Annotated in this window: 216 protein-coding genes, 1 tRNA gene and 2 pseudogenes (1 of these 219 cut by a window edge); 124 read left to right on the plus strand and 95 right to left on the minus strand. The window is 68.0% G+C overall.

Annotated elements, in window-relative coordinates; all coding sequences use genetic code 11:
* Positions 1-831: DNA translocase FtsK 4TM domain-containing protein (locus AO398_RS08360; protein WP_201025731.1), on the minus strand; the 831-nt coding region annotated here is incomplete at its 3' end.
* A 158-nt stretch (positions 832-989) separates the two neighbouring features.
* Between AO398_RS08360 and mtnA the strand changes: the two genes are divergently transcribed.
* From mtnA to AO398_RS08375, 3 genes are read left to right on the plus strand one after another with little or no spacing between them, the layout of a single operon-like run.
* A complete protein-coding gene (gene mtnA, locus AO398_RS08365) occupies positions 990-2,090 on the plus strand; it encodes an S-methyl-5-thioribose-1-phosphate isomerase (protein ID WP_058191605.1) in 1,101 nt (366 codons plus the stop codon).
* Between the two features lie 58 nt (positions 2,091-2,148).
* Positions 2,149-2,376, plus strand: a complete 228-nt coding sequence (locus tag AO398_RS08370) for a hypothetical protein (protein WP_058191606.1) — start codon at positions 2,149-2,151, stop codon at positions 2,374-2,376.
* A complete protein-coding gene (locus AO398_RS08375) occupies positions 2,373-2,663 on the plus strand; it encodes a type II toxin-antitoxin system RelE/ParE family toxin (RefSeq protein WP_058191607.1) in 291 nt (96 codons plus the stop codon). Before AO398_RS08370 ends, AO398_RS08375 begins: the two co-directional genes overlap by 4 nt.
* Positions 2,664-2,752: 89 nt before the next feature.
* Here the strand turns inward: AO398_RS08375 and AO398_RS08380 are convergent, their stop codons facing one another.
* The 5 genes from AO398_RS08380 to pth are packed head-to-tail and all read right to left on the minus strand — an operon-like array spanning position 2,753 to position 6,194.
* Positions 2,753-3,742, minus strand: a complete 990-nt coding sequence (locus AO398_RS08380) for a MaoC/PaaZ C-terminal domain-containing protein (protein WP_058191608.1) — start codon at positions 3,740-3,742, stop codon at positions 2,753-2,755.
* A 33-nt stretch (positions 3,743-3,775) separates the two neighbouring features.
* Positions 3,776-4,873 carry a redox-regulated ATPase YchF gene (gene ychF, locus AO398_RS08385; protein ID WP_058191609.1) on the minus strand — a complete coding sequence of 366 codons (1,098 nt, stop codon included), beginning with the start codon at positions 4,871-4,873 and terminating at the stop codon, positions 3,776-3,778.
* A gap of 4 nt (positions 4,874-4,877) precedes the next feature.
* Positions 4,878-5,333, minus strand: coding sequence for a PIN domain-containing protein (locus tag AO398_RS08390; RefSeq protein WP_058191610.1), 456 nt, complete (start codon positions 5,331-5,333; stop codon positions 4,878-4,880).
* Positions 5,317-5,544: a hypothetical protein gene (locus AO398_RS08395; protein WP_058191611.1), complete on the minus strand. Its 228-nt coding sequence runs from the start codon at positions 5,542-5,544 to the stop codon at positions 5,317-5,319. The genes AO398_RS08390 and AO398_RS08395 overlap by 17 nt, the downstream gene beginning before the upstream one ends.
* Before the next feature lie 41 nt (positions 5,545-5,585).
* A complete protein-coding gene (gene pth / locus AO398_RS08400; RefSeq protein WP_058191612.1) occupies positions 5,586-6,194 on the minus strand; it encodes an aminoacyl-tRNA hydrolase in 609 nt (202 codons plus the stop codon).
* 351 nt (positions 6,195-6,545) lie between these two features.
* On the opposite strand from pth, the gene AO398_RS08405 reads away from it, so the two are divergent.
* The gene (locus AO398_RS08405; RefSeq protein WP_058191613.1) at positions 6,546-6,773 is read left to right on the plus strand and encodes a hypothetical protein; all 228 of its coding nucleotides are present in this window, start codon (positions 6,546-6,548) and stop codon (positions 6,771-6,773) included.
* Between the two features lie 31 nt (positions 6,774-6,804).
* On the opposite strand, the gene AO398_RS08410 is transcribed toward AO398_RS08405, so the two are convergent.
* The gene (locus AO398_RS08410; protein WP_058191614.1) at positions 6,805-8,976 is read right to left on the minus strand and encodes an FUSC family protein; all 2,172 of its coding nucleotides are present in this window, start codon (positions 8,974-8,976) and stop codon (positions 6,805-6,807) included.
* Between the two features lie 873 nt (positions 8,977-9,849).
* On the opposite strand from AO398_RS08410, the gene AO398_RS08415 reads away from it, so the two are divergent.
* From AO398_RS08415 to AO398_RS08445, 9 genes are all read left to right on the plus strand, one after another.
* Positions 9,850-10,215 (plus strand): hypothetical protein, encoded by a 366-nt coding sequence (locus tag AO398_RS08415; RefSeq protein ID WP_058191615.1) that lies wholly within the window; start codon positions 9,850-9,852, stop codon positions 10,213-10,215.
* On the plus strand, positions 10,208-12,076 hold the full coding sequence (locus AO398_RS08420) for a hypothetical protein (protein ID WP_058191616.1): 1,869 nt from the start codon (positions 10,208-10,210) through the stop codon (positions 12,074-12,076). Before AO398_RS08415 ends, AO398_RS08420 begins: the two co-directional genes overlap by 8 nt.
* Positions 12,077-12,276: 200 nt before the next feature.
* The gene (locus AO398_RS08425) at positions 12,277-17,478 is read left to right on the plus strand and encodes a DEAD/DEAH box helicase (protein WP_058191617.1); all 5,202 of its coding nucleotides are present in this window, start codon (positions 12,277-12,279) and stop codon (positions 17,476-17,478) included.
* Positions 17,475-20,264, plus strand: a complete 2,790-nt coding sequence (locus AO398_RS08430) for a DEAD/DEAH box helicase (RefSeq protein WP_058191618.1) — start codon at positions 17,475-17,477, stop codon at positions 20,262-20,264. Before AO398_RS08425 ends, AO398_RS08430 begins: the two co-directional genes overlap by 4 nt.
* Positions 20,264-24,316 (plus strand): N-6 DNA methylase, encoded by a 4,053-nt coding sequence (locus tag AO398_RS27370; RefSeq protein WP_082643191.1) that lies wholly within the window; start codon positions 20,264-20,266, stop codon positions 24,314-24,316. Before AO398_RS08430 ends, AO398_RS27370 begins: the two co-directional genes overlap by 1 nt.
* Positions 24,313-25,092: an HNH endonuclease gene (locus AO398_RS08435; protein WP_058191619.1), complete on the plus strand. Its 780-nt coding sequence runs from the start codon at positions 24,313-24,315 to the stop codon at positions 25,090-25,092. Before AO398_RS27370 ends, AO398_RS08435 begins: the two co-directional genes overlap by 4 nt.
* A 1,019-nt stretch (positions 25,093-26,111) precedes the next feature.
* Complete coding sequence (locus AO398_RS28205; RefSeq protein WP_152997456.1) at positions 26,112-26,975, plus strand: hypothetical protein; 864 nt, start codon at positions 26,112-26,114, stop codon at positions 26,973-26,975.
* 305 nt (positions 26,976-27,280) lie between these two features.
* Positions 27,281-29,956, plus strand: coding sequence for a hypothetical protein (locus tag AO398_RS08440; protein ID WP_058191620.1), 2,676 nt, complete (start codon positions 27,281-27,283; stop codon positions 29,954-29,956).
* A gap of 442 nt (positions 29,957-30,398) precedes the next feature.
* The gene (locus AO398_RS08445; protein WP_058191621.1) at positions 30,399-31,640 is read left to right on the plus strand and encodes a site-specific integrase; all 1,242 of its coding nucleotides are present in this window, start codon (positions 30,399-30,401) and stop codon (positions 31,638-31,640) included.
* 345 nt (positions 31,641-31,985) lie between these two features.
* Here AO398_RS08445 and AO398_RS08450 read toward each other — a convergent pair whose 3' ends face one another.
* Complete coding sequence (locus AO398_RS08450; RefSeq protein ID WP_058191622.1) at positions 31,986-32,528, minus strand: hypothetical protein; 543 nt, start codon at positions 32,526-32,528, stop codon at positions 31,986-31,988.
* Between the two features lie 353 nt (positions 32,529-32,881).
* On the opposite strand from AO398_RS08450, the gene AO398_RS08455 reads away from it, so the two are divergent.
* Positions 32,882-33,388, plus strand: coding sequence for a hypothetical protein (locus AO398_RS08455; protein ID WP_152997457.1), 507 nt, complete (start codon positions 32,882-32,884; stop codon positions 33,386-33,388).
* A 96-nt stretch (positions 33,389-33,484) separates the two neighbouring features.
* On the opposite strand, the gene AO398_RS28210 is transcribed toward AO398_RS08455, so the two are convergent.
* Positions 33,485-34,234, minus strand: a complete 750-nt coding sequence (locus AO398_RS28210; RefSeq protein ID WP_152997458.1) for a hypothetical protein — start codon at positions 34,232-34,234, stop codon at positions 33,485-33,487.
* Entirely contained in the window at positions 34,234-36,717 is a 2,484-nt protein-coding gene (locus AO398_RS27375; RefSeq protein WP_082643193.1) for an N-6 DNA methylase, read from the minus strand. The genes AO398_RS28210 and AO398_RS27375 overlap by 1 nt, the downstream gene beginning before the upstream one ends.
* Positions 36,718-37,633: 916 nt before the next feature.
* Here AO398_RS27375 and AO398_RS29325 point away from each other — a divergent pair.
* Together AO398_RS29325 and AO398_RS08465 are read left to right on the plus strand one after the other, a co-directional pair.
* A complete protein-coding gene (locus AO398_RS29325; protein ID WP_243987280.1) occupies positions 37,634-38,083 on the plus strand; it encodes a hypothetical protein in 450 nt (149 codons plus the stop codon).
* 523 nt (positions 38,084-38,606) lie between these two features.
* Entirely contained in the window at positions 38,607-39,671 is a 1,065-nt protein-coding gene (locus AO398_RS08465; RefSeq protein ID WP_152997459.1) for a hypothetical protein, read from the plus strand.
* Between the two features lie 36 nt (positions 39,672-39,707).
* Here AO398_RS08465 and AO398_RS08470 read toward each other — a convergent pair whose 3' ends face one another.
* From AO398_RS08470 to AO398_RS08485, 3 genes are all read right to left on the minus strand, one after another.
* On the minus strand, positions 39,708-40,199 hold the full coding sequence (locus AO398_RS08470) for a hypothetical protein (RefSeq protein WP_152997460.1): 492 nt from the start codon (positions 40,197-40,199) through the stop codon (positions 39,708-39,710).
* Complete coding sequence (locus tag AO398_RS28215; RefSeq protein WP_152997461.1) at positions 40,196-40,870, minus strand: hypothetical protein; 675 nt, start codon at positions 40,868-40,870, stop codon at positions 40,196-40,198. Before AO398_RS28215 ends, AO398_RS08470 begins: the two co-directional genes overlap by 4 nt.
* An 82-nt stretch (positions 40,871-40,952) precedes the next feature.
* A complete protein-coding gene (locus tag AO398_RS08485; RefSeq protein ID WP_152997462.1) occupies positions 40,953-41,444 on the minus strand; it encodes a hypothetical protein in 492 nt (163 codons plus the stop codon).
* 356 nt (positions 41,445-41,800) lie between these two features.
* Between AO398_RS08485 and AO398_RS08490 the strand changes: the two genes are divergently transcribed.
* The gene (locus tag AO398_RS08490) at positions 41,801-42,355 is read left to right on the plus strand and encodes a hypothetical protein (protein ID WP_152997463.1); all 555 of its coding nucleotides are present in this window, start codon (positions 41,801-41,803) and stop codon (positions 42,353-42,355) included.
* Between the two features lie 50 nt (positions 42,356-42,405).
* Here the strand turns inward: AO398_RS08490 and AO398_RS08495 are convergent, their stop codons facing one another.
* Positions 42,406-44,997, minus strand: a complete 2,592-nt coding sequence (locus AO398_RS08495) for a recombinase family protein (RefSeq protein ID WP_058191630.1) — start codon at positions 44,995-44,997, stop codon at positions 42,406-42,408.
* Positions 44,998-45,935: 938 nt separating this feature from the next.
* On the minus strand, positions 45,936-46,265 hold the full coding sequence (locus AO398_RS28220; RefSeq protein ID WP_152997464.1) for a hypothetical protein: 330 nt from the start codon (positions 46,263-46,265) through the stop codon (positions 45,936-45,938).
* 390 nt (positions 46,266-46,655) lie between these two features.
* Here AO398_RS28220 and AO398_RS08500 point away from each other — a divergent pair, with 390 nt between their 5' ends.
* The 8 genes from AO398_RS08500 to AO398_RS28775 all read left to right on the plus strand — a co-directional run bounded on the left by AO398_RS08500 (position 46,656) and on the right by AO398_RS28775 (position 53,166).
* Positions 46,656-47,315, plus strand: coding sequence for a response regulator transcription factor (locus AO398_RS08500; RefSeq protein WP_058191631.1), 660 nt, complete (start codon positions 46,656-46,658; stop codon positions 47,313-47,315).
* Between the two features lie 35 nt (positions 47,316-47,350).
* The gene (locus AO398_RS08505) at positions 47,351-48,595 is read left to right on the plus strand and encodes an ATP-binding protein (protein WP_244498699.1); all 1,245 of its coding nucleotides are present in this window, start codon (positions 47,351-47,353) and stop codon (positions 48,593-48,595) included.
* A 92-nt stretch (positions 48,596-48,687) separates the two neighbouring features.
* On the plus strand, positions 48,688-49,461 hold the full coding sequence (locus AO398_RS08510) for a hypothetical protein (protein WP_058191633.1): 774 nt from the start codon (positions 48,688-48,690) through the stop codon (positions 49,459-49,461).
* Between the two features lie 73 nt (positions 49,462-49,534).
* Entirely contained in the window at positions 49,535-49,936 is a 402-nt protein-coding gene (locus tag AO398_RS08515) for a hypothetical protein (RefSeq protein ID WP_058191634.1), read from the plus strand.
* 57 nt (positions 49,937-49,993) lie between these two features.
* Positions 49,994-50,749: a hypothetical protein gene (locus tag AO398_RS08520; RefSeq protein ID WP_152997465.1), complete on the plus strand. Its 756-nt coding sequence runs from the start codon at positions 49,994-49,996 to the stop codon at positions 50,747-50,749.
* Between the two features lie 30 nt (positions 50,750-50,779).
* Positions 50,780-51,556 (plus strand): hypothetical protein, encoded by a 777-nt coding sequence (locus AO398_RS08525; RefSeq protein WP_058191636.1) that lies wholly within the window; start codon positions 50,780-50,782, stop codon positions 51,554-51,556.
* 281 nt (positions 51,557-51,837) lie between these two features.
* Complete coding sequence (locus AO398_RS08530) at positions 51,838-52,578, plus strand: phosphatase PAP2 family protein (protein WP_058191637.1); 741 nt, start codon at positions 51,838-51,840, stop codon at positions 52,576-52,578.
* A 423-nt stretch (positions 52,579-53,001) separates the two neighbouring features.
* On the plus strand, positions 53,002-53,166 hold the full coding sequence (locus tag AO398_RS28775; protein ID WP_160329317.1) for a hypothetical protein: 165 nt from the start codon (positions 53,002-53,004) through the stop codon (positions 53,164-53,166).
* Positions 53,167-53,526: 360 nt separating this feature from the next.
* Here the strand turns inward: AO398_RS28775 and AO398_RS08540 are convergent, their stop codons facing one another.
* Positions 53,527-54,114, minus strand: a complete 588-nt coding sequence (locus AO398_RS08540; RefSeq protein ID WP_058191639.1) for a hypothetical protein — start codon at positions 54,112-54,114, stop codon at positions 53,527-53,529.
* Between the two features lie 397 nt (positions 54,115-54,511).
* Here AO398_RS08540 and AO398_RS08545 point away from each other — a divergent pair, with 397 nt between their 5' ends.
* The 4 genes and pseudogenes from AO398_RS08545 to AO398_RS08560 all read left to right on the plus strand — a co-directional run.
* Positions 54,512-55,021 carry a hypothetical protein gene (locus tag AO398_RS08545; RefSeq protein ID WP_152997466.1) on the plus strand — a complete coding sequence of 170 codons (510 nt, stop codon included), beginning with the start codon at positions 54,512-54,514 and terminating at the stop codon, positions 55,019-55,021.
* A 101-nt stretch (positions 55,022-55,122) separates the two neighbouring features.
* Entirely contained in the window at positions 55,123-55,935 is an 813-nt protein-coding gene (locus AO398_RS08550) for a hypothetical protein (RefSeq protein WP_152997467.1), read from the plus strand.
* 183 nt (positions 55,936-56,118) lie between these two features.
* Entirely contained in the window at positions 56,119-57,033 is a 915-nt protein-coding gene (locus AO398_RS08555; protein ID WP_058191642.1) for a site-specific integrase, read from the plus strand.
* Positions 57,034-57,051: 18 nt separating this feature from the next.
* Positions 57,052-58,045: pseudogene (locus AO398_RS08560) on the plus strand (IS91 family transposase); the annotation flags it as partial.
* Between the two features lie 654 nt (positions 58,046-58,699).
* On the opposite strand, the gene AO398_RS08565 reads toward AO398_RS08560, so the two are convergent.
* Positions 58,700-60,136, minus strand: a complete 1,437-nt coding sequence (locus AO398_RS08565) for a YncE family protein (protein WP_058191643.1) — start codon at positions 60,134-60,136, stop codon at positions 58,700-58,702.
* Positions 60,133-60,588 (minus strand): DUF305 domain-containing protein, encoded by a 456-nt coding sequence (locus AO398_RS08570; RefSeq protein WP_056250477.1) that lies wholly within the window; start codon positions 60,586-60,588, stop codon positions 60,133-60,135. Before AO398_RS08570 ends, AO398_RS08565 begins: the two co-directional genes overlap by 4 nt.
* 181 nt (positions 60,589-60,769) lie before the next feature.
* Between AO398_RS08570 and AO398_RS08575 the strand changes: the two genes are divergently transcribed.
* From AO398_RS08575 to AO398_RS08595, 5 genes are read left to right on the plus strand one after another with little or no spacing between them, the layout of a single operon-like run.
* Positions 60,770-61,153, plus strand: a complete 384-nt coding sequence (locus AO398_RS08575) for a hypothetical protein (RefSeq protein WP_056250476.1) — start codon at positions 60,770-60,772, stop codon at positions 61,151-61,153.
* Between the two features lie 43 nt (positions 61,154-61,196).
* A complete protein-coding gene (locus tag AO398_RS08580) occupies positions 61,197-61,706 on the plus strand; it encodes a sigma-70 family RNA polymerase sigma factor (protein ID WP_056250474.1) in 510 nt (169 codons plus the stop codon).
* A complete protein-coding gene (locus AO398_RS08585) occupies positions 61,703-62,512 on the plus strand; it encodes an anti-sigma factor (protein WP_058191644.1) in 810 nt (269 codons plus the stop codon). Before AO398_RS08580 ends, AO398_RS08585 begins: the two co-directional genes overlap by 4 nt.
* A complete protein-coding gene (locus AO398_RS08590; RefSeq protein WP_058191645.1) occupies positions 62,509-63,399 on the plus strand; it encodes a LysR family transcriptional regulator in 891 nt (296 codons plus the stop codon). The genes AO398_RS08585 and AO398_RS08590 overlap by 4 nt, the downstream gene beginning before the upstream one ends.
* Positions 63,396-63,767, plus strand: a complete 372-nt coding sequence (locus AO398_RS08595; protein ID WP_056250466.1) for a DUF202 domain-containing protein — start codon at positions 63,396-63,398, stop codon at positions 63,765-63,767. The genes AO398_RS08590 and AO398_RS08595 overlap by 4 nt, the downstream gene beginning before the upstream one ends.
* A 3-nt stretch (positions 63,768-63,770) precedes the next feature.
* On the opposite strand, the gene AO398_RS08600 is transcribed toward AO398_RS08595, so the two are convergent.
* From AO398_RS08600 to AO398_RS08635, 8 genes are all read right to left on the minus strand, one after another.
* Positions 63,771-64,856: a molybdopterin-dependent oxidoreductase gene (locus AO398_RS08600; protein ID WP_058191646.1), complete on the minus strand. Its 1,086-nt coding sequence runs from the start codon at positions 64,854-64,856 to the stop codon at positions 63,771-63,773.
* A 78-nt stretch (positions 64,857-64,934) separates the two neighbouring features.
* Entirely contained in the window at positions 64,935-65,918 is a 984-nt protein-coding gene (locus tag AO398_RS08605; protein WP_058191647.1) for a beta-propeller fold lactonase family protein, read from the minus strand.
* Between the two features lie 185 nt (positions 65,919-66,103).
* Positions 66,104-66,442, minus strand: a complete 339-nt coding sequence (locus tag AO398_RS08610; RefSeq protein WP_058191648.1) for a cytochrome c — start codon at positions 66,440-66,442, stop codon at positions 66,104-66,106.
* Between the two features lie 11 nt (positions 66,443-66,453).
* Positions 66,454-67,677: a molybdopterin-dependent oxidoreductase gene (locus AO398_RS08615; RefSeq protein ID WP_058191649.1), complete on the minus strand. Its 1,224-nt coding sequence runs from the start codon at positions 67,675-67,677 to the stop codon at positions 66,454-66,456.
* A gap of 194 nt (positions 67,678-67,871) precedes the next feature.
* The gene (locus tag AO398_RS08620) at positions 67,872-69,011 is read right to left on the minus strand and encodes an adenylate/guanylate cyclase domain-containing protein (protein ID WP_058191650.1); all 1,140 of its coding nucleotides are present in this window, start codon (positions 69,009-69,011) and stop codon (positions 67,872-67,874) included.
* A 101-nt stretch (positions 69,012-69,112) separates the two neighbouring features.
* Positions 69,113-70,210, minus strand: a complete 1,098-nt coding sequence (locus AO398_RS08625; RefSeq protein WP_058191651.1) for a putative sulfate exporter family transporter — start codon at positions 70,208-70,210, stop codon at positions 69,113-69,115.
* Positions 70,211-70,357: 147 nt separating this feature from the next.
* Positions 70,358-70,996 carry a 2,3-bisphosphoglycerate-dependent phosphoglycerate mutase gene (locus tag AO398_RS08630; RefSeq protein ID WP_058191652.1) on the minus strand — a complete coding sequence of 213 codons (639 nt, stop codon included), beginning with the start codon at positions 70,994-70,996 and terminating at the stop codon, positions 70,358-70,360.
* Positions 70,997-71,269: 273 nt separating this feature from the next.
* Entirely contained in the window at positions 71,270-71,683 is a 414-nt protein-coding gene (locus AO398_RS08635) for a helix-turn-helix transcriptional regulator (protein ID WP_187275989.1), read from the minus strand.
* A gap of 23 nt (positions 71,684-71,706) precedes the next feature.
* Here AO398_RS08635 and AO398_RS08640 point away from each other — a divergent pair, with 23 nt between their 5' ends.
* From AO398_RS08640 to AO398_RS08675, 8 genes are all read left to right on the plus strand, one after another.
* Positions 71,707-72,735: a DUF6634 family protein gene (locus AO398_RS08640; protein WP_058191654.1), complete on the plus strand. Its 1,029-nt coding sequence runs from the start codon at positions 71,707-71,709 to the stop codon at positions 72,733-72,735.
* A 153-nt stretch (positions 72,736-72,888) separates the two neighbouring features.
* Positions 72,889-73,293: a hypothetical protein gene (locus AO398_RS08645; RefSeq protein ID WP_058191655.1), complete on the plus strand. Its 405-nt coding sequence runs from the start codon at positions 72,889-72,891 to the stop codon at positions 73,291-73,293.
* 62 nt (positions 73,294-73,355) lie between these two features.
* Positions 73,356-74,135, plus strand: a complete 780-nt coding sequence (locus tag AO398_RS08650) for a metallophosphoesterase (RefSeq protein WP_058191656.1) — start codon at positions 73,356-73,358, stop codon at positions 74,133-74,135.
* Between the two features lie 46 nt (positions 74,136-74,181).
* A complete protein-coding gene (locus tag AO398_RS08655; RefSeq protein ID WP_058191657.1) occupies positions 74,182-74,469 on the plus strand; it encodes a hypothetical protein in 288 nt (95 codons plus the stop codon).
* Between the two features lie 67 nt (positions 74,470-74,536).
* The gene (locus AO398_RS29330; RefSeq protein WP_244498700.1) at positions 74,537-76,318 is read left to right on the plus strand and encodes an AAA family ATPase; all 1,782 of its coding nucleotides are present in this window, start codon (positions 74,537-74,539) and stop codon (positions 76,316-76,318) included.
* Positions 76,319-76,525: 207 nt separating this feature from the next.
* Positions 76,526-77,389: a metallophosphoesterase gene (locus tag AO398_RS08665; protein WP_244498701.1), complete on the plus strand. Its 864-nt coding sequence runs from the start codon at positions 76,526-76,528 to the stop codon at positions 77,387-77,389.
* Between the two features lie 53 nt (positions 77,390-77,442).
* A complete protein-coding gene (locus AO398_RS08670; protein ID WP_058191659.1) occupies positions 77,443-78,249 on the plus strand; it encodes a 3'-5' exonuclease in 807 nt (268 codons plus the stop codon).
* 214 nt (positions 78,250-78,463) lie between these two features.
* The gene (locus tag AO398_RS08675) at positions 78,464-79,009 is read left to right on the plus strand and encodes a metallophosphoesterase (RefSeq protein WP_058191660.1); all 546 of its coding nucleotides are present in this window, start codon (positions 78,464-78,466) and stop codon (positions 79,007-79,009) included.
* Between the two features lie 56 nt (positions 79,010-79,065).
* Here the strand turns inward: AO398_RS08675 and AO398_RS08680 are convergent, their stop codons facing one another.
* The 3 genes from AO398_RS08680 to AO398_RS08685 all read right to left on the minus strand — a co-directional run bounded on the left by AO398_RS08680 (position 79,066) and on the right by AO398_RS08685 (position 82,659).
* Positions 79,066-79,767 carry a hypothetical protein gene (locus AO398_RS08680; RefSeq protein ID WP_058191661.1) on the minus strand — a complete coding sequence of 234 codons (702 nt, stop codon included), beginning with the start codon at positions 79,765-79,767 and terminating at the stop codon, positions 79,066-79,068.
* A gap of 213 nt (positions 79,768-79,980) precedes the next feature.
* Complete coding sequence (locus AO398_RS28780) at positions 79,981-80,133, minus strand: hypothetical protein (protein WP_160329318.1); 153 nt, start codon at positions 80,131-80,133, stop codon at positions 79,981-79,983.
* Positions 80,134-80,271: 138 nt separating this feature from the next.
* Positions 80,272-82,659, minus strand: a complete 2,388-nt coding sequence (locus AO398_RS08685) for a heavy metal translocating P-type ATPase (protein ID WP_058191662.1) — start codon at positions 82,657-82,659, stop codon at positions 80,272-80,274.
* A 76-nt stretch (positions 82,660-82,735) separates the two neighbouring features.
* Between AO398_RS08685 and cueR the strand changes: the two genes are divergently transcribed.
* Positions 82,736-83,209, plus strand: coding sequence for a Cu(I)-responsive transcriptional regulator (cueR, locus tag AO398_RS08690; RefSeq protein ID WP_082643195.1), 474 nt, complete (start codon positions 82,736-82,738; stop codon positions 83,207-83,209).
* Between the two features lie 72 nt (positions 83,210-83,281).
* Here cueR and AO398_RS08695 read toward each other — a convergent pair whose 3' ends face one another.
* The 4 genes from AO398_RS08695 to AO398_RS08710 all read right to left on the minus strand — a co-directional run bounded on the left by AO398_RS08695 (position 83,282) and on the right by AO398_RS08710 (position 86,761).
* The gene (locus tag AO398_RS08695; RefSeq protein ID WP_058191663.1) at positions 83,282-84,016 is read right to left on the minus strand and encodes a DUF4396 domain-containing protein; all 735 of its coding nucleotides are present in this window, start codon (positions 84,014-84,016) and stop codon (positions 83,282-83,284) included.
* A gap of 96 nt (positions 84,017-84,112) precedes the next feature.
* Complete coding sequence (locus AO398_RS08700) at positions 84,113-84,946, minus strand: hypothetical protein (RefSeq protein ID WP_058191664.1); 834 nt, start codon at positions 84,944-84,946, stop codon at positions 84,113-84,115.
* A gap of 11 nt (positions 84,947-84,957) precedes the next feature.
* Positions 84,958-86,304, minus strand: a complete 1,347-nt coding sequence (locus AO398_RS08705; RefSeq protein ID WP_058191665.1) for a hypothetical protein — start codon at positions 86,302-86,304, stop codon at positions 84,958-84,960.
* A gap of 154 nt (positions 86,305-86,458) precedes the next feature.
* Positions 86,459-86,761: a metal-sensitive transcriptional regulator gene (locus AO398_RS08710; protein ID WP_058191666.1), complete on the minus strand. Its 303-nt coding sequence runs from the start codon at positions 86,759-86,761 to the stop codon at positions 86,459-86,461.
* 166 nt (positions 86,762-86,927) lie between these two features.
* On the opposite strand from AO398_RS08710, the gene AO398_RS08715 reads away from it, so the two are divergent.
* Complete coding sequence (locus AO398_RS08715) at positions 86,928-87,260, plus strand: four-helix bundle copper-binding protein (RefSeq protein ID WP_058191814.1); 333 nt, start codon at positions 86,928-86,930, stop codon at positions 87,258-87,260.
* 240 nt (positions 87,261-87,500) lie between these two features.
* Here the strand turns inward: AO398_RS08715 and AO398_RS08720 are convergent, their stop codons facing one another.
* From AO398_RS08720 to AO398_RS08740, 5 genes are all read right to left on the minus strand, one after another.
* A complete protein-coding gene (locus AO398_RS08720) occupies positions 87,501-89,423 on the minus strand; it encodes a hypothetical protein (RefSeq protein WP_058191667.1) in 1,923 nt (640 codons plus the stop codon).
* Between the two features lie 8 nt (positions 89,424-89,431).
* A complete protein-coding gene (locus AO398_RS08725; protein WP_058191668.1) occupies positions 89,432-91,411 on the minus strand; it encodes a hypothetical protein in 1,980 nt (659 codons plus the stop codon).
* A complete protein-coding gene (locus AO398_RS08730; protein ID WP_058191669.1) occupies positions 91,408-92,046 on the minus strand; it encodes a hypothetical protein in 639 nt (212 codons plus the stop codon). The genes AO398_RS08725 and AO398_RS08730 overlap by 4 nt, the downstream gene beginning before the upstream one ends.
* 439 nt (positions 92,047-92,485) lie before the next feature.
* Complete coding sequence (locus AO398_RS08735) at positions 92,486-92,713, minus strand: GDCCVxC domain-containing (seleno)protein (RefSeq protein ID WP_058191670.1); 228 nt, start codon at positions 92,711-92,713, stop codon at positions 92,486-92,488.
* 5 nt (positions 92,714-92,718) lie between these two features.
* Complete coding sequence (locus AO398_RS08740) at positions 92,719-93,171, minus strand: mercuric transporter MerT family protein (protein ID WP_348272351.1); 453 nt, start codon at positions 93,169-93,171, stop codon at positions 92,719-92,721.
* A gap of 29 nt (positions 93,172-93,200) precedes the next feature.
* Here AO398_RS08740 and AO398_RS08745 point away from each other — a divergent pair, with 29 nt between their 5' ends.
* The gene (locus tag AO398_RS08745; RefSeq protein WP_082643196.1) at positions 93,201-93,614 is read left to right on the plus strand and encodes a helix-turn-helix domain-containing protein; all 414 of its coding nucleotides are present in this window, start codon (positions 93,201-93,203) and stop codon (positions 93,612-93,614) included.
* Between the two features lie 214 nt (positions 93,615-93,828).
* Positions 93,829-95,112, plus strand: coding sequence for a hypothetical protein (locus AO398_RS08750; protein WP_058191672.1), 1,284 nt, complete (start codon positions 93,829-93,831; stop codon positions 95,110-95,112).
* A 45-nt stretch (positions 95,113-95,157) separates the two neighbouring features.
* On the opposite strand, the gene AO398_RS08755 is transcribed toward AO398_RS08750, so the two are convergent.
* Positions 95,158-96,333, minus strand: a complete 1,176-nt coding sequence (locus tag AO398_RS08755; protein WP_058191673.1) for a permease — start codon at positions 96,331-96,333, stop codon at positions 95,158-95,160.
* Positions 96,334-96,548: 215 nt separating this feature from the next.
* On the opposite strand from AO398_RS08755, the gene AO398_RS08760 reads away from it, so the two are divergent.
* Genes AO398_RS08760 through AO398_RS08770 form a run of 3 tightly spaced genes read left to right on the plus strand, consistent with a single transcriptional unit; the run spans position 96,549 to position 99,564 of the window.
* Positions 96,549-96,959: a hypothetical protein gene (locus AO398_RS08760; protein ID WP_152997468.1), complete on the plus strand. Its 411-nt coding sequence runs from the start codon at positions 96,549-96,551 to the stop codon at positions 96,957-96,959.
* A gap of 28 nt (positions 96,960-96,987) precedes the next feature.
* Entirely contained in the window at positions 96,988-98,142 is a 1,155-nt protein-coding gene (locus AO398_RS08765) for a hypothetical protein (RefSeq protein WP_058191675.1), read from the plus strand.
* A gap of 54 nt (positions 98,143-98,196) precedes the next feature.
* Entirely contained in the window at positions 98,197-99,564 is a 1,368-nt protein-coding gene (locus tag AO398_RS08770) for a hypothetical protein (protein ID WP_058191676.1), read from the plus strand.
* 254 nt (positions 99,565-99,818) lie between these two features.
* Here the strand turns inward: AO398_RS08770 and AO398_RS08775 are convergent, their stop codons facing one another.
* On the minus strand, positions 99,819-100,592 hold the full coding sequence (locus tag AO398_RS08775) for a glutaredoxin (protein ID WP_058191677.1): 774 nt from the start codon (positions 100,590-100,592) through the stop codon (positions 99,819-99,821).
* A gap of 57 nt (positions 100,593-100,649) precedes the next feature.
* On the opposite strand from AO398_RS08775, the gene AO398_RS08780 reads away from it, so the two are divergent.
* Entirely contained in the window at positions 100,650-101,054 is a 405-nt protein-coding gene (locus AO398_RS08780; protein WP_201025732.1) for a MerR family transcriptional regulator, read from the plus strand.
* Between the two features lie 8 nt (positions 101,055-101,062).
* On the opposite strand, the gene AO398_RS08785 is transcribed toward AO398_RS08780, so the two are convergent.
* The 12 genes from AO398_RS08785 to AO398_RS28225 form a co-directional block, all read right to left on the minus strand.
* On the minus strand, positions 101,063-102,388 hold the full coding sequence (locus AO398_RS08785) for a hypothetical protein (protein ID WP_058191679.1): 1,326 nt from the start codon (positions 102,386-102,388) through the stop codon (positions 101,063-101,065).
* Between the two features lie 100 nt (positions 102,389-102,488).
* Positions 102,489-103,256, minus strand: coding sequence for a GNAT family N-acetyltransferase (locus AO398_RS08790; protein ID WP_058191680.1), 768 nt, complete (start codon positions 103,254-103,256; stop codon positions 102,489-102,491).
* Positions 103,246-104,118, minus strand: coding sequence for an aminoglycoside adenylyltransferase domain-containing protein (locus tag AO398_RS08795; protein ID WP_058191816.1), 873 nt, complete (start codon positions 104,116-104,118; stop codon positions 103,246-103,248). The genes AO398_RS08790 and AO398_RS08795 overlap by 11 nt, the downstream gene beginning before the upstream one ends.
* A 148-nt stretch (positions 104,119-104,266) precedes the next feature.
* On the minus strand, positions 104,267-105,007 hold the full coding sequence (locus tag AO398_RS08800; protein WP_058191681.1) for a transglycosylase SLT domain-containing protein: 741 nt from the start codon (positions 105,005-105,007) through the stop codon (positions 104,267-104,269).
* Entirely contained in the window at positions 105,004-105,705 is a 702-nt protein-coding gene (locus AO398_RS08805; protein ID WP_058191682.1) for a copper-binding protein, read from the minus strand. The genes AO398_RS08800 and AO398_RS08805 overlap by 4 nt, the downstream gene beginning before the upstream one ends.
* Before the next feature lie 70 nt (positions 105,706-105,775).
* Positions 105,776-106,066, minus strand: coding sequence for a copper-binding protein (locus tag AO398_RS08810; protein ID WP_058191683.1), 291 nt, complete (start codon positions 106,064-106,066; stop codon positions 105,776-105,778).
* Between the two features lie 132 nt (positions 106,067-106,198).
* Complete coding sequence (locus tag AO398_RS08815; protein ID WP_058191684.1) at positions 106,199-107,620, minus strand: copper oxidase; 1,422 nt, start codon at positions 107,618-107,620, stop codon at positions 106,199-106,201.
* A gap of 41 nt (positions 107,621-107,661) precedes the next feature.
* The gene (locus tag AO398_RS08820; RefSeq protein ID WP_058191685.1) at positions 107,662-109,176 is read right to left on the minus strand and encodes a TolC family protein; all 1,515 of its coding nucleotides are present in this window, start codon (positions 109,174-109,176) and stop codon (positions 107,662-107,664) included.
* Between the two features lie 61 nt (positions 109,177-109,237).
* Positions 109,238-109,579 (minus strand): hypothetical protein, encoded by a 342-nt coding sequence (locus AO398_RS08825; RefSeq protein ID WP_244498702.1) that lies wholly within the window; start codon positions 109,577-109,579, stop codon positions 109,238-109,240.
* 136 nt (positions 109,580-109,715) lie between these two features.
* On the minus strand, positions 109,716-110,195 hold the full coding sequence (locus tag AO398_RS08830) for a hypothetical protein (protein ID WP_058191687.1): 480 nt from the start codon (positions 110,193-110,195) through the stop codon (positions 109,716-109,718).
* A gap of 437 nt (positions 110,196-110,632) precedes the next feature.
* On the minus strand, positions 110,633-111,241 hold the full coding sequence (locus AO398_RS08835; RefSeq protein ID WP_152997469.1) for a DUF2231 domain-containing protein: 609 nt from the start codon (positions 111,239-111,241) through the stop codon (positions 110,633-110,635).
* A 353-nt stretch (positions 111,242-111,594) separates the two neighbouring features.
* Positions 111,595-111,840 (minus strand): hypothetical protein, encoded by a 246-nt coding sequence (locus AO398_RS28225; RefSeq protein WP_152997470.1) that lies wholly within the window; start codon positions 111,838-111,840, stop codon positions 111,595-111,597.
* A gap of 322 nt (positions 111,841-112,162) precedes the next feature.
* Here AO398_RS28225 and rpoH point away from each other — a divergent pair.
* From rpoH to AO398_RS08885, 9 genes and pseudogenes are all read left to right on the plus strand, one after another.
* A pseudogene (rpoH, locus tag AO398_RS08845) lies at positions 112,163-113,032 on the plus strand (RNA polymerase sigma factor RpoH); the annotation flags it as partial.
* A gap of 152 nt (positions 113,033-113,184) precedes the next feature.
* The gene (locus AO398_RS08850) at positions 113,185-113,739 is read left to right on the plus strand and encodes a sigma-70 family RNA polymerase sigma factor (protein ID WP_147724604.1); all 555 of its coding nucleotides are present in this window, start codon (positions 113,185-113,187) and stop codon (positions 113,737-113,739) included.
* Positions 113,736-114,386, plus strand: coding sequence for a DUF1109 domain-containing protein (locus AO398_RS08855; RefSeq protein WP_058191689.1), 651 nt, complete (start codon positions 113,736-113,738; stop codon positions 114,384-114,386). The genes AO398_RS08850 and AO398_RS08855 overlap by 4 nt, the downstream gene beginning before the upstream one ends.
* 370 nt (positions 114,387-114,756) lie before the next feature.
* A complete protein-coding gene (locus tag AO398_RS08860; RefSeq protein WP_058191690.1) occupies positions 114,757-114,999 on the plus strand; it encodes a hypothetical protein in 243 nt (80 codons plus the stop codon).
* 277 nt (positions 115,000-115,276) lie between these two features.
* Positions 115,277-115,696, plus strand: a complete 420-nt coding sequence (locus AO398_RS08865) for a hypothetical protein (protein WP_058191691.1) — start codon at positions 115,277-115,279, stop codon at positions 115,694-115,696.
* 81 nt (positions 115,697-115,777) lie between these two features.
* Positions 115,778-116,182 carry a FixH family protein gene (locus AO398_RS08870; RefSeq protein WP_058191818.1) on the plus strand — a complete coding sequence of 135 codons (405 nt, stop codon included), beginning with the start codon at positions 115,778-115,780 and terminating at the stop codon, positions 116,180-116,182.
* Positions 116,179-117,699: an efflux RND transporter periplasmic adaptor subunit gene (locus AO398_RS08875; RefSeq protein ID WP_058191692.1), complete on the plus strand. Its 1,521-nt coding sequence runs from the start codon at positions 116,179-116,181 to the stop codon at positions 117,697-117,699. The genes AO398_RS08870 and AO398_RS08875 overlap by 4 nt, the downstream gene beginning before the upstream one ends.
* On the plus strand, positions 117,696-120,863 hold the full coding sequence (locus tag AO398_RS08880; RefSeq protein WP_058191693.1) for a CusA/CzcA family heavy metal efflux RND transporter: 3,168 nt from the start codon (positions 117,696-117,698) through the stop codon (positions 120,861-120,863). The genes AO398_RS08875 and AO398_RS08880 overlap by 4 nt, the downstream gene beginning before the upstream one ends.
* Positions 120,864-120,879: 16 nt before the next feature.
* Positions 120,880-121,359 (plus strand): DUF411 domain-containing protein, encoded by a 480-nt coding sequence (locus AO398_RS08885; protein WP_058191694.1) that lies wholly within the window; start codon positions 120,880-120,882, stop codon positions 121,357-121,359.
* Between the two features lie 333 nt (positions 121,360-121,692).
* On the opposite strand, the gene AO398_RS08890 is transcribed toward AO398_RS08885, so the two are convergent.
* From AO398_RS08890 to AO398_RS08925, 8 genes are all read right to left on the minus strand, one after another.
* Positions 121,693-122,241, minus strand: a complete 549-nt coding sequence (locus tag AO398_RS08890) for a hypothetical protein (RefSeq protein WP_058191819.1) — start codon at positions 122,239-122,241, stop codon at positions 121,693-121,695.
* A gap of 4 nt (positions 122,242-122,245) precedes the next feature.
* The gene (locus tag AO398_RS08895; protein WP_058191695.1) at positions 122,246-125,503 is read right to left on the minus strand and encodes a CusA/CzcA family heavy metal efflux RND transporter; all 3,258 of its coding nucleotides are present in this window, start codon (positions 125,501-125,503) and stop codon (positions 122,246-122,248) included.
* Between the two features lie 13 nt (positions 125,504-125,516).
* On the minus strand, positions 125,517-126,884 hold the full coding sequence (locus AO398_RS08900) for an efflux RND transporter periplasmic adaptor subunit (RefSeq protein ID WP_058191696.1): 1,368 nt from the start codon (positions 126,882-126,884) through the stop codon (positions 125,517-125,519).
* Positions 126,885-127,026: 142 nt separating this feature from the next.
* Positions 127,027-127,389 (minus strand): hypothetical protein, encoded by a 363-nt coding sequence (locus tag AO398_RS08905; RefSeq protein WP_243987297.1) that lies wholly within the window; start codon positions 127,387-127,389, stop codon positions 127,027-127,029.
* Positions 127,390-127,454: 65 nt separating this feature from the next.
* Positions 127,455-127,706, minus strand: coding sequence for a hypothetical protein (locus AO398_RS28785; protein WP_058191697.1), 252 nt, complete (start codon positions 127,704-127,706; stop codon positions 127,455-127,457).
* Between the two features lie 280 nt (positions 127,707-127,986).
* Positions 127,987-128,673, minus strand: a complete 687-nt coding sequence (locus AO398_RS08915) for a hypothetical protein (protein ID WP_058191698.1) — start codon at positions 128,671-128,673, stop codon at positions 127,987-127,989.
* 7 nt (positions 128,674-128,680) lie between these two features.
* Positions 128,681-129,652, minus strand: coding sequence for a cation diffusion facilitator family transporter (locus tag AO398_RS08920; protein ID WP_058191699.1), 972 nt, complete (start codon positions 129,650-129,652; stop codon positions 128,681-128,683).
* A gap of 6 nt (positions 129,653-129,658) precedes the next feature.
* A complete protein-coding gene (locus AO398_RS08925; protein WP_058191700.1) occupies positions 129,659-131,845 on the minus strand; it encodes a heavy metal translocating P-type ATPase in 2,187 nt (728 codons plus the stop codon).
* 65 nt (positions 131,846-131,910) lie between these two features.
* On the opposite strand from AO398_RS08925, the gene AO398_RS08930 reads away from it, so the two are divergent.
* A complete protein-coding gene (locus AO398_RS08930) occupies positions 131,911-132,330 on the plus strand; it encodes a helix-turn-helix domain-containing protein (protein ID WP_058191701.1) in 420 nt (139 codons plus the stop codon).
* On the opposite strand, the gene AO398_RS28235 is transcribed toward AO398_RS08930, so the two are convergent.
* The gene (locus AO398_RS28235) at positions 132,313-132,522 is read right to left on the minus strand and encodes a hypothetical protein (RefSeq protein ID WP_152997471.1); all 210 of its coding nucleotides are present in this window, start codon (positions 132,520-132,522) and stop codon (positions 132,313-132,315) included. The two genes, AO398_RS08930 and AO398_RS28235, sit on opposite strands and share 18 nt — an antisense overlap.
* A gap of 78 nt (positions 132,523-132,600) precedes the next feature.
* On the opposite strand from AO398_RS28235, the gene AO398_RS08935 reads away from it, so the two are divergent.
* Together AO398_RS08935 and AO398_RS27380 are read left to right on the plus strand one after the other, a co-directional pair.
* Positions 132,601-132,816, plus strand: a complete 216-nt coding sequence (locus AO398_RS08935; protein WP_058191702.1) for a heavy-metal-associated domain-containing protein — start codon at positions 132,601-132,603, stop codon at positions 132,814-132,816.
* Between the two features lie 96 nt (positions 132,817-132,912).
* Positions 132,913-133,050, plus strand: coding sequence for a copper-binding protein (locus tag AO398_RS27380; protein ID WP_082643200.1), 138 nt, complete (start codon positions 132,913-132,915; stop codon positions 133,048-133,050).
* Positions 133,051-133,245: 195 nt separating this feature from the next.
* Here the strand turns inward: AO398_RS27380 and AO398_RS08940 are convergent, their stop codons facing one another.
* Entirely contained in the window at positions 133,246-136,491 is a 3,246-nt protein-coding gene (locus tag AO398_RS08940; RefSeq protein ID WP_058191703.1) for a CusA/CzcA family heavy metal efflux RND transporter, read from the minus strand.
* Positions 136,492-136,494: 3 nt separating this feature from the next.
* The gene (locus AO398_RS08945) at positions 136,495-137,583 is read right to left on the minus strand and encodes an efflux RND transporter periplasmic adaptor subunit (protein WP_243987305.1); all 1,089 of its coding nucleotides are present in this window, start codon (positions 137,581-137,583) and stop codon (positions 136,495-136,497) included.
* 408 nt (positions 137,584-137,991) lie between these two features.
* Between AO398_RS08945 and AO398_RS28790 the strand changes: the two genes are divergently transcribed.
* From AO398_RS28790 to AO398_RS08960, 3 genes are all read left to right on the plus strand, one after another.
* Positions 137,992-138,165 carry a hypothetical protein gene (locus tag AO398_RS28790; RefSeq protein ID WP_160329319.1) on the plus strand — a complete coding sequence of 58 codons (174 nt, stop codon included), beginning with the start codon at positions 137,992-137,994 and terminating at the stop codon, positions 138,163-138,165.
* Between the two features lie 108 nt (positions 138,166-138,273).
* Positions 138,274-138,540, plus strand: coding sequence for a metal-sensing transcriptional repressor (locus tag AO398_RS08955; RefSeq protein WP_058191706.1), 267 nt, complete (start codon positions 138,274-138,276; stop codon positions 138,538-138,540).
* A gap of 11 nt (positions 138,541-138,551) precedes the next feature.
* Positions 138,552-139,883 (plus strand): MFS transporter, encoded by a 1,332-nt coding sequence (locus AO398_RS08960; RefSeq protein ID WP_058191707.1) that lies wholly within the window; start codon positions 138,552-138,554, stop codon positions 139,881-139,883.
* 299 nt (positions 139,884-140,182) lie between these two features.
* Here the strand turns inward: AO398_RS08960 and dmeF are convergent, their stop codons facing one another.
* Positions 140,183-141,460, minus strand: a complete 1,278-nt coding sequence (gene dmeF, locus AO398_RS08965; protein WP_058191821.1) for a CDF family Co(II)/Ni(II) efflux transporter DmeF — start codon at positions 141,458-141,460, stop codon at positions 140,183-140,185.
* 17 nt (positions 141,461-141,477) lie between these two features.
* Positions 141,478-141,756: a metal/formaldehyde-sensitive transcriptional repressor gene (locus AO398_RS08970; RefSeq protein WP_058191708.1), complete on the minus strand. Its 279-nt coding sequence runs from the start codon at positions 141,754-141,756 to the stop codon at positions 141,478-141,480.
* A gap of 92 nt (positions 141,757-141,848) precedes the next feature.
* Here AO398_RS08970 and AO398_RS27385 point away from each other — a divergent pair, with 92 nt between their 5' ends.
* Positions 141,849-142,046, plus strand: a complete 198-nt coding sequence (locus AO398_RS27385; RefSeq protein ID WP_082643201.1) for a DUF1289 domain-containing protein — start codon at positions 141,849-141,851, stop codon at positions 142,044-142,046.
* Between the two features lie 167 nt (positions 142,047-142,213).
* On the opposite strand, the gene AO398_RS08975 is transcribed toward AO398_RS27385, so the two are convergent.
* From AO398_RS08975 to AO398_RS08995, 5 genes are read right to left on the minus strand one after another with little or no spacing between them, the layout of a single operon-like run.
* Positions 142,214-143,377, minus strand: a complete 1,164-nt coding sequence (locus AO398_RS08975) for an MFS transporter (RefSeq protein WP_058191709.1) — start codon at positions 143,375-143,377, stop codon at positions 142,214-142,216.
* 7 nt (positions 143,378-143,384) lie between these two features.
* Positions 143,385-144,680, minus strand: coding sequence for an arsenic transporter (locus tag AO398_RS08980; protein ID WP_058191710.1), 1,296 nt, complete (start codon positions 144,678-144,680; stop codon positions 143,385-143,387).
* Positions 144,681-144,716: 36 nt separating this feature from the next.
* Positions 144,717-145,142: an arsenate reductase (glutaredoxin) gene (gene arsC, locus AO398_RS08985; RefSeq protein WP_058191711.1), complete on the minus strand. Its 426-nt coding sequence runs from the start codon at positions 145,140-145,142 to the stop codon at positions 144,717-144,719.
* Positions 145,142-145,669 carry an arsenate reductase ArsC gene (locus AO398_RS08990; RefSeq protein WP_058191712.1) on the minus strand — a complete coding sequence of 176 codons (528 nt, stop codon included), beginning with the start codon at positions 145,667-145,669 and terminating at the stop codon, positions 145,142-145,144. Before AO398_RS08990 ends, arsC begins: the two co-directional genes overlap by 1 nt.
* The gene (locus AO398_RS08995; protein ID WP_058191822.1) at positions 145,662-146,021 is read right to left on the minus strand and encodes a metalloregulator ArsR/SmtB family transcription factor; all 360 of its coding nucleotides are present in this window, start codon (positions 146,019-146,021) and stop codon (positions 145,662-145,664) included. Before AO398_RS08995 ends, AO398_RS08990 begins: the two co-directional genes overlap by 8 nt.
* Positions 146,022-146,071: 50 nt before the next feature.
* Here AO398_RS08995 and arsH point away from each other — a divergent pair, with 50 nt between their 5' ends.
* Positions 146,072-146,818: an arsenical resistance protein ArsH gene (arsH, locus tag AO398_RS09000; RefSeq protein WP_058191713.1), complete on the plus strand. Its 747-nt coding sequence runs from the start codon at positions 146,072-146,074 to the stop codon at positions 146,816-146,818.
* Positions 146,819-147,306: 488 nt separating this feature from the next.
* Here the strand turns inward: arsH and AO398_RS09005 are convergent, their stop codons facing one another.
* The 3 genes from AO398_RS09005 to AO398_RS09015 form a co-directional block, all read right to left on the minus strand.
* Positions 147,307-147,735: a helix-turn-helix transcriptional regulator gene (locus AO398_RS09005; protein WP_058191714.1), complete on the minus strand. Its 429-nt coding sequence runs from the start codon at positions 147,733-147,735 to the stop codon at positions 147,307-147,309.
* 218 nt (positions 147,736-147,953) lie between these two features.
* Positions 147,954-148,286, minus strand: a complete 333-nt coding sequence (locus AO398_RS09010) for a hypothetical protein (protein ID WP_058191715.1) — start codon at positions 148,284-148,286, stop codon at positions 147,954-147,956.
* Positions 148,287-148,301: 15 nt separating this feature from the next.
* The gene (locus AO398_RS09015) at positions 148,302-149,117 is read right to left on the minus strand and encodes a hypothetical protein (RefSeq protein WP_058191716.1); all 816 of its coding nucleotides are present in this window, start codon (positions 149,115-149,117) and stop codon (positions 148,302-148,304) included.
* A gap of 671 nt (positions 149,118-149,788) precedes the next feature.
* Here AO398_RS09015 and AO398_RS09020 point away from each other — a divergent pair.
* The 7 genes from AO398_RS09020 to AO398_RS09050 all read left to right on the plus strand — a co-directional run bounded on the left by AO398_RS09020 (position 149,789) and on the right by AO398_RS09050 (position 157,881).
* Complete coding sequence (locus AO398_RS09020) at positions 149,789-150,451, plus strand: hypothetical protein (protein ID WP_058191717.1); 663 nt, start codon at positions 149,789-149,791, stop codon at positions 150,449-150,451.
* On the plus strand, positions 150,448-151,053 hold the full coding sequence (locus AO398_RS09025) for a hypothetical protein (RefSeq protein WP_058191718.1): 606 nt from the start codon (positions 150,448-150,450) through the stop codon (positions 151,051-151,053). Before AO398_RS09020 ends, AO398_RS09025 begins: the two co-directional genes overlap by 4 nt.
* Positions 151,054-151,056: 3 nt before the next feature.
* On the plus strand, positions 151,057-154,422 hold the full coding sequence (locus AO398_RS09030; RefSeq protein WP_058191719.1) for a UvrD-helicase domain-containing protein: 3,366 nt from the start codon (positions 151,057-151,059) through the stop codon (positions 154,420-154,422).
* A 94-nt stretch (positions 154,423-154,516) separates the two neighbouring features.
* The gene (locus AO398_RS29000; protein ID WP_201025733.1) at positions 154,517-155,245 is read left to right on the plus strand and encodes a multiubiquitin domain-containing protein; all 729 of its coding nucleotides are present in this window, start codon (positions 154,517-154,519) and stop codon (positions 155,243-155,245) included.
* Positions 155,238-155,858: a putative metal-binding protein gene (locus AO398_RS09040; protein WP_058191720.1), complete on the plus strand. Its 621-nt coding sequence runs from the start codon at positions 155,238-155,240 to the stop codon at positions 155,856-155,858. The genes AO398_RS29000 and AO398_RS09040 overlap by 8 nt, the downstream gene beginning before the upstream one ends.
* Positions 155,855-156,340: a Mov34/MPN/PAD-1 family protein gene (locus AO398_RS09045; RefSeq protein WP_058191721.1), complete on the plus strand. Its 486-nt coding sequence runs from the start codon at positions 155,855-155,857 to the stop codon at positions 156,338-156,340. Before AO398_RS09040 ends, AO398_RS09045 begins: the two co-directional genes overlap by 4 nt.
* A gap of 2 nt (positions 156,341-156,342) precedes the next feature.
* Positions 156,343-157,881 carry an E2 ligase fold family C protein gene (locus AO398_RS09050; protein ID WP_058191722.1) on the plus strand — a complete coding sequence of 513 codons (1,539 nt, stop codon included), beginning with the start codon at positions 156,343-156,345 and terminating at the stop codon, positions 157,879-157,881.
* Between the two features lie 153 nt (positions 157,882-158,034).
* Here AO398_RS09050 and AO398_RS09055 read toward each other — a convergent pair whose 3' ends face one another.
* On the minus strand, positions 158,035-159,702 hold the full coding sequence (locus AO398_RS09055) for an integrase family protein (RefSeq protein WP_058191723.1): 1,668 nt from the start codon (positions 159,700-159,702) through the stop codon (positions 158,035-158,037).
* 230 nt (positions 159,703-159,932) lie between these two features.
* Here AO398_RS09055 and AO398_RS09060 point away from each other — a divergent pair.
* Positions 159,933-160,009: transfer RNA gene (locus AO398_RS09060), tRNA-Arg, on the plus strand.
* Positions 160,010-160,034: 25 nt separating this feature from the next.
* On the opposite strand, the gene AO398_RS09065 is transcribed toward AO398_RS09060, so the two are convergent.
* Positions 160,035-161,528, minus strand: a complete 1,494-nt coding sequence (locus AO398_RS09065) for a hypothetical protein (protein WP_244498703.1) — start codon at positions 161,526-161,528, stop codon at positions 160,035-160,037.
* Positions 161,529-161,655: 127 nt separating this feature from the next.
* Here AO398_RS09065 and AO398_RS09070 point away from each other — a divergent pair, with 127 nt between their 5' ends.
* Both AO398_RS09070 and AO398_RS09075 read left to right on the plus strand, forming a co-directional pair.
* A complete protein-coding gene (locus tag AO398_RS09070) occupies positions 161,656-162,045 on the plus strand; it encodes a hypothetical protein (protein WP_244498704.1) in 390 nt (129 codons plus the stop codon).
* Between the two features lie 44 nt (positions 162,046-162,089).
* Positions 162,090-162,587 (plus strand): DUF892 family protein, encoded by a 498-nt coding sequence (locus tag AO398_RS09075; RefSeq protein WP_058191725.1) that lies wholly within the window; start codon positions 162,090-162,092, stop codon positions 162,585-162,587.
* Positions 162,588-162,658: 71 nt separating this feature from the next.
* Here AO398_RS09075 and AO398_RS09080 read toward each other — a convergent pair whose 3' ends face one another.
* Positions 162,659-162,904 (minus strand): hypothetical protein, encoded by a 246-nt coding sequence (locus AO398_RS09080; RefSeq protein WP_058191726.1) that lies wholly within the window; start codon positions 162,902-162,904, stop codon positions 162,659-162,661.
* Positions 162,905-162,984: 80 nt separating this feature from the next.
* On the opposite strand from AO398_RS09080, the gene AO398_RS09085 reads away from it, so the two are divergent.
* The 5 genes from AO398_RS09085 to AO398_RS09105 all read left to right on the plus strand — a co-directional run bounded on the left by AO398_RS09085 (position 162,985) and on the right by AO398_RS09105 (position 165,869).
* Positions 162,985-163,224 (plus strand): hypothetical protein, encoded by a 240-nt coding sequence (locus AO398_RS09085; protein ID WP_058191727.1) that lies wholly within the window; start codon positions 162,985-162,987, stop codon positions 163,222-163,224.
* 48 nt (positions 163,225-163,272) lie between these two features.
* Positions 163,273-163,656, plus strand: a complete 384-nt coding sequence (locus tag AO398_RS09090) for a VOC family protein (protein WP_058191728.1) — start codon at positions 163,273-163,275, stop codon at positions 163,654-163,656.
* A 581-nt stretch (positions 163,657-164,237) separates the two neighbouring features.
* Positions 164,238-164,570: a hypothetical protein gene (locus tag AO398_RS09095; RefSeq protein WP_058191729.1), complete on the plus strand. Its 333-nt coding sequence runs from the start codon at positions 164,238-164,240 to the stop codon at positions 164,568-164,570.
* A 442-nt stretch (positions 164,571-165,012) separates the two neighbouring features.
* Entirely contained in the window at positions 165,013-165,360 is a 348-nt protein-coding gene (locus tag AO398_RS09100) for a hypothetical protein (protein ID WP_058191730.1), read from the plus strand.
* Between the two features lie 197 nt (positions 165,361-165,557).
* Positions 165,558-165,869, plus strand: coding sequence for a hypothetical protein (locus tag AO398_RS09105; RefSeq protein WP_058191731.1), 312 nt, complete (start codon positions 165,558-165,560; stop codon positions 165,867-165,869).
* Positions 165,870-165,938: 69 nt separating this feature from the next.
* Here the strand turns inward: AO398_RS09105 and AO398_RS09110 are convergent, their stop codons facing one another.
* Positions 165,939-166,196, minus strand: coding sequence for a hypothetical protein (locus AO398_RS09110; protein WP_058191732.1), 258 nt, complete (start codon positions 166,194-166,196; stop codon positions 165,939-165,941).
* Between the two features lie 62 nt (positions 166,197-166,258).
* Positions 166,259-166,411 carry a hypothetical protein gene (locus tag AO398_RS28795; RefSeq protein WP_160329321.1) on the minus strand — a complete coding sequence of 51 codons (153 nt, stop codon included), beginning with the start codon at positions 166,409-166,411 and terminating at the stop codon, positions 166,259-166,261.
* Between the two features lie 270 nt (positions 166,412-166,681).
* Between AO398_RS28795 and AO398_RS09115 the strand changes: the two genes are divergently transcribed.
* Both AO398_RS09115 and AO398_RS09120 read left to right on the plus strand, forming a co-directional pair.
* Positions 166,682-166,939, plus strand: coding sequence for a hypothetical protein (locus AO398_RS09115; protein ID WP_058191824.1), 258 nt, complete (start codon positions 166,682-166,684; stop codon positions 166,937-166,939).
* Positions 166,940-166,953: 14 nt separating this feature from the next.
* Positions 166,954-167,199 (plus strand): hypothetical protein, encoded by a 246-nt coding sequence (locus AO398_RS09120; protein WP_058191733.1) that lies wholly within the window; start codon positions 166,954-166,956, stop codon positions 167,197-167,199.
* Positions 167,200-167,296: 97 nt separating this feature from the next.
* On the opposite strand, the gene AO398_RS09125 is transcribed toward AO398_RS09120, so the two are convergent.
* Both AO398_RS09125 and AO398_RS09130 read right to left on the minus strand, forming a co-directional pair.
* Complete coding sequence (locus AO398_RS09125; protein WP_058191734.1) at positions 167,297-168,235, minus strand: glutathione S-transferase family protein; 939 nt, start codon at positions 168,233-168,235, stop codon at positions 167,297-167,299.
* 225 nt (positions 168,236-168,460) lie between these two features.
* Positions 168,461-169,663 carry a flagellin gene (locus AO398_RS09130; RefSeq protein ID WP_058191735.1) on the minus strand — a complete coding sequence of 401 codons (1,203 nt, stop codon included), beginning with the start codon at positions 169,661-169,663 and terminating at the stop codon, positions 168,461-168,463.
* Positions 169,664-170,134: 471 nt separating this feature from the next.
* Between AO398_RS09130 and AO398_RS09135 the strand changes: the two genes are divergently transcribed.
* Entirely contained in the window at positions 170,135-170,782 is a 648-nt protein-coding gene (locus AO398_RS09135) for a BA14K family protein (protein ID WP_082643205.1), read from the plus strand.
* A gap of 333 nt (positions 170,783-171,115) precedes the next feature.
* Complete coding sequence (locus tag AO398_RS09140; RefSeq protein WP_058191825.1) at positions 171,116-171,436, plus strand: hypothetical protein; 321 nt, start codon at positions 171,116-171,118, stop codon at positions 171,434-171,436.
* A 1,374-nt stretch (positions 171,437-172,810) separates the two neighbouring features.
* Here AO398_RS09140 and AO398_RS09145 read toward each other — a convergent pair.
* Entirely contained in the window at positions 172,811-173,773 is a 963-nt protein-coding gene (locus AO398_RS09145) for a DJ-1/PfpI family protein (protein WP_082643206.1), read from the minus strand.
* 114 nt (positions 173,774-173,887) lie between these two features.
* On the opposite strand from AO398_RS09145, the gene AO398_RS09150 reads away from it, so the two are divergent.
* Positions 173,888-174,529 carry an HD domain-containing protein gene (locus AO398_RS09150; protein WP_058191736.1) on the plus strand — a complete coding sequence of 214 codons (642 nt, stop codon included), beginning with the start codon at positions 173,888-173,890 and terminating at the stop codon, positions 174,527-174,529.
* A 218-nt stretch (positions 174,530-174,747) separates the two neighbouring features.
* Here AO398_RS09150 and AO398_RS09155 read toward each other — a convergent pair whose 3' ends face one another.
* Positions 174,748-175,584 carry a porin family protein gene (locus tag AO398_RS09155; RefSeq protein WP_082643207.1) on the minus strand — a complete coding sequence of 279 codons (837 nt, stop codon included), beginning with the start codon at positions 175,582-175,584 and terminating at the stop codon, positions 174,748-174,750.
* Positions 175,585-175,962: 378 nt separating this feature from the next.
* On the opposite strand from AO398_RS09155, the gene AO398_RS09160 reads away from it, so the two are divergent.
* Both AO398_RS09160 and AO398_RS29005 read left to right on the plus strand, forming a co-directional pair.
* Complete coding sequence (locus AO398_RS09160; RefSeq protein ID WP_058191737.1) at positions 175,963-176,511, plus strand: GAF domain-containing protein; 549 nt, start codon at positions 175,963-175,965, stop codon at positions 176,509-176,511.
* A gap of 153 nt (positions 176,512-176,664) precedes the next feature.
* Positions 176,665-176,814, plus strand: coding sequence for a hypothetical protein (locus AO398_RS29005; protein WP_201025734.1), 150 nt, complete (start codon positions 176,665-176,667; stop codon positions 176,812-176,814).
* Between the two features lie 18 nt (positions 176,815-176,832).
* Here the strand turns inward: AO398_RS29005 and AO398_RS09165 are convergent, their stop codons facing one another.
* Entirely contained in the window at positions 176,833-177,672 is an 840-nt protein-coding gene (locus AO398_RS09165) for a serine protease (protein ID WP_058191828.1), read from the minus strand.
* 382 nt (positions 177,673-178,054) lie between these two features.
* Here AO398_RS09165 and AO398_RS09170 point away from each other — a divergent pair, with 382 nt between their 5' ends.
* From AO398_RS09170 to AO398_RS09235, 14 genes are all read left to right on the plus strand, one after another.
* Complete coding sequence (locus AO398_RS09170; RefSeq protein ID WP_058191738.1) at positions 178,055-179,938, plus strand: methanol/ethanol family PQQ-dependent dehydrogenase; 1,884 nt, start codon at positions 178,055-178,057, stop codon at positions 179,936-179,938.
* Positions 179,939-180,063: 125 nt separating this feature from the next.
* Positions 180,064-180,972, plus strand: coding sequence for a methanol oxidation system protein MoxJ (moxJ, locus tag AO398_RS09175; protein WP_058191739.1), 909 nt, complete (start codon positions 180,064-180,066; stop codon positions 180,970-180,972).
* A gap of 91 nt (positions 180,973-181,063) precedes the next feature.
* On the plus strand, positions 181,064-181,630 hold the full coding sequence (moxG, locus tag AO398_RS09180) for a cytochrome c(L), periplasmic (protein WP_152997473.1): 567 nt from the start codon (positions 181,064-181,066) through the stop codon (positions 181,628-181,630).
* An 86-nt stretch (positions 181,631-181,716) separates the two neighbouring features.
* Positions 181,717-182,013, plus strand: coding sequence for a methanol dehydrogenase [cytochrome c] subunit (locus AO398_RS09185; protein ID WP_058191741.1), 297 nt, complete (start codon positions 181,717-181,719; stop codon positions 182,011-182,013).
* Positions 182,014-182,283: 270 nt separating this feature from the next.
* Entirely contained in the window at positions 182,284-183,315 is a 1,032-nt protein-coding gene (locus AO398_RS09190) for a MoxR family ATPase (protein ID WP_058191742.1), read from the plus strand.
* A complete protein-coding gene (locus AO398_RS09195; RefSeq protein WP_058191743.1) occupies positions 183,312-184,169 on the plus strand; it encodes a DUF58 domain-containing protein in 858 nt (285 codons plus the stop codon). The genes AO398_RS09190 and AO398_RS09195 overlap by 4 nt, the downstream gene beginning before the upstream one ends.
* A gap of 148 nt (positions 184,170-184,317) precedes the next feature.
* Positions 184,318-185,205 (plus strand): hypothetical protein, encoded by an 888-nt coding sequence (locus AO398_RS09200; protein ID WP_058191744.1) that lies wholly within the window; start codon positions 184,318-184,320, stop codon positions 185,203-185,205.
* A gap of 3 nt (positions 185,206-185,208) precedes the next feature.
* A complete protein-coding gene (locus AO398_RS09205; RefSeq protein ID WP_058191745.1) occupies positions 185,209-186,258 on the plus strand; it encodes a vWA domain-containing protein in 1,050 nt (349 codons plus the stop codon).
* Between the two features lie 456 nt (positions 186,259-186,714).
* Positions 186,715-187,293 (plus strand): hypothetical protein, encoded by a 579-nt coding sequence (locus tag AO398_RS09210; protein ID WP_058191746.1) that lies wholly within the window; start codon positions 186,715-186,717, stop codon positions 187,291-187,293.
* Positions 187,290-188,321, plus strand: coding sequence for a vWA domain-containing protein (locus AO398_RS09215; RefSeq protein WP_058191747.1), 1,032 nt, complete (start codon positions 187,290-187,292; stop codon positions 188,319-188,321). The genes AO398_RS09210 and AO398_RS09215 overlap by 4 nt, the downstream gene beginning before the upstream one ends.
* 2 nt (positions 188,322-188,323) lie before the next feature.
* Positions 188,324-188,857 carry an SRPBCC family protein gene (locus AO398_RS09220; RefSeq protein ID WP_058191748.1) on the plus strand — a complete coding sequence of 178 codons (534 nt, stop codon included), beginning with the start codon at positions 188,324-188,326 and terminating at the stop codon, positions 188,855-188,857.
* Complete coding sequence (locus tag AO398_RS09225; protein ID WP_058191749.1) at positions 188,854-189,810, plus strand: YncE family protein; 957 nt, start codon at positions 188,854-188,856, stop codon at positions 189,808-189,810. Before AO398_RS09220 ends, AO398_RS09225 begins: the two co-directional genes overlap by 4 nt.
* Positions 189,807-190,343: a hypothetical protein gene (locus AO398_RS09230; RefSeq protein ID WP_058191750.1), complete on the plus strand. Its 537-nt coding sequence runs from the start codon at positions 189,807-189,809 to the stop codon at positions 190,341-190,343. The genes AO398_RS09225 and AO398_RS09230 overlap by 4 nt, the downstream gene beginning before the upstream one ends.
* 10 nt (positions 190,344-190,353) lie before the next feature.
* Positions 190,354-191,040, plus strand: coding sequence for a response regulator transcription factor (locus tag AO398_RS09235; RefSeq protein WP_058191751.1), 687 nt, complete (start codon positions 190,354-190,356; stop codon positions 191,038-191,040).
* A 64-nt stretch (positions 191,041-191,104) separates the two neighbouring features.
* Here AO398_RS09235 and AO398_RS09240 read toward each other — a convergent pair whose 3' ends face one another.
* A complete protein-coding gene (locus AO398_RS09240; protein ID WP_058191752.1) occupies positions 191,105-191,371 on the minus strand; it encodes a hypothetical protein in 267 nt (88 codons plus the stop codon).
* A 179-nt stretch (positions 191,372-191,550) separates the two neighbouring features.
* On the opposite strand from AO398_RS09240, the gene AO398_RS09245 reads away from it, so the two are divergent.
* The 7 genes from AO398_RS09245 to AO398_RS09275 all read left to right on the plus strand — a co-directional run bounded on the left by AO398_RS09245 (position 191,551) and on the right by AO398_RS09275 (position 195,666).
* Positions 191,551-192,162: a PAS domain-containing protein gene (locus tag AO398_RS09245; RefSeq protein ID WP_058191753.1), complete on the plus strand. Its 612-nt coding sequence runs from the start codon at positions 191,551-191,553 to the stop codon at positions 192,160-192,162.
* A 104-nt stretch (positions 192,163-192,266) separates the two neighbouring features.
* Positions 192,267-192,491 carry a hypothetical protein gene (locus AO398_RS09250; protein ID WP_058191754.1) on the plus strand — a complete coding sequence of 75 codons (225 nt, stop codon included), beginning with the start codon at positions 192,267-192,269 and terminating at the stop codon, positions 192,489-192,491.
* A 281-nt stretch (positions 192,492-192,772) separates the two neighbouring features.
* Positions 192,773-193,156 carry a hypothetical protein gene (locus AO398_RS09255; RefSeq protein WP_058191755.1) on the plus strand — a complete coding sequence of 128 codons (384 nt, stop codon included), beginning with the start codon at positions 192,773-192,775 and terminating at the stop codon, positions 193,154-193,156.
* A gap of 29 nt (positions 193,157-193,185) precedes the next feature.
* Positions 193,186-193,839, plus strand: coding sequence for a hypothetical protein (locus AO398_RS09260; protein ID WP_058191756.1), 654 nt, complete (start codon positions 193,186-193,188; stop codon positions 193,837-193,839).
* Positions 193,840-194,096: 257 nt separating this feature from the next.
* On the plus strand, positions 194,097-194,555 hold the full coding sequence (locus tag AO398_RS09265) for a MucR family transcriptional regulator (protein ID WP_058191757.1): 459 nt from the start codon (positions 194,097-194,099) through the stop codon (positions 194,553-194,555).
* Positions 194,556-195,008: 453 nt separating this feature from the next.
* Complete coding sequence (locus AO398_RS09270) at positions 195,009-195,254, plus strand: hypothetical protein (RefSeq protein WP_058191829.1); 246 nt, start codon at positions 195,009-195,011, stop codon at positions 195,252-195,254.
* A 133-nt stretch (positions 195,255-195,387) separates the two neighbouring features.
* On the plus strand, positions 195,388-195,666 hold the full coding sequence (locus tag AO398_RS09275) for a hypothetical protein (protein ID WP_058191758.1): 279 nt from the start codon (positions 195,388-195,390) through the stop codon (positions 195,664-195,666).
* Positions 195,667-195,680: 14 nt separating this feature from the next.
* Here the strand turns inward: AO398_RS09275 and AO398_RS29670 are convergent, their stop codons facing one another.
* Complete coding sequence (locus AO398_RS29670) at positions 195,681-195,809, minus strand: hypothetical protein (protein WP_279596917.1); 129 nt, start codon at positions 195,807-195,809, stop codon at positions 195,681-195,683.
* A 318-nt stretch (positions 195,810-196,127) separates the two neighbouring features.
* Here AO398_RS29670 and AO398_RS09280 point away from each other — a divergent pair, with 318 nt between their 5' ends.
* Complete coding sequence (locus AO398_RS09280) at positions 196,128-196,586, plus strand: DUF3016 domain-containing protein (protein ID WP_243960356.1); 459 nt, start codon at positions 196,128-196,130, stop codon at positions 196,584-196,586.
* Between the two features lie 50 nt (positions 196,587-196,636).
* On the opposite strand, the gene AO398_RS09285 is transcribed toward AO398_RS09280, so the two are convergent.
* Both AO398_RS09285 and AO398_RS09290 read right to left on the minus strand, forming a co-directional pair.
* Positions 196,637-198,235, minus strand: coding sequence for a PepSY-associated TM helix domain-containing protein (locus AO398_RS09285; protein WP_058191760.1), 1,599 nt, complete (start codon positions 198,233-198,235; stop codon positions 196,637-196,639).
* A 10-nt stretch (positions 198,236-198,245) separates the two neighbouring features.
* Positions 198,246-200,423, minus strand: coding sequence for a TonB-dependent siderophore receptor (locus tag AO398_RS09290; RefSeq protein ID WP_244498710.1), 2,178 nt, complete (start codon positions 200,421-200,423; stop codon positions 198,246-198,248).
* Between the two features lie 604 nt (positions 200,424-201,027).
* Between AO398_RS09290 and AO398_RS09295 the strand changes: the two genes are divergently transcribed.
* Positions 201,028-201,450 (plus strand): helix-turn-helix transcriptional regulator, encoded by a 423-nt coding sequence (locus tag AO398_RS09295; RefSeq protein WP_348272352.1) that lies wholly within the window; start codon positions 201,028-201,030, stop codon positions 201,448-201,450.
* A gap of 21 nt (positions 201,451-201,471) precedes the next feature.
* On the opposite strand, the gene AO398_RS09300 is transcribed toward AO398_RS09295, so the two are convergent.
* The 3 genes from AO398_RS09300 to AO398_RS09310 all read right to left on the minus strand — a co-directional run bounded on the left by AO398_RS09300 (position 201,472) and on the right by AO398_RS09310 (position 208,223).
* Positions 201,472-202,866, minus strand: a complete 1,395-nt coding sequence (locus AO398_RS09300; RefSeq protein WP_244498705.1) for an FAD/NAD(P)-binding protein — start codon at positions 202,864-202,866, stop codon at positions 201,472-201,474.
* Between the two features lie 219 nt (positions 202,867-203,085).
* A complete protein-coding gene (locus AO398_RS09305) occupies positions 203,086-203,433 on the minus strand; it encodes a hypothetical protein (protein WP_058191763.1) in 348 nt (115 codons plus the stop codon).
* 266 nt (positions 203,434-203,699) lie between these two features.
* Entirely contained in the window at positions 203,700-208,223 is a 4,524-nt protein-coding gene (locus tag AO398_RS09310; RefSeq protein ID WP_058191831.1) for a S8 family serine peptidase, read from the minus strand.
* A gap of 330 nt (positions 208,224-208,553) precedes the next feature.
* Between AO398_RS09310 and AO398_RS09315 the strand changes: the two genes are divergently transcribed.
* The 7 genes from AO398_RS09315 to AO398_RS09345 all read left to right on the plus strand — a co-directional run bounded on the left by AO398_RS09315 (position 208,554) and on the right by AO398_RS09345 (position 217,588).
* Positions 208,554-209,672 carry a helix-turn-helix domain-containing protein gene (locus AO398_RS09315; RefSeq protein WP_082643212.1) on the plus strand — a complete coding sequence of 373 codons (1,119 nt, stop codon included), beginning with the start codon at positions 208,554-208,556 and terminating at the stop codon, positions 209,670-209,672.
* Positions 209,673-209,992: 320 nt separating this feature from the next.
* Entirely contained in the window at positions 209,993-211,585 is a 1,593-nt protein-coding gene (locus tag AO398_RS09320; protein WP_058191764.1) for a gamma-glutamyltransferase family protein, read from the plus strand.
* 89 nt (positions 211,586-211,674) lie between these two features.
* Entirely contained in the window at positions 211,675-212,970 is a 1,296-nt protein-coding gene (locus AO398_RS09325; protein WP_058191765.1) for an MFS transporter, read from the plus strand.
* A gap of 538 nt (positions 212,971-213,508) precedes the next feature.
* The gene (locus tag AO398_RS09330) at positions 213,509-214,522 is read left to right on the plus strand and encodes a 2-keto-3-deoxygluconate permease (protein WP_058191766.1); all 1,014 of its coding nucleotides are present in this window, start codon (positions 213,509-213,511) and stop codon (positions 214,520-214,522) included.
* Position 214,523: 1 nt separating this feature from the next.
* Positions 214,524-215,765 carry a four-carbon acid sugar kinase family protein gene (locus AO398_RS09335; RefSeq protein ID WP_058191767.1) on the plus strand — a complete coding sequence of 414 codons (1,242 nt, stop codon included), beginning with the start codon at positions 214,524-214,526 and terminating at the stop codon, positions 215,763-215,765.
* Positions 215,762-216,763 (plus strand): 4-hydroxythreonine-4-phosphate dehydrogenase PdxA, encoded by a 1,002-nt coding sequence (pdxA, locus tag AO398_RS09340; protein WP_058191768.1) that lies wholly within the window; start codon positions 215,762-215,764, stop codon positions 216,761-216,763. The genes AO398_RS09335 and pdxA overlap by 4 nt, the downstream gene beginning before the upstream one ends.
* 90 nt (positions 216,764-216,853) lie before the next feature.
* Entirely contained in the window at positions 216,854-217,588 is a 735-nt protein-coding gene (locus tag AO398_RS09345) for a DeoR/GlpR family DNA-binding transcription regulator (protein ID WP_348272354.1), read from the plus strand.
* Positions 217,589-217,627: 39 nt separating this feature from the next.
* Here the strand turns inward: AO398_RS09345 and AO398_RS09350 are convergent, their stop codons facing one another.
* Together AO398_RS09350 and AO398_RS09355 are read right to left on the minus strand one after the other, a co-directional pair.
* Positions 217,628-219,004: an SAF domain-containing protein gene (locus AO398_RS09350; protein WP_058191770.1), complete on the minus strand. Its 1,377-nt coding sequence runs from the start codon at positions 219,002-219,004 to the stop codon at positions 217,628-217,630.
* Positions 219,005-219,151: 147 nt separating this feature from the next.
* Complete coding sequence (locus tag AO398_RS09355; RefSeq protein ID WP_058191771.1) at positions 219,152-220,057, minus strand: LysR substrate-binding domain-containing protein; 906 nt, start codon at positions 220,055-220,057, stop codon at positions 219,152-219,154.
* A gap of 132 nt (positions 220,058-220,189) precedes the next feature.
* Here AO398_RS09355 and AO398_RS09360 point away from each other — a divergent pair, with 132 nt between their 5' ends.
* The 5 genes from AO398_RS09360 (at position 220,190) to AO398_RS29015 (ending at position 223,228) form a co-directional block, all read left to right on the plus strand.
* Positions 220,190-221,494, plus strand: a complete 1,305-nt coding sequence (locus AO398_RS09360; protein WP_058191772.1) for an MFS transporter — start codon at positions 220,190-220,192, stop codon at positions 221,492-221,494.
* 40 nt (positions 221,495-221,534) lie between these two features.
* Positions 221,535-222,398, plus strand: a complete 864-nt coding sequence (locus AO398_RS09365; protein ID WP_058191773.1) for a class II aldolase/adducin family protein — start codon at positions 221,535-221,537, stop codon at positions 222,396-222,398.
* A gap of 176 nt (positions 222,399-222,574) precedes the next feature.
* Positions 222,575-222,733: a hypothetical protein gene (locus AO398_RS29010; RefSeq protein ID WP_201025735.1), complete on the plus strand. Its 159-nt coding sequence runs from the start codon at positions 222,575-222,577 to the stop codon at positions 222,731-222,733.
* A gap of 121 nt (positions 222,734-222,854) precedes the next feature.
* A complete protein-coding gene (locus tag AO398_RS09370; protein ID WP_058191774.1) occupies positions 222,855-223,088 on the plus strand; it encodes a hypothetical protein in 234 nt (77 codons plus the stop codon).
* Positions 223,088-223,228 (plus strand): hypothetical protein, encoded by a 141-nt coding sequence (locus AO398_RS29015; RefSeq protein WP_201025736.1) that lies wholly within the window; start codon positions 223,088-223,090, stop codon positions 223,226-223,228. Before AO398_RS09370 ends, AO398_RS29015 begins: the two co-directional genes overlap by 1 nt.
* A 141-nt stretch (positions 223,229-223,369) precedes the next feature.
* On the opposite strand, the gene AO398_RS09375 is transcribed toward AO398_RS29015, so the two are convergent.
* The 3 genes from AO398_RS09375 to tal form a co-directional block, all read right to left on the minus strand.
* The gene (locus tag AO398_RS09375) at positions 223,370-223,606 is read right to left on the minus strand and encodes a hypothetical protein (protein ID WP_058191775.1); all 237 of its coding nucleotides are present in this window, start codon (positions 223,604-223,606) and stop codon (positions 223,370-223,372) included.
* Positions 223,607-223,652: 46 nt separating this feature from the next.
* A complete protein-coding gene (locus AO398_RS09380) occupies positions 223,653-223,901 on the minus strand; it encodes a hypothetical protein (RefSeq protein WP_058191776.1) in 249 nt (82 codons plus the stop codon).
* Between the two features lie 131 nt (positions 223,902-224,032).
* Positions 224,033-224,377 carry the 3' portion of a transaldolase gene (tal, locus tag AO398_RS09385; protein WP_058191777.1) on the minus strand. The gene runs 618 nt beyond the window's last position, so the window shows 345 of its 963 coding nt (coding positions 619-963); its start codon lies off the right edge, out of view; it ends in the stop codon at positions 224,033-224,035.

Here is a 224,377-nt window from a genome sequence, read left to right on the forward strand (position 1 = left end):
CAGGTCGGCATCCGTGAAGGCGCGCCGGGCCGCCAGGGCCGCCGCCTCGGCGTCGAACGGCTCGACCCGGCCGGTCCGCCAGGCGTCGACCCGCCGCGCCAGGGCGAGGCGCATCCGCATCAGGCCCTGGGCGAGGGCGCCGATGCCGACGAGGCCGAGGCTCGGCTCGTCCGCATCCTCGCGCTCGTCGCGGCCGGAGGCGCGGCCGCGGGCGGGTTGATGCCGGGCGGGATAGGGCTCGTCGTGGAAGGAATCCTCCTCGACGGCCCCGAACCGGCAGGCGCCGGTCAGGCTGAGGATCGCCACCGCGGCGTAGACGAAGCCGACGAGATGGGCCGCCGCGGAGGAGACCGCCCCGACGATCACCCGGGCCATCGACAGCAGGCCGTCCCCGGCGACGCCGCCGAGCCCGGTCGGGAGCGGCCAGCGGGCGGTGGGGGGCAGGGCACTCGCCACCGCGCTCGCGGCGCAGAAGCCGATGATCCACAGCGCCAGGCGCATGCCGCCCTGCGGCAGGTCGCGCTCGCGCATCAGCCGCACGCCCCAGAGCACGGGCGGCAGCACGAAGGCGAGGGCGCCGAGCCCCAGGATCTGCATGGCGAGATCGGCCACGACGGCCCCCGGCTGGCCGAGCACGTTGTGGGCCGGGTGGTCGGTGGCGTGGTTCAGGCTCGGGTCGTCGATCGACCACGTGGCGAGCGCCACGGTCAATGCGACCGCACCGGTGAACAGGACGAGCCCTCCGAGCTCCGTCAGGCGCTTGCCCAAGAAGGGGCGAACGCTGTCGACGTAGGTGTCGTAGGGCGACGCGGGACGGCGAAGCGAGCGCATGCGGGACCGGACGCGAACGGGGACTCTCGCCCGAGGCTAGTCATGCCGGCCTTAACGACCTGCTAAGGTTGAGGAAGCCTGACCCGGCGCCCACCGGGATCGCGCGGGAGCAGGCGAGGGTGGTGCAAAAACCGCCCCGCTATGGCACAGAAACCGCCATGAATATCGACGGCACACCCTATCGCACCATCTTCCCGGACCCGGACGGCGTCAGCGTCCAGGTGATCGACCAGACACGCCTGCCCTTCGCATTCGAGCTGAAGCGGCTCGCCACCCTCGACGACGCCGCCCTGGCGATCCGCACCATGATCGTGCGCGGCGCGCCCCTGATCGGCGTCACCGCGGCCTACGGGCTGGCGCTGGCGATGCGGGCCGATCCCTCGATGGAGGGGATCGACCGGGCGGTGGCGGTGCTGGCCGCGACCCGCCCGACGGCGATCAACCTGCGCCGGGCGCTTGAGCGGGTCGCCGGCAACCTGCGGCAGATCCAGCCGGCCGAGCGCTTCGTGCGCGCCTTCGCGGAGGCCGGCCGCATCGCCGAGGAGGATGTGGCGAGCTGCCGCTCCATCGGTGCCCATGGCGGCCAGATCATCGCGGACCTGCACGCGGCCCATGGCGGCCGGCCGGTCACGGTGCTGACCCATTGCAACGCCGGCTGGCTTGCCACCGTGGATTGGGGCACCGCCCTGGCGCCGATCTACGCCGCCCACGAGCGCGGCGTGCCGGTGCACGTTCTGGTGGACGAGACCCGGCCGCGCAGCCAGGGCGCGGCGCTCACCGCCTTCGAGCTCCACGGCCACGGCGTGCCGCACACGGTGATCGCCGACAATGCCGGCGGCCACCTGATGCAGCATGGCGGGGTCGACCTGTGCATCGTCGGCTCGGACCGGACCACGGCGAGCGGAGACGTCTGCAACAAGATCGGCACCTACCTGAAGGCGCTCGCCGCCCACGACAACCGCGTGCCGTTCTACGCCGCCCTGCCGTTCTCGACGATCGACTGGACGCTCCACGACGGCGTCAAGGAGATCCCGATCGAGGAGCGGGACGGCCGCGAGGTCACCCACATGACCGGTCGGCTCCCTGACGGCGGCTTCGCCACGATCGAGGTGGTCTCCCCGGGCAGCCCGGTGGCCAACCCAGCCTTCGACGTGACCCCGGCCCGCCTGGTGACCGGGATCATCACCGAGCGCGGCATCTGCGCGGCCAGCGACGAGGGGCTGTACGGGCTGTATCCGGAGCGCCGGAAGGCGGCGTGAGGGGAGGGGCGGGCGGACGCGCAATGGCGTGTCCGGCGATCATGTGCAGGATGGGCCCATGACTGAACTTCTCGATCAAGCGATCGCGCGTGTCCGCGCTCTTGCTCCTGAGACGCAGGATGCGTTCGCGCGCATGCTGCTGGATCTCGCCGGCGATGAGGCCGAGCCCGTCATCCTGACACGGGCAGAACGGGACGCCATCGCGACGTCGAAGTCGGCAGCGGCACGGGGCGAGTTCGCGACGGACGAGGAGGTGAGGGCCGTCTGGGCGAAGCACGGCCTGTGAAGATCCGCTTCACCCGTCCGGCTTTGACCGACTTAGCCGTGCTGACCGAGTACATCGCGGCTCGCTCGCCGCAAGGGGCTCGACATGTCCGGCAACGGATCAAGGACGCGTTGGACCATCTCTCGGATTATCCGATGCTCGGAAAGCAAACCGACGATCCGACCATTCGCCGCCTGACCACGATCCCTTATCCTTACCTGATCTTCTACGAAGTCACGGACGCAGCCATCATCGTTCATGCCGTTCGCCACAGCGCCCGCGATCCCGGTTCGATGCCGGATGCGTGACGAACGCAGATAGCGCTGAGTGGCGTTGCAATCGGAGGCCGCCTCCGCCCCCCGTCCTGTGCGGACATCGAGAACCGCGAGGACGGGCCTCACGGCTCCCAGCGATGGAACACCGCGCTGTCGAACGCGAAGACCGGCTCGCCGCGCTGGTTCACGCCCGTGTTGCGGGCAAACGCCAGGCCCCAGCCGGGGCGGGAGGCGGAGGCGCGCTTGTCGGTGAGCTTCGTGCTGAACCGGACCGTGTCGCCCGCATAGACGGGTTTGAGCCAGCGCAGGTTCTTGAAGCCCGGGGAGGGGCCGGCTTCCGGGACGGGGCCGCGGGTGGCCGTGTAGGCGGCGTCGCGGGCGCGGGTGGTGAGCAGCCGGTTCATGTAGGCGGCGGCGGTGTGCCAGCCGGAGGCGCACAGGCCGCCGAAATGGCTGCGCCGGGCCGCGGCCTCGTCGAGGTGGAACGCCTGCGGGTCGTAGGCCTCGGCGAAGGCCACGATCGCCGCGGCGCTGAACGGGTAGGCGCCGAGGTCGCGGACCCAGCCGATCTCGGCATCCCGCAGGAACGGCAGGATCTCGGCATCCTCCGGCTCCTCGACCGGGCCCGGCTCGCCGATCTCCACGGGGCGGGGCGGCAGGGGATCGGTGCCGCTTCGGGCCAGCATGAAGGTGAAGCGCTGGGTCAGCACCGTCTCGCCGCGCGGGTTGCCGAGGGCGACCTCCGCTGTCACGAAGCCGAGCCCCGGCTTCGAGGCCGAATCCCGCATCCCCACGACCCGGAAGGTCAGCGTCAGGGCATCCCCGGGCAGGACCGGCGCCAGCCAGCGCAGCTCGTCGATCCCGGGCGCGCCCAGCGACGAGCCGCCCCGGAACGGCCCCTGCTGCAGCAGCCGCATCCCCAGCGCCGCCGTGTGCCAGCCCGACCCGATCAGCCGCCCCGCGAAGGTGCCTTGCGCGGCCGCTTCGTCGAGGTGGAACGGCTGGAAGTCGAAGGCCCGCGCGAAGCCGACGATGGCGTCGCGGGTGACCGTCAGGGACTCGCCGACGATGACGTCGCCGACGGAAAAGTCCTCGACCGCGGGGTCCGGCATGCCAGCCTCGTCCAGTGCGTCAGGGGGAGGGCCTCAATTGGCGAAGCGGAAATGCAGCACGTCGCCGTCCTGCACCACGTACTCCTTGCCCTCGAGCCGCAGCTTGCCGGCGTCCCGGGCGCCGGATTCGCCGCCGAGCGTCGTGTAGTCCGTGAACGCGATGGTCTCGGCGCGGATGAAGCCCTTCTCGAAATCCGAGTGGATCACCCCGGCGGCGCCGGGCGCGCGGGTGCCCTTGGTGATCGTCCAGGCCCGGGCCTCCTTGGGGCCGACCGTGAAGTAGGTCACGAGGCCCAAGAGATCGTAGCCGGCGCGGATCACCCGGTTGAGGCCGGGCTCGGTCAGACCCACGGCTTCCAGGAATTCGGCCTGGTCGGCCTCCGGCATCACCGCGATCTCGCTCTCGATCTTGGCCGAGACCACCACGGCGATGGCGCCCTCGGCCTTGGCCCGGGCGAACACCGCGTCCGAATAGGCGTTGCCCTTGTCGGCATCGCCCTCGTCGACGTTGCAGACGTAGAGGACCGGCTTGGCGGTCATCAGCCCCAGCGACTGGAACAGCTTCTCCTCGTCCGGCTTGCGCTCGACGAGGCGGGCCGGCTTGCCCTCGCGCAGCAGCGGCAGGGCGCGGTTGACGAGGTCGAGGGTCTCCTTGGCCTCCTTGTCGGCGCCCTTGGCCTTCTTCTCCAGGGCGACGGCCCGGCGCTCCAGGCTGTCGAGGTCGGCCAGCATCAGTTCGGTCTCGATGGTCTCGATATCGGCGGCCGGGTCGACCTTGCCCTCGACATGGGTGACGTCGCCATCGGTGAAGCAGCGGACCACGTGGGCGATGGCGTCGACCTCACGGATGTTGGCCAGGAACTGGTTGCCCAGGCCCTCGCCCTTGGAGGCGCCGCGCACCAGCCCGGCAATGTCCACGAAGGTCAGCCGCGTCGGGATTTTTTCCTTCGAGCTCGCGATCCGGACGAGGTCGTCCAGGCGCGGATCCGGCACCGCCACCTCGCCGACATTCGGCTCGATGGTGCAGAACGGGTAGTTCGCCGCCTGCGCGGCCGCCGTCTGCGTCAGCGCGTTGAACAGGGTCGACTTGCCGACGTTCGGCAGGCCGACGATGCCGCATTTGAAGCCCATGGACTCAGTTCCGTTGAAGCACGTCGCCGGGCGACGCGCGGAAAGGGTTGATGAGGGTCAGGCCCTCGAACACGGCGCCGTGTGCCATATCCTCGGTCAGGAAGTACCGGCATCCGGCGAGCTGGGCCGCGGCTACCAGGAGGCAATCGAACCACTGATAGCCGAGATTCTCGCGGACGAGCCATGCCAGTTCGGTGTCATCTTGATCGATTGGGCGCGCTCCCCAGGCCCCGATCGTCTCGACTTCGTCCTGAACGTCGCGCAGCGAGCGCCCCAGCTCGTTCTTGAGGATCCATCGCGTAAGTTCGTTGAGAACTTGCAGATTCGTGCGGGCGCAGCCCAGGTCGGTGATGGCAGCCAGCCACGTCCGTGCGCGCTCGCGCTTGTCGGCATTTCGTTTGTCGCGTGCGTAAACCAGCACGTTCGTGTCGATGAAGATCGGCTCAATCGTAAAGTTCATCGCGCGACGGTGCTTTGCCGTTCTCGTCCGTCAGATTCATGAGAGGCCCGGCCAGGAAGCGTTCGAGCGCCTCCCGCTGCGTCAGCGGCCGGCCGACGCGCTGCTCGACGGCCTCGGCGACGAAACGCGATAGGCTCTTGCCGTCGCGCGCGGCGGCGACACGCGCCCGCTGCAGCAGGGCCTCGCTCATCGTCACGGTGACGTTCTTCATCGCAGCCTCCGCCGTCTATATCGTGTCCTCGTGTTTTCGTGTCAATTTTTGGAACCCAGCGTCTTCACCGTGTCCCAGCCCCGGCCGGCCATGGCGAGATGAACCTTGTTCTGGAAGCTCGCATCCTCCCCCGCCGCCAGCAGCGTGGCGTGGTCGGCGACCGCGTGGGCCAGATCCTCGACCCAGGGCAGCTCGGCCTTGCCGAAATCGTTGAGCACGTAAGCGTGCACCAGCGCCTTGTCGCCGGGATGGCCGATGCCGAGCCGGACCCGGCGATACTCGTTGCCGCATTGGGCGGTGATCGAGCGCAGGCCGTTATGCCCGGCATTGCCGCCGCCGAGCTTTACCCGGAGCTTGGCCGGGGCGAGGTCGAGCTCGTCGTGCAGCACGATCACGTCGCTCAAGGGGATCTTGTAGAAGCGCTGCGCCTCCGAGACCGAGCGCCCGGATTCGTTCATGAAGGTCGAGGGCTTGAGCAGGATCGCCCGCTCGGTGCCCAGCACCACCTCGGCGGCTTCGCCCTGGAAGCGGTGCCGGAACGGGCTCGCCCGGTGCTGGCGGGCGATCGCGTCGATGGCCAGGAAGCCGATATTGTGCCGGTTGTTCGCGTAGCGCGAACCCGGGTTTCCGAGGCCGACGATCAACCGCATGGCAGAGTCCCTGGCGCGCTCCCGGTCATGGGCCTTCCCTCAGCGCATCCCTTTCGGGGCGGTCTCTGGCACGCTTCCGCGCGCGGCGCATCCCCGCTCCGAGCCCGGGACCAGCGTCGCCGGGCCCGGCCTTCCTGGACCGGTATCAGGCATTCGGAGCCGAGCGCGTACCACCCGTGCGCCAGCGCACGGCATCGCTCGAACGGGAGGCAGACCATCCCGGTTGAGAGGTCATCATCGGCCAAGCACAGCCCGAGCGATCAAGACCGCCGCACCGACGATCTTCCTCACCCGGCCCGGTTGACCGGATGACGTCCCGTCGAAGTCGGACGCAGACAACAGGAGATCATCATGACCCGTCGCATGCTCGCCGCCGTCCTGATCGCCGCCACCGCCTCGCCGGCCCTCGCGCAGGGGATGGATTCGAAGCATTCGCCCTATCCGGCCTCGGCCTATTCCGGCTGGATCGGAAATGCGGGCGTCTCGCAGCAGGATCGGGCTCAGCCGATGCGGGCCTCCGCCTACCGCTATGCCGGCCCGCATGCCGGCGGCCCGGCCAACGCCCTGCCGCGATACTGAGCTGACGTGCGGCCCGCGGGCCTGCCTCGGGTCAGGCCGCCGGGACGGCCCGACCCTCGCCTGCGACGGCATCGGCCTCCGGCCCCGCGCCCTCGAGCGCGCGCAGCTCTCCCGGGCGCAGCGTCCCGCTCAGCAGGTCGACCTGGCTCACGAGGCGGGCCAGCGACTGGCCCCGGTCGAGATCGGGCCGGGCCGGTAGCGGCCGATCTGCGCCCAGCGCCGCCAGGGTGGCGGCGATCCAGGTGCGCCAGGCTTCCGCCTCCGGGGCGGCCGCCTCGGGGGCGTGGCGCAGCACCGTGAGCCGGGCGCTGATCCGGCGCAGGGTCGCGTCCGCCACCATGGCGGCCTCCACCTCCGGATGGCCGCCGGCCCGGGGCTGCTGCAGGGCGCGCGACAGCGCCGCCTCCAGGTCGTTGAGGGCGAGGCCGGACGCCCGGGCGCGGGCGAGCACTGCGGCGTCGCGGGCCTCGCCGGAGGCGGCGAGCAGCACGGCTTCGGCGAAGTCGGCATGGGCCTTCAAGGCCCGCCGCAATTCCTGGCGGACCTGGTCCGGCTCCCAGATCGGCCAGAGCACCAGGCAACTCGCCACCGCGATCAGCCCGCCGAGCACCGTGAAGCCGGCGCGCATGCCGACGATCTCCCAGGAGCTGTGGCCGGGCTCCAGCAGCTCGACCAGCAGCACCACCAGCGGGGTCAGGCAGGTGACGAAGAAGCCGTAGGAGATCTGGCGCGCGGCGAAGCCGACCACACTGAGCACGAGGATCAGCCCGGCTTCCACCAGCGGGGTCGTGGCGTAATAGGCCAGCACCGCGCCCGCGGCCCCGCCCAGCACCGTGCCGCCGATCCGCTCCAGCGCCCGCTGCCAGGTCGCCGCGTAGAACGGCTGCATGGTCAGCACCACGGTCATCACCAGCCAATGGGTGAACGCGCCGGCATAGGTCAGGGTGGCGGCGAGCGCCGGCGCTGCGACCGCCGTGGCCCGCAGGGCGTGCCGGAGGTTCGGCGAGGCGAGGGTGAAGTTCTGCCGCAGCGGCTCGACATAGCGGGTCCAGCGGTCGAGGCTCCGGCCGTCCGTGAGGGTGCCGCCCGGCCGGTAGCCCTCCGGCGTCGAGAGCTTGGCGCCGATCCGCACGCGCCCGACGATCCGCTCGGCCAGCCGCGCCAGGGTCGGATCCTCCGACAGGCCCTCCGCGGCCCGGGCGATGGACAGTTCCAGCCGGGCGAGGTCGAGGCTGGCATCGTCGCGGATCGCCCGGGCGATGGTGACGAGCAGGGGGCGCAGGCGCCGCAGGAAGGTCTTGGTGAGGGCCCGCCGGCTCGGCGCGGGCCGGCTCTCGATCAGCTCCGCCACCGCGATCAGCGCGGAGAAGATCTGCTCGGCGCTCTCCAGGCGCAGCAGCGCCTGGGCGGTGCGCTCGGAGACGCGCTCGCGGGAGCGGGCGAGGTCGAGGATCATGGCCCGGGCCGTCTCGATGCTCGCGCGCACGCCGCGCCGGTGGCCCCGCGCATGGCCGTCGAACGCGTCCGCGTCGGGATCGGTCAGGGCGACGAGCCGCTCGAGATCGCCGCAGAGCCGCGCGAGGCCGTGCCAGACCTCGGCCACCGCGCGGTGCGCCGGCCGGTACGGATGCAGGCGCCAGATCACCAGGGCGAGCAGCGTCGCCCAGAGCCCGCCGGCCGCGAACATCAGCGCTACGATCCCGGCCTGCTCCCAGGTGAGCGGCCGGTCGAGGGCGATGCACAGCACGACCACCAGCACGTTCCCGGCCGATTGCGCCTGCACGCTCCAGACCCGGACGTAGGAGCACGCGAAGATCAGCGCGCAGGAGACCGGCACCACCACCGGCAGCCCCAGGGGCTGCAGCAGGCCGAGACCCGCCCAGAGCAGGCCGCCGAGCAGCGAGAAGGCGGTGAGCACCCGCAGGCGCACCCGCATCGGCCCGCCATTGTCGCAGAAGCAGGCGAGGTTCGCGGCCAGCGCCATGGTCAGCAGCGGCGGCCATTGCACCCAGATGTTGATCAGGATGACGACGCCGAACGCGAAGGCGGCGCGCACGCCCTCGACCAGCCGGACGTTGCGCAGGTCGAGGCCGGTGGGCAGGCGCCGCAGATCCGCCCCGGGCCGGGCGAGGCTGCCCCGGCCGGCAGCCCGGCGGCGCCGGGCGCGGTCGGGGGACGATGCGGACGGATTCGGGCCAGGCAACCTCGGACTCCTGTGCGGGGGCAGCACCCCGGCATGAACAGCGCCCCGGCCTGTCCGGATCCGCCCCGCGCCGCAACCCCGCCATGCCGCCCTCGGGCAACGCCAGGTGGCGCCTGCCACGCCGCGACCGGTCCGTCACGCAGACGCTTGACCCTCGGCCAAGCCCGTGGCTTCTGGGCACGCTGGCACCCAGACTCCGTAGCTCAGCTGGATAGAGCAGCCGCCTTCTAACAGTTAAATCGTATTGTCACTGCAGTTCACCTAATTCGATCTGGTCGTACGTGAGTGGGTAGAGTTCGCTTCTCACCTAGACTTAGCCTTTAGGATCACATTTTTCTTACTAGAACGAAACGTATTGAAGTCACATCGAATGGCGCGCCGCCAGGTAACGGTAACCGCGGCTGGAACCGCAGACCTGCTTTGTTCGTGCTGATTTGAGATTCCTAGCGCCGGGGCATTGGGACTAAAGTATTTCCCCGCGAATTGGCCTCATGCGAGCTCGATGCTGCCACCGGGCCGGCAGTATCAATTCGATAGATGCTGTCGAAGCGAAGATTCTGGGTTTCGAGCGCTCAAGTATCAAGTTTTAGTCCCAGCCCGTCAGCAGGCTGCTGGTTTTTATTCATCCACTGATTCGGTGTTGGCTCGCTGGCGCTCTGAACCAGACGACGTGATGGCCCCCATTCGCAGCACATCAGCTTCACAGCCGTATCTTCGCGCCTACGAGCCATAAAAGTCATCAAAACGGCCCCATTTTGTCCCCAGAAAGGTCCCCAATAAATGCTCTGATCGCCCCCAGAAAAATGTCCAAGTTTGCGGTCGCTTGGCGGCTCTCTGCCCGGCATTCTTACGGCGTCAACAAAGGACACGCCGATGACCGACCTGTTTGGTTTCTCCTCCGCCCACGAGTTTGAGCTTTCCCACCATGCGACCGTAAGGGTCGCGCAGCGCTGCATTCCGGACGAAGTCGTCGCTTTGGTGCTGGAATTCGCTGATATCGACTACCCCGCCGCACAGGGCCGCCGCCGGCTCAAGCTGTCCCATCGGCGTGTGGGGGAGCTGATGAGTGAAGGCTTAGATTATGCCCTAGTCGATAAAGCCCGCAGCGTGGAACTGATCGTCGGACGAGGAGACAGGGTCGTGACCGCTTTGCGATGTGATCCGATGCCCCTGCGGCGCATGCGCCCCCGCCGAGAACGTCGGTCGGCCCGGGCGCGTCGGGAGATGGCCCATGTCTGAGGGGACCGTTATCGACGCTCGCTCGCGCTTCTCTGATGCGCGTAGCGAGAGGCCGGAAGCGGACAGCGCCGTTACGGCGGCGCGGCACGCCGAAAGCCTGCAGCAAACCCGCGCACGCTTGGAAGAGGCGGATCAGATCGCACGTGAGGTGTCGCTCTCGCGGCGTGTTCCTGAGTGGGATAGGCCCCGCCTCGCTCGGAACCTGGGCCGGATGATCGAAGCCCAGGGAGCGGACAAGGCCCACTCTCGCATCGCCGAGCTCTTTAGGCGTACGTTCGTCGGCGATGGTGCGGCGAGCGCCCTTAAAAAGCGCAAGCGCTACATCCGCTTGGATGGAGAGGACACATCGGATCCCGACAGGCTCGGGGAGTACCAGGCTGATGGGCGTGTTTACGTCAGGCTAGCGGAAAGCTGGGCGGAGCTTGCGCATACCGGCAGCTCATCGACTGAGGATGTTCGGCGGCAGGCCGTGCTGAACCTGATTGAGGGCACCAGTTTCGACTCGCGTGCACGGTCGTCGCTTCGCCGTTCCGAGGTGGGACGGCAATGTTTTATTGACCAGATGAACAACGTGTTGGCTTGTGTTGAAGCCAAGGCGGGCGATCTGAATGCCTATTTCGATGCCACCGATGAGATCGATCTGGAGTCGGATATTGTAAGGGTGAACGCTGGAACTCCATTCTATTTACAAAACAATTTGGGGTGGACGAACCTGCGGCTCGCTACGGCCGATTTGCTCGATAACGATGATCCTGTCATCGGACCTAGCGGAGAGAATGGGGATCATATCTACGGCACGCTCTCGCTGGCTCCGAAGGTTCTAATCGGGTTTTTGTATTCGCCCGTGGTAGTCGACGATGCTGTGAGCTTTACGCTTCAGCCTACGAACGGCCAATCCTCTCACGATGACGAGCTGGTGCAGATCCTCATCGAACGCTACGGCCAAGACAATGAAGCACTCTATGTGCGGTTAGTTTCCGAGTACCGGACCGAAGCCGAGGGCGTGGCCGATTATGATTTTGACGACTTCGAATCCTACGAAGCTCATCTTTCGGCAACGCGTGCCTGCGAATGCCGCTTCCGCGAACGCCTCCAGTCTGCACTCGCATTACCGTCCCTGCCGCCGATCTTCCTGGATCTGGAGGAGGAGCGCATCAAAAGCGCGCTGATTCAGCAGTATGGGCTAAAGCCGCAGGGCTTAATCAATCCATCATCGGAAAGTCTCAGCGATCTTCGTTCGGATATTATGAGTTCGGGATACAGCGCCGATAAACCCCTGATTGTATGGGCTGCGCATTCCGTCATCCTGTCGCTGTACCGCGAGCGGTCGACTGGACGCCCGCGCATCACTTTTACCATCTCGACCGACGAGATGAGGTTAGAATACGACCGGATCATATGCCGACTGCCTTATGGGCCTGCCGATAAAGGATACTCCCCGGATAATTATGAGGAAGGGGATGTTTCGTGTTTCATGGAGCGGGCTGACAGAGGATATCTGTTCGGAAATGAATTTGATCTACGGCTCGCGAGCGACCTCGAAGGAGCAGGGTCACTTAATTTTCTTCCAGCAATACAGACGGTCGATCTTATGTTCATGCCGGTCGGGCGGGATCTGAGTCCGCAGCACAAAGCTGTGTTCAGGCCAATGTTCAAAGATTACCCTAAATCAATTTCACCGGCGCCTACGAACACAATCGCAGGTTCTATTTTGAGAAATCTTGCTTATGCCCCAACAGGTGAGCGGCTGGATGAGTTGTTGCTGGCGGACACGAAGCTCAAAGTGGACGCCCTGCGTGACCTTATGAACTCCGAGATGAATCGGTATCGCGAGGGCATAAATCGCCTGTCCCCAATGTAAGCAGCCTACTTCTGCTTCGAGCCGATCCTCGGGCTGAAGATACCCTCGCATGTGGATGCCGGCGGCAGCCGATAGGCCGTCTTTGGCGAGTCGAGGTCATTGTGCGCCGAAACCACACGGCCTGAGAATTCTCATCCTCAGGTTGAAAGGGTCGCTGACGCGAGCCACACCAAACCAAGCCGCGGGACGAGGAAACGTGCGTGGATATCTTCGATTGGGACCGAGCGCTTATCGCTCAGTACGAGGCTTTCGCCCGCTCTTTCTCGCGCATCAAGGCCCCGGAGATAGCTCAACAGGTCGACGAGGCGTATGCGCGCGGCCGCTTCTGGCCGGAACCGCTGATCACTATCAATCCTCGCTACGAGTCAGCCTTGACTATCGATCAGCTGGCTGCCCAGGGTGTCGTCGATCCGGCGCTACCCACGATCTTCGCAGCAGGCTCGGACCGGATACCGATCACGCTCTACAGCCATCAGAGCCGTGCGCTAGCTAAGGCGCAGGCCGGTGAGAGCTTCATCGTTACGACCGGCACTGGGTCGGGCAAGTCGCTCTGCTTTTTCCTGCCGATCATCGACGCCGTTGTGCGAGCGAAACGCGCGGGAGAGGCCGCTGCGACACGGGCGATCGTGATCTACCCGATGAATGCACTGGCGAACTCGCAACTCGAGGAGCTTGAGAAGTTCGTAGGCGAAGCCGGTCTCGATCCGGCTCTGCGCCCAACCTTCGCGCGCTACACGGGCCAGGAGAGCGATGCCCGCCGGAAGGAGATTGCGGCGGAGAAGCCAGACATCCTGCTTACGAACTTCATGATGCTCGAACTGCTGATGACCCGGCAGGATGGGCTCGACCAGCAGGTCATCGCCAACGCCGCGGGGCTCCGCTTCCTCGTCCTCGATGAGCTCCACACTTACCGCGGGCGTCAGGGTGCGGACGTCGCCATGCTGGTGCGCCGGGTCAAGCACCGCCTCGGCGTCGGCTCAGACCTCCTGTGCATCGGCACTTCGGCCACAATGTCGACGGCTGCCGACGAGACGGAGCGTAACGCCGCCGTCGCCCGGGTAGGCCGCAAGCTGTTTGGCGTAGCAATGAGCCACAATGCCGTTATCGGCGAGCGCCTGACCCGGGCAACAGATCCATCATTGCGTAGCGAGACCCTCGGCGCCGCACTACGCGAGGCCGTGCTCGTACCGACCCCGATACATGCGGACGACGCGGCTTTGCACCGCAATCCGCTCGCGGTGTGGATCGAGACCGAGATCGGGGTTGAGGACCGTGAGGGTCTCACCCGCCGGCGCCCAACGACGCTCGAAGCGGCCGCATGCCTATTGTCCGATCATGCCGCGGTCGAACTTGACCAGGCCCGTGCAGCGCTGTCCGGGATGCTCGCCCTGATGGGGCGTCCCGAAGACCGGCGGGGAGGGAGCGGCGACCGAGCCTTCTTGGCGTTCCGGCTCCATCGGTTCATCTCGGGTGCGGGCCGCGCCTACACGACGCTGGCGACGCCCGCCTCGCGCCGAGTGCTCCTCGACGGGCAGAAGTACGACCCAGAGGATGAGACTGCGCGGCTCTACCCCACCTTCTTCTGCCGGGAGTGTGGGCAGGAGGCCCATAGCGTCAGCCTCACAGCCGTCGGCGAGGTCATCCCACGCCCTATCGACGAGGTCCCCGCCGATACGGCGGACGCTGCGGGGCGGAGGCAGGGGTTCCTCATCCCAGCCGTCAACGCAGATTTCCCCTTCTCCGGAGATGTCGCCGACTACCCCGAGGATTGGCAGGAGGTAACGCCGGCAGGCGTCGAGCGCCTTAAGGCGACCCGAAAGCCACACCGGGGCGAGCTGCTCGAACTCGGGCGCGACGGTCACCCGGCGGAGGGCGGCGTGCCGGCATGGTTCTTCCCAGGCCGCTACCGCTTCTGCCCGTGCTGCCGCCACGTGCCGGCGCCGCAGGCACGCGACACCAACAAGCTCGCCTCTCTTTCGGCAGAAGGGCGAAGCTCGGCCACAACGCTACTTGTGGCGACGCTGCTCGCCGAGATGGACGCCGACGGCACGATCGATGCGGAGAAGCGCAAGATTCTGGGCTTCACCGACAACCGCCAGGACGCCGCTCTACAGGCGGGCCATTTCAACGACTTCATCTTCGTCACGCTGTTACGCGCCGGCATCGTACGTGCCGTCCGCGAGGCAGGTGCACAAGGCCTGAAGCCCTCGGCCTTCGGCGATGCCGTGAGGACGGCGCTCGGCTTCTCCCCCGACGAGCCCGCCCGCGCCGCGGAGTGGATGGCCAACCCAAACCCGCGCGGCTACCTCCCCCGGCAGGAGGCGGAGGAGACGCTCACGGCTGTGCTCGCCCACCGCGTCTGGGCTGACCTGCGGCGCGGATGGCGCTTCACCAATCCGAATTTGGAGGAGGTCGGCCTCGTTCGCGTCGGCTTCCCCGGTCTTGCCGAGCTTGCTCATGACGAGAGCCTTTTTCGAGGCAATGCCCAGCTTGCTACGGCCCACCCAACTTTGCGCCAGCACCTCTTCGAACTGCTGTTCGACCACATGCGCACGGGCCTCGCCGTTGCAGCGGACGCCCTCGATCACGCTCGTATGCGCCAGATTGCCGAGGAGTCCCGCGACCGGCTCGCCCATCCATGGTCGATCGACGCACTCGAACAGGATGATCTGCGGCAGGCAGGCTTCCTGATGATCGACGCGCCGCGCCGCGCCGACCGGCACTCGGCAGCGGAGGATCTTCTGATCGTGCGCGCCGGTCCACGCGGCGCCCTCGGCCGCCAGCTGTCGGCCAAGTCGCTCTGGGAGACGCCGCTCCCGCGCGCCGCGTACGACGCGCTCATCCGGTGCCTGCTCGCGGCGGCCGAGGCACATCAGATCGTCCGCCGCGTTTCCACTGGCTCCGATGCGCCTGGTTGGCGTCTCGCGCCGGCGGCGCTGCGCCTTTACCCAGCTACCGGCCGCTCAGACGGGCGCGCCGCGAACCAGTTCTACCGCGCCCTCTACGAACGCACGTCGCTGATGCTCGAGCAGTCGGGCGCGCTTCCGTTCTCATTCGAGTCGCGCGAGCACACGGCGCAAGTCGACCAAGAGGTGCGCGCCTGGCGCGAGGACCGCTTCAGGTACGGGCCGAAGGACCGAGAGCGGCTCGATGAAAGGGCTGAAGCGATGCGTGACCGCCAGGGCCCCAGCTTCGAGGGTAAGGCGTTCCTGCCGGCTCTGTTTTGTTCGCCGACAATGGAGCTCGGCGTCGACATCAGCCAGCTGAACGCGGTCTACCTGCGCAATGCCCCTCCGACACCCGCTAACTACGCCCAGCGCGCCGGGCGAGCAGGCCGGTCTGGCCAGGCGGCGCTCGTCGTGACTTACTGTGCAGCTCAATCTCCGCACGACCAGTATCACTTCGCCGACCGCGCCGGCCTCGTCGCCGGCATCGTGCGGCCGCCAGCCCTCGACATTGCCAACCAAGACCTCGTCCGGAGTCACCTCCACGCAGAGTGGCTGGCCGCGTCCGGCGTCGCGCTCGACCCCGATATCCCGACTAACCTCGCCATGGACGATACAGGCCTACCCCTGGATCCAGAGCGGGACACCGCATTGGCGGAGGCGGATGCGAACGGCGCGGCGCTGCCCGGGATGCGGGCCCTGCTCGCAGCTACGCGCGACGCGATTGAGGGAGCCGACGAGATCCCCTGGCTCGACGAAGCCGCGGGCTTCGCCGACGCGGTTGCGGCTGACGCGCGCGCGGAGCTTTCCTCAGCCTTTGATCGTTGGCGCGAACTGTACCGTGGCGCGCTCGACGAGCAGCGCGGGGCCGACGAGATTCAGCGACGGGCCGGCCCGCGCCCGGGCGAGCGCAAGGAGGCGCTTGCCCGTTACCGCCGAGCGACGCAGGAACTCGAGCTGCTGGAGCGCGGGCGCGCCGCGGCGGGCTCGGACTTCTACACTTATCGATACCTAGCAACCGAAGGTTTCCTGCCAGGATACAACTTTCCGCGCCTGCCGCTCTACGCCTCGATCCCCGCGACGCGGGCCGCCATGTTGCAGCGGCCCCGGTTCCTGGCCATCGCGGAGTTCGGTCCACGCAGCTTGATTTACCACGAGGGACGCGCCTTCCGCGTGACCCGCGCGAAGCTGCCTGCCCACGCCCGAACCGATGGCGGATCGCTGGACGTGAAGACGCTAATCCTGTGCGCGGATTGTGGGGCGGCGCACCGTGACCCACGGGCAGAGCGCTGTCACGCCTGCGATGCGTCTTTGACCGGGGCGGAGCAGATCGACAACGCGTTTCGCGTCGACAACGTCGAGGCCGAGCCGCAAGCGCGTATCAGCGCGAACGACGAAGACCGTCAGCGTCAGGGTTTCGAAATCCTAACCGTGTTCGAGTGGCCACTCAGCGGCGGCGTCCCCGACATCCGCCGCCTCGAAATCGCGGATAAGGGCGTCCCGTTACTGCAGATGGACTATGGCACCGGAACGCGGCTCGCCCGGCTCAACAAGGGCCTGCGGCGGCGTAAGCAGACCTCCATCGCCGGTTTTGCCATCGACCCTGTGAGCGGCCGTTGGACGACGGATGCCAACAACTCCGACGCGGGTGATGGCGACGTCGTGACGGCGCCGCGCTCTCAGCGGATAGTGCCGGTGGTGGAGGACCATAAGAACGCTCTACTGCTGCGCCCGCAGCGATCATTCTCATCCGCCCAGATGGCTACGCTGCAGCACGCCCTGGTGCGGGCCCTGGCGGTGGTCGCCGAACTCGAAGAGGGCGAGATCGTGGGCGAGCCTTTGCCATCCCGCGATGTGCGGCGCGCCATACTACTCTACGAGGCAACCGAAGGGGGAGCGGGCGTCCTTAAGCGCCTTGTCGGTGAGGCAGGCTTTGTGTCTTTGCTCGCGCGCGAAGCGCTGCGCCTCATGCACTACGTCGAACCGTACGATGGGACACCGCCCGCCTCGGAAGAAGAGGCCTGCGTCGCAGGCTGTTACCGTTGCCTGTTGTCTTACAGCAACCAGCTCGACCACGAGCTGATCGATCGACAAGACGGAGACGTCGTCGCATTCCTGCAGGCACTCGTAAACGCGACCGCCCCCATCGCACAGAATACCACTCCTCAATCTGGGGCGGTGACGATCATCACGAACGAGGTTGCTAAAGCCACTGCGGTCGACCGATGGCTTTCTGCTATCGCCGATTGGTCGTTGCCGAGACCAACGAGTCGGGTTGTAGCCGGCACGCATTGCCCGCTCTACTGGCCGGACCACCGATTACTGGGCTGCCCCGGCGGTGTGGCCGCGGAGGTCGAAGCAGCCTGCGTAGACCTCGGGATTGATGTCTTGCCGCTACCCCTCACGCCTCCCGCTGAGCTGCCCGCCGATCTTCTCGAGTATCTCGGACCGCGATGACCGAACACGCACGCTTTCAGCCCGGTGATCTCGTCGCCGCGCGCGGCCGTGAGTGGGTCGTGCTGCCCTCGCCCGACGACATGCTGCTGCGGCTGCGTCCGTTGTCAGGATCGGAAGATGACGCCCAAACTCTTGCGCTTGCACTGGAGCGCCCGCCGGTCCGCCCTGCTCGGTTCACGCCTCCCGCGCCGGATCGCAGTGATACTCAAGACGCCGCCCGACTTCTCGCGGACGCGGTACGCCTCTCGCTCCGCCGCGGTGCCGGTCCCTTCCGCTCCGCCGCGCAACTCGGTGTGGAACCACGCGCTTACCAGCTCGTGCCGTTGATGATGGCGCTCAAGCTCCCAGTCGTGCGCCTCCTGATCGCCGACGACGTTGGGATTGGCAAGACGGTGGAGGCGGCGCTCATCGCCCGAGAGATGATGGACCGCGGCATGGTTGACGGGTTCACGGTCTTGTGCCCGCCGCACCTCGTCGAGCAATGGGTCGAAGAACTCGCGTCAAAGTTCGACATTGACGCTATAGCTGTCACATCGTCGCGCGCGAGACAGCTCGAACGCGGCCTGCCTGCCTCGCAGAGCTTGTTCCAAGCCTATCCACACACCGTGGTCAGCCTCGACTACATCAAGGCCGACGCCCGGTGCGAGAACTTCGCCCTCCACTGCCCATCGCTGGTGATCGTGGACGAGGCGCACGCCTGCGTCGGCGGCGGCCGCGGCCGCCACCAGCGCTACGAGGTGCTCGAGCGGCTGGCGGCCGACCCACAGCGTCACATGCTCTTCCTTACCGCGACCCCGCACAGCGGCGATGAGGACGCCTTCGACCGACTCCTCGGCCTGCTGCACCCTGACTTCGCGTTCGGGCCGCAGGGTGGGGACGCAAACGCGCGCGAGCGCTACGCTCGCGGCCTCGCCCGCCACTTCGTCCAGCGTCGCCGCCCGGACATCCAGGGTGAGGGCTGGGCCGAGACCCGCGCGTTCCCGCAGCACCTAGACCTAGACGGCGGGGCGCCTTTCGTCCTCACCGGCGGCTGGGCGGCCATTCAGGAGGACGTGCTCGAATACTGTCTTGGCGTGACTGAGCGTGCGGGGGGTGACGCGCAGCGTCGGCGCCTTGCCTTCTGGGGCACGCTCGCGCTGATGCGCTGCGTCGGCTCCTCACGCGACGCCGCCCTGCACGCCCTACGCAACCGACGCGATGGCCTGAGTGATCCGGAGAGCGTCGAGGCGAGCCTGCTCGACGAGGAGCAGGGGCTGCTGTCCGACACCGATGTGGAGCCCAGCACAGGCGTCGAGGCAGCGGAGGAGCGGGCTGCGCTTGATCGGCTGATAGCCACGGTCGAACACCTCGATCCGGCCCAGGATCCGAAGCGCGTTGAGCTCGATCGCCAGCTGGCCGCGCTCCACGGGCAAGGGGCAAATCCGATCGTCTTCTGCCGCTTCATCGCCACCGCCGAGGCGTTGGGCGAAGCGCTGACGCGGCGCCACCCGGATCGACAGGTTCTGACGATCACGGGACGCATCCTGCCGAACGACCGGCGCGAGCGGATCGACGCGCTCGACCCCGAGCGACCACGCCTTCTCGTTGCCACCGATTGCCTGTCGGAAGGCCTCAACCTCCAGGGCCTGTTCGACGCGGTGGTCCACTATGACTTGAGCTGGAATCCTACCCGCCACCAGCAGCGCGAGGGACGTGTCGATCGCTTCGGCCAGCGCTCGACGGCGGTACGAACCGTCATGATGTACGGCGAAAACAGTATGATTGATGGTGCGGTGCTCGAGGTCATCACCCGCAAGGCTGAGGCGATCCGCAAGGCGACAGGTGTGAGCGTGCCGGTCCCGGACGACGCCGAGAGCGTCGCCGGCGCCCTCATGCAAGCTGTGCTCCTGCGCTCACGCCGCCCGCACGGGCAAGGCATGCTCGACCTGTTCGGCGGCGCCGATACCCGTATGGAACGGCGCTGGCGTGACGCGGAGGCGGGCGCGAAGGCGAGTCGTGCCCGCTACGCTCAGGGGGCTATGACCCCGGAGGAGGTGCTACCAGAGTGGTGCGCGATACGGGCGCTCAACGGCGGTCCCGCCGAAGTCGAGCGCTTCGTCACCCGTGCTCTCGCGCGAGTCGGCGCGCCCCTCGACCGCGGCCGCTACGTCCATGCCGACGCCTTGCCCGAGGCGCTGCGCGAGCGGCTCGCCCAGCGCGGTTTTAGCGGCTCCCGCGGGGTCGGATTCTCGGACGACACGCAGCCTGGCACCATGCATGTTGGCCGCACGCACCCTCTCGTGGCGATTCTCGCCGAGTCGATGAGCGAGGGCGCGCTCGACCCGGAGGCCTCGGGCTTGGCGCGGCCGCTCGGCCGGGCCGGTGCATGGCGCTCTCTGGCGGTGACACGCATGACGACTATCCTGCTACTACGCTTGCGCTTTACGCTGACCACGAGCGGGCGCACGAACCGGCTGCTGTTGGCCGAGGAGGCCACAGGTATCGCCTTCGGCGGCCTCGACCCGGCAGCGTCGATGGTTGGGCTCGACGCTCTGGCGCTGCTCGAGACGGAAGCCGCCGGCAATCTTGCTCCGCTCGTGATCGAGAAGCGCGTGTTGGACGCGCTCGCGCGTTTGGACGGTTACGAACCAGCCATCAAGGCGCACGCCGCGGCGCGCGCTCAGGCGCTCTCGGACAACCACGGGCGCCTCGTTGCAGCCGCCGGGGGCGGCGCCACAACGAAAGTCGAGCCGGTGCTGCCGGCTGACGTCCTCGGCGTCTACGTGCTCCTGCCAGAGGACAAGTAATGGCGCGCGCCCCCCGACGCACAGCCGAGATTGGCCTCACCGCAATCAGCGTCGAGGGAGGCCTGATCGCCCCGGCTCAGATCGCGGCCATCGCCGCCGCGGTGCCGTCCGCAGCCGACTACGGCGCGCCGAAGGGCGTGATGCTGCGCGACGAGATCACGCGCTATTTCCGCATCGCCCAGGCCCATTGGCGCGGCTACGCGCGCCTTGAGAGCCCAAACGCAACACAGGCTGCCGCGTTCGTCCAAGGATTGCTGTCGGAGGCTTTTGGCTTCGACGATCTCGCCGGACCGGCGAGCCACGAGCTCAGCGGCCATTATTACAGGATCACGTTTGAGGCCCGCAGTGGCCGCGTGCCGATCGTGGTCGCTGCGCCGCTCGCGGTTGCAGACGCCTTCCACAAGGCGCTGCCAGAGTTCGGCGATGGGGTGACCGGCGGCCAGTCACGCCGCTCGCCCACGATGCTGCTCCAAGACTGGCTGAACGCTAGCGAAGGCGCGCTTTGGGGGATCGTGTTCTCCGGCGACCGCCTGCGGCTGATGCGCGACAACGCGAGTTTCACGCGGCCCGCTTGGATCGAGGCCGACCTCGGTGCGATCCTGCGCGACGAGATGTTCGCGGACTTCACCGTCCTGTGGCTGCTGATCCACGCGAGCCGTTTCGGCGCTGCGGGCACCCCCGTGTCCGAGTGCGCCCTCGAGCGCTGGCGTGAGGCCGGCGCGCAAGCCGGCACCGCCGCTCGTGAGCGGCTGGGCGAGAACGTGGTCGACGTTTTAGAAAAACTCGGGCAGGGTTTGATCGACGCTAACCCTAACATGCGGGACCGAATGGCCGATGGGCGCTTGGCGCTGCCGGCCTTCTTCGAGCAGCTCCTGCGCCTCGTCTATCGCCTGATCTTCCTTGCGGTGGCCGAGGAGCGTGGCCTGCTCCATGTCGAGGCGGGTAGCTCCGCCGCGCGGCTATACGCCGAAAACTACGGCTTCACGTACCTACGCGAGCGCTCGAGCCGGCGCGCAGCCTACGACCACCACGGCGACGCTTGGGAAGGGATGAAGATCGTCTTCGCGGGGCTCGCTCGCGGCGAGCCGATCCTCGCGCTGCCCGCGCTTGGCGGGCTGTTCGCGCCGGACGCGACGCCGCACCTGGACGGGGCCGCGATCCCAAACCACGCTTTCCTCGCCGCAGTCTTCCGCCTATCATGGCTAATCGAGCGAGATGGCCGGCGCGTGCGCATCAATTGGCGCGACATGGCCACCGAGGAGCTGGGCTCAGTCTACGAGGGTCTGCTCGAACTCGTACCCGTGCTCGCTAACCACGGTCGCACATTCACTTTTGCTGGCGGCGCTGAGGCCCGAGGCAACGCCCGCAAGTTGTCGGGCAGCTACTACACTCCCGACAAATTGGTGCAGGCGCTCCTAGACGCTACGCTCGATCCAGTGCTTGAGCGCGCCGAGGCTGAAGGCGGAGAGGACGCAATTTTAAGGCTGACGGTAATCGATCCGGCGTGCGGTTCAGCTCACTTCCTGCTGGGCGCAGCGCGACGCATGGCCCTGCGTGTTGCTACCCTGCGCGACCCCGATGCGCCCGACATTCAGGCAGCTCTGCGCGATGTCGTGCGCCACTGCATCCACGGCGTTGATCGAAATCCCATGGCAGTCGAGCTCGCCAAAGTCGCGCTCTGGATCGAGACAGTACAGCCCGGCAAACCGCTAGGCTTCCTGGATGCCAACATCCGCTGCGGCGACGCGCTGCTCGGCGTCTTTGACCTCGACGCTCTATCCGAGGGAATACCCGACGAAGCCTACAAGCCACTCACTGGCGACGACAAAGAAACGGCGACCTGGTTCCGCAAGCGTAACAAAGCAGAGCGCGAGGGTCAGGCAAGCTTTGATTGGGAGCGGGGTGACTCCGGCCTGCCTCCGGCGCGCCTTGCTCGCGACGACCGTGGCCTGCGAGCATTACCGGAAGACTCGCCCGACGACATCCAGACGAAGCGCGCGCTCTTCGTAGAGCGAAACACCGGTTGGCGGGCTGACAAGGCAGCCTGCGATCTCTACGTAGCGGCCTTCCTAACGCCTAAGACAGGGGGCGTGCCGGAAAATTTCAACACCGCTACCATCCCGACCACAGGCGCCGTTCGTACTCGTCTCGCTGTTGGAGAGATATTCGGCCCACTTGAAGAGTGTGCGATTGCCCTCGCGGAGGGAGCCCGCGCGTTCCATTGGCCATTGATGTTCCCCGCTGCGATGGAAACGGGCGGGTTCGACGTGGTTTTAGGCAACCCGCCATGGGAGCGCATTAAGCTTCAGGAACAGGAATACTTTGCTACTCGTGCTCCGGAGATCGCTACCGCCAGTAACGCTGCTGAACGAGGTCGTCTGATTAGGGCGTTAGCCGTTGAGCAATCGAACACGTCCGGTCGTCGGCTTTGGGAAGATTTCCGTCTCGCTCTGCGAGTTGCTGAAGCTTCCTCCGTGTTTTTCACAGCACCCAAAGATGAAGACCCAACTAAGGGAAGTAAGCCAGGACCGCGACGGCGCTTCGCTTGGACAGGCCGGGGCGACGTTAATACTTATGCTCTATTTGCTGAGCTGTTCCTTAATCTGATGCGCTCCAGCGGCCGAGCTGGCATAATCGTTCCAACGGGCATCGCAACCGACGCGACTACCGCACCGTTCTTTGCGCATCTGATTGAAAAAAAGCGGTTGGCAGAAATCGCTTCATTCGAAAATGAAGAATTCATATTTCCCGGTGTTCACCATTCTTATAGATTTTCAATACTTATTCTATCAAGCTCCGAAGGATCTCCTTATTTTTCGTCTTATCTTCGAGATGTTGCCCAGCTTGCGGATAGTCGTAGACGATTTGCAATTACTCCTGCTGACATTAAGCGCCTCAACCCGAATACGAAGACTGCACCCGTTTTCCGCTCAAGGGCTGACGCTGAGCTAACGGCCCGCATATATGCGCGCGTCCCTGTGCTGTTCGAGGAGGGCCGGGGTGCGGCCGGCAATCCTTGGGGAACGTCGTTCATGGCTATGTTCCACATGTCGAACGACAGCCACCTATTCCGCACAGCTGCCCAACTAACTGCCGCCGGTATGCGACGCGAAGATCAGGATTGGGTGCGCGGAGCGGCTACAAAACCGTCGAAGGTCAGAGCGGAACCTACTGAATTAGAAGAACTGGCATACTTAGAAACTTCAGAGAACATAAATGTGGCATCAGAACGATGGGCTCCACTTTATGAGGCTAAGATGATTCATCAATTTGATCATCGCTGGGCCACATACGACGGCGGTGAAAGCCGAGATGCCACTATGCTCGAAAAATCCGATCCTGCATTTGAGGCAGCACCTCGGTACTGGGTTCCGGCTCACGAGGTCACTAAGCGCACATCTGACAAGGGCTGGCGGCATAAATGGCTTATGGGCTGGCGCGACATCGCTCGCAGCCATGATATACGCACAACGATAGCAGGAGTGGTTCCAGCCTGCGGGTTTGGAGATAAATTTCTACTGCTGCTTCCCTCTACGTCCGCAGAACTTTGCGGGGCTTTGATAGCCTGCTTGAATTCGTTAGTAACAGATTTTGTGGCTAGGCAAAAACTCGGTGGAACATCGTTCAAGTATTTCACGATGCGACAGATTGCAGTGATACCACCGACAGGATATAGGGACACAGATATTGAGTATATTATACCTAGAATATTGGAGCTGACGTATGTTAGTCATACGATGGCGCACTTCGCGCGCGATCTCGGATATTGTGGCTCGCCTTTCGCCTGGGATGAAGGTCGCCGAGCACAGCTGCGTGCCGAACTTGATGCGTGGTATGCACACGCCTACGGCCTGACACGTGACGAACTCCGCTACGTACTCGATCCCAAGGAGACGATGGGCGCAGATTACCCGTCCGAGACCTTCCGAGTGCTCCAAGCCAGCGAGCGCCGTCGCTTTGGTGAGTACCGCACCGCGCGACTCGTACTCGCGGCGTACGACGTGTTGCACGCGGACGGTACCGCGCCGCCAGCTTTCCGGGGGGGCGGATGATCGCAGCCGGCACCGACGGGCGCCTACGTAACCCGCCGTTCCCGCTGCGCAGCGAGCTCGGGGACGCGCTGGCCGAGCATGGCTATAGGATCGGCCCCGAATTCGCCGACGGATGGATGTTCGCCCGCTCCGCCTCCACGCCGGGGGAGATCGCTGTCGCCGCAGCGAGCCTTGTCGGTCCGTTTTTCCTATCTGTCGAGCACGCGGGTGTGGGTCATGAGCTCGGCGCACCACTCGCCTCGCCGCCCGCCCGGGGGCATAGCGTTGCTTTCGCTCTAACGAGCCGCGATACCCTAGCGGAGGCGGTCAAGGCGGCCTACCGTCTCTCGACGAGCCTACCGACGCTGCCGCTGGAATTCTTCGAGCGCGAAACTGCCGAGCTGCGGACGACCGAGTCCGACGAGATCGTCCGCCGCCGTATCGGCCAGGATATATTCCGCGCGGCGCTACTAGCCTATTGGAACACCCGCTGTCCGTTGACTGGCATCATGGAGCCGGAGCTGCTGCGTGCCTCACACATCGTGCCGTGGGCACGGTGCACGAGTGATGCCGAGCGGCTCAATGTGCATAACGGCCTGCTCCTGTCCGCCCTGTGGGACAGCGCCTTCGATTCGGGTCTCGTTACCTTCGGCGATGACGGTGTCCCGATCGTCTCTCCCCGTTTAGGTGCAGAAGCCGCTGCCGCTCTTAACATAGCACGCACTCCGCGCCTCCGACTGCGCGTGGAAAGCCAGGAGCGTATGAGATGGCACCGCCTCAACATTTATCTATCATGAAGAGTATGCACTATTGGCACTTAAGCGATTTGGCGCTGCGAGCTGCACATGCTGTTTGCGCCACCGGACCTACCAAGTTCAATCGGAGTATCATTGAGTGCGGGAGGGTGCTCACTACCTGCTGGTGATTTCTCATCAAAGCAGCGTTTAGGTTAGTTCACGCTTGTCTGTAGTTTATGATGAAAGATTTGCGTGGGTGATCAGGCAGTTTGACGTTCTCCACAAGGGTGTTGATAACCTAACAGAAGTCTCGCTGTTACGTCGCACTCCAATTGACTCATTTGCGCAATGGCGAGTTCCCGGTGCAGCATGCTGTCGTCTCATGGAAGGACCGACGACATGTACGAACCAAGTTTGATAAGGAATATTTATTTCGATCATGCCCATGAGGATTGGCGTGGTACTCGATTGAAATGTGTGGCAATATATATTTTGTCAAATGGAATATCAAGAAATATAATAGAAAATTATCAGCATGCCATTCTATCCATGTCAGATCACAAAGGTGATCTTATTATTACTTGGTCGTCCGACGAGATAGTGGATAAGGTCAAAAGTTTGGCATCAGAAGCCTGGGAAAAGGTGGGTCATGAACTTGGAACGAATGTCTATCATTTTGTATATAATCAGGCTCTCCGCACATAGTAATTCGGCCCACCGGTGTTCAACATCAGATCTTGTTGCGCCCTATTAGGTCTCTCCTCGAACGAATCTCGGCAGCGGCAGAGGTGGGGCTGGGGGGGCGATTGAGGCGGCCGGCGCATTAACGCTAGCCGCCCACCTACAGTGCGCCCTTGCGGGTACAAATATCTCCCGCCTCCGCACTCGATAAGTCGTTTGAGCGCCATTCCGACGGGCGAGTACCCATGTATGTTGGGGAGATGGCACAGGTATTAGTCGCGACCGGAATTCTCATGTCGGGCCTAGCCACGTGAATTAATCCTTGAATCACGACTAGCGAATACGGTCTGTTACGACATAAGTGGCGATAGCTGTCCTAACAAATTGTGAGCAGAGGCGTGGTTAACTCAGATGTCGCTAACGGCGTTGACTGGCGCGAAATATCTAGACAGTTCAATCTCATCGTCTCTGCGCTTGAGTTGTTCCGGGTGCCGTCCGAAGCGGAGGTACAGAATTATGAGCTCTCGCTGTTAGTGGGCCGAGTGAGTACTGTGCCGCTTACAATCAAAGAGCGACTGGGCTTCCATATGTTTCCCGGCTCGGAACCGTGGATGTCGAAGGCTCAAGAGCTATCAGACAATATCAAACAGATAAATTATGCGCGATATGCTGGTTCATTCGCAACCCAAAGAGACTGGCATCGAGAAATCGAGGGAGCTATTCAGTCACAAACGGTGACAATGGCATTTCTTGAAGCTTGGCTGCACCTTGGGGAGCTTTACGGACGGTTTATGGAGCTCGAAGAATTCAGCGAACACGCTCAAAAGGCCAAAAAAGCACAGATCGACTCTGGCAAATCGACCAATAATAGAGTGAGGGAATGCTGGTACGCTCGTTGGATAACTGAAAGGCGCGTGTTCAGCAGACAGTACGTTTCTAGGATAAACAATGGGCGGTCGGAAAAAGTGCCAGTGCGGCGGACTCAAATGGGGAGAGAACGCGCAGAAGCCGAGTTGGCTGAATTATGCCTCGAGATCATAAACGGAGAGCTTGAGAGTCCGATCAATCCTGAGTTTTATAACAAAGAATGGTTTCGCCTTATCCTAGGTAAAGAGGAAGCAGACGGTGGTTGGGGTGTGACCCAGAGTTTCTGTAGATTGGGGCGAGATAGAATTGCGGAGCTGTCGGGCGATAATCTTCTAACGCCCGATTTATTGCCCCCGGTAAACCGTGATCGCTTTCGCCGGCTCCGCAACCCCTGAGGGGTTGCGAAACCCGGGCGTAGAATCAGCGACAGTTCGCCTCGTCATCTCCGTCCCGGAGATTGAGCACGAGGCCCAATTATGCGGTTGGAAATATCCGAAGAAGCAGTGGCACCTTCCACGGAACCCCTCCTCACATTCCGACAGGCGGCCGATCTATTTGGACTACCGTACTGGAAGATCCAGCGCGCGGCTAAGTTCGGGCTGATCCCGACATTTACACTGCTGAACTCCCGCCGCTACGTCCGCCGCTCCGATATTGAACGCGTGCTCTTGGGTGCTCCAGTTCAAGACGGAGGTGCCCGATGATCATCATCTCCGCACTCCAAAATGTTGATCCCGTCGGATTCGTCAGGGCCGTTCATGGCGATGAGTTCGCGGGCTTCCAGGCGCTTTTCAGCCTGCCCGCCAAGAGAACATTGTTCTACGGCGCATCCCAGTGGGACACTCTCGCCGACGACATTGAGCGCCTGAAGGGCGAGAACGACCTCTACGGCGTGATCGGCACGCAGCGGAAGCGGCTCCCGGCGCGGTCTCGCGGCGGCATCGCGACGGTCCGGCAGGTATCGGGGCTCATCGTCGATGTCGATTTTGCCTCTATGAAGGACAGCACGAAGCAGTACGTCGCGGACGCTGCTGCGGCCGCCGAGATCCGTCAGAAACTCCCCCTGCCTCCGTCGGCGGTCGTCTCGACCGGCAACGGCGAGCACTGGCACTGGTTTCTCGATCGGCCCCTGGTCATCGAGCGCCCGGACGAGCTTGAGGCGGCCAAGCGAGTTACCGCCGCGTTCAGCCGTCGCATCCAAGCGATCTTCCGCGAGAGCGGCGCCGAGATCGACGCCGTCGGCGACGTCACTCGGGCGTTCCGCCTCCCGGGCACGCTCAACCACAAGGGCGGCGCGAAGAAGCCGGTCGTGCTCCTCGCGTTCGATCCGGCCAAGCGCTACCAGCTCGCCGACATCGAGCGGATCATTACGCCGCCGGCCGCACCGCCGACGCGGCCGGCCCGCAAGCGACGGCCGAGCGATGGGTTTGGGCAGGCCGATCACGAGGCGATTCGGCGCGGGTGCTCCTGGTACGAGTGCATGACCGGCGACGGGGCAGCAACAGCGTCCGAGCCCGAGTGGTTCGCGGCAGTGAGCATCACGGCGTGTTGCCACGACGGCGAGGAGATCTTCCACGCCTACAGCGCTACGCATTCTGGCTACGATCAGAGTGAGGCGCAGAAGAAGTTCCAGCGGGCGGTCGACGCTGATGCGCCGCGCACTTGTCACTCAATCGAGGCCAATTTCGGCCACGAGGGTTGTCGCGCGTGCCCGAGCCACAAGCGGATCAAGTCGCCCGTCCAGATCGGTTCCGGGTCTCGGCGATACGATCCCGGCGAAGAAGGGCCTATCCCACTCGGATATAACCGGGACGGCAATTTTGCGCTACGCGACCCGGTCCGCAACATCATCATCCCCGCGAGCGCTCAGCAGCTTTTGTCGAGCCAGTGGCTTCAGGGCGTCGCTCCTTCCGCGTTCTGGGGGCGTCAATTTCCGGCCGAGGGTGGTAGACCTTTCAACGCCATCAGGGCTGGCGAGGCCCTCATCGCGGCATGCAAGCAAGCTGGTCCCTTCAACCCTCTTATGGTTCGAGGTCGAGGGATCTGGATCGAGGGCGGCGAGGTCGTCATCAACCTCGGCGGGCCGATCCGAGAGGGTCTGAAGCATCAGTATCTCTGCTTTGAGCCGATCCTGCTGCCAGCCGAGGCAACCTTCGAGACGAATCGGCTGCTCGGTCTGCTGGAACAGTTTCGGTTCCGGGACGCAAACAACACCAAGCTTCTGCTCGGTTGGCTCGCAATCGCACCGATCTGCGGTGTTCTCGCTTGGAGACCCCATTGCTTCGTGTACGGGCCGCCAAAGGCGGGCAAGAGCACTCTGCATGGTCTCGCCACGGCGCTGCTCACGCCGCTGGTCATCTCGACGACGGGCGACAGCTCGGAGGCCGGGATCCGTCAGGCCGTTGGTCCAGACAGCCTGCCGGTGATCATCGACGAGTTCGAAAGCGATCAGCGTCGTGGCAAGCAGCAGGCGATCGTGATGCTCGCCCGAAGCGCCTCATCCGGCACTACTCCGATCGTACGGGGGACACCGGACGGAAAGGCGATGCAGTTCAGCCTCCGTACAGCGTTCTTCTTCAGTGGCATCAACCCGCTCATCCACTCGCCGGCGGATGCTAGTCGCATTCTCTTGCTCGAGCTCATCATGCACGAGAACGATCAGAAGTCTGCGCGTCACATAACATCGGAGCTCGCCCATTTCGCGGACGCTGGTCCTCGGTGGTGCGCATACATGGCGTCAAAGGCCCTACTAATCGCTCCTGCCCGAGAGACCTTCGAGGGCGAGATGCCAGGGATGGACGCGCGGCTGCGAACCAACATCGCCACGTTGCTCGGAGCAGGATTCGTTGCGTTGCACGGTCGCGTTCCGACCCAGGATGAGGCTGCGGTGCAAGTTGCTGACTTCGCGCCAACGACGGCTGAACACGCCGAGGAAGTCGACCGCGATGATGCGAGCGAAGCCTTGCACCACCTTCTCGCATACCCGATCGGCGGCACATCGCTCGGGCAGTGGATCGCGCGCGAGCACCGAGACCAACTCGAGAATGGAGACAAAGACAACAGGCCCAGCGCTCAGTTCCTAGCGAGTTTGGACATCGCGATGAACATCGGAAACGAGGAACCGGGCTTTTTCCTAACCAAAGGCGCCCCGGGAATTGAAAAGATCTTCAAAGACACGAAGTGGGCAGATGGAGCGTGGCTGCACGCAATTCGCAAGTTCGACGGCGCATTCGCTCCGCGTAATCCAGTTTACTTCAGGAGCATGAAAAAGAAGGCGAGAGCTGTCGGCATACCGTTCGACATTCTACCCGATCCGACAGAAGAACCCATCAAGGCTGAAGACAACACCATCTCAGGCTGGAGGCCGGGTTTCTGATTGGTATTCACCGGATGCCACACAAGACGCAGGACGGGACGGACGGTACATGAAGGATGGGGGGAGGGTCTGGTGTCGTGTCGTTGAGCGCTCGTCACCGCATACATCCCCCTCTCTCCCCCTCTTCAATGTAGTCCGTCCTGTCCTGCGTCCTGCCCGATGCGAACTACCGCTTCGCGGGCGCTAGGCTACCACCTACAAGCTCAACTAGCTGTATGCCTCCCGTGAGCAGAGTACGACCGGTCGTATTTCCTGCCGCTTGACAGACATGTCTCAGAGCCGTGGTTCCACCCGGGGTTACAGGCGGGCATTTCAGAAGATATCGGGGCGATATCTGACAAGCGGCAATCGCGCGCTGCTCGCTAACCACGTTGCGCCACGAATTATTGTTCGGCCAGCAACTGCATGTTTTTCTCTGCAAGTGTCTTTTGGAGCGCTTCTCATGTCGTCCAAGCCATTCAACATCTCCCTCACAAAGCGCGACCGGCGGCGTAAGCTTCGTTCCGGTGAAGTCGTAATCAACACTCGCTGGGTCCTGAACTACGCTGATCCGAAAACCGGTCAGCGTGTCCAACTGTTCTTTACCCGCCAAAAAGACGCTCTCGCCAAGCGTAACGAAATCCTAGCCGCGGTCGACGTCCGGGCTTATGTGCCTGATCGCGAGGTCATCACCGTGGCGGACGCGGTTGCGCGCTGGCTGGAAGGCCGCCGCGGTGATGTTAAAGGCCGGACGCTTTTCGAATACGAGAAGGGTGCCCGTTATATCACTGGGCCGCTCCTGGTCTCAGCGACTCCTGCCCAGCGCCGCACCTTCACCGAGACTGGTCTCGTACCAGTGGGCGCGTCACTCGCGCCAATGCTGGGCGAGAAGAAGGTCAATCGCCTCGGAACAGGTGAAATCCGCGCATGGCACAAGCTGCTCGTCCGCGAGGTTGGCCCTTCTACCGCCGCACGAGCCAAGAAGTACCTGGGCAGTGCGCTCGCGCTGGCCGCCGAGGATCTTGGCATCCGGCCGCCGACCATGCCGACCCGGTTGAAGGCTGCACCGCGTGTGCGCAAAGCCATTCTCACGCCCGCGCAGATCGCCGCCGTTCTGACGGTAGCCGAGGCGGCCCCGGAGCGCGGGGCCTACGTTGCCTTCCCATTCCTTGCAGGAACGCGACCGAGCGAGCAGCTGGCTCTTCTATGGGAAGATGTCGACTTTGAGAGAAGCGTCATCTGCATCAGGCGGATGCAGGAGATGGATGGGCGTCAGTGTGAAGTTACGAAGACCGATGCTGGGCGGCGTGACATCCCAATGTCAGCGCGTCTGCGGACGCTGCTGGCCTCGTGGCGCAAGATCTGCCCCAAGCGCGAAGGCGAACCGCATCGTGTATTCCCGGGTCTCGGGGTGCGCCAGGCGTGGCCCATGCCGCGGGTCGGGGGCGGAGGGATCCTCCTGTACGCTAACTTCCGTACCCGCATGTGGGCGCAACTGTTGAAGCGGGCAGGCGTCCCGTATGTCACGCCACACTCCGCGCGCCACGCGTTCATCTCGATCCTGCAGGCCCAGGGCATCGAGGTTGGTCTGGTGGCCCAGATCGCGGGTCATAAGAGCCCGGCTGTAACTCTGAGCCACTACACTCAGGCCGTTCGCGGCGGTGAAGCCGCTTCAATTGCGATCGACCGGGCCTTCGCCCCATAGGAGGGGCTTTCCACGCGTGTCGCACCTACAATCGAGCATCTTTGCTCGCCAGCGCGGTCGAGGTGCAAGCGAGCGCTGCGCGGGGCACTTACTGCTGGTCAACGTCCGATGTCCGCCGCATCGGATGCCCGAGAGGGTGGAGAGCGGCCGTTAGCCGGCCAGCCGCCGCTCCGAAGCGGACGTTCCCTGCTGGCGCGAGCGTCTTAGAAATGAGTCACTTAGACTAAGCAGATCTTTGCGAACCTCGTCCGGCCGCAGAATACAAATACAGACACCGACAACAGCTTGTACCTTTCGGCCGCGAACCCCAGTAGACACACTCGTTCCTAGAACAGACTCGATGGGCTACGGACCCTTCAAGATCCGGTCGATCTCCACCAGGGCTTCGGACGGACGCATTACCTTGATACCGATGCCGGCGAGATCAGCTGCCTTTTTATTCAGCTTGCCATCATCGGTAACGAACACGTCCCTTGCTGCTAGCTTGTGGCCGACCAGATGGTCCACGTCGCTGATCTTGTTGGGGAAGGTGTTCGCCTGAGGATCGATGCCGGCCGGCGACAGGATGTGCTCGACCTGTTTCGCCAAATCGACATGTTCGTCGCTCATCAGTCCGTCGGCGTCGTCGAGCTTAGAGAAGCCGAACCGGAATACCGAGCCTATGATTGGAAGGACCTCGGCCTTAGCCAACATCGCGTCCCGACGCGCCTTGTCCTTATCCTGCCAGAGGTCGGCCTCGATGCGGGTCGTAATTGCGACGTCGATCTCGTCGGTCTCCCACCTCCGCATGATTTCCTCCAGTTCGGGCACGGAGGTCGGGGAGGCGTGAGCGCGATCGTAGTGATTGATTATCGCGTTCGCGTCGAGGGTGATCTTTGGCTTGGTCATACCCGACCATAAGGCCGTCCTGGGCAAAACCGAAATTCCGAGGCCGGCGTGTTTGTCGGCGGCCGCGGGACAGCCGTTTCGCGGGTGCTTGTCGGATGAGGGGCGGGCGGCCGTTTCCGCCCAGGTGCGGATATCTCGCAGTTGTCGATTAAATTTCCAAGTTGGAGGTGGAGCGGACCTGCGCAACCGAGTGCAAAATATCGGGCTAGGGCTCGACCGACTAGGCAATCGCATTGTTCAACGATATCGCCAAGTGATCCATCATTAACTGCCCCAATATCTGGATCATTGTTCTGGATTTTGTTGCGTGTTTTTCTGTTCGTACACTAAATCAGAAACATAGATCCACGCTCATGACCATCTGCATCATCTCTGAGACAGTCGCCACAAACTCTGGAACGATACTGACTGGCCTTGACTTTGCTGCTGCTCATTCTGAAGCTTCCCGTCATCACGCGGCTGCTGCCGATGCCCACGCGCTTGCGGCCGAGATGCACTTTGAAGCTCGCGAACCGGGCGAGGACACCGACCCGTGTCAGCAACAGGACGCAGAGATCGCGAGTGTCGATGCGGCCACGCAATCCGACACTGCCACCGAGGCGACCACAGCGGCGGGCGTTGCGATGAATGAGGTGCGTGACGCGGGTCGCGAGGCGGGCGAGGCGGTCCGGCAGGCTGAGGATGGCGACGATCCTCGCGACTCCCACGCGGCAGCTGCCAAGCACCATGCAGCGGCTGCCAAGCGACACGCCGAGGAAGCTGAGGCCGCTGCACCAGGTAGTGAGGAGGCCAAGGAGGCCTGCGCCGAGGCGGAAAGTGCCGCCGCACGGGCGGAGGACGTTGCGGCCGCTCGTGGCTAACTGGACCGACCCTTAGCTAATTCCAGCTAGGTGTCGAAGTAAGGAATAATGTGCAGAGGTGCCACGCGGATAGATTTTGCACGTAGAAAACTATCTTTATATTCTTTGAAGTTCCTGAGCTAAATAACTAAGGGTTTTGCTCAGCCACACACGGATTTGATTTTCATCGGTCGGTACGTGTGCGTGATTGCCCCCCTGAGACCGATGCCACCAATGGGCGGCACTTGCGAAGTGAAGCGATGCTAATGAGCGTGCAGCAACGACATCGCTCACTTCACTCGCGGCTGCATTGGTCGCAACGAAATCCTTTGGTGCACCTTCCTCAAATTCCGCGCGAAGAATTTCTGCAAATACGTTCGCCTCCTCAATCTTGGCCGGCGCAAGTAGGCTATCCATTGCATCGAATTGCCAGTGAGGATGCCCGGCATCGCCGCCCTGCATTGTCCATTGCGATGCAATTTCGACTGGTCCTGCCCATTCTGCGCGAAACATCTGCGGTTTTGGGTCAGTTGCCTTGAAGCCGAAGTGTACTGTCAAACTTGATGCACGGAAGGCGAAGGTCGGATGGTTTCCGGACGTGCGAATGCTCCATTCCTCTCGATATCCGAACCAAGCCCAGAGCCCGCCCCGAAGATCAATCCACGGAGCGATCGGTGTAGTGAGACCCCTCGTCCTATTTGCGCGCTCGCATCCGCCTCCAACGATCCCCGCCACCACGGGGTCGCCGTTCTGATCAAGCTGAAGTTTTAATTGAGCTGATGGATCTGCAGCGCTCCTCAGGATTAGCTCAACTTGTGTTAGGTGCAATTTGAGCTTCTCCAAGCCAATGACAGGCGGTTCTCGCATTAGATGCGCTCGAAGAGTTCGATTCCATACAGTTCGATAACTATACGTTTGACTGTATGTCTCCAGTCATAGTCGTCAAGCTTTATGTTGCGTCCCAAGGAAGTCAGACGGGATAAACGTTGGCCGTTCGCATCATCCGCGGCCATTGCCATCAAGTCAGGCACTGGAACCTCGTTTACGAAGCGGGGGCTGAGGTCTGCTTGCCCGCCGCCCACATATGCGGAGAATTGTAACAGAAGCCGCTGGAACGGCTCGGAATTGAAAATAGCACTATAGGCGAATAGTAAATCGACGGTCGTTACCGGGGATCTGTAAGTATAATCCCTCTCGTCATCTTCAACGTCGGGCCCTTCAGCGATGTCGGAGGGATCCGGCCAGCGAGGAAACCAGGCAAATCCTTGTACGACGACGTACTCGGCTGTTTCATCGAGCGCGAAGCTTCCCTCCTTCCCAAAATATTTCGATACGATTCGTGGTTTTTTTGAAGTACCCCACTCGCGCCGCTGCGAGAGCCCCCACCAATCCTCTCGACCTGTCCGCCGGATGTCGGAGCGGAGCATGAGCTTGTCGCGCCGCTCAGCCAGTACCCTTTGAAAATACCTTGGAACTGATCGAGCAAGTTCCGCCTCGCTCGTGAGCAGTAGGCCATTCTCATTGTACGGGTAAAATATGTACTCGGATTTTCTCAGCTGTCCGCCGATAATGTTGTCGCCCATAGTGGCCGCTCGAAAGAACATGTGTTCTGACTTGGGCAGAGAGGCATAGAAGTCCTTGCTCACAATAAAACTGTCGTTATCCCCAGTGCGTACGCCCTGGTACACGTCAAAAATCTCTCTAAGTGGTCGGGTCGCTCCGATGGCCTCCAAGCGCTCCAGGGCACTCGTGGCTTCTGGCGCTATGAGGCGCCAGGTTGGTTTTCGGCTAAACGCTTCAGAAGGGAGCTCGAAAGTGCGCCAACCAGAGTTGCCACTCTTCGCGGTGACAGCACCACTTCCGGTCGAGCGTTCGCCGCGCCTTATTGCCCTCAGCGCGTCTCCCGTCGCGTCAGCAGCGTTGCTCGCAATAATTGCTAACGTTGCGTTCGGGCGGTCCTTGGCTCCTTCCTTGCGGCTGAGAACCATGGCAGCCACCTGGACCATAGCATGCCGGAAAAGCCCATAATCCCCCAAGGATGCAATCATCCGGATGTCATTGTCGAGAGTAATAGCCTCTCTCCACTTTTCGGCGGATAATAGATTAAGTAGACTCGAGGGGATCAGCACCCCCAGTGCACCTCCCGGATGCAGGCATTTCACAGCTCGGCTGACGAAGACCATGCTGAGGTCGGCCCGCCCCTTTAGCAAGGGTCCCATGAGTTCTCGCATCTGTTCGCGCTGTTTCGGCGACATAGCGCTCCAGGACAAGAATGGAGGATTCATAAGTATAATGTCGGCGTACATTAGTTCGGCTGTGAGGAAGTCGGCCACGCTCAGATCGATCGTGATCCCACCGGCTGGGTGCCAATCCGAAATCGCTAGTGCCAGTGTAAACTTTGCCATAGATATCGCAGCAGGCGAGACATCTCTGCCGACCACGGTGATGCGTCCAGCGAAATTCAATCGGCGAAGCGTGCGAAGTGCCTCGTATAAGAACGACCCGGACCCACAAGCGGGGTCGTAGATGACTAGCGTTTGGCGTGACGACAGATCATCAAGGCTCCCGAGCGTTTGCTCGACGATGCTGCGCGCCAGCGCGGGAGGCGTGAAGTGAGCAGTTCCTCTGGTCTCTCGCTTCGCTGTTGCAGGCCCCACCCAATCGAACAGATCTGCGGTCGACGCCGATGTAAGCGAGAAATGCGCCTCCTGAAAAATCTCACTGCCTGCATGGCGAATCGCAAGCTCGGGATGGAGACGCAGGTTGGGCGCGTGAATTGGCCCAGTCATCATTCTATTAATAATCTGTTCGACTGAGTTTTCGGGAAGGATAGCAGAGAAGCCGCTGCTGTTGGCTGTGTAGTGAAGACCATGCCCGCTGCGTTCCATGCCAACTTCCAGCGTATAAAGGAATGCTTCAACGCTGTGTTCGTCGCCTAGGCCGATCTGATCCACCAGCGACCGCACACGACGAAAGCCATCAACCAGATGATCGACGACTCTGCGGCTCGATTGGACGCGATCACTTCTCAAATAACCATAGAAGGCCTCAAGTCGAGCTTCGACACTTCGTCTTGAGAACTCCTCAGGTTCGGGGCTATCCCAACGTACGACAGCCACTTCTGTGTCAGTAACCGTTACGTGGTGGGGCAGGCCACTTGACCAAGCCCATTCGTACGACCTGCGTTCTCGCCAGAGGCGTTCAGCGGTTAATGACAGCGCGAAGCTTCCGAAACCGCCGTCGAGTAAGACGGTGTGGGTGTCGGCCCCAACTTCTTCTGCTGCAAATAGGGGCACGCTCGCCAAACCAAAAACTCCGGCCCAGGCGTCAGAAACTGGAGTGTCAGGCATCGTGCAGCCACTTCCCCCTAGCGCGAGATTGAAAACCGGCTTCCGTTTAGAGTGATCTATCAAGGTATCAATTCGACTACAATCGCTCTTTCCTGTCAGCGTAACGGCATCGTGGCCATCGGGCGACCCTGTGGACGGTGAAAGCCGCCAATCGGCATACTGCTCGACCTCTTGGCCGCTGGGCTGTTTACATATGTTGCCGCAGTTGCGACTTTTGGCTTGCTGCCGGGTTTTCCGTCTCCGGCCTCGGTTGTAACCACGCTGTAACCCCGCCTATCTGAGATGCTTCGACGACTTACAGCATGCTCTGTCAACATCCTTCTCATCACGCGCGGCTCGGGTCTCGCTCGCAGCATTTTCTTCGGCGAGGTGGGCACTTGACCCTCGGCCAAGCCCGTGGCTTCTGGGCACGCTGGCACCTCAGACTCCGTAGCTCAGCTGGATAGAGCAGCCGCCTTCTAAGTGGCAGGTCTCACCTGGGCCGATCGTTGATTTCCCCTACGTAACAGCGGCGTAGGTCGTTCTGAGAACGGCTCGTCGGACGGCACTCGGACGGCCTTCGCGCCGTCATAGGGCGGAAAGGCTGTTTTGAGTGGCGCTTTCGCGGCGCGAGCCGTTTTCCGAGACGAGGGCGACGATGGCGGCCAGCCTTGGCGACATCGCTCGGTGATGGTCGGATCGATCGTTCCTTGCGGGGCAGCTTCGGGGGGGCGGCGCGCAACATCGCGATGGTGCGGCCCGCGCCTTCCGGAGCTTCGGCGTAAGCGATAGCTTCCTAACCCGGCACAGCGCCGCGCCCCGGAGACCCCAAGGTGGATCGACGGTTCACCCTGCATCCCGCCTCGAACCGATTTGAGCCTGTCCATCTTCGGAAGCGAGGCGGACGCGACGGAGAGTCCGGTCGCATACGTATGCGATGCTTGACGCCGATCGGCGGTCTCCCAAGGGCCGCGGCAAGGCGGCGTTCGTAGACATCAAGGAACTCACCGAGGAACCGCTTCTCCGTATCCTGACGATGAACGGCGTGAAGGCGGTCGTGGACCTGCGTCCGCTCCCGATCTTCGAGCGACCCCGCTTCCGGCACAGGCAGGTGGTCTTCTACCTGCATGATCGTGACATCAGGTACGTCGAGTTCGCCTTGATGGTGCGGCACCCCATGCGGATGGGGACCGCGTTGGCGGCGATGCACGCATCGGATCTTTATGGGAAGATCGAGCCTGCACTCGAAAACGGTCTGTCCCTCTGCCTGTACGACAAGGCTTCCGGGGACCTGAGCTGGTTGGACGAGATGCGACGCCTCGTGCGACTTTCGAAGGCGCGCCTGTCCGAGCTTCACCCCCGTGCGCTGATCGGGATGCCCCTTTGACCCCCTGGGCGTGACCAGCCCCCGCCTCGGCCCGATGCGAAATCGCTCCGAAGCGATTCCCGGCCTCGCGTGTTCGCCCGAGAAGCCGGCAATGCGTCGCGGACGTTTCTCGCCGTGGGGAAGGGCGACCATTCCATTGGGTGCGACACTACCGAAGCACGCCAAGCCGAACGCGTGTTTTCAGGCACCCCGGAGCAAGGGCAGGGACATGTGCCGGCGGGACCGTGCCTTGGACGTTCGCGGTCTTCGCGCGGGACCCGACAGGTTCGTCCCACGACGCCCACGGTTCATCGCATCGGCTCACCGAGCTGGTAACGCCACGATATTGGCGCCTTGTCTGGATCCCGCATCGAAATTGATGACCGAGCATGCGAGTTCCCGGTCGCGGAATACCGCGCGTCGGTAGCGAAGTGTTGTGCTTCGGCTTGCCCTCGTACTCTGTTCTGCCGATGCATGGCCTCGGCCACGACCGAAGGCTCGCTTCACGGGTCCGCGCATGCCGTCCGTACTTCGCCTGACCGCCTTGGCCGCCGGCGCCGTCCTGTCGCTGGTCGTGACGTCCGTCCACGGCCAGCAATCGGTCCTTACCCTTGCCGATTGGACGGCAACCGTTCCGATCGAGGGACCACGCACCTCGCATGCTGCGTTCGTGTCCGGGAATCGCCTCTACGTGCTGGGCGGCTTATTCGTCACGGGGAACGTGCCGACCTTGCTCGACGATGTGCAGGTCGCTGAGTTGGGCAACGACGGTTCGGTGCTCGGATCGGGATGGCGCGACGCCGGTCGCATCCCGGTCGCACGCTCCGGCCACGGCCTGATTGCCTTCGACGGTCGCGTCTACCTCGTGGGCGGATACTCCGCGACCGGGACGCTGGGCGATACGAACGTCGCCGCGCTTCGAGAGGACGGGAAGCTCGGTCCCTGGGTCCCGAGCCCCAATCGTCTCAACATCCCCAGGTCCAATCTCAGCCTGCAGATGTGGAAAGCTCCCTCGGGCCAGGCGCACCTGCTCGCGATAGGAGGGGTCAACCAAGTCGGATCCGACACGGTCCATTTCGACGAGGTGGAGGTCGCGACGGTTTCCGGCGACGGGTCCGTCGGGCCCTGGCGCGTCTGCCCCTTCCATATGAAGGGCGGTCGATCCGCACCCGGCACCGCGGTGCAGGGCGATGTCCTGATCGTGCTCGGCGGCTGGGGCGACCTCCTCGACGACGTCTTCGGGGATATCCAGACGAGCCCTCTCGGCGAGGATGGTTGTCCAGGCCCGTGGGCGACCTCGCCGCGCGCCTTGCCGCTGCCTGTCTATGGCCATTCGGTGGTCGTCATGGGCGCCACGGGTCCGATCACCGCGTTTGTGCTCGGCGGTAACGCGGGCCAAGGCAATTACTTGAAAACGGTGCAGACCGTATCCCTCGGGAAAGACGGCCGACCGGGAGGCGTCGGTCTCGACAGCCATCTTTTCGCGACGGCCCGCTGGGGCCACGCCACGGTTCGCTACAACGATTACGTCTACGTGATCTTAGGTGCTCGACGCGGTGAGGGCGGGTTCCTGTCCGACGTGCAATATACCCGCGTCCCTCACCCCTGAGATGGCGATCCGACCGACCTCCGTCGAATCGGAGAACTAGCCGGTGACCCTGGAGAGACGGTGTCCGGGGGGCAGGTCGCGAGTGGTGTTCGCGATGGTCCACAGGGCCTCGTTGGCCGCCGGTTCACGCGTGATGGTCCCGAATGGATCGAAGGCGCAATACATCAGGCCCTCCTCCTCGTCCTCATGGCAGAAGAGCAGCCCGATTTCCCTGTCCTCGCTTACCAGAACCGAATAGGCGACGGTCAGTGGCCGCGATAGGGCCTCCGCGATCTCCGCGGGCAAGCTATCGGGCATCGCGTAGGAAGCCCGATCCGCGATCTCCCGCAGGTCGCAATAGAAGGACATGTCATCGTCGGCCGTCGGGGAAAAGCTCGGCGGCGAGGTCGATATGCGGATCGGCAGACGCATGGTGAAATCCCGTGGTTGGAGGGTATCGGCGACCTGAAGGTCGGTCGCGAGAACAGGAAAAATTCTGGGTGTGGGAGCCTGGCGTCCGATTTCGACCTGAAGGGTTTGCTTCTTCAACTCGCGCGCTCGCAGAAGGCCCGGAAAACGACCTCGTCCCGCTGATCCGTGGTGGTCCATGCCGAAAGCCGTCCCAGGATGTGCAACGCCGCGTGACAGTCCATCTCGACGACCTTGTGCGGCCAGGCGCGATCGAGCGAGACGGTCAGCGCCAACGTGCCGTCCTCGGTATGGAAGCTCATGAGCGCCACGGGACCGACGATGCAGACGGCGACGACGAAACCACCGAGCGTGCGTAAACGGATCGAGGGATCGGTCGGCATTCCCTCGCCGTGAGCAACGATGGTGGCCGCGAGGCGCAGAGCTGCAAAACGGCGAACCGAGCGTCCCGTTCGGTGGATCGGGACATGTCTGCCGTACACCGGCCGCCCGATGCGTCGGGCGTTCCCCACCCGTTGTCCGGGTGCGGCCAGACCGTGCTTCCAGGACAGTACCAGGCAGGTGACCTGCGTGACCCAGTCTCCCGGCACATAGGTCCGGACTCGGACATGGTCATCTCCAGCATCCCCGTCCAGGACAAGATTACCATTCCACCACAGCCGGTGGCGGTCGATGCCATGCCTGTAACGCCGGCTCTTCAGAACGATCTCTGGACCGATCCGGCGCACTTCCACACCACGGTGTTTCTGGATCACCCCGGTGACGTCCGAAAGTTCTTCGACGAGGGCCAAGATCCTGCGTCCGGCCGGAAGATTATCGACCGATGATCTGACCATGACCAAATCCACTTGAAGATTGTCGGGCGCCGGAAGATCAGTCGATAGCCCGCCGATAAAGCGAACCGTCGAAGCGGACCATCTTGTCTCGCCGTAGCCGTCTGAGTGCTTTCGAGACCGTGTTGTCCCTCTGTCCACCATGAGGGGCGTCCCCGCGGAGCTTCACCAGGATTTCCGCGGCGGCGATTCCGGCGTCACCGGCGCGATCGATGACCGCAAGAGCGTCGTCCGCCGTGCTGGGCCGCTTCGTGCCGGCACGGCGCAGCACCGTCCGGGCCCGCCTAGGCTCGGCGGAGGCGTCCGGGGCGAGTGCGACGGGATCCGTGGTTCGTGGCTGGGCCGCCGCTTCGTGCCGCGCCATATCAGGCTCGGACGGACGTCCGTCCTTTCCTTCAAGCCTGCGAATGATGGCGTTACGTTCCCACTCCGCCCCGGCCAGGAACACCGCCTTCAAAACGTTGTGGAGCTGGTCGCCGAAGGATCGAGCGGCAGCGTCCGCAGCTCGATCGCGAAATTCCTCGTCTGTCATCCGCGGTGTCCTCCACGCCTTGTCGAGATAGGCCGCAGCACAGCCCATGTCCAGGAAATAACACATCAAGGAAGGAAGGGAATGCGCAGGCCGATCCCTTAAGGACATGCTTCGGCTTCAGGCCGTGTTCTCGGGCCCTGCAAAACACCGCTGCGACGGGACTTGACGACCTCCGGCCACGCCCAATTCGACGATACTCCGCAGCGATCGCGCCGCGGACATCGGACGCGTTCAGGCATCGGTCTGGCCGGGGGGACCGAAAGCGCGTCGGCGCCGGTCGACCGAGAGCGCAAAACGCCTTGACAGAAAGCTGTAGGCATGAATCCGTGGTGATTCTGCTTCGAGGAGGCTTGTCCGTGTTCACTCCGCCAGACCACCTTTACGCCGCCAGGAAGGTCGCACTGACCAAGCGGATGTTCGAAGAAGCGGGCCACCCCCTGTCGCAGGACGATTGTCGGCGCATCGTCGCTCTGGCGTGGGGGTACGCCAGTTGGAACCACGTGAAGACGGCGATGGATGAGGGGTATGCCCCAGGCCCCTTCGACGAGGCCCTCGCGGGCGAGGACTTCTTGATGGCGCCTGCGGATGCCCCGGGCGCCATGATCGTGGCCCGACGGCGCGGATCCACCGGCAACGCCGTACGGGCCGTGACCCGACTTCCCTTCAACGTGTGCGATTCCTTCTCCTCTCATGTACGCCTGACGAACGACCCGACCGCTCGGTCGGGAAGGAAGGAAGCGGCCCCGTCGTCGGAGGCATGGCTCACGCCGGTTCAGTTCGCCGAGAAAGTGAAGCGCGGCTCGCAACCGCCTCCGGCGATCCTTGCCGAATTCGCGCGGTCGCTTGCTTCGGCCACCCGCGACATCGCCCCGTTCGTTCCCCTCCTTCCCGGCCAGCGTCCCCACCGGTGAAGGCGGGGGCCGGCCAGGACGGCGTGTGATCGGTTGGCCCGCGGCACCGCCTAGCAGGTCCTCCGGCTGCGTCCGACGGCCCCGCCCTCCTTGCTGGGCGGACGCAACTCGGCGGGCGCTACGCCACCGTGACGTGCGTACCGAGACCTCTTGGGCGTCGAACCCCGCCATTCGGCCGAGCCGCGTTTCCGCTTCGCAAGGCGATCCACGTCGAGCCCATCGACCAGTGCGGGAAAGCTTTCGCGCCACATCGCGACCAGTCTGTCCCAGCTGCCGCTCGACACGAGCCGGCGCATGGCGTTTTCCACCACGCGTCCGTCGCCGAAACGCTGCGGCAGCCGCCGCCACGACATGCCCGTCCGCAAGGCAAGGATAACGGCCTCCAGAAGCAGGCGGGCGGGGAGCCCACGCGTGTTCTTGTAGGACAGCTCGACGCTGGGGTGCAGCAGCGGCGCGGAAGCCGCCCACTGCGCGTCGTCGAGTGCCGTCTGTCCGTCGAGCGCATGAAGGCGCGCTGCGCCACCGCGACGCTCGCGCCAATCCTCGGCTCCCACCTTCCACCGGGAGCGGGCGGATACCACCGGCCGCAGGTCGAGGCTTTCCACGAAACCGGGGTCCGATCCCTGCAGCGCGTCGAGGAGGATCTGGTCGCCCGCTGCGTAGATGAACCTGGTGATGGCACGTTCCATCTCGATGGAGTCCCCGCAAGCGGAGGACAGGACCGGCAGGCCGGTCCTCAGGCGGAGCAGGAGGGCGTCGACTACGTCGCGCGTCGAGAGATGCCGGGAATCCGCGCGGCGGCTCGTCACGTCAGGCAGCCGGTCGGCGACCAGTTCCCACCGCCTGTCGTCGATGCGGTGCTCGCCCGTGCTCTTGAGGGCGGCGGCGGCGTCGCCCAGACGCGCGTGGCGCCCCATCGAATGCTCGATGGCGACCTCGACGACATCGCTTTCGAGGCACGATGGGGCCGCGCGATCGTCGTCATGGAGGAAGGCGAAGAAGTCCAGTTCGATGCGCAGGTTCAGGGTCCCCTTCGGCTGTTGCGCGCGCCGGACGACGACCCGTCTCACGAGCCGTGCCAGGGCTAGCGAGAACTCCGACTCGCCCGCCGTGGTCGCCCTGAAGGGCAGGCGCGTCATGATGTGGTCGAGCGTATCGGACAGGGCGCGAAGCCGCTCGTCGGCGCCGAGCACCTCCGGCAATTCGACCAGCGCATCCAGTTTCCCCTCGGCTTCCTTGAGCTGCGCATTGAGCAAGGCGCGTTTCTCGGAGAGGATTTTCGGGGGGTAACCGCCTCGGATGTCCTCGTCGAGAAGGCGCATGAACTCCGCGTGCACGTTCTCGATCTCCCGCATGGCGTCGGCGCGCGCCGACCTGCGCCGGGCTGCCGTCTCGCGAAGGGAACGATCGACGGCGACGGCGAAGTCCTCCTCGTCGACGAAGGACCGTAGTTTCGCCCCGATCGCGTCCAGGACGGCCCGCTCGACGTGCGACGTGATGATCGAATGGGTGCGCGCCCGACAGCCGTCCCCTTCCTGGTAGCGGTTGCAGGTCATCTGCCGGGGCGACATCACGAACCGCTGGCCGGGCTCCCCGCAATCGCATGAAGCCTTGCCCGCCAGGAAGTGCGGGAAGGTACGGGGAGTGGACCCCCGCGGACGCCGGCGTGAATTGACCGCGTAGAAGAGTTCGTCTGGAACGATGCGAAGGTTCTCGAAGTGTGCCTTCGACATCTCGCTCGGATGTCGAAGGACCTGCTTCTGCGTGTTACTCTTGCGGTCGTAGACGGTCCTCGTGAAAGGGTAGAACCAACGGCCCGTATATGCGATCTGACCGAGCATGTTGGCGACGGTCGTTTTCGTCCATTTACAATCCTCGCTCGGCCCGGGAGCACCGCGGGCCTTCATCGCGATGCCGATCTTCCGGTAGGACACGCCGGTCGCCGCCATTTGGAAGACCAAAAGGATTATCTCCGCCTCCGGTCCATACACGACGAGAAAGCCCCTCTCCTCGCCGTAGCGGTAACCGAAGAACTCCCCCGAATGAGCGCCGCCGGCGGCCGCGTGCTGAAACCTGCCCATGCTCAAGATAAGGTTTCGTCGGTCGCGGTCGGCCTCGGCCTTGAGCGCGGCCTCGATCACCTCCTTCTTGGACAGCACCTTCCTGTCGCCTGCGCTGTGGAACTCGACGCCCAACCTCATCAACTCCTCGCAGAGCTCGACGGCGTCATACGTCTCGCGGGACCAACGGTCGAAGTCCTCGACCATGATGATCACGATCTTCCCGGCACGGCAGTCGGCCAACAGGCGCTGGAGACTTTCACGGTTCTTCGTCGTCCTCGCGCTGCGAGCGGGGTCGGCGTAGAGCACGTAGATGGCGTAACCCAGCGACAGCATGTACGCCGTCACGATGCTGATTTGCCGGTCGATGCTTTGCTGCTTCTGCTTGCCGGAAGAGTACCGGGCGTAGAGGGCGACGACGATCAGCTTGTCGGGCGCCGCGAACTTATCCTGCCGCTCCACGTCCAAGTTGGCGCGCAGCGCCATCTGGTCGAGCGGCGACAGGACGCGCGTCTCGTCCCGGTTCCTCAGGTCGACGGCACCGGGAAGCAGGGGAGCGGGCTTGGGATCGTCTTGAGCCATGGCCTTGCCTCCTTCAGGACTTCACGGGTCGGCCGGAGCGCGTGGCTCCGAGCGGGCGACGCGGTGTCCGGCACAGGGTCGACGCGACAGATTCGGACCCAGGATTTGCGGCCCCGCTTCCACCGACACGTTCGGCGCAGGGGCTGAGTTCGACGCCATCGAGAGGGCTTTGCGTTCTGTCGGGCTCAACGCACGGCGAGGCCGCGATCGCTCCGCAGCGGCCCGATGGACCGACGTGGTGCCGCGCCAGTTGCCGGCTTCGCTGGGCACGATACCGTTCCGCAAGTACGCCCGTGATGCGTTGTCCCTCGTCCTTCATGACCGCGGTCCCTCCTTGCGCGTCGACGATGGGACGTCGGCGTCCCCGCTGTCGCTCCGTGCTCGTCGGGGGGAACTAAGGCCCCGTTCCTGGACTGCAAGGTCGGGGGACAAATCCGTTTCCCCTCGTGTCGGGCTTGGGCTCTCTCCGCCGCCATTGCGACCAATCCTTCGAGCAGCGCATCCATCGCGGTCAGGGACGTGTCCGGCCCGGACGGCCCACGTCGAAAGCGTCTGATCCCCATAGGCAGACCAATCCTTTCTGTTTCGATGTAGCCAGGGCTCGGGCGGCGGGGGCTTGCGCGCAGGCATGACATGCCGCGAAAGCCCGCAGGGGCTCCGGCTCGGTCCACGAACTGATGCTGAGGAACGAATTATATCAGGAAGGATTACGGCCGGCAACGTTTCCTAAGCTGTTCCCTCCGGATCACGTCGCCGACACGATGGCCTAGACGCTTACGATTTATTCGGCGAAATCTCGAAGCCGCACCTCTTATGCTATAACATCAACGTGTTTCGATATTAAATCTGTGACGAGAATTTGTATCGCGATGCAAATCAGCGGTTTTCGTTATGGTTACCGGGTTTCAGATCCACACGCCACACGCGGGGGATCGAGATCATTGCCGGCGATGATGGACTTTCAAATCTGTCGAGCACGATCGACCGGCAACTTGCCTCTCAACTTCGCTTTGAAACCGATCGGTACCGCTTCCTGTAACGCCTGGGCCGAGCGCGAGCCCCTTCTCGTCGTCCGGCAAAAGGATGGCGCGATGCTCGATGTCCTCGCCGGGGCGAAACTGATGGTGAAGGCGTGCCGGTGCCGATTGGGCCAACGTCCGCAAGGCGAAACGAGGCGGCTCGATCCAGAGACGGTACGTGATCGAGATGTGTGCTACGAAGACCATCTCAGAGCTCATCGATGTTGCCTTCTCGGTGTCGCCTTTCATCGGTGCCTTCATTTAGTCTAACGCCGCATCCCACGATGTTCACATCCTCGGCCGCCCGAGCATCACGACGCCGGCACGGCCCTCGTTCATCTACGAAGGGATGCGCCTTCCTATCGGTCGGTCTCCGGCCTCCATGCCGCGATCCCTGGCGATGGTGGAGTCCGATCCCAAGGCTCGGAGCGTCCATGCCGATCCGCCGACACCCCCACGGCGGTCAGGGTGCGGCCATCCTGACATCGGTCGTGCGGAGCTTGTCGTTGAGTGTGGGCGGGTCCCCGGCCGAGCCAGCCCGAGGGATCGCGGGCCGAGGGCTCCCAGCCCGATCCGGGCGGCGACGGCCCTTGCGTGGATCGTTCATTACCGAAGGCTCGAAGGTGGACGGACAGATCTATGCGCGTGCTTTTGATCGAGGATGACCGGATGATCGGCGAAGGGCTTTCGCACGGCCTCTCGGCCGAGGGCTATACCGTCGATTGGGTCCGCGACGGCGCGACGGCCGAAACCGCGATGCGCGACGGCGGCCATGCGCTCGTCCTGCTCGATCTCGGCCTGCCGGGCGGGGACGGCCTCCAGGTCCTCCGATCCGCCCGGGCGGCGGGCATCGATACGTCGGTCCTCATCGTCACGGCCCGGGACGGCCTCGACAGCCGCATCGCCGGCCTCGACCTCGGGGCCGACGACTACCTGGTGAAGCCGTTCGAGTTGCGCGAGTTGCTGGCGCGGATGCGGGCCATCCTCCGGCGACGGGCGGGACGGGCGAGCGCCCGGCTCGTGGCCGCCGACACCGAGCTCGATACCGAGACCCACGCCCTGTCCCACGCCGGCACCGTCGCGTCGCTGTCCGCCCGCGAGTACGCCCTGATGCACGCCCTGATGGAGCGGCCGGGCCGCATCCTGTCGCGGGCCCAGATCGAGGAACGCATCTACGGATGGGGCGAGGAGGTCGAGAGCAACGCCGTCGACGCCATCATCCTCACCATCCGCCGCAAGGTCGGCAAGGGCGCGATCCTCAACGTCCGCGGCGCCGGCTGGATGGTGCCCAAGCCATGAGGCCCGTTTCCCTGCGCCGGACCGCGCTCGGGTGGATGACAGCCCTTCTCGCCGGCATCGGCCTTGCCGCCATGCTCGCGGCCTACGTCCTGGCGCAAAGGGAAGCATCCGATTTCCTCGACGGGCAGTTGCGTCAGGTCGCCCTCAACGCCGGCTCCGGACTCCCGGACGCGGACGCCCCACCGGCCGCCGACCAGGATCCGGAGGACCAGCTCGCCGTCACGATCTGGAAGGACGGGCAGCTCCTACGCAGCGACCGCGGCGTCGACGAACGGCGGCCCGAGCGCACCGGCTACGCGGACATTGTCATGGGCGGGGAAACCTGGCGCACCTATGCGACGGCCAACGGCACCACGATGGTCCGGGTCGCGCAACGCGAGGTGGTCAGGACCGAGTTCGCCCGGCACGCGGCACTTGGAGCCTTGGCCCCCCTGCTCCTCCTGATCCCGCTGTCGTGGATCGTGGTCGGGTGGGCGATGAACCGGGTCCTCGGGCGGCTGGACGATCTGGTGCAGGACCTGGCGGGGCGGGGCGCGACGGCGAACGGCCCGCTAGCCGCGCGTGGCGTGCCGGCGGAGGTCGCGCCGCTGGTCGAGGCCATGAACGGCCTGATCCTCCGTCTGCAGGCCGCGCTCGACGCCCAAAAACGATTCGTCGCCGACGCGGCGCACGAGCTGCGCACGCCGCTCGCCGCGATGCAGATCCAGATCGACGCCCTCGTCGGGGATGATGGCGAGCGCCGCACGGCGCTCGCGGGGGGCATCAATCGCGCGAGCCGCCTGGTGGATCAGCTCCTCCGCCTCGCCCGCCTCGACGACGACATCGCGGAAGGTCGAGGGTCCGTCGACCTTGGACAGCTGCTTCTGGACTGCGTCGCCGACCATGTCGTAATCGCGCAGGGCAAGGACATCGACCTCGGCGTGGAGATCGAGGCGCCTGCGCGGATTCCCGCCGATGGCGACGAGTTGGCGACCCTTTTCGCCAATCTGATCGACAACGCCCTGCGTTACACCCCGGCGGGGGGGCAGGTCGACGTCACGCTCCGGCTCGTCGATGGGGAGGCCGTCGTGTCGGTGTGCGATACCGGCTGCGGCCTGCCGCCGGGCAGCGCATCGCGTCTCTTCGACCGCTTCTTCCGGGCTGCGCCGCCGGGGATCGAGGGAACCGGTCTCGGCTTGGCGATCGCTCGCCGCGGCGCGGAGCGAAACGGCTTGAGACTGACGGTCGAGAACCGCCGCGACGGGCAAGGGGTTATAGCGGTGGTCTGTTCGCAGGCCTGAGAACTTCCCTGCGCTCCCCGGGGCCTGCGCTCATTCTGTCCTCATTCTGGCCGGCTATCACTCGCCACCACGACGACGGACGGGAGTCGGCAATGGGCGGGATACAGGGCCGGATCCTGAACAAGGTCCCGGAGGTCACCGCGGCCTTCTGGGTCATCAAGATCCTCTCGACGACGGTCGGCGAGACCGGTGCCGACTACCTCGCCGTCAACGTGGGCCTCGGCGCTGCGACCACGACCGCGATCACGGCCACCCTCCTCGCCGGGGCCCTCGCCCTGCAGGTCCGTGAGCGGCGCTACGTGCCCTGGATCTATTGGGTGACCGTGGTTCTCGTCAGCGTGGTCGGCACGCAGGTCACCGACATCCTCACCGACAAGCTCGGCGTCAGCCTCTTCGTGAGCACGGGCGTGTTCGCGTGTGCCCTCGCGGCGGTGTTCGCCGTCTGGTTCGCGACCGAGAAGACCCTTTCGATCCATGCCATCGTGACCCGCCGGCGCGAGGCGTTCTATTGGCTCGCCATCCTCCTGACCTTCGCGCTCGGGACGGCGGCGGGCGACCTCGCCACGGAGGCGCTCGGTCTCGGCTTCAATCTCGGCGTCGTCATCTTCGGCACGGTCCTGGCCGCCCTCGCGCTCGCCCGTAGCCTCGGCGCGAACCCGATGGCGACCTTCTGGCTCGCCTACATCGTCACGCGGCCGCTCGGCGCGTCTTTGGGCGATCTCCTCTCGCAGGCCCGTGAGTACGGGGGGCTTGGGTTCGGCACGGCCCATACCAGCCTCGTTTTCCTCGCGGTCATCGTCGCCTTGGTGGGGGCCCTGAGCCTGGTCCCGCGATCGCGCGAGCCCGAGGGACTGCGCGGGGGCTGAACTTTCCCCGCGAGCGGTCCGAACGCCCTCCCTTTTCCCTCCACCTGACGCCACACGAGCCGGAGCGAAGTCCATGCGAACGATAATCCTTGCCACGGTGGCCGCCGCGATCGTCGGCGGCAACGCCGCCGCCCTGGTCCTGCTGGCGGTGCAGGATGCCGGCGCGACACCGGCTACGCCTGCCGCGTCGAAGCTCGGCGACCTCTCGAAGTTCCGGGCCATCGTCGTCGAGGTGAAGGCCCTCGCCGACCGGGACGACCTTCCGGCCGCGAAGGCGCGGATTAAGGACCTCGAACTGTCCTGGGACGGGGCCGAGGCGGGTCTGAGACCGCGCGCGGCCGTCGATTGGCACGTCGTGGACAAGGCCATCGACGGCGCCCTCGACGCGCTGCGGGCGTCGCCTCCCGACCCCGTCACCTGCCGCCGCGCGGTCGACGAGCTGCTCGCGGTCATCGACCGGATGCAGGTCGCCTGAACCAACGCCGGCCACTCACAAGGCATCCCCATGCGACGAACCGAGCGACCCGCCCCCATGGAACCCGGCAAGGTGCCGGAAGCCACCGTCGGGTTCTGGGCGATCAAGATCGTGGCCACCACGCTTGGCGAGGTCGGCGGCAACGCCGTCGCCCTGACGCTCGGCCTGGGCTATCTCACGGGCACGGCGATCTTCGGGACCTTATTGGCCGTGCTGCTCGCGGCGCAGATCCGGGCATCCCGCTTCCATCCCACCCTGTACTGGGCCGTGATCACCGCGACGACGCTCGCCGGCACGACGCTGGCGGACTTCTGCGACCGATCCCTCGGCATCGGCTACCTCGGCGGATCGCTGGTCCTCCTCGCCTCGGTCGTCGCGACCCTCCTGTTCTGGAAGCGCACCCTGGGCACCGTCGCCGTGGAATCGGTGCGGACCCCGCAGGCGGAAGGGTTCTACTGGGCCACGATCATGTTCTCGCAGACGCTCGGCACCGCGCTGGGCGACTGGATGGCTGACAGCACCGGCCTCGGGTACAATGGTAGCGCGTTCCTGATCGTCCTCGCGCTCGCCGTCGTTACGGCGCTGTATCTGCGGACGCGCGTATCACGGCCGCTGCTGTTCTGGATCGCCTTCGTCCTGACGCGGCCGCTCGGCGCCACCCTCGCCAACTCGTTCGACAAGCCAGCCGCTTCGGGTGGCCTGGGCATCGACGACATCACGATCTCCGGGGTGCTGGCGCTCGTCATGGTGGTGCTCGTGCTCCTCATCCCACAGCGTGCCGGTCGCCATGCGGTCGGCGTCGACGCCGCCTGATGGCCTCCTCCAGCCGAAGGATCCTACCCGATGAACGGCACCCTTGAGCGCACCTTGAGCAAGGTCCCGGAGGTCACGCTCGGCTTCTGGGTCATCAAGATCCTGGCCACCACCCTTGGCGAGACCGGCGGCGATACCGTCACCATGACGCTCAACTGGGGCTACCTCGCCGGCACCCTACTGTTTGCCGTGGTGCTGCTCGGCCTCGTGGTCGCGCAAATCATGGCGAGACGGTTCAACCCCGTCCTCTACTGGTCCACCATCGTCGCCTCGACCACCTTCGGCACCACCATGGCGGACTTCGCCGACCGTTCGCTCGGCATCGGATACACCGGCGGGTCGACCCTGCTCCTCGCCTGCCTCGCGGCCGTGCTCTGGCTCTGGTACGCATCCGAGGGCACCGTATCGGTGGATACGGTCTCGACCCCTAGGGTCGAGGCGTTCTACTGGGGGGCCATCACCTTCTCCCAGACGCTGGGGACGGCGCTCGGCGATTGGCTCGCGGACACGGGCGGGCTCGGCTACCAGGGCGGGGCCCTCGTGTTCGCGGGCGGCGTCGCGGTGGTCATCGTACTCTACTACCGGATCTCGGTGTCGCGTGTCGCGCTGTTCTGGGCGGCCTTCATCCTGACGCGGCCGCTCGGTGCCATGGTGGGCGACTTCCTCGACAAGCCGGCCGCCGACGGGGGGCTGGACCTCAGCCGGCCTCTCGCCTCCGCTGTCATCGCGGCCTTCATCGTCGCCCTTATCGTCCTGCTGCCCCAAAGGGCTGGGCGGCATCCGGGCGCGGACGCGACGATGTCCTGATGCCCGGCGCCGCGGCCCTGCAACGCGAGGCATCGCCGGGACGCGAACGATAAGGCCCATCGTGGGCGTTGCGGTGGACGCGACCACGAAAGGGCGGTCCGGCCCCGATGGGCACGGCATCCGGTATCGCCTTCATCGCGATCGTCCGGTGCCGCGCGTCCGGCTTGCCTTCGCTATCGGAGGGTTCGTCGCGCCCGGTGACGGGACGGGTTCGTCGCCCCGGGGTTAGCCATCGTACCCCATCGAATTTGCGACCCCTCACCGGCCAGGAACCAGGATCGATGAACCGAGCCACTTCGCCCAACCCTGCGGGCATCGTCGCGCGTCTCGGCAAGAGGGAGATCGGCCTCATCGCGGCGCTGTTCTGCGTCGCAGCCCTCATCCTCGGCTTCGGCCTCCTTGCCGAGGAAGTCATGGAGGGCGACACGACGGCCTTCGACACCCGCATCGCCCACGTCTTCCGCCCCGTCGGCGCAACGGACGCGATAGGCCCGGCCTGGCTCCACGAGATGGCCCGTGACGTGACCGCGTTGGGCAGCATGGTCGTGCTCTGCTTCCTCCTGGCGAGCGTCGTCGGCTACCTGCTCCTGATCCGCAAGCGAGGGGCCGCCCTACTGCTGGTGGGCTCGATCCTCGGGGGAACGGTCGTCAGCTTCGGGCTGAAGCTGTTCTTCAGCCGGCCCCGTCCGGACATGCCCGACGGCATCCAGGTCTTCACGTCCAGCTTTCCCAGCAGCCATGCCATGCTCTCCGCGGTGACCTTCCTGACGCTCGGCGCGCTCATGACGCGCGTCGCCGCGGATGCTCGCCTGAAGGCGTACTTCACGGGATGCGCGGTCTTCCTGTCGATCGTGGTCGGGCTGAGCCGGGTCTACCTCGGAGTGCATTACGCCACGGACGTGCTCGCGGGTTGGTGCGTGGGTTCGGCTTGGGCGGCCCTGTGTTGGATCGTGGCCCTTCAGCTCCAGCGCCGTGGCCAAGTCGAGGTGCAGGGCGTCATGGTTGACGATGCTGGGAGTTGAATGACCGCTTCAGAGCGTCGTGCTGGGTGGCAGGTCCGCCACGATGGCGATGTCGAACAGCCCGCGCCGGTAGCTGCGCAGCAATCGATTGATAATGGTCGAGGAATGATGCGAGACCGTCGACACGATCGTGTCGGCAGGGCAACTCAGCCGGTAGACAGTAGAAGTGTGGTAAGACCTTTGGATGCTGATCCCAAGCGGCATCAGCTGGGGCGCGGACTACCGAATGCAAAGATGTAGCAACGCACCACGACAGACCAGAACGTGACCGTGCCTGCAAGCGCAAGGGCGATCAAGTTGTTGAGCCGTTCTAACGGGCCCGCGCCCTGAGCTTCTGGCCCTTTTTGAGCGCGCCTATTCCGGGCTTTCGGCAGCTACCTTTACGCACTCCTTCAAGCGTATGCCCGCCGCATGGAGCGACCTGTGAAGATCGCCGGTATTGACGTGCAGAAAGCGCGTGCACGAGAAAAGCTGGAGCTGCGCCCTGAATCGCAAGCGCCCCAAGTGGGGGGCTCGAATTTCATGGCGGTTGAAAAAGATCAACCCAATCAGATGGATATCATAGAGGGAAAACATTTGGGAGGTTAATCTGAGATGGCCCCCAAGCCTCTGCTTATGAGCCATCTGCGATAATCCGCCCAAAAATTTTCTCTTTCATCTCGGTCGAAGAAACATGGAGCTGTCACTGCATACGCTTGAGCGCGGCCATGTGATAGCCGGCCGCATCGATCCTTTCGCTGCGCACACCGCTCAGGCGGGGCCATCACGTGATAACCGACCGCGGAGCAATACTGTTGCAGATGCGCTGGAAGGGTTATCAATAATGATTCGAAAGAAAATTGACCAACAATCGCCGATCCCCATAGGGTCTTGATCAAATTCTCGGCGTTATCCGGGATTGAGCAACATGGCGCTTCATGGCGGCCAAATCTCAGGCCTGCGAACGCGTCACCGCGGTCGATGCGGGGGCAGTGTCGGACGCTTGTCCCGATGGGCGACGATATCGTTCAGGAAGCCCTGCCACTCCGGCGACGGCGGCTGGCAACCGAGCCGATAATCCTCGCGGAATTGCTCGGGCGTACGCCAAACCTCCAAATAGGACGACCCGTCTGCCTTCGCGGGAAGGTTCCGCTTCCGGCAGACGGAAAGCGCCCTTTCCTGCGCCTCGGGATCGGGCTCGTGCCGCCCCGTGAATCGCACGATGGCGCAGAGCGACAGGGCCATCTCGGACGGCAGACCAAGCTCGCGACGCACAGCAAGGGCGGCAGTCGAGCATCGTCTCCCGTACACGCGCAGGTTATGCCTGTTCATCACTCCCCGACGGGCTACGGGCCCGATCAGGTCCTCGTCGAATTTTGAAGGCTCGCCCGGGGTCTCCAGTGCGGCTGTCAGTTCCGCCCACGACATCCATCCCCACGCTTGCGCCATGACCGACCGCGCGGCCTCCATCGAGATGGGATGGCCGGCGGTTTCGAGGTGACGCCGAAGTTCGGACAACTTGCGTCCAGCGTGGAAGATCGAGGGCGGCCGAAACATTCGTACTCTCCGTTTCCATGGGTCGCGCCATGGATTCAGGCAGGGGGGCGCCGGTCAAGACGGCGCTTCCGGCAGCTCAAAGCAGGACGGCGGCTGAGATGCGGGGAAGGCCAGGTCGTTGGGCATACCTGGCAAGCGACCCTGGAACGACCGGCCCGCCCCCAACGACCTGGGCTTCGTGCCAGTCGCAGAGCGGGGGCCGTTCCGAAACAGCGAAGCGGTGGCCGAAGATCGCGACCCGCGCTATCATCCCAGCTAACGTCCGCCGCCGGCATGACGTTTGCTGGACGTCCTGAAGATAGCTGTTGACAACTTTATCGTACGATAAGGCCTTGCGCCTGGCCGCTAGACTAACGTTGCCGCCAGTGTCACGCATGACGGGATGGAGGAGAAGGCGATGAATGATACGGAAAACGATAGGGAGCACGCAGAGGCTTTCTGGAGGGACGTGGCTCAACGACCGCTCCATGATCTTATCGTCGTGGCGCACATGGACGGGGCGAAATGGGGTCGCAAGCCCTTCGCGGATTGGCTGCAGACCGTGCCGGGCATCCGGATGCAGACGGTCAAGTCGCCCGTGAAGAAAGCTGCCGCGGCGAAGAAGAGGGTCGCTAAGAACTCCACTCGCTCCGTCGCACCAACGCAGACCCGGGCCCTTCGCGGTGCCGGCCTTGCGGCTTTCGATGCCGTCAGGAAGGCGGGTCCGCTGACCTCGCTGCAGCTTCTGGAAGAGCTGCGGAAACCGGACGGCGGTCGCGTGAGCGAACAGCGTGACAACACTTTGCTGGCGGCGATGCGGCGACTGCGTAACACAGGCCGACTTGCCTACGACGGCACCCACTACACGGTGCCGGAACAGATCAAGCCCGACGCATTCCCCCCCGAGAAACCGGATTCGACGGGGTAATCCGGCCTCCCGGGCCACCCTGCGTGGGACGAAGCCCCCACTAGGCCGGCCCTGGCACCGTGACGGCGTCGATGAAGGCGTTCCGCGGGCGAAAAAGGTCGATGGACGAGGGTCAACCATCCTGCGGCGGTGACGCCGAAAACCAGACCAAGACACTCTCACCCGTTCCAGGAGCGACCATGCCCAGTACCGCCCGTACCATGCGACGCAACCGACTCTTCGACGACATCACCCTCTTGGCGATCGTCATCCCGGCCGCCAAGAGGGCCCCGGACAGGCGGTACAGCGAACACCGCCTCGGCGACGGCATGCTCATCACGCGCCGTGTCGATGGGGAGGGGCGGCGCGTGGTCAGATTATTGGTCCAGGGCACGCCCGTCCTCATGCTTTTCGAGGGCGAATGCGGCAATGCGATCGGCTTCGCCCGCGACGGCCACTGGAACCTGATCGTCAAGGAGCTTGTCCGCCCCTGGGGCGACTTCCTCTGTGAGATCGAGACTCCGGGGCTCTCACCCGCCCGCCGCGTCCATTCGACGAGGTCGCCTTATGCCGCGCGTGGCCGGTCGCACACCAGGACGATGTCCGGGCCGGAAATCGTCCTTTTCGTCGCCCGATATGTCGCATCGCTCGGGGATGAGGATCCGGTCGACGGGAACGTCATGGACTTCGTGAACGAATCCGAGGGGTTCCACCTGAAGATCGTCCGTACGGCGCAGGATATCATCCTCCTGGCCGACGGAACCGGCCGCACACAGCTCGTGGGCGTGCTGCGGCGGCACGATCTCGACCGCCCGGCCGAGATCCGTCACCGCCTCGCCTCCCCCTGGTTGACCGAGACGATGATCTTTCTCCGGGCCGATGCGGAGAGCATCGATCCCGCGGATCTCGTCGCCTTCGCCAGGGCCGGCACCTAGTGGTCGAAATCTGACGGTTGGTACCCACCGCGCGGGGCTGCTTTCGACCCATGCACGAACCCGCTTCGCGGGATGGGCCCTTCGGGGAGGTTGAGTGCGGGCGCCGAGCGTCGATGAACAGTTGAGCGGGTCCGGGCCGGGCTCCCAGCATGATGGATCACCGTCATCTTGGAGCAGGCCCCGATGTCCCAGCCGACCCTCACGTCCCCCTGTTCATCCGTTAGCCCGCTGCGCCAGCGCATGCTCGACGACATGCGCCTGCGCGGCCTGCGGCAGGAGACCCAGCGCGACTACATCCGCTGCGTCCGAAGCTTCGCCGCCTTCCTCGAACGCTCGCCCGACAGCGCGACGCCCGAGGACATCCGCCGCTTCCAGGTCCATCAGGCCGAGACTGGCGTCCAGCCGCCCACCGTCAACGGATCCGTGTCGGCGCTGCGCTTCCTCTTCACCGTCACCCTCGACCGGCCGGACCTGTCGCGTCGCTTCGTCCTGGTGCGCCAGCCCCGCAAGCTCCCGGACGTGCTCAGCGTCGCGGAGGTCGGCCGGCTGCTCGAAGCGACGCCGGGGCTGAAGTACAAGGCGGCGCTCGGCACCGCCTACGGCGCGGGCCTGCGCGTCTCGGAGGTGGCCGCCCTCAAGGTCGACGACATCGACAGCACCCGCATGCTGATCCGGGTCGAGCAGGGCAAGGGCCGCAAGGACCGCAACGCCATGCTGTCTCCGCAGTTGCTGGGGCTGCTCCGGCTGGGGTGGCGCGATGGCCGGCGCCGCGGCGTGATGCTGCCGCACGGGTGGCTGTTCCCGGGCCGGAGCCCCGTCGAGCCGATCTCGACCCGCCAGATCAACAGCGCCGTGCACGAGGCCGCCGACGCCGCCGGCCTGCGCAAGCTGGTGACGCCCCATACCCTGCGCCACAGCTTCGCCACCCACCTGCTCGAACAGGACGTCGACATCCGCGTCATCCAGGTGCTGCTCGGACACGCCAAGCTCGACGCCACCGCGCTCTACGCCCGGGTCGCGACCAAGACGATCCGCGCCGTCACCGGGCCGCCGGAGCGCCTCGCGCTGCTGATGGAAGGACAGAGCACAACCGGCTGACTCGGCGTTCGACCCGCGCTGGAGGTCGCCGACGTCTTCCGCGCTGCCGGGCCGGCCTACCGGGCGACCCAGGCCGGGCACCTGAGCCTGCCCCAGCTCAAGGTGATGGCGGCCATCGAGCGGTGCCGCACCGCCTCCCTCGGTGGTCATGTCGAGGGCTGCGGCGACTGCGGCCACACGCGCATCGCCTACAACTCCTGCCGCAACCGGCACTGCCCCAAATGCCAAAGGGCGGCCGCTCGCGCGTGGCTGGCCGCGCGTGAGGCCGACCTGCTGCCGGTGGGCTACTTCCACGTCGTCTTCACGCTCCCGGCCCAGGTCGCCGACATCGCCCTGCAGAACAAGGTCGCCGTCTACGACCTGCTGTTCCGGGCCGCCTCCGAGACGATGCTGACCATCGCCGCCGACCCGAAGCACCTCGGCGCGAAGATCGGGCTGACCGCGGTGCTCCACACCTGGGGCTCGGCGCTGACGCATCATCCCCACCTGCACACGATCGTGCCGGGCGGCGGCCTCTCGCGCGACCGCGCGGTGGGTGTCATCGCGCCCCGCCTTCCTCCTGCCGGTGCGGGTGCTGGCCAAGCTGTTCCGCCGCCTCTTCCTGGCGGGGCTGATCGCCCTGCACGACGCTGGACGGCTCGACTTCTTCGGCAGTCTGGCGCCGTTGACCGACCGCCGCGCCTTCCGGCGCTACCTCGCACCGATCCAGACGACGCGCTGGGTCGTCTACGCCAAACCGCCCTTCGCTGGTCCCGCGGCGGTGCTGGCCTACCTGTCGCGCTACACCCACCGCGTGGCGATCTCGAATGGCCGGCTGGTGGCGTTCGACGGGACCGGCGTCACCTTCCGCATCAAAGACTACCGTCGCGACGGGCCTGAGCGCTACGGGACCCTGACGCTGAGCACGCACGAGTTCATCCGGCGCGTCCTGCTCCACGTCCTGCCCAAGGGCTTCCACCGCATCCGGCACTATGGCCTGCTCGCCAGCGCTGGCCGCAAGGCCAACCTCGCCCGCGCCAGGGACCTGCTCGCCGTCCCGCCACCGACCGAGACTGAGGCGGCGGAGCGATCGTCGGCGTGGCGCCCGGCGTGCCCGTGCTGCGGCGGGCGCATGATCATCATCGCGGCCATCCCGAGCCCGGCTCAGCCGCGCGCCCCCCCCACCGCGCCGCGCTCCTCCGCGATGAGGGCGTCGTGACCCGGCCTGATCCAGTCCAGCCCCGCGTCGAAGCTGCGTCGCTTCGGCCAGCGAGCCGCCGCGTGCCGACCCCGGCCGTGGCCATCGCCATCGTGCCGATCGTCGCTCCTCCGGCCCGCCGCCGCTGCGCCACGCCCCCGCAGGCGCGTCGAAACCCGTGTGTTGGCCGCCCCACCCCGCCCGCCAGGGGCAGCTCCACCCCCCCGCCTGACCCCGCGCTCAGTCCGCAGATCTTCGAATCCCCATAGGCGGTGCGCTCACACCATCGCGGGTTCGTGCTTGGGCGGTTTGCGGACGCCGGCCCTCAGCCCAGCCGCATGACCTGCGCCGGCCAGCATCCGAAAACCTTCACCTACTCGGTCATAGAAGCGAGCCAATGGCGGCCTTGAAAGCAGACGTTGCAGCCGGACGCGCGCTGCGAACGCATGCTCTCGGATTCCCGCTTCCCGCGCTCGTGAGGCCGCCCGTTCAATCCACAGTCTGCATCTGGACGACGCCGCCGAGTTCACCGGGCTTTCCCGAGACCACCACGAGGTAGCGCCGGCTCGCGCCGGCATCCGTGCGGGTGATCTGGCGGATCGGGCCGATCGCGTTGACGATGGCCGCGCCGGCCGGGTTGGTCATGAAGGCGGCGAGCGGCTCCAGGCCGGTCGCGCCCTTCGAGTCGGCGGCCAGCGCCAGCACGAACGGCATCTTCGAGGGCAGTCCCGTTACCGCGGCCTGCAGCGTCTGCAACACGCCCTGGTCGAACAGGGTTACCTGCGTCGCCGGCTTGCCATCGGTACCCGCGAGCGTCAGCGCGCTGGTCTTGTCGGCTGCGCCCAGCGCTTGGAGGTTCTGCTTTCCGTCCCCCTCCGGCACGGCGTTCGGGACGTAGGCGACGCCCTGCGGACCCTGGCCGATCGGCACCTCGGCGATCACCGTGTTCGACGCGGTGTCGATCACCGCGGCCTTGTCGGCGTTCTCCAGGCCGACATAGACCCGGCTGCCGTCGCCCGAGGGCCAGAGCCCGTGCGGCAGGGCGCCGGTCGGGATCGTTGCGAGCTGGGAGAAATCGTCGGTGCGGAACACCTTGACCTGGTTCAGGCCGCCAATCGTCACATAGGCGAACTGGCCGGCCTTGGTCGAGACGATGTTGACGTGGTTGGTAATCGGCCCGGTCTCGATCGTCTTCAGCGGCGCGAATGGCGGACGCGCCGAAAACACCTGGGTCCGGCCGACATCCTTGAGGGTGAACCACACCTGCTTGCCGTCCGGCGTGGCGGCGATGTCGGGGCAGAACGGGCTCTCCTGCTTCACGCGGCCGACGATGGCGTGGGTCTTGATGTCGATGACGACGGTCTCGGGGCTGAAGCTGGAGCAGACGTAACCGTAGGTGCCGTCCGGCGAGAAGATCGTCATGCCCGGCCCGTTCGGTACGGTGATCCGGCGGGTCTCCATGGCGGTCGCGGCATCGAGCACGGCGATATAGTCCTCGCCGCGCACGCTCACCCAGACCTCTCGGCCGTCCGGCGTGAAGAAGGCTTCGTGCGGCGAGCGGCCGACATAGGCGGTGTGGCGGACCGCGTTGGTCGCCGTGTCGATGAAGCTCACGGAGTTCGAACCGATCGAGACCGCGAGCAGGGTCCTGTGGTCCGGCGAGAAGCCCATGCCGTGAACCAGAAGCTGCCCGCGATAGAGCGGGCTCAGGTTTATCGGCGTCGGGTCGCCGAGCCGGATCACCCCGAGCAGGGTGTTGGCGGCGGGATCGACCACAGAGACCGTATTGGAGAACTGATCGGAGGTGTAGAACCGGTCTTTGCTGCTGATGGGCACGTCGGGCGCCGAGGCGGGGCCCGGAGCCTGCCCGGCGAAGGCCGAGCCGGAGAGCAGCACAAGGGCGAGAACGGTCAGGGCGGTCTTCATCGGCGGTGCTCCGAAGGCATCTCGGCGGCAGGTGCCGCGCCATGGTGGTGAACGGGAGGGGCGCCGGCGGACCGACCCGGCATCGCGGGGCGATCGGCGAGCGCGCGGCGCATCACATCGATCTCCTGGCCCTGCTCGACGACGATCCCCTGCGCGAGGCGGCGCAGGACCGGATCCTTGCCGTGGAGCAGCTCTGCCTTCGCCATCGCGATCGCGCCTTCGTGGTGCGGGATCATCATCGCGGCGAAGTCGCGGTCGGGGTCGCCCGAGGGCGGGACCATCATGTCGGCATGCATCTGCGCCATCGACTGCGCCATCATCGCGTCGAAGGACGCGGACGGAGCTGCCGCTGGCTCGGTGGCGGCCAAGGTCGGGCGCATCATCATCCGGCCGCCGACGAGGCCGCTCGCCATCAGCGCCGCCGTCACGGCAAATCCCAGTGCTCCGCGCATGCGGCTTCCTTTTGATCCGGTGTCGATGGGAAGGATGCCTGGGGCGCGGCTTTATTCCGCGGATGTGGCTGAGAGCCCGTTCACGCCTTCGTGATCTGTCGTCGAGAAGACGCGTGGAATAGAGGCGCCTCTTCGGCATCCCTCCCGATGCGGTCATGCTCGACCGCGGGAGACCTCACCCATGCGCACTCTGCTGATCCGCGCCGCCTTCGCGGCTGTCGCCTTCTCCGCCTTAGCCGCCCAGGCCGCCGCGCCTGCCATGACGGCCGAGACCGCCAAGGGGCCGGCGCTCGTCGATGCCAAGAGCATGACCCTCTACACCTTCGACAAGGACATGGGCGGCAAGTCGATGTGCAACGGCCCCTGCGCCACCAACTGGCCGGCCCTGATGGCCGCCTCCGGCTCGGCCGCCAGCGGCGACTGGACGATGGTGACGCGGGACGACGGCACGATGCAGTGGGCCTACAAGGGCAAGCCGCTCTACACCTTTGCCAAGGACACCAAGCCCGGCGACATCACCGGCGACGGCTTCCTCAACGGCGCGTGGCACATCGCCAAGCCTTGATCGGTGAATGCCTTGATCGGCCCCCTCTGACCGGGAAACGTCGTTGGACGAGATCGCCGCCCTCATCGAACCGCAGATCCCGGCGTTGCGGCGCTACGCCGTCGCGCTGTTGCGGGACCGCGAGGCGGCCGACGACCTCGTTCAGGACACGCTGGAGCGGGCATTGTCCGCCTGGTCCGGGCGTCGCCGCGACGGCGACTTGCGGGCGTGGCTGTTCACGATCGAGCGCAATCTGTTCCTCGGCGCCGTCCGGCGCCGGGGCCGGCGCGGCGTCGATGTCGGCGCGGAAGCACTGGAGCAGGTGCCCGATCCGGGTATCGACCCGGAAGCCGCGTTGGGAGGCCACGACGTACTCGCCGGGCTCGACACCCTGCCCGAGGAACAGCGCTCGGTGCTGCTGCTCGTCGCGGTGGAGGATCTGTCTTATGCCGAGGCGGCCCAGGTGCTCGGGGTACCGCTCGGCACGGTGATGTCGCGCTTAAGCCGGGCGCGGACACGGATGCGAAGTTTTCTGGAAACTGGCCGGACCGGCCTCTTGAGGAGGGTGAAATGAGCGGGGATCCACGCCCGGTCGGCGAGGACGACCTGCACGGCCTGATCGACGGCCGCCTCGAACCGGAGCGGCAGGCGCTGGTCGAGGCATGGCTCAAAGGAAAACCCGCGCGTGCGGCCGAGGTCTCGGCGGATCGCGCCCTGCGCGAGCGCCTGCGTGCCCGCCTCGCGCCGATCGCCGAGGAGGCGATCCCGGCGCGGCTCCGGGTGGCCAACATTCGCCCGCGACGTCGGTTCGTCGGCGGGGGCTGGTTCCCCATGGCAGCTGCAGCCGTGCTCTGCCTTGCGCTCGGCGGTGCCGGCGGCTGGGTTGGCCATGCCCTGCGCGGCGGACCCGCGACGGCGATGGTGGCGGAGGCACCGGCGACGCAGGACGCGGTCGCGGCCTTTCGCACCTTCGTGGTCGAGGTGGTGCATCCGGTGGAGGTGCGCGCCGACGAGAAGCTCCACCTCGTGACGTGGCTCTCGAAGCGCCTCGGTCACGCGGTCGCGGCCCCCGATCTCGCGGCCCAAGGGTTTCGCCTGATGGGCGGGCGGCTGCTGCCGGCCGGCGCCGAATCCGCAGCGATGCTAATGTACGACGACGACCGCGGAACCCGCCTGTCGCTCTACAGCCGTGTCGGAGACGGCGATGGGCGAACGCTCTTCCGCTTCGCTCGCGAGGGCGATGTCGCCGCCTTCTCCTGGGTCGATGGCGGCATGTCCTACGTCGTCACCGGTCGAACTGATGAGGCCCGGCTGCTCACTGTCGCGCAGGCGGTCGATGCGCAGGTGCGTGGCCTCGCGCCTGATCGTCGGCAGCCGTGACCCTCGACCAGCTCCGCATCTTCGTGGCGGTGGCCGAGCGGCAGCACGTGACGCGGGCTGCCGAGGCGCTGAACCTCGTCCAGTCGGCGGTCAGCACGGCGATCGCCAACATCGAGGGGCGGCACGCGACGAAGCTGTTTCACCGGGTCGGCCGCGGGATCGAGTTGACCGAGGCGGGGCGCGTGTTCCTCGTCGAGGCCCGCGCCGTGCTTGCCCGCGCCGACGCGGCCGAACTGGTGCTCGCCGACCTCAGCGGCCTGCGGCGCGGGACGCTGGCGCTCTACGCCAGCCAGACCATCGCCAGCGACTGGCTGCCTCGCCACCTCGTCGCCTTCCGCCGGGCCTACCCTGAGATCGCTATCCGGTTGGCGGTGGGCAACACCACCGACGCCGCCGACGCGGTGCGCGCCGGGCAGGCCGAACTCGGCTTCGTCGAGGGGGCGCTCGACGACCCGACGCTTGCGAGCACCACCATCGCGCAGGACCAACTGGTCCTCGTGGTCGCCCCTGGCCATGCCTTCGCCGGGGCGACCGACCTCGAACCCGAAAATCTCGCCGGGGCCGACTGGGTGCTGCGCGAGGCGGGATCGGGAACCCGCTCGGCCTTCGAGGCGGCCCTGGGTGCGGCCGGCCTCGCAGCCGCCCAGCTTCGGGTCACGCTCGAACTGCCCTCTAACGAGGCGGTGCGCGCCGCCGTCGAGGCCGGGGGCGGGGCCGCCGTCCTGTCCGAGACCGTGGTCGCCGCAGCGCTTCGGGCCGGAACCCTGGTTCGGGCGGCGTTCGCCCTGCCGAGCCGGCCGTTCCGGGTGCTGCGCCACAAGGAGCGCTACCGCAGCCGGGCCGCCGACGCGTTGCTCGACCTGATCGCGACGGCGGATGCCGGATGAGCGATCCTGCGAAACCCGTGCACCCCGACGATCCCCGGGTGAGGCTCGCCGAGGACCGGACGGTTCTGGCAGCCGAGCGCACCTTCGTGGCGTGGCTTCGCACCGGGCTCGCCTTCCTCGGCGTCGGCCTGGCCGCGCAGCGCTTCCTGCGGGAGGTGCTGGCGGTCTGGCCGCTAAAGGTGCTGTCGCTCACGTTGATCGCCTGCGCGCTTGCCTCGTTCGCCGGCGCCGCATGGCGGGACCGGGCGATTCGGGCGCGTCTCGCCGATGCCGAGATCCCGATGATGCCGCGCATCCTCACCGTCGGGATCGCGGCCTTGCTGATCGCGATCTCGGGCCTTGCGGCCACCGCCCTGCTCTGGGCGTGACTGTTAGGCCACCGTGACCCGTACCCGGTGCCAGGCGGCGCTGAGGTAGCCCTTGTAGTTCCAGGTGTCGTCGGGCGCCGCCGGCTGGGTCTGGCCGGCGGAGTCCCAGGCCCGCACCGCGAGTTCGTGTTCGCCCGCGGTCAGCTCGCGGTCGATCTCCCAGAACGTCCAGGCGTAGGGCGCGTCGGCATCGCGGTCGATCCGGGCCTGTGCCCAGCTGCGACCGCCATCCGTCGAGACGTCGACGCGGGCGACCGCGCGGTCGCTGGCGATGGCGTAGCCGCGGATCGCGTGCCGGCCGGCCTTCAACGCTGCGCCGCGGGCGGGCTCGCAGATCGCGCTGTTGAGCGGCATCGCCTCGATGGTGATGCCGTGGGCCGGGTCGGCGGTCTCGGCCGTCACGTCGGGCGGGAATAGCTTGTAGTCGTCGGCCTGCATCGGATTGTCGGAGGGCTGGTCCTGCACCGTGATGCGGGCGAGCCATTTCGGGCTGCGGATGCCGGCAAATCCTGGAACGACCACACGTAGGGGATGGCCGTGCTCGGGGGCGAGAGGCTCGCCGTTCATCGAGAAGGCGAGCAGCGTCTCGGGGGCCAGTGCCTTGGCGAGTAGGATCGAGGCGCCGAAGCGCGTGTCCGTGTCCGCGATCCGGTCGTGGCTCTCGAAGGCGACGTGGCGCGTACCGCCCGCATCGATCCCGGCGGCGTGCAGGACGTCGGCGAGCCGCACCCCGGTCCATTCCGCGTTGCCGATGGCGCCGGGCGCCCACGGGTCGCCGGAGACCGGGGCCACAGCCAGCATGTCGGCCCGGCGGTTGCCGGCGCATTGCATCACCGCCGTGACGGTGACGTGCGCGAAGCGTGCCTTCAGATCGGCGACGGACAATTCGAGGGGCGTCGCGACCATCCCGTCGACAGTCAGGCGGTAGCCGTCGTCGCCGAGGTCCGGGATGTCGCCGTGGCTGCGGACGTAGAAGTCGGCCTGGTCGGTGAGGAAGGCCGCCCGCAGGCGATCGAGCGGCGGCTCGGCATTGTAGGGCGCCTCGCCGTGGACGATGAGGCGGTCCTTGCGCTGGAACAGGCCGAGCATGGGGTTTTTGTCCTGCGTTCGTGACGTGTCGACGACGAGAACGCGCCGGGGGCGATAAGGCCCCCGACGCGCGTCGCTTCACGGCTTCATCGTCGAGACGACTACGTTCTTCGCCCGGTCCACCACGGCGACGCTGAGGTCGCGGTTGAGGACGTAGGCGTGGGCGTTGTCGGCCGAGAACGCGATCGCCTGGCGCGGCTCGTTCAGGCCGGTCACCGTGGCGACGACCTTGAGGGTGCCGGTGTCGATCACCGAGAGCGAGTTGTCCTTCAGGTTGCCCGAATAGACGAAGCGCCCGTCCGGGGTCAGCGCGGCGCCGTAGGGGTCCTTGCCCACTGCCACCTCGGAGGTGACCTTACGGGCGGCGACATCGACCACGCCGATGGTGTTACGGCCGCTGTTGGCGGCAAACAGCGTCTTACCGTCCTTGGTGATCGAGATGGCGCGCAGCTTGTCGAACCCGGCGATCTCGCCGGTGATCTTGTTGGTGGCGGTATCGACCAACGTGATCTTGTCGCCGAGGAAGTTCGTCACGAACACGGTCTTGCCGTCCGGCGACAGCTTCACGCCCTGGCGCGGCTGCGCGAAGCCGGGGATCACGGCCTCGGCGAGCATGGTCTTGGTGTCGAACACGGTCAGCGTGCTCGCGGCCTCGTTGTTGACGTAGAGCTTGGTCCCGTCGGCCGAGAGCACCGTGCCGAACGCGCCGGGGCCCGCGGCGAGAACGCCGGCCTCCTTGCCGGTGGCGGTCTCGTAGACCGTGATCCGGCCGGTGCCGCTGTCGGAGATGTAGAAGCGGGCGCCGTCCGGTGCGAACACGATGTTGCGCGGCGTGACGAAGCCGTCGAGGCGGCGCAGCACGGTGCCCTTGGCGACGTCGTAGACGACGACGGCGCTCTCCTCGCTGTTCGACACAGCGGCGACAGTCCCGGCGGCGTTCAGCGCCAGGGCGTTGTTCTTGATCGCGCCGTCGAAGCCGGCGGCGAACCCGGGCTGGCCCTGGGCGAGGAGCAAGGCGGCTCCGGCGAGGAGGGTGCGGAGGCTGGTGCGGATATGGTTCATGAAGCGGGTCTCTCGGGCATGCGCACTCGTTCGGCGGCCAAAGGCCGGCCGCGAGGGCTGGTTCGAAATCGGAAATCCGTGGTGCAAGGCCGGGCCGGCCGTGCATCGCCCTGAGGAGATGCCGGAAGGCTCGGTCTATTCCCCGAGGCCGGCGAAATAGCGCGGCGGCCTCGGGATTCGGGGGTTCAGGGCGTCGGCTTCAACGCCGTGAGGTAATCGACGATGGTCTGCACGTCGGCCGGATCGACGGGCGCCTTGTAGACGTGAACCATCTTGTTCACGGTCTCGGTCCACTGCGCCTTCGTGAGCTTGGGCTGGGTCAGCACCATCCCGGCCGAGTGGCAGGCGAGGCAGTTGTTGTTGACCGCCTCGGCCCCCGGCCCGTCCGGGAAGATCCGGTCGGAAGTCGGGAATTCGATCGATTGCGAGCTGAAGCGCATCGGCTCGGGAGCCGAAGCGGCGAGCGCCACCGGGGGAGACAGTATGAGGGCGGCGATGAGGGCCGCAGGGCGGATCGGGTTCATGGCTGTTCTCCTCAAGCGGCCTGGAATGACACGGCCTCGATGCCGTTCTGCATGAAGCCGGCGCCGTTCCAGACCCGGTCCATGGGCTGCGCGACGCCGTTGGTGTTGGTGCAGCGGACCCGGACCGTGTGGGTGCCGGAGGCCAGCGCCGGTAGGCTGCCCTCGAAGCGGCGGAAGCTGTAGGGGCCCTCGTCCGCGCCGAGCTGCGCCGGGAACCACGTCGCCCCGCCGTCGCCGGAGAACTCGACCGCCTTCACCCCGCAATCGCCGCCGAAGGCGATGCCGCGCAACGCCACCGGCGTTCCGGCCGCCACCTTGGCGCCGTCCTGCAGGTTGGTTACGAACGAGCGCGGCACCATCCTGTTGATCGGCACCGTCTTGAAGCCGGTCTGACCGGGCTTGATGTTAGCGCCCGGCACGTCAGGAATGCGGTAAGCGGTCTTCATCCAATATTGGTCGTCGGGCTTGTCCAACACCTCGATGTCGGACAGCATCTTGACCCAGTAGGTCGAGTACCAGCCCGGCACCACGAGCCGGAGCGGGAAACCGTTGAGCAGCGGCAGTTGCTCGCCGTTCATCGCGTAGGCGATCATCACCTCGCCATTGTTGGCGTGGTCGAGATCGAGCGACTTCTTGAAGTCCGGCGCGTCGTCGACCACGGGCTCGTCGAGGCCGCTGAAGCGCACCTGCAAGGCACCGGCCTTCACCCCGGCCTTTTCGAGCACGTCCTTGAGGCGCACGCCGGTCCAGCGGGCGTTGCCCATCGAGCCGTTGGCCCATTGCGCGCCGGGCACACGCGGCTCGAACAGCCCGCGTGAATTGCCCGAGCACTGGTTCACCGCGGCGATCTCGAAGCGGGGCAGGCCGGCGATGGCGTCGAGCGAGAGCGAGAGTTCCTTCTCGACATGACCGTGGACCTTGAGCCGGAAGGTGCCGGCATCGACCTCGGTCGGGATCGAGGCCCAGTGCCAGCGCACGTAGAAGCGGTCGTTGGGGGTGAACACGCCCTCGTCGAATACCGAGAACGGCGTCTCCAGCAGCGGCGGATGGGTGCGTTGAAGGATCATCTCGCCCTTGCCCGGAAAGGCCGTGGTCAGCGTCCGCTCGTCTGGGCCGCCAGGCAGCGGAAGCTTCACCGAGCCCGCCGCCCAGGCCGGTATGGCGGCGCCGAGGCTGCCGAGCCCTAGGCCACCCAGGACGAGGCGGCGGTTCATCGGTCTGTCCAGTCCGTGCATGGTCTCTCCCCTAAGAATGTCGGTGTCGATGCGTTCGAAGGCATCGGACCCGTCGCGATCCCTCGCGACCAGGGAGATGCTACGGGATGCGGTTTATTCCCACCAACGGTCTTTCGCGATACGAATGATCTCCAAACGCGATGATTTGAGAAGTTTCAATCTCCGATGGGACGATCAAGGACGCCGTCTTGGCGTCACGCCGCCGGCGCGCCGACGGGCGCGGTCCTGCGAAGCCCGAACAGGGCGTGACGCTCTGAAAAACCGCGCAGGGCGACGGTGCCGAGAGGTTCGAGGGCATGCGCCAATCCGTCGATGAAAGTGTCGGTGGCGATCAGCGGCGTGTCGTAGGTCTTGCACAGGCGCTCGACGCGAGCGAGCACGTTGAGATCGCGGCCGATCGCCGTGAAGTCGACCCGGTCGCCGCCGCCGATATTGCCGTAGGCGACCTCGCCGACATGAAGTGCGACGCCGACCTCGAAGGCAGCTGTGTCACCGTCGCGCAGGGTCGCAAGCGCAGCGAGTGCGGCCTCGGCGGCACGCAAGGCGGCACGGCGCGCCGCGGCCTCGTCGCGATCGGCATCGAACACGGCCAGTAGCCCGTCGCCGATATACTTCAGCACCTCGCCGCCTTCCGCCTCGATGGCTGGCACGATGGCATCGAACATCCGGTTGAGGGCGGCCACGACACGGTCGGGGCTCTGCCGGTCGGACAGTTCACCGAACCCGCGCAAGTCAGTCAGCATCATCGCGGCCCGCATCAGACGTACATCGCCGCGCCGCACTGTGCCGGCCAGGATTTGCCGTGCCGGGTCGCGCCCGACATAGGCGCTCAGCACCGCGCCGAGCATGTCGTCGAGCGCTTTGATCTCGAACAGCAGCGAGAACGGCTCGACCAGCGCCAGCAACGTGTCGATCTCGATCAGCGTGAAGCCGCCCGGTCTCGCCGTGGCCCAGGAGGCGGCGCCCATGCGTCCACGCGCGGCGCGCAGCGGCACGATGAGGTAGTCGGTCAGACCCTCGTCGCGAAGCTCGCCGAGCACGGGAAACGGCAGCGGCCCATCCCCGTCGAGACGGTATCGGAACGGGGTACGGGTCTCGACCACGTGCTCGACGGTGTTGCCGTGAAAGGTCGGCGTGCCCTCGATGCCGTGGCGGCGACGCAGGGCTAGGCTCGACGCTCCTGGATGCCAGACGCGCATCACCCACCGGAACGACGGATGCAGGGTCGGCGCGTGGGTGGTGGCGCGGGCCAGTGGCAGGCCGAGCCCCGAGAGGCACGCGCTGAACCCGTCGAGAAGGGCTGCCGCGTCCGCCGCTTCGCGACCCGGCCCCATCAACCATCCCGTCGCCTGCGCAACCGCCTCGGACGAAGATTGGGACGAACGTGTCACGGCAGTTCTTTCATCAAGAATTCGGATCGATGCCATAGCGCGGATCAGACGAGGCCGAGCACGTGGATCAGGCCGAGGCTGACGGCGCCCAGCGCAAGGAGCGAGGCGACCACCGCGAGGGTCACCCGCGCGCCGGCCTTGGCGACGCTGCGCACGTCGACCCCGAGGCCGAGCGCCGCCATCGAGACCACGGTCAGCACGTTGGCGGTCTCCGACATCGGCGCGAGCGCAACCTGCGGGACCAGCCCGGCCGAGCGAAGGCCCGCGAGCGCAAGGAAGGCGAGGATGAACCACGGCACCAGGCGGTGGATCGCGAGGCCGCCGCGGGCCGGGCGGTCGCCGGCGGTGACGCCGGGGGCGGCCTCGTCGGTCTCCTCGCGCAGCCGGCTTGCGCCGAGCGAAAGCACCAGGACGACCGGGCCTAGCATCAGCACCCGGACGAGCTTCACCAGGGTTCCGACCTGGACGCTGAGCGCCGCGACCGGCGCAGTGGCGGCGAGGACCTGTGGCACGGCGTAGACGGTGAGGCCGGCAAGCACGCCGTACTGCATCGGCGACAGACCGAGCAGCGGCACCAGCAGCGGCAGGCCGAGCACCACCAGCACGCCCAGCACCGCGGTGAAGGCGATGGAGGCGGCGACGTCCTCGCCGTCGGCGCCGATCACCGGTGCCGTGGCGGCGATCGCCGAGTTGCCGCAGATCGAGTTTCCGCATGCGACGAGGATCGCCATGCGCGGATGCAGCCCGAGCGCTCGGCCGATGCCGTAGCTCGACAGGATCGCGGCCACGACGACGCCCGCGATGCCGAAGAGCAGGCCCGGTCCGGCGGCGAGGATCGTCGCGAGGCTGAGCGACGCGCCGAGTAGTACGACCGCGATCTCCAGCACGGTCTTGGCCCCGAAGGCGATGCCGGGAAAGAAACGCTGCGACGGGGTCCAAATCGTGCGGATCGCGCTGCCGAGCAGGATCGCCAGCACCAGGGCTTCGAGCCAGGCACGACCGAACAGATGCGTCTGGGCGGCTTCGAAGCCGATCGCTGCGGCGGTGACCGCCACGCAGAGGCCCAGTCCCGGAAGGATGGCTCTCGTGCCGGCCAAGGCACGCGTCGAACGAGAGTGGGAGAAAAGTCTTGGCGCGGACATGGATGGCTCCGATGTGATGCCGGAGGATCCCAGGTCCCGTTCATTCACTCCAGCGGAATGATTAGATGCTTTTCATCACTGAAATAGATGAGATGAGGACCCCCTCAGAGTTTGCGGAGACGCATTGTGGGGGGGCGACAGGCGGATTCACCCGTCGATCCAGCTGGCCGTGATCGTCGTGTCCGCAGCAAGCTCATAGATCCTGACGGAGCCCGTCGCGAGTTCGAGGTGCTCGACCTCCGCGGGGCTCAGGTCTTCAAGCGCCATGACAAGCGCCCGCAGGCAATTGCCGTGGGCGACGACGAGCACGTCCCCGCACATGACCGCCGGCAGGATGGTTCGGAGGTAGCATGGCACGATGCGGGCGACGGTATCGCGCAGGCTCTCACCGTTCGGCGGCGCCTCGGCGTAGGAGCGGCGCCAGGTCTCGATCCGCTCCGCCCCCCAGCGCGCATCGGCGGCAATCTTGTCGAGCCCGCTGAGGTCGCCGTAGTCTCGCTCGTCGAGCGCGGCGAAGCTTTGGGGGACCGATCCGGGTTGCCCGAGCGCATCGAGGATAAGCCGGCCGCTCACGACGGCCCGCGTCAGCGTCGAGGTGAAGGCAGCGGAAAAGCGCCAGTTGCACTCTGCCAAACGCCGGCCGGCTGCCTCGGCTTCCCTCCGGCCCTGCTCGGTCAAGGGCGAGTCCAGCAATCCCGTGAACAGGCCGGATCGGTTGGCTACGCTCTGGCCATGCCGGACCAGCACGAGATGTCGCGTGACCGGGGCTTTGCAATCGTGAATCACGCTGTCTCCCGAGGCAGAGCACTTTCGTGCCGGTCGCATCGCCTCTGATGATGTCGGCATCCGACTTTAACGAACTTCGACCATTCGATGGGTTGGACCGTCCATCCGGAGACTGCGGGTCATCCTAGGTCCGCTTATGAACGTCTTGCGACTGAAAGCAGCCAAGCTGCTTCCCATCCTTCTCTGACGGTCAGGAATGGGTACCAAGCGTCAGATTTCCACCACTAGCTTCGAGCGGCCGGATGGATGACCCGCGACCCGGCCGGGTTGATATCAGGTGCCGTCCACCGCGCATGGCCTGCCGACGTAGACACCGACGGCCCCGCCGAGCACGCAGAAGCGCGCTCCCTGCGCCTCCAAGGTCTCGCGCAACGCCCGAAGGATACGACCGCCCGGTTCCGTCTTCATGTTCTCGAAGTCGTTGATGGTCTTGCGACTGACCTGCGCCGATGTCGCCAGGTCTTGCTGCGTCAGCCCGAGCATCTCTCGCGCCGCCTGGCAGGCCCCGCCCGGAAACACCGCGCCGGCCGCCAGTTCGTTAACCAAGAGATCCGAAAGCTCCATCGGCGGCTTGCTATGCTGATGATAAAATTTTATACCTGTGGCATAATTCCATTTCCTTGATCGGAACCGCCCTGCCGTCGTCGCCGGATCCAAGTCCGCCGCGCCGTCGAGGCTCCGTTCCATCCTCGCGGAATGGGATCGCTCCATTGCTCTTCACCTTTCACGGACTGGACGGTCGCGCGGCCGCGACACACGCTGCCCTGACCACGGGTTTCGCCCTCGCCATTTCCGGGCGACCCGCCATTGTCCTGCGGATCGCCGGTCCGAACGACGGCGTCGCGCGGCTCCCCCGGACGATGCCAGAGGGCCTGACCTTCGTCGAGAGGACCGCTTCGGCGCACGGTTTCTCGGCCGACGACCTCGGGGACATGCTGGGCGATGGCGATCCGCAGGCCTGCGACGTCGTCCTCGACCTGCCGCTCCACCTCGTCAACGATTCGGACCTGTCGGCGCTGGCGGACCTCTCGATCCTCGTCGTCGGACCGGGCGCGCTCGAAGAGCGGCTTGCCGCCTCCGCAATCGACCGGCTCAACTACGAAGGGCTCCGGCAGCCCTTCTGGCTGCTCGGATGCGGCCGTTCCGGCGGCGGTCCGGATGCGAAGCGCTTCGAACGGTCGATGCGTTCGCTCCTCGGCTGCAAGGCCCACGACCCGTCCGTGCGCTGCTCGTTCCTGCCCGTCACGCTGGCTGCGCCCTCGCGGTCCGAGGCCGACGCGCTCGCGGACGGGTGCCCGCAGCCCAAGACCGTGCGTCAAGGCGTCCTGCTCCTCGCCGCGGTCGAGGTCGCCGCCTCGGAGCGACACGCGGCGCGGCTCGACCAGGACGCGTTCGTCGAGGCGCTCGGCCTCGGCGAACGCACCCTCGTCTCCGCCGATCAAAGGCGGCTCTCCGAACGGCTGCGGGATCTGGCCGACGATCTGGAGACCTTGGAGGAAGGAGGTCCGTCTCCGGAAGATCTCGACGACGCGCCGGTCATGCGCGGATGGTCGTTCCAGGTCGGCCGCACCCGGGTGATCGCCGGTCATGTCGTCGATCACCCGACCATCCCGTCGGGCCGGGCGGCGCTGACGTCCGACGTCTACGCCACCGACGGCAGGACCTGGGCGCGCACCCTTTCTAGACTGTACAAATTGGACTCCCCCGCCGTCGCGATGCGACCCGCGGGCCTGCAGTAGCCCGGCACCACGCCGCAAACCTTCCCATCACCTCCGGAGATACCGAGCATGAGCCGTGAAAGGCTTGGGCGTGACCGTGCATGTCCACCGTCGAGAACCGACCCACCCCGCGCCGACCGGGACCCGGCGCGACACACGGCTGCAACGCCCCTGTTGCGCCTCTGGGGGGTCGTCGCACCCCGCGCCCTCGGCCCCGCCACGGCGCGGTCCCTGCGCCTGGTCCTCGGCGGCATCGAACCGCCCTTCGGGCGCCGGCACTGGGACGCCGTGATGCGTGGGGACCCCGCAGCGATGGCGCGGGTCTCCATCACCGCCCTGCGCGTGGGTGGCCCGGCAGGTGCCGGTGCGGACGCGGTCGCCAGCGCCCTGCTGATGCGGGCCCTGGCGGGTGACCGAACCGCCCCGGCGATCCTGGCCGGCGCGCTGCGGAAGCTCGCGCGTCTCCGCCCGGACGACACCCATCTCCCCGTGCTCGCGGAGCAGTGGACGGCGTGGTCGCCCCGCGTTCCCGGGCCGAACCCCTACGACCCGGGTCGCCATCGCGAAGCCCACGCCTGAGCCATCCGCCCGTCGCGACCGCGCGGCCGCCGATACGGGAACTTCCGCACGAGGATCGAACCATGCGCATCTGGATCCTGTCTGATCTGCACCTCGACATCGGGCGGAAGCCCTGGAGCCCTCCCGACATCCCCGATGCGGACGTGGCCGTGATCGCCGGGGACGTGTGCCAAGGCCTTCCCGAGGCGATCGGGTGGGCCGCGCGCACCATCGGGCCGCACATGCCGGTCGTGATGACCGCGGGCAACCACGAGTTCTACAATCGGGTCCACGACATCGAGCTCGCCCGTGGACGCGAGGCCGCCGCGGCCGCCGGCGTCCACTTCCTCGAAGACGGGGTCATCGAGCTCAATGGCGTGCACTTTTGCGGTTCCACCCTGTGGACCGACTATGCCCTCGACGGCGTCGGCCGCCGCGCGGTCGCGATGGAGGCGGCGCGCCGAGGCCTCAACGACCATCGCCGCATCACCGCGACGTTGCATCCCGAGTGGCGTCGCTTCCGTCCGGAGGAGGCGCTCTCGATTCACCGGGCGTCGCGGCGTTTCCTCGACGGCGCGCTCGATGGAGATGCGAACGGTTCGCCGCACGTCGTGGTCACGCATCACGGTCCCGCTCCCGCGTCCGTCCACCCGGCCTTCGAAGGTGATCCGTTGAACCCGGCCTTCGTCTCCGACCTCCGCGAGCTGATCGAGGCGCGGCGTCCGGCGCTCTGGGTCCACGGGCACGTCCATGCCAACCGCGATCACACGGTCGGCACGACCCGGATCGTGTGCAACCCGCACGGCTACCCCTCCGAGAATCCGGGCTTTCGCGACGATCTCGTGATCGAGGTCGGGTCCTGAGGCGGCCCGCCCTCCGGAGCATGGCCGATAAGCCGGGGGCGAAGCGATGACGGCCTACCTGCCCGACGACCTCCCCGAGCGAATCGCCGCCCTGCGCATCCTGGTCTCGCGCCTCGAACGCGTGGCGGCCGGCGCCTCGCCGATCGCGAGGGAGCTGGCATGGGCGCCCCGGCTGGAGGGGTGGGAGGCGGCGTCCCTGCCTTCGCCGGCCGTCCTCGGCGCGGTCGACGGTCGGGCCGTCATCACCGGCAGGATGTGGGCGCTCGATCCGCGGCTGGCATGGGCACTGACCGAGGAAGGCTGGGTGCGGCTGGGGAGCCGCGCCGATCCCTGAAGGCCGAGCGGCCGGGCACGCCCGACGCGACCGCGAACATCCGAGAGACGATTGGAGGCACCTGCCCTTGAGCGCACCCACCGTTCCGCCGAAACTCGCCCGCCGCATCGTCCTGCGTCACCTGCCGCGCCTCCTGCGGGCCGGGTTGGACGAGGACGGGATCTTCGGCCGCGTCCCGGTCGCGCTGGCGCTGGACGCCGGCGCGCTCGATGCCGGCCTCGGCGGAGCCTTGGCCCATTGGGCCGAGCAGGGTCCGATCCAGAATTGGCCGGACCATCCGGCCCCGGACGACGAGGAAGCCGGTGCACCCCGGGGTCCCCGGGCGATCCTCGGCCGCTTCCTCCGTCGGACGCGTCGCCGGTCCCTCGCGCCGGCCCCCGGGGGCCGCCAGCCGGACGTGAGCGCCGAGGTCGTCGCGCTCCTCGACCGTTTCTCGGCCGGGAACGACTGCATGGCCGCGCGCGAGATCGCCGATGCGGTCCTGATCCTGTCCACGCCCCCGACGAACCGGACCGTCGCCACCCGTCTCGCGGCGGCGGCATGGCGCGACCTGGAGCGCGTCGACGAGACCGCCGACATCCTGCGCGTCATGGATCTCGCCGCCGCGTTCGACGACGACGACGACGACTTCGTGCAGGCCGATGCCGGTCGCCTGCCCGCCGCCTCGGACGGGGAAGCGGCGGATGCGCTCCGTCGGGCCTGGCACGAGGCGGTGGACGCGGCCATGGTAGAGGTTCGCGTCCAGGTCAACGCGCTGGCGCTCGGCCTTTCCGCCATCGCCGTCGGCGAGGCGCCCCGCCATCACGGGAACGAGCGCATCGGGGGCGTCGCGCTGCGGTTCGGCGAGGACGCGCTCCAGCCCGTCGAGCGTCGCGCGCGCGCCGCCGAGCGCAAGCGCCTGGATCGCGAGGCGACCGTCAGGTCGAGCCGGCTCGATGCCCTCAAGGGCAAGGAAGCGGAGCCCGACGAGGACGTCGGCGTGCCCGACGGCCACGTCCTGGTCTGCCGCGCCCTCGGCACCACCGGCAGCGGAAAGGGCAAGGACGTCACCAAGGGCTACGAGAAGGCCATCGGACGCCCGCTGCCGCTGGTCCGGACCCCCAACCTCGCCGTCGTGAGGAAGGCGCTCCTGGCCGAATTCCCCCAGGCCGGCGATGCCATCGATTTCATCCTGCGCGACCTCGTCGGCCGGACCTACGTCCGCCTCGCCCCCCTGCTGATCCTCGGTCCGCCCGGGAGCGGGAAGTCGCGGTTCGCCAGGAGGCTGGGCGAGACGCTCGGGATCGGCATCCTACGGGTCGACGGCTCGAACGACGGTGGGGCGAGCTTCGGAGGAACGGAGCGGCGGTGGTACTCGTCGGAGCCGTGCCGGCCGTTCATGGCGGTGAACCGGTTCCTCCAGGCGAACCCGTTCGTGCTCGTCGACGAGGTCGACAAGGCGCCGACGCGCAGCGACTACGGACGCCTTTGGGACGGAATAATTTCCTTCCTCGAACCCGAGACGGCCGTCCGGTTCCCGGATCCGTGCGTCCAGGCCGAACTCGACCTATCGTGGGTGTCGGTCGTCGCCACCGCCAACGTGGACTGGACGCTGCCCGCGCCCCTTCTCGACCGGCTGCGCGTGGTCGATTTCGCGATGCCGCGGGCCAGTCACCTCGAAGGCCTCCTGCCGGCGCTCCTCGACCAGGTCGCCGCCGAGCGCGGCCTGGATCCCCGGTGGTTCCCGCCGCTGGATGCCGTCGAGACCATGGCCCTTCGCCGGTCGTGGCGGGGCGGCTCCGTGCGCCGCCTGCGCCGGATGCTGGACGGCGTCCTGCGGGTCAGGGCCGGCGCCCGCCTCCATCACTGAGCCCGCTCCCTTGGCCGAAGGCCGAGCCCGATGTCCGTAACCGAAACCGTTTCGAGGGGACGCATGCCGCAGCGACGCGAGAGCGATGACCATGTCCTGCCCCGGGTCTTCCGGGAAGGGCCGCCGGCCTGGAAGAGTCGACGTCGCCCCGACCCCACGTCGGTCGCGAACGCCCGCTTCCCTGCCTCGGTCGGTGCGGCCGGGGGCATGCGGCTATGGATCCTCTCGGACCTCGCGGTCGGCCGGGACGACGACGGCTTCGTCCTTCCGGACCCGCTCCCGCGCTTCGACGCGATGCTGGTCGCCGGCAACGTCGCCGACGACCTCGCCGCATCGCTCGAATGGCTCGCCGCGGCGCTCCACGACCGGCTGAGGGGCCGCCCCGTAATCCTGGTCCCGGGGACCCGCGACTATCGGAGCGAGCTTCCCCCTTCGGAGACCCTGCGGCGCGCCCGGGAAAAGGGAAGCGGCCTCGGCATCGTGGTCCTCGCGGACGAGGCGATCCGGTTGCCCGACGGACGGGGTGCCGCGGTCCACGTGATCGGGGCCACCTTGTGGACGGATTGGTCGTTGAACGGCGCGGTCCATGCCCAGGCGGCGCGCGGATACGCGCGCCATGGCTGGACCGGCGCCTGCGGCCTCCTGGCCGAGGACGGCCGGCCCTGGGGACCGCACGACGCGGCCGGCGCTCATGCCCGATCCCGCGCCTTCATCGAGGATGCGCTCGGCAACGCCGTGTGCCAGCGCCTCGGCTTCGGCACGTCGCCCACGGCCCTGGTGAGCGGGGTCGGACCCGGCGACCGCGTGGTAGTCATGACGCACCACGCCCCGTCCCCGTTCTCGCTGCCTCCCGATTGGGAGGGGTGGTACGGCGATCCCTGGCTGGCGGCTTCCTACGCCACCGACCTGGAGGACGTCATGGACGCCTGGGGCGCACCGGCCCTCTGGGTCCATGGCTGTGTCCCCGCCGCCGTCGACTTCCGCCTCGGGAAGACCCGCGTCGTCGCCAATCCGCGGCCACGCGACGATCGCGGCAAAGCCTTCGATCCAACCCTCGTCGTCGAGGTCTGACGCCGGGGCCGCCCCCTTGACCACGTTCCCTCACGCTGAAGCACGGTGATTCGATGCGCCATGAGACCATGCTCTGCCTCGACGTCGAGACGATCCCGGATCCCGATCTCATCCCCGCGGACTGGCCGCCCGAGAAGTTCGTCCCGAAGGCGATCTGGCACAAGGTCGTCGCGGTATCCTTCGTCGAGGCGTCGATCCTGCCGGGTTCGGCCGGCGGGGAACGCTACGAGGTCCGCTGCTGCCGCAGCGGCGGCGAGGCAGGCTGGGACGAACGCCGCCTTCTCCAGGCCTTCTGGGCGTACTTCGCGTCCCTGCGTCCGAGGGTCGTGAGCTGGAACGGGCGCAGTTTCGATCTGCCGGTCCTGCGCCTGCGCGCGATGATGTACGGCATCGCCGCCGACGCTTGGTTCACCGCGGGCGACCGCTGGAACGGCTACGTCTACCGGTACGCCGCCGACTGGCACTGCGACCTGATGGAGCAGATCTCGGACCATGGCGCCGCGACGAAGCTCGGCATGCAGGACGTCGCGGTCGCCATGGGCCTGCCCGGCAAGCTCGGCGGACACGGCTCGGAGGTGGCCGCGATGGTCCAGCGCGGCGAGTTGGGCGCCGTCCGCGCGTACTGTGAAATCGACGTCGTCAATCTTTTCGCCCTTTACGTCCGCTGGGCGCTGCTGACCGGCAAGACGGACGCCGCTGGCCACAACGCGTCGATGGACAGCCTCGCGGCCTGCCTCGAAGCCGGACGCGCCGAGCGTCGGCACTTCGGCGAGTTCCTCGATCTCTGGCGGCGCTCTGGACGCCCGATGCCGTCGACGGTGCCGGTCGCCCGGTGCAGGACCGAGGCGGCCGTCGCTTAGGCGCCCTGGCCGGCCTTCGCTCGTACGGATGGCGGCCGTTGGAAGATCCAACCCGAGGCTTGGTTCCCCCGGGGACCCTGTTTCGACCACGGCCACACCGTCCGCCTCCGCCGTCGGGTCCCTTCGTGACGGTGCGGTCGCGCACGCCCGATTCCCGGACCTGACCAGGAGGATCGCGCCCCGCGCCCGCCTCCGCTCTCGCGAAAGGTGCAAGATGCCCCGGATCCACTTCACCGCGGACAGCCATTTCGGGCACGCCGGCATCCTTTCCCCGCGAATGCATGCGCCACGCCCGTTCGCCTCAATCGAGGAGCACGACGAGACCCTCGTCGCCTCCTGGAACGCCGTCGTCGGGGCCGAGGACACGGTCTGGCACCTCGGCGACTTCGCGTATCGGTGCAACGAGGCGCACGCCGCGCGGATCTTCGCCCGCCTCAAGGGCCGCAAGTTCCTGGTCCGTGGCAACCACGAGAAGCTCGGGGCCCGGCTCCCATGGGACGCTGACGTCGTCGACGTCGCCAGGGTCCAGGTCCCGCTTCCCGAAGGCGGGACGCAGGGGATCTGGCTCAGCCATTACGCCCACCGGACCTGGCCCCACCTCCATCGAGGCGACATCCATCTCTACGGCCACTCGCACGGCAGCCTGCCTGGGACGGCGGCCAGCACCGACGTCGGCGTCGATTGCTGGGACTGGCAGCCCGTGACGCTAGAACGCATTCTTCATCGCCTTTCCAATGCCGGCAGTGACGGTGCGTCGTGAGTTTGCGCAGCGCCCGCCTTGCACCTGGACGAAATCGGACATCGGAATTGAGAGGCTCACGACAGCGCGCGGACGGCGGTGGCGAAAGCGCATGATTTGGCCCTGTCGGGCAGGCCATCCGTGCACACGGAGGTGTGCGCGTCGAAGCCGGCGGGCCGACATGTCCGCCAAAGGTCGGCAACGTTGCCAGGGGTGAATCCCCCTGCTGCCACGACCGGCTTCGAAACGGCATCGACGACGGCTCGAAGAGCGGGCCAGTCGCTCGTTCGGCCCGAGCACCCGAACCTGTCGGGTGTGTCCGCCTCGGTGATGGTGTCTGTCGTGAACCAATCGGCTACGGCTGCGTAGCGCCTCGCTTCCTCGACGGGGTCGTATGTCGTGAGCGAATTCCGCGCGACCGGTATGCCGACGGGGACCATGACCCCTCCGACCAGTCCGGACGCCTTGACCGCCATCAGCGTGCCGACGTCGCGTTCCGCGCTCGCCATGAAGATGTCCGGGCGCAGGGCGTCGAGCAAGGCCATCATGCGCGCCGCGTCCGTGCTGGGATGCAACAGGAACACTGAAATTATGCCGAGGCTCGACAGCCTCCTGGTCATGGCGGCGCCGGCCTCGGCTGCGCGCGAGAGGTCATCGTGCGAAGCCTTGGCGAGGTTGACCTTCCAACCGACATGGTCCGGCTCGGCATGCAGGAAGCCGTCCAGGTTCGAGGGTGCCAGCTTCTTGCAGTAGAGCTGAACCAGCGGCGATCCGGTCAACGCCTTCCCGTCGGTTCGGGAGCGCGCGCCGGCATCCCAGGGGCGGGCGATGGGGTAAGCCGGCTTCCGAGCTCATAGCCGACCACGTAGTCGCGGTCGCTCGAAAGGCGCGGCGTCCCGCGCCTGCCGTCGTCTATGCCTTGTCCCCGCCTGGAGCTGGGGCTGGAGGCAGCGAAGGCCTGCGAAAGCTGCTGGTGCCTGGTCATTTCGCTCTCAGAATCCCTCACGGTCGAAGATCGTCGCGAATCCGTTGTTGTGCAGGTAGCGTAGCACGCGGCTCCGGGCCGTATCGAAAACGCCGACCGGGCTTTCGTAGTCCTTGCGCGAGTAACTCCTGGCGTAGGGCGTCTCGTGCAGGAAGCCCATCAGGCCGGCGTTAAGATAGGGCGTAGCGTTCGTCCGATCCGGGTCCCGACGCCCCGAAGCCGAACGGCAGGTCGAGGCGGAACGCGGTGAAACCGTTCCGCCTCGACGATCCAGGCGCAACCCTGGAAACGGCGTTCCCTAAAGGCGCACAGCACGCAGTCGCAGCGCATTCCCAATCACGCTGACGGAAGACAGCGACATCGCCGCCGCGGCGATGATGGGCGATAGCAGCAGGCCGAAGGTCGGGTAGAGCACCCCGGCGGCAATCGGGATGCCGGCGGCGTTGTAAGCGAAGGCGAAGAACAGGTTCTGCCGGATGTTGCCCAACACGGCGCGCGAAAGCCGACGGGCCCGCACGATCCCCGTCAGGTCCCCTTTTAGAAGCGTGATCCCGGCGCTCTCGATGGCGACGTCCGTACCGGTCCCCATGGCGATGCCGACATCCGCCGAGGCCAGGGCGGGCGCGTCGTTGACCCCGTCACCGGCCATGGCGACGACCTGACCCGCCGACTTGTGGCGCTCGACCACCGCCGCCTTCCGGTCGGGCAGCACGAGGGCCTCGACCTCGTCGATCCCGAGCTGCCGGGCGACGGCCTCGGCGGTGGTGCGGTTGTCGCCGGTCAGCATGACCACGCGGATGCCCTCCGCCTTGAGGCCGGCCCGGGGCTTCGCGGTGGTCGCCTTCACCGGGTCCGCGATGGCGATGACGCCGGCCACCCGCCCGTCGATGGCGGCGAAGATCGCCGTGGCCCCGTCCCGGCGCAGCTCGTCCGCCACGGCATCGAGATCCGCCGTCTCGACCTTCTCCCCGGCGAGGAAGTTTGCGTTGCCGAGCAGGATGCGGCGTCCCTCGACGGTCCCGAGGGCGCCCTTGCCGGTGGGGGAGTTGAACTCCGACACCGCAGGAATCGTGATTTTCCGTTTTTCCGCCGCCGCTACGATGGCGACCGCCAGCGGATGCTCGCTCGACCGTTCGACGCCGGCCGACAGCCCCAAGATCTCCTCCTCCGAAAAGCCGTCTGCCGGGACGATCCGAGTCACCGTCGGTTTGCCCTCGGTGAGGGTGCCGGTCTTGTCCACGACGAGGGTCGTGACCCTCTCCATGCGCTCCAGGGCCTCGGCGCTCTTGATCAGGACACCGACCCCGGCACCGCGACCGACGCCGACCATGATCGACATCGGCGTGGCCAGCCCCAGGGCGCAGGGACAGGCGATGATGAGGACTGCGACCGCCGCCACGAGCGCGTAGGTGAACCGGGGCTCCGGCCCCAAAACCATCCAGGCCACGAAGGCGAGGACCGCGACCCCGATGACGACGGGGACGAACCAGCCCGCGACTTGGTCGGCGAGGCGCTGGATCGGGGCCCGGCTGCGCTGGGCCTCGGCCACCATCTGGACGATGCGGGCGAGCATGGTGTCCCGCCCGACCTTGCGGGCCTCGATCACGAGCGCCCCGGACTGGTTGATGCTGCCGCCGACGACGGTCGCGCCGGCCTCCTTGGTCACCGGCATCGACTCCCCCGTTATCAGGGACTCATCGACCGAACTCCGGCCCTCGACAACGGCCCCGTCGACCGGCACCTTCTCGCCGGGACGCACGCGCAGGCGGTCTCCCACAACGATGTCCTCAAGCCGGACCTCCTCGTCGGTCCCGTTGGCCTTGAGCCGGCGCGCGGCCTTCGGCGTTAGGTCGAGGAGCGCCCGCAACGCGCCGCCTGTGCTCTCGCGAGCCCGGAGTTCCAGCACCTGCCCGAGGAGGACAAGCACAGTGATGACGGCGGCCGCCTCGAAGTAAGCGGGCACGGCCCCGCCATGGCCGCGCAGGGCTTCCGGGAACAGGCTCGGCGCCAGGGTGGCCACCACGGAGTAGGCCCAGGCCACACCGGTGCCGAGCGCGACCAGCGTGAACATGTTGAGCGACCGCAGGACCACCGATTGGTAGCCACGCACGAAGAACGGCCACCCGGCCCAGAGCACCACGGGGGTGGCCAGGGCGAACTGGATCCAGTTGGAGTTCTGCTGGCCGATCCTCTCGGTCAGGCCGGTGAGGTGCCCGCCCATCTCCAGGACGAACACCGGCAGCGTCAGGACCAGCCCGGCCCAGAACCGTCGGCTCATGTCGACGAGTTCCTCGTTGGGGCCGTCGTCCAGACTCACCGTCTCCGGTTCAAGGGCCATGCCGCAGATCGGACAGGATCCCGGGCCGACCTGTCGGATCTGCGGGTGCATTGGGCAGGTGTAGGTGGTGCCCTCGGGGACCGGCTTGGCCTTCGTCGCCGCACTCGCCGGATCGATGTAGCGGGCAGGCTCCGCCTCGAACTTGGTTCGGCAGCCGTTCGAGCAGAAGTAGTACGGGCGACCGCTATGCTCCGCACGGTGTTTGGCCGTATGCGGGTCGACCGCCATGCCGCAGACAGGATCCTTGACCGTCCCAATGCCGGATGCCGGCTCGGCGTGATGGCCATGCGCGTGGCCGTGCCCGGCATGGTCGTTCGCGGGGACTTTCGGTGCGGTGCCGTGAGCCATTTTCCTGTTTCCGTCCGTCGGTGTTGCCTATCGGTGTGGGGCTTCCCACTATGGGAAGGTCAACACGGGGATCGTCATGAACATCGGGCAGGCAGCGGAGGCGTCGGGCGTCTCGGCCAAGATGATCCGGCACTACGAGAGCATCGGCCTCGTGCCTCGGGTCGACCGTCAGGACAGCGGCTACCGTGATTACGGCCCGGAGGACGTCCACCGGCTCGGCTTCGTCCGCCGGTCGCGGGACTTGGGCTTTTCCCTCGAACGCATCCGGGTGCTCTTGGGGCTGTGGGGTGACCCCAGCCGCACTAGCGCCGAGGTGAAGGCTTTGGCCTTGACCCACATCAACGAACTCGAAGAAAAGGCCCGCCACCTTCAGGAGATGGCGACCGTCCTGCGTGGCCTCAGCCTCGCCTGCGACGGAGACGAACGACCCGACTGCCCCATCATCGCCAGCCTGGAGACCGCCCAGAAGGTGCCGACCGGACAGGTCGGTCACAACTCCTTGCTGAAGGCGCCGATGCGCAAGCGACGGGCACGGACCACAGGCGCATAGGGTGGGCTGCGCTTCGGGACGACCCATCCCACGCCCTGAAGCCTGCAAGAAACCCGGAGCGGTTCATCCCGGCTACATCCGCTCCTTGATGCCGGCATTGATGAGCCACCAGTTCACCGGGTAGCTCGTGACGAAGCCGGCTATCATGGCGATCTGCATCATGAACCAGAACTCGGTCGAGTTCACCGGTGCTTGTCGACCGCCCAGGTTGGGCAATAGGTCGAACTGCGCCCACGCCATGAACCCATACATGCCGACCTGCCAAGCGATGAGGGAAAGCGTGTCGGCCTTGATCGCCGCGACCAGTCCGGCCCCCGGCGATAGACCGCGCATCGGCGCGATGGCGTAATACTGGAACACGATCCCGAGGGCGTAGGCGAATATGAAATCGAGCACCCAGACCGCATAGATCTTCTCGTCGAAGAGCGAGTGCCAGCCGAACCAGACGGCCACGGCCGGGACCAGGAAGGCAAGCCCCTCGGCGGCGACGTCACCCAGCATGCAGCCGCTGCCGCAATGGAGCGCTCCCGTGCCGACCATCACGGGGTATGGGGTCTGCACCTTGCTCGGCATGTCCTCGCCCCGTGCCTTGGCATGGTGCACCGACTCCATCGTGGCGAGGCGACCATAGCGAAAGTAGGCCCAGGTCACGCCGAGCGTTCCGAACAACGCGCAGACCGGCCAGACGACGTTCATCACCGCCATGTGCTGGGGACGCCTGATCACGTCGATGGAGACGATGAGCGAGCAGGCTGCCCCAAGCAGGAGCGCGAGGATGGAAAGCGTGTGAAGCCAGGTCGGGAACATGCGCTGCCTTGCGGGGAATTGAGGCGAAACATACCCCCTAGGGGTAAGGTTCCCTCCAATTCGACACGGCTTCCCTAGCGTGGCGACGGCACCCGGCTACCGCGGCGGATCGAAGGAGTACGGGAAGCTCAACGAGTGTTGGAGACCCGCGGTGACCCGGAAGTCCTGCCGTCGATCTCCGCCGAAACCGACGCCGACGGCCCCGACCAGCACGGTCTGCGGGGTCACGATGTAGCGCGCGCCGATCTCCGCCAGGTTCACCGCCCGGCCCCGCTCGCGGTCGGTCTCGCGGTAGATGTCGGCGACCAGAACCACGCTGTTCGATACCGGTTGGCTGTAGGCGACGCCGACCCGGTAGCGGTCGCGCCGCTCGGCCTCGCGGCCGGTGGTGGGGTCGTAATTGTGGAACCACGAGGCGTTGAAGTGGACCTGCCGCGGGACGTAAGAGTACGGCGACAATCCCTCGGGGTCCGGCGTGCCGACGCTTTTCGTGGCCAGGAACTTCAGCTCGGTCTCGGTGCCGCCGGCGCGCATCCCGTAGGGGGTGTTCACCCCGAGGGCCAACGCCATCGCCGGCAGGAGCAGCCCTTCCTGGTTGAAGTTGTAGAAGCCCTGCGCCCGGAACTCGCCCTGGTCTGTGTCGCTCGCCGTGCCGACCCGGTAGGGCGCCTCGACCGAAAGCTGGAAGTTCTTGAAGGCTCCCCATTCGAGACGGGGCACCGCCATCAGGCTGCCGGCGCCCCGCGGGTCGCGACGCACGCGGTCGTACTGGAAGTAGGACTGAACTTCGAGGCCGTTCTCCTTGATCGGATAGGCGTCCTCGATGGTGATGGGGAGCCCCTCCTCCAGGTTGGAGTGGTCGGCAGCCCGAGCGGGGATGGCCGACAGGGCGAGGAGGGCCGCGAGAGCGGGGAGAGCGTGCTTTGACATGGCGGGTCCCCTCAGCGGACGGCGACGCGGGCCGGGCCGAGGCTCGGCTCGACGGTCATGTCGATGGGCGCCAGGTCCGGGATACGCGCGGCCTTGGCCTTCCAGGCGGAGAGCATGTGCTCGACCATCATGGTCGGGGTCTCGCCGGGTTCAACCGCCCCTGGCATCATCCGCATGCCGGGGGCGACCCGCATGAATGCGTCGTTGAGCGAACCGGGAATCTCCCCGGGTTCGATCCCGAGCCGGCCGTTCTTCATCAACTGCTGCATGATGCCGGCGTGGGCCGCCTTCGAGAGACCGCCGGGGTACATCATGGGCAGCATCTCCATGAGCATCTCCATCATGATCGTGCCCATCGCCCCCATCGGGGACCGCACCCAGGCCGGGTAGGTCCGGGGATCGAAGTCCGGGTGAGGCTCGCGGAAGCGGCGGGTGTAGGCCTCGTCGCCGGGCTGGTAGCCCATGGCCTCGATGACCCGGTACATCTCGGCCCGCTTTTCCTCGACCGACCAGTCGGGATAGGCGAGGATCGAGTAGGCGATGCCGTGGAGCATGTGCAGGTTGTCGAAGATGTTCGCGCTCTCGGGACTCATCCGGGAGTAGCGCGGCATCATCTCGCGCGAGAGCAGCATCCGGCCCGGCCGGTTCGGCATGACCTCCCGGTACATCAGGTCGATGGTCTCGGACATGGCGACCTCCTGGTCGCGGTTGCCCGAGATCATCTGCGTCTCGTAGGCGGCCGGGTGCCACCAGTGGGCGACGTAGAACAGGCTCTGGTCGAGCGGATAGAAGTTCCGGAAGTAGTTGAAGTAGGGCTTCATCATGATGCCCGCACGCCGCATCGTCACCTCAAGCGGCGCGACGCTGCGGGGCACGCCCGGCGTCTGCATGGTGAGGTAGTATTTGACCGCCCGGTCGGTCCAGGCCTTCTTCTCTGACCACGGGATCTCGCGGAACGCCATCACGTCGTAGGTCTGCTCGTGATGCATGTGCGTCCAGTCGATGGTCCGGAACAGCGTGTGCATCGCCCGGTCGACGTAGGACGAGTAATACGGCATCTCAGGCTCGATGGCCGGCGGATCGCGCAGCCATTCCTGCGCCTCCTTGTCGAAGCGGGCGTCGACCGCGGCGTGGTCCTCGAAGCGGGTGAGCTGCAGTAGGTCATGCTGCTTCGAGTGGAAGAAGTGCATCCCGGCGCCGATGCGGTAGGCCTTGTTGAGCCGGTAGTAGAAGGCGAGGTTGTAGGGCCCCTTCAGGAAACTGACCTCGTTCCTCTGCTCGAACGGCAGCGCCCTCGCCGTTCCGCCTACCAGCGTCGCCGCGCCTGCCAGGAAAGACCTTCGCGAGAAATCGACCATGTCCGCCTCCTGGATACCCCTTATGGGTACCCTGCGGAATTCGCGGCGGTCAAAGGGGTATCGGGCGCTTGGTCACGCACCGCGCGTGATTGGTCGTCGGTGTTGCGGAACGGCGACAGGCAGGGATAGCCGCGGCCCTGGCGCGGCGGCCCCGTCAGACGACGCGCGCGATGAGGCTTCCGATCTCGTCGGCCAGCCGCTGGCGTTCCGCCTCGGGCAGGTCTCCGGTCAGCGACGCGGTGATCACGGCGTGCATATGGTCCCGGATCATGTCGGACTGGACGCGGCGCAGCGCCGCGATGACGGCATCGATCTGGTGGGCGACATCGACGCAGTAGCGCCCGGTCTCGATCATCTGCTGGAGACCGCGCACCTGACCTTCGATCCGGCGAAGCCTCGGGAGCTGGGATGCGTGATCGACCGGGATGCCCCCGTGTTCCGCGTCGGAGCCTGCCATTCTGTCGTGCACCTCTGGGGGGCCGCGGCGATGACCGCCCAAGCCCGGAACTATACCCCTGGCGGGTAGATTGCCCCACGGAACCTTCCGTGGCCTCCGCGTGGCCGCCGGGACGTTCCCCTTATAGTGAGGCTTCGACCAACCCCCAAGCGACAGGAGTAACATGATGCATCAGACCAGCCAGGACATGCAGTCTTGCATCGACGAGTGCCTGCGATGCTACCAGACCTGTCTCGGCATGGCCGCGAACCACTGCTTGGTGGCCGGCGGCAAGCACGTCGAGCCGGAGCATTTCCGGCTGATGATGGCCTGTGCCGAGGTCTGCCGGACATCGGCCCACGTCATGCTGGTCGGCGTCGCTGAGCACAGGCACGTCTGCCGGGCCTGTGCCGAGGTCTGCGAGGCGTGCGCGACGAGCTGCGAACGGGTCGGGGACATGCAGGACTGCGTCGACCGCTGCAGGACCTGTGCCGAGAGCTGCAGGAATATGGCGGCGTGAAGCCCGTCCGGCGAGCCCAGTGAATCGGCAACCGACGAAGCGGGCGGCCGTCGGGCGGTTTGCGTCCGAGCTGCGGGACATCCACCGGCCCGGCTCGGCGTTTCGGCTCGCCGGCCGGTCGGCAGGGGGGGCGCAAGTCGCAAGGTAGGCCGCGCCACGCAGCGGCTTGCGTGGACGTAACGCCCGAGCCGGCATCCGGGACGGTCCCGATGCACGGCCCCTGCACGGAGCCCGCACCCGTCATTGCCGCGAAGGCGGCAACCGGCGGCCCTGGATGCGGAAGAGCGCCACGGCGTGCTCCGCCCGGGACCAATCCGGCATGCGATGGTGGAGCGACACCTGCTGCGCGACGGGCGGCTGGCCGCCGCCGCGGTCGAAGAGGTCGAGCACCATCAGGACGCCGAAGGCGACGTTGGTGCCCGAGTAGGAGGCCGCCTGCAGGCCGAACTCGTCGAGCAGGCCGTCCGACGGTCGGTCCGCTAAGGTTCGCTTGAGTTCCGCGACCGTCTTGACCCAGCCCCTGGTGAACAGGATGTCGACGCGTCCCCCGCCGAGGTCGCGCGCCTCCGCCTGGCACACGGCGGCGAGCGGCGATCCCATCAGGAAGTCGTGGAAGTCGTGCTGAAGGGTCCGCTCCAGGGGAGGCGTCACCCCCCGGTCGAATAGGTACCCGATGCGGGGAAGGGAGCTCGCCGATAGGTCGTGGCGCGAGACCGCGAAGAGCGTGGTGTACCAGAGGACGATGTCGAAGAAGTCGGCCGCGTCCCGGTGGCGCGCGTAATGCCCATTCCGAGCCATGCCGGCGGCGACCTCCTCGAAACGATCGGCCACGACCCGGGATACCGTCTCGTCGGTGAGCGCGAGGACGTTCGCCTGTATCCGCGCCAGGGCGCCCGAGCGGACGGGCTCCGGCACGCCGGCCCGTTCGAGCAGCGCGGCGACCGTCGGGCTCCCGGACGCCGCGTCATGAGGGCGGCGGACCGCGGCCCGCTCGCGCGCCGCCGCGACCTCGGCCCTGAGCTGAGCGGCGTCGGCGATCCATGGCGAGCCCGCGTTCTCCAGGATCCAGCGGTCGAGGAAGTCGAGGGCGATCCTCTCCCTTTGCAAGGCACCGACGACGCGGGGCCGCAGGAATGTATCCAGGCCTCCACCGGCCGAGCGCTTGAAGATGCTTCGCGACGCGGCGTAGACCTGGAGGAGCTCGTCCTCGATCACCGCCGCCGCGTTCAGCCAGGGCTGCGACGCGAGGCTCGCGTCGAGGGCGCCCAGTCGCATCGCGAGCAGCGACCAGTGCGTGCGCTCCACCTGCGTCAAGCCGAGCCATGACCGGCTCGCGTCGTCGCGGTCGGGTTGCGGGATGAGCGCCGCGTAGCCGAAGGCCGCGACCCGCACCCCCTCTAGGAGTTCCGCGATCCCCGGGCCGCCCCCTTCCGCGAACCCGACGACGACATCGAGGCACAGGCCGTAGAGTTCCGCATCGATTCGCGCCTCGCTCGTGCGGACGCTCGCGTGGAACCAGCGGCGGGCCTCTCGGAACGCCGCCACCGCCGCCTCCGTCCCGGTCGCGACGAGGCCGGCGCGCAGCGCGTCCAGGCCGAGCTCCATGGCGGCCTCGTCCGCGCAGCCGTCGATGGCCGCGAGGTCGCGCAGCAGGTCGCGCAGGCCGTCGTCCGGCTCGTGGGCCAGCACGGCTCCGGCGATCCTGGCCGCATGCCGCAGGAAGCGCGCGTCCCCGTCACGGTCGAGCTCGATCAGCACCCCCTGCAGCCGACGCAGCAGACCGCGCGCGTCCTGAGCCGTAAGCATCGCCCCGTGCAGGGCATGGGCGCGCACGCCGTAGTGCGCCCCGCGATCCTCGGACCTCCGGACGAACGTCGTCCAGAGCAATCGCCCGTCGTCCCGGGATAGCTGCTGACGACCGAGCCAGCCCACGACCTCCGCCATCAGTCCCGGATCGGCCGTCGCTTCCAGTACGCGCATGGCCGCCTCGCGCCCCTGCTCGGCCTGGGGGTGGGTCCAGAGCCACGCGAACACCCGCGCGCCCTTGGGGCCGTCCGCCGCCTCCTCGGCGGCCGCGCAGAGGCGTTCCCGCCCGAGGGAGGCGAGATCGACGGGAGGGCCCTCGATGACCGTGCGCAGCAGGTCCTTCGCCGTCTCGTCCACCGCCGGCCTCAGAAGAGATAGTCCAGGCCTTCAGCGTGCCGGCATCGCTCGCGAGGCACAACCGCGGTGAGTTCCGGACGCGCGACCGCGCCGACGAGGACCTGGATCCCCGGTGCGTCGGCGACGACGGCCTGCACCCGGGCGAGCAAGGCGGCGAAGTCCGGGGTCGACATCTCCTGGGCGGCCGGGGAGTCGAGGACCAGAAGCCCCGGATGGCGGCCGTAACCCCGCAGCCGCGCCACCTCGACGACGGCCAGCGCGGCGGCGATGCGGACCCGCGGGTTCTCGCCCGGGGAGAGTTGCGAGAACGTCGTCCTGCTCCCGCCCTGATGGACCGAGAGGGCGCCGTGGGGGGCGAGCGTCATGTCGGCGAGGTTCTCGACGCCGATGTCGCGGCAGATGCGCAGCAGCGCGGCCGAGAGGTCCGCGACGGTCTCCCGCTGTAGGCCCTCGAACAACTCCTTCGTGACCGCGGCGGTCGCCCGCAGGACGGGGACATCCGGGGCCTCCGCGGCGGCGGCGCCATCCTCGGGCAGCAGCGAGCGCAGCTCCGCCTCGCGGGCTTCGAGCGCCGCGATGCGCAGTTCGAGGTCCGATTCCTCCGGTTCCGCCAGCCGCGTCCGGACCGAGGCGATCCGCGCCTCCGTCCCGCGCCGGGCCTCTGCGGCAAGGCGCATCCGTCCGTCCTCCGACGCGATCTCAGCCGCGACGCGCCGCGCCGTCGCCCCGCAGTCGGCGACGTCGGCCCTGGCGGCCGCGGCGCGGTCCTCGGTCTCGTCGGCGGCCGGCGTCCCGACGCTGCCGCAGAGCGCGCAGCCCGAGACCTCGGAGGCGGCGTATCGTCCGGGCGCGATCCCGGCCTCGCACGAGGGGCAGCAGACCGGCCGGAGCCTGCGGAAGAGGTGGCCCGCCGCCGCCTCGTCCGTCAGTTGCTGCAGCGCGCTCCTCGCCTCCGCCGAGGCGGCCTCCACCTCGGCTTCCGCCAGGCGCAACGCGCCCAATCGTGCCCGCGCGGCTTCCTCCTCCGCGTGGTGGCGGACGAGATCGACGTCGAGCCGCCCCAGGCTCGCCCGCAACGCCGCGCGGTCGGGTCGCCCTTCCAGGCGCCCGCGCTCCTCCCCGAGTTCGCGCTGCACCGCCGCGAGCCGTTCTCGCAGCCGCTCGTTCGGCCTCTCGGCCTCGGCCTTCTTTTTGGTGGCCTCGGCCTCGGCCTGCTTCAGCGCCGTCTGCGCCGCCGTGTACGTGGAGATCCACGGCAGGCCCATGAAAAGTTGGAGGAGGCGCAGCGGCATCGCGTCGACGACGAGGTCGCCGAAGATCGCCCGGCCGGGACCCGTGACGAACAACCCCGCGGATATGGCCGCCCAGCCATGGGTGTGTCCCGTCCCGGACGGGGCGTTGAAGGCATGGAAGCGCGCGAAGCCGAGTTCCTCCATGAACAGCGCCTCGACCTGCGTTTCCAGTCCGGGACCGGCCGGCCCGTCGTACAGGTCGATCCAGTCGTCGCCCTGGCGGCGCCCCAGGCGGACCCGGGCACGCTCGGCCCGTTCCTCGCCCGGTTCCTTCTCGACGAGGATGCGGAAGCCGACGGCGTCGATGTCGAAGGCCACCTCCAGGGTGCCGATCCAGCGCCAGACGTCCGGCTTGAGCGGTCCCGGGAAGTCGCCTCGGACCGCGGCGCGGACGACGTTGAGGACCGACGACTTGCCCCGCGAATTGCGGTCCGACATCATCGCCCAGAGGCCGCGACCGAGGTCCATCCGCTCGAACGCGAAGGGTCCGTCGGCTCCGGTCCCGTCCTTGGTCCCGGAGAAGGCGACCGAGCGCATCACGAGCGTGCGGGCCCGCGGCAGCGTCGGCCGCGGCTCGATGCCATGCCGGTCCAGGATCGCCTGCACGTCCGGGACGGTCAGGCCTGCGCGGTCCGCGACCGCCCGGACCCACTCGGCCGGCGTGCGCGGGACGGCGGAAGCGGCGCCGTCGGTCATCGTCCACGCGCCTCGACGGCCCGCAGCCGCCGCAGCACCCGGTCCTTGATGGATGGGATGGTGGCGCCGTAGGACGTCGACCCGTACTCCGGGTGACCGTACTGGGCGCCCTTGAGGTCCGAACCGCTGCGGGAGCGAGCGACGCGCATGGCGAGCGCGGCGCGGTCGCGGTACCAGGCCAGGACCGCCTGTTCCCTCACGGCCTCGTCGAGGAACGCGAAGCCCGCGGCCTGCACGATGAACTCGTGGCGCATCCGGTCGGGCGCCAGGCGCCTGCGCACGCAGCGCACGAGCCGCCGGGAGTCCAGGATGGCCAGCGCCGTCTCGATGTTCTGGAACGCCCCCCGGCGCCAACGCACCATGCGGACCAGACGAACGTCCGGCTCGTCGCGGTCGAAGATCGTGCGCACGTCCCGAAGCAGGTCCGCGTGCCCTTCCGCCTCGTACAGGTCCAACAGGTCGTGGGCCAGGTAGTCGGGGTAGCGGACGAGGAAGTCGACGGCCATGAGCCGCTTCTCGCCGACGAAAACACGGGAGCCGTCAGGCGAGCCGCACGGATCGTCCGGGACCTCGCTCCCCGCCGCGAGGATGAAGAGCAGGCGGATCGCGTCGCGGAAGTGATAGCCCTCGGGCATGGGGCCGCCGGGGGCATCGGGCGAACGCGCGGCCGTGGCCGGCCCTCGGGGCCGTTCGTCTTCGGGCAAGCCCGGCGAAGGCCGTTCTACGCGCGCCGCGCGGTCACCCGCGTCGGAGCCCCGCGCCCGCCCGCCGCCGCCAAGCTGATCGCGCACGCTCAGGTCGTTTCGATGTCCGATGCCGGATCCTTGCCCCATCGCGACACATTCGAGCCATCCGCGGGGGATGTCCATCGCGCGAAGGCATAATCAAACGCCGGGAGAGCTCGATGCCATGGCAAGGCGGCCCGGCCCGGGAAGGAACGGCCCGGAGGTCATCGACACGTAATGTCTCGGTTCCAAATCCAGGCGGAAGGTCCGCCACTGGTGGGACGTAACCGTTCGCTCGGCTGAACCTAACAGGATATTTTTCAATTGCGCAGTTCTGCCGGGGTGGTCGCTATGGATCCGGGCGGCAGCGCCCGGGCTGGCCGCTCCCGGCCGCCTCCTGGATCGGCGGACAGGGTAGGTCACCGAAGGAACAGAACACGCAGCAGTCGCCTGCATTCGGGCGCAGGAGCGTGCCGCAGCCGGTGCACTCGTAGAAGAACTGGCAGGCGTCGGTCGGCATCGTCTCCGTCGCCTGTTGGCCGCAGTGCGGGCATGTGAGAGTGGACTGAAGATTCATCCGCCTTACCACACGGCCTTGAGCACCAGAGGCTCAAGGTAGGGTTCCCACACAAGCGCCAGGGCAACCAGCGCCGTCCCAATCCCGAGCACTGCAGCCGCGCGCCGTGGTGGTCCGGAACTGGCACATGGTCCGGCCATGGCGCAGGCCGTTGCCCGGCGACGCAGGAACAGCCCCCAGCCCACGAGGAGGGCCAGTGCGGCCCCGCCGAGCAGGATCGGTCGGATGCTCGCCAACATCGCCAACCCGCCGAACACGGCCCCCGTCGCACCGAGACCGGCGAGCGCCATCGGCAGGGCGCAGCAGGACGATGCCGCCAGAGCCCCCAGCCCGGCGGCCGTGCCCAGTCCGGCGAGCCAACTTCCTGAAGGAGCAGGCAGGCTGTCTCGCGAATGCGAGGCGGGTCGCGCAGGGGTCGCTATGGATGGTGTGTCGATCATGATCGTGCCACTCTGCATCCCGTAGCCACTACGGGATCAAGCAAAAAATGGTCACGGGCCTGCGCGGCCTCTCCATCGGGCAGCTCGCGGCGGCCGCCGGGGTCAATCTGGAGACGGTCCGCTACTACGAGCGCATCGGGCTCATGCCGCCGCCAGCTCGCACCGGGGGCGGTCACCGGTCCTACGATCCGGTCCACGTCCAGCGTTTGGCATTCATCCGTCATGCCCGTGCGTTGGGCTTCGGGATTGAGGACATCCGAACCTTGCTGGCGTTGGCCGCGCCCGGTCATCGATCCTGTGCCGAGGTCCGGGACATTGCCAGTGCGCACCTGTCCGAGGTCCGCACCAAACTCGCCCACCTCGCACGGCTTGAACACATCCTGAGTGAAACGATCGACCAGTGCAGCGGCGCGCCGACGCCCGCTTGCCCGGTTCTCGATATGCTCGATGCTCCGATGTGAGGGACTATCCTCCTCGAAGGTACGCCATGGGCCGGCGGCAGCCGGTCGAGCGGGATCCCATGTTTCAAACTGAGACGTTACCCATCGACACACGAGGTTGCGGCGCCACGCGAGGCGCGTATATCGACCGGAACCCTACGGGGGTAACCGGCGACCCTAGGCGAACGGGTCTGCGGCGCGGCGCGGTCGTCGCCGGCGAACAAGGAGACGACGCTTGGACGGACCCTGGGTCGCCAACCTCATCCGGCACTGGCGCGACGATCCCGGCGCAACCTATCGGACGTGGTTCCTCTGGGAGGAGCGCATCAAGAACTTCCGGTCGATCCGCCGCGGGCTGCAGGCGGTGGTCGACGAGATCAGGGCCGACACCTTCGGCAACGCCTACCGTGGGTCTTCGCTGGAGACGGTGGTCCATTCCATCGCCGAGCAGCGGCAGGTGTTCAGGGGCGCCGACCACGCCTTCCTCTGGAAGCCGAAGCTGCGCATCCCCGACATCTACGAGGATCGGGCCAACCAGGTCGCCTTCGGGCGTTTCCTCGACACCTGTCTCTGCTGCAACGCCGAGGCGCACGTGCTGGCCGCGATACGCGCGCTCGACGACGTGCGCATCAAGGGCCTGGGCCCCGCGGCGGCGAACCTGCTCTACTTCCTGCATCCGACCTGGGTGCCGCCCTTCAACACGGCCATCGTCAAGGGTTACAACGCCCTCACGGGCGCGAACGTGAAGCTCGGGCGCTGGGAGGAATACCTGGCGATGCGACGCGGGATCGTCGACCTCAACGGAGAACATCGTGCCTTGCTCTCGAACGATTTCGGCGCGGTCGCGGGATTCCTCTTCGACGTCGGGTCCGGACGCTACCCGCTGCCCGAGCGCGATGCGGAGGTGGCCCTCGCGCGCTGGCGTGCGGATCTGGAGCGAGTCCGAGCGGAAGCCGGTGAAACCCCGTCGAAGGCGGCCGTCGCGGCCGGGGAGGCGGACCACACCCACACCGAGATCCAGGGCTGGATACGCGACCTGGGCCTCGCCCTCGGCTTCGACGTCTGGATCGCGTCGAACGACGCCAGCCGCCCCTATGCGTCGGGCCGCCTGTCGGACGGGTGCCTCGCCCGACTGCCCGAGGGACTGGCCGCCAATGGCTCGGTCGACACCGTCCGGCTCATCGACGTCCTCTGGATCGACAAGGCGAGCCGGGACGTGGCCGCGGCCTTCGAGGTCGAGCACACGACCAGCATCTACTCCGGGATCGTGCGCATGCTGGACCTCGCGCTCGGCGTGGAGGGCGGGATGGCGCGCAATTTCTTCCTGGTCGCACCGGACAACCGCGAGGAGGACGTCAGGGCGCAGTTCGCCCGGCCCGCGTTCTCCCGTGTCGGCGAGCTCGACCTGAGGTACCTTCCCTACAGCGAACTCCGAGGCCATCGCGAGGCGATCGCCCGCTTCGGGAGCGGCCTGAAGGGCTTGCTGGCCATCGCGCGACCGATAGTGGGGAGGCCATGACGCCATGTGTCCATGCGCCCTCGCGGCGACGATGGCGCCTCCTTGTCAGCGACGTGCGTGCATCGTGTGGTCGTGCCCGTGCTGGTCGCCGTGCCCGTCGTCACCCTGCTCGCCATGACCGTGATGCATCGGGTGCTTATGGCTGACCCAGAACAGGTAGGCCGCGAGCGCGCCGAACACGAGGTTGAGCCAGAACGTGTAGTTCAGGCTGAACTCGGTCATCTGCGCACGCACGTCGATGTCGCGTGACGGGATCCAGCCAAGCGCGGTGAACGTCAGGTCGACGACGAGCGCGGCGGCGGCCATCGTCACGAAGAACACGCCGCCGATGTAGGCGGCCATGCGCCAGCCGAAGTAGCGGCGGTAGATGTCGAGAAGCGGGATCACGATGAGGTCGGCGTAGAGGAAAGCCAGCACGCCGGAGAAGCTCGCACCGCCCGCCCATAGCACCGCCGCGAGCGGCACGTTGCCGATGGAGCAGACGAAGGTCAGCACGGCGATGAGGGGACCGAGCAGCACGTTGACCGGCACCTGCAGCCAAGCCGGGGCGTCGCTCAGGAAAAGGGTCCTCCAGACGCCATCCGGAACCAGCGCGGCGAGGAACCCGCCGATCAGGAACCCCATCGCGAGGTCCTTCCAGAGCATGCGCCATTCCATGGCGAAGTTCTGGGCCACGCGGATGCGGGCCTCCGGCTTGGCCAGCCGCGCGCGCCAGGTCGGGCCATCCACGGTCATGCTCATGTGCTCGTGGCCGCGGCTCTCCTCATCGTGCGCCCGCGCCTCCTCCACGAGCCGCCTCGGATAGGTGAGCGTCACCAGCGCGCTCATGATGGCGATCAGCACCACGCCGCCGACCCACTCGCCCAGCATGAACTGCCAGCCGAGCAGCACGTAGAGGATCAGCCCGAGTTCGAGGACCAGGTTGGTCGAGGCGAACAGGAAGGCGAGCGAGGTGACGAGCGCCGCGCCCTTCTTGAACAGGGTGCGCATGATGGCGGCCGAGGCATAGGAACAGGAGGACGAGGCTGCGCCGGCGAGGGTCGCCAGCGCGATCTCGCGCACGCTGCCGCCGCCGAAGGCTTTCCGCATTTGGTCCGAGGAGACCACGGACTGGAGCACGGCCGAGATGGTGAATCCCAGCACCAGGCTCCAGCCCGTCTGCCAGAACATGCCGGCGGCCATCAGGAACCCGCCTCCCGCCCCGTGGATGATCGCGTCCATGGTGGTTCTCCGCATCGACGCCGGCTCGCCGACGACCGTCCGTCTTGATACAGGCCAGATCCCTGGCCGCATTAATACCCCTCATGGGTACGCAGCGCATCAACCGGCGGGCTGCGGCCCGGTTTCCGAACGAAGGCCCAGGGCGTCTCGGCCCTGGCGAAATCGGCGCCCGGTACCCATCTCGTGGTCGGTCACGCTTGGGGGATGCGATGGGCTTGCCGTCGAACCTGGAAACGGAAATCGCGGGTTACGCGAGCGGCGCGGCGGACGTCGCCGAGATCAACGTCGCCATCGAAACGGCCTGGGCGACGGTCCTAGCCGATCCGGCCTCGCGCGCGGAGGCCGCCGGACTGCTCGGCTTGGCCGCCGCGGACCTGCCGGCACGAAGCCCCTTCGTCGCCAAGCCGTCGGAAGCGGGCCTCGCCGATGCGGCCATCGCGATATTCGTGACCCTCGGCGGGTTCGCCGGAAGCGTCGCGACGGATCTCGCCAAGGATCTCGTGAAGGACGCCATCAAGGCCGGAACGAAGGCGGTTTGGGAGAAGCTCCTGAAGGCGCGGGCCGAGGAGTCGCTTCCCACGGGAGGCATCGGTCCCGAGGTCGTCACACCCGATGACGTCCAGTGACGGATCTGCCTCCGCGCCTCGTCTGACCTTGCTCGACGCCGGCCGCCGGACCGCCCTGGAGATCCGTTACGCGGTTGCGGCGGCGTTCCGGTCCGGGGGCCTTCCCGGCACGAGCGAGACGGCCGCCGCGCTTTTGACGGACGGGATCGTCGGCCCGGCGCTGGCGCGGTCGAATGTCGTCCGGACGCTGCCCGACGCCCCCAGGTCCCAGGCGGTTGCCGCGTTGCGGGACCTCGTCCAAGCCGTCGAGCTGCCCGCTGGCTGCCCCGCATTCGATGCGATCCGCACGCGGTCCGATGACTTCCGCGCGCGCCTCGAACACGCCGGGTGCGTCGAGGACGCGCCGATGCCGGGCGAGATCGCGTCGCTCTTCGGTATCCTCGACGAAGTCGTCGCACGGCTCTACGGCGGCCTCGACGTCTCCGTTCGCCGGCCGGCCGTCCACCTCGCGCTGGGACGCCTGCATTCCGACCAGGTCGCGGGCCTGCTCGACAGCTCCGCCTTGAGCGGCTCGTGTCGGTGGATCGACGGGAGCGACCTGGTCTCCGTCGTCACCCTGAGCGTTCGCGACGATGCGTTCGATTGGGACTGCGCGTGCCATCTCCCCTACGTGCTCGCCCACGAACTCGTCTGTCACGCATACCAAGGGACGGCGGTCGCAGACGGCGCGGAACCGCGTCTGCAGGTCGACGGGTCGTGCGCATGGTCCGAAGGATGGATGGACGTCATCGCCTTGTGGTTGGTCGAGGGATGGGTCCGCGGCGATCAGGAAGGCAAGCCCGCCTGGATCGTGCAGGAGGCGACCGATGTCCTTCGCGCCTGCAGCGCGCTGAACGCGAGGCGGATCGGGGCACAGGCGACGTTGCCGCCGATCCAGCGAAGCCGCAGGATCTACGCACGGCGGGCCGTCGACCGCCTTCTCGCCGAGTTGGACCGGTTCGGCGACGGCGACGGCGACGCCGACCTGGGCGGAGGCCGGAACCGGGTCCTTGCATTCTCCCTGGCACTGAACGCCCTCAGGCTGCCGCAGTCCGACCGCGACCGGGTCGTCGACGCGCTCGGCGTAGCCCTGGAAACCTCGTTCGGCATCGACCGCGACGAACTGATCGCCGCCGTCGTCGACTTCTCGGCGACAGGGGACATGGTCGCCCTGAGGCGAACGCTGGCTGACTACGAGGGTTGATATTTTCGCCCGGATCCCGATAATATGGATCCTGCTTCTAGGCACTCCGGTGACATGAGCCAAAACCTCAAGATCAAGCGCGGCCTGCTCAGGCTGGGCCGTGCGACGGTGAGGGAACTGGCGGCCTTCGCCGACGCGAACGAATCGACGGTCCGCAACTACCTGACCGAACGCAGGGACCTGTGCACGCGGGAGGAGGTCGCCCCGGCCGGGCGCGGACGCCCGTCGCTGACCTGGACGCTCACCCCGTCCGGGCGGGCGGTGCTTCGCGAGGAACTCCGGGCCGAGATGTTGGCGTCGGACGATCCCGCAATCGACGAGGAGCGGGCCACGGCGTTGGAGCACGTCAAGACCTCCTTGCGCGATCTCGACGAGCATCTGGCGGGGCTGGAGGCCGGGGACGTCTCCGAGGACCGCGATGCGGCTTTCGCCTATCTTCGTGCGCGGACCAAGGCGCTGTCGCGCGCGGTCGGGCGGCTGGCCGGAAGCGGGCCGAGCCTCGTCGCCGAGGAGATCGCGCTCCGTGGCATCGACGGCCGTCTCGATGCCCTGGACGAACGGCGGCAGGCCGTCGAGGCCGTGACCGAGGTCGTCCGTGAGTCGATCTCCGACGGGATGTCCGCCTGGGTCCGACGTCTCGCGGGCGATATCGGAAGGACGGTGAGGGGGGCCGTCGGCACCGGCGACGTCTTCGTGCCCGACGGGGTCACCGACCTGGGTCCCGTGCTGATCATCGACGCTTCCGGACCGTTCGTCGGGAGCGATCCACTCCTCGACGCGGCGCGCCGGGCGAACGCCCCCGCCATGTGCCTCCATGTCCCTATGCTGGCCGAGGCCGAGATGGCGTCGCTCCTCACGCAGGTCGCGAGCAGCTGCGCCGAACTCGCGGGGTCATGGACGCGGCTGGTCTACCGGTACGATAGCCGGCATCCGGAAAGCCGTTCGCTCCTCGACAGCTTCGGGACGGTCGATGACGCCAGGTGGCAGGCGTCGTATCCCATCGAGCCAAGCCGGATTCCGGGTCCGCATCCCGGCGACGTCCATGTCAGGCATGCCAAGCGTATGCTGGGGGTCGCGGGCAGGTTCGCCTCCGGTCTTGATCCCGCGCCTCGGCGGTTGCCCGGCCAGTCGGGGTCTCCGGTCTTCGAGGCGTCATCGCCCCGGATCGTGGCCCTCTGGTGCGATGCGGCGGAGCCGTCCGTCGTGCGCAAGGGCAGCCGGTCCGGGGCCGGTTGGATGTTCGAGGGAGCGCCGATGACGCCCGACGAGGCGATGGTGGCCGTCCGCGTCTCTCCGGCCGACCTCCTCGGGACGATGGCCGCCACATCGCCACCGCATGCCGGCCCGACCGCCGGCGCGGCGCAGGGCCGCCCGACCCGCGAGGCCGCGGTCACGGCATCCGGGATCGCATCGGCCGACTGAGCATCGCGTCGACCTCCAGGTCCCGGACGCCCGACGTAGGCCGGATCGCCCGACCGGCGTGACATGGTCTCGCGCCCTTCCGCGCGCATTCGGAGCCGCCGTGCCTAGGACACGCCGGTCGAGGGCGTGGCTCGGCATGGGGAACGTCGAACGAGGCCAGCGCGCGGCTGAGGTCGTCGACGGGCGTCAGGTGCCGGTATCGGCCGGGCGATCCTTCGACATGAACGGCGCGGTGCGCCGGGACGGAGACGACGTCAGTGATGCGAGAACAGCATCCAGACGGCCATGGCCACCATCATCACGTTCTCGGTCAGCGACACGAAGCCGAGCGGCACCTTGCTCGCCCCCCCGACGCAGGCGCACTTGATCTCGCGCTTGTCGAGGTAGACCGCCTTGAACACCGAGACCGCGCCGACCGTGCCGATGAAGAGGGCCACCGGGATGGAAATCCAGTCCAGCGCGCCCGCGATCATCAGGATCCCGGCCAGCCCCTCGCAGAACGGATAGGCGTAGGCGTAGCGGACCCAGCGCTTGGCGAGCAGGTCGTAGCCCAGGAACATCGAAGAGAAGGTCTCGACGTCCTGAAGCTTCAGGAGGGCGAGCACGCACATGCTGAAGGCGATGAACCATTCGGCGGCGTGCATCGTCAGGGCGGTCCCAAACGCCGCGTAACTCGCCGCCAGCGCCATCGCGGCGGTCATCGCGAACACCGCGACGACCGGCTTGTAGGTGGTGGCGTCGGGGTCGGCGACCGCCTTGCCGAGACGGCGGCGCAGGTCGTCGTAGCCGCCGACGCGCTCGCCCGCGATGAACGTCTGCGGGGTGGTCCTGACCCCGTGCTCAGCCTTGAACGCGTCCGTCTCCTCGCGCGTCCGAAGCCAGCGGTCATCGACGGTGAAGCCTTCGCGTTCGAGCAGATCCCTCGCCTTGAGCCCGTACGGGCAGACGTGCTGGTCCGTGACCATGCGGAAGACGGTGGCGCTGCGGGCCTCCGTCCGCGTCGCGGCGGGCGCTGCGGTGGCTGTCATGAATGGGTTCCTTGGGCGGGATGGACCTGTATCCGATGCTGTCGTAACCTCCGTACCATGGTACGGAGTCAAGCGATGAACGCGACGATCGCCGCCTTCGCCCAGGCGGGTGGGGTCGGCGTGGAGACGGTGCGCTACTACCAGCGCCGCCAGCTCCTCCAGACGCCGCCGCAGGCCGGGGGCGTCCGGCGCTACGGCCCGGAGGATCTCCGGAGGCTCCGCTTCATCCGTGCGGCGCAGGCCGCGGGCTTCACCCTGGAGCAGGTGGGCGAGCTCCTGTCGCTCGACGCGGGCGAGGACCGCGGCCGCGCCCTTGCCCTCGCCGAGGCGCGCGCGGTCGCCCTCGACGCACGGATCGCCGAATTGCGCACCGCGCGGGACGCCCTCCGACGTCTCGCCCGCGCTTGCGCCTCGACCGATACCGGCCCGTGTCCCATCCTCGCCGCCTTCGAGCGCGGTTGAGGCACGGGTCACGCCTCCACGATCCGACCCCGGGAGATATCCGGGGCCGGCTCCGCCCCGCCCGACCGGCGCCCCGGTTCGACGGCGTCCGCGAAGCCGAGCACCTTCGAGACCTCCTCGAACCGCGCCCGGGCATCCGACCAGGCCTGGGCAAAGTCGAACAGCTCGCGCAGGGCCGGCGCGATCTCCTTGTAGGCGGTGAGGGCGGCGACGAGGGCGCCGAGTGACAGTTTCCCTTGGACGACGAGGTAGCCGCCGACCAGGAACAGGAAGAACGGCGTCAGGTTCGAGCTGTAGTTGTACAGCCCCTTCAGCCTGCCCTTGAGGTCGCCGATCTCGACGCGCATCCGCTCCAGATCCTCGGCTTGACGCATCTGGGGGGCGAGGCGCGCGCGGTCGGTCCACTCCCGCTCTCCGACCCCGCCGGATTCGGACGGGCGTCCGCGTCCCGCGCCGGCCAACAGGGCGCCGAGGGCGCGCGTCGCGTGGACACGCTGGCGGACCTTGGCGTTCAGCCGCCGTTGCAGCCGCGGCAGCACCGTCAGCTGCAACGGCAGCATGACGAGGGCCGCTGCGGCCAGGGCCGGGTTCTGGAGGAGCAGGAACACGACGCTGGTGACGAACACCCCACCCTGGACGATCGGCACGGCGACGAGCCCGCCCCCGAAGTAACCGATGGCCTCCACCTCCTGGATGGCGACGGCCGCGAACGTGGCACGCCGCTCCTCGGACCGCTCGTCGCGGGCCTCGCGGAGAATGGACAGGCGTAGCCGGCGCACGATTCGTTCGTTCACGCGGCCGCGGATGCGGCTCGCGCCGTACTTGATCAGCCCGTTCAGCGACAGGACGCCGAGGTAGCCCGCGCAGAGGGCGAAGAGCAGGCCCGTCCGGTCCACGTCCAGCCCTGGGAGGCTCATGCCCGGCAACCCGCGTCCGCCCGGGTCGGAGAGCGCGTGGTTGATGATGTGCTTGGGTATCTCCAGGAGCATCCAGGCCATCGGGAGCGTCAGGACCGAGATCGCCACGAGGCGTACCTGTTGCCGAAGCGTCGCGCGCAGGACGAACGTCTCCAGCGTGGTCCGCACCGCAGGACGCCGAGGATGTGGAGGGGCCGCACTTCCGGTCCGGCGCGTCGCAAACCCCGGCGGCATGCGCCCGGACGACCGCCCGGGACCCGGCCACCGGAAGGCGAGCCGCCCGGCCATCCAGGCGGCCCAGGCCGGGCCGAGGACGAGCGCGACGGCGACCGCGAGGTCGATCCACCAATGGCCGAACGGGTAGTCGATGCCCGCGAGCCGATGGAAGAAAGCGTGAAGGATCGGGATCGCGTCCATCGGGTAACCTTGCGTCGGGCCATCCCCTGCCAGGCCTGCCGCGGGGACGACGGAGCCGAGCGCGCTTGGCGACACGGCGGCGTGTAGGTGGGCGGACGCCTCAGCGGCCTCTTCGAGATCGGTCCGTGCGGAAAGACCCGCCAGGACGGTCCGAGTCCCCATCGGCCGGGGCTGCCAGCCGGTCGAAACGCGAGATCCTCACGAGGCCGAAGCCGTACTGCGTCCTCGTTCGGACGACCCACCTTGAGAGCCCGGCGCGCTCCGCAGCCCTGAGCGAGGGGGAATTGTCCTCGTCGATGAACGCGACGACGCGGCGCTTGCCGAGGGAGGCGGCCCGATCCGCCATCAGACCGACGACGGCGGTCATGACGCCGAGACCGCGGTATCCGACGGGCGTGTAGGCGTTTTCGAGCATCGCCTCGTTCGCCTCCAACTCCGGCAGCCCCCCGGCCCGCCGTATCGCCGCTCCGTAGCCGGGCTCCGTCAGCCACTGTATGTGGCAGGGACGTCCCGACCGAACGTCGACGGCCACGAAGCAGCGGCTGGGGAGGTCGCCGCTCCCGACCTTGCCGAGCCTCCACAGGACGTCGCCCCGCTCACGTTCGGCGGCTGCGTCGCATCCGCGGGGGAACAGGGCCTCAAGGTCGCCCGCCCGGTAATCCCGCAGCCGGATCGGGACCCTCGCTCCCGGCGTGTCGAATGGGACGGTGACGTCCCGCCGCATGCCGACCGAGATCCGCCTGCCGTAGGGGCCCTCGCGCAGCCGGCGGCCGATCCTGTCGAGGAAGGCGGGGATGCGCGCGTCCGGCGGCGCGGCCGGCGACGGCGCCGGCCCCGACGCGGCGCCATCGCCTGACCTACCGGCCATGGTCGATCTCCGCGGGCGAGGCGGTGAAACGGCTTCGTCGCCGTCGCCCACGCGCATCGGACCCGAAGGCGGCGGCATCGGCCACCGCGAATCCGGCGAAGGCCAGCACCGCGTCCCGTCGGCTTCGGGGGTCCGGGTACCCCGGCGCGGCACTTGGCTCCCGACGGATGCGGAGCGCCTCCTCGACGACGGGGCGCCACTCCGCCGGAAAGGCGATCAGGCCGTAGAGCCCGGCGCCGCTCTTGGACGGCACCCGGCCGGTCGCGAGGGCGTAATGCAGCCTGCACAGGCCGAGGACGGCACCTTCCACGTCGCCGTCTGCGAGAAGGACGGGCTCGTCCCCGCTCAGGGTGGCGAGCACCCGCGACAGCCACGGTCGCCAATGGCCGTCGATGCTGGCGTCGAGCCAGCGGTCGAGGCAGCCGGGGTCCCGCCAGGCGCCGGTGCCCGCGCAGAGCGGGCCGCGCACCGTCACGGCGGCGTCCCGCAGGACGCACCACGTCATCGGATCCCGGTACCGACGTCCGGACCTCACGAAACGGCCACCCTCGACGCAAGGCCCTTCCGCGCGCGCGACGGGGCCCGAACGAAGCTCGTCCCAGGTGGCGTAGAGTCCGTCGAGCCCAGGGACGTGCACGGCTTCGTGGAGCCGCACATGGACCTCGGCGAGCGACGCCAGGGCATCGTCCCCGGCACGCGAGGCCATCACGGCGACGAAATCGAGGTCGCTCAGGCCGGGCCGGAAATCGTCCAGCGCCGCGGAACCGACCAGGTAGAGCGCCTCGACCAGATCGGGGGCGGCGTCATCGACCGCGGCGAGATAGGCGTCCGCAGCCCGGCGCGCGAGGGGATGCACCGTCATGGCCGCACCCGGCCAGGGCGGCGCGCCAAGGCGGCCGCACAATCCTCCGGAGATGACCGCGCGGAACCTTCGACACGGAGAGGATCCGGCCCATCGGCTTCGGTGCGTCGCGGGACGGATGGCATCGGGACGTCGCGCCGCGTCCGCATCAGCCGCCGCCCATGATGCGGTCGATCCTGGCCTCCACGGCACGCACGCGGGCGACGTGTTCGGCCCAGGACCGGACCGACCGCGTGGTCATGGAGGGGCCGTCCCCGATCCGGGATCGACGTACGGCGATGGCCATCCCGGCGCGAGGTGGCGCGACCGACGGCAGGTCGGCTTGGGCGAGCGGTGACCCTGTCGCCGCCAGGCGGTCGCGCGCGCGCCGGCAGTAATCGACCGAACGCGCGGTCATGCGCAGCTCGCCGTGGCCTGCCCGGTACTTCATCAGCGTGCGGCAGAGGTCGCCGTGTGCGAGCTTCCACGCCCCGGCGAGATAGGCGACGCCGAAGCGGACGTTGACGCTCGGATCGAGGAGTTCCTCCGCCGGGCCGCGATGGCCGAGCATCGCGGCCGTCGACGGCCGGACCTGCATCAGGCCGAGCTCGCCGACCGCGCCGACCGCACGCGGATCGTAGCCGCTCTCCACGAACGCGACGGCGTCCGCGACGGCCGGCGGGAGACCCCGGCCGGACGCCTCCCGGACGATGAGGCCCGAATAGGTTCCCGCCATGTCCGCGGCCCGAGGACGGCCGGCAACCGGGCTTGGCGCCGGGAGCTTCCCGTCGTCCCCCGGGGGAACGGGGTCGTCCCCGGCCGCCGCGGGACATGCGATGCCGGCGAGCACCGCCAGGCCGAGCGCCGCCGTCAGCGCGGCCCTCCGCCCCGCCGCCCGGGGGCGGGTCATCGCGCCTTCTGGATCCGCGTCACGGCGATGGAGCCGTTCACGCGGTCGGCGGAGAACCGAACCTTCTCCCCGGGCTTGAGCCCCTTCAGCATGGCGGGGTCCTGGACCTTGTAAGCCATCGTCATCGCGTCCATGCCGATGTTCGGGATGGTCTCGTGGTCGAGGGTCACCTTGCCCGTGGCATCGTCGACCTTCCGCACGGTCGCGGCGACCAGCGGCGCGTTGGACGGCGGCACCGGGGCGACCGCCTTCTCGCCCGCGGCCGGCGATGCGGGCTGGCCTTGCGCCGGGGCCGCCTGCGCCTGACGGTCCAGCGGTCCCTCGCCCGGGGGCGTCTGGTTGGGCTGCGGTCGATACCCGGCCTCGCGGCTGCGAACCTGCCATTGCTTGAGGGCGTCGATCCTCGCCTGCTGCTCGTCCTGGATCTTCTGCGCGGTCTCGCGCAGCTGCCGGTCGCCGCCGTAGTCGAGCTGCGTCTTGGCGAGGAACAGCGTCTCCTCGTAGCTCGCGATGAGCATCTCGGCGAAATCACGGTCCGGGTCGCCGCTCAGCTTGGTGTCCCGGAAACGGTTCGCCATGACGTCCCGCGCCCGTTCGAGGGCCGCAGGGGCGCCTTTCGCGGGTTGGGCAAAGGCCCCGCCGGGGAACGGGGCAAGGAGCGCCGCCGCGAGGGCGGCGGAAAGAAGGGGGCGTCGCATGTGTCGTCTCTCCAGGCTCGAAGGCCGTCGCGCTCGGCCGCGTCGCCGCGCGGCGGGCTGTTCCGGGGGCCTACTTCGCCTTCCGGATCGTCGTGACGGTGTATTCGCCGCCGGTCCCGTCGACCTCGAAGTCGACCTTGTCCCCGGGCTTGAGGTCCTTGACCATGGCGGGATCCTTGACCGGGTACGCCATCGTCATCGCGTCCATATCGAGCTTCGGGATTGCGGCATGGTCGAGCGTGACCTTGCCGGCAGCGGCGTCGACCTTCGTGACCGTGCCCTTCGTGGCCTGCGCCCAGGCGGGCGCGGCGACCGCGATCAGGGCGGCAGAAAGCGCGACGAGCGAAAACTTGCGATTCATGGTCTCTCTCCGTTTGGTTTGTCGAACCGCCGCGCAGGTCGCCGCCGAGGGGGGTGGGCGACCCACGCGGCGGACTCCGGAAGGGGGCTGCCCCGTTCCGAACCGTCGTGACGCGGTCCCGCTCGCGCGGGCTCAGTGATCCTGGTGACCGCCGGAATTCGAGGCGGACCGGCGCGTCCGCGGATCGACGACCCGGAGGTCGGTCTCCCGGGCGCGCCTGCCCTTCGGCGTGTCCGGCGAGCGGCTCGGCTCGGGCATCGGGTCGCCTGTCCATTCGTAGGCCAGGGTTCCCTCCGGATGCCGGTACCAGCCCGGGTCCCGGTAATCGCCGGCGGCGAGCCCGGGGCGGACCTTGAGCACGGTGAACATGCCGCCCATCTCCACGGACCCGAACGGACCCGCGCCCGTCATCATCGGCAGGGTGTTGTCGGGAAGCGGCATCTCCATCTCGGTCATCATGCCGCCGCCCGTCGATCCCATCGGCATGTAGCCCGGGGCGATCTTGCGGATCTGCTTGGCGGTGCTCTTCAGGTCCACGCCGATGTAGGTGCGCACCGAGTGCCCCATGGCGTTCATGGTGTGGTGCGACTTGTGGCAGTGGATCGCCCAGTCGCCCGGGTTGTCGGCGTTGAACTCGATGGCGCGCATCTGCCCGACCGCGACGTCGACCGACACCTCCGGGAGCTGGTAACCCTCGTTGATCCAGCCCCCGTCCGTCCCGGTGACCTTGAAGTCGACCCCATGGACGTGGATCGGGTGGTTGGTCATGGTCAGGTTGCCGAAGCGCATCCGGACCTTGTCGCCCTGGCGCGCGACCATCGGGTCGATGCCGGGCCAGACGCGGCTGTTGAAGCACCACATGTTCATGTCGAGCATCGTGTTGACCTTGGGCACGTAGGACCCGGCCTCGATGTCGTAGGCGTTCAGGAGCCAGACGAAGTCGCGGTCGACGCGGCGCTCGGCCGGGTCGCGCGGATGGACGACGAAGAAACCCATCATGCCCATCGCCATCTGGATCATCTCGTCCGAGTGCGGGTGGTACATGAAGGTGCCCGAGCGCCTCAGGATGAACTCGTAGACGAAGGTCTTGCCCGGCGGGATGCCGGGCTGGGTCAGCCCCGCGACCCCGTCCATGCCGTTGGGCAGCGTCTGGCCGTGCCAATGGACGGCGGTCGCCTCCGGCAGGCGGTTCGTCACGAAGATGCGGACCTTGTCGCCCTCGACCGCCTCGATGGTCGGACCCGGCGACTGCCCGTTGTAGCCCCAGAGCCGGGCGTCCATGCCGGGCGACATCTCCCGCACGACGGGCTCGGCGACCAGGTGGAACTCTTTCCAGTCGCCGCGCATGCGCCAGGGGAGCGTCCAGCCGTTCAGCGTCACCACCGGCTGGTAGTCGGGCCCGCTCGTCGGATAGAGGGGCGGCTGCATCACCGCCTTGCCCATCGTCGGCGCCTCGGGCAGGCCGGCGGCCTGGACGCGCCCGCTGACCATCGACGAGCCTGCCAGGATGAGGCCGCCGGCCCCCAGGATCCGTCTGCGCGAGATGTCGGTCATGGTTGCTCTCCGAATGTCGTTCGATGACCCGAAGGCCGCTCTCAGCCGCCGGGCGTCGCCACCGCCCGGCTCGTCGCGCCGCTGCCGCCCGCCGGCTCGCCCCCGAAGCCGCCGCCCGAGAAGCCGCCGCCGACGGTCGCGGCCTTGAGGTCGGTCGCCGCGATCCAGAAGTCGCGCTGCGCCTCGATGGCCTGGATGTTGCTCACGATCCTGGCGCGCGCGTCGACGATGAGCGTCGTGACGTCCAGGAGCATGCCGCTGTACTGGAGCAGGGACTGGTCCAGGATCGTCCTGCGCAGCGGCAGGACGCTCGTCTGGTAGTGACGGGTGATGTCGTACTGCCCACGATAGCGCTGGTAGGCCTCACGCACCTCGGAGCGGGCGTTGACGGCGCGTTCGGCAAGCCGGTTGGCGGCTGCGAGGTAGGTCTCCTTCGCCCCGCGTACCGCCGTCGTGCCGAAATCGTAGATCGGGATGACGACGTCGGCGGAGTAGCCGTTCAGGCTGCTCCGGTCGGTCCTTGCGCCGCCCGCATCGACGGTCCTGGACCGGGTGTACTGATTGGCGAACCCGACATCGAAGACGCTGACGAAGCCGCTGGCCTGGTTGAGGCCGTACTGACCGACGAGCGATTGCAGCTCGAAGCGGGCCGCCTGCACGTCGGTTCGCTTCCGCATCGCCTCGGCCTCGATCTGCTGCCCGCTCGTCAGGCGGCCCGGCAGCGAAGGCAGGCCGTTCGGAAGCTTGAAGTCAGCCTCCCGTCCCCAGAGGCCGAGGAGGCGGGTCAGCCGCTCCCGCTCCGCACGCTGCTGGACCCTGGCCTTGCCGAGCTGGGCGCCGAGTTCGCTGTAGAAGGCGTGCTCGCGCGCCTGTTCCAGCTTGTTCAGCGCGCCGGTCTCCCCCAATTGCTTGGCCAGCGTCGAGGCCGACCCGGCGCCGGGCAGCGCCTGCTCCAGGAAGCCCGTCGCCTGATTGGCGGCCACGGTGCGATAGAACTGCCGCCGCGCCTCGCCGCCGAGCCGCAGCACCTGCTCGGCCGCATTGTACTGGTCGGCCCGGAAACGGTCGCGCGCGATCTCCGTACGCGCCGGCAGCGTGGCCAGCTCCAGCAGGCTGCCCACCACGGAACGCTCGATGTCGGTGTTGAAGCCAAGCCCCCACTGGGTGATGGCCAACCTCGGAGCCGGCGGCAGCGTGGCCTGGACGAACTGCGCTTCCGACACGCCGAGGTCGTTGAACGCCGCCTGCAGCCCCTTGTTCTTGAGGAGGGCGACCTGCACGGCGCCGTCGGCCGTCAGGGACCGCCGCAGCAGCTGGTCCACCCGGGCTTCCGCCGTGGGCGCGAAGCCTTCGTCGCTCGCCTTCACGATGTCCTTGCGCAATTCGAGCGCGGCGTAATCACCGGCGACGGACAGGCCGGCGTCCGGCGAGAAGCTCGCGCATCCGCCAAGGACCAATCCGATCACGGACAGGGTCACGGCGGTGCGCAGGTGGCGCGCCAGGGCGGCCTCGGCCGCCCCGTGCGCAATCGTGCCGACATCTCGCGGCGCGGTCATCGTGCGTCCCTCATGACCGATAGTCCGGGCGCGGCACCCGTTTCGTTACAGCGGCAGGCCATCATCGGCCTCCCGCGTCGCGCTTGCCGCCCATGCCGGGCATCCCTTCCATCCCCGGCATGCCCTCCATGCCGCCGGCGCCGGGCTTGGGCCCGACCTGACGGTTGAGCTCACGCCAGTCCTTCGGCTCGACGACATCGAAGCGCTTCACGCCCGCCGTCACCGAGGAATAGCGGGGGGAGCGGACGGCAACGGTCGGATCCGCCGGCATGACGAGCCGCTCGGGGCCGCCCGCCGGCACGCCGGCCGGCCGCGGAAGGACCGCCGCGAGCGCGGCCGGTCTTGGCAACTTGAACATCGTGGTTATCCCGAACGGACATGACCGGCCGCGCACGGTGACCATGGGCGTCGCTCCGGCGGTCCGTCCCACGGCGGGGACGCACGTCGCCGTCCGCGCCAACGGCGGTCGGATTGCTGGGGTGATCTCGATGGCCGTCCCGCCGGAGCGGCCGTAGGCGGGCGCTAGTCGCGCCCGCGCGTCAGGCGCCGAGCCTCGGCGGCCGTTCGATCCGAGTCGGATGGGCGTCGACGACGCCGTCTTCCTGCGCGATCAGCACGCGGTCGGACGAATGCGCTTCGAGGCATGCCCCCGACCAGGATGCCGTCGGTAGCGCGACCTGGCCGGCGAGGGTACAGCAGGCCGCCAGGCAAGGGCCCTTGTGGGCCCGCTGACGGTGCTCGGGGCAACCCGGCTCCTGGGACGTCGATCGGGCGGCCGAAAGGTCCACTGCCGGCGAGCCGCGTTCCGAGGCCACCACGTTGACGAACGGAGCCGACGGTCTCGATGCCTCGCCGTGGTCGTGGTGCACATGCCGCCCAGCCTCGGGCGAGACCGCGGGCTTCGCGTGGTCCGCATGCCGGTGTGCCGCCGCGGCATGCGCCATCGTGCACGGCGCAGCCGGCGCGACGGCCACGGCCAACGCGACCACGAAGAGCACAAATGTGCGCAGGACGACCAACGATCAGGGACCTTTCCTAATCCAACGTGAACATCGCACGTCGTTCCGGCTCCGGCAATGCATCGCCCGAGACGAAGCCGGGGAAAGGGTAAGCTGTTGGATTTGGGCAACGATGTCTTCGGAGGGCATCCGTATAATCGCTGTTCGAGCGACGGTTGGGGAAGGAACGCGAAGCCGCGAAGTCAGTCTTCGCGCGCGGTCTGCGGCGGTTTCCGCGAAACCGCAGGCGCCCCTTCCGGTGGCGTCGGAACGGACCTCGCAGATCAAGGCGTCATGGCATCGGCCCGGAGGCATCGAATTTAAGCGTCGCCGGGGAGGACCGTCGAATCGATGTGGGGCCGGGTCCGAAGGCTTGAGGGAGGACCCGGCGGACAACGGCTCGGGGGCATATCGCTGAGCTGGCGGCACGACGGCCACGATGACAACCCCACACCGGTTCAGTGGGTGTGGTCGTGGGCATGGGCATCGGATGCCGACCCCTTCCCTGGGCCGGTCCCGCCCGGGTCCGGATTCGAGGTCGCGTCCCCGGCGCGTGCGCCGTGATCGTGATCTGAGGGGTGTCCTCCCGCGCTTCCGGGATGCGCGTGGCTGTCCGACTTCGGGAGGGCCATGACACCAAGCCCGTAGCGGTAGACATTCTCGCCGCCGAGCCATCCCGTCACGGCCAGGGCCCCCGACCCCGCCGCGAGCAGGGCGATCAGCACGATCCCGGCGCCCGCCGGCCTCCTGCGGTCGTACCAGGCGGCGACGGCGGCCGCGACGAAGGCGAGCGCCGTGCCGAGGGCCCAGCGCAGATGGACGGTCATGTTAACGTGAGACACCTCGTCGTGCGCCACCGAATTGTAGGCCCACCAGCCCGTTATCAGCGTGGCCGCCGTCACCAGCAAGCCGATGCCGAGGTTCCATCGTGCCGCTATGGTGGCCGCGCCCCCTGACGGCCGTGCAGCCAGCAAGGTGCCGGCGACGAAGAGGACGGAGGCGGTCAGGAGGAGCGCCACCGTGAAATGAACGACGACCGGATGCCAGTTGGGGATGATCTCGAACATGCCGGAGCTCCAGGGACGACGTAGGATGATGTTGCGGCAGGTGCGCCGGAGCCCCGGGGTCGCTTTCCGCTTCGAGCCACGAATGCGGCACCCGTCGGAAACCGCCGGCCGAACAACCTGCCAGGGTCAAGCCGCGGTCCCCGAGGGCGGTATCGCCGGCTACCCAGCAATCGCCACGAAACCTCATCGGCGACCGCGCCGGCTCATGAGCCCGCGGTCGCCGAGGCCATCATACCCCGTGGAGGTTTAATGACGAAATGTAAGCTTGGCAAATCGCGATGTCGAGCGACACGCGTCCGCTTGACGGACTTGCAACTCCGTCGCTCGACATCACGTCATGAGCCTAAGACCCGTCAATGCCGGTCGTCGGAGTGTCCGTCCTCGCCGTGGCCATGCTCGTGCACGACCTCGTGATGGTCTTCGTGGTGTCCCATCTCTCGATGCTCTTCGACGACGTGATGTTCGTCATGATGGCCATCGTGATGGTCGCCATGGATGGTTACGGAGGGTCCGTCGTCGGCCCTGGCGGGATGCCCGGCAAGGGACAGCGCCAAAGAGGCGGATACCGCCAAGGCGAATGCAAAGAATGGCTTGTTCATCGTCGTCTCCCATCGGATCGTGGACGGCCTATGGAACGCGACATTGCCCATATACGATCCGGGGGTATAGTCGGATTTATCTCGGACGGGACAGCCGCGGTCCGGCCTGCGGCAGCGATGACCTTCCCGAGGCGGATGCGTGCCTCGGGCTCCGTGGCGTCGGCTCACGCGTATCGTGCGATGTAACCTTCCCGGTCTTCTCGTCGGATTGATGGATGTGACGGTCGACCCGTTGTTCGCGCGACCGACGCGGGCGGTCGGAGCTGCGCAACGCCGCCGGTCCCACCGGTGCCGGTGTTCCTGCGAGAGGGAGCGGACAATCATGACGGCAGGCACGCTCGCTGATCTTTCCTCGGGCGAAGGCCTGTCGCGTTACCTCGACGAGATCCGCAGGTTTCCGATGCTGGAGCCGAACGAGGAGCTCACTCTCGCCAAGAGCTGGCGCGGCGGGGGTGACCGGGAGGCCGCGCACCGCCTCGTGACATCACACCTGCGTCTCGTCGCCAAGATCGCCATGGGCTATCGCGGCTACGGCCTGCCGATCGGCGACGTGGTGTCGGAGGGCAACGTCGGGCTGATGCAGGCGGTCAAGCGCTTCGATCCGGACAAGGGCTTCCGGCTGGCCACCTATGCGATGTGGTGGATCAAGGCCGCGATCCAGGAATACGTCCTGCGCTCGTGGTCGCTCGTGAAGATGGGTACCACTGCCAACCAGAAGAAGCTGTTCTTCAACCTGCGCAAGGCCAAGGGCAAGATCTCGGCCCTCGACGAGGGCGACCTGCGGCCCGATCAGGTGAAGCAGATCGCGACCCGTGTCGGCGTGCCCGAGCAGGACGTCATCGACATGAACCGCCGCCTCTCCGGCGACGCCTCCCTCAGCGCGCCCCTGCGCGAGGAGGGCGAGGGCGAGTGGCAGGACTGGCTGGTGGACAACAGCCCGAGCCAGGAGACGGTGCTCGTGCGCGAGCAGGAGGGCAAGAACCGCCTGACGGCGCTCCGCGACGCGCTGAGCGTCCTCAATCCGCGAGAGCGGCGCATCTTCGAGGCGCGCCGGCTCGCCGACGACCCGATCACGCTGGAGGACCTTTCGGGCGAGTTCGGCGTATCGCGCGAGCGCGTTCGCCAGATCGAGGTGCGCGCCTTCGAGAAGGTGCGGGAGGGGGTCAAGCGCAACGTCGCCGTAAGAGAGCTGTCCCATGTCGGCATCGACGCGCGCGATTGGCCGTCCGTGAAGCCGGGAAGCCGACAAGCCCGTCAGCCTTCGATGGCCGCGTTGTCACGCACACCCACGCCGCCGTGTGGAAGCGGGATACGTCCGGCCCGCGCCGAGGACGACCGGGCCCCGTGATCCACCGCGAGGTCGAGCTCCGTACGCTCCTGACGGAAGGCCTGCTGGGCCGATCCGCGGACTATCGTCGGTTCCTGGAATGCCTGGGACCGCACCTTCGCGCATACTATAGGAACAAGTTGAGCCGGTCGGGACGCGGCGACACCGAGGCCGAGGACCTGGTCCAGGAGACCCTGATGGCGGTCCATACCCGACGCCACACCTATGACGTCACCCAACCGGTGACCCCATGGGTCTACGCCATCGCACGCTACAAGCTCATCGATCACCTGCGGCGCACCCGGCCCGGGACGGCAGACGTCCCGGTCGAGGACGCCGGCGAACTCATGGCCGCCGATGATCATACGGCGACGGAGAGCACTCTCGACGTCGAGCGCCTGCTCGCGCGGTTGCCCGCGAAGGCACGGCTGGCGATCAGGTCGATGAAGGTTGAGGGCTTGAGCGCGGCGGAGGCGGCCGAGCGGGCCGGGATGTCGGAGACGGCGGTCAAGGTGAGCGTCCATCGCGGCCTGAAGGCCCTGGCGTCGTTCGTGGGAGGCAGGACGAAATGAAGACCGACGAACTCATCGGCCTGCTGGGCACCAGCTTCGAGCGCGAACCGGTCGGGACGCCCTGGATGACGCGCCGGTCCGCGCTGGCGGTCGCGGGCGGCGCGACCGCCGCGCTGTTCCTTGCGCTGGCGTTCCTCGGCTTGCGCCCCGGCCTCACGCAAGCCCGGCCGCTCCTGTTCCTCGCGTTGAAGGTCGCGTTCGCGGCCGCGGTCGGGGGGCTCGCGCTGCGGTACCTCGTCAGGGCCGCCAGGCCAGGCGGCGAGAGCCGCGTGCATCTCGGGGTCGTGGCCTCACCCTTCCTGGCGGTCGCGGCGCTCGCGGGCGTGAGCCTCTCGATGACACCGCCCGCGCATTGGCACGGCCAGATATCCGGCCATACCTGGCTCGAATGCCTCGTCTCGATTCCCGTGATCGCCATCGTTCCGTTCGCCGTAATCACGTGGGCTGTTCGACGGTTCGGGGCGCCGACGGATCTCTTGCGGGCGGGTGCCTTGGTCGGCCTCTCCGCGGGTGCCGTCAGCGCCCTCGGCTATTCGCTGCATTGCATGGACGACACCGTTCCGTTCGTCGCCGTCTGGTACGGGGGGACGATCGCCATCTGCACGCTGGCCGGGGCGCTCCTGGGACCGCGCCTCCTTCGCTGGTAGCGGTCCGTTTCGTGACATCCTCCGGACTGCCCGACCGATTTCGATGGGCGACGTGACGGTTCCGGCGCCCGCTCGCCGGTCGGCGCTTCATGCCGCCGGGCCTCGGTGCAGTATCTCCGAGATTGGGAATCGGCCATGACGGGCACGATCCGTCCTACCCGCCCCGCGCCCGTGCGAGCGGCGTGCCGAACCGTACGCATCCCGCAGGCGATTGCAGGCGCCTCTCCCACCGGGTGAGCAAGGCGCCGCGCCAGGCGACACCGGCCGTACCAAACAAAAGCTTTGCGACGCGCTGTAACGGTAAGCCCAGGACATCCGGACTTAAGGATGAGGAGCAGCAAGCTTCCCACCGGAAAAAACGGGTCCCGCCATGAAAAGCAAGATCATCACCGCCTTCGCAGGCATTGCCATGCTCGCCGGACTTCCGGGTTACGCACTGGCGGGGTGGATGGACAACGTCCCGGCCCGTTTCCTGCCTCAAACCCATCAGTCGCAACGGGCCACGCCGCATTACGTCGAACCGCCGGAAGTCGGCCTGACGACCGGATCGATCAACGCGGTGCCCCGCCGCCCTGACGCCCGCCCCCCGGCGTCGCCCTCCCAGAACTTCTGACGCTCCCGCATGTCCCGGACCGGCAGTTCGGGCTTGCAGGGTGTCGGAGCGTCGCGTTTCCCGGCGCCCGGGAATGGCCATGGCGGGCCACGCCGGACGCGCCATGGCGAGGTCCGGCAGGCTCACGAGGGATGGGGGCCCGGGACACCATCCCGACGCGGTCGGTCGGCGGGTTTGCCGACCGACGGAACGGAGCCTTGACCATCCCTACGCGGGACGGGCCATCTCCTCCGACACTGGCCTTCCGCCCGGATCGAAAAACTGGCATCATGAATTCGTGACGTTCTTGATCGCCCTTCGGCGACTGTTGCCGCTCATGGCGGTCCTCAGCCTCGCCCTGACGCCGGTGGCCGCTCCCGCGGCCGCCGCGGGCATGCGCGCGTTCATGACCGCGCAGGCGCTGGCATCGCATGTGGCGACGCCGGCCCTGGACCATGCCGCCATGGCGGGGATGGACGTGGGCGACACGGACATGGCCGGCATGCCGTGCTGCCCGCCCGGGAAGGCGGCGAAGCCCGACTGCGCCAAGGCGGGTTGTCCGCTGCTGGCCCTCTGCCTCGCCAGCATCGCCTCCCTCCCGCCGACCGCGGCGTCCGTCCCGGCACCGGTGGCGACGCGGACGGGCCGGGCTTGGCCCGATGCGGCGTCCTTCGCCAACGTGTACGGCCCCCCGTTACCCGAGCCCCCCCGAGCCTGAGCCCGATGCCGCCGGCGTGAGCGCCGGCACGATGCCGCGCGTCCACGCGTGGCCATCCATCGTGTTCAGGAGACGAACCCCGTGATCAAGAACCCCCTCGCGCGCGCTCTCGCGGCCGCGCTGCTCGGTGCCGCCCTGTCGGTAACGGCCATGCCGGCGCTCGCCGGCATCAAGGACTACGCCTTCGAGCTGACCCGGACAGAGGCGAAGGTCGGCGAGGCCGTCCTCTCGGTGCGCCTCGTGGACAAGCGTACCGGCAAGCCGGTGCCGGACGCGGTGATCTTCGCCAAGCGCATCGACATGGCGCCCGACAGCATGAACGAGATGACCTCGACGATCGAGCAGATTTCCTCCACGGAGCCGGGCCTCTACCGCTTCAAGGCGAAGCTCACGATGGCCGGAGGCTGGCGGCTGTCGCTGGGGGCGAAGGTCCAGGGCGAGATAGGCACGGTCGAGGACAAGCTCGTCTTCAAGGCCGTCAAATGAGCCGCTCGGCATGGCTCGTCGGCTCACTCGCCGCGCTCGCGGTTGGGGGCGCCGGGTACTGGGCGTGGCATGATGGCAGCCTCGCTCCGGTCCTCGTCGAGCGCGCACGGACCGAATTCGCCCACCGGGTTCCGGCCGCCATGGCGGGTCCGCAGGCGCCGGCGTCGGCGAAGGTCTCGGGTCAGGTGGTGTACTACCAGGATCCTGATGGGAAGCCCGTCTACTCCGCGTCGCCGAGAACCACTGCGGACGGGCACGACTTCCGGGCGGTGCGGGCCAGCGAGGACGTGCGCTTCGACAAGGCCCGGGAGGGCGAGGCGATGTCCCCCGACATGGCCGGGCACGACGTGCCCGGGCACGACACGGCGGCGCCTGGAACGACGAAGGCCGAAAAGCCCGACGCGGGCACCCGCAAGCTGCTCTACTACCGCAACCCGATGGGCCTGCCGGACACCTCGGCGACGCCCAAGAAGGATTCGATGGGGATGGACTACATCCCCGTCTACGAAGGCGAGGACAGCGACGGCAACGTCGTGACCCTCTCGCCCGGCAAGGTCCAGCGCACCGGCGTGCGGACCGAGGTCGTCGAGCGCCGGGTCGTGGCGCAGCCCGTCCGGGTGCCCGGAACGGTCGCCCTCGACGAGCGTCGGGTGACGGTCATCGCGACCCGCTCGGACGCCTACGTCGACCACGTCGAGAACGTCACCACCGGCGACCGCGTCCGAAAGGGCCAGGCGCTGGTCCACGTCTACTCGCCCGAGATCAACGCGGCGGCGGCCCAGCTCATCGCCAACCCCGGCTTCGACGGGTCTCGGAGGCGCCTACAGAACCTGAACGTCTCCGAGGCGGTCATCGAGGAGATGGAGCGCACCCGGAAGGTGCCGATGGCGATCACGTGGTCTGCGCCCCGGGACGGCATCGTCCTGCAGCGGACCGCCATCGAGGGCATGAAGGCCGCGGCCGGCGACACCCTGTTCCGCATCGGCGACATCGCGACGATGTGGGTACTGGCCGACGTGCCGGAGCGCGACCTCGCCAACGTCCGCGTCGGGCAGGTCGCCACGATCCGCCTGCGTTCGGCCCCGGGCCGTACCTTCACCGGCAAGGTCGGAGTGATCTACCCGCAGGTGAACCCTGAGACCCGGGTCACGCGGGTGCGCATCGAGCTCCAAAACCCGGACGGCACGCTCCTGCCCGACATGTACGCCGACGTCGAGATCGCGACGGGCGACGCCAAGCCGGTCGTGGCGGTGCCGGACGACGCGGTCATCGACACCGGCGAGCGCCAGGTCGTGCTGATCGACCGGGGCCAGGGTCGCTTCGAGCCCAAGGCCGTGAAGGTCGGCGTGCGCGGCGGCGGCTACACCGAGATCCGCGACGGCGTCGCGGCCGGCGACACGGTGGTGACGGCGGCGAACTTCCTCATCGACGCCGAGAGCAACCTGAAGGCGGCGCTGCAGGGCATGGCGCCCCCCAAGGACGACCGGCAGGCCGCCGACGCGGGAGCGACGCCATGATCGCGCGCCTCATCGGCTGGTCGGCCCGCAACCTCGTCCTGGTGCTGGTCGGAACCGTGTTCGCGGTCGCGGCCGGCGTCCTGGCGCTGCGGACCCTTCCGCTCGACGCCATCCCCGACCTCTCGGACGTGCAGGCCATCGTCTACACCGAGTACCCGGGTCAGGCTCCGCAGGTCGTGGAGGATCAGGTCACCTACCCGCTGACCACCGCCATGCTGACGGTGCCGAAGGCCAAGGTCGTGCGGGGCTTCTCGTTCTTCGGCGTGTCGTTCGTCTACATCATCTTCGAGGACGGCACCGATCCGTACTGGGGCCGCTCGCGGGTGCTCGAATACCTCAACGCCGCCGCCAGCAAGCTCCCGGCCGGCGTGACCCCGACGCTCGGGCCCGACGCGACGGGCGTGGGCTGGGTCTACCAGTACGTCGTGGTCGCCAAGGAGCGAACGCTCGCGGAACTCCGGTCGCTGCAGGACTGGGTCGTCCGGTTCGGTGCCTCGCGCGCCGAGGGCGTGGCCGAGGTCGCCGGCGTCGGCGGCTTCGTCAAGCAGTACAACGTCGTGGTCGACCCAAACCGGCTGCGGGCGCAGGGCATCAGCCTCAACAAGCTCCGGGACGCGATCCGGTCGAGCAACGCCGACGTCGGCGGCCGCACGGTGGAACTCTCCGAGTTCGAGTTCATGGTGCGCGGCCGCGGCTATCTGCGCAGCGTCGCCGACATCGAGAACATCGTCCTGAAGACCGCGGGCGGCACGCCGCTGCGGGTCCGGGACGTGGCCCGCGTCGAGCTCGGCCCGGACGAGCGGCGAGGCCTCACGGAGATGAACGGCGAGGGCGAGGTCGCCGGCGGCATCGTCCTGCAGCGCTTCGGCGCGAACGCGCTGAACGTCATCGAGGGGGTGAAGGCGAAGCTCGCGGAGGTGGCGAAAAGCCTGCCCGCGGGCACCGAGATCCTGCCGGTCTACGACCGCTCGCAGCTCATCGACGCGGCCATCGAGACCCTGCGTCACACGCTCGTCGAGGAGAGCATCGTCGTCTCCATCGTCTGCATCGTGTTCCTGCTGCACGTCCGGAGCGCGCTCGTCGCCATCCTGATGCTGCCCGTGGGAATCCTCATGGCGTTCGTCGGCATGCGGGCGCTGGGTCTGGGCGCCAACATCATGAGCCTCGGCGGCATCGCCATCGCGGTCGGCGCCATGATCGACGCCGCCATCGTCATGATCGAGAACGCCCACAAGCACCTGGAGCGGGCGCCGCCGGGCAAGCCCCGGGTCGAGATCCTGGTGGAGGCAGCCTCCGAGGTCGGTCCGTCGTTGTTCTTCTCGCTCCTCATCATCACGGTCTCGTTCCTGCCCATCTTCACCCTGGAGAGCCAGGAAGGACGGCTGTTCGGGCCGCTGGCCTTCACCAAGACCTTCGCCATGGCGGCGGCCGCGATCCTGTCGGTGACCCTGGTTCCGGCGCTGATGGTGCTGTTCGTGCGGGGCCGGATCATCCCGGAGCACCGCAACCCGCTGAACAGGCTCCTCATCTGGCTCTACCGGCCGCTCATCGCCGGCGTGCTGCGAGCTCGCGTCCTCACCATCCTGCTCGCCCTTGGCATCCTCGCGGCGACCGTCTGGCCGGCCCGGCAACTCGGTTCCGAGTTCATGCCCGACCTGAACGAGGGCACGCTGATGTACATGCCGACGACCCTGCCGGGCGTGTCGGTGACCAAGGCCGCCGAGCTGCTGGCGACCCAGGACCGCATCATCAAGTCCTTCCCGGAGGTGGCCTCGGTCTACGGCAAGGCAGGTCGCGCCAACACCGCGACCGACCCGGCGCCGATGGAGATGTTCGAGACCATCATCACCCTGAAGCCTCAGGCAGAGTGGCGCCCGGGGGTGACGCAGGCCTCGCTCAAGGCCGAGATGGACAAGGCGCTGCAGTTCCCGGGCGTGTCGAACGCCTGGACGCAGCCGATCCGCGCCCGCATCGACATGCTCTCGACCGGCATCCGCACGCCCGTCGGCATCAAGGTGCTGGGAACGGACCTGAAGGAGATGGAGGGCGTCGCCCGCCAGGTCGAGGCGGTGGTGCGCAACGTGCCGGGCACGTCCAGCGCCTACGCCGAGCGGGTCATCGGCGGCTACTTCCTCGACATCACACCGGACCGGGAGGCGCTCGGCCGTTACGGCCTGATGGTTGGGGACGTGCAGGACGTCATCGCGACCGCACTCGGCGGCCAGAGCGTGACGAACACCGTCGAAGGGCGCGAGCGCTACACGGTCAACGTGCGCTACCCGCGGGCCTTCCGGTCCGATCCGCGGGCCATCGCCGACGAGGTGCAGGTGCCGCTGCCGGCCGGGGGCACGGTGCCGTTGCGCGAGGTCGCCAAGGTGGCGCTGACCCGCGGACCGACCTCGATCCGCACCGAGAACGGCCAGCTCGCGGTCTACATCTTCGTCGACCTGAGCGGACGCGACCTCGGCGGCTACGTCGCCGACGCACGCGCCGCCGTATCGAGGGAGGTGAAACTGCCCCAGGGCACGACCTTGCAGTGGAGCGGGCAGTACGAGTACCTGGAGCGGGCCGAGGCGCGCATGAAGGTGGTGGTGCCGCTGACGCTGCTCGTCGTCTTCCTGCTGCTGTTCATCAACTTCCGGCGCCTGACCGAGACGCTCATCGTCATGCTGTCGCTGCCGTTCGCCCTGGTCGGCGGCATCTGGCTGATGTGGTGGATGGGCTTCAATATGTCCGTGGCGGTTGCGGTCGGCTTCATCGCGCTCGCCGGCGTCGCGGCCGAGACCGGCGTGATCATGCTGGTCTACCTCGACCACGCCCTCGACGAGGTCCGGGCCGCTTGTGACCGAGGGGGGCGGCCCCTGTCCCGCGAGGATTTGCGGCGGGCCATCATGGTCGGCGCGGTCGAGCGGGTGCGCCCGAAGATGATGACGGTCACCGCCATCATGGCCGGCCTCATCCCCATCCTCTGGAGCACCGGCGCCGGCTCCGAGGTCATGCAGCGCATCGCGGTGCCGATGATCGGCGGGATGGTCTCGTCGACCGTGCTGACGCTCGTGGTGATCCCGGCGGTCTACGGCTTGGTCAAGGGCTGGGGGCTACCGAGGTCCGATACCGCGGTGAAATCCGTCGAACGTGAAACATTACCGTTGGCAGCCGAGTGAGGACGGGAGAGCGAACATGATCGACACGACGAGGACGACCCGGCGCGCCGTGGTCCTGGGCATGGCGGCATCGGTGGCCTTCGGGCGGCATGCCCTGGCGCAGGGCCTGCCAACGGTCGCGGTGACGAAGGACCCGACCTGCGGCTGCTGCGAGAAATGGGTGGCGCACCTCCGCGAAAACGGGTTCACGGTGACGGTGACCGAGGGGCCCGTGAACCCGCTCAAGGTCCGCCTCGGGGTCCCGAGGGAACTCGCCTCCTGCCACACCGCCCAGGTCGGCGGCTACGTCGTCGAGGGGCACGTCCCGGCCGGGGCGATCAAGCGCCTCCTGGTGGAGAAGCCCCAGGGTACGGGGCTGGCTGTGCCGGGGATGCCGACCGGATCGCCAGGCATGGTGGTCGAGGGCATGGAGCCGGACGTCTACGACGTCGTCCTGTTCGGGCCGTCCGGGCGCGGCACCTTCGCCCGCTATCGAGGCGACACCGTCCAGTTGTAGGCCGACAAGCATGGCGAGAGCTTGAGGACATCGTTCTCGCCACCCTGATGGCTCCGCATGCGGAAGCATTCAATGGGCGCCAGGCGGCCTTATCGCTACGTGTGTAGCCAACAATACAAGAAAAGCACGGCGGCGATGGCCAACGACGCCATCAGGAAGGACCGTTGCGCCGCCTTCAGGACATGCGGCCGTACCTTGCGTCGGCGCCTGCTTCCGCCCCCCCATTCCCCGATCTGCCGGGCGAGCTTCTTGCCGGTCATCGCCCCATGATCCGATACCGAAGCATTATCGAATGGGCGACGAGGCGTACCCGCACATGACGCTTCGGCACACTCAAGGGACTGTCTCGCCGATCAGGTCCGCCATGTGGGCACCGGCGGGGTGGCCAGTGACAGTGCGGTGGTTCTCCGAGCAGGCCGCGTAATCCGGGCCGGACATGGACATCACCAACGCGCGGGTGCCGTCCGGCGACGTGCGCGTCGCCAGGACAGCCCGGCCCGAGGGCCATACCAGCGACCCCGGGGCGGGGCCCGGCCGTGGCTCGCCGTAACGGCGCACCCCCTCGCGCCGGATGGTCTCCAGGGCGGTGTCGTAAGCCGGTCCATCGAGTGGCCGCCCGAGCCAGACGACCTGCTGCAGGCCCTGCTCCCTGCACACCACCAGGACCACCTCGACGGTGTCGGGTCCCGAGGCGAGCGGACGGTCGTGGAAATAGTACAGACCGGTCAGGTTCGCCTCGCGGTCGACCATCGAAGGCGCGTCGACTCGGTCTACGGTTCCCCAGGCCAATCCGAACGGCGCCTCGCCGGCCGTCGGTTCCACGGCCAAGGCCGCGCCTGTCCACGCCAACATCGCCAGGGCGAGCATGGGGCGGCGAGGCATCGGCTTACTCCGCCGCCTGGGGCAGGACGGGGCGTGCATGGGGACCATCCTTCTCGACGGTGGCCTTCCTCGGGGCGACGGCACCAGCGAAGCGCGCGTAGAGGGCCGGCAGGACAACGAGGGTCAGCAGGGTCGCGCTGATCAATCCGCCGATCACCACGGTGGCGAGCGGCCGCTGGATCTCGGCCCCCGTCTCGGTCGCCAGCGCCATCGGCACGAACCCGAGCGATGCCACGAGGGCCGTCATCGCCACCGGCCGGAGCCGGGTCATCGCACCCTCCAGGATGGCCTCGCGCCGTGGCCGCCCTTCCGCAATGAGCTGCTTGATGTAGGTCAGCATCACGAGGCCGTTGAGCACCGCCACCCCGGACAGGGCGATGAAGCCCACCGCAGCGGGCACCGAGAACGGCATCCCCCGCAGCCACAGGGCGGCGATGCCGCCGGTCAACGCCAGCGGGACCGCGCTGAACACCAGGAGGGCGTCCCGCGCCGAGTTCAGGGCCGAGAACAGCAGCAGGAAGATCAGGAAGAAGCACACCGGGACAACGACCATCAGGCGCTGCCGGGCCGAGGCGAGGTTCTCGAACTGCCCGCCCCAGGTCACGTAGTAGCCCGCCGGTAGCTGGACCCCCGATGCGACTTTGGCCTGCGCCTCGGAAACGAGCGAGCCGATGTCTCGACCGCGCACGTTAGCCGTGACCACGACCCGCCGCCGCCCGTTCTCGCGCGAGATCTGGTTCGGCCCTTCCGTGACCGAGAAGCTCGCGACCTGCTTAAGCAGCACCGAAGCGGCGCGCCCGTTCAGTCCCGCAGGCAGGGGCACCGGGATGTTCTCCAGCGCCTCGCGGTCCTCGCGCACCTTGTCGTTGAGGCGCACGACGATGGGGAAGCGGCGGTCGCCCTCGAACACCATGCCGGCCTCGCGGCCGCCGATGGCCGCGCCGATGACGTCCTGGATCGAGGACGTGCTCAGGCCGAGGCGGGCCGCTTCCGTCTTGTTGATCTTGATCTCCAGGAACGGCAGGCCCGCCGTCTGCTCGACCTTGACGTCGTCGGCACCCTCGGTCCCGCGCAGGATCGCGGCGACCTGGTTGGCGGCCTTGAGCATCGGTTCGAACTCCTCGCCGAACACCTTCACGGCGAGGTCGCCGCGGGTGCCGGCCAACAACTCGTTGAAGCGAAGCTGGATCGGCTGCGAGAACTCGTAGACGTTGCCGGCGAGCCCCCCCAGGGTCTTCTCGATCCGCTCCTGCAGGTCGGCCTTGGACAGGTCCGGTTCGGGCCATTCCTCCTGCGGCTTCAGGATGACGAAGGTGTCGGACGAGCTCGGCGGCATCGGGTCGGAGGCGACCTCGGCGGTGCCGGTCTTCGAGAAGACGTAGGCGACCTGGGGGAATCGGCTGATGGCCTGCTCGACCTTCAGCTGCATCGCCTGCGACTGGGTCAGCGAGGTCGACGGGATGCGCTGGGCGTTCAGCGCGATGCTCTTCTCGTCGAGCTGGGGGATGAACTCCTGCCCCAGCTTTGTGAACAGGAAACCGGCGCCGACGAGCAGGACCAGGGCGACGGCGACGAAGGTCATCGGGACGCGCAGGGCGGCACCGAGGACCGGACGGTAGGCCGCCTTGATCCCGCGGATGATGACGTTGTCCTTCTCCGTGACCTTGCCGGTGATGACGATGGCGATCATCGCCGGCACGAAAGTCAGCGAAAGAACGAAGGCAGAGACGAGGGCGATGATGACGGTGAGCGCCATCGGCTCGAACATCTTGCCCTCGACCCCGGTGAAGGTGAGCAGCGGCACGTAGACGAGGATGATGATGGCCTGCCCGTAGAGGGACGGCTTGATCATCTCCTCGGCCGAGGCGCGCACGGTGACGAGGCGCTCCTCCAGGTCGAGCTTGCGCCCGAGCTCCCCCTGTCTCTCGGCGAGGTGGCGAAGGGCGTTCTCGGTGATGATGACGGCCCCATCGACGATGAGGCCGAAGTCGAGGGCGCCGAGGCTCATCAGGTTGGCGCTGATCCGACCCTGGACCATGCCGGTCATGGTCATCAGCATCGCCACCGGGATCACCAGCGCCGTGACGATGGCGGCGCGGATGTTGCCGAGCAGCAGGAACAGGATGACGATGACGAGGGCGGCGCCCTCGGCCAGGTTCTTGGCCACGGTCCGGATCGTGGCCTCGACCAGCAGGGTCCGGTTGAGGACGGTCTGGACCTCGACGCCGGGCGGGAGCGTGCGGCGGATCTCGGCCATGCGGGCGTCGACGGCCGCCGCCACGGTGCGGCTGTTCTCGCCGATCAGCATCAGGGCGGTGCCGATGACGACCTCGCGCCCGTCCTCGCTGCCCGACCCGGTGCGCAGGTCGCGCCCGATCCGGACCTCGGCGATGTCGGAGATGCGCACCGGCACGCCGCCGCGCGTGGTCACGACCACGGAGCCGATGTCCTCCATGGTCTCCAGGCGGCCGGCGGCGCGCACGACGTAGCCCTCGCCGTTGTCCTCCAGGTAGCGCGCGCCCTGGTTGGCGTTGTTGGCCTCCAGCGCCCGGCCGATGTCGGCGAACGACAGGTCGAGGGCCGTCAGCTTCATCGGGTCCGGCTGGACATGGTACTGCTTGTCGAAGCCGCCGATGCCGGCGACGCCGGCGACGCCCGGCACGGTCTTCACCTGGGGGCGGATGATCCAGTCCTGGACCGTACGCAGGTAGGCGGTGCGTTCGAGCTCGGTCGCGAGCCGCTGGCCCTCCGGGGTCAGGTAGCTCCCGTCACCTTGCCAGCCCGCCTTGCCGTCCGGGGAGACCTTACGATCCTTCGGTTGGGCGTAGTGGATCGACCACATGTAGATCTCGCCGAGGCCCGTCGAGATCGGGCCCATGTGCGGCTCGGCCCCCGGCGGCAGGGTCGACTTGGCCTCGCCGATCCGCTCCGCGACCTGCTGCCGTGCGAAGTAGATGTCGAGCTTTTCGGAGAAGACGGCGGTGACCTGGGAGAACCCGTTGCGCGAAAGCGAGCGGGTGTATTCCAGCCCCTTGATGCCGGCGAGCGCGGTCTCGACCGGGTATGTCACCTGCTTCTCGATATCCACGGGACTGAGGGAAGGCGCCGTGGTGTTGATCTGCACCTGGTTGTTGGTGATGTCCGGCACCGCGTCGATGGGGAGCTTGGTCAGCGAGAAAACTCCGAAGCCGGCCGCTAAGAGCGACAGGAGCACCACGAGCCAGCGCTGGTGGACGGAGAAGTCGAGGATCTTCGAGATCATGGCCGGTCCCCGCTCAATGGTCGTGGTCGGCTTCGGCCTTGCCGAGCTCGGCCTTCAGGACGAAAGAGTTGGCGACAGCAACCTCGTCGCCGGGCTTCAGCCCCGAGAGGATCTCGAAGGCGTCGTCGTCGGCCTTGCCGATGGTCACGTCCCGGCGTTCGAAGCCCTCCGCTGTGCGAACGAACACGACCTTCTCGCCACCGATGGTCTGGATGGCGGACTTCGCCAGCCGGACCCCGACCTTGTCCTGCGCGATCTCGACCTCGGTGGTCACGAAGGTGCCGGGGCGCCAGGCCATGTCCTTGTTCGGCAGGGCGACGATGACCCGGGCCGAGCGCGTCTCGGGGTTGAGGATCGGGCTGACGAAGACGACCTTGCCCTCGCCGCGGGGACCATCGTCGCCTCCGACGATGGTGACCTTGGCGCCCTCGCGGACCTTCGAGAGCTCCGTGGTCGGGATGGCGAGCTCGATCCACACGGAGGACAGGTCGGCGACCGTGTAGACGTCGGCCGGATCGCCCTCCTTGCCCACTGCGGTTCCGACATCGACCTTACGCTCGACCACGCGGCCGGCGAGCGGGGACTTGAGCTCGTAGCGGCGCAGCGACGACAGGTTCGGGGTGGTCTCGTCCTTCTTGGCGGACGTCGCGACCTCGGCCGCGTTCAGCCCCAGGGCCGACAGCTTCTGCCGGGCGAGGTCGACGCGCAGGGTCGCCTCCGAGTATGCGGCCTTGGCGTTCAAAAACGCCGATTCCGCCGAGATCCGCTTGTCCCAGAGCGCCTGCTGCCGGTCGAAGTTCGTCTTCTCCAGGTCGGCCTTGACCGTCGCGGTGAGGAAGTCGCTCTTCGCCTCGGCCACCTCGCGGCTGTCGAGGACGGCCACGACCTCGCCCTTGGCGACCTCCTCGCCGAGGCGCTTTCGCATCTCGGAGACGGTGCCGACGACGCGCACGGGCACCCGTGCGATCCGGTCCGCGTCCTGGGCGATGGTGCCCGGCACCAGCAGGTGGCGCGATAGGGTGCCGCCCTCGACCGTCGCCAGCTTGATGTCCTGCTCGGCGGCCTGCTCGGCGGACATCTTGATCTTGCCCTCGCCCTCCTCGTCGTGGCCGTGCGCCTCGCCCTCGGCGTGCTTGTGGCCGCCCGCTTCCGGCTTAGCCTCACCCACGGCATGCTCATGGCCGGGCTCGCCCTGACCGTGCCCGTCGTCGGCGGCTGCGGTCGTCGGCTTGATCATGGCTGCGTTGGTCGGCGGCGCTGCCCGGGCGTTCGTCAGGCCGGCGGCGGCGAGTGCGCCCTGCACGACCTCGGACACGCGGGGGAAGGCACCGCCGATGGCGATGCCGATGGCCAGGAAGGCCACGGAAAGAAATGCACGCATGGGAAAGGACCGGGTCCGCCGGGGACGTCGCAACGCCGTTCGTGCGGCTTGGGACGGTCCCGTACTGGGGTTTCGCGATGGTGAGGCGGCAGGGTCCTGCGAGGGGCCGGCCGGGACGTGCCACGGACGTGGCGACGTCGCCTCAGGCGCGAGGCGGCCTGGGAAGGCGGTCGGGCGAGACCGATCCGATGGCAGTGGTTACGGTCGCATAGGAGGCGCGCGCGTTCCCGCGGGACGGGAGGGCAGGCGTCACGTCGACGTTCAGGGCTTGGTGGCAGCCGCAGTTGGCGTGGCAGGCCGGGCAGGTATCGGCGTGATCCGTTCGGGCGACATCCGTCGGGGCCGACATGGAGAGTTCGTGACTGACGGACCGATGTGCCTCGGCGGAATGGATCGCGCCGGGGACCACGAGCGCCATGACCAGGACGAGCGAAAGCCCGCGGACGGTGGTCGCCCACCAGCCGCGCATCGTCTCGTAGGCCCTGATCCGGGGTCCCGTGGTCATGGTCGCCTTATGAACCATTCAGGGCCACCCGTATATGCCGGGTGACCCTCGACGAGGACGGAGCCTCAATAATCGTCGTGATGATGATGGTGGTGGTGCTCGCGCTCGCCGTAGAACCGACGCTCCCCATAGAAGGCTCGGTCGCCATAATCCCGTTGCGGACGGTGGATGACGACGTCGTCGTGGTCGCCGTGATGGTAGCGGTCGACATGGGCGCCGCCCCGCCGATCGAAATCGCCGCCGTAGTATTGGGCCGACGCCGCGGCGGGGGCGAGGATCAGGGTTGCGGCGAGTAGGGCTGAAATGTGGGCGCGCATGGCTCGTTCCTCGTGGGATGATGCCGCCAGGATGGCCATGGTGCCTTGAACGGGGCCTGAAACCTACGTTCATCCATCCTGGAGGCTTCCGGTGCTCCCGTGGCCTCGCGAACGAGGATCGCGAGGCCACGGACCGGCCGGTTCAGAGGCGCTCGATCACGGTTTTGCGACGCTCGCCGCCATTGGCCGCCCTTCGATGGCGGCGGTACGTCGGTGCGGTCCACCCAGCCAATCCCCCGACATCGCCACGATGGGATACCCCCGGGACGGAGGAATCCGGTCAGCCGATCATCTCGTCGAGAAGGAGGAGGAGCAGGAAGCCCACGAAGAACATCGCGGTGACCCAGGGCCTGTCTTCCGTCTCGTGTGCCTCGACGAGCAGTTCCTCCGTCACGAGGTACAGGAGCGCGATCAGCCCGAAGGCGAGGAAGCCGCCCTGGACGGCCGCTGGTAGCGCGCCGATGGGCCCGCCGAGGAGCGCCCCGAGGGGCAGGAGGAGGACAAGGGCGGCCGTCAGGCCGACGACCTTCCGCTTCGAGGCGCCGCCCTCGCCGAGCTCGTTGGCCACCGTCAGGCCGAGGAACAGCACCTCGATGGTCAGGGCGACGGTGAGCAGGATGCCGGCCTTGCCCCCGGCCGCGAAGGCGATGCCGAGCACCAGGCCGTCCACCAGGATGTCGATGCCGGTGACCGACATCAGGCCGACCGGCCCTTTCACGCGTTGCTCCAGGGCGCGGACGCCGAGCATCGCCGCAACCCCGAGCCCGCCGCCGATTAGGGTGGCCCAGATCGATCCGGCATGCTTGAGGTCCGGCAGGATCTCGCCCGCCGCCGCGGCGAAGACGACGCCGGCCGCGAAATGCTGGATGGCGCTGACCAGGACCGGGCCTGGCCGCAGGTTGACCGCGACCGCCGCTCCGACGATGGCGGCGACCGCGGGGATGAGCGTATAGACCCAGGCTGGCATCACGCCCTCAGACGACGTGGTCGGGCGCGAGGGCGCAGGCGTTGTCGGCGCTCGTCTCGACCTGCAGGGTGGTGTGGCCGATGCCGAACCGTTCCCTGATCCCGGCGGCTGCGTCCATCAGGAAGGCGTCGTCGGGGCGGCCGCCGGGCATCAGAAGGTGCGCCGTCAGGCAGGTCTCGGTGGTGCTCATCGCCCAGACGTGCAGGTCGTGCAGGGCGGTGACGCCCGGCAGTCCTTTGAGGTGGCTTCGGACGGCGGCCGGATCGATGCCGGGCGGGACGGCGGCGAGGGACAGCGTGAGGCTGTCGCGCAGGAGGCCCCAGGTGCTCCATACGATGACCGCGACGATGGCGATGCTGACGACGGGATCGAGCCAGGTCCACCCGGTATAGAGGATCACGAGGCCGGCGATGACCACGCCCGCCGAGACGGCGGCGTCGGCGGCCATGTGCAGGAAGGCGCCCTTGATGTTGATGTCGCCCTTGGCGCCGGAGGCGAACAGCCAGGCGGTGACGCCGTTCACGAGGATGCCGACCGCGGCCACGATCATCACGGTCTTGCCGGCGACCGGGGCTGGCTCGCCGAAGCGCTGGATCGCCTCCCAGGCGATGGCTCCGACGGCGACCAGTAGGAACACCGCGTTGAAAAGGGCCGCCAGGATCGACGACCCCTTCATCCCATAGGTGTAGCGGGCGCTTGGGGCGCGCTTGGCAAGCACCATGGCGACCCAGGCCACCACGAGGCCGAGCACGTCCGAGAGGTTGTGGCCGGCATCCGCGAGCAGGGCGACCGAGTTCGCGAGGACGCCAAAGGTGGCCTCGACGGCGACGAAGCCTACGTTGAGGGCGATGCCGATGGCGAACGCCTTCCCGAAGCTCGCCGGGGCGTGCGCGTGTCCCGGTCCATGCGCATGCCCGCCATGGTCCCCATGCCCATGGTCAGCGTGGTCTTGGTCGTGGTCGTCGTGATCCTTTGGCATTATCGTTCAGATCCTGGTCCGGAGTAGCCGCAGCGCGTTGGCCGTGACGAGCACGGTCGCGCCGGTGTCTGCGAGGATGGCGGGCCAGAGCCCGGTGATGCCGAGGACGGTCGTGCATAGCAGCACCGCCTTCAGGCCTAGCGCGATCGCCACGTTGGTCCGGATGTTCGCCATCGTCCGCCGCGACAGGACGATCATCCGGCCGACGTCAGCCACCCGTCCGTGCAGGACGGCGGCGTCGGCCGTCTCCAGCGCGACGTCCGCGGCGCCGCCCATGGCGATCCCGACATTGGCAGCGGCCAGGGCGGGCGCATCGTTGATGCCGTCCCCGACCTTCGCCACGACCTTGCCGCTCGCCTGCATCTCGCGGACGATGCCCAGCTTGTCCTGGGGAAGGAGTTCGGCCCGGGGCGTCATACCGAGCGTTTTCGCGATGGCACCGGCGGTCCTGCGGTTGTCCCCCGTCAGCATGACCACGTCGACGCCGAGCGCGCGGAGAGCGGCGATGCCCTCCACGGCGTCGGGCCTCGGCTCGTCCCGCATCGCCACGAGCCCCGCCACGGCGGTGCCAGCGATGAGGACGGAAACCGTCTTGCCCTCGTCGGTCAGGGTCGTGACGCGCGAGGCCTGCTCAAGGGTGAGGTCGACGCGTCCGGCGGCCGCCTGGGCCGATCCGAGGAAGATTTCTATCCCGCCGACCGTCCCGAGAATTCCCGTTCCGGCGAGGGCCTCGGCTGGGCCTGCCGGCGGGACCGGGGCTCCGACCTCCTTTGCCTTGGCCAGGATCGCGCGGGCGAGCGGATGGTTCGAGCCGCTTTCCAGGGCGGCCGCGAGGGACAGCACCTCGCGTTCGGAGCGCTCGAAGGTGACCACGTCCGTGACCCGGGGCTGCCCCAGGGTCAGGGTACCGGTCTTGTCGAAGGCCACCATCGTGACCGTGCCGAGGGTTTCGAGGACGGCGCCGCCCTTGATCAGGAGGCCGCGGCGGGCGCCCGCCGACAGACCCGCCGCGATGGCCGCCGGCGTCGAGATGACCAGGGCGCACGGGCATCCGATGAGGAGGACCGCCAGGCCCTTGTAGATCCATTCGTGCCATGGGCCGCCGTGGAGGAGCGGCGGCACCGTCGCGATCAGCACCGCGACCGCGACGACGGCCGGCGTGTAGTACCGGGAGAAGCGGTCGATGAACCGCTCGGTCGGGGCCTTGGCGTCCTGGGTTTCCTCGACGAGGCGGACGACCCGGGCGATGGTGTTGTCGCGCGCCGCCGCTGTGACCCGCACGCGCAGGACGGACCCGCCGTTGATGGTCCCCGCGAAGACCGGATCGTCCACGGACTTCCGCTTCGGCACGCTCTCGCCGGTCACGGGCGCCTCGTCGACCTCGCCGATCCCCTCCGACACCGTTCCGTCCGCGGGGATGCGGTCGCCCGGGCGCACCATCACCGTCGATCCGATCATCAGCGTCTCCGCCGGGACCTCTTCGACGCGTCCGTCACGCTCGACGAGGGCGGTTCGCGGCACGAGATCGGTCAGGCCGCGGATCGAGGCACGTGCGCGGCTCGCCGCGACGCCTTCGAGGAGTTCGCCGACGAGGAACAGGAACACCACGCTCGCCGCCTCCTCGACGGCGCCGATGAAGACCGCGCCAACGGCCGCGATGGTCATGAGCATCTCGATGGAGAACGGCGTCCCGAGGCGGGCTGCCACGAGGGCCCGCCAGGCGATCGCCATGATGCCGACCGCCATGGCCGCCAGGAAGGCGTAGGGGGCCATTGCGGGATAGGCCTGGCCGGCAAGGTACGCCGCCGCGAGCGATCCGCCGCACGCCAGGGTGAGGCATCCCCGCGGGCCACGCCACCACGCTGGATCGTCCCCCTTGGATGCGGGTACGTTCGGTTGTTCACCCGTCCCGGAAGCGCCATCGACCGCAGGGTCGGCGACGCCGAAGCCGAGTGAGGTCACGGTGGCGGCCAGCGTCGCCCGCGTGACGCCGGCGCGGTGCCGGATCGTCACCGTGCCGGCGGGGACCGAGACGGCGACGTCCACGATCCCGTCCAGGCCGCGGACGGCGTTCTCGATCTTCGCTGCGCACGAGCCGCAATCCATTCCCGAGACGACCAGCCGGAGCGGCGGGATCGCGGATCGGATGGCGTCGTCTGGTGGGCCGGGGATCGCGACGTCTGGTCTGGCCATCGACGGTCTTCCTTCTGGGTCGACGACGGCTTAATTCCTCCAGCGGCTGGAGGAGCAAGCGATAAATGGAAATTTCCATCGGCGAGCTATCGAAACGCACGGGCGTCCTCGCGACGACGGTGCGCTACTACGAGGATGTCGGCCTGATGCCGGCCCCGCCACGCACCGCCGGGGGGCGTCGAAGCTACGGGCAGGCCCATGTGGCGCGGCTGGCCTTCATCCGCCACGCCCGGCAGCTCGGTTTCGAGGTCGATGCCATCCGCGAGTTGCTCGCGCTTAACGCCCGGCCGGAGCTTCCCTGCGCGGAGGTCGACGTCATCGCCCGGCGGCATCTCGCCGAGGTCGACGGGCGCATCGAACGCCTCACCGCTTTAAGGGCCGAACTCTCGCGCATGGTCGGCGAATGTGGGCACGGACGCGTCGGCGAGTGCCGGGTCATCGAAGTCCTGTCCGACCACGGCGAATGCCTAGGCGACCGTCATTGAGGACCGGTTAGGCACGTCAAGCCGAGCCGAAATGACCGAGTTGCCCGTCGCCACCTCGCCCGGGTCGCCTGGCTCACTACCCTGAGCGGCGAGCTTTCGTGCATGATCGGCGAATGCGGGAATGGAGCGGTCGGAGAATGCCGGGTCATTGGCGCACTCTCCGGCCATCGACGGCGCGGTATCGGTCGGCATCAGCAATCCGAGGGCCCTTGACCTTACCACCATGGGAAGCACCATCTCGGTATGACGTCACCAAACAGGATAGTCGTCATGTTCGAGATCAAGGTTACCAGGATGAACTGCGGCGGCTGCGCCAAGTCGGTGACCCGCGCGATCCACGCCGTGGATGCCGGCGCCACCGTCGCGGTCGACCTCGCCGTCGGCACGGTCGCGATCGCCAGCACCGCCGGTGCCCCGGTCGGACGCTTTGTCGATGCCGTCCGAGCCGCCGGCTACGGGGCCGATACCTTGCCCCTCGCGGCCTAATCGACAGGCATCGGAAACCAACGTCCGGGTCGATAGGACGCGGTGTAGCTGAGGGCGCCCTACGACTCGACCACTGGCTGCAAGTTCAACCTTGACATGGAGGAAATGACGACGGGCTATGCCGTCGCGGACCCCACGCTGCTCAAGAACCTGAAACCGGGAGACTTCGTCGAATTCGATGCCGATCGGGCGAAAGGCCACTACGCCGTCACGACGATACGAAAGGTGCGATGAGGACGGTTTCTTGAGACCCGTCAGACACTGGGGTGGGCCTCGGCGCAAGTCACGTGACTCCACCTCGCCGATAGCGAGCGAAGGTGCTGCGCACGTTCAAGCGTATCGCCTCATAATTCTCGAAGCGAATCGAGCATTCCCGAAAAACTCGGTCCTGTCGTGAGATTGGCGGGCATCGGAAGGGGTGATGCGCATTTACTCGGCCGCCTTGGCGGATCGTCGGTACATGCGTTCGGCCGGTTGCAGGATCAATGGCGCCTTCCCGAACCGCGTGTAGAGCGCCGGCAGGAGGGCGAGGGTGAGCAGGGTCGCGCTGATCAAGCCGCCGATGACCACGGTCGCCAGCGGCTTCTGGACCTCCGCCCCCGTGCCCGTCGCCAGCGCCATCGGCACGAAGCCGAGCGCCGCGACGAGTGCGGTCATCACCACCGGTCGGAGCCGGGTCATCGCCCCCTCGCGAACGGCGGTCGGGACGTCGGCCCCATCGGCGACCAGTTGCTTGACATGGTTGAGGAGCACGAGGCCATTGAGGACCGCCACCCCGGATAGGGCGATGAACCCGACCGCCGCCGAAACCGAAAACGGCATACCCCGCAGCGACAGGGCCGCGACGCCGCCGGTGAGCGCCAACGGCACCGCGCTGAACACGATGGCCGCGTCGCGCGCCGAGCCGAGCGCCCCGAGCAGCAGGATGAAGATCAGGGCGAAGCAGGCCGGCACCACGACCATCAGGCGCTGGCGCGCCGCCGTCAGGTTCTCGAACTGGCCGCCCCAGCGCACCTCGTAGCCCGCCGGCAGCGTCACCTCCTTAGCGATGCGTGCCTGCGCCTCCGCCACGAGAGAGCCGATGTCGCGTCCGCGCACGTTGGCGGTCACCACCACCCGACGGCGTCCGTCCTCGCGGCTGACCTGGTTGGGCCCTTCGGTGAAACTGAACGAGGTGACCTGGCGGAGCGGCACGCTCGCGCCCTCCGCCATCCCGGTCTTGGCCGGCAGCGGCAGCGGCAGGTTCTTCAGTGCCTCGACGTCGCCGCGGATCGCGTCGGAGAGGCGCACTACGATCTTGAAGCGACGGTCGCCCTCGAACACCAAGCCGGCGTCCTTGCCGCCGATGGCCGTGCCGATGACGTCCTGCACGTCGGCGAGGCTCAGGCCCCGCCGGGCGATCTCGCGCCGGTCGATCCTGATGTCCAGGAACGGCAGGCCGACCGCCTCCTCGACCTTCACGTCCGCCGCGCCGTCGAGCCCGCGCAGGATGCCGGCGATCCGGTTGGCGCCCTCGACCATCGGCCCGAACTCCTCCCCGAACACCTTCACCGCAAGGTCGTCGCGGACGCCCGCGACGAGCTCGTTGAAGCGCATCTGGATCGGCTGGGAGAACCCGAGCAGGGCGCCGGGGATCAGCTTCGCCTCCGCCTCAAGCTGGCCGATCATGGCCTCCTTGGTCAGGTCCGGATCGGGCCACGCCGCCTGGGGCTTCATGATGAGGTAGGCGTCACAGGCGTTGGGCGGCATCGGGTCGGCGGCGATGTCCGGGGTGCCGCACCGCGAGAACACGAAGGCGACCTGCGGAAACTTGCTCATCGCCTCCTCGACGCCGAGCTGCATCGATTGCGACTGCGAGATCGAGGTCGACGGGATGCGCCGGGCCTCCATGACGATGTTCTTCTCGTCGAGCGTCGGGGCGAACTCCTGCCCGAGGGTCGTGAACAAGGCGGCCGCGAGTCCGAGAACGACCACCGCCCCCGCGACGAAGGCTATGGGCGCCCGGATCGCACCGTCGAGGAGTGGGCGGTAGGCCGCCTTGATCCCCCGGATGAAGGCGTTTTCGGACTCGCTCACGCGGCCGGTGACGAAGGTCGCGATCATCGCCGGCACGAAGGTCAGCGAGAGAATGAATGCCGCCACGAGGGCGATCAGGACTGTCAGCGCCATCGGCGTGAAGGTCTTGCCCTCGACCCCGGTGAAGGTGAGGAGCGGCACGTAGACGAGGATGATGATCGCCTGCCCGTAGACGGTCGGCTTGATCATCTCCTCGGCCGAGACCCGTACCGTCGTGAGCCTCTCGTCCCGCGTGAGCTTGCGACCGAGCTCGTGCTGGCGCTCGGCGAGGTGGCGCAGGCTGTTCTCGGCGATGATGACCGCGCCGTCGACGATCAGGCCGAAGTCTAGCGCGCCCAGGCTCATAAGGTTGGCGCTGATGCGGCCTGCCAACATACCGGTGGCGGTCAGCATCATCGCCACCGGGATGACCAGCGCCGTGATGATGGCGGCGCGGATGTTGCCGAGCGCCAGGAACAGTACGACGATGACGAGGAGCGCCCCCTCGGCGAGGTTCCTGGCCACCGTCTTGATCGTGGCGTCGACGAGCTCGGTCCGGCTCAGGAGGGTTCGCGCCACGATGCCCGGAGGCAGCAGCTTGTTGATCTCGGTTATCTTGGCATCCGCCGCGGCCGACACCGTGCGGCTGTTGCCGCCTATGAGCATCAGGGCGGTACCGAGCACCACCTCGTGCCCGTTCTCGCTGGCCGAGCCGGTCCGGAGCTCGCGCCCGATGGTGACGTTCGCGACGTCGCGAACCGGGATCGGCACCCCGGCGCGGGTCGCGACCACGATCTCGGCGATCTCGCCCATGTTCTCGATCAGGCCGCCGGCCCGGACGATGTAGCCCTCGCCGTTGCGCTCGACGTAGTTGGCCCCACGAGTGGCGTTGTTGGCCTCGATGGCATCGGCCACGTCCTTGAACGACAGGCCGTAGCCCACGAGCCGCATCGGGTCGGGCTGGACCTGGTACTCCTTGACGTAGCCGCCGATGGCGTCGGCGCCGGCGACCCCGGGCACGCTCTTCATCTGCGGCCGGATGATCCAGTCCTGCACCGTGCGGAGGTAGACCGTGCGACGGAACTCGTCGGTCAGGCGCTCGCCCTCGGGGGTCAGGTAGCTGCCGTCCGTCTGCCAGCCGGGCTTGCCGTCCCGGACGGGCGCCCCTTCGCCCGGCGGGAGGTACTCGACCGCCCACCAGTAGATCTCCCCGAGGCCGGTGGAGATCGGCCCGAGCTTGATCTCGACCCCGGGCGGCAGCGTCCCGCGGACCTCGACGAGGCGCTCGTTGACCTGGGCGCGGGCGAAGTAGACGTCGACCTTGTCGCTGAACACCGCGGTGAGCTGGGCGAAGCCGTTGCGCGAGAACGAGCGCATGGTCTCCAGGCCGGGGGTCCCGGCGAGCGCCCGCTCGATCAGCACCGTGACCTGCTTCTCGATCTCGACCGGCGTCAGCGACGTGGCGACGGCGTTGATCTGGACCTGGTTGTTGGTGACGTCGGGCACGGCGTCGATGGGTAGCCGGGACAGCGACCACGCACCGAGGGCGGTGGCGATGAGGGTCACCAGGATGACCGCGTAGCGATTGGTGACGGAGAAGGCGAGGATCGGGCGGATCATGGCTCAGTCCTCCGCCGCGGCCTTGCCGAGCTCGGCCTTCAGGATGAAGCTGTTGCCGATGACGATGACGTCGCCGGGCTCCAGCCCCGTGGTGATCTCGACGTGCCCGTCGTCGGAGCGCCCGACTCCGATGGGTCTCGCCTCGAAGCCGCCCTCGACCTTCACGAACACGGTCGGCTTGCCCGCGATGGTCTGGATCGCCTCGGAGGGGACGAGGGTGCGCACCGGCTTGTCCGAGACCGCGATCTCCGCCGATACGAAGGACCCGGGCCGCCACCGCTCCTCGGGGTTGGGCAACTCGGCCACGACCCGGGCGGCGCGGGTGTTCTGGTCGAGGACCGGGCCGATGAAGACGATCCTGCCCTCGGCGCGCTCGCCGGTCGCCTGGGTCCACACGGTGACCGTCTGGCCCTCGCGCGCCAGCGGCAGGTCGCCCGGAGAGACCGCGAGGTCGACCCAGACCTGGGCAAGGTTGACCACACTGTAGAGCTCGGTCTCCAGGTTGTCGCGTCCTACCGCGGCGCCGAGGTCGACCCTGCGTTCGACGATCTTTCCGGCGATGGGGGACCGGATCTCCTGTCGCTCGAACTGCGCCGCCGGCAGGGTCGGCAGGGCCTCGATCTCGGCGGGGCTCAACCCAAGAAAAGTGAGCTTGCGCCGGGCCGAATCGACCTTGACCTTGAGCTCCTCGTAGCTCGCCTGAGAACGAAGGTACTGCTGCTCGGACGAGATGCGCTTGTCCCACAGCGACTGGTCGCGCTCGTACAGGGTCTTCTGCAGGCCGGCGGACAGGCGGGCGGCGAGGTACTCGCTCTTGGTGTCGGCGATCTCGCGGCTGTCGAGCAGGGCGACGACCTCGCCCTTGGCGACCCGGTCGCCGAGGCCCTTGCGCAGCTCAGCCACCGTCCCCTGGGTCTTCACCGCGATGCGGGCGGTGTTGTTGGCGCTCGGGACGATGGTGCCCGGCACGTGGAGGTGGCGGGCGAGCCGACCGCCCTGGACGGCGTCGGTGCGGATGCCGGCCTTGGCGATCTGGTCCTGGGTCAATCGGACGAGGCCCGGCTCCTCGGGCTTCGGTACCGCCGCCGGCATCGATGCAGGGCTGCCGGTGGCAGCGGGAGTGGTTGGGAGAAGCCCGCTTTGCGCAAGGCGTGACCGGAGCGCGTCCGGTGCGCCCGGCCAGACGGTCGCGATCAGGAAGCCGCCGCCGACAGCCCCCAGGACAAGGAGGGTACGTCTGAACATGTCGATGCCATGAGCCAACGCCGCCGGGTGCCGCCGAATGGCAGGCCCGGGGAGCGCAGGTGCGTTGGAGGAAAGGGCCCGACGGTGCCGGGCGGCCCAGCCTCAGCCCCTAGGTGGCTCGAACGGCGCCCTGCCTTCGCCGCTCCTTCGGGCGAGGTGGTGGACGGGCTGGAACCGGACGTCGGTGCCTCTCGCGGACATCGGCATGCCGGATGGGTGGGCAGTCGCCAGGGTCTGCGCGTGGGAATGCGCGTGATGGGCAAGGTCACCCGGACCGGACCCGTCGGGACCATGATCGCCGTCGTGGTCGTCGCCGTGATCGATCCCGTGGAAGGCGTGGACATGGGCGGCCGCGCTATCGCCGCGCGCTTCCGCGACCAACGGCATGACCGAGGTCGCCATCAGCACGATTGCGACGAGCACCGATAGGAACCGCCCGATCCGACCCACCCTCGACGCCACGCCTCCGCCCGATGCAGCCGTACTGGGCCGCAAATCCGTCTTCCCACATCCCACCCGGGGGGATAGGATGTCAACATGCAGCACGCGTCGCACCCCGACATCGTCAAGCGCCTCAAGCGCGCCCACGGCCATCTCGCCGGCGTCATCGCCATGATCGAGGAGGGGCGACCTTGCGTGGACCTCGCCCAGCAGCTCCACGCGGTCGAGAGCGCGATCACAAACGCGAAGCGCGTGCTGATCGAGGACCACATGGAGCATTGCCTGGCGGACGGCGTCGAACACGGGGGCAAGTCCGCCAAGGACGCCCTATCCGAGTTCAAGGCCATGGCGAAGTACCTCTAGGACCCACCGTCATGCTCGCCGTCCTTGCGAACCGGACCTACCGGCATCTCTTCGCCGCCCAGGTCATCGCCCTAATCGGCACAGGCTTGCTCACGGTCGCTCTGGGGCTGCTGGCCTACCGGCTGGCCGGGGACCGGGCCGGAGCGGTTCTCGGCACCGCCCTCGCGATCAAGATGGTCGCCTACGTCGTGGTCGCTCCCGTGGCCGGCGCGTTCACCGGGCAACTTCCCCGCCGTGCCTTCCTGGTGGCTACGGACCTCGTCCGGGCCGCCATCGCGTTGATGCTGCCCTTCGTCGATCAGGTCTGGCAGATCTACGTCCTTATCTTCGTGCTTCAGTCGGCCTCGGCGGCGTTTACCCCGACCTTCCAGGCCACCATCCCGGACATCCTGCCTGACGAGCGCGACTACACCCGGGCGCTGTCGCTCTCGCGCCTCGCCTACGACCTGGAGAACCTGCTCAGCCCGACCCTGGCGGCCCTGCTGCTCACGGTCATCAGCTACAACTGGTTGTTCGGCGGCACCGTCGTGGGCTTCCTGTGCTCGGCGGCGCTGGTCGTCTCGGTGACGTTGCCGGCGGCGACGCGGAGGGAGCGCACCGGTGGGATCTACGACCGCACCACGCGAGGCCTGCGGATCTACCTGGCGACCCCGCGCCTTCGGGGCCTGCTCGCCCTCAACCTCGCGGTCGCCACTGCAGGGGCGATGGTCATCGTCAACACCGTGGTGATCGTCCAGGCCCTGCTCGGACGCCCCCAGAACGACGTCGCCATCGCGCTCGGGCTCTTCGGGGGCGGCTCGATGATCGCGGCCCTGGTGCTGCCGCGGGTGCTCGACCGCTTGTCAGACCGTGGCGTCATGCTGCCGTCCGCGGCCTTCCTTGGCGTCGTCCTCGTCGGGGTCGCGGTGCTGACCTGGGGCGGGTCCATCGACTGGCCGGTGCTGCTCGGGACGTGGCTGGCCCTTGGGATCGGCTACTCAGCCGCCCAGACGCCTACGGGACGCCTGCTGCGTCGCTCGGCGAGCCCCGAGGACCGGCCGGCGGTGTTCGCCGCCCAGTTCGCGCTCTCGCACGCGTCGTGGCTCGTGACCTACCCGCTGGCGGGATGGCTCGGCGCCACCGTCGGGATGCCGACGACCCTGGCGGTCCTCGGCGCGCTGACCGTCGCGGGGGTCGTGGCGGCCGCCTTGCTCTGGCCCGCGTCAGACCCGGATGTCGTCGAACATGCCCACGGGGATCTCGACCCGTCCCATCCCCACGTCCAGGGGATCGGACACGGTCGGCACGAGCATGCCTTCGTCATCGACGACCTGCACCGGCAATGGCCTGCCAGGGCGGGTTGAGACCGGGCTATAATCGGGTGGGGCTTTACCCCGTTCGGCACGGTCGTCCCCTTTGATAGAGGCGCTCCGAGCCTCGCGACGAAGCGTGATTTCGCGAGTCGCCGATTCCGACGACCGCAATTTTTCTCAAGGCGGCACTTGGCCACTCATCGGAGGCGGTCTCGTTGCCGGGCACCGAGGCTGCGAACGGACCGAGAGGGACCGTCTCGGCGGTTGGACCGAATGTCGCCCCTGCCGGGGCAGCACGGGGGCCTCCGAGAAGTCCGAGACGTGTCAGCGAGACGGAAGGCGCAATGCCTCTATCGGCGCGGCACCATACGGATCTCGACCGTGAGGTGGGACAGGTTTCCGAACGGCGCGAGAAGGTGACGATAGAAGTCCGGCCCGCGCGCCTGTGCCGTGGCAACCGAGACGATGGCACCGAGGTGACCGGGGCCCAACCGCCACACGTGCAGGTCGGCGACGCGGTCGCCCTGTTCCTCGATGACGCTCCGCACCTTCCGGACGAGACCCTGATCGGGCTGCATGTCGAGAAGGACCCCACCCGTGTCCCGTACCAAGGTGTAGGCCCAACTCGCGATCACGACCGATCCGATGATGGCGGCCAAGGGATCCATCCAGGTCCAACCCAGGAAGCGGGCGAGCAAAAGGCCGCCGATCACCAGCACCGAGACGGCGGCGTCGGCCACCACGTGCACCACGGCCGCTCGCATGTTGTTGTCCCGGTGCATGGCGCCGTGATGCCCATGCGCATGCTCCTCGAAGGTCACGGACCCGGCCCGTTCCGATCCCGGGAAGCACAGGGTCGCCTCGAAGGCGTGGGGCTCTGGGATCATCTCGATGCTCTCGACGACGTCGCCCTTGCGGGTCATCGCGAAAGTCTGCCGCGTTCCGTCCGGGCGTACCGTCTCGATTGTCATGGCCTCGACCGGGGCGAGGGACTCCGCACCCTGCGCTGTCAATCGGAAGCGTGGCGGCACGCCGTCCTCGTGGATCTCCAGGCCGAACGTCTCCGTCGGTGTCACGATGGTCCGCGCCGCGTCGTCATGGTCTTCGTGACCATGCTCGTGGCCGTGATGATGTCCGTGGCCGTGGTCGTGGTCGCTTCCCAGGAGCCAGACGCTGGCGAGGTTCACGCCGAGGCCGAGCACCGCGATGGCGATGGTCTCGTTGTAGTCGATGGCCACGGGCTCGATGAGCCGGAGCACCGCCTCGTAAGCGATCAGCAGGGCGATCATCGCGAGCACGATGGCGCTGGTGAACCCGGCGAGGTCTCCGAACTTACCCGTCCCGAAGGTGAAGCGGTCATCGTCGGCATGCCGGCGTGCATAGCGATAGGCCATTGCGGCGAGCAGGAGGGCCCCCGCATGCGTCGACATATGCAGGCCGTCGGCGACGAGGGCGATGGAGCCGAACAGCATGCCGCCGACGATCTCGGCGGCCATCATGACACCGCAGAGCGCGATGACGGCCCAGGTCCGGCGCTCGTTGCGGTCATGACCTTCGCCGAGAAAGATATGTGAGTGACCGTGGGCCTCGGCCGGGGCGGAGGGAGCGTGCCCCGGGCTTGCGTGCATCATGTCCATGCGGGATCTCACTTCAGGTAGGTGCGGATGACCTCGATCAGCTCGGACGCACCCCTGGCACGGTTCGGATCGGGTTCGTGTGCGGGATCGACGACGTGATGGCGGATGTGCTCCTCCATCAGTTCGGAGGTCAGTCCGTTGATGGCCCCGCGCATCGAGGCGACCAGCATAAGGACGTCGGAGCAGCCGATCTCCGCCTCCAGGGCGCGCTCGACGGCCTCCGCCTGTCCCTTGATCCGGCGCACGCGCGCCAAGAGCTTGGTCTTGTCCTTGACGGTGTGGGCCATGACATCGGCTTCCTCGTTCCTCTAGTAACATAGGGGGCTACCCTATACATGTCGAGTGGCCGTTGGACGCACGTTTTCGGAAGGGCGCTCTCATGAGGAAGGACGATCCGTGCACGGGGGTCTGCCGCGTCGACGGCAGGACCGGGTGGTGCTTGGGATGCGGCCGCACCGTTCCGGAAATCCGTGCCTGGCGGAAGCTGACCCCCTTCAGGCGAACGGCGCTTGTCCGCGAGTTGCCTCGCCGCGTTTCACAGGTCGGCGAAGGCACGCTCGTGGATGGGGAAAGCTGAACCTGGCGGTCCTCGCGACCTCGCGCCTCGATGGCATTCAGGCATGACCGATTTCTTCAAGCCGAGGAGCTTGCCCGGCGTGACGTAACAGGCCACACGGTCGTATCCATCCCGTCAGCGCACGGGGACTCCTACGTCGGTCGCCTATGGCCCTCGACGCGCGGCATCTATCCGTTGCGAAGGAGCGTGACCGCCAATCCGAGATTTGCCAGGGCGAGTATCAGCAGCAGGCCGTAGGCCACGTCCGGACCGCCATAAGCCAGCGCTAGGGCTCCGAGCGCAGGCGCCAGCGCCTGGGCGATCAGCCCGCGCAGGGCGAGGCGCCCGATCAGCACAGGGTAGCGAACCGGCCCGAAGAGGGCGAGCGGGACCGCACCACGGGCGATGGAGTAGATGCCGTTGCCGGCCCCATACAGGACCAGCGCGACGCCGACCGCGGGAAGGCCGGCAGCCAGGATGCCGAGGCCTAGGGACACCAGCGCCATGGCGGCGGCCAGCGTCCAGAGCGGATGGTGGCGGCCCTTGCCCGCCATCTCGACGAGACGGGCACCGACCTGTGCCGGTCCGATCAGCGCGCCGTACGTGACGGCGGAGGCCAGGGCCACGCCCCTCGCCTGGAGCAACGCGATCAGGTGCACGGAGACCATCGCCATCACGGTGCCCCCGAACACGAGGACGGCCGCCATCAGCAGGTAGGCCCGTCGCTCGCGGGCGGTGAGCGTGCCTCCGTCACGGCGCTCCCGAACGCTTCCGACGACCTTGGCCGGCATTGGCGGGATCATGAGGAGCGCCAGCGGCAGGGTCACCGTGATGTGCAGGCCGGCATAGGCGAGGCAGGTCCCACGCCATCCGATCCGCTCGACGAGGAAGGCCGAGAGCGGCCAGCAGACCGTGCTGGCGAACCCACCCCATAGGGTCAGCGTCGTGATGGCGGGGCGCGCGTCGGACCCGTAGAGGCGGCCGAGCGTCGCGAAGGCCGGATCGTAGAGGCCGCAGCCCATGCCGAGCCCGATCACGATCCAACCCGCGAGGTAGACCGGCAGGTTCGGTGCGCCGCCGAGGATGGCGAGCCCCACGGCGAGAAGCACTGCCGCCAGCGCAAGGACCGGTCGGCCCCCGTGCCGGTGGATGGCGAGCCCGACCCGTGGCGATGCGAAGGCCGCCGCCAGAAGGCCGACCGACAGGCCGCCGACCACCCAGGCCAACGGCCAACCCGTCCCGTCGGCGATGGGGCCGGCGAGCACCGCCGGCAGGTAGAACGAGGAGCCCCAGGTCAGGATCTGGATGACGCCAAGGGCCGAGATCACCGGCCAGCGGCGCGCCGGACCCATCGGATCGCTACCGGGCCCCGAGCACCGGCAGCCAGAGCGCCAGCGCAGCTAGGGTCACGAGGAGGACCGGCGGGGTGATGACCAGGCCGACCCGCATGTACTGGCCCCAGGTGATGCGTTGGCCCTTGGTGTCGAGGACGTGGAGCCAGAGCAGAGTAGCGAGGCTGCCGATGGGCGTGAATTTCGGGCCGAGATCGCAGCCGATGACGTTGGCGTACACCATCAGCTCGCGCATCAGCGGCGACAGGTCCGGGGCCTGTTGGATGGAGAGCGCGCCCACCAGCACGCTCGGCATGTTGTTCATCACCGAGGACAGGATCGCGGCGGCGAACCCGGTACCGATGGTGGCGACGAACGGTCCGTGGCCCGAGAGCCAGACGAGGCCCTGCGCCAGGTAATCGGTCAGGCCGGCGTTCTTGAGGCCGTAGACGACGAGGTACATGCCGAGGCTGAACAGCACGATCTGCCACGGGGCTCCCGCCAGCACCTTGCGGATGGGGATCACCCGGCTCCGGTTCGCGAGACCGAGCAGGATCAGGGCACCGGCGAAGGTGACGACCGAGACCGGCACGCCGAACGGCGCCGTCACGAAGTAGGCGACCAGCAGCAGTCCGAGGAGCGGGAACGCCGCCCGGAACACGAGCGGGTCGCGGATCGCGTTTCGAGGCGCCTCCAACTCTCCGACAGGGTACGTTGCCGGCAGGTCGCGCCGGTAGAACAGCCACAGCACCACAAGGGTCGCCGCGAGCGAGACGAGGTTCACCGGCACCATCACCGCGGCGTAGCGGCTGAACGAGATGTCGAAGAAGTTCGCCGAGACGATGTTGACGAGGTTGGAGATCACCAGCGGCAGGCTGGTCGAATCCGCGACGAACCCGCAGGCGACGATGAAGGCCAGTGCCGCCGCCGGCTTGAATTCGAGGCGCAGCAGGATGGCCAGCACGATGGGCGTGAGCAGCAGCGCGGCGCCGTCATTGGCGAACACCGCGGCGATGGCGGCCCCGAGCAGGATCACCAGCGGGAACAGCAGGCGCCCCCGACCCCCGCCCCAGCGGGCGATGTGGAGCGCGGCCCAATGGAAGAAGCCCGCCTCGTCGAGCAGCAGCGAGATGATGATGAGCGCCACGAAGGTGAAGGTGGCGTCCCAGACGATGTGCCAGACCACCGGGACGTCACCGGGGCTGATGACCCCGGTGGCCAGCGCCACGGCGGCCCCGATCAGGGCGCTCCATCCGATCCCGAAGCCCTTCGGCTGCCAGATGACGAAGACGAGGGTGACCGCGAAGATGGCGAGCGCGAGCATCGGGACCGTTTCTTGTTCTTGGGGGCTTGGGACGGTTCAGGCGGTGGCGACGCGGCGCCCGTGCTCGTCGACGACGCGCTCGCCGTCCTCCTTGACGAACTCGCCCTGCTGGGCCGGCAGGAGGTCGAGGACCGCCTCGGAGGGGCGGCACAGGGAGACGCCCTTCGGGCTCACCACCAACGGGCGGTTCAGCAGGATCGGGTGCGTCTCGATCGCATCGAGAAGCCGGTCGTCCGTCAGGGCCGTGTCGGCGAGGCCGAGCTCGGCGTAGGGCGTACCCTTCTCGCGGAGGAGGCCGCGCACGGTGAGGCCGGCACGTTCCGCGAGTTGGCGGACCAGGGTCCGGCTCGGTGGCGTCTTGAGATACTCGATCACGTGGGGCTCGATGCCGGCGTTGCGGATCAGGGCCAGGGTGTTGCGGGACGTGCCGCAATCCGGGTTGTGGTAGATCACGACGTCCATCACGCGACCTCCGGACGGGGCGAGGTGTTGCCGGCCTGCTGGCCGATCTCGCGGACCCGGGCGGTCAGGGCGACCGCGTCGAGGCTCGCCATCGGCAGGGCGAGGAAGGCCGAGATCCGGTTCTTGAGGTAGCGCTGGGCGGTGACGAAGGCGGTCTTCCGCTCGATCTCGCTGCCCTCGACCGCGGCGGGATCCTCGATGCCCCAGTGGGCGGTCACCGGCTGGCCGGGCCAGAACGGGCAGGCCTCGCCGGCGGCGTTGTCACAGACGGTGAAGACGAAATCCATGACCGGTGCGTCCGGGCCGGCGAACGCGTCCCATGACTTCGAGCGAAGGCCCTTGGTGGGGTACTCGGACTCGCGCAGGACTTGGACGGCCATCGGGTTGACGTCGAGCTTGGGCTGGCTTCCGGCGGAGAATGCCCGGAAGCGGCCTTGGCCTTCCTTGGCCAGCATCGCCTCGGCGAGGATCGAGCGGGCCGAGTTGCCGGTGCACAGGAACAGGACATTGTAGACGCGGTCAGGCATGGGCGGTGTCTCCGGTGGGGGTGCAACAGGCGGCGAGCGCCGCGACGGCGGGGGCGCAGACCTCGGGACGCCCCTGGCAGCAATCGCGCATCAGGAACTGGATCAGGTCCGACAGGTCCGGGTAGGCGGCGCTGTAGATGATCGACCGGCCCTCGCGACGGGAGGCGACGAGGCCGGCGTGGCTCAGTTCCTTCAGGTGGAACGACAGATTGGTGCCGGACACGCCGACCGCCTCGGCCAGCATGCCGGCGGCCATGCCGTCCGGTCCGACGGTGACGAGCTGGCGCACGATGCGGAGCCTGTGTTCCTGCCCAAGGGCCGCGAAGGCAGCGACGGCTTGCCGTTCGTCCATCATAATGTCAATATCTCAACCATCGTTGAAACGTAGAGGATAGAAGCTCCTTGGACAAGCCCAAACAGCCCTTCGCCGACGGAATGCCGAACCTGAGCGAAGGGCACTTCGTCGTTCCGACCACCGCAGACTTGCAGGTGGCCACGCTGTTCACCCATGCCCCGCGCTTCCTGATCCTGTACGGATCGCTCCGGGAGCGCTCGTTCAGCCGGTTTCTCGCCTACGAGGCCGCGCGCCTGCTAGAGGCGATGGGCGGCGAGGTCCGGATCTACGACGCGCACGGCCTGCCGCTGCCCGACGACACCACCGCGGATCACCCCAAGGTGCAGGAGCTGCGAAACCTCTCGATCTGGTCGGAGGGGCACGTCTGGGTCAGTCCCGAGCGTCACGGCGCCATGACCGGGGTGATGAAGAGCCAAGTCGACTGGCTCCCGCTGTCCGAGGGGTCGGTACGACCGACGCAGGGACGGACCCTGGCGGTGATGCAGGTCTCGGGCGGGTCGCAATCGTTCAACGCCGTGAACGGCCTGCGCATCCTCGGGCGCTGGATGCGGATGATCACCATCCCGAACCAGTCGTCGGTGCCGATGGCTTACAAAGAGTTCGACGAGGCTGGCCGGATGAAGCCGGGACCGCTGTACGACCGCGTCGTCGATGTCTGCGAGGAGCTGTGCAGGTTCACGCTGCTGACCCGCGAGCGATCCGTCTACCTCGTCGACCGGTATTCCGAGCGCAAGGAGCGCGTGTCCGACCGGCTGGACGCCGTGGCGGCCGATATTGGGTTCGCGAAGGCCTGAAATTCCCTCTGCACCGGCTTATTCGCGATGGTGTCGGGAAAATTGGCAATGTACACGGCGAAGCTCACGGCATTCGATACGACTGTGACCATCCGTGGGTCCGCGATGCCCGTGTTCAGGATAGCCCCGTTCTGCTTCGCCGCCCCCCCCATGGAATTGGAATTCGTTGTCCTTCATGGTCGGACCGAACCGCGTCGATGACGGCGCTGCTGCGGTGTGCGGTCGTCAAGGCCGTCGACAAGTGCTCTCCACCGAAACTTACAACACGATGGCGCCTCGTCCTTCACGTTGCCCCGTATTGCAATGAGAGGGGGCATACCTGCTGCGGCCGAGGATGCGTTCACTGGTGCGTAGCCAGACAGGGCGCTACCGGGATTGCCAACGACCGTCGAAGGGCGAACCGTTGAGCCACGACCCGACGATGCAAAGTCGAGGAGGGGTTCGTGAGCGAGCGTCAGGATCCGCAGCCCGATAAATCTGCGAAGATTTTATTCGTTTTCATTCATCAGGTTCACGGCGGCGAACAGCAGTTTACGGAACACCTCCGAGTGATTGGAGGCCTCCTGGACAAGGACCAACAGATCGGGCGGCTTGGACCCGGCATCTCCAAGAGCGTCGTCGACGAAACGCCTGATGGCAGCCCTCAAGGCGGGTCGGGGGTTCTGTCCGGCGGAAAGCAGCTTGGAAACCGTTGATTGGCTGGTTCCCAGAACGCGCGCCAGCCCGGTCTGGGACAGGCCGCGATCCCGACGCGCACATTCGAGGGTCGTCGCGACGAAGTCCGGATGGACGCCGGAAGGCATGGCACGACACACCTTCCGGATTCCCAACAGGCCCGTGCCGCGTTCCAGCGAAATCTGTTCCAGCTCGGCGCGGACGCCGCCCATATCCTGGCGAACCTGGAAGGGGTTCGCCATTCAATGCCTTGGCAACATCGCCTTCGCATCGGGCTTGGCGCGGCGTTGTAGACCCGCGCCGAGGCTCCGTTCACGAGCCCGGGATCGGCCACTGCCCCGGTACGGTCGGGAGAGATGTACCGGGGCAGGCGGCGCGGTCGCGTCGTCATCCTTGGCACGGCCGGCGCCATCCGTCCGTTGGGCGCCCTCAACCTTCCGCCCGCATCGCGGGACGGCACTCAGAACCAGAAGGCCTCGTCCTCCTCGTGGGAGATGGCGCGCGCCACGGAACCTACCTGCCCCAGGATGAACTCGCCCAGTTCGTCGTGGTCGAACTCGACATCGAGCAATGTCGAGTCTGAATGGTTTTCCCGATCGGGTCCCGAGACATCGAACCCCTGGACATCCGCGTCCGTGTAGGGCCGGACGCCCCCCCTCGTCCGGTCGCGGTCCGTCCGGGAGCTTGCACGGGAGGCGCGTTCGTTCTTCCGCCGCCAGGCGGGACGGCGTGCTGCGCCGCCGGTCGATCCGGGCGAGGCCTGCTCGAAGTCGGTCTTGGTACGGGCGTTCATGGGAACCTCCTTGGCTTAGGCGATGGCGGAGCGAGGGCAGTCGGCGGCGTGACGAACCGTCGCCGGCGCCGGTCGGACCGCTCGGTTCCCAACCGACTGGGTCGGGTTCAGCGAGCCCCGTCGACCGGGCCGACGGTCCGCAACGGCCAGGCGGCGGCAGCTTTCCTTCGGTACCGATCGCCGCCCGGGTCCGCGGTCGAGGTCGTCGGCGAGGTCGAGCAGATCTTCCCGAAGCGCGATGTCCGCGTCGGTCAGCGTCGTGGACGCGCCGTCCGCCGCGAGCAGGTTCGCGACCTCGGCGGGATCGAGGCTCGGCGCGTAGGGGTCGTCCGCCGCGATGCGCAACGCGGCCGCAAGGCCGACGGGGCGCCGATGAAGGCCGCCGCATCTGCAGCCGCGCCGGATCTCGGCTGCCTCGTACGGCCGCAGCATCGTCATCCGCACCGGAAGCGTATGGGGTGGATCGTGCCGCGAACGACCGGACGCGGAGAGCAGCCAAGGCGGTGCCAAGGTTGCGGTCCGAGACGTGCATCCCGCCGTCATCGCCCGGAGGGCGCCATCGCGGGCGACCAGGCTGGGGCCGAACGCGATCACCGCGAGGTCGATGCGGCTCCGGATGCTGAGGTTACTCAGCTGTGCCAGGGGCAACGCAACCATCAGGTGCCGTCCCGACGCCGTGGCCGCATCGAGGTAATCCGGGATCGCCTCGGCGAGGGCGTTGCTGCCGGCCAGGACACCCGGCGCTCCTGGATCATGACCACTCAACCCCCCACTCGCGAGGAGAGCCGCCTGGCTGGCCGACATGTCGTCGGCAAAAAACCCGATGTTCATGACGAAGGTCCCGTTTGTCGATCCGTGCTTCTGCGACACGGTGGGATTATACCCCACAGGGGTATATTGGCCAAGCGACTTCTCTAGTGACTAGAGGTTCGTCGTGGGAAGTGGTAAACCATTCCCTGGGCTTGGTCCGATGGGACGGACCGTCGTGATGCTATCGACAAACCGTGGCGGAAGGCTCGAACCTTATCCAATGGATCCTTCGTGCGGCTTGATCAGATGTCCTAGTTACAAACGATAGTGAAAAGCGGTGTCGTACTCTGAAAATTGCATCCCGTTCGGTATTGGCGAACTTCGCGCCGCGCTCTCGCACGGATGAAGTCGAGCCGCTGCCGAACGAGATCGGTCAATGATCTTTGCAACGAACCGACCTTATTGCGGTGACGATCCTCCCGGCAACCGCTTCGATCGAAATCTACCGCTGTGCTCGTATAAGATCGAGGGCACCTCAGGTGCGCGGAATGCTTCCCGTCCCTTGGAGCTCGCACGAAATCATGCCAACTTAAAGTTGGTGCGAAACCACGATAGGGACCCGCATCGGCCTCGACGAGTGTACCCCGTGACGAGCGAGCGAGCTTCTCCCGCACCGATTTATATCGTCCCCATTACCGGATCGACGCCTGCTCATACGCTGAAGAAGCAGACGCCCTACGAGGAAATGCCAATTGCAGGACCAGGAACACGGCTCGGAGGGCGTGGACAGGGAGGATTGGCTCGATCGCATCAATCGGAACGACCTCCGTTCGGCGAAGCCTCAGGCCATCGCGGCGGCCTGTCGCCGTCTGAATCCCGAGCGGGACGTTTTGCTGCGCGGGAGGTTGCTCGACCATCTCGCCAAGCTCGCGACCGATCACTTGGCGATGCGGGTCGACCGGCGACTGCCGAACGAGGGGCGGGATGCCATCGGGGAAGTCGTCGGGAACATGGTCGCTTCGATCATCGACCCGGATGCGGCCGACGGCCGTGGTTTCGAACACTCGTTCATCAACAAACTGGAACATCGGCTGATCGATCATGTGCGCAGATGGCGACGGGAGACGGTGGTCATCGAGCCACAATTATCGGACGAGGTAACGGGGCATGCGCTCGAAAGGCCGGATGGATACGGTCTGAGCCCGGAGGACGAGGCGATGGCGCAAGACATCGTCGCGGGTCTGCCCGACAATTACAGAAAGGCGTTCCTGCTCAGGAGGGCGGGCTTCGCCTACGACGCGGCAAGCCGAAGCGAAAGCATTGCGGCCATGCTGGGCGTGACCCCGAAAACGGCGAAGGCATGGGTCGAGAAAGCCCACGCCCTGATCCATCAACAACTGGGCATCAGACGATGACCGTGACCGACCATGAGCTCGACGAAATGCTCTTCCGCTTCCATTGCGAGGCGACGGAACAGGCGGTGACGCCCACGCTCGTCGCCAGGTGGACCGCTGCGTATCCGCATTATGCCGAGGATATCCGAGAGCATGCCGTGGAGCTCCTCGACATGAGCTTCCGGGCTTCGGCGAACGGGGCGGCTATCTCGGCCGGCCGATCTCCGGCACGGATCGAGCCGGTCACGGTGCCGACCCCCGGGATGACGTCCGAGACGGCACCGTCGACGCTGCGTGAGGCGCTCCGGACCGTGGGCCTGACGTTGCGCGATTTCGCCGACGGCATCGACATCGCCCGCTCGATCGTCACGGATGTCAACGACGGAGAGATCGTCAAGGAGACCATTCCGCGTCGCTTCCTGCGAATCGGAGCCGCTCGCGCGGGAACCGCCACGGATTGGTTCAAGGCGGTCGTCATGACGACGAACGACAAGGGAGAGCTTCCGGCCTTCAAGTCGACGGGCGATCCCCTGCCGGGCCGACAACGCACGTGGGAGGAAGCCATCAGGGATACGGACATGGATGAGGACCGGATCGCGTTCTGGCTCTCGGACGAGGGCTGAACCGTGGATCCCTGGCGTGATATCCGCCTGAAGGCGCGCCGACGCCATGCCGAGGCTTGCGAGGTCGCGACGGCCCGGACAGCCGAAGCCCTCGTCAAGGCGGCGCTGAAGATCGCCAAGCTGCAGGTCAGTCGGTTCGCACCCGGGACCCGATATGCCGTCGGCGTGCTCGGTGCGTTGGACCGCAGCGGCGGCTTCGTCCGGCTGGCGTCGAACCTCGACGCCCACCAAAGGGTGATCGTGTCCGCCCACGAGATCGGGCATTTCTGGCTGCACGACGAGACGGCCTTCATGGTGCGGTCGACCGTCTCGGGTTTCGGCGGCCGCCCTGTCGAGACCGGCGCCGACCGGGTCGTGGCCTACTCGCCCCGGCAACGGATGGAGGTGCAGGCCGACATCTTCGCCCAGGAGTTCTTGCTGCCCTCCGAGCTTCTCCACGAGATGATGGTCGCCCAGCGGAAGCGCCCCGAGGACATCGCCGCGGAGTTGGGGCTTCCCGTCGACTTCGTAAGGATGCAGGCGATCCGGGCGCTGCTGCTGCCACCCTTGGCGCCGCCGCCGGAGGGATCGCCCGGCCCGAGGGCGACGCTTCCACCGGATCCGCAACAGCTTGAGGCGGCGCGCTGGGACGAACGGCCCCTCATCCTCGACGCCGGGCCCGGCACCGGAAAGACGCGGACGCTGATCGCCCGGATCGAGTTCCTGCTCGCCACGGACGTACCGCCGTCGGCCATCCTCGCGCTCACCTTTTCGAACAAGGCGGCGGCCGAGATGATCGAGCGCATCGAGATGCTGGATCCGGTCGCCGCCCCGATCATCTGGGTGGGCACCTTCCATGCCTTCGGCCTCGAACTCCTGCACCTCTATCATCGCGAGGCCGGGCTGCCGCAGGCGTTCGAGGTTCTCGACGAGATCGGCGCCCTCGCCATGCTTGAGCGGCTGTTGCCGACGCTCGGGCTCCGTCACTTCCAGAATCTTTGGGATCCGACCCTGGAGCTGCGGCCGATCCTGCGCGCGATCTCGCGCGCGAAGGACGAGATGGTGACGGCCGAGGCATACGGGCTAGCGGCGGCCGCTTCCCTCGACGCCGCTTCCACGCCGGAGGAACGCGAACGCGCCGAGAAGGCGATGGAGGTCGCGCGGGTCTATCGGGCCTACCAGGCCGAGCTTGAGCGCAGCCACGCCGTGGACTTCGGGGACCTGGTCTGGACGGCCGCCCGGTTGCTGGCCGAGAACCCGAAGGTCCGCGAAGCGGTGCGCGAGAAGCACCGCTTCGTCCTGGTCGACGAGTACCAGGACGTGAACAACGCCAGCACCGCGCTCCTCGAACAGATCAGCGATGGCGGGCTCCGGGTCTGGGTCGTCGCCGATCCGAGGCAATCCATCTACCGCTTCCGCGGCGCCGCGCCGGCGAACGCAGCTGAGTTCACGGAGCGCTACCCCGACGCGGAACGTCGTCAGCTCAAGACCAACTATCGGTCATGCGAGACGGTGGTGCGCGTCTTCGAGACCTACGGGGCCGGCATCGCGGCGGCCCCCCTGCCGGCTGTCAGCTGGAAGGCCCATCGGGGCAAAGTCGGGTTCGTCGACCATGTCACGGCTCCCGACCTCTACTCCGAGGCCCATGCCGTGAGGGACCAGATCGAGCGCCTGCGCGAGCAGGGCATCCCCTATGACGAGCAGGCGATCCTGAGCCGCACCCATCTCTGCCTCGCGCGGTTCTCGCGCATCCTGCAGGAACTAGGCGTGCCCGTCCTCTATCTGGGCGATGTGTTCGAGCGACCCGAGATCCGGGACCTGCTCGCCCTTGTCTCCCTCGGCGCGGACCCCGCCGGTGCGGGCCTGATCCGGGTCGCCCGATTCCCCGAATACGGGGCGACCCGCGACGACGCGCTCCTGGTCATCGCGGCGGCGCATGCGGCCGAGGAGGATGTCATCACGACCTGCGGCCGTGCCGCGGACCTGCCGGGTCTCTCGGAGCGCGGCCGACGGGGCCTCGGCCTTCTCGCCGAACACCTGGCGGGCACGGCGTGGAAGACGACCGCCTGGAAGCTCCTGTCCAGCTATCTCTTCGACGCCAGCGACTATCTGAGGCCCCTGCTGGAAGCGAACGACGTCCGTTCGCGGCAATCCCTCATCGCGATCTATCAGCTCCTGAAGTTCTGCCGGGAGCACCATGACGCGAACGACGGGCGCGGCGGCCGCAGGGTCTTGTTGAACGAGATCCGCCGCCTCGAACGCCTGGACGACGACAGGCAGTTCAGGGTCGTGCCCCCCGAAGCCGACGGGATATCGGCGGTGCGCGTGATGACCATCCACGGGTCCAAGGGACTGGAGTTCCGGGCCGTGCACCTGCCGCAGGTCGCCACCCGATACGTCCCGGGGCAACGACGACCGACGACGTGCCCCGCCCCGGCGTCGCTCGAACGCCTCCAGACGCCGCCGGAGGATCATGCGGCGGAGGAGGAATGCCTGTTCTTCGTCGCGCTGTCCCGCGCGCGCGACGTCATGACCGTGAGCAACGCGAAGCGCTACACGGAGAAGCAGACCTGTAATCCGTCGCGCTACCTCGGGACGATCGGTGGCGTCCTGCCGCCGGCGCGGCTCGCCCCCGCCCGTTCGCCGTCGGTGGGTGTTGCGACCCTGGCACCGCCGGAACCCAGGGCGGAATACGAGTTCCGGCATCTCGAAACCTACATGAAATGCCCGGCCAGGTATCGTTACGAGCATGTCGACGGGCTGGGCCACCTGGCTGAGAGGAGCGGGTATCTCCGCTTCCATGGATGCGTTCGCCAGACCGTCGCCTGGATCTGCGAGGGCGTCGCGAAGGGTGACGTCGTCACCCCCGAGGCCGCGGTCGCGCATCTGACGGAGATCTGGCCGAAGCGGGGCCCGACCGATCATCCGTTCGAGGCGATCTATCGCACGGAGGCGACGCGGATGGTCGAACGGTCCGCAACGGCCATCGACGCCCGGGAGGTGACCCTCGACAACGCTTGGACGGTCACGTTGGCCGGAAGACGGATCGCGCTTCGACCGGACAGGGTGCTGCAGACGCCGTCGGGTACCATCGTCGCCCAACGCTTCAAGACAGGTAGGAAAACGAAGGCCGAAGCGGAGAAGCCCGTGTGGGAACTCCTGCAGGCAGCCGGCCGCCAGGGTTTCTCGGGCCGGGATGTCCGCCTTGAGGCGTTCTATCCCGCCGCAGGCGAGCGTGAGGTCATCGCCCCGAAAGGGGACGGGAAGGGGTTGGACAGGTTCGTCCGCGCCCTGGAGGGTATCGAGGCGGGCGAGTTCAAGCCGATCCCGGCCAGGGAATGCCCCGATTGCCAGTTCTACTTCATCTGCACCTCGCAGGATTTTCTCTGACGCGATTACCGGATCGGGTGGTGGAGCTTCGCTGAGAAGGCAGAAGGGCAGGCCCGTTCCGAGGCGGCCCCTGATCGACCAGCGAGGCTCCACGATGAACGACCACCACGACCCCGACCGTTTCCAGATCCAGGTCGGCGGCCCCGACCTGGACTTCCGCACCATCACGCTCCCTGATCCGGTTCCCACGGGGCGCCAGATCCTCAAGGCGGCAGGGGCCCTGCCGGTCGAGGATCATGCCGCCGTCGCGTTCATGCCCGACGGGGCGTTGGAGACGCTCCGCCTGGACGAGACCTTCGACCTTCGCGGGCACGGCGTCGAACAGGTCCTGGTGTTCCGGACCGACCGCTTCTTCCGTTTCCTGATCAACGACCAGGACGAGGAATGGGGCGTCCCGATGATCAGCGGTCGCGTGCTCAAGGGACTGGCAAAAGTCGATCCCGCCGCGCACGACGTCTTTCTCGACGTCCGCGGTGGCAGCGACATCCTCATCCGCGACAACGAACTCTTCGACCTGGACAAGCCAGGCGTGGAGCGGTTCGCGACGGCACCCAGGGCCGAAGGCCACGACGGATCGGTATCGATCACCGTCGTCGTCAACGGGGAACCCACGGTGGTCGCCGCGAAGGCGGGGGATCTCTTGGCGACGGTCCGGGAAAAGGCGCTGACGCAGACCGAGAACGTCGGGCAGCCGCCGGAGAACTGGGAGCTGAAGGACGATGCGGGTGTCAGCCTCGACCTCGCCGCGACCGTCGGCTCGTTCGGCTTCGGCCGGGATGTCACGCTCTACCTGAGCCTGAAGGCGGGGGTGGCCGGTGCCTGAGATACAGTCCGTCGATCCGACGGTCTCACGCACGAAGTTCGATCGCGAGATCGCGAGGTATCGCGACCGGGAAGCCCACCATCACGGGCGGGGCTGCTTCCTGGTCGACGCGTCCTTTCCGAAGGCGCTGGTCCTCTTCGCCTCCAGGAAGGTCAAGCCCACGGTGCTCGTGGCGGGCGCAGTGCTCGACTTCTCCAACTACGACCTGCGCCCGCCGTCCGTGACGTTCGTCGACCCGTTCACCCGGGCGCCCCTACTCGCCAAGGACCTCACCATCTCGATGCTGCGGCGGCCGCCGATGCCGTCGATGCCTCCGGAGATGCTGCAGGCCATGCTTCAGAGCGGCCAGGTCGTGCTCTCGAACATCATCCAGTTTCACGGTCCCGAGGAGCCGCCGTTCCTCTGCCTGCCGGGGGTCCGCGAGTACCACGATCATCCGGCGCACACAGGTGACTCATGGCTTCTGCACCGGGGTTCTGGCGAAGGCTCCTTGGACTTCATCCTGAACCAGATCTGGAAGTACGGCGTGGACCCGTTCGACCAGATCCAGATCCAGGACGTGAAGGTGACGTTGGGAGGGCTGGGGGCGTCGTTCGACGCGATACCCGAATGACGCTTTCCGACGTCGCACGCGTCGTCGTGCCCCGGACCTGCATCGAACAGGTCCAGCTGCACATGCGTGCCGTCGGCCAAGACGGACACGAGGGCCTCGGCCTCTGGGTCGGGAAGCAGGACGGGGCCCGCTTCACGGTGCTTGAGGCGATCATTCCTGCGCAACGCCACGTCCGGACCGCCGACGGCGTCTGCGTCGTGGTGGGCCCGGATGAACTGCACCGCATCAACAAATGGCTCTTCGAGCACAGGCTGACGCTCGTCGCGCAGATCCATAGCCACCCCGGAAGGGCCTACCACTCAGGCACGGACGACGACTTCGCCGTCGCCACCCGGGTCGGATGTCTGTCGCTGGTGGTGCCGGACTACGCCACGGGACGTTTCGAACTCGCGACCACCGCGACCTTCCGGCTCGATGCGAGCGGGCGCTGGCGCGGGATCCGGACGCCCGAAGTGCGCCGCCTCATCGAGATCGTGGAGTGACCATGGCCTTCGCCAATTTCTTTAACCGCGCCGCCACCGCTGCCTCCCAGGTCCTCAGCGGCTTCGACCTTCCGGCCTTCCGCGGGACCCTGGACGGACATGTCATCGGGATCGCGTTCGACGTCGAGGCCATCCGGTCGACGGAGGCGGCAGCGACCCTCGACCTTCTCGTGAGGCTGGTCTCTCGCCTGCATCCCTCGGTGTGCCTGATCGCTCTCGACCACCATGCCGAGTCGGCCCGTGACAGCCTCATGCAGCTGGCGCTGTCCATCAACCCTGACATCGACCTGTCACGCCATTCCGGCGAGGTGACGGAATGCGTCGTCGTCGGCCGGAGCCGCCCGCGCATCGAAGCCACGATGGTCTTCGCAGGCTCGAATGGCTGGACGGCGACGCTCTCGCGGTCCGGCCCCCAAGGATCGGGCCCGTCGCGCAATCCCTTCGGTGCGGGCGCGGCGGCGTGCATCGCGGCCGCGAACGTCTTCCGAACGGTATTCGCCGATCGGCTGCCCGGCGGGGATCCCGATACGGAGGTCACGCTTTCCCTGTTGGACTACGGGAACGGGCCCCACGGCCGGGAATTCAACCCGGACACCGTCGATCTCGGCGAGGCCCACCTCGTCGGCCTGGGCGCGATCGGTAACGGGGCGGTCTGGGCGTTGTCGCGCATGCCCGGGCTCGCCGGATCTTTGCACTTGGTCGACCATGAGGCCGTGGACCTGTCGAATCTGCAGCGGTACGTGATCGCCGACCAGGCGACGGTCGATGTGGCGAAGGTCACGGCCGCGGAGAGGCTGCTGGCGGACACCCGCCTCACGATCTTTCCCCATCGGAAGCGTTGGGGCGACTATGCCGGGGAGCGGGGGGACTGGTCCTTCGAGCGCGTGGCTGTCGGCCTCGATACCGCGGAGGATCGCATCGCCGTCCAAGCCTCGTTGCCGAGATGGATCGTGAATGCCTGGACCCGCGACATCGACCTCGGCGTCTCGCGCCACCGCTTTGGATCGGACAAGGCGTGCCTTGCCTGCCTCTACCTTCCGGACGGTCAGGTGAAGGCCGAGGATCAGAAGGTCGCCGAGGAGATCGGCCTTCCCGACGCAGTATTGGAAGTCCGAGGCCTGCTGGCGACCAACGGTCCGGTGGACACGGCTTTCGTGACGAGGGTCGCCGAACGCCTGGGGGTGCCCGTCGCGGAACTGATGCCCTTCGTGGGCAGGCCCCTTCGCAATTTCTACCAGGGGGCGATCTGCGGCGGCGTGGTCTTCAACCTCACCGGTGGCGCGCGCCCGGTACGGGCGACGGTGCCCATGGCGTTCCAATCCGCGTTGGCCGGGATCATGCTGGCAGCGGAGCTCGTGAAGCATGCGGCGGGGGTACCCGAGGCGTCCACCACGAGCACCCGCGTCAACCTCCTCCGGCCGCTTCGAGGCCACCACGCCGACCCTAAGGCGAAGGCCGCTCCCGGCCGCTGCATCTGCAGCGACCCCGACTTCATCCGGGCCTATGAGGCGAAATACACGGCGTCGCCATGCCCGATGTGAGGTCGCCGCCGGCACGGGTCCCTCGACCGCCCCATGACGCAAACCGTTCCGCGCACACGGCCGTCGCACGGCGGATCGACCCGTCGGATCAACATCGTGCCCTTCGTGAGGAGAGGAGATCCACGTGTCTCCACGCCGTCCGTCGGGACAGCCTCAGCCTGGAGCCCCTGCCACCCCTGCGCGCCGTTTGTTCGTCCCTTCCTGCGGCTTCCTGTTCACCACCTTCGACCGGACTCGCTTGGCATCACGATTGACGCCGCGCTGCTCCGCCCGACGACGGACGAGTTCGGCTTTCAGCTCCTCGCGCGGGAGCAAAACCGCCGCCGCGGCGGCCGGCTCCAGCAGTCGCTCCCACGCTTCCATCACGGGACGCTTGAAGGCCAGCATCTCCGCCTCCGTATAGCGCCGCGTCGTGCCGTTGGTCTTCCTCACGCCGACCTCGTCGTCGGCATGATCCAGGACGTGGCCGACGAGGGCGATGTGGATCCCGGCCACGTCCTGGACAGAGGACGAGATCACGCGACGCATGTCGTGCGGCGAACTCAACGAGCCCGGGATCGCCGTCATGGTGTGCGTGAGCGTGTCCGCCACGAGATGGCCCACCCTCGCGGGCCGCCCGGCCTTTGCAGGTCGTTGCTTGGGGAATGCCCAGGGCGTCGCCCCGTCGTATTCGAGCCGGTGCCACGTCAGGTAGGCCGTCACGACCCTCCAGCATGCCGGGGGAAGCGGGATGACATGCGGCTTGCCGGTCTGGTTCGTGCGTCGGACCTTCCGGTGGTAGCAACGCCAAAGGCCCCATCCCGGCTCACCGTCCCAGGGCTCGAAATGCTCGACCTCGGCGGTGACGATCGAAAGGCGCCGCTGCCCGGTCCACACCGCCAGGTGCACGGTCGCCGCAACCGCCGGATTGAGGACGCCGGATGCCCTGGAAGTCGCGAGGATCAGGCCCGCCTCCGCCAGGGAGGGGAAGTGCTGCCGCCCCTTCACGCCCGAGAGCTTGGGGGCGCGGACGCGGTCCATGATGCCCTCGCGGACCCCGGAGCGTCGCTCCTGGGCGGGCTCGGCGAGCCAGCGGAAAAAGCGCTTCATGTTCCGCGAGACGTCGTTCGCCTGACTGCGCTTGCCTTCCTTGACGAGCCCTTCGACGGCCATGGCGAGGTCGGCCGCCTCCAGTCGCGCCACGTGGCGCTCATCGAATGGCAGGAGCGCCGGGCATGTCAGCACCTTGCTGTAGTTTCGGATGGTCGCGGGAGCCAGATTCCCCACCGCCTCCTCTGACTTGAGCCATTCGACGTAAGCGACCCGGGCCTCGCCGTAGGTCCAGGTCGTCGCGGCGGGCTGCCTCGCCATGACCTCCGGCACGTAGGGGACCGTCGCATCGCCGTGCCCCTTCTTGCGTGCGTCGGCGGCAAGGAGCGCCTGTCGGTGAAGCTCGATCCACTCGTCCGTCGGGGGGCCGTTGCCGGTCGAGACATGGCGCACGATGGAGGCGCAGACCGTCCGGGCATGAGCGAGGGTCCAGGCATCGATACGCCCGATCCGGAGCCGAAATTCACGCCCCTGGTATTGGACCCGCGCGAAATAGGTCGCCCCACGCGGCTGTATCCTGACGCGCAACCCCCGCTGGATCGTATCGGAAAACTCGGTGCTGAACTTGATCTTCACGTCCCGGATCAAGCCGGACAGGCTCTCGATGAAGGCGACCGTAAGTTCCTGCTTACGGTCCTTCGGCACCACGGGCGGCGGGACGTCGAGCTGCCAGGCGACGTTCGAGTAGGTCACCCCCGGCAGCCGGGGTCCTTCCTTGCGCTTGCCGCCCATCGAAAACCGTCCGAGTTATCCGTTCGTGAGACCTCATAGCTCGGACGGTATTCGGACGGCCATCGGTTTCGCTCGCTTGGACGTGGTTAACCCCTCACGATCCACCGGAAATGCTGTTTGCCCATCAAAGGGTTGGGCGTTTCGGCCTTCTGTGAAGGTGAAAAGCGCGTGGTGGCGGAAAGGCTTGACCCAGGCCCGGACCCGTGGTTTTTGCGGCTCTGGCACCCCCAGACTCCGTAGCTCAGCTGGATAGAGCAGCCGCCTTCTAAGCGGCAGGTCGTTGGTTCGAGCCCAACCGGGGTCGCCAAGCATTTCTGGTGCGCCCGATCGTTTCAGTCGAGCGCGTAGCCGAGAACACCTTCGGTCGATTGCCCCTCGCATCCCGCATCGGCTGACACGAAATGATCGTGACCGCCGGCGTTACACCGGAAGATGGCATGGCTTCCCGGCTGGTGGGTATCGTAGAGATAGCCGGTCTGTCCCAAGGGTGTCTGGCCCTCGCAGGTCGCATCGCGGCTGAGGAAATGATCCGCCCCGGCCACACAGCTCATGAGCTTGGAGGTGCCGGGCTTCGGTAGCAGGAACAATGAGCCGACATGGGCCTCGAAGGCGTAGCCGGGTGCGACGTAACCCGTCGTCACCCAGTGCCCGCCGGGGCCACGGGACCGTTTCAGAGGGGCGCGGTCAGAGGTGCTTGTCTGCGTCGCCGAAGTGATCCGCCACGTGCCGGGGTATGGGTCACCGCCCGAGAAGAAGACGGTGACGTTCGGCAGGAAGGGCGTGATGGTGCCGGAGGGGTCGCGCTGGAAGCCGGGGCTGTGGTTCAGGTAGAAGCCCGTGACGTCGGAGTTCAGATAGCCGAGGGGTGACCACCGGGCCGGGCTTCCGCTCAGGAGGGCCTTCATCGGCATCGTGAAGAGACCCATCTGGTAGGTCTCGCGGTCTGGGTTGCGGGTTGAGTCCTTGCAGGCCACCTGCTGACAATTGCGCCCCGGCAGGCCGGTGATCACGTAGACGTTGCCCGTGGACGGGTCGTAGCCGAAATCCGAGTTCGGGTTGATGGTCGTACCGTCCGTGGCCACGTTCGGTATCCGCACCGGCGGCTCAAAATGCACGCCATCGGCCGTATGGCGGACGTAGAGATCGCCAAAGCCGCTGATGCCCTGCGGCCCGGTCAGATCCGTGGTGAAGACGTACAGGCTGGAACGACCATCGACGTTGACGGTCGCCGGTTGCCCCGTGCCATAGTTTCCTTGCGCGACAGCCGGGTTGAGTGGTGCGATGACGGGCGTCGGGTAATCGACCCAGCTGATTTTGTCGTTCGAGAAAGCCAGGCCTGTCTGATTGTTGTTGCCGGGCTGATTGTCTGCTCCCGAATAGTACATGGCGTAGCTGTATCGCTGGCCATCCGCCGGGTTGAGGAAGCGGCCTTTGATCACGCTGGGATCGCAGACGTAGTGGCGGTTCCAGGATCCCGGCGTGGGTTGGAAGACGATCCGGGCCGGTGAGAACCCCGTCTCCGGATTGTACGAGCGGTGGAAGATGACGTCGGTCTTGCCTTGTCCGCACCACCAGAAATCGGTCTGCCCGTTCTCGGTGATGACGCTCGGGGCGTAGTTGTAGCCCTTCGGGTTCGCTTCGTTGACGAAGAGGGCTTGGGCCTCCGGCCCTTTCCAGCCGCCCTGCGCTGGCGGAGGGACCCCCATGGCGATTGCGGCGCCACTGAGCGTCAGAGCAAGTAGCTTCGATGTCACGATCGTTCCTTCGCCGCGGTCCGGCTCGCAACCTGGATAGATGGCGGGGTGCCCGCCGGTCGATCGCGACATAATGGCTCGCAGACGCCCGCGAACAGGCCGGGCTGCAGGGGGCATCGGCGTCTCGGGTGCGCCGGCTCTGCGGGCACATCTGCCTTCGCGGGACGGATGGCGGGGCCGGATTCGGAGGCGGGAGAGGGTGGATGCCCCTGTACGCGAGCAGTTGTCACACCGGCTCGGCAGGAACATCGGCCTCCAGGATCTCTTCCCACGGACCAAATACCTTGGAGGGCCCGTGTCCAAAATTATAAATATTGGCGTCGTCATCGCGGCAATCACTCTATCTGCGACGAGTGTATTTGCTGCGCCGTGCAACGTCGGCACGACGACGAACATGGCCGGCGCATCCAAGGACACCAGCTCGAATGTCGATGGCGGCACGACCGCCAAGGTGAGCCCCGGCGCGAAGAGTGAATCCCCGGGCACGGTTGGCGCGCTGAACAACGTCGGTGCCGCCAGCATGAAGAATGATGGCTCGAAGAAGGCGCCCGAGGGTCAGCCTGTAAAGCCCGGCGCTGACAACTGCTGAACCTGCGCACTGACGCGTCGGATCATCCCGCGAAGGATCAAGCTATGAGCAATGTGAAGAAGGCAATGGATCTCTATCTCGAAGGGCTGCGCAATCAGCACGCCGTCGAGATGCAGGCCGTCGGGACCATCCAGAATGAGATGCCCCGGATGGAGCCTTATCCGGATCTGTACGCCAAGATGAAGGCCGACCACGAGCGGTCGGTGACGCAGGCTGCCAGGCTCGACGATCTCCTCGCCAAGCACGGGTCGAGCAAGTCTGTGATCAAGCAGGCTGTGACCGGCGCCGTCGCCACGGTCGCGGGCTTCATCCATGTCGGTGCGGATGACGAGGTCCTGAAGAACGTCCTCGCGGCGATCGGCTACAAGGCCTACGAGATCAGCTCCTACAAGGTGTTGATTGCGCTCGCCGATGCGGCCGGCGCCGGCGACGACACGTCGACGCTCGAGCAGTCGATGAAGGAAGAGCAGGAGATGGGCGATTGGCTGGGCAGCAACCTGCCGAACCTCGTTCATGCCTATCTCGAGCGCAAGTCCGCGTAGCGCACGCTGCACATCCCCGTCCGCCCGTGATCACCCCGGGCGGCGGCATCGTCCTGACGATGCGGTGGCGATCAGGGGTGCCGCGGGGCCGCGGCACCAACAAGGGGGCCGATCAGTCGCCGGAGCGCCTGATGCTCCGGGCCGTTGCGACCGGAGGCGAGAAAGGTGGCGAGGCTGAAATCCGTCACGTGGCCGCCCGACGCCATATTGCCGGTGTGTCGCACGAAACTGAGCCCCGTCCCGGGGGCGCGTAGCAGGTGCCAACGGTCGCCGTTCGGACTGGCGTAGATCAGACGCTTGGGTTCGGACGGGCCCATGGTCATCCTCTGGAGCGGCGACCAAGGCCGATGCGCCGATTGGGCCTCGTCAGCGATCCGAGGGCGCCTATATAGCGTGCATGCGCAGCTTTATCCTCGCCCTCGGCCTCTTCGCGATCGTCGCTCCCGCTTCGGCTCAGACGCCCAAACGCGGCAATGAGGACTTGCAGACCTATTGTGCGGGCGACGCCATCACGTTCTGCGCCGGCATTGACCCAAATAGCCCGCAGATGGACGCTTGCTTCAAGAAGAACATGAGCCAGATGTCGCCGAATTGCCGTCGTGCCATCGATGCCTACAAGAGCGGTGGCGGAAAGTAGAATCGCCCTCGCCGCAATCGAGACACCTCGAGGCTAGGGAGAGCCTGCGTGTTCAGCCATGTGATGGTCGGCAGTAACGACATAGCCCGATCGAAAATCTTCTATGATGCGCTGTTCACGGCAATGGGCGGAGAGCCGGGCGTCGCGGATGCGAAAGGTCGAGTGATCTACGCGCACCGGGGCGGGCGCTTCCTCATCGGCAAGCCGATCGATGGCAAGTCCGCGACCGGGGCGAATGGCGGCACCATCGGGTTCACGATGGAAAGCCCGGAGGAGGCCAAGGCTTGGCACGATGCCGGCGTCGCCAACGGTGGGACCACCCTCGAGGACCCGCCGGGTGAGCGCAGCGGCGCCTCCGGTCCGATTTACCTCGCCTACCTTCGCGACCCGGACGGCAACAAGCTCTGCGCTGTTCACCGGATCACGGGCTGATATCTACGCATTTGGCTCGTTGCTGACCGCCCTCGCCAGCCCGCGATCGGTCGGGCGGGGTGGCCGGTCCAGCGTGTCAGGCTGCGGCCCATCGTCGGCGGTGAGCCACCGGCCCCGCGAACGGTCAAGCGATCGCGGGGCGCGGTCACCAGCAATACCGATCGGACACGCCGGACGCGCGTCAGGCTGATCTTTCGTCGCCCTGCGCGTCCGCCAGCGCCGGTTGGCCACACGCGACTGCCGTTCGACCCGGCGCACTGGTGTCAGCTTATCAGCCACCTGCTAATGGCGGGAGACGATGGCCAGTGCCGCATCATCCTGCACGCAGTCGCCGTTGAGCCAAAGGCCGGGTCTTCCTCGCCATGCCCGGAATGAGCCTGCCGGTACCGTGACGCGAACGGCTGGGTCCAACCAGCGGGCGGCATCCCGGCCTTGCGCACCTCCCGAACGCTCTCCGCGTTGATTCGGAGGGCCATCGTGGGCACAGCAAGCGCAGGTCAACGGAATTTCAAACCGTGATATGACTGGGCGCGCTTCCTGAAGCTTCCAATCCAGCGCCTGAAGACGGAGGGCTACCGGACGTGATTGGCTCCCACGCTGAGCCCGACAAGGTGGCCGAGGTCGCTCGGCTGGCGACAGCGATCGCCGACCGCATCCTTGCCCAGAATGCAGCGGGTACGACGATTCCGCCGGAGCAGTTCACGATGCTCGTCAGGGCCGCCCGGATGCTTCTGGACAACGGCGTCGCCTGGCCGCCCGCCGTCGAGCATGTGCTGATGGAGGTGGCGCGGCGCATCGAACAGGCCGAGGCGGTTTCTGACGTTGCTCCGGCCGCGTCCGAGGGTGACGATGCGGTCGTCCACCTGACGCAATTCCTCGGTGCGGTTAAGCGACGTGAGGGCGCTGGCGACTGAGCGTGGAAGCCTCCGGCGGCGTCTTCATGACGGAAAACGGCGCGGGGTACGGTCGGCGCAGCCGCCGACGACGCGCCCTGGCGGACGAGGATTTCGCAGCGCTTGAGGGGGGCAGGGCACCAGCCTGCGGTATCGCCCAGCGCTTGGCCCGATCGCCTGCGTGCTGCGACCACAGTCGGCAGGTATGGTCTGCCGGCGATCCCAGACGATCACACGCCTCGGTACAGCGCATGCCACCCGTGGTTCCGCGCGCGGGCGCGGAGGCGGTCGCCGGAGACGCGCGCAGAGAAGGGCCTACGAGATGGGGCTGCTCCAGCGACCCGTGTGGGCTGGCGGCGCGATTTGAGCGGCATACTGGATCCCGTCGGCCAGCAGCTCCGCCAACGCCGTGAACCACCGCTCACCGAAAGCGTTCTCGGCTCTCAACGATGAGGAGTGCCCCATGAAGGTGATCTCGGCGACCGTTCTGGGTCTGGCGCTATTGGGCGGATTGGCTCCGGCCCTGGCACAGCCCTATGGCGGGCGCGATTACGGCTACGACCGCGGTGACTCCGACCGTCGCGACTACGGTCCCCGCGGCCGAGATTACGATGACCGCGATCGCCGCGACTACGGACGGGACTATGACCGCGGCCAGAGAGGCGGGCGCGGGGACTACGCATTCGACGAGATGGAATATCTGCGCTGCAATCCGGACGTGCGCCGGGCTGTCATCAGCGGTCAGGTCAAATCCGGCCTGTATCACTATCGGAAGGTCGGGATGGCCGAAGGCCGTCGTTTGAGCTGCTGATCGACGGCTCACGGCGCGGGGGGGCGACGGGTGGCGTCCGGGAACGCGCCCGGCCGGCTCGTGACCGGGCGATCGCGTTCCGAGAACCCGGTGATCGATCCGCTGCGCCCCCCTCGGGGGTAACCCACTCAAGGCGTCGGCGACCAATGCTCAGCTCGTGCGTTGAAGGCATCGTCCACCCTCGACCGGAGCGTCCGATGCTCATCCGATCCGTACTGCTTCTCGTCCTCTTCTCGGCGCCGGCTCACGCCGCGGCCTTCGACGACGTGAAAGGGTATCTGGCCTCCTGCTTGCGGTTCGAGATGAACGGCGCCGGCCCGCAACGCGGGGCGACGCCGGCCTCCAAAGTCCGATCCGCCCTGGAACGGTGTGGCCCGGAATTCGATCGCGTCGAACGCGCGGATGGGCGGCGGCTACGCAGCGATGGCGGGATCAGCCCCTCGACCAAGGCGGTCATCCAGGGCGTCATGGGCCGGGGCGGGAACGGCTATTCCAACGTCCGGTACTGACGTCCCGATCGTCTGTCGCGGTGGCAGAGGACCGCGATCGACCGATCGGTCGCGGCGCCTCACGGGCGGTCACGTCCGCAACCGTGTTGCCGCGCGGGCTTCGTCGAACGCCTCATCGTCGGCAGCCCGCTCAGCGGGCGCGTCTGTGCCGCCGTGCTCGCTCGCCCGCTTCACTTCATCGTTTCGTGGTGCACCCATGTCCCCAGGCTCGGAGGCGCCGAGCGAGCGCGGACCCTGTGAGGTCCCGCGGACCGGCAGGTCCGCATAGGCGCGTTCCCCCGGCGGGGTCTCGGCGGGATCGGTCTCGGGACGCTTCGGCTCGATCATGGGCGGGACGCTCTTCGTGAGGGCCTTCGGGCAGCAGGTGGGAGGCTTGGCTCAGGCTTGGCTCAGGTCGGCTGCACCTCGGTGTCCTCGACCTCGGGATCGTCCTCTGTCGGCACGGTGGGCTTGGGCGGCGGTTCGATCTCATCAAGGCGTGACGGATCTTCGATCAGGGCGCCCGGATCCTCGCCCGGCATCGGGGTGTCTGCGTGACTCATGATGTGCGCCTCCGTTCCATCAGCGCTACGCGCTGCGAGCCTGGGCGTTCCCATCCGGTGCTGTCGCGATCGATCCTCACGCATGGCCCGCTCGTTCCGGGCCCGATCCGCTGACGGGATACGAAGCGCCGGAGCGCGGTCGATCGCCTGGGCATGCCGGTCGGCCATCGGTGCCGCGTTGGCGTGACGCGGGAACGGGCGCCATGCCGACCGGTTGGCCCCGCTCGATCAACGGGGGCGCCTGTCTGCCCTCGGCATGGGAGAATGACGATGGCGAATGCAGGCAAGCACGGCATGCACCCCGGCCTCCAGGGCAAGGGATCGGGCTCCGGAGCCATGACCGATCTGCCGGAGGGCGTCCTGGAAGAGAACGCGGTGCTGAGCAACCGCGACAAGGCCCAGCACGACGACGAGCGCGGTCTCGACAGCAAGACGGTTCAGACGGAACAGTACCAGGACCACGTGGCCAACAAGACTGGTTCCGACGAGGCGACCAAGCCGGTTGAGAGCAACGCCGCGGACACCTGAGGTCACGCAACGCCATGCCTGAGAAAAAGCCACCAAGGAAGGCGCCCGCCAAGCCGAAGCCGGCCGAGAAGGCGCCGGCCAAGGTCGGCATGGCCACGCAGCTGGCTGCAATCCAAGACCGCTATCGCCGCGCGATGATCGCCGCCTCTGACCAGCCCTATCGCGAGCAGGGCGAGCAAATCCGCGCGGCGCTGGCGACGTTGCTGGCGGAGAAGGCGGCGCTCGGGGTCGAGGATGGTGAAGAGGCGGCGTCCGAGTAGACGATACTGTGTCCTGGGTGCGCTGCCGGCCGCCGATACTGCGTTGGTCGGCTGCCACCGCCGCGCGGGCCGCAAGGGTGGGCTGCATCGATCCCGGTTACGCGATTGCGGCGACCTCGAAGCCGGCCCGGGGGAAATGAAGGTGGATCGTTCCGACCTTCTCATCCTCACGCCGGATGACGATGCGCTCGGCGTCCAGCGCGACGAGGCTTCCGCGAACTGGGATGCGCGCGAAATCGTCCGGCGTGACCGTCACCGCACGACCGACAGCCAGGCCGGGAGCCTCCATCCCTGCGACGCGCATCTCGATCGGGGCTGGTTCGGCGTCCCGCGCCAGGGTCAGCGCCGCCTCGGGCGAGAGCGCCGTCGGCCGGCCGTGGCCGAGGGCCGTGACGCGGGCGTACCAGGGCAGGATCGGCTCCAGGCCGAGCGCGCGGTCCACCGCCTCGGCGTGCGGCCCGTTCCGCATGAGCCACAGGACGTGGAAATACCCGAGATCCAGAGCCCCCGGCCGGTCGCCGCCCAGGAACGGCCGCCCGGGATCGGACAGGGCGTCGGCAAGCCATGCGACATGCGCGGCCACTCGCTGCCGATGACGCGGATAATCGGGCTCCATCGCCGCATGGCTCATGTCGATGTAGAGATAATCCTCCTTGCGATCGCGCAGGAAATCGGCCGGCCCATCCCCCGTAAAGTGAACGCGAACGCCGATCGCCGCGAGCCATACGTCGCGCTCGAAGCCGAAGGTCGCCGCCTTGGACAACCCGGCCGGGAGGCCGGCATAGAGGCTGGGGCCGGACGCGAGGCGGTCGAGGGCCGGAAGGATCACGTTCGTGTCGCAGTAGATGTCGGCCCCGACCTGCAGCACGGGCACGCGCCGATATCCGCCCGTCAGCGGATCGAGAAGGGGGCGTGGCGGGAGTGCCGCGATCTCGACCGAGGCCCAATCGAGGCCCTTGATGCCGAAGGCCAGACGGATCTTCTCCGAATACGGAGAGGAACCGTAGTGATGCAGGACGAGTGCGGGTTGGGACATGGGAAACTCCGGGCCCCACAAACTGGTGCGGGCCGGCGTCCGAACCAGCCCGGATCTCCCGAGGGCGGAGCCGGCGGGGGCGCGCGTCGTCGCAGGGCGCCCCCGTTCAGGCGCAGCTGACCCGGACGCGGTACGGCATTCCCGCGGTCGCATTCCGGGCGGCCAAAGCGCAAACGGAAACGGCCGGGACGCGGCCCGGCCATTTCAACGTCACATCGCCGATGCTTAGCGCAGCAGCTGCAGGATGCCCTGCTGGGCCTGGTTCGCCAGCGACAGGGCCGAGATGCCCAGGGACTGGCGGGTGGACAGGGCCTGCGAATTCGCAGCCTCCTGGTTCAGATCGGCCGCCGTCAGGTTCGACGAGCCGGTGTCGAGCACGTTGATCAGGTTCTTGCTGAAGTCCTGGCGGTTCTGCACCACCGACAGATTCGAGCCGAAGGTCGACGCATCGGTGCGCAGCTGGTTGGACGCCGTCGTCAGGTTGTTCAGGGTCGTATTGATGTCGGTGTTGAGCAGGAAGTTGCCCTGCCCGATCGTCGAGGTCTTGGTCGAGGTGCTGGTGATCGCCTTCAGGCCGAGGCCGCTCGAGGTCTCGTCGGTCGCCGAGACCGTGAGGTTCGAGTTGCCCTTCGGGTTGAAGTTGATCGTCAGGTTGTTGTTGTCGCTCTTGCCGTTGATCAGGTTCGTGCCGTTGAAGCTCGAATCGCCGGCAAGCTGATCGATCTGGGTCAGCAGGCTGTTGTATTGCGTGGCGAGCGAGGCCCGGGCCGAGACGCCCGACACGCTCAGGTCCGAGCTCTGGCTGGCCATGGTCGTCAGCGTGCTCGTCCCGTAGCTGGGCCCGGAATTCGCCGTGCCGGCTGCAAAACCGAGCGCCGTCTGGCTGGCCGTGTCCTTGAATTCCAAGTCCGAGGACGCGTTCATCACGATCTTGGTGCCGTCGGTGCTCCTGGTGAAGCTGCCGGCGCCGATTGCGGCGTTGAGCTTGGTCAGGGCCTGGTCCAGGGTGTCGCCGGTGGCCAAGGACACGGTGGTGGCCGACCCGTTGACGTAGAGGTTGAGCGTCGTGTTGGCGGCGGGCGCCGAATAGGCGGTCGAGGCGGTGCCGGTGGTGGTGATCTGGGTGGACAGCGCCTGGTTGGCGACCGACTTGGCCTGATCGACCAGCTTCTGGATCGAGGTGATGCCCTGGTTGGCCGCCTGGATCGCCTGGATGCCGTTCGAGATGCCGTCGAGCAGGTTGCCGAGATCGCCCGAGCGCTGGCTCAGCGACTGCGCTGTGAAGAAGTTGACGGGGTTGTCGAGGGCCGAGGAGACCTTCAGGCCGGTGGAGAGCCGGTTCTGGGTGGTCGCGGTCAGCGCGGCCGTATCCTGCAGGGAGAGCAGGTTCTGGCGCGTGGCGGCGGTGAGGGTGACGCTGGAAGACATTGAACCGCATCCATTTTCGGGCGTGCACCGCTTTTTTGCACTACAAGATGAACATTTTATTATCAGTTGCGATCGAAGATAAACAACGTCGAAACGAAAACCAGTTCAGCAAGTGTGATTACGGGTCGGCCCTGGGCCGGGAGCCGCGGGGACCCTCGTTGACTTCGGGGACGAGCCCGATCGTGCGGCGGCCGGGCGCCATCCAGAAGGCCGCGCGTAGAGGGGGATCGCGTCCCGTCTCACGCGGGACGGCTACCGGATCACCCACGAGCGCAGCCAGACGGCGAGCGACGCCACGTGATGTCGGCGTCCCGAATAGTTGAATAAAGACCTATTGATTGCATCTAATGCGTTGTAATCGGGGTCTGAAATTCTGGTTTTCAAATATGGACAGAATGTAGCAACGGCGATTCAGTCGATGAGGCGTTGTCTTACCAGAGAGAGCATTCGCTCCAGAATTGGTAGGGCAGCATGAAGCGGACAATTTTGAGCACGGCCGTGATGGCCGGCGCCTTGGCGATACTTCCGGTCACGGCCGATGCACGCGGTGGCTTCGGCGGCGGCGGCTTCCATGGTGGTGGCTTCGGCGGCGCTGGATTCCGGGGCGCTGGGCTCGGCGGCGGCGGCTTTCGCGGTGGTCTCGGCGGTCGCGGCCTGGGTGGCGGCTTCGGTGTGGGAGGCAACCGCTTCGGCGGGGGCGGTCTTGCAGGCCGCGGCTTCGGGGGCCGTGGCGGTTTCGGCGGTGGCGGCTTTCGCGGCGCAGGCTTCGCCGGCAACCGTGGCTTCGCCGGCTACGGCAGAGGCTACGGCTACGGCCGGGGCTACGGGTATGGCGGATTGGGACTCGGCGTCGGTCTCGGCTTGGCCGGAGCGGGACTCGGCTATGGTTATGGCGGCTTCGGCGACGGCTATTACGGCACGGAGTATGGGCCCGCCGGCTATGGTGGGTACGGTGGCGGCTATGCACCTGCCGGCTACGGCCAGGATTACGGTGCAGTCCAGACCGAGGTCGCGCCTGCCGGGGACGCGGTCAGCTACTGCGTTCAGCGCTTCCGATCGTATGACCGTCGCAGCGGCACGTATCTCGGCAACGATGGTGACCGCCACGCCTGCCCGTAACGACCTCCACGGTTCGTGACGGCGTATCTTGACTACGAAGGCCCCTCGGCCCTGGCGCCGAGGGGCCTTCGGCTGGTCGACGCTCCTGCGGCTTCCGTGGCCAGCCCGGGCGCTCGGTCATCCCGGAGGCAGGCGCTCGGGCTCGAAGGCCTCCGGCGCTGCTGACACATTCCGCGGCACCGGGTGCGCGCAGATCGCTGCTCTCGGAGCTGCTGGCGACCGTGGAGGGCGGTGGCTGGCATGGCCTCGGACCCCAAGGGCCACGGCAGGGGTTGTTGTGATGAGAAATCCGATCGACCTCGACGGGTTTTGACTCGCATCGCGCAGGAATCCATGTCGGACACCACCCAGGCCTCAGTGACGTTCCCCTCCCTCAAGGCCGCGCGATCCGCGCGACAGCGACTGGCTCGCGCAGGCTTCGCCCGGAACAGCATAGAAATCGATCGGCATGGCGACGCGTTCGAGGTCTCCATCAACACGCGTGAGGAGAATCATGCACGCGCGGAGCGTATCTTGGCGGGGTCGCCCCTGGGCAACGATCTGCGACAGGTCGGAGAGCAGGCGGCCGACTTCGTTCAAACCAACCGCTCCCTCGCATTGGGTCTGGCGGTCCTCGCGGGGTTCGCGGTCTTCAGTCTGACGAACCGGCGCTGAAAGCAGCTCACGAAACGCCCGATCACAGGGCGCCCCCTCTGCACAAGACAGTGCAGAGGGCGTTTTGTGAGAAGCTCCCGGTGTGATCGCGCGGAGCGAGGCATCGGACGGCCGTCGCGAGCCCTCCTGGACGCCAAAGCCTCGGCGTCCCCTTCGGGTCTGCCGCGCTCCATGCGTAGCGCGAGCAGGCGTCGCCTCTCACGCCGATCCTCATCAGCTTCACGATCGGATGGCCCGTCTGGCCGGGATGGTCGCGCTCGCACAGACTGGAGCCCCCATCCCGGGCGACCGTACCAAGCCCGCGGCGCCCTGGCCCGGCGCCTCGGCCTCGTCGTGGCGCGCGCAGAGGAGAAGGGCTGCGCTCCAGAATGCGAACGCCACCGAGATCGGGCGGGCTCTTCGCCGGACGTGAAGCAGACCACATCTCGCGGCCCACTGGGTGACCACCCCTAACCGCGTCTGGCGTGCAGGGCGATCTCGGGATGCCGGCCTGCACGGTTCGGCAGCGCAGCGTGCTCGACCGCACTGCACATGACGGATCGGCGCGGCATCTTCATTGCAGACGGTTCGAACGGGCCTCGGCTGGGGCCTGTCGCACGAAGAAAGGGGTGCACGATATGGTTCTGAAGGCCTTCTCCTACGTGATGATCGGCGCCTTCGCGGGCGGCCTAGCGATGACAGTGGCCGGTTCGGCCGGGGTGCGGCTGGGCCTGTAGGCTCACGCGGACGCCAATGCCCGATTGAGCAACCGGTGGCGAGACGACGGAAAAGCGGCGGGGAGCAGGCCCCGTCGCTTTTCCCCTCTTCTCACCGCCATAAGCGTGTTCCAACCGACCCTCCGCCGCGCAGGCGGGCAGCGGCACGTCGTCCCGCCAGCACCGTCACGGCCGGCCCGTGGCGGCGCGGGCGGCTCCGCTCCCGGCGGTGTTCAAGCCCTGTGCGAGCGCCCGACGATGGTCTCGCGTTGCTCCGTGGTCGTGAGGGCGCGCTCGTCCATTCCTGGCCCCGACAATCCGCCCAGCATCCAGGCGCAAGAGCCTCAGCCGGTCCTGTTCGATATGGATCGCGGGGTCCCGAAGTCTTCAGCTGTCGCGCCCGGGCAAGAGTGGCTCCCCGATGCCTCCCGACGGGTAAGGCATCGGTTCGAACCCAACCGGGGTGGCCATCCTAGAAGGGTGGCTAATGATGCTGGCGGCAGAGTGTCCTGTGATACCTGTCACGGATGTTTCCCGTGAAACACATGTTGGCTTGCCTATGGCGTTCGCGCCTGTTTCAGGCCGACGATCCGGGAAGCGGGCCCAAAGGTCCGGGACGTTGCCCACGGTGCTTGCCTAACCGAGCACCAGCAAACCCATTGCTTGAGGATGGGCGCAGCTATCCCCCGCCGTTCCGCCTGCGGAACTCTGCAGGCGTGATCCCGACATGGCGCATGAAGGCCCGGCGCAGGGTGTCGGCATTGGCGAAGCCCGTCCGGGCGGCGACCTGCGCGGCCGCGAGGCCTTCCGCGTCCAGATAGCGCCGCGCCGCCGCGACCCGCGCGGCCTCGACCCAGTCGGCGGGCGTCACGCCGACTTCGCTCCGGAACAGGCGCGCGAAGTGGCGCGGGCTGAGGCCCGCCCGTTCGGCCAGCCGGGCCACGCTGTGGTCCTCTGCGGGGGCGGACGCGATCCAGCGCTGGACCTCCTGAAGCACCGCCCGGCCGGACGCCGCGGCCGTACCGCTGCGGCTGAACTGCATCTGGCCGCCGGGGCGCTTGAAGAACATCACGAGCTGCGCGGCGACCCGCTGGGCCACCGCCCGGCCGAGATCCTCCGCGACCAGGGTGACGGCCAGGTCGAGGCCGGCGGTCACCCCGGCGGCCGTGCAGACCGGACCGTCGCGGACCTGGATCGCATCGGGCTCGACCCGGATCCCGGGGTAGCGCCGGGCCAGGGCGTCGGCCGCAGCCCAATGCGTGGTGATCCGGCGCCCGTCCAGCAAGCCGGCTTCGGCCAGGGCGAAGGCGCCGGTGCAGACTGAGCCGAAGCGCCGGGCCGCGGGGGCCGTGCGCCGCAGCCAGTCGAGCAAGGCGGCCGACGGGCGCCGATGCGGGGCATCCGGCGATCCTGCCACCAGCAGCGTGTCGAGGCTGCCGGGATCGGCCTCGAAGATCGTCCGGTCCGCAAGCAGCCGCGCGCCTGACGAGGTCCGGATCGCGCCGGACTCGGTGGACACGATCTCGGTCCGGTAGACGCCGCGCTCGGCCTGGACGTTCGCCTCCGCGAACACATCCAGCGGGCCGGAGACGTCGAGCATCTGCACGCCCGGTCCGGCAACGATCACCACCCTTCGCTCCACGGTGCCGTCCCTCGCGTCCGTCGCACACGCGATTTGGCCGTCTGAGACGTGTTCCGTCAACTCCGGACGCGTGGTGCGGGGCTACCGTCTTGGTCTCAGCAAGGAGGGAAAGCCATGGCTCATCCAATCGACGGCGTCGCCATCCCCGACAGTGCGCTCGCCCGCGCGGTGACCGAGCTCGTCCGGGACACGGAATCGCCGCTGCTGTTCCACCATTCGAGCCGCGTCTATTATTTCGGTGCCCTGACGGGGAAGCGGCGCGACCTCACCTACGATCCGGAACTGCTCTATGTCGGCGCGATGTTCCACGACATGGGACTGACCCCACAGCACAGCAGCGCGACCGAGCGCTTCGAGGTCGACGGCGCCAACGCGGCCCGGGACTTCCTGCGCGGCCACGGCATCGCCCAGGCCGATATCGACACGGTGTGGGCCGCCATCGCGCTGCACACCACCCGGGGCATCCCGCAGCACATGCATCCGGTGATCGCCCTGGTCACCGCCGGGGTCGAGATGGATGTGCTCGGGCTGACCTATGCCGCTTACAGCGACGCCGCGCGCGAGGCGGTCGTGCGGGCGCATCCGCGGAGCCCGCATTTCAAGGAGGACATCATCCAGACGTTCTACGAGGGGATCCGGCACAAGCCCGACACGACCTTCGGCAACGTCAAGGCCGATGTCATCGCCGACAAGGAGCCGCATTTCCACGCCGGAAACTTCTGTCGCGTGATCCGCGATTCGCCCTGGCGTGGGTGATCCCGATTGGGCTGCCGGTGAGGCGCGACCCCGGAATACGGCACAAAGCCCCGGGCGCCATGGGCGCCCGGGGCTTTGTGGTCGACCTGAGCGCTCAACCTCACAGGGCTGTCGTGCCGAGGCGAAGAGGGGGGGGCGGATGCAGCGTGCGGGTCTTGACCCGCACACCACGTCCAAGAAAGCGCGCCCAGCCCGGAGGCTGGGCGTGCCTGTAGGTCTTAGTACGAGCCGAACTTGTAGTTCAGGCCGGCGCGGACGACGGCGAACTCGTCGTCGCGGCGACCGATGGCGCTGTAGGCGACCGGGACGAGGTTGGCGGCGTTGACGACGAGGGCGCCCTGGTTGCGGTTGCCGCGCTCCAGGTTGACGTACAGGCCTTCGATCTTGAACGTCACGGCCGACGAGCGGAAGAAGTTCAGGAACGACTCGGTCGGGAGGGCGAACTCGACGCCACCGCCGACGGCGTAGCCGGTGCGGAAGCTGTCGTTGCCGGCGTAGCCGCCGAAGGAGCGGTCGGCGCTGCCCGAGCCGTAGGCGAAGCCGCCGGTGCCGTACACGAGGGTGCGGTCGAAGGCGTAGCCGAGGCGGCCGCGCACGGTGCCGAAGTAGTCGAGGCTCGACAGGCCGCGCGGGTCGGTGACGTAGTAGCCCGGGGCCACGGCGCCGCTGATGAAGGCGTTGTTCCGGTTGCGGCCGAAGTCGAGGTACTGGGCGTCGGCCTCGATGCCGACGACCACGCCCGAGCCCGGGGTGAACTGGTAGTTGTAGCCGACCTGGGCGCCGCCGGAGAAGCCGTCCTGGCTGCGGTCGCGGAAGGTGGCGGTGGTGCCGGCGGCGGCGAAGGCGGCGGGGACGCCGAAGACCGAGCTGTTCGAGCGGCTGCTGGCGTCGAAGGCGTAGCCGGCGTTGATACCGAAATAGGCGCCGGTCCAGGTGAACACGGGCACGGGGGTGAAGACGGGCGGCGGGGCGGCGCGGCGCGGCAGGTCGGCGGCCGAGGCGGCGCCGGTCAGGAGGGCCGTGGCGGCGCTCGCGAGAAGAAGCTTCTTGATCATCTGGTCCTCAATCTCCCGTTGATCGGGATGTGCCGAGGGACAGGACGTCAGGAGCGGCCGACGCGATAGTGCAATGGTGCAACAGCGCCCGCGAAGGCTCCTGGCCGGTGGCGGAAAAGGTGCGCTGGAACACATGACGAGCCCGCGATGACTGAGCGATGCGCATTATTCGACCAGGACTGCCGGCAGATAGAAATATGGTTCGTCAATACCGGCGTCCTCGAGGTGTTAACCTGCGTGTAACAATCGCAGCTCGACGCGAGAGCGCTGCCCCGGGTGTAACGCTCGCGTGTAGATTGCGGCCGAGGCGGGCCGTTGGACGGGCCCTGGTAGAATGCGGCGTGGACGATCCGGGCCGCCTCCCTTACCGTTCGGCCCATGTCAGAGGCCCATTTCCCGTCCGACGAGGGGCTGGTGCGGGCGACCGGCCGGTTGGCGGTCGCCCGCACCCTTTCGGAGGTCGTTTCCATCCTGCGCGACACGGCGCTGGACATCGTCGGCGCGGACGGGATCGCCGTGGTCCTGCGCGAGGGCGAGTTCTGCCTGTACGCCGCCGAGGACGCGATCGAGCCGCTGTGGCGGGGACGGCGTTTCCCGCTCACCGCCTGCATCTCCGGTTGGGTGATGCTCAACGACGAGACCGCCGTGGTCCCGGACATCGAGTTCGACCCGCGGGTGCCGAGCGAGGCCTATCGCACCACCTCGATGCGCAGCCTCGTGATGGTGCCGATCGGGTCGCCCGAGCCGATCGCGTCGCTGGGCGCCTATTGGTGCGCCTCGGTGATCCCCGACGACGCGACGGTCTGCCGGCTGGAGACCTTGGCGCATCAGGCTGCGGTCGCGCTGATCCGGCTGCAGGAGCCCGCACAGGTCGGCCGCCCCTGGGCGGCCCCGCCGTCCGATCGCGCGCCTGAGCGAACCGGCTAGGGCTCGGTCCGGGAAGACCTGCCCGGGAAGACCTGCCCATGAAGACCCGCCCATGAAGACCTGCGCGCCTGCGTCGCGGTGGGGATCGTTTGCCAACCTCCGGCCGTTCTCCGCGCGCTCGAAGAACCTGCACGGACGTCTCAAGCCCCCGTCATGAAGCGCATCATCCTCATCAGCATCTTCGTCGTCCTGTTCGCCGCGATCGTCGCGATCGTCGGCCGCTGGTCGATGGTCACGCCTATCAACCCGGCCGTGTCTCCGGATTCCTCCGCGACGCCGAACCCGACCGGTCAGCGGAAGTGAGCATCCCCGCCGGCGCGCTCACTCGCGCCCGCCGGCACCGGCCCGACCGCGGAGCGCCGACAGCAGGCCGCCCTCGAAGAGCAGGGCGGACCCGTAGTGGAACTCGATGTCGAAGCGGCTGCGCGAGTTCATCGCCAGGGACGCGCTCTGCAGGGCGATGAGCCGGCCCGCCTCGTCGAACAGGCCTGAGCCCGAGCCGCCGTAGCCGTCGTTGCAATCGTGGCGCGCGCGGCGGATCGCGTCCTCGGTCGGCGGATCGATCCGCCGGATGGCGCAGCGCTCGAGGCTGCTGGGCCCGCGATAATTGCTATGGCCCGCCGGGGACACCATGGTCACCGGCAGGGCAATGTCCCCGACCGGCAGGTCGGGCGGCTCCGGCAGGGGCTGCGGGACGGCGTCGGCCGGTCGGTGAAGGCGCAGGATCGCCCAATCGTCGGTGATGTGCAGGCTGTCGGCGCCGGGCGCGGGTCCGAGCACCAGGCTGTCCGGGTCGAAATCGTAGTTGCGGCCCCCGATCTGGAAATAGCAATCGGCCACCGCGCGCGTGGCCGCGAGACGGCGATCGCGGAAATTGTGCGCGTTCAGCACCACGGTCGAGCGATCGGCGATCAGCCACGCCGCGGCGGCCTTCTGCGGGACCCCATCCGGATTGCGGCACCACAGGATGCCGGCGCCGCGGAATCGGTCGAAATCGGCCCCGGTCAGGTCGCGGCGCCCGTCCTGCGGGTAGAGCGCCGCAAGGCGCTGATCCGGCGGGGCGCGGTCCTCGCCCCGGGCGGCTCCCGCGAGGACGAGCAGGGCGGCGAGCGGCAGGAGCCGCCGCCAGGCCGACCGGATGGGCTCTTCGGTGACCGGCATTTCGGTGGCCAAGAGCACTCCGGACCGTCTCAAGCCCATCAGGCAGCCCCGAAGATTGAAGGCCGCGCTCGAAGCTGGCCGGGAACACAGTTTTGGGCGGGCGCCGGAGGGCGGTCAAGTCGGCAGCGGGTATTCCGGCCTTCCCGTCTGGCATTGCCGAATTATCCCGATAACAAATGTCAGCTTGCCTGAAGACATCGTCGGGCATTGGCGCATAAAACTGAAAGGTGACAAGATCTTAATAAGCAGATCATAAAGGTCGAATGTCTCTAAGTCGTAAGTAAATCTGACTATCGATGCGACTGGCCTCGATCGATCTTGCACTGCGAAAATCAATAGCTGCGATGCCGCGAGGCGGAGCGGCCTGGCGAGGAGATGCATCATGAGAAGCCTAGCGGGTTCCGTCTCGGTCCTGGCGATCCTGGCACTGGGGCCGGTCGGCCTTGCCGGAGCGGCTTTCGCCAACGACAAGCTCATCGAGCAGTCGAAGAGCGACGAAAACTGGGTGATGCCCGGTAAGAACTACGACTCGGACAATTACAGTGCTCTGACGCAGATCAACAAGAGCAACGTCAAGCAGCTCAAGCCGGCCTGGACCTTCTCGACCGGCCTGCTCAACGGCCACGAGGGCGCGCCCCTGGTCGTCGACGGCAAGATGTACGTCCACACCTCGTTCCCGAACAACACCTTCGCGCTCGATCTCGACGATCCGGGCAAGATCCTGTGGCAGGACAAGCCCAAGCAGAACCCGGCCGCCCGCTCGGTCGCCTGCTGCGACCTCGTCAACCGCGGGCTGGCCTACTGGCCCGGCGACGGCAAGACCCCGGCGCTGATCCTGAAGACCCTGCTCGACGGCAACGTCGTGGCGCTGAACGCGCAGACCGGCGAGACGGTGTGGAAGGTCGAGAATTCCGACATCAAGGTCGGCTCGACGCTCACCATCGCCCCCTACGTGGTGAAGGACAAGGTGATCATCGGCTCCTCGGGCGCCGAGCTCGGCGTACGCGGCTACCTAACCGCCTACGACGTGAAGACCGGCGCTCAGGTCTGGCGCGCCTACGCCACCGGCCCGGACGAGGATCTGCTGCTCGCCAAGGACTTCAACATCAAGAACGCCCATTACGGCCAGAAGGGCCTGGGCACCTCCACCTGGGAGGGCGACGCCTGGAAGATCGGCGGCGGCACCAACTGGGGCTGGTACGCCTACGACCCGGGCACGAACATGATCTACTTCGGCACCGGCAACCCGGCGCCGTGGAACGAGACCATGCGTCCGGGCGACAACAAGTGGACGATGACGATCTTCGGCCGCGACGTCGACACCGGCGAGGCGCATTTCGGCTACCAGAAGACGCCCCACGACGAGTGGGACTACGCCGGCGTCAACGTGATGATGCTGTCCGAGCAGAAGGACAAGGACGGGAAGATGAGGAAGCTCCTCACCCATCCCGACCGCAACGGCATCGTCTACACCCTCGACCGGACGGACGGTTCGCTGGTCTCGGCCAACAAGATGGACGACACGGTCAACGTGTTCAAGTCGGTGGACCTGAAGTCCGGCGCGCCGGTGCGCGACCCGGAATACGGCACCCGGATGGATCACCTCGCCAAGGACATCTGTCCCTCGGCGATGGGCTACCACAACCAGGGGCACGATTCCTACGATCCGAAGCGCCAAGCCTTCTACATGGGCATCAACCACATCTGCATGGATTGGGAGCCCTTCATGCTGCCCTACCGGGCGGGTCAGTTCTTCGTCGGCGCGACGCTGAACATGTATCCGGGCCCGAAGGGTGACCGGCAGAACTACGAGGGTCTCGGCCAGATCAAGAGCTACAACGCCATCACCGGCAAGTTTAACTGGGAGAAGATGGAGCGCTTCGCCGTCTGGGGCGGCACCACCGCCACCGCCGGCAACATCGTCCTGTACGGAACGCTCGACGGCTTCATCAAGGCGCGCGACTCGGACAACGGCGACCTCCTCTGGAAGTTCAAGCTGCCGTCCGGGGCGATCGGCTACCCGATCACCTACACCCACAAGGGGACCCAGTACGTCGCCATCTACTACGGCGTCGGCGGCTGGCCGGGCGTGGGCCTGGTGTTCGACCTGCAGGATCCGACCGCCGGTCTCGGCGCGGTGGGCGCCTTCAAGAAGCTCGCCAACTACACCCAGATGGGCGGCGGCGTGGTCGTGTTCTCGCTGGACGGCAAGGGTCCCTACGACGACCCGAATGTCGGCGAGTACGCGCAGCACGCCGCCAAGTAACCCGCACCTGATCCGCGCGTCCGAGCGCGCGACCGCTCCGCCGCCCCCTCCGGGCGGCGGAGCCCCGGCTCGGCGAACCCCGCGCACGGGTCGCCCCCGACAAGCATCATTGAGGGAACGACACCATGCCGCTTCTCGGCGGACTCCTTCGCGCGGCGACCTGCGCCGCGGCCCTGCTCGCCCTCGCGATCCCGGCCCAAAGGGCCTGGGCCCAGGAATCGGAAGCGCAGGCCATCCAGTCCGAGCCCGGCAAGGCCGCGGCCGCGCCCAAGGCCGACCCGTCCACCTTGCGGATCTGCGCCTCCGAGAAGCAGCCGCCGCTCTCCATGCGGGACGGGTCCGGGCTGGAGAACCGGGTCGCCGCCGCGGTCGCAGAGGCGATGGGGAAGAAACCCGTCTTCGTCTGGCTCGCCAAGCCGGCGATCTACCTCGTGCGCGACGGGCTGGAGAAGCGCACCTGCGATGTGGTGGTCGGCCTCGACAGCGACGACCCGCGGGTGCTGACCACCAAGCCCTATTACCGCAGCGGCTACGTCTTCATCACCCGCGCCGACAAGGACCTCGACGTGAAGTCGTGGTCGGATCCGCGCCTCAAGACCGTCGACCACATGGTCGTGCCGCTGGGCTCCCCGGGCGAGGCGATGCTCAAGGATATCGACCGCTACGAGGAGGACATGGCCTACCTCTACTCGCTGGTCGGCTTCCGGGCGCCCCGCAACCAGTACACGCAGATCGACCCGGCCCGGATCGTCAGCGAGGTCGCCAACGACAAGGCGGATGTGGGCGTCGCCTTCGCCCCCGACGTGGCCCGCTACGTCAAGGACTCGGCCGTGCCGCTGCGCATGACCCTCGTCCCGAACGACACGGTGAGCAGCGACGGCCGCAAGATGCCCCAGAGCTTCGACCAGTCCATGGGCGTGCGCCGGGACGACACGGCGCTCCGCGACGCCCTCGACGCCGCCATCGTCAAGGCCAAACCGCAGATCGACGCCATCCTGAAGCAGGACGGCGTCCCGGTCGTGGCCACCAACTGACTCTCAGCGCGCACCGGCAGCGAACTGCTGCCGCGCGATCCAGTTCCCGCGAAGCGAAAGTAAGATGACGAAGACCAAGCGTATCCGGTTGATGCTCCTGGCCGGCGCCGCCTCGGCGCTCTGTGCCGCCGCCGTGATGGCCCAGCCACAATCGGGGCCGCAGACCGGCCTCGTCTTCCGCAACACCATCACCGGGGAGCCGCTGGACCTCGCCGAAGGCAAGCCCGGCGGGCGCGACACCAAGGCGGTCCAGACCTTCTTCCAGACCGGCAAGAACCTCTACATCGACGACAAGGCGTGCCTGCGCAACGGTGAGAGCCTGTACCTGACCTCCTGCTCCGGCTGCCACGGCCATCTGGCCGAGGGCAAGGTCGGGCCCGGCCTCAACGACAATTACTGGACCTATCCGGCCAACACCGACGATACCGGCCTGTTCGCGACGATCTGGGGCGGCGCCAACGGCATGATGGGCCCGCACAACGAAGATCTGAATCCGGACGAGGCGCTGCAGGTCATCGCCTGGATCCGGCATCTCTATACCGGCCCGGTCAAAGATGCCGCCTGGCTGACCGACGAGCAGAAGACGCACTACACGCCTTTCAAGGAAGGCGAGACCTTCGCCAAGGACGCGCCCGGCCAGTGCAAGCCGCTGGAGTGAGCGTCCGCGCGGAGCAGCGCCCGGCCGAGCCGGCGCCAAAGAACGGCCCGTCGGGCCGCCCTGGGAGCGAACGCAAGGAATCGACGATGCGCAACAGAATCCTGATCACCGCCGCGATGTTGGCCGCGGGGGCGCTCGGCGCCCTGCCGGCGCTGGCCTATGACGGGCAGACCTGCAAGGCCCCGGGCAATTGCTGGGAGCCCAAGCCCGGCTTCCCCGAGAAGGTCGCGGGGACGAAGTACGATCCGAAGCACGACCCCAAGGAGGTCGGCAAGCAGGCGGAATCCATCAAGATGATGGAAGAGCGCAATCGCAAGCGCATCGAGAACGCCAAGAAGACCGGCAAGTTCGAATACGACGTCAGCAAGATCTCGGCGAACTGAGTCGCAGAGATCCAAATCTATCCCTCATCCTGAGGTGCCCAGCGATCGAGGATCGCTGGGCCTCGAAGGAGGGCTCCAGAGATCGCAAAGGCTTCTGGAGGGCGCCTTCGAGGCTTCCGCCTCGCGGAAGCACCTCAGGATGAGGTCGAGGATAGGAAGCCGGCAGTCGACAGGCTTCCGGTCTTCGCTGCACCGCGCGCTGCCCAGCCGGTCGCGCACCTCGGTCCGGTCTCTCCCTGAGGTCGGCCGCCATGTCCCGGAACCAGCGCGATGAACACGCTCCATCCCGGCGACGCCAAGCTCACCGATTGGCGGGCCTCGGCCGCCCGCTTCGAGGCGGAGGTCGCCAAGGCGGTGGTCGGCCAGGCGCGGATCATCCGCCTCGTCACCACGGCGATCTTCGCCCGCGGCCACGTCATGCTGGAGGGCGATGTCGGCGTCGGCAAGACCACGCTGCTGCGCGCGGTCGCCCGGGCGCTCGGCGGCGCCTACGAGCGCGTCGAGGGCACGGTCGACATGATGCCGACCGACCTGATCTATCACACCTATCTGGCCGAGGACGGCCGCCCCCGGGTCGAGCCGGGGCCGGTCCTGCGCCGGGCCGAAGACCTGGCGGTGTTCTTCTTCAACGAGATCAACCGGGCGCGGCCGCAGGTCCATGCCCTGCTCCTGCGGATCATGGCCGAGCGCAGCGTCACGGCCTTCGCCCGGGAGTACCGGTTTCCCAACCTCCAGGTCTTCGCTGATCGCAACCGGGTCGAGCGCGAGGAGACCTTCGAGCTGCCCGCCGCCGCCCGCGACCGCTTCCTGATGGAGATCGGGATGGATGCTCCGCGGGACGCGGAGGCCCGGCGCGCGCTGGTGTTCGATCCGCGCTTCCACGACACCGACCGGCTGATCGGCGCGGTTGCCGAGGGCGTGCTCGACCAGGCCCGCCTCGGCGCCATCGCGGCCTCGATCCAGGTGGCGATCCAGGCGTCGCCGGAGATCGAGACCTACGTGGTCGGGCTCTGGGACGCGCTGGTGCGCCCGGCGGAGGCCGGGATCCGGCTCTCCGGGATCGACATGGCGACTCTGGTCCAGGGCGGCGCCTCGCCGCGCGGCCTCGCCTTCCTGGTCCGGGCCGCCCGGGTGCGGGCGTGGCTGGAGGGGCGGGACTGGCTCGTCCCGGAGGATGTCCGCGCGGTTTTCCCCGAGGTGATGGCGCACCGCATCTTCCTAGAGCCGGTGCACGAGATGCGCCGCGGCGAGATCGTCCCGGACCTGTGCCGGGCGGTGTTCGAGACGGTGCCGGCCCCATGACCGGGGCGCCCTCGGCCGACATCATCTACCTGCCGCGCTGGCGCCCGAGGGGGCGTCGGTTCGGGGCGCATCGCGGCCAGGAGGCCGGTGGGCTGGGCACGTTCCGGGACCAGGTCCCGTTCCTGACCCTGCCGGATGCCCGCCGGATCGACCTGCGCGCCAGCCTGCGCGACCCGTTCGAGGGCGTGCATGTCCGGCGCTTCGAGATGCGCAACGCCGTCGAGGTCTGGGCGCTGATCGATCTCTCGGCCTCGATGCGCTTCCAGGGCGCCGGCGACCGTCTGCGTCTCGCGGCCGACCTCTGCGCCGGGCTCGCGGCCTCGGCGACCCGGATCGGCGACGGGTTGGGGGTGATCGGCTGCGACCGCGCCGTCCGGGCGGATCTCTACCTGCCGGCCACCCGCCGACGCGGGCCGGCCCTCGCCATGGCCGAGCGGATCGCGGCGGCGCGCTGCGAGGCCACCGGCGCCGAGGGGCTGCTGGAGGCCGCGCGCCTGCTGTTCGGCCGGCCGCGGCTGGTCTTCCTGGTCTCCGATTTCCGCTGGCCGCAGGCCCTGATCGGGCAGGTCTTCGCGGCGCTGGCGCTCCACGACACGGTCCCGGTGCTGCTCGCCGACAGCGCCGAGGATGCCGGCCTGCCGGATTGGGGCCTCGTCGAGCTCGACGATCTCGAAGGCGCGGGCCGCCGCCTCGTCTTCCTGCGCCCGGCCCTGAAGCGGCGCTGGATCGCCCGGGAGCAGGCCCGGCGCGACGCCCTGCGCAGCCTCGCCGCCGCGTCCTCGGCCCGGGCCCCGTTCCACCTGGTCGACCGCTTCAACGCCCAGGCGCTCACCCGCCACCTGCTGGCGACCTGAGATGACGGGGGCGCACACCAAAAGTCCCGGTTTCAAAAGGTCCGAGACCTTTTGCGGGTGCAGGGCGGAGCCCTGCGATCGGGCACAGCCCCAGGCATCAGGGCTCCGCCCCGATACCCCGCCGAAGGGCTTCGCTCTTCGGAATCTCATGATCTTGGCCTGCTGCGCGCTCCTTTCTCAGGCCGGCGCCGCTCTGGCGCAGGTGCGCTCCGTCGAGGTGCGGGTGCCCCGCGCCTTCGGGTATTTTCTGGGCGACCTGGTGCGGGCCCAGGCCGACATCGCGGTCGATCCCGGTTTCAGCCTGCAGCGCGCCTCCCTGCCGGCGCCGGGGCCGCTGACCTACTGGCTCGACCTGCGGGACATCACCGTCGAGGAGAGCCCCGGCCGGGTCCGGCTGCACCTCACCTACCAGAGCTTCTACGCGGCGCTCGATGCCCGCCAGGTCGCGATCCCGGGCTTTTCCGTGTCGCTGGAGAGCGCGGCCGCCGGCGGTACCACTTCGGCCAAGGCCGAGATTCCCGGCTGGTCGCTCGGCGTCTCGCCCCTGCGGGAGGTCCAGCCTGAGAAGCACGACGACCCGGCCGAGTATCTGCGGCCGGACGGGCGCGTCCCCCGGCTCGACCCGGTGCCGGACCTGCGGGCCGCCCTCGTCGCCCTCGGGGCCGCCGTGCTGGCGCTGGCCGCCCTCGGCTATGATCGCGGCTGGTTCGCGAGGCCCGGGCGCCCCTTCGCCAGGGCCGCCCGGGCGGTGCGCCGGTTGGGCCGCGGGGGCGAGGGCGGCTACCGCGAGGCCCTACGCCTGATCCATCGCGGCCTCGACGAGACCGACGGCGGCCGGGTGCTGGCCGACGACCTCCCGGCCTTCCTCGACCGGCATCCGGCCTTCCGCCGGGAGGGTCCGGCGCTGGCCAGGTTCTTCGACGCCTCGCGCCGGGCCTTCTTCGGCCGCGAGATCGAGGCCGCCCGGGCGAGCCTGCCCTGGTCCGAGGTCGAGTCCGGCCTGCGTCGGCTCGCCGCCGCCGAGCGGGAGGCCTGAGCGATGACGGTCGGATCGCTCGGGGTCGCATCGCCCGCCTGGCTGTGGCTGTTGCCGCTGGCGCTGCTGCCCCTCTTCGCCTCCGGGCGCCGGCGGGCCGCGGTCTCGGCCGTCGCCGCGGCCCCGGCCGATCCGGCCTCCCGCTGGATCGCCTGGCTGCTGCGGGGCGCGGGTGTGCTCGCGGTCAGTGGCCTGGTGGTGGCGCTGGCCGGCCCCTACGGCGCCGGCGCGCCGGTGACCCGCATCGGCATCGGCGCCCCGATCTCGATGCTGATCGACCGGTCCGGCAGCATGAACGAGACCTTCGCGGGGCGGCAGCCCTCGGGCGCGGAGGAATCGAAGGCCGCCGCCTCCCGGCGCCTGCTGGCCGATTTCGTCGGCGCCCGGGCGCACGACCTGTTCGCGGTCACGGCCTTCTCCACTGCGCCGATGCTGGTCATGCCGATGACCGACCGGCATGCGGCCGTGCGCGCCGCCATCGCGGCGATCGACCGGCCCGGCCTCGACTACACCAACGTCGCCCGCGGCCTCGCGATGGCGCTGTCGCAATTCGCCCCGGAGAGCAGCGGCTCCCGGGTCCTGCTGTTCATCTCGGACGGGGCCGCGGTGATCGACCCGCGGGTGCAGGATGCCCTGCGCGCCGCTTTCACCAAGCTGCACCCGACCCTGTACTGGCTGTTCCTGCGCACCAAGGGCTCGCCCTCGATCCACGACCGGCCGGCCGGGGAGGACACCCCCCAGGCCGCCCCAGAGCGCCATCTCGACCTGTTCTTCAAGAGCCTCGGCGTGCCCTACCGGGCCTTCGAGGCCGAAGGGGCCCCTGCGGTTGCCGACGCCATCGCACAGATCGCCGCCCTGGAGCGCAACCCGATCCCCTATACCGAGCCGCGCCCCCGCCGCGACCTGACCGGGTTCGCCTACGCGCTCGCCGGGCTCGGGCTTTTCTTGCTCGTCCTGGCGGCCCTCGCCGAGGCAGATTTTTTGGCGGCTCGGGTCGCGGGTGTCGCCGTGCCGGAGCGTGCGCCCGCGCCGGATATCCGGAGGGCGGCATGATGATGCGGTCCGGTATCCTCCTGGGCCTGCGCCGCGTGCCACGGCGCTCGGTTCCATGCGGAACGCGGCGTGCGCTCCTCTCCTGCCGATCCCGTGCCGACTGGGGATCGATCATGCGTGTGGACTGCGGGGTGCCCACATCTTTGACGGAAGAGGGCAACGATCAAGGACACGCGCCTCTCCCTCCCCCCTCTGCGGGGGAGGGTGGCCTCTGCGTCAGCAGGGGTCGGGAGAGGGGAGCGACGGTGCCGGAGAGGTCGCGACGCCTGATCCATCCTGCATCGTCGCGCTGCCCCTCTCCCGACCCCCTTCGGGGGCCTCCCTCCCCCGCAGAGGGGGGAGGGAGGGCGCCCGCCCTCTCCGGAGCTCGTCACCTTTTCAGCCGGGGAGGATCCGAAGCCCGATCCCTGAGCCCGGTCGCCCGCACGCGAGAGGACATCCGTGCCGCGTCCAGCCATGCGTAAGTCCGGTCCCCGCCTCTGGGGCCGGCCTCGGCCGCGGCTCCTCCTCGCCCTGCCGGTGCTGCTCGGCCTCACGGCCTTGGGCTTCGGCGTGTCCGCCTGGCGGGCGGATTCGGCCAACCGGAGCATCGCGGCGCTCGAAGCTGGCACGGATCTCGACGTCGGGACCGGGGCGCCGGCGCCTGTCCTGGTGGCGCGGATCGGCTACCTCGCCGGGCACGGGCAGCTGGAGGAGACCGAGCCCCTGGTCGCCGCCCTCGACCGGGCGGCGGCCGCCGACGCCGCGTCCCGTGCGCGCTACCGCGTCGCCAACGCCCGGATGCGCGAGGCTTTCGGGCTTCTGACCCGCGGCGCCCTCGACAAGGCCGGCCCGCAGGTGACCCTGGCCCGGCAGGATTATCGCCGCGCCCTCCGGGACCGGCCGGAGTTTTGGAACGCGAAGTTCAACCTCGACGTCGCCTCCCGGCTGATCCGCGACTTCCCGGAATTCGATCGCGCCAGCGGCGACGAGATGCGCGCCGAGCCGAAGCAGATCTGGACCGACATCCCGGGGCAGCCGCGAGGTGGCCCATGAGCCGGCAAACGATTCTGGAAGGCCTGCCGCTCGCGCGCAACCTGCGCGGGCGGCGCTTCCAGGCCTTGGCCCTCGCCCTGGCCCTGGTGATCGCCGCCCTGGTGGTGCCGGCCCTGAAGGTGACCCGCGCGGGCGTCGCGGTGCTGGCGGTGGTGGACATCACCGGCTCGATGAACGTGCGCGACTACGCCGTCGACGGCCGCCCGGCGAGCCGGCTGGAGATCGCCAAGGCGGCCCTGCGCCGGCTGGTGGCGGACCTGCCCTGCGGGTCGCGGATCGCACTGGCGCTGTTCACCGAGCGGAAGCCGTTCCTGCTGTTCGAGCCCGTGGAGGTCTGCGCCGAGTTCGCGCCGCTCGACGGCGCCCTGGCAGCGCTCGACTGGCGGATGGCCTGGGAGGGGGACAGCCGGATCAGCGCCGGCCTCTACCGGGCGGTGGAGATGGCGGCCGGGCTCGGGACGGACCTGCTGTTCGTCACCGATGGCCAGGAAACGCCGCCGCTCCCCGCCGGGCAAGTCCCGCCCTTCGAGGGCAGGCCGGGGGCGGTCCGGGGCCTGATCGTCGGCGCCGGCGCCTACGGCCTGTCGCCGATCCCGAAATTCGACGATCGCGGCCGCGAGAGCGGTTTTTTCGCCGAGACGGACGTGCAGCAGGAGAACCGGTTCGGGCCGCCACCGGCCGACGCCGAATCCCGCGCCGGCTACAATCCGCGCAACGCCCCGTTCGGCGCCGCCGCCGCGCAGGGCAGCGAGCACCTCTCGTCGGTACGCGAGGGGCACCTGAAGCAGCTCGCCGCGGTCACGGGCCTCGCCTACGCGCATCTCGACGGGCCGGGCGGGCTCGACCGGCCCCTGATCGAGGCCGGGACGCCGCGTCCGCTGCCGGGCCGGATCGACCCGCGCCCCGCGCTCGGCGCCCTGGCGCTCGCCCTCGTGCTCGGCGTCCTGCTGGCGGCGCCCCTGTGCGGGCTGGGCCGCCGCATCACCCCGTTCACCACCACCCACCGTTTGCGTTTCCGGAAAGCCTGATCATGCGTCGCGTCCTCACCAGCCTCGCCATCCTGTTCGCCGCCGGCACGGCCTTGGCTCACGGGCCAACCCCCCAAAAAATCGATCAGACCATCACCATCCGGGCGACCCCGGACGCGGTCTGGAAGGTGGTCGGGCCGTTCGGCGGCATCGGCGCCTGGCATCCGGACGTGGCCAAGGTCGAGGCCACAGGGGGCGACGGCGCGGGCGCCGTCCGCAAGGTCACGCTGAAGCGCGGCGGCACCCTGGTCGAGGGGCTCGACGAGTGGAAGGGGGCGGAGCGGACCTACTCGTACCGCATGTCCGACCCCGATCTCGACGCCTTGCCGGTCTCGTCCTACTCCGCGACCCTCACGGTGACGCCGGACGGCGAGGGGGCGAAGGTCGAGTGGATGGGCCGCTTCTACCGGGGCGATACCGGCAACGAGCCGCCCGAGAATCTGAGCGACGCCGCCGGCAAGGAGGCGATGAACCGCTACTTCTCCGAGGGCCTCAAGGGCTTGAAGGCGAAGCTGGAGAGCGGGCCGCAGCGATGAGGCGCGCGCGGCGCCTTTTCGGGCTCGCCGGTCTCGCGCTTGCCGTCGGGCCGGCGGATGCGGGTTCCGTCTGGGTCGCGAGCCAGCAGGGCGCCCGCGCCAGCCGGATCGAGCGGCCGGACGGCGCACCCGCCGCCGAGGTCGCTGTGGCGCCGTCCCCGGCCGTGGTCGCCGCCGGTCCCGGAGGGCGGCTCTATCTCAGTCATCCGGACGGCCGCGCGATCACGGTGATCGCCGCCGACGGACCGACACTGCAATGGCCTGTCCCCGGCCAGCCCTTCGGGCTCGCGGCGGACCCGGGCTGGCGCTTTCTCTATGTCGGTGACTGGTCCGGCAACCGGGTGCTGCGCCTCTCGGCGGAGACCGTCGCGGCCGCCGCCGAGGTCGCGGTCGGGCCCGACCCGGCCGGGCTCACCCTCGGCGCCAACGGCCGGCTCTACGTGGCCGAGCGCGAGGGCCGCAGCGTCGGCGTGGTCGACACCGCCCGGATGGTGCGGATCGCCGGCATCCCGGTCGGCGACGGACCCTTCGCCCTGGCCCACGATCCGGTCCGCGACCGGGTCTACGTCGCCAACGTGCGCAGCAACGACCTCACCGTCATCGACGCGGGTGCGCTCAAGCCCGTCGCGACGCTGCCGGTCGGGGCGAGCCCCTACGGCGTCGCCGTCAGCCCGGACGGGCGGCGCGTGGTCGTCACCAACCAGCATGCCGGCACCGTCTCGATCGTCGATGCCGACACCCTCACGGTCGCCGCCACGGTGCCGGTCGGCCGCTATCCCGAGGGCGTGGCGATCCTCGAAGGCCTCGCCTACGTGGCAAACTGGTTCTCCGACGACGTCTCCGTGGTCGACCTCGCGGCCCGGACGGAGACGGGCCGGATCCCGGTGCCCGAGGGGCCGCGCACCCTCGTGGCGGCCCAGACGGCGCCGGTTTCGGCGGAGGCCGGCGGATGACGCGGCGGCTCGCCAGCCTGATCCTCGCCGGCCAGATGCTCGGCAGCCTGTTGCTCGCCGCCTGCGACCGGCCCCAGGAACCGGGCTCCGAGGAGGGCCAGGCCGTCGTGGCGCGGACCTCGGAGAGCGAGCTTCCGGCCTGGCTGTCGCCCACCGACGGGACCGACCCGGGCCGGTGGCTCGCCGGTCGGGAGGTCGGCCACCCGCTGCCGGCCGGGTCCGAACCCGTCCGGACGATGCAGGACGCCCTGGCGGAGGCCAAGGGCGGCTTCATCGAGGATCCGCGCATGATCGCCAACCGCACGGCCCAGCTCGGGCTGATGCTGGCCGAGATCGGCAAGACGGAACGATACGCGCTGCTGCTGACCGGGTTCAGCACCGTCGCGGCCCGACGCGGCCGCCACAAGAGCCTCTATGGGGAGATGTGCCAGCATTACTTCAACACCCGCGCCCGCGGTATCGACCATGCCGCCGCCCTGGCGCTGCTCGCCGACCGGTTCGCGCCGCTCGCCGGCGATGGGGAAACCCCATGAGGGCCTCCCGATGAGCGCCGCACTGCGTCGGGTCGAGCCCATGTCCCGGCGGTCCGCCCGGCCGCGCGACCTCCTGATCGTCGACGACCATCCGATTGTTCTCCAGGGCTTCCGGCTCCTGGCCGAGGAAGCCGGGATCGCGCGCGTCCACGAGGCGCGCGACATCGTCGGCGCCTATCGCACGTTCCACCGCCACCGGCCGTCCGTGGTGGTGACCGACCTGAGCTTCCGGGACGACGGCCTGTCCGGCCTGTCGCTGATCCGCCGGATCCGCGCGCTGGAGCCCGGGGCGCGGATCCTCGCGCTGAGCATGCATCGCGACCCGGTCATCGTCGCCCGCGTCCTGGAATGCGGGGCTCTGGGCTTCGTGCTCAAGGATACGCCCGCCGCGTCCTTCCTGGACGCGCTGGAGGCGGTCACCAATGGCCGCTCCTACCTGCCCCACGACATCGCTATCGAGATCGCGATGCTGAATGCCGGCGCGCGCGACCTGCCGCTGGCGAATCTGAGCAGTCGCGAGATGCAGATCCTGGTGCTGATCGGGAAGGGCAAATCCTACGACGAGATCGCCGACATCCTGACGCTCAACTACCGCAGCGTCGTGAACGCCACCGCCGCGCTGCGCTGCAAGCTCGGCGTCGGCAGCACGGCCGAGCTCATGCAGATCGCTGCGGCCCAGGCCCGGACGCTGCCCTGAGGGGCACGGCCGGGCCGGCCGCTATCCGAGACATCGCGACGTGTGATCCGAGGCGCTGCGCGCTCTACCGGGGCAGGGTTTCCGCCAAGGCCTGCACATGGGCGACGAAGCGCCTGCGCGTCTCCGGGCTGACGCGCAGCAGGTAGGAGCGCACGAGATCGAGGAGGACGGTACCGTCGGGGTCGGTGCCCGCCATCGGTCCCGCGGCGCCCGTGCCCGATGCGAAGAAGCTGGAGACCGGCACACCCAGCGCGCGTGCGATCTCACCCAGAGGGCTGCCGAAGGCGGTGGCCCGGTTCTCCGGGCGCGACGGTTTGGAATCGTCACCCATGATCGGTTCTGCGCGGCTCGGGTTCGGTTGTGCGGGCGAAGCAGCGACGGCCTGTCGTTCCAACCGTCCTGCGACGCGAAGGCCCCCCGATCCGATCATGAAATTTCCGACAGGTTCCCGGATGAAATGGTACGCTCGCGCACCAAATCGCCCTGACGCGACCAAGCGGGATGGCTACGATGGGACAGCGCTCGAAGACGCCGGTCAACGCGACCGGCGGCTTCCGTGAACCGCACGACCAGCTCCGTGCTGCACTGGAAGACTCGTGCGTGGTCGGCGTCTGGGACTGGGACATCGTCCGCCACGTGGTCGTGTACGATGCCTGCGCGGCGCGCTTGCTCGCCGGCGATCCCGATCTGGCCGAGACCGAGTTGAGCGGCAACGCCGCCATGTCCACGGTGCATCCGGCCGACCATGCGTGGCTGATCGAGCAGATCCAACAGGCATCGCGGACCAGCGGCCTGGTGATTGCCGAGTACCGGGTCATCGCCCCGGACGGCACGGTGCGGTGGCTGCTCAGCCGTGGGCGCACGTTCGAGGATCCGAATGGGCGTCCGGTCCGCTGCCGCGGCGTCATCATCGACATCATCGAGCTTCAGCATCCGGGCGGCGAGCGCTACGTGTTCAGCAACCTGATGGCGCCGGTCGATCCCCTGGAACGGGCCGCCGATCTGGCCATCGCGCTGAAGCGGACCCTCGACGCCGACACGCCGGCCGAGGTTCGCGCCGCCGCGGATGTGCTGCTGATGAGCCTCGGTCGCGCGATCGCCCGGACCGGCCGCGTGCGCTGAACCGCCCCGATCCCGGACGATCACGACGGCGCCTGCGCCCGAGATCCGGGAACATGCCGCGGCCCTATCGTCTTGGCCCTCCACGGACCACCCGGGAGGATCAGATGGGACAGGATGTCGACGCGGCACGCGAAGCCCTTGGAACGGTGCCGCCGGGGCGGCCGGCGGGCGCGGTGAAGACGCCTGACCCGACTGCCGGCGGCAGCGGCCCGCATGCCCCGGGCAACCCCGAGGCGCCGGACGAGGCGGCGCCGGAGAGCGGCGGCTACGATACGCGCCCGCCCGTGCCCCGGCCGGACAACCGCAAGGGCGGCTACGGCGCCGGCTGACCGATCCCATCCGGCTGCCGACCTTCGCGGGAACCGACCGGAAGGCGATGTCGGGATGCGCTCCGGGGGGACGCCCCCGGCTAACTCCGGAGTACGGCGGTCGAACGAACGATGTTTTTTAAGAGCCGCTTTTATTCGGCGGATGTTCAGGAATGAATTTTCCGGAACTAAATATAATCCAGGCCAGAAAACGTAAGGCTTGGTCTGTAAATACCAATTGAATGGAACGTATCATGGATCGGGGGGATTGATGGGGTCCGGAATGATCGACGGAGCCCATCATGCGTACCACCATCGCCGCCCTTCTTGTCGCCACGCTGTCTGGATCGAGCGCCTTCGCGCAGACCACCGTGACGGGCACGCCGGCGGCCCCCGACGCGAAGACGAGCCAGCAATCCGGTGGGCAGGAGAGCGTCACCCGGCCGAACACCGACAAGATGACGCCCAACGGCACCGGCGCCGCTGCCCATACCAACGTCCAGCTCGAGAAGGGCGCCAACAGCTTCACCGAGGGTGAGGCGCGCGCGCGGCTCGAGAAGTCCGGCTACGCGGACGCCAAGAATCTCATGAAGGACGGTGACGGCATCTGGCGCGGCACCGCCATGCATGGCGGCAAGCAGGTCAACGTCGGCCTCGATTTCAAGGGCAACGTGTCGGCCCAGTGATCCCCTGACCTTCACCAAGGAGATTTTTCATGGCTCAGCAAACCATTACGGCCCTCTACGATCGGTACGAGGATGCCAGCACGGCTGTCGGCAAGCTTGAGGCCGGCGGCATTCCGCACGGTGACATCAGCATCGTCAGCAACAACGAGGGCGATCGCCACGCCGGTCGCACCGGTACGGACGGGACCCACATCAGCGAGGACACCAAGGAGAAGGCCAAGGACGGGACCGGCACCGGAGCCACGCTCGGCACCGTGGTCGGCGGCGCGGCCGGCCTTCTGGCGGGTCTCGGCCTGATCGCGATCCCGGGCGTCGGCCCGGTCGTGGCGGCTGGTTGGCTCGTCGCCACCCTGACCGGTGCCGGCATCGGTGCCGCGGCAGGCGGCCTGGGCGGGGCCCTCACCGGCGCTGGCGTCAGCGAGACCGATGCCCATGCCTACGGCGAGGGCGTGCGCCGCGGCGGGACGCTCGTCACCGTTCGCGTCGACGAAGCGCGCACCACGATGGTGCCGATGGTGATGGACGTTCTGGAGCAGCACGGCTCGGTCGATCTCGATCAGAAGACCAGCGCGTGGCGTGCCGATGGCTGGGAGGCGCCGGCCCCCGCCGCCGGAACCGTCGCCGCCGGCCCGACGGACGGCCGGAACCGCGTGCGGTCTTATCCCGGCACCACGAGCCTCTGATCGGTCAAGGGGCGCGACCGAGCGCAAAGACGGGTTCGCGCTGGATCGGCCAGCGCAGCCCACAAAATCGATAAACGCGCCTTCAGCGGCCGGGACATGCGTCCCGGCCGCTTTCCGTTCGATGTGTCCGAATGTTGCGATGCTGGCGGCGGAGCCGCTGGTGCGAGCAGAATAACGTTGAAAGCCGAATTTAACGTGTTGAATCGCAAGTCGGCCCGAAACAACAAGGAGCAGTCACATGATGAGAGGGGCTGAATATGAACGACACATCCTATGGGAAATCGTCCAACTTCACCGAGTTGACGGTTGATCTTGTCGCTGCCTACGTCGCCAAAAATCCTGTCCCGGCTACAGAGTTGCCGGCGCTGATCGCCCGGATATACGGCGCGATCGCCGGCTTGGCCTCCGGCACGGCTTCGGTCGAGACCGGCGCGACTGCACCGGCTGCCGTCGACAAGCCGAGCGCCGCCCAGATCCGCAAATCGGTCCAGCCGGACGGGATCGTGAGCTTCCTCGACGGCAAGACCTACAAGACCCTCAAGCGGCACCTGGCCGCCAACGGCCTGAGCCCACAGAGCTACCGGGAGCGCTACGGTCTGCCGACCGATTATCCCATGGTCGCTCCGAGCTACGCCGAGCAGCGCTCCGCCCTCGCCAAGGCGATCGGCCTGGGCCAGCCCGGGTCCATGGCCAAGCGCAAGGGCCAAGCCGCCTGAGCGCGCTCATCCCCGGTGGGGCCGGCGGTGTAGACCGCCGTCAGCGTGTCCGTTGGGCAGATTGATCGACCTGGAACCTGCCCGTTTCGACGGTCAGGGCGATGGTTCTCCGGGAGAGCCGGGGCTTCAGACATTCCGACCCAGGCGCGGCTCGGCACATCCGTGAGCCGTACTTCAGGAACGGCCGTCCCGATCGTGCGGACGGGGATGCCACCCCGACCGATCCGAAGCGTCCTGGCTGGCCACGACAGCAGGGCACGCCTGCCCGCGCAGGAACTGCAACGGCTGGGTGAGACGAATCTCCACAGACGGTTCGTATGGTTGCAGGTGCATCGCGTCCCCACCTCACATAGAACATATAGTGAACATGGCGTCCGGTCAGGCCGGTCGTCTGTCCCGGTGCCGCGGCGTCGAACCGGAGTGGAGGGCTGTCGATTGATCGAGGAACGGCCGATGCCGACGAAGCTCTATCGCTTCCACTGCACGGACGGGCATGAGCTGGTGATCGACCTGAAGGGCCGACGCCTGCCGACCTTGGCGCAGATGCGCGTCCATGCCGAGCGGGTCGCCCTCGGGTTGATGGAGCGGGTCGAGCGGTTCGACTGGTCGGGTTGGCAGGTCGAGGCCTACGATGCCAAGGGGCGGCGCGTCTGGATCCGGGCGTTCGTCGACGTGAACGTGGATGTGCAGGCCGCCTGAGACGCAGCGGCAAGCGCAGCATGCCGGATATCGGAACCGGCGCGATGCGCTGGCTTTTGAGGCGCATCGTCGTTTCCGAAAGCCGGCGGCGATCTTTCGGGACGAGGCTCTAGGGACTCAGGGAGACAGACAGATGGCGTTCAAGCCGAAATCGGCCGCGGAGACCAAGGCGAAGGATCTGGGCCTCGCGCTCGCCCGGATCGCCGAGAGCGACGGCACGCCGACGAGCATCGGCGTCGACCAGCTGCGGCGGGTGAGCCCGCGCCTCACGCCCCTGGCAATCGGCCAGATGGTGCGCAAGGAGCGCGCAATCGTCGAGGAGACGCTGGCCGAGCGCGGTCTGGCGCTGATCGACTATGCCGATCAGGGGCCGGGCCGCGGCATGGAATTCGCCATCGACGCGGCGGGATGATCCGGGTGGGCCGATCAGGCGACCGCCGGACGGCTCCGCAGCAGACGACCGGCTAGGCGGAACGGCAGCAGCGGCAGCTTGAACAGGGCCGTGAGGGCCAGGACCGCGATGACGGTGAGGATCGCCAGAAAAGAATTGAGCAAGCGGTGCGCGCTCCCATGAAGGGCTGCCCTCGCGGGCTGGTGACGACAGGTGGCGCCCGGAACGCGGCGAGACTATGGACGCTTCGGCGCGCGACTGAATTCGTGCGGCTCCATCCGATCGTCGCGCGCAACGCGGAAACGGAAGGCCCGACAAGGGGTTTTGCTGTTGTGCGCGGCTCGCCCGCTCCGGTCCTGGCGTTCCGCAGGCCGCCGCGGTGACACACGGCCGCAACCGCGGATCACGACAGCCGAGGCAGTGGGTTCGACATGCGCAAACACGGTGCAGGCTGGGCCGGCCTCGTCTTGGTTGGGATACTGATGGCGGCCGGACCAGCCGCCGCGGAGGTGCAGGTCCGCTACGCGGCGCCGGAGCGCTTCACCGACGCGGAGAACCGCTTCGCCTCGGGGCAGCCGCTCCGGGTGACGCTGGCCGAGCTGACGCGAATCCTGGTCGATCTGGGCAAGACCCGGCTTCGCCCGGACGAGCGCCTCGACATCACCGTGCTCGACATCGATCTCGCCGGGTTCGACCGGTCGGGCTTCGCCTCGCCGACCGGCGTCCGCATCGTGACCGACGCCACGCCGCCGCGCATCCGCCTCGCCTACGTGCTGCGCCGGGGCGGCCGCATCGTCGCGCAGGGGGAGGACACGGTCACGGACATCAACTTCCTGCTGACGTCCAACCCGCGCTTCTCCACCGGCGGCCTGTATTACGAGCGCCAGCTTCTGCGGGACTGGTTCGCGCGCCGCTTTCCCACAGGGGCCGAGCGCGGTTGAAGGGAAAGCCCGGGCGATCGCCCGGCAATCCCGAAACCCGTCCGCACCGGTCACTCGGCGGCGGCACCGCTCAAGGCCTGCCGGGATGCGCCGCGCGGGCGCGAAGGCCGGGTGCCGTCGTAGCGCGCGGCCTTGCCGGCGGCGAAGCGCAGGAGGGCCGCGAGACTGAGCAGGACGAGGTCGACCCCGACGAACAGCGGTTCGACCGGGTCGCCCGCGCCGAAGGCCCGCTGCATCCGCCAGGCATCGGCGACAGCCGCCGCCGCATAGAGGGCGGCGGCCGCACTCAGCACTTCGGGCCAGGCGCGGCGCTGCGGACGCAGCAAGCCGACCATCGCGATCAGCACCCAGACGGCGAAGAAACCGCGAATCTCCCAGAGCGCCCGGTCGGGCATCCCCGCCGGCAAGATCCGGTTCGCCAGGAAATAGCCCGCGATGGCCGCCGGCAGCCCGGCGATCGTCGCGATGTTGAGGCCCTGGACCAGGCGCAAACCCAGATGCGGCACGATTCCGGCCTCGGTCGCGGCCTCGGTCCCGGCCTTCTTGGGCAGGCGGGCCACCGACCACAGGAGCAGGCCCGTGGCCACCATGGCGCTGCCGGCAAGCCCGCACAGGAAGAACAGGATTCGCAGGGCCGGCCCGGCGAAATGCGCCTCGTGCAGGCCGACCATCGTGGTGAAGGTCCTGGCCGCTGGCTTCAACCCGCCCGCCCGGACCTCCAGGACGGCGCCGGTGACGCCGTCGAAAGCGACCTGCGGGTGCTCGTGCGAGAGCCCGCGGGGCTCCTCGAACACCACCACCACGGTGGCGTTCGCATCCTTGGGGTTGCCGATCGAGATCCGCTCCAGGGGCTCGTAGACCGTCTCCAGGGCGCGCAGCACCATCGGGCCGACGGGGGCCAGCGTGCCGGGCCGGCCTGCAGGCGGGCGCGGCGCGGTGATCTGGCCGGCCTCGGCGAAGAAACGCTGCGTGTCGCCTCGATAGGCCGTGTTCATGCCCCACGGCATGTACAGGAACGACAGGGTGACCAGCCCCGTATAGGTGATCATCAGGTGGAACGGCAGGGCGAGCACGCCCGTGACGTTGTGGGCGTCGAGCCAGCCGCGCTGGGCGGACTTGTCCCGCCGGAAGGTGAAGAAGTCGGCAAAAATCCGCCGATGGGTGATGATCCCCGAGATCAGCGCCACCAGCATGATCATCGCGCAGATGCCGACGATCCAGCGGCCCCACAGGGGCGCCATGTTCAGCTCGAAATGGAAGCGGTAGAGGAAGTCGCCGCCGCGGGTGTCCCGCAGGACGGCCGGCACCCCGGTCGCCGGGTCGAGGAACACCCGGTTCGGCGGCTGGCCCGGGCCGGTCCGCCAGAACAGCTCGAGGAGGGGCACGTCCGGCCGTGGTGGCGTGATGAACCACGACCGCGCCCCACCTGCCTGCGCCTGCAGGTAGGCGACGCCGCGCTCCACCGAGGCCGCCAGCGCGTCGGGGACGAGCGCGGGACCGGCGTGGAGCTCCGGCCGCATCCAGCGCGAGATCTCGGGCCGGTAATAGCTCGCGGTCCCGGTGACGAAGACCGAAAACAGCACCCAGCCGACGATCAGGCCGGACCAGGCGTGCAGCCACGCCATCGACTGCCGGAAGCTGTTGCGCATCAGGCCGGCCTCACCAGCGATAGCGCAGGGTGGCGTAGACCGTGCGCGGCAGGCCGTAGAAGCAGCTCGAATAGCTGAAGCAGCCGGTGACGTAGCGCTCGTCGAGCAGGTTCTGGACGTTGATCTGCGCGCTGAGACCTGCGAGGCGCGGGTCGAGATGCTTCATGTCGTACGAGGCCACGGCGTCGACGAGCAGGCTCGACGGCACCTCGAAGGTGTTGGCCGGGTCACCCCAGGACGAACCGAGATAGCGCACGCCGCCGCCGAGCCCAAGGCCCAGGAGCGGGCCGCCGGTGAAGCGGTAATCGACGAACAGCGAGGCTGTCGTGTCGGGGATCTGGACCGGGCGGCGGCCCAGGAGCGGGACCTGCCGCCGGGTCAGGTCGTTCTGCGTCGTGCTCGTGTCCCGGGTGTTGCGCGCGTCCAGCAGAGAGAATCCGCCGATCAGGCTGAGCCCTTCGGTCACGCTCGCCCGGGCCTCGAACTCGACGCCCTGGACCCCGACCTCGCCGGTCTGCAGGCTGAAGCCATTGTTGGCCGGGTCGGGCGTCAGGGAGTTCGACCGGCGGATGTCGAAGGCTGCGGCGGTGAGCAGGATGTCCGTGCCCGGCGGCTGGTACTTGATCCCGGCCTCGTACTGATCGCTGGAGATCGGATCCGGGATACGCCCGGCCGACCCGAGGGCGGTGTCGAAGATGCGCCCGTTGGTGATCGGCTCGAATGCCTGGCTGTAGGAGACGTACGGGGCCACGCCGTTCTCGAACAGGTAGAGCAGGCTCGCCCGGCCCGTGAAGGCATCGGAGGGCACGTCCTGGTACGCGACTGCGCCGGTGGCCAGCGTCCGGGTCGGCCCGGATTGGCGCGCCACGTCGTAGCGGCCGCCCAGGGTGAGGACGAGGCCGCCGAGCTTCATCTGATCCTGGAAGTACACGCCGGTCTGAGCCGCCGTGATCTTGGCCGCCGACGTGAAGGCCGGGGTCGGGATGTTCATGGCGTAGTTCGGCGCCAGCACGTTGAGGTCGGGCGCGCTCGGGAACGGCGTGGTGAGGCTCCAGGTCCGGAAGGTTCGGTGATCGACCCCGAGCAGGGCGGTGTGCGCCACCGGGCCGGTGTCGAAATTGGCCACCGCGTTGTTGTCGAGGGTGTAGGCATCGATATCGACCCGGGTGCCGATGCGGGCGCGGCCGAGCAGCGGCCCGCTGGCGAATGGGCCGTTGGCATCCGCGAAAGCGCTGTAGACGCTGCGGTAATCCCCTTCCGTGCGCAGGTAGCGGCCGGCCGAGTGGAACCGCAGCCAGTCGGTGACGCGATGGTCGAACAGGTATTCGATCGAGCCCTGCGTCCGGTCCGAGCGCTCGAAGTTGCGGTCGCCGTCGTAGAAATCCACCGGCAGGCGGCCGATCCGCCCACTGCCGAAATTCCGGGCGAAGACGGTGCCGACTGCCGGGAAGCCGCCGTAGAAGCCCGAGAACGGGTCGCGCTGGTAGTTGCCGATGATCGTCAGCGACGTGTCGGTGGAGGGCCGCCAGGTGAGGCTCGGGTTGATGAAGGCCCGCTCCACCCGGGTGGTCACCGCCTGGGCGTCGCCGTTCCAGCCCAACCCCACCAGGCGGTAGGCGAACTGGTCGGCCAGGCCCGGGATGTCGGAGGCGATGGGGCCGCCGACGTCGAAGCCGCTGCGCACCTCGTTGAAGCCGCCGCCCTGGATGAAGACCTCGCCGTGGCGGACGAATTGCGGTACCTTCGAGACCAGGTTGACGATGCCGCCCGGACCGGACTGCCCGTACAGGACCGAGGCCGGTCCCTTGATGATGTCGATCCGCTCCAGCCGATAGGCGTCGACCGACGGGAACGCGTCGCGGTTGGTGGGCAGGGCGAGCCCGTCGAGGAACAGCGGCGCGACGAAGCCACGGATGTAGAATTGCTCCAGCCGCGTCGCCCCGGCGCCGCCGCGCTGCTCGGTGGTGACGCTCGGGGTGTAGCGCAGCGCCTGCGTGACCGTCAGCGCGTTCTGGTCCTCGATCTGCTGTCGCCCGATGACCGAGATCGATTGCGCCGTCTCTAGGATCGGCGTGTCGGTCTTGGTGCCGACCGTGCTGCGGCTGGCGACATAGCCCGGAACCGGGCCGACCGCCCCGCGGGCGCCGTACAGGTCGCCGTTGAGGGTCCGGCCGCCGCCCTCGCCCATGACGCTCAGCTCGGACAACTCGATATCGGTCGTCGGCGCGCTCTGGGCTCGGGCGGCGCCGGACACGACCAGGGCGCAAGTCGTCGAGAGCAACGCGAGAGACAGGGATCCGGCCAGCGACCGTTCGATTGCGCTCCAGGTCGTTTCTGCCCGGGACCGGTTCATTGTAATGCCTCTAATAAGAGCGCGAAAACGCCCACGCTCTTCACGAAAACATCGGCCTCACGCCGTCGTGATCGTGTTGGCATCAGAATATTAATCGAGGCAACCGCTATGTTGTGGAGCCGTTCTAATATAACTTGGATCTATTCCAGGTTGCGTCGGGCTTACAGCGATGATCCCGAGGGTTAGGAGCGCCGCCGCCGCCGGAGCCGTGCACGCGACGCTGTGGGTATCCGGGCCGCGCTCGGTATGGACGCGACGGAATCCGCCATCGCGGTGCCTTCGCCGAGGCGCGACGACGTGATGACGCGGCGGCGGCGGCTCGCGGATACGGCCAAGATATGCAACCTACACAAGCGAGGGTTGCATGGTGGCGCGAAACTCAATCGTGCGCGATACAGTTAGGCAGCTTCTAGAGCGGGGCCACTTTCGGCCGCGCAGCGTGAAAGACCGTTTCGACATGATGACCGTGACCAAGCCGAAGCTCGCGACCGCAGCCGATCGCGCGATCGGAAGCCGGATCGCCGCGCTCCGGGCCGCGCAGGGGCTGAGCCAGACGACGCTCGGCCATGCGATCGGCGTCAGCTTCCAGCAGGTGCAGAAATACGAGAAGGGCCGCAACCGGGTCGGCGCCAGCCGCCTGCAGATGATTGCCGATCTGCTCAAGGTTCCGGTCGAGACGTTTTTCACCGATAAGCTGCCGGCAGAGGCCGGCGCCGAGCCAGTCCAGGCGCTGTTCGACGATCCCGAGATCATGGACCTCGTGACGGCGTTCCGGTCCATCCCGGACCAGACCACCCGCAGCGGCGTCCTGTCGATCGTGAAGGCCGCCGCCGCGCTTCGGCAGGCCCACGCCGAAGCCTGACCAAATCCCGGACGCCGGCCCTCAAGCCTTGCCGGCGAGCAGCCCGCCGACCGCGTTCACGATATGCTGGGCGATGTCGGGGGCGCCGGTCATCTCGCCGAAGCTGCCCCGGGTCATCGGCCCGAAGGCGTAGAGGCCGGCCTGGGCCTCTCCCGAAGGATCGAGGACGCGGCTGCGGCGATCGACGGCGAGGCCGAGACCCACGGCGTCGAGGCTGGCTGTTCCGTCGGCCAGCAGGGCAGCCACCAGCGGGTTGCGCGCAACCTCTCGCTCCGGCCCCGTACACAGAACCACCGCGTCGAACCGACGACGCTCGGTCTCGCTGCGGCTGCGTCCCAGTTCCGCCTCCAAGCGCCCGTCCGGGCCGAGCGCCAGGCCGGTGATGGCCGCCCGTTCCACCGTGAGGCGTCCCTCGATCCGGGCCCGGGTGAGGGCCGCTTCGATCTGCGGCGCGATGCGGAAGCGGTGCACCTCCCAGAACGGCAGAAGGCGGCGGACGACCCGCCGCTTCTCGTCGGGCGGCAGGCTGCCCCAGAGATCCGGCAGGGCCGGGCGCAGGGAATCGACCACCGCATGCCAACCCAGGGCCGGGTCGACCGCGGCGATCCGCGTCCGGACGAGCCGGAGCAGGTCCAACGCCGTCGCGGGCCGCTGCCCGCCGACCACGTCGAGATCCATCTTGAAGACCCCGTGTGTCTTCGGCAGGAGACCGCGCCGGGATACGGCCGTGATCGAACCGCGATGCCCGCCGGCGCCGAGGCTCGTCACGACATCGGCCATGGTCAACCCGGTGCCGACCACCAAGACGGAGGCGTCCGGGTCGATTCCCGCCAGCGCGTCGGTCGCCCAGGGATCGGCGACCAAGCGACCGGATTGCGCGACGCCGGCCCCGATCGGACAGGGGAGGGCGGGCACGGCGTGGCCGAAGCACAGCGCAACCCGGTCGGCCATGATCCGCTCGCCGGATCCGGTGACGATCACCCACGCCCCGCCCGCCATCCGCACCTCCGTGGCGGTGGTGCGCAGATGGCGCAGGCGCACCCGATCCGCCGCTGCCGCGAGGGTCCGGGCCAGGGTGTCGCCGATATAAGCGCCGTAATCGGCCCGGGGCACGTAGGCGCCGGTTGCATCCTCGCTCGCCGCGTCGGGCAGGATGCCCTGCGCATGCAGCCACGCGGTCACGGCCCCCGGTTCGTTGGTGCCGATATCCAGACGGTCGCTCGGCACATTGATGCGATGGCTGCGATCTTGGGTGCTGTAAGCCACCCCGCGCCCGAGTTCAGCCCGGGGCTCCAGCACGACGATATCGAGCGGCCCTCCCGATGCCCGGATGGCGTGGATGGCCAGAACCGCGCCGGTGAAGCCGCCGCCGACGATCGCGAGGCGCAGGAATGGGTCGGTGCGTGGTGTGATCACGGAGCAGTCCCGAAGATTTCCGGAGATCTTCGATCAGGCCCGCGATGCGCGCGCAACCCCGAGGAGGGGCATCGGCCGGCGATGCGCGCAGGGGCCGGCCATTCCAGGCTGCGCTGAAACGGCACAACGCGATGTTTCCCGTGAAACATCGTCCGGTAACGCTGACCCGCTACCGCAGGCGCCTCCGCTTCATCGGCAGCCGTTCTCCGCAGCGGGATCTTAAACCGTCCCGGGCGCGAACTGAACGAAGGCGCCCGCAAAAGCCGCACCGCTGGCGAGCGCTCCCGCTGCCCGATAGGTCCCCGCCGTCAGCCGGCGTCCGGGGAGGGCCCAGCTCAACGCGGGCAGGGCGATCAGGTTCAGCACGATGCCCGCCAGCACCGCAGCCGCGATGGCTCCGAGCCATAGGGACAGAGCGCTGGTGAGGATGTGGTGCACATCTCCGAGCTCGTTGATCAGGCGGACGCCGCCGCCGGCCAGAAACCCGATGGCCGCCGCCCCGGTGATCGTTTCCCGGCGCAGGGCGATGCCGGGATGCAACGGCTGCTTGTTTTCGATCCCGCGCATGGGGGAACTCCGGCCCTGGTAATCCGGCAGGGTCCCCCATTGCGCCATCAAATGCAATCAAAAGTTGTATTCATCGAGCTGTGCAAGAGAGCCTTCGGGCTTCATCGTTAAAGGTGCATCGCAGGGACTGTGCCCCGTCGCGGCTGCTCGGCGACATCGACGCCGCGCCGACGCTCTCGCCCATCAGCGCCGCCTTCGATCGGCCCGGCGGTGTCGTGCCATCCCCAAGGTCGCCCGTGCCACGCCGCCGGATCGGTCCGCCGCGATCACCAGGCCGCCTGTAACCCTACGGAGAAGACCTGGGCGATCGCGCCGGGACGGACCTCGCCGGTGTAGCTAGCCGACAGCGAGACGCCGGGCGCCACCGCGCCGAACAGGATCGCGCCCAGCACCGCGCCGTCCCGCGCCAGCGCGCTCGTGCGTGTCGAGAACGGCACCCCGAACAGGCGCGAGCGCACGATTGCGGCGGTGTCGGCCAACTCATGCGCCCAGTAGGCCCGGGCTTCGAAGCGCAGGCCCGCGGTCTCGTCCATCGCCAGGCTGGCGAGACGCCCGCCCGCCAGGATCCGCGCGCCGTCGAGCGCCGCTGTGGTGAAGGCCTGCTCGGCCAGCCCGCCGCGCTCGACCACCCGGCCCCGGGTCAGTCGGTCGTAGCTCAGGCCCAGCTCCGGCACGATGTCCACCGGCAGCCCGGTGTCGATCGCGTAGCCAGCAAAGCCAGACAGGCTGATGTCGGCGCCGGCGGGCGCGCCGCTGGCCCGCACCAGGGCCGAGCCCAGGGTCACCGTCCGGTTGACCCGCCCGTCGGCATAGGCGCCCCCGGCCGTGCCGCGCAGCACGACCGCGCCCAACCGGGTGGTGCCGTAGACCGTGCCGCCGTAGCTGTCGGCGCTGAACATCCCGAGCCCGATGCCCGTCCCACCGTTCCGGGACGCGCCGGTCTCGCGCAAGTAGCTGAACACGCCGCCGACCAGCGTGTCGCGCTGAACCTGACGGTCGACGCCGAGCAGCAGCCCGCCGGCCTCGAGATTCGCACCGCCGGCGGCACGGTCGCCCGCGCGCGCGCCGAATCCGTAGAGCGCGTCGGCCCAGATCCGGCCCTCGCCGGCGGCCAGCGGCTGGTCGGGCGCCCCGGCGCCGCCGCGCAGGTCGAGCGCGGTGCGGTTCGGCCCGAGACCGGGGCCGCCGGCGCTGAAGCTGCCGCCGCCGCCGCCGAGCGTCAGGTGCCGGTCGATCGTGGCGGTGGGGAGCCGGCGCGCCGGCAGGTCCGTCATCACCGCATCGCCGTAGCTCTGGCCCGACAGGCTCGCGAGCTCGCCTGCCAGGGTTCCCGGGGCGGCGGCGTAGAGCGGGTCGAACACCCGCGCCCGGGCAGCGTCCGGTCTTGTGCCGGCTTGTGGCCGGGCGCGGTCGAGGGCGGCGCCCACCATCCGGGCATTGCCGGTCTGGGCCAGGCCCAGGGGCGCGAGGGTGCCGTAGGCGGCGGGCGTCACCACCAGGTCGAGGCCGGTCGCACCGTAGAGCGCGTCGAAGCGCGTGGCGGCGGGGAGGCCGGCGGCCGGCTGGGCCAGGCCGCTGAACGAGCCGGTCAGTCCGGCCTGCGCCACCAGCACGGAGAAGCGCTGGCCGAGCCCCGCGGTGAAGCCGTTGCCGGCGTTGCCGGTGATCCCGCGCAGGACCGGCACCAGGGTGCCGTTGGCCGAAACCGTGCCGCTCGGGCCGAGAGCCAGCAGGCGGGCATAGGTGCCCGCCCCGGCGCCGGTGCCGGTCCCGTCGATGTCGAGCCCGAACACGCTGCCGGGGGCGAAGCGCACCGGGCCGACCACGGTGAGGGTGCCGGGCGAATTGCCCGGCCGCAGGGCGCCGGCCACATCGACCGGGGCGGCGATCGTGCCGGTGCCGCGCAGGGTCCCGGCCGACGCCACCGTGACGGGCGAGGTCCAGACGCCGTTGAGCGACAGGGTGCCATGCTGGATCGTGGTCGGGCCGGAGAAGCGGCCGGTGCCCGTGAGGTTGAGCGTGCCGGTGCCGACCTTGGTCAGCGTCGTGGGGCTGCCGCCGTCCACGATGGCACCGGCATAGGTCGACGAGGCGGGGCCGCCGACGGTGAGCTGGCCGTTGCCCAGCACGGCCGTGCCCGAGCCGGACAGGCTCGCGATGCTGAAGGCGCCGCCGCCGAGGTCGAGCGAGCCGGTGGTGGCGAGCGCGGTGATCCCGGCGATCGGGCCGGTGAACAGCAGGGCGCCGGTGTTGGTCAGGGCCCCGTTGAGCCGGCCGGACAGGCGGGCGGTGCCGGTGTTGGACACGGGCCCGTTCAGGGTGCCGTCGCTAACCAGCAGCCCGGCATTGCCGATCTCGGCGGCCGAGAGGCTCGCCCCGGAGGCGACCGCGACCGTGCCGGCATTGCCGAGCGCACCGGCCAGGCCGTAGGCGCCGCTGGAGGCCACGGTCAGGGTGGCACCGGCGGCGTTGGCGAAGGCGCCGTCGCTGGCAACCGTGCCGGTGACGGTGAAGGTGCCGGCCGCGTTCCGGATCGCGCCATCGACCCGGCCGGTGCTGGCGACCAGGGTCCCGGTGTTGGTCACGCCGCCCGAGAGCGTGCCGCTGGTGCTCAGGGTGCCGTTGTTGATCACGCCCCCGCCGATCGTACCGGTGTTGGCGGTGTAGCCGGTATTGGACAGCCCGCCGGAGAGGCTGCCGCTAGAGGCCAGCGTCCCGGCGTTGCTCACGCCGCCCGCGATGGTGCCGGTGTTGGCCGTGTAGCCGGCGTTCGCCAGCCCGCCGGAGATCGCTCCGCTGCTGGCGAGGATGCCGGCATTGATCACGCCGCCCGAGATGGTGCCGCTGTTTGACGTGTATCCGGCATTGGCGAGACCTCCCGAGAGCGTGCCGCTGGTGGCCAGGATACCTGCATTGATCACGCCGCCCGCGAGGGTGCCGGTGCTGGCGGTGTAGCCGACATTGACCAGGCCGCCCGAGGCGGTGCCGGCGTTCACGAAGCTTCCGGCCGTGCCGACGGTGATCGGCGCCACGAGACGGCCGGTCGCCGTCAGCGCCAGCGTGCCGCCCGTCACGAGGGTGCTGCCCGTGTAGGTGTTGGCCGCCGACAGGCTGGCGGTGCCGAGGCCGGTCTTGATGAGCGAACCCGGCTCGGTCCCGTCCGCGATCACCCCCGCGAAGCTCGAGGTCCCGGTATCGATCTGCAGCGTGCCGGTGCCGTTGAGGGTCACCGGCCGGGCGGTGGCGAAGCCGTCGGCCAGGACCTCCAGGGTGCCGCCGCCGAAGGCGAGCCCGCCGGTCGCTGCGCCGAGGTTGCGATCGGCCAGGACGCCGAGGACGCCGCCGTTGATGGTGGTGCCGCCGGCGTAGCTGTTGGTGCCGGTAAGATCGAGGATGCCGGCCCCGGTCTTGATCAGGCCGCCGGGTCCGGAGATGTCGTTGGCGAAGCGGCCGTAATAGCCCTTTGTGTCGACTGTCCAGGTGGAGGTGAATTGGCCCGGCCCGTCGATCGCCTTGCCGAGGTTGAGCAGGCCCCAGCCGTAGATATAGGCCGGCCCGATCGGGGTGGCGGTGGTGAACATCGTCTGGGCGATCTGCGGCGCCGTCAGGAACGGGAAGACCTGACGCAGGACCGCGGCCGCGCCTGCGACGTGCGGCGTCGCCATCGACGTGCCGCTCTTGACACCGTAGCCGCCCGGCACGGTCGAGAGGATGCTGAACCCCGGCGCGGCGATGCACCAGGCAGCGGTGACGCCGCACCAATTGCTGAACCACGCAATCTTGTTGTTCTTATCGGTCGCGACAACGGAAACGATCGAGCCGGCGACACCTGAAAAGTCGATTTCGCTCTGGTCGATCGGGCGACCCGCATTGTCGTAGAACTGGTAGACGTCACTGTCAGCGTTGCGGGGACGAATATAGGGGTAGAGAGCTGCCCCGCTCGGGTTCACGGAGATGACGGGCTGATCACGGCGATCGTTGCCGGCCGCGAACACGAGCAGCATGTCGCTGTCGGCCGCCCGCTTGATCGCGTCGTACTCGCCTTTCGTTGCTTCGAGTCTGTATTGCTGGACTTGAAGTTCTTCGTAATTCGGATTGGGAATCCGATTTCCCTGGCTGTCTTCAATATAAAGTTGGGGCAGCGTAGGCCCATAGCTGCCGTTGAAGATCCTCGCGCCCTGCCGGGTCGCGTGGTCGATGGCCCCGGGGCCATCCGTGCTGAGGCCCGGTATGGTCTTCCATGCGCTGTCCGGCGGTAGCGTGTAGAGGGTCAGAATCGTGCTGTCGTAAGCGACGCCCATGGTGCCGACGCCGTTTCGGGCTGCGCCGATCGTGCCTGACACGTGCGTGCCGTGACCAACCGCATCCTGAATGAAGCCCGGATCGATGGCGATGCCGGGAGCCGAGAAGAAGTTTCGCGATGCGGACGAAATGCGGCCAGCGAATTCCGGGTGCCCTCGATCGATGCCGGTATCGTAGACCGCCACCAGCACCCCAGCGCCGGTGAAGCCACGCGCATAGGCGGTCGCGGCGTTGATCTGGGCGAGGCCCCAATCGGCCCGGTACTCGGGCGTGTCGAAATCCGCTGCCGTCAGGCCCAGGAAGGAGGGGGGGCGTCTCACGACGCTCTGCGCCGCCGCCGGCGCCAGAGAGGCGGTCAGCGCGGCGAGGGAGCAGCCGAGCAGGAGCCCGCGTCGGGCCCAACCGCGCCGATCTCCGGTACGGAACGATCTCGGGCAATGTTCGCCCACCGCACGCATGTCGTGCGCCAGATCGCGCTGGTTCGGCATCAGCAAGGCCCCGTCATCCTCGGATCAAAGCGCAGTGCGCGATGTAGGCGGATGCACCTTTTGCAGACTATGCCGTCCCGGCCACAGGATGCGGCGCAGGCGCGATTTGGCACTTCCTTCACCCCTTTTGGGACATACTGCATGAAGCGGGGCCGCACGATGAGCGCTCTCGATCCGGAGCGACCGGCGGGGGAGACCATCCAGCGGTCCTGCCGAGTTGTGTCGATGCGAATCGATATTATTGGGCGTATTCATTCGATTGCTTGCGATGTCGACTATCGAAGGACTGTCGTCGATCGAAAGAATCGGGATCATTGCGGATCCGATACGATGAGATATTACAGCGCCGCCGCCCTCAAAGCCTCTGCCGAACAGCAGCCGGGTCCTGCCACCGCCACGGCGTCCGCTGCCGACGCGGAGGCATCTCGTCCGCGTGAAGCGGAGCCCGAGCCGCCCGCCACCGGCATCGCCTGCCTGCGCTTCGAGCCGCCCGCGGATCCGGACGCGCTGGGCCGGGCCTGGCAGGCGCACCTGGCGCCGGTCTTCGCAGTGAGCTTCGGGCCGGAGACCGACCTCACCGTCCCGATCGCGATGCGCAGCTATCACCTCGGCGAGTTGCTCGTCGGCGACGTGATCGCGCCGGCCCATATCCTCGAACGGTCGCCGGAGATGATCCGTCAGCAGGGGCTCGATCACATCCTGCTGCAGTTCTACCGGCGCGGCCGCAGCCTCGTCGAGACGGACCATGCCGCCGGGCCGGTCAGCGAGGTCCAGTGCATCGTGTTCGATCTGGCGCAGCCCGTGCGCATCGTGGCGGGTGCCGTCGATGCCACGAATGTCCTGATCCCCCGCGCTCTGCTGGAGAAGCAGGGCTGCCGCCCGGACGCCCTGCACGGCCGTCCCCTGGATCACGATGGCGACCCGTTCGGGCGCCTGGTCCACAATTTCGTCGCCAACGTCGTGGCCTGCGGCGACCGGCTGGACCGGCGCGAAGCCCTGGCGGCGGCGTCCGCGATCACCCATCTCTGCGCGACCTGGCTGCGCGGCCGGGAAGCGGGGAGTTCCCCTCAGCACCAGGACGTGCGGATCCGGGTCCGCCGGTTCATCGAGGCGGAACTCGGCAATCCGAAGCTCTCGCCGGCGCTGATCGCCACGCGGCTCGGCCTGTCTCGCTCGACCCTGTACCGCCTGTTCGCGCCGAACGGCATCGTCAGCTACATCCGCGACCGCCGCCTGATGCATGCGATGCGGATGCTCATCCGGGACGAAGCGCATCCGGCGCGCATCGCGCGGATCGCCTACGCGGTCGGCTTCTTAGATGAGCGCACCTTCCGGCGGGCCTTCAAGCGCCGGTTCGGCTTCATCCCGAGCGACGCCGCGCAGCGCCTCGGCCCGGGAAGCAGCGCCGAATCCCTGTCGGTCCTGCAGAGCTGGATCGAGAGCCTCTGAACCCGGCCTGCCGCCCGGATGGGCGAACCGCTCACGAAAGCCCGTCGTCGCGGCGTGCGGCACAGCCGTGTCGCACCCTTGGGGTGTGAGGCCCGACGATCCCGGATCCGGATCAGCGTCCCTCCGGCTTGTCGCAGCGACAGAACCGCGCCATCGCCGGTGCGGGACTGCGTATCCCGCTGCCGCAGAAGGCCGACCCGGGGAGCTCGTCGCCGCGTTCATCCGTGGGTTGCGAAATCCAATGCTGCGCCGCTTGGAAGAACGGGCATAAGGCTTGCCCATCGCAGTTCCGGACGCCGGGCAGAGTCACGAGGCCGAGGATGGAATTCAGACACGATGCGGTCTACGCCTCGCGGCGTTCGCCGGTCTTCGCCCGCAATCTCGTCGCCACCTCGCAGCCCCTTGCCACGCAGGCCGGGCTGAGGATGCTGCAGCTGGGCGGGAACGCCCTCGACGCGGCGCTGGCCGCGGCGATCGCGCTGACCGTGGTCGAGCCCACCGGCAACGGCATCGGGTCGGACGCCTTCTGCATCCTCTGGCACGAGGGCCAGCTGCACGGGCTCAACGCGTCCGGGCGCGCGCCGGCCGGCTGGACGCCGGAGCGCTTTGCCCATCACAGCGCGTTTCCGCATCGTGGCTGGGACACCGTCACGGTGCCGGGTGCGGTCTCCGCCTGGGTGGAGCTGTCGCGGCGGTTCGGACAATTGCCGTTCGCGCGCCTGTTCGAGCCGGCCATCGGTTACGCGGAAGAGGGCTTCCTGGTCTCGCCGGTCATCGCCGAGCTGTGGCGGCGCGGCGCGGCGGAGCTGAAGACGCAGCCCGGCTTCGCGGCGACCTTCATGCCCGACGGGCGGACGCCGGCCGCCGGCGAGCTGTTCCGGGCCCCCGGCCATGCCCGCACGCTCCGCCTCATCGCCGAGACGCAAGGCGAGGCCTTCTACCGGGGCGAGCTGGCGCACCGGATCGCGGACTTCGCCCGCCAGCACGGTGCCGCCCTCGACGAGGGCGACCTGGCGGAGCACAGCACGGATTGGTGCGGCACCATCCGGCAGGATTTCGGCGGCGCGAGCCTGCACGAGATCCCGCCGAACGGGCAGGGCATCGCGGCCCTGATGGCGCTGGGGATCCTGCGCTCGACCGGCCTCGCGGACCTGCCGGTGGACAGCCCGGATGCGCTCCATCTCCAGATCGAGGCGATGAAGCTCGCCTTCGCGGATGTCTACGCCTACGCGGCCGACCTGCGCTACATGACCAAGGTCACCCACGACCATCTCTTGGACCCGGCCTATCTCGCCGCCCGGGCGGCCCTGATCGACCGCCGACGCGCACAGGTCTTCGGAGCGGGCGCGCCGAACGAGGGCGGGACGGTGTGCCTCGCCACCGGCGACGCCGGCGGCATGATGGTCTCCTACATCCAGTCGAACTATTCGGGCTTCGGCTCCGGGGTGGTGGTGCCGGGGACGGGCATCAGCCTGCAGAACCGTGGCTACGGCTTCACCCTGGCCGAGGGCCATCCCAACCAGGTCGGCCCGCGCAAGCGCCCGTTCAACACGATCATCCCGGGCTTCGTCATGCAGGACGGGGCGCCGCTGATGGCCTTCGGCTTCATGGGCGGCCCCATCCAGGCGCAGGGCCACGTGCAGGTGCTCGTGCGGACCCAGCTCTGGGGGCAGGACCCGCAGACCGCCGTCGACGCGCCCCGCTGGCGCCACGTCGCCGGATTGCAGGTCGCGGTCGAGACCGCGTTCCCCGCCGCGGTGCTGGGCGACCTGGAGGCGCGGGGCCACGAGCTCGTGCGCGAGCCGCCGGATTCCGCCTTCGGCTTCGGCGGCGCGCAGCTCGTGCGCCGGATCGACGGCGGCTACGTGGGCGGCTCCGATCCCCGCAAGGACGGCCACGCGGGCGGTTTCTAGGGCGCCCGCCACCGGAATCGCTACCGGTCCGGCGCAAGCGAGCGCGGTGGATCCCAGACACATCGCGGCGCTCGAGGATTACATTCATCATGTCAGCACCGGACGCGGCCGTCAGTCCGACACCCTCCCGCGGCGCGTCGCAGATGTACAAGGCGGTGATCGCCTCCTCGATCGGCAACGCCCTCGAGTTCTACGATCTCACGCTGTACCTGTACTTCGCGGTGACGATCTCGAAGCTGTTCTTCCCGACCAGCAACCCGACCACCTCGCTGCTGCTGGCGCTCGGCAGCTTCGGCATCTCCTACCTGATGCGCCCGCTGGGCGCGATCGTGCTCGGCCTCTACGCCGACAGGGTCGGGCGCAAGCCCGCGCTGATGCTGTCGATCGTGCTGATGATGGTCGGCACCTTCATGATGGTGGTGATGCCGTCCTACGAGTCGATCGGCATCCTGGCCTCGATCGGCGTGCTCGCCGCGCGGCTGATCCAGGGCTTTTCCGTCGGCGGCGAGTTCGGCGCCTCGACCGCCTTCATGGTCGAGCACGGTCCGGCGCGGAAGGGGTTCTTCGCGAGCTTCCAGTTCGCCAGCCAGGGCCTGGCCAGCGTGATGGCGGCCCTGTCCGGGGTCATCCTGAGCGCCACGCTCAGCCCGGACCAGATCGGCTCCTGGGGGTGGCGCCTGCCGTTCGCGTTCGGATTGCTGATCGGTCCCGTTGGCCTCTACATCCGGCGCAACATCGAAGAGACCCCCGAATTCGAGGCCTCGGCGGACGAGGAGACGACACGCTCGCCCGTGCGCGACCTGTTCGTGCAGCAATGGCTGAACATGCTGCTGGCGACCGGGCTCGTGGCGACCTCCACGGCCCTGAACTACATGATCAGCTACACGCCGACCTACGCCGTCAACCAGCTCGGCCTGCCCTCCTGGATCGGCTTCGTCGCCTCCTTCGTCGGGGCCGTCATGCTGATGACGGTGGCGCCGCTGGTCGGGCACTGGTCGGACACGGTCGGACGGACGCCGATCATGCGAGCCGTGGTGATCGGCGTCTTCGTGCTGATGTTTCCGGCCTTCGCGCTGCTGATCAGCTATCCGGTGCTGCTCGTGATCGTCCCCGTGCTCGCGCTGATCGGCGCCCTCAAGGCGAGCTACAGCGCGGCCTTGCCGGCGCTCATGGCCGAGATCTTTCCGACGCGCACGCGCAGCACCGGCATGAACATCAGCTACAATGTCGGCGTGACGCTGTTCGGCGGCTTCGCGCCGTTCTGGATCGAGAGCCTGATCGCGATCACCCACACGGCGCTCGCCCCCAGCTTCTTCCTGATGTTCGCGGCGAGCGTCAGCCTCGTCTGCATCGTCCTGGTCCGGCGGAAATTCGGATTGCGCTGACGGCCGCCGGGGCCTCCCGGTCCGCAGCGGGCATCGTCGGTCGGTGCGCCGGGCGCCGCCGACAACCGGCCCTGCGCGATCCGTCTCGGAGCGTTTCGGTCAGCGCGGCCGCGAGCGCCGCGTCGAATCCGAGATGCGGATCCAGGGCCGCGTCTTGCCGGTGATGCCGTGCCCCGAACCCGATCGCGCCCGCCGCCATGAGGGCCGGGCCGGCGAGGTCGATCGGTATGCGCCGGGGGCGGCGCCGGAAAGCGGATCGCCCGCGCGAGGCCGGCATCCACGATCGGCCGGAGGCGCTGTCGGGGTCGGCCGCGACGCCGCGATGTCTCCAGCCGATGCAGCGGCCGCCTCACGGGCGTGACGCGGGCGAGCGGTATCGTCAGCCGGCGCAATGAATGCGCACTGTGAGCAATTCTATTGACCTGTTGCGCGTAATGCGCGCATTTGAACACGGTCACGAAGTTCATCGCGGCTCAATACGCTAAAATCCCGCAGCCAAGCGCGGGAATTGCGCGCTATGCGCAGGGAGGGAACAGAGATGCAGATCCCGATCAAGCGGGCGATCGAGCGCGTGCCCGGCGGCATGATGGTCGTCCCCCTGCTCACGGGCGCGCTCATCGCGACCTTCTTCCCCGGCACCCCGAAATTCTTCGGGTCGTTCACGGGCGCCCTGTTCTCGGGGGCGCTGACGATCCTGGCGGTGTTCTACGTCTGCATGGGGGCGAGCATCGACTTCCGCGCCACCCCCTACATCGTCAAGAAGGGCGGCACGCTGCTGATCGTGAAGATCGGGATCGCCCTGATCCTGGGGCTCGTCTTCGGCCGGGTCCTCGGCGAGGCGCCGGTGGCGGCCGGAATGTTTGCCGGGCTGTCCACCCTGGCCGTGGTCGCCAGCATGAACGACACCAACGGCGGCCTCTACATGGCGCTGATGGGCCAGTACGGGCGCCCGCGCGATGTCGGCGCCTACACGGTCATGTCGCTGGAGAGCGGCCCGTTTCTCACGATGGTGACGCTGGGCGTCGCCGGCCTCTCGGCCTTTCCCTGGCAGACCCTGGTGGGCGCCGTCCTGCCGCTCCTCGTCGGCATGATCATCGGCAATCTCGACCGCGAGATGCGCGCCTTCCTGAGCCGCGCGATCCCGGTGATGATCCCGTTCTTCGCCTTCGCGCTGGGCGCGGGCCTCGATCTCACCAAGGTGTGGCAGGCCGGCCTGCTCGGCCTCGCCATGGGCGTCGCGGTCGTGGTCTTCACCGGAATCCCGCTGTTCCTCGCCGATCGCCTGACCGGCGGCACCGGCGTCGCGGGGGTCGCCGCGGCGTCCACCGCCGGCAACGCCGCGGCCGTCCCGGCGATCGTCGCCGCTGCGAACCCGGCCTATGCCGACGCGGCCGGTCCCGCGACGATCTTGGTCGCCGCCTGCGTCGTCGTCACGGCGATCCTGGTCCCGATCGTCACCGCCTGGACGGCCAAGATGGTCGGCCGCGGCGCGGACGAGGCGGAGATGTCCGAGGACGCACCCGTCGTGCCCGTGCCGGTCAGCCGCGCCTGAGATGGACGCGCGCTGGCTCATCCTCGCCGACGATCTGACCGGCGCCGCGGATTGCGCGATCGCGTTCCGGCGACGCGGCCGCAGCGCCGCCGTGACCTGGGGCGCGGCGGTCCCGGACCCGTCGATCCCGGTCCTCTCCTACGATGCCGACAGCCGCGCCCGCGCCGCGGAGGCGGCCGCGCAGCGTCATGCGGCCTTGCTGGAGCGGCTGCACGATCCGGAGCGGCGCCTGTTCAAGAAGATCGACTCGACCCTGCGCGGCCAGCCCGCGGCCGAGAGCGCCGCGACGCTGGCGCATCTGCGTGCCCGCTCCGGCCGGGCCTTCGGCGTGCTGGCGCCGGCTTTCCCCGGGACCGGCCGGACCACGGTGGACGGCCGGATGCGGGTCGGCGGTCGCCCGCTGGAGGAGGCGGAGGTCTGGCGGCGCGATCACACCTATGCCAGCGCCGTGCTCGGCGCGATGCTGGCCTCGGCCGGGATCCGGTCCAGATCGCTCACCCTGCCGACGGTGCGCGGCGGTCGCCTCGCCGACGCGCTGGCGGAGGTGGCGGCCGGTCCCGAGGCGGTCGCCGTCTGCGATGCCGAGACCGATGACGATCTGCGCCGCATCGCCGAGGCGGGCCTCGCCGCGACGCCCTGGGCCGTGTTCATCGGCAGCGCCGGCTTGGCGCATGCGCTCGCGGCCTCCGGCTCGACGGCTGCCCTTGAGCCGGTTCGGATCGCACCGGACCGGCGCGGCTCGCTCCTCGTCGTCGGTTCGCTGGCCGAAGTCTCGCGCGCGGGCGCCAGGCGTCTCCTCACCGATGGCGCCGTGGTACATCTGCCGGTGGCGCCCGAGACCCTGCTCGCGGCGGACGGTCCGTCGCATCTGGCGACGCCCATCGCGGCGCGGCTGGCCGCCGGCCAGGACGTCCTGGTCGAGATCCTGCTGGCGGGCGAGCCCGACATGCGCCTCGGCCCCCGGCTCGCGCAGGCGCTCGCCGATGCGCTGGCCCCGATCGCCGGGCAGATCGGGGCGCTGGCGGCCACGGGCGGCGAGACCGCGGCCGCCCTGTTGACGCGCTTCGATATCCACGGGATCCAGCTCGCCGACGAGATCGAGCCGGGCGTCTCGCTCGGCCTCACCCTGGGTCGGCTCTCGATCCCCATCGCCACGAAGGCGGGGGCGTTCGGCGATGCCGACAGCCTCACGCGCATCCGTGACCGCCTGCGCCGCGCGCGAACCGAAGGAAACCTCTCATGATCCGTCCGACCATCGCCATCACCATGGGCGATCCCGCCGGCGTCGGGCCGGAGATCATCATGAAGGCGCTGGCCCACCCGGAGGTCCACGCGCTCTGCCGGCCGCTGGTGATCGGCGATGCCGGGCGCCTGCGGCAGGCGGGACGCATCGTCGGGGCCACGATCGGTGTCGATTCGCTCGCCGACGCGGGCGCGGCGGCGTTCGGCGCCGGAGCGGTCCAGTGCGTCGACCTGAAATGCGTCCCCGACGACCTGCCGTTCGGACGCGTGTCGCCGATCGCCGGCGAGACCGCCTATCGCTGCATCGCGGCGGCGGTGGAGATCGTGCAGGCGGGACAGGCTCAAGGGATCTGCACCGCGCCGCTCTCGAAGGAGGCGCTGCACGCGGCCGGCCACAAGTTTCCCGGCCATACCGAGATGCTCGCGCACCTCACCGGGACGCCGGAAGTGTCGATGATGCTGGTCTCGCCCAAGCTCCGGGTGATCCACGTCACGACCCATATCGGCCTGATCGACGCGATCGCGCGGATCGAGCCCGGTCTCGTCGAGCGGGTCATCGCCCGCGGGCACGCCGTGCTGGTGAAGGCCGGCATCGCCGATCCGAAGATCGGCGTCTGCGCCATCAATCCGCATGCGGGCGAGAACGGCCTGTTCGGCCATGGCGAGGAGGCGGAGAAGATCACGCCGGCCATCGAGGCCTGCCGGGCCAAGGGCTGGGACGTGCGCGGGCCGCTGCCCGCCGACACGCTGTTCTTCCTCGCCGGGCGGGGCGACTACGACATGGTGGTCGCCATGTACCACGATCAGGGTCACGGACCGATCAAGGTGCTGGGCCTCGAAGCCGGGGTGAACATCACCGTCGGCCTCCCGGTGATCCGCACCTCCGTCGACCACGGGACGGCCTTCGACATCGCCGGCACGGGCGTTGCGGACGAGCGCAGCCTCATCGAGGCGCTCCGCCAGGCGGTCGAGCTGGCCCCGAAGCCGGCAGCCGCCTGACGGGCGCGCTCGTATCGGTGGGAGGATCCTCTGTCGCGGATCGGCAAAGCGGGTACGGCGCTGCGCGGGCGTGAGCGCCGGGCGCGGCTGCTGGAGGCGCTCGGGCTCGGCGAGATCGACGTGGACGATCTCGCGCGCCGGTTCGGCGTCTCCGCCTCCACCGTCCGGCGCGACCTCCAGCACCTCTCCGACACCAAGGCGGTGCGACGGACCTATGGCGGCGCGATCCTGGCCGCCCCCTCGGCCGAGACGACGCTCGACCAGAGGCTGGCGGTCAACGGCCCCGAGAAGCAGGCGATCGCCCGCGCGGCGCTCGCGCTCATCACGGACGGCGAGACCCTGATCCTCGATGCCGGCTCCACCGTGACGGCCTTCGGGCGCCTCCTGCTCGACCGGCGCCTGCGCATCATCACGAACAACCTCGCCCTGCTGCCCCTTCTCGCCCGCGCCCCGGAGATCGACCTCGTCGTGCTCGGCGGCAGCGTGCGGACGACCAGCATGGGCACGGTCGGCCCGCTGGCGGTCGAGGCGCTCCGCCGGATGACGGCGGACCGCGCGGTGATGAGCGCCGACGGCGTGGTCGCCGGACGCGGCCTGTGCGAGGCGAGCCTCGATCAGGTCGCGCTCAAATCCGCAATGATCGCGCAGGCGCAGGATACCGTTGTCCTGGCCGACGCGGGCAAGCTCGGGCGCGCCGAGCAGCGGGCCTGGGCACCGTTGCCGCCGCGCTGGACCCTGGTGACCGATGCGGCGGCCTCGCAGGACCAGCGGCAGCACTTGGCTGCGGACGGTGCCAGCTTGGTGGTGGCCGACACCCTGCGGTAGACGCCTGGCCGCGCCGAAGCCGCCAAGCATCGGCCTCGGTCAGGCGACCCGCTGCGCGGGCGAGGCCAGACCCAGCTCGGCGCGGAACAGCGCCTCCATCTCGCGCCGGATGCGGATCGCCTGGTGGCTCGTATCGTAGGCCACGTCGCTCCAGCGGACCGCCCGGCCGGCAGGGACGTCGTGGCTCAGCACGAGGTTGTGCGCGAGCCCGATCGGCAGCGCGTCCTGCGCCAGGGACTCGGCCGTCGGCATCAGCTTGCCGTAGACCGTGAAGCCGCCCTCGCCGTCGAGGCGCTCCCCGGCTTTCAGGGCGCGCTTGGCGGTGGCGGCCACGTCGCCGCGCCAGGCGCCCGAGGCGGCCGTCGCCTCGCCCCGGACTGCGATCGAGGCGACCGAGATTCCGAGCTCGAGGCCGATCAGGTGGTACGGCTTGTAGGTGGCGGCGTAGCGGCCGGTGTCGTCGGTCTTCAGCCCGTATTGCGCGAAGCACTCCTGCACGTAGCGGCTCGGCGCCGCGAACACGGCGAAGACGCCCCAGCGCAGGTCGCGGAAGACTGGGCGCCCGTCCCGCTCAAGGGAGGACACCACCTCGACGGTGCCGCCCTCGGTCAGGATGCCGCCATCCGCCACCGGCCGCAGGACCATCGGCAGGTCGTCGACGCCGCAGGCCGGGAAGGCCAGGCCGTCGCGTGGCGGGGTCAGGTCACAGGCATTGGCCACCGCGGCCATCTCCAGGGCCGACTTGGTGCCGTCCAGGAAGGAGTTGAACATCTGCGGATTGAAGTCGCCGCCCGCGACCTGCTCGGCGCTGAAGCCGTAATGGCCCCAGACCGTGTCGGGGGTGGAGGCGTGATAGGCCGGCAGGTACTTCGTCCCCTTGCCGGCGCAGACCACCTCCAGCCCGATCGTGCGCGCCCAGTCGACCAGTTCGGCGATGAGCGCCGGCTGGTCGCCGGAGGCCATGGAGTAGATCACCCCGGCCTCGGCGGCGCGGCGGGCGAGCAGCGGTCCGGCCAGCACGTCGGCCTCGACGTTGACCATGACGATGTGCTTGGCGTGCGCGCAGGCCTTGAGGGCGTGGTGGATGCCGGCGGCCGGGCTGCCGGTCGCGTCGATCACGATGTCCCCGAACGGGCTGGCGATCAGGGCGTCGGCATCGTCGGTGACGCAGGTCGCGCCGGTCCGTGCGGCCTCTTCCAGGCTGGGGGCCGCGAACCGGGCCTCGTCCCAGCCCACCCGGCGCAGCGCCTGGCGTGCCCGGTCGGGTGAGAGGTCGGCCAAGGCGGTCAGGTGGATGCCGGGCGTCCGGGGCGCCTGCGACAGGTACATGGAGCCGAACTTGCCGGCGCCGATCAGGCCCACGCGGACCGGGCGCCCCTCCTCGGCGCGACGCTGCAGCTTGGCGAACATCGACATGGCGCTCTCCCGGCGTGTCGCGCGGTCGGTCGGACGTCCGGGTCCGTGCCCGCCGCGTATGCATGGTCTTGCCGGTTCGGCATTATCATGCGTTTCAGCGCCTGCCCATGCGGCGACGGCCGCGCTCTGCGACCGGCGGGACTCGCCTTAGCCCGCGGCCCGGCTCTCCTGTTCGCGATCCAGAAGCCAGCGGCGGAAGGCCCGGATCTTCTCCAGGTCCCGATCCCGCTCGCGGTAGCAGATGAAGTGGAGATCCCGGTACAGGCTCGCGAGGCGGCCTGCGCCGAGCCGCACGAGCTGCCCGGCGCCGAGCTCCTGCTGGGCGAATCGCAGGCTCTCCAGCGCGACCCCGAGCCCCTGGATCGCGGCCGCGATCACCAGGGAGCCGCGGTCGAAGGCCGGCCCGGAGGCCGCGGCGGGGGCCGGACAGCCGTTATGCGCGAACCAGTCCGGCCAGCGCACGGGGCTGAACGACGAATCCAGCCGGGTGAAGCCCTGGATGGTGGCGGGCTCGATCGGCCCGATGGACCGGGCAAGGTCCGGCGTGCACAGGGCCGCGATCTCCTCGGGGCCCAGGGACTCGACCGCCAGGCCGGGCCCGCGCGGCGGACGGCCATAGGCGATCAGGATATCGATCTCCTCGTGCCGGCCGAGGTCGATCGGATCGGCATTGCTCGAGAGGCGGATGCCGATATCGGGATGCGCCTCCACGAAGGCATGCAGCCGCGGACCGAGCCATTTGGCGGCGAAGCTCGGGGTGCAATGCACGGCGAGCGAGGAGGGCGGCGGCGGGCTCAATTCCGCGCAGAGCGCCTCGATCGCGTCGAAGGCCTGTCCGAGGCCCGCGCACAGGCGCTCGCCGTCCGCGGTCAGCGTCGCCTGGCGGTTGGCGCGCCGGAACAGGGCACGCCCGAGGGTACGTTCGAGCGCGCGGATCTGGTGGCTCACCGCCGAGGGCGTGAGATGCAGCTCCTCGCTCGCCCGGGCGAAGCTGCCGAGGCGCGCGGCCGCCTCGAAGGCCCGCAGGGCGGGAAAGCTCGGTATCCGGCGCATGCACCAATCCGTGAATTGGATTCACGAAAACAGTGAAAAATCGTCGTTTGTCAACGCCGCGACGGGGCACGATAGTGCCGGACACGCCGCGTAGACGGCTCTGATACCAATAATGTCCGGGGAGTTAACGCCATGGCCCAGGGGGTGATGACCCTCGTCGAGCCCAGTATCGACGAGACGACGCGGGTCTACCGCAAGGTCACATGGCGGCTCGTGCCATTCCTGTTCGCCTGCTACGTCGCGGCCTATCTCGACCGCGTCAATGTCGGCTTCGCCAAGCTGCAGATGCTCAGCGATTTGCAGTTCAGCGAGACGGTCTACGGCCTCGGCGCCGGGATCTTCTTCATCGGCTACTTCCTGTTCGAGGTGCCGAGCAACATGATCCTGCACAAGGTCGGCGCCCGGATCTGGATCGCCCGGGTGATGCTGAGCTGGGCGGTCATCTCGGCGGCGATGATGTTCGTGACGTCGCCGACCTGGTTCTACGTGCTGCGGTTCCTGCTTGGCGTCGCCGAGGCCGGGCTGTTTCCAGGCGTCATCCTGTACCTGACCTATTGGTACCCGTCCGAGCGGCGCGGCGGCATCATCGCGCTGTTCATGACCGGCATCCCGATCGCCGGCCTGGTCGGCGGCCCCGTATCCGGCTGGATCATGAACGCCTTCTCCGGCGCGGGCGGCCTCGCGGGCTGGCAGTGGCTGTTCCTGATCGAGGCGCTGCCGTCCTTCATCCTGGGGTTCTGCGTCCTGGCCTATCTGGACGACGGCATCGCGAAGGCGACGTGGCTGACCGCCGACGAGAAGGCGCTTCTGGCCCGCAACGTCGCCGCCGACGGCGCCTCCGTGGCCGCGCATCGCTTCCGCGACGGCTTCACCAGCGGTTGGGTCTGGCTGCTCTGCGGGATCTACTTCTTCTTCATCATGGGTCTCTACGGCGTCGGATTCTGGCTGCCGACCTTGATCAAGGGCGCGGGGGTCGCCGATCCCCTGCAGATCGGGTTCCTGACGATGCTGCCCTACGGCGCCGCGGCGGTGGCGATGATCACGGTCGGGCGCCTGTCCGATGCGGCCCGGGAGCGGCGCTGGCACATCGTGGTGCCCGGGCTCATCGGGGCGGTGGGCTGGCTGGTCAGCATCCGGTTCAGCACGGATCTGGTCATCGCCGAAGCCGCGCTCACCGTGGCGACCATCGGCGTGCTCGTGACGCTCGCTCAATTCTGGTGCCTGCCGACCGCCATCCTGGCGGGGGCGGCCGCCGCCACCGGCATCGCGGTGATCAACTCGGTCGGCAACCTCGCCGGCTTCGTGAGCCCCTACCTGATCGGCTGGATCATCGACACCACCAAGTCCACGAGCCTCGGCGTCTACACGCTGGCCAGCTGTCTGGCGATCGGCAGCCTCCTCGCGCTGACGATGCCCAAGCGCCTGGTCAACCGCTGAGCCCTCTCACCCCTCCCTCACCCTGACGAAAGGATCCGTCATGCTGGACGACCATGCCCACGACAGCGACATCGCCATCGACCTGCCCAACGACAGCGCGGGCCGCAAGCGGACCTCGATCTACCAGCCCGAGCAGGCGGGCCTGATCTTCCCGGAGATCCCCCAGTTCGCCAACCACGCCGAAGAGCGCGCATACCGCAAGCAGCATCTCGTGGCCGCCTGCCGCGCCTTCGCGATGCACGGCTTCGATTACGGCTTCGCCGGTCACCTGACGATCCGCGATCCCGAGCGTCCGGAGCTGTACTGGACCAACCCGATGTGCGTGCACTTCTCGCAGGTGCGCATGTCGAACCTGATCCTCGCCGACCACAAGGGCGACGTGGTCGAGGGGCGCTACGCGATCAACCGCGCCGGCTTCGTGCTCCACGCCGCCGTGCACGACGAGCATCCCGACGTCATGGCGATGTGCCACGCGCACACGACCTACGGCACCGCCTGGTGCGCGACCGGCCGGCCGCTGGACATGATCAGCCAGGACGCGGCCGCCTTCTACAACAGCCACGCGGTGATCGGCGCCTCGGCCGGCGCCGTGGCGGTGGAGAAGGCGAGCGGCCTCTCGGTGGCCCAGCAGATCGGCCGCAACCGCGGCGTGCTGCATCAGAACCACGGCCTGCTCACCTGCAGCCGCCACAGCATCGATGACGCGGCGTTCTGGTTCATCGCCCTGGAACGGGCCTGCAAGCAGCAGCTCCTGGTCGAGGCGACCGGCATCAAGCCGCAGCTCCTGTCGGAGAAGACCGCCCGCTACAGCCGCGAGCATGTCGGCAGCGACTATATCGGCTGGCTGCACTTCCAGACGCTCTACAGCCACATCGCCGCGACCCAGCCCGACATGTTCGAATAAGGCCGGCGCCGGCCCGGTACCGGTCGCGAACGCATCGCCTCTGCGCGAAGGGCCGGCCGCACGGTCGGCCCTTCTGCTGTCGGCGCCCGATTTGCTTGTCGACAACCTGCGCGGTCGGCAACCTTTCCGGCTTGAAACGTGTCGTCCTCCCGTCGCGGGGCGTCGGAGAGGCCGTCATGATGGGTTTGGGTGTGTTCTGTGTGGTCGCCGGCACCAGCCTGGCCGCCGCATCCCTGTGGGCGCCCCGGTACCGCGCCCTCCTGGAAGGGATGGGCGGCTGCCTGTTCCTGGCGGGGCTGGGCTGCGCCGGTGCGGATCTGGCGCTGGCGTCCTGATCCGCGCCGATCGGCCGGAACGATCCAGCGGGTTTTCGCGGGGCGGGGTTGCCAAGCTTGACCATATAGGCCAGCCTGTACGTAAGTAATGCGTCCCAATTGGAGCCGCCCCGGAGTGCCAATGCTGGTCAATCACACGCGCCGCTTGCTCAATAAGGCGGCCGAATCCGGCGATTATCAGATTTCCATCCAGCGGAAGCCGAACGCGTCCTGGCCCGCCGATCACAGCCGGCTCACCGCCCTCGAAAGCGTCGGCCATCTGGAGCGGGTCGGTCACGGCGACGAATGCGCGATCTGGCAGATCACCTCCGCCGGCCTGACCCAGCTTCACACCTTCGCCGCGGGAGGCGTATGATGGCCTCGATCAAGATCCGCGCGACCGATGACGGCACCTTCGTGGTCTATCGCAACGGCGCGGCCGTGGCCTCCGGGCTGACCCGCCATCAGGCTGAGCGCTGCGCGACGGTCCTGGGCTGGATTGCCCCGCATTCCTGAGCGGGTATCGATCGCAAGGAATCGTTAACCCTGTCGATCTACCCAGACTGCACCAGCCGATCGCTGGCCTTCCACGCCCATCCGATTTCGCCCCTCAACACGGGTGGGCGTGGAAGCCGAAGCGATCCCCGCCAGTCCGCCTCAGAGCGCCCGCGCGTAGCCGGGCCGCAGGTCGATGGCCTGGGCGGTGGCCTGGGATAGGCGCACCTCGGTCAGCGTGACCTCGGCGCCGTCCTTCACGGCCTCCTTGACGATCTGAACGCCGCTGTCGGGATTGTCCGCGATCACCGCGTAGAACACCGTCAGCAGGCAGTCCGGGGCGTCCTCGTCCCGGCGCGCGACCTTCACGATGAAGGCGGTTTGGTTCGGCTCGATCATGGCAGACGTCGTATTCCGTTCCTGACGTGGAGTGATAACCCGAGGGTCAGGCCGCGGTGAGGCGCTTGGTGTTGAACGCGACGTGTTCGCGGTAGCGGGCGATCACCGTCTCGGGGGAGCCGCCCGTCATCAGCGTCGTCATGGCCTCGCCGGCGGCCTGCATCTTCTCCGTGACCATGGATTGCGCCTCGGCCATCCCCTCGCTGCCGCCCCAGGCGAGGCGGACCAGGCGCAGTTCGACAACGCGCTGGGCCTCGATCGCCAGCATCATCCAGGAGAAGAAGGGATTGTACACGGCACACTCCGAACCGCGGCAGATGCGGCGGGGATTAAACTCGGCGGTCGTCCGGAACGATCCACCGGCGACGCGCGGGCCGCGGCGGCGTTCCGGGCCGGCCTGCCTCTTGGCATAGGAACGCGCTCAGATCACCCGCGCGCGAGCCGCTCGCGGATGAGCGCGTGGAGCGCACGGAGATCGCTGCCGAACTGCCGGATGCCTTCGGCGAGCTTCTCGGTCGCCATGGCGCTCTCGTTCATCTCCCAGCGGAACGAGAACTCGTCGGTCGCCGGTACCTCGGGCGCCTCGCCGTAGGAGTCGGGCGACAGGGCGCGGGGGAGGCGGCCCTCCGTCGCGGCGAGCTCTTCCAGGAGCTTGGGCGAGATGGTGAGCCGGTCGCAGCCGGCAAGCGCCTGGATCTGGCCGATGGTGCGGAACGAGGCGCCCATCACGACGGTCTTGATCCCGCGCGCCTTGTAGGCGGCGTAGATCGC

It is taken from the genome of Methylobacterium sp. GXS13 (assembly GCF_001455965.1).
Classification (GTDB): domain Bacteria; phylum Pseudomonadota; class Alphaproteobacteria; order Rhizobiales; family Beijerinckiaceae; genus Methylobacterium.

Excerpts from the sequence above, each read along its gene's own strand:
- AO398_RS08655 (WP_058191657.1), top strand. The coding sequence starts at position 74,182 with ATGACGGCCTACCTGCCCGACGACCTCCCCGAGCGAATCGCCGCCCTG.
- AO398_RS09290 (WP_244498710.1), bottom strand. The coding sequence starts at position 200,423 with ATGGGCGAGGGCGGCGGCCGGACCCTCAACGGCGACCTGTACGGCGCC.
- AO398_RS08875 (WP_058191692.1), top strand. The coding sequence starts at position 116,179 with ATGAGCCGCTCGGCATGGCTCGTCGGCTCACTCGCCGCGCTCGCGGTT.
- AO398_RS09200 (WP_058191744.1), top strand. The coding sequence starts at position 184,318 with ATGATCTTGGCCTGCTGCGCGCTCCTTTCTCAGGCCGGCGCCGCTCTG.
- AO398_RS08555 (WP_058191642.1), top strand. The coding sequence starts at position 56,119 with ATGTCCCAGCCGACCCTCACGTCCCCCTGTTCATCCGTTAGCCCGCTG.
- AO398_RS08545 (WP_152997466.1), top strand. The coding sequence starts at position 54,512 with ATGAATGATACGGAAAACGATAGGGAGCACGCAGAGGCTTTCTGGAGG.
- AO398_RS09270 (WP_058191829.1), top strand. The coding sequence starts at position 195,009 with ATGCCGACGAAGCTCTATCGCTTCCACTGCACGGACGGGCATGAGCTG.
- AO398_RS08685 (WP_058191662.1), bottom strand. The coding sequence starts at position 82,659 with ATGGCTCACGGCACCGCACCGAAAGTCCCCGCGAACGACCATGCCGGG.
- AO398_RS08740 (WP_348272351.1), bottom strand. The coding sequence starts at position 93,171 with ATGCAGAGTGGCACGATCATGATCGACACACCATCCATAGCGACCCCT.
- AO398_RS08435 (WP_058191619.1), top strand. The coding sequence starts at position 24,313 with ATGATCGCAGCCGGCACCGACGGGCGCCTACGTAACCCGCCGTTCCCG.
- AO398_RS08530 (WP_058191637.1), top strand. The coding sequence starts at position 51,838 with ATGAACCGAGCCACTTCGCCCAACCCTGCGGGCATCGTCGCGCGTCTC.
- AO398_RS08730 (WP_058191669.1), bottom strand. The coding sequence starts at position 92,046 with ATGCCCGAGGGCTATCACTTCCGCGACGCGATCCGCCTGCTCTTCATC.
- AO398_RS08955 (WP_058191706.1), top strand. The coding sequence starts at position 138,274 with ATGCAGCACGCGTCGCACCCCGACATCGTCAAGCGCCTCAAGCGCGCC.
- AO398_RS08705 (WP_058191665.1), bottom strand. The coding sequence starts at position 86,304 with ATGGTCGATTTCTCGCGAAGGTCTTTCCTGGCAGGCGCGGCGACGCTG.
- moxG (WP_152997473.1), top strand. The coding sequence starts at position 181,064 with ATGCTCCTGGCCGGCGCCGCCTCGGCGCTCTGTGCCGCCGCCGTGATG.
- AO398_RS08735 (WP_058191670.1), bottom strand. The coding sequence starts at position 92,713 with ATGAATCTTCAGTCCACTCTCACATGCCCGCACTGCGGCCAACAGGCG.
- AO398_RS08550 (WP_152997467.1), top strand. The coding sequence starts at position 55,123 with ATGGACGAGGGTCAACCATCCTGCGGCGGTGACGCCGAAAACCAGACC.
- AO398_RS08380 (WP_058191608.1), bottom strand. The coding sequence starts at position 3,742 with ATGCCGGACCCCGCGGTCGAGGACTTTTCCGTCGGCGACGTCATCGTC.
- AO398_RS09240 (WP_058191752.1), bottom strand. The coding sequence starts at position 191,371 with ATGGGTGACGATTCCAAACCGTCGCGCCCGGAGAACCGGGCCACCGCC.
- AO398_RS08810 (WP_058191683.1), bottom strand. The coding sequence starts at position 106,066 with ATGAATCGCAAGTTTTCGCTCGTCGCGCTTTCTGCCGCCCTGATCGCG.
- AO398_RS08995 (WP_058191822.1), bottom strand. The coding sequence starts at position 146,021 with ATGGACGAACGGCAAGCCGTCGCTGCCTTCGCGGCCCTTGGGCAGGAA.
- AO398_RS08895 (WP_058191695.1), bottom strand. The coding sequence starts at position 125,503 with ATGATCTCGAAGATCCTCGACTTCTCCGTCCACCAGCGCTGGCTCGTG.
- AO398_RS09025 (WP_058191718.1), top strand. The coding sequence starts at position 150,448 with ATGACCGTGACCGACCATGAGCTCGACGAAATGCTCTTCCGCTTCCAT.
- AO398_RS08525 (WP_058191636.1), top strand. The coding sequence starts at position 50,780 with ATGAACGGCACCCTTGAGCGCACCTTGAGCAAGGTCCCGGAGGTCACG.
- AO398_RS08930 (WP_058191701.1), top strand. The coding sequence starts at position 131,911 with ATGGAAATTTCCATCGGCGAGCTATCGAAACGCACGGGCGTCCTCGCG.
- AO398_RS08445 (WP_058191621.1), top strand. The coding sequence starts at position 30,399 with ATGTCGTCCAAGCCATTCAACATCTCCCTCACAAAGCGCGACCGGCGG.
- AO398_RS09250 (WP_058191754.1), top strand. The coding sequence starts at position 192,267 with ATGGGACAGGATGTCGACGCGGCACGCGAAGCCCTTGGAACGGTGCCG.
- AO398_RS09320 (WP_058191764.1), top strand. The coding sequence starts at position 209,993 with ATGGAATTCAGACACGATGCGGTCTACGCCTCGCGGCGTTCGCCGGTC.
- AO398_RS27375 (WP_082643193.1), bottom strand. The coding sequence starts at position 36,717 with ATGCCTGACACTCCAGTTTCTGACGCCTGGGCCGGAGTTTTTGGTTTG.
- AO398_RS08975 (WP_058191709.1), bottom strand. The coding sequence starts at position 143,377 with ATGGGTCCGGCGCGCCGCTGGCCGGTGATCTCGGCCCTTGGCGTCATC.
- AO398_RS08610 (WP_058191648.1), bottom strand. The coding sequence starts at position 66,442 with ATGAACCCGATCCGCCCTGCGGCCCTCATCGCCGCCCTCATACTGTCT.
- AO398_RS29325 (WP_243987280.1), top strand. The coding sequence starts at position 37,634 with ATGCTTGACGCCGATCGGCGGTCTCCCAAGGGCCGCGGCAAGGCGGCG.
- AO398_RS09105 (WP_058191731.1), top strand. The coding sequence starts at position 165,558 with ATGCTCATCCGATCCGTACTGCTTCTCGTCCTCTTCTCGGCGCCGGCT.
- AO398_RS09130 (WP_058191735.1), bottom strand. The coding sequence starts at position 169,663 with ATGTCTTCCAGCGTCACCCTCACCGCCGCCACGCGCCAGAACCTGCTC.
- AO398_RS09050 (WP_058191722.1), top strand. The coding sequence starts at position 156,343 with ATGGCCTTCGCCAATTTCTTTAACCGCGCCGCCACCGCTGCCTCCCAG.
- AO398_RS09335 (WP_058191767.1), top strand. The coding sequence starts at position 214,524 with ATGGACGCGCGCTGGCTCATCCTCGCCGACGATCTGACCGGCGCCGCG.
- AO398_RS09225 (WP_058191749.1), top strand. The coding sequence starts at position 188,854 with ATGAGGCGCGCGCGGCGCCTTTTCGGGCTCGCCGGTCTCGCGCTTGCC.
- AO398_RS08405 (WP_058191613.1), top strand. The coding sequence starts at position 6,546 with ATGACCCGTCGCATGCTCGCCGCCGTCCTGATCGCCGCCACCGCCTCG.
- AO398_RS29005 (WP_201025734.1), top strand. The coding sequence starts at position 176,665 with ATGAAGCGCATCATCCTCATCAGCATCTTCGTCGTCCTGTTCGCCGCG.
- moxJ (WP_058191739.1), top strand. The coding sequence starts at position 180,064 with ATGCCGCTTCTCGGCGGACTCCTTCGCGCGGCGACCTGCGCCGCGGCC.
- AO398_RS08620 (WP_058191650.1), bottom strand. The coding sequence starts at position 69,011 with ATGGGGCCGGGTCGCGAAGCGGCGGACGCGGCAGCCCTTCTCGACGGG.
- AO398_RS09055 (WP_058191723.1), bottom strand. The coding sequence starts at position 159,702 with ATGGGCGGCAAGCGCAAGGAAGGACCCCGGCTGCCGGGGGTGACCTAC.
- AO398_RS09330 (WP_058191766.1), top strand. The coding sequence starts at position 213,509 with ATGCAGATCCCGATCAAGCGGGCGATCGAGCGCGTGCCCGGCGGCATG.
- AO398_RS08510 (WP_058191633.1), top strand. The coding sequence starts at position 48,688 with ATGGGCGGGATACAGGGCCGGATCCTGAACAAGGTCCCGGAGGTCACC.
- AO398_RS29015 (WP_201025736.1), top strand. The coding sequence starts at position 223,088 with ATGGCCTCGATCAAGATCCGCGCGACCGATGACGGCACCTTCGTGGTC.
- arsC (WP_058191711.1), bottom strand. The coding sequence starts at position 145,142 with ATGGACGTCGTGATCTACCACAACCCGGATTGCGGCACGTCCCGCAAC.
- AO398_RS08665 (WP_244498701.1), top strand. The coding sequence starts at position 76,526 with ATGCGGCTATGGATCCTCTCGGACCTCGCGGTCGGCCGGGACGACGAC.
- AO398_RS08980 (WP_058191710.1), bottom strand. The coding sequence starts at position 144,680 with ATGCTCGCGCTCGCCATCTTCGCGGTCACCCTCGTCTTCGTCATCTGG.
- AO398_RS08455 (WP_152997457.1), top strand. The coding sequence starts at position 32,882 with ATGACCATCTGCATCATCTCTGAGACAGTCGCCACAAACTCTGGAACG.
- AO398_RS09120 (WP_058191733.1), top strand. The coding sequence starts at position 166,954 with ATGCCTGAGAAAAAGCCACCAAGGAAGGCGCCCGCCAAGCCGAAGCCG.
- AO398_RS09220 (WP_058191748.1), top strand. The coding sequence starts at position 188,324 with ATGCGTCGCGTCCTCACCAGCCTCGCCATCCTGTTCGCCGCCGGCACG.
- AO398_RS09170 (WP_058191738.1), top strand. The coding sequence starts at position 178,055 with ATGAGAAGCCTAGCGGGTTCCGTCTCGGTCCTGGCGATCCTGGCACTG.
- AO398_RS08635 (WP_187275989.1), bottom strand. The coding sequence starts at position 71,683 with ATGGAACGGAGCCTCGACGGCGCGGCGGACTTGGATCCGGCGACGACG.
- AO398_RS09245 (WP_058191753.1), top strand. The coding sequence starts at position 191,551 with ATGGGACAGCGCTCGAAGACGCCGGTCAACGCGACCGGCGGCTTCCGT.
- AO398_RS08970 (WP_058191708.1), bottom strand. The coding sequence starts at position 141,756 with ATGGCCCACACCGTCAAGGACAAGACCAAGCTCTTGGCGCGCGTGCGC.
- AO398_RS09255 (WP_058191755.1), top strand. The coding sequence starts at position 192,773 with ATGCGTACCACCATCGCCGCCCTTCTTGTCGCCACGCTGTCTGGATCG.
- AO398_RS08855 (WP_058191689.1), top strand. The coding sequence starts at position 113,736 with ATGAAGACCGACGAACTCATCGGCCTGCTGGGCACCAGCTTCGAGCGC.
- AO398_RS09185 (WP_058191741.1), top strand. The coding sequence starts at position 181,717 with ATGCGCAACAGAATCCTGATCACCGCCGCGATGTTGGCCGCGGGGGCG.
- AO398_RS08780 (WP_201025732.1), top strand. The coding sequence starts at position 100,650 with ATGGTACGGAGTCAAGCGATGAACGCGACGATCGCCGCCTTCGCCCAG.
- AO398_RS08565 (WP_058191643.1), bottom strand. The coding sequence starts at position 60,136 with ATGAAGACCGCCCTGACCGTTCTCGCCCTTGTGCTGCTCTCCGGCTCG.
- AO398_RS28785 (WP_058191697.1), bottom strand. The coding sequence starts at position 127,706 with ATGCGCGCCCACATTTCAGCCCTACTCGCCGCAACCCTGATCCTCGCC.
- AO398_RS08595 (WP_056250466.1), top strand. The coding sequence starts at position 63,396 with ATGAGCGATCCTGCGAAACCCGTGCACCCCGACGATCCCCGGGTGAGG.
- AO398_RS08790 (WP_058191680.1), bottom strand. The coding sequence starts at position 103,256 with ATGGCCGGTAGGTCAGGCGATGGCGCCGCGTCGGGGCCGGCGCCGTCG.
- AO398_RS09275 (WP_058191758.1), top strand. The coding sequence starts at position 195,388 with ATGGCGTTCAAGCCGAAATCGGCCGCGGAGACCAAGGCGAAGGATCTG.
- AO398_RS08795 (WP_058191816.1), bottom strand. The coding sequence starts at position 104,118 with ATGACGGTGCATCCCCTCGCGCGCCGGGCTGCGGACGCCTATCTCGCC.
- AO398_RS28790 (WP_160329319.1), top strand. The coding sequence starts at position 137,992 with ATGGGCAAGGTCACCCGGACCGGACCCGTCGGGACCATGATCGCCGTC.
- AO398_RS09075 (WP_058191725.1), top strand. The coding sequence starts at position 162,090 with ATGAGCAATGTGAAGAAGGCAATGGATCTCTATCTCGAAGGGCTGCGC.
- AO398_RS08570 (WP_056250477.1), bottom strand. The coding sequence starts at position 60,588 with ATGCGCGGAGCACTGGGATTTGCCGTGACGGCGGCGCTGATGGCGAGC.
- pdxA (WP_058191768.1), top strand. The coding sequence starts at position 215,762 with ATGATCCGTCCGACCATCGCCATCACCATGGGCGATCCCGCCGGCGTC.
- AO398_RS27380 (WP_082643200.1), top strand. The coding sequence starts at position 132,913 with ATGGAGGAAATGACGACGGGCTATGCCGTCGCGGACCCCACGCTGCTC.
- AO398_RS08575 (WP_056250476.1), top strand. The coding sequence starts at position 60,770 with ATGCGCACTCTGCTGATCCGCGCCGCCTTCGCGGCTGTCGCCTTCTCC.
- AO398_RS09215 (WP_058191747.1), top strand. The coding sequence starts at position 187,290 with ATGAGCCGGCAAACGATTCTGGAAGGCCTGCCGCTCGCGCGCAACCTG.
- AO398_RS08515 (WP_058191634.1), top strand. The coding sequence starts at position 49,535 with ATGCGAACGATAATCCTTGCCACGGTGGCCGCCGCGATCGTCGGCGGC.
- AO398_RS09165 (WP_058191828.1), bottom strand. The coding sequence starts at position 177,672 with ATGCCGGTCACCGAAGAGCCCATCCGGTCGGCCTGGCGGCGGCTCCTG.
- AO398_RS29010 (WP_201025735.1), top strand. The coding sequence starts at position 222,575 with ATGATGGGTTTGGGTGTGTTCTGTGTGGTCGCCGGCACCAGCCTGGCC.
- AO398_RS08905 (WP_243987297.1), bottom strand. The coding sequence starts at position 127,389 with ATGACCACGGGACCCCGGATCAGGGCCTACGAGACGATGCGCGGCTGG.
- AO398_RS08920 (WP_058191699.1), bottom strand. The coding sequence starts at position 129,652 with ATGCCAAAGGATCACGACGACCACGACCAAGACCACGCTGACCATGGG.
- AO398_RS08420 (WP_058191616.1), top strand. The coding sequence starts at position 10,208 with ATGTCTGAGGGGACCGTTATCGACGCTCGCTCGCGCTTCTCTGATGCG.
- AO398_RS08485 (WP_152997462.1), bottom strand. The coding sequence starts at position 41,444 with ATGACAGACGAGGAATTTCGCGATCGAGCTGCGGACGCTGCCGCTCGA.
- AO398_RS08835 (WP_152997469.1), bottom strand. The coding sequence starts at position 111,241 with ATGTTCGAGATCATCCCCAACTGGCATCCGGTCGTCGTTCATTTCACG.
- AO398_RS09005 (WP_058191714.1), bottom strand. The coding sequence starts at position 147,735 with ATGGCGAACCCCTTCCAGGTTCGCCAGGATATGGGCGGCGTCCGCGCC.
- AO398_RS08915 (WP_058191698.1), bottom strand. The coding sequence starts at position 128,673 with ATGCCAGCCTGGGTCTATACGCTCATCCCCGCGGTCGCCGCCATCGTC.
- AO398_RS08625 (WP_058191651.1), bottom strand. The coding sequence starts at position 70,210 with ATGTCCGCGCCAAGACTTTTCTCCCACTCTCGTTCGACGCGTGCCTTG.
- AO398_RS09350 (WP_058191770.1), bottom strand. The coding sequence starts at position 219,004 with ATGTCGATGTTCGCCAAGCTGCAGCGTCGCGCCGAGGAGGGGCGCCCG.
- AO398_RS09230 (WP_058191750.1), top strand. The coding sequence starts at position 189,807 with ATGACGCGGCGGCTCGCCAGCCTGATCCTCGCCGGCCAGATGCTCGGC.
- AO398_RS09355 (WP_058191771.1), bottom strand. The coding sequence starts at position 220,057 with ATGCGCCGGATACCGAGCTTTCCCGCCCTGCGGGCCTTCGAGGCGGCC.
- AO398_RS08430 (WP_058191618.1), top strand. The coding sequence starts at position 17,475 with ATGACCGAACACGCACGCTTTCAGCCCGGTGATCTCGTCGCCGCGCGC.
- AO398_RS09310 (WP_058191831.1), bottom strand. The coding sequence starts at position 208,223 with ATGCCGAACCAGCGCGATCTGGCGCACGACATGCGTGCGGTGGGCGAA.
- AO398_RS09315 (WP_082643212.1), top strand. The coding sequence starts at position 208,554 with ATGAGATATTACAGCGCCGCCGCCCTCAAAGCCTCTGCCGAACAGCAG.
- AO398_RS09235 (WP_058191751.1), top strand. The coding sequence starts at position 190,354 with ATGAGCGCCGCACTGCGTCGGGTCGAGCCCATGTCCCGGCGGTCCGCC.
- AO398_RS09010 (WP_058191715.1), bottom strand. The coding sequence starts at position 148,286 with ATGAACGCCCGTACCAAGACCGACTTCGAGCAGGCCTCGCCCGGATCG.
- AO398_RS28220 (WP_152997464.1), bottom strand. The coding sequence starts at position 46,265 with ATGAAAGGCGACACCGAGAAGGCAACATCGATGAGCTCTGAGATGGTC.
- AO398_RS09140 (WP_058191825.1), top strand. The coding sequence starts at position 171,116 with ATGTCGGACACCACCCAGGCCTCAGTGACGTTCCCCTCCCTCAAGGCC.
- AO398_RS08650 (WP_058191656.1), top strand. The coding sequence starts at position 73,356 with ATGCGCATCTGGATCCTGTCTGATCTGCACCTCGACATCGGGCGGAAG.
- AO398_RS09205 (WP_058191745.1), top strand. The coding sequence starts at position 185,209 with ATGACGGTCGGATCGCTCGGGGTCGCATCGCCCGCCTGGCTGTGGCTG.
- AO398_RS28780 (WP_160329318.1), bottom strand. The coding sequence starts at position 80,133 with ATGGGCTTCCTGCACGAGACGCCCTACGCCAGGAGTTACTCGCGCAAG.
- cueR (WP_082643195.1), top strand. The coding sequence starts at position 82,736 with ATGAACATCGGGCAGGCAGCGGAGGCGTCGGGCGTCTCGGCCAAGATG.
- AO398_RS08960 (WP_058191707.1), top strand. The coding sequence starts at position 138,552 with ATGCTCGCCGTCCTTGCGAACCGGACCTACCGGCATCTCTTCGCCGCC.
- AO398_RS28795 (WP_160329321.1), bottom strand. The coding sequence starts at position 166,411 with ATGAGTCACGCAGACACCCCGATGCCGGGCGAGGATCCGGGCGCCCTG.
- AO398_RS08695 (WP_058191663.1), bottom strand. The coding sequence starts at position 84,016 with ATGTTCCCGACCTGGCTTCACACGCTTTCCATCCTCGCGCTCCTGCTT.
- AO398_RS08390 (WP_058191610.1), bottom strand. The coding sequence starts at position 5,333 with ATGAACTTTACGATTGAGCCGATCTTCATCGACACGAACGTGCTGGTT.
- AO398_RS09135 (WP_082643205.1), top strand. The coding sequence starts at position 170,135 with ATGAAGCGGACAATTTTGAGCACGGCCGTGATGGCCGGCGCCTTGGCG.
- AO398_RS08925 (WP_058191700.1), bottom strand. The coding sequence starts at position 131,845 with ATGGCCAGACCAGACGTCGCGATCCCCGGCCCACCAGACGACGCCATC.
- AO398_RS08900 (WP_058191696.1), bottom strand. The coding sequence starts at position 126,884 with ATGCGTGCATTTCTTTCCGTGGCCTTCCTGGCCATCGGCATCGCCATC.
- AO398_RS08940 (WP_058191703.1), bottom strand. The coding sequence starts at position 136,491 with ATGATCCGCCCGATCCTCGCCTTCTCCGTCACCAATCGCTACGCGGTC.
- AO398_RS09210 (WP_058191746.1), top strand. The coding sequence starts at position 186,715 with ATGCGTAAGTCCGGTCCCCGCCTCTGGGGCCGGCCTCGGCCGCGGCTC.
- AO398_RS09160 (WP_058191737.1), top strand. The coding sequence starts at position 175,963 with ATGTCAGAGGCCCATTTCCCGTCCGACGAGGGGCTGGTGCGGGCGACC.
- AO398_RS08885 (WP_058191694.1), top strand. The coding sequence starts at position 120,880 with ATGATCGACACGACGAGGACGACCCGGCGCGCCGTGGTCCTGGGCATG.
- AO398_RS09065 (WP_244498703.1), bottom strand. The coding sequence starts at position 161,528 with ATGTCGCGATCGACCGGCGGGCACCCCGCCATCTATCCAGGTTGCGAG.
- AO398_RS08585 (WP_058191644.1), top strand. The coding sequence starts at position 61,703 with ATGAGCGGGGATCCACGCCCGGTCGGCGAGGACGACCTGCACGGCCTG.
- AO398_RS28235 (WP_152997471.1), bottom strand. The coding sequence starts at position 132,522 with ATGCCGACCGATACCGCGCCGTCGATGGCCGGAGAGTGCGCCAATGAC.
- AO398_RS08395 (WP_058191611.1), bottom strand. The coding sequence starts at position 5,544 with ATGAAGAACGTCACCGTGACGATGAGCGAGGCCCTGCTGCAGCGGGCG.
- AO398_RS08450 (WP_058191622.1), bottom strand. The coding sequence starts at position 32,528 with ATGACCAAGCCAAAGATCACCCTCGACGCGAACGCGATAATCAATCAC.
- AO398_RS08600 (WP_058191646.1), bottom strand. The coding sequence starts at position 64,856 with ATGCTCGGCCTGTTCCAGCGCAAGGACCGCCTCATCGTCCACGGCGAG.
- AO398_RS08745 (WP_082643196.1), top strand. The coding sequence starts at position 93,201 with ATGGTCACGGGCCTGCGCGGCCTCTCCATCGGGCAGCTCGCGGCGGCC.
- AO398_RS08785 (WP_058191679.1), bottom strand. The coding sequence starts at position 102,388 with ATGGACGCGATCCCGATCCTTCACGCTTTCTTCCATCGGCTCGCGGGC.
- AO398_RS09115 (WP_058191824.1), top strand. The coding sequence starts at position 166,682 with ATGGCGAATGCAGGCAAGCACGGCATGCACCCCGGCCTCCAGGGCAAG.
- mtnA (WP_058191605.1), top strand. The coding sequence starts at position 990 with ATGAATATCGACGGCACACCCTATCGCACCATCTTCCCGGACCCGGAC.
- AO398_RS09155 (WP_082643207.1), bottom strand. The coding sequence starts at position 175,584 with ATGATCAAGAAGCTTCTTCTCGCGAGCGCCGCCACGGCCCTCCTGACC.
- AO398_RS09285 (WP_058191760.1), bottom strand. The coding sequence starts at position 198,235 with ATGCGCAACAGCTTCCGGCAGTCGATGGCGTGGCTGCACGCCTGGTCC.
- AO398_RS08825 (WP_244498702.1), bottom strand. The coding sequence starts at position 109,579 with ATGGTCACCGTGCGCGGCCGGTCATGTCCGTTCGGGATAACCACGATG.
- AO398_RS08820 (WP_058191685.1), bottom strand. The coding sequence starts at position 109,176 with ATGACCGCGCCGCGAGATGTCGGCACGATTGCGCACGGGGCGGCCGAG.
- AO398_RS08670 (WP_058191659.1), top strand. The coding sequence starts at position 77,443 with ATGCGCCATGAGACCATGCTCTGCCTCGACGTCGAGACGATCCCGGAT.
- AO398_RS27370 (WP_082643191.1), top strand. The coding sequence starts at position 20,264 with ATGGCGCGCGCCCCCCGACGCACAGCCGAGATTGGCCTCACCGCAATC.
- AO398_RS09375 (WP_058191775.1), bottom strand. The coding sequence starts at position 223,606 with ATGATCGAGCCGAACCAAACCGCCTTCATCGTGAAGGTCGCGCGCCGG.
- AO398_RS09265 (WP_058191757.1), top strand. The coding sequence starts at position 194,097 with ATGAACGACACATCCTATGGGAAATCGTCCAACTTCACCGAGTTGACG.
- AO398_RS08800 (WP_058191681.1), bottom strand. The coding sequence starts at position 105,007 with ATGACCCGCCCCCGGGCGGCGGGGCGGAGGGCCGCGCTGACGGCGGCG.
- AO398_RS08880 (WP_058191693.1), top strand. The coding sequence starts at position 117,696 with ATGATCGCGCGCCTCATCGGCTGGTCGGCCCGCAACCTCGTCCTGGTG.
- AO398_RS08605 (WP_058191647.1), bottom strand. The coding sequence starts at position 65,918 with ATGAACCATATCCGCACCAGCCTCCGCACCCTCCTCGCCGGAGCCGCC.
- AO398_RS08815 (WP_058191684.1), bottom strand. The coding sequence starts at position 107,620 with ATGACCGACATCTCGCGCAGACGGATCCTGGGGGCCGGCGGCCTCATC.
- AO398_RS08440 (WP_058191620.1), top strand. The coding sequence starts at position 27,281 with ATGATCATCATCTCCGCACTCCAAAATGTTGATCCCGTCGGATTCGTC.
- AO398_RS09360 (WP_058191772.1), top strand. The coding sequence starts at position 220,190 with ATGGCCCAGGGGGTGATGACCCTCGTCGAGCCCAGTATCGACGAGACG.
- AO398_RS09365 (WP_058191773.1), top strand. The coding sequence starts at position 221,535 with ATGCTGGACGACCATGCCCACGACAGCGACATCGCCATCGACCTGCCC.
- AO398_RS09045 (WP_058191721.1), top strand. The coding sequence starts at position 155,855 with ATGACGCTTTCCGACGTCGCACGCGTCGTCGTGCCCCGGACCTGCATC.
- AO398_RS08890 (WP_058191819.1), bottom strand. The coding sequence starts at position 122,241 with ATGCCTCGCCGCCCCATGCTCGCCCTGGCGATGTTGGCGTGGACAGGC.
- AO398_RS08715 (WP_058191814.1), top strand. The coding sequence starts at position 86,928 with ATGCATCAGACCAGCCAGGACATGCAGTCTTGCATCGACGAGTGCCTG.
- AO398_RS09125 (WP_058191734.1), bottom strand. The coding sequence starts at position 168,235 with ATGTCCCAACCCGCACTCGTCCTGCATCACTACGGTTCCTCTCCGTAT.
- AO398_RS09325 (WP_058191765.1), top strand. The coding sequence starts at position 211,675 with ATGTCAGCACCGGACGCGGCCGTCAGTCCGACACCCTCCCGCGGCGCG.
- AO398_RS09085 (WP_058191727.1), top strand. The coding sequence starts at position 162,985 with ATGCGCAGCTTTATCCTCGCCCTCGGCCTCTTCGCGATCGTCGCTCCC.
- AO398_RS08540 (WP_058191639.1), bottom strand. The coding sequence starts at position 54,114 with ATGTTTCGGCCGCCCTCGATCTTCCACGCTGGACGCAAGTTGTCCGAA.
- AO398_RS09100 (WP_058191730.1), top strand. The coding sequence starts at position 165,013 with ATGAAGGTGATCTCGGCGACCGTTCTGGGTCTGGCGCTATTGGGCGGA.
- AO398_RS09305 (WP_058191763.1), bottom strand. The coding sequence starts at position 203,433 with ATGCGCGGGATCGAAAACAAGCAGCCGTTGCATCCCGGCATCGCCCTG.
- AO398_RS09370 (WP_058191774.1), top strand. The coding sequence starts at position 222,855 with ATGCTGGTCAATCACACGCGCCGCTTGCTCAATAAGGCGGCCGAATCC.
- AO398_RS09190 (WP_058191742.1), top strand. The coding sequence starts at position 182,284 with ATGAACACGCTCCATCCCGGCGACGCCAAGCTCACCGATTGGCGGGCC.
- AO398_RS27385 (WP_082643201.1), top strand. The coding sequence starts at position 141,849 with ATGAGGAAGGACGATCCGTGCACGGGGGTCTGCCGCGTCGACGGCAGG.
- AO398_RS09260 (WP_058191756.1), top strand. The coding sequence starts at position 193,186 with ATGGCTCAGCAAACCATTACGGCCCTCTACGATCGGTACGAGGATGCC.
- AO398_RS08860 (WP_058191690.1), top strand. The coding sequence starts at position 114,757 with ATGAAAAGCAAGATCATCACCGCCTTCGCAGGCATTGCCATGCTCGCC.
- AO398_RS09015 (WP_058191716.1), bottom strand. The coding sequence starts at position 149,117 with ATGAACATCGGGTTTTTTGCCGACGACATGTCGGCCAGCCAGGCGGCT.
- AO398_RS08500 (WP_058191631.1), top strand. The coding sequence starts at position 46,656 with ATGCGCGTGCTTTTGATCGAGGATGACCGGATGATCGGCGAAGGGCTT.
- AO398_RS08505 (WP_244498699.1), top strand. The coding sequence starts at position 47,351 with ATGACAGCCCTTCTCGCCGGCATCGGCCTTGCCGCCATGCTCGCGGCC.
- AO398_RS28225 (WP_152997470.1), bottom strand. The coding sequence starts at position 111,840 with ATGAACAAGCCATTCTTTGCATTCGCCTTGGCGGTATCCGCCTCTTTG.
- pth (WP_058191612.1), bottom strand. The coding sequence starts at position 6,194 with ATGCGGTTGATCGTCGGCCTCGGAAACCCGGGTTCGCGCTACGCGAAC.
- AO398_RS09110 (WP_058191732.1), bottom strand. The coding sequence starts at position 166,196 with ATGATCGAGCCGAAGCGTCCCGAGACCGATCCCGCCGAGACCCCGCCG.
- AO398_RS29000 (WP_201025733.1), top strand. The coding sequence starts at position 154,517 with ATGAACGACCACCACGACCCCGACCGTTTCCAGATCCAGGTCGGCGGC.
- AO398_RS08675 (WP_058191660.1), top strand. The coding sequence starts at position 78,464 with ATGCCCCGGATCCACTTCACCGCGGACAGCCATTTCGGGCACGCCGGC.
- AO398_RS09280 (WP_243960356.1), top strand. The coding sequence starts at position 196,128 with ATGGCGGCCGGACCAGCCGCCGCGGAGGTGCAGGTCCGCTACGCGGCG.
- AO398_RS08415 (WP_058191615.1), top strand. The coding sequence starts at position 9,850 with ATGACCGACCTGTTTGGTTTCTCCTCCGCCCACGAGTTTGAGCTTTCC.
- AO398_RS09080 (WP_058191726.1), bottom strand. The coding sequence starts at position 162,904 with ATGGGCCCGTCCGAACCCAAGCGTCTGATCTACGCCAGTCCGAACGGC.
- AO398_RS08805 (WP_058191682.1), bottom strand. The coding sequence starts at position 105,705 with ATGCGACGCCCCCTTCTTTCCGCCGCCCTCGCGGCGGCGCTCCTTGCC.
- AO398_RS08990 (WP_058191712.1), bottom strand. The coding sequence starts at position 145,669 with ATGCCTGACCGCGTCTACAATGTCCTGTTCCTGTGCACCGGCAACTCG.
- ychF (WP_058191609.1), bottom strand. The coding sequence starts at position 4,873 with ATGGGCTTCAAATGCGGCATCGTCGGCCTGCCGAACGTCGGCAAGTCG.
- AO398_RS08370 (WP_058191606.1), top strand. The coding sequence starts at position 2,149 with ATGACTGAACTTCTCGATCAAGCGATCGCGCGTGTCCGCGCTCTTGCT.
- AO398_RS08710 (WP_058191666.1), bottom strand. The coding sequence starts at position 86,761 with ATGGCAGGCTCCGACGCGGAACACGGGGGCATCCCGGTCGATCACGCA.
- AO398_RS08775 (WP_058191677.1), bottom strand. The coding sequence starts at position 100,592 with ATGACAGCCACCGCAGCGCCCGCCGCGACGCGGACGGAGGCCCGCAGC.
- AO398_RS08945 (WP_243987305.1), bottom strand. The coding sequence starts at position 137,583 with ATGCCGGCGGCGGTACCGAAGCCCGAGGAGCCGGGCCTCGTCCGATTG.
- AO398_RS08700 (WP_058191664.1), bottom strand. The coding sequence starts at position 84,946 with ATGTCAAAGCACGCTCTCCCCGCTCTCGCGGCCCTCCTCGCCCTGTCG.
- AO398_RS08495 (WP_058191630.1), bottom strand. The coding sequence starts at position 44,997 with ATGGCTCAAGACGATCCCAAGCCCGCTCCCCTGCTTCCCGGTGCCGTC.
- AO398_RS08755 (WP_058191673.1), bottom strand. The coding sequence starts at position 96,333 with ATGGACGCGATCATCCACGGGGCGGGAGGCGGGTTCCTGATGGCCGCC.
- AO398_RS09195 (WP_058191743.1), top strand. The coding sequence starts at position 183,312 with ATGACCGGGGCGCCCTCGGCCGACATCATCTACCTGCCGCGCTGGCGC.
- AO398_RS08520 (WP_152997465.1), top strand. The coding sequence starts at position 49,994 with ATGGAACCCGGCAAGGTGCCGGAAGCCACCGTCGGGTTCTGGGCGATC.
- AO398_RS28210 (WP_152997458.1), bottom strand. The coding sequence starts at position 34,234 with ATGCGAGAACCGCCTGTCATTGGCTTGGAGAAGCTCAAATTGCACCTA.
- AO398_RS09150 (WP_058191736.1), top strand. The coding sequence starts at position 173,888 with ATGGCTCATCCAATCGACGGCGTCGCCATCCCCGACAGTGCGCTCGCC.
- AO398_RS08725 (WP_058191668.1), bottom strand. The coding sequence starts at position 91,411 with ATGACCGACGGCGCCGCTTCCGCCGTCCCGCGCACGCCGGCCGAGTGG.
- dmeF (WP_058191821.1), bottom strand. The coding sequence starts at position 141,460 with ATGCACGCAAGCCCGGGGCACGCTCCCTCCGCCCCGGCCGAGGCCCAC.
- AO398_RS08935 (WP_058191702.1), top strand. The coding sequence starts at position 132,601 with ATGTTCGAGATCAAGGTTACCAGGATGAACTGCGGCGGCTGCGCCAAG.
- AO398_RS08770 (WP_058191676.1), top strand. The coding sequence starts at position 98,197 with ATGAGCCAAAACCTCAAGATCAAGCGCGGCCTGCTCAGGCTGGGCCGT.
- AO398_RS08615 (WP_058191649.1), bottom strand. The coding sequence starts at position 67,677 with ATGCACGGACTGGACAGACCGATGAACCGCCGCCTCGTCCTGGGTGGC.